We start from the raw sequence: 225,448 nt of genomic DNA, 5'->3' as shown, positions 1-225,448 counted from the left end.
CTCCAGCGCCGGACGGTTCACCTGTGACGCCCGCGGCGTGGGCACCGACTGGGAAGTGAAAGAAGTCACAGGGATAGCCTCCGCGCTGCTCGGCACCGCCGACATCGTCGCCGACCCCGCGGGCCTGGCCGCCGACTTCACGCAGATGATGGAGACGGCGATGGGCAAGGAGGTCGCGGACGTCGCGCTGCGGCTGTGGACCCCGGTCGGCACGACGATCAAGTTCGTCAAGCAAGTGGCGCCCACCGTCGAGGAGTTGACCGGCCGCCGCACCGAGGCGGGACCGCGTGCCGGGGACTACCCGACCGGCTCCTGGGGCGACGAGTCCCGGGACTACCACGTCTGCGTGGAGGTCCCGACGGCCGGCCTCGGCCAGGAAATGCTCGCCGCCCGGGTGTCGTTGGTGGTCCCGCAGCCTGGGGGCACCTCCCGCTCGAGCGCAGCCGAGAGTGGGGGAGGGAGTGTCCAGAACCTGGGTGCGCAGGGGCTGGTCAGGGCGGTGTGGACGGACGACATGGTCGCCTCGACCTCCATCAACCCCCAAGTCGCCCACTACACCGGCCAGGCCGAACTGGCACAAGCCATCCAACAAGGGCTGGATCTGCGCAAAGCGGGCGATATGGATGGAGCAACAGCCAAACTGGGCCGGGCCGTTCAGCTCGCCAGCGACTCCGGGAACGCGGATACTGCGAAACTGCTTGCGAAGGTGGTGGACGTGGTCGACGCCGCGACAGGTACTGTGCGATTGAAGGCGAAGGTTGCGGAGGCCGACGAGATGACTCTCGAAACACGGTCCACAAAGACTGTTCGTGTAAAGAAGTGACCTAGCAGCACACGCAGGACACCCAGACAGGCTCAGGACGAACCTGACAGAGAGGGAACCACCGACATGCCGACCTGCCCGAACGGACACCAGTCGGGTTCCGACGACTGGTGCGAGGTGTGCGGTCACCGCATGGCCGGTGCCGTGCCCCCGCCGCCCCCGCCGCCCCCGCCGACCGCCGGCGGCTACGGCTTCCCGCCACCCGTGCCCGGCGCCCCGGCCGGCGGCCCCGCCGGTGGCCGGCATCTGTCCGCCGTGCCGAACGGGCACGAGCCGGAGCTGTGCCCGCAGTGCCGTACGCCCCGCGAGGGCGGCGCGCCGTTCTGCGAGGAATGCCGCTGGAACTTCCTGACCAACACGGCCACCTCGTACACCCCGGCCGCCCCGCGTCCGCCCGCGGGCGGCGGCCCGGCCGCGCCGACCTTCCGGCCGCCCACCCCGCCGTCGTACGGCGGCAACACCGACTCGTACGAGTACCAGGGCTCGCGGCCCTCCCAGATGAACCGCCCGGCCGAGCCGATCCCCTCCTTCGGCAGCGAGCCCTCGGGCCCGACCCCGTTCGCGAACGAACGCGGCGGCGGCCCGTCGGGCCCCCCGGCACCTCCGGCCTTCGGCGGCGGCCAGCCCGGCCACCCCGGAGCCCCGGCCTTCGGCAACGACCGCGGCCAGTCCGGCCCGCCCGCCTTCGGTGGCGACCGCGGCCAGTCCGGCCCTCCGGCGTTCGGCGGCGACCCCTCGGCCCCGCCCGCTCCCCCGGCGTTCGACGGCGACCGCGGCGGCCAGCCCGGCCAGCCCGGAGCCCCGGCCTTCGGCAACGACCGCGGCCAGTCCGGCCCGCCCGCCTTCGGCGGTGACCGCGGTCAGTCCGGACCTTCGGGGTTCGGTGGTGAGCGTGGCCAGTCCGGGCCGCCGCCCTTCGGTGGGGAGCGTGGTCCTTCGGCTCCGCCCCCGTCGTTCGGTGGCGCTCCGGGCCAGAACGCCGGCGGCCCCTCCGCGTTCGGCGGTGCCCCCGGGCCCGGCCAGGCCTCCGGCCCCTTCACCCGCGACCCCTCCGGCGGCCCGGCCGCCGGTCCCTTCGGCGGCGGGGACCCGTCCCGGCCGCCGGTTCCGCCGCCGCCCGGCGGTCCCGGCGGGACCACCGGAGGCGCTCCCGGCGCCTTCCAGCAGTCGGCCCCGCCCGCGCCGCCCGGCTTCCCGCAGGAGACCGGCAGGCCCCCGGCCGGCGGCCCGCCCTTCGGCGGCGCCGACGACGACTGGGTGATCTCCCCGCCGGCGGGCGGCCCCGGCGGGCCCGCCGCCCCGGCCGGTCCCGGCTTCCCGCAGGCCCCGCAGGGTCCGGCGACCTGGACGGCGACGATCGGCCCGGACCGCGAGTACTTCATGGCGATGATGCAGCGCTCGGGCCCGGAGGCGGCCGGCCTCAACCTGCCCGCGTACTCCCCCGAGCAGCAGCGCACACTCGCCGGCAACCAGGTCACCATCGGCCGCCGCCGGCACTCCACCGGTGACACCCCCGACATCGACCTGTCGGTGCCGCCGGAGGACCCGGGCGTCTCGCACCAGCACGCGGTCCTGGTCCAGCAGCCGGACGGCAGCTGGGCGGTCGTCGACCAGAACTCGACGAACGGCACGACGGTGAACGGCGGCGAGGAGCCCATCCAGCCGTTCGTCCCGGTGCCGTTGCAGGACGGAGACCGGGTGCACGTAGGGGCCTGGACGACGATCACGGTGCGACGCGGCTGAGCCGCGGCACCCCGTACGGGGCTCAGACCGGGAGGGGCCAGACCCACGGCCCCTCCCGGTCGTCCAGCCACACCCACTCCCCGTCCCCCTCCACCGTGACCCCGTACCGCTCCCGCCCGGGCATCCCCGCCCGCTCCCACACCTCGTACGCCTTCCGAGGGCTGAGCACCCCCTGAGTCAGCTCCATCAGGAACCGGAAGAGCTCGTCCTCGAGCGCCCAGGACGGCACCCCGCCCACATCCCCCGGCGCCGCCCGCTCCACCCCACGCAACGGCACGAAGAACGCGGCCGACGGCAGAAACCGGCCCTCGGCACACCCCCCGCCCCGCACGGCCAGCGCCAGCAGTCCCGTGGCCACCGGAGCGAGGATCCGCGCCCCCGCCACGCACTGCGCGACCCACGCCCGTGGCACGCCCGGCAGCGCACAGGTCGCGATGATCCGGTCGAACGGCGCCCGCTCGGGCACCCCCCGCGCCCCGTCCCCGGTGACGACGGCCGGCCGATGACCGGCCGCGGCCAGATGCAGCCGCGCCGACTCGGTGATCTCCGGATCCACATCCACCGTGGTGACGAGATCGTCGTCGCCGAGCCGATGGGCCAGCAGGGCCGCGTTGTACCCGGTCCCGGCGCCGATCTCCAGCACCCGGTCGCCGTCGGCCACCCGCAGCGCGACCAGCATCCGCGCCATCAGCGAGGGCTGGCTGCTGGAGGACAGCAGCTGACCGTCGCGCAGCCGGGTGGCCAGCGGAACGTCCTCGTAGGCACCCCGCACCCAGCGTTCCCGGGCCCCTGGATCGGCGCTCTCGCCCCACCGGCGCTCATAGCCGCGTGCCCCGGCGACGTAGTAGTACGGCACGAACAGATGCCGGGGCACCGCCTCGAAGGCCTCCCGCCACACCGGCTCCGCCGCCCAGACCCCCTCGGCGTCGATCTCCCGCACCAGCTCGCCCCGCGCCACGGCGGCCAGCCCCTCGATGTCCGGGATCTCCGAGTTCGCGGGGATCTCAGGGATCTCCGGGGTCTCGGAGTCGTGGGTGCCCATGTGCCCACCCTAGAACCCCGCCTCCGCTGCGGGTCCTAAGCCTTGAGTCCTCGGTCACCGCGTCTGAGACCATGTACGGGTGAGAGAGATTCGGCGCGGCACGCTTCAGGAGAAGACCTTCTACGAGCAGGTCGGCGGGGAGGAGACCTTCCGCAGGCTGGTCCACCGTTTCTACGAGGGCGTCGCCGGGGACCCGCTCCTCAAGCCGATGTATCCGGAGGAGGACCTGGGTCCGGCCGAGGAACGGCTCACCCTGTTCCTCATCCAGTACTGGGGCGGCCCCACGACGTACAGCGACAACCGCGGCCACCCCCGGCTGCGGATGCGGCACGCCCCGTTCACCGTGGACCGGGCGGCGCACGACGCCTGGCTGCGGCACATGCGGGTGGCCGTGGACGAGCTGGGTCTGTCCGAGGAACACCGGGAAACCCTCTGGAACTACCTCACCTACGCGGCCGCCTCGATGGTGAACACCCCGGACTGAGCGCGGGGACCGGTTCAGCGGACGCTGACGTCCAGCGCCCCGAGTCCCGCCTGCCGTACCGCGATCGACCCGAACGGCGTGCGCAGCCGCAGCCACACCCCCGCGGAGAGCAGCACGGCCTCGTCGCCCGGCCGCAGGAAGCGCAGCGACTGGGCCGCGTGCACGGCCCGTACCGGGAGCCGGGTGCCGCCCACGGTCCGGGACCAGATGTCCCGCCCGATCCGGTCGAGTTCGGCCCGGGTACGGCCCTCTGGCGGCAACTCCGCCGTACGGGACCGGAATTCAACCACCGCGGCCGCCACCGTGGCCGCCAGCGCCCGCGGCGCGGGCAGGCCCGGCTCCGGCCGCCAGCCACCGCGCGGCGGCAGCACGCCCGCCCACGGCGGCCCGGTGACCGCCCCCGGCACGCCGGCCGTGGCGGCCCGCTCGTCCACCGACTCCAGCAACTCGCCCGCCGAGACGGTCACATCGAGCGCGACGTCGAGACCCTGCTCGTAGGGCTTGGCGAGCCGCACCGCGCGGATCGCCAGCACCTCGAAGGACGGCGGCCGCCCGAAGACGGCCAGCGCGGTGCCGGCCGCCTGGAGGCGTACCGCGGCCGAACGGTCGTAGTGGAGCAGCCGGGAGAGGAAGGCCGCGAGATCCGCCGCCTCCCCGTCGTCGGCGAGGTGGAGCACCGTCATGCGGCGACGGCCTCCTCCTTGTCGTCCCGGTACTCCTCCAGGAAGTCCCGCTCGTCGGCGGTGATCCGGCGCGGCCGGCCCGTCTCGAAGTCGAAGGGCACGACCACCGTGGAGGCGCGTACGTAGATCGTGTCGTCGTCCTTCACCTCGTAGGTGATGGTGAAGGAGGCGGCCCTGATCTCGGTGATCCACAGCTCGATGTCCACCGGGTGGTGCCGGTGGACGAGCTGCCGCTTGTAGTCGATCTCGTGGCGGGCCACCACCGACCCCTGCTTGAAATCCTTTTCCGGTCGGAACAGGAAGTCGATGCGGGCTTCCTCCAGGTAGCGGATGAAGACCGCGTTGTTGACATGGCCGTACGCGTCCATGTCGGACCAGCGCAGGGGGCAGCGGTAGTGGTGACGCAAGTCCGATCAGCCCCGGGTCAGCTTCTTGTAGGTGGCACGGTGCGGACGCGCGGCGTCCGGGCCGAGGCGCTCGATCTTGTTCTTCTCGTACGACTCGAAGTTGCCCTCGAACCAGAACCACTTGGACTCGCCCTCGTAGGCGAGGATGTGGGTGGCGACCCGGTCCAGGAACCAGCGGTCGTGGGAGACGACCACGGCGCAGCCCGGGAACTCCAGGAGCGCGTTCTCCAGGCTGGAGAGGGTCTCGACGTCGAGGTCGTTGGTCGGCTCGTCGAGGAGCAGCAGGTTGCCGCCCTGCTTGAGGGTGAGCGCCAGGTTGAGGCGGTTGCGCTCACCGCCGGAGAGGACGGCGGTCGGCTTCTGCTGGTCCGGGCCCTTGAAGCCGAACGCGGACACATAGGCCCGGCTGGGCATCTCGACCTGGCCGACGTTGATGTAGTCGAGGCCGTCGGACACGACCTCCCACAGCGTCTTCTTCGGGTCGAGGTTGGCGCGGCTCTGGTCGACGTAGGAGATCTTGACGGTCTCGCCGACCTTGATGTCACCCGAGTCCGGAGTCTCCAGGCCCTGGATCATCTTGAACAGCGTGGTCTTGCCGGCGCCGTTCGGGCCGATCACGCCGACGATGCCGTTGCGCGGGAGGGTGAAGCTCAGCCCGTCGACCAGGACCTTCTCACCGAAGGCCTTGTTGAGCTTGTCGACCTCCACGACCACGCTGCCCAGCCGCGGGCCCGGCGGGATCTGGATCTCCTCGAAGTCCAGCTTCCGCATCTTGTCGGCCTCGGCGGCCATCTCCTCGTACCGCGCGAGACGGGCCTTGGACTTGGCCTGCCGCCCCTTGGCGTTGGAGCGGACCCACTCCAGCTCTTCCTTGAGGCGCTTCTGCCGCTTGGCGTCCTTCTGGCCCTCGACCTTGAGTCGGGTGGCCTTGGTCTCCAGGTACGTGGAGTAGTTGCCCTCGTAGGGGTAGGCGCGGCCGCGGTCGAGCTCGAGGATCCACTCGGCGACGTTGTCCAGGAAGTACCGGTCGTGGGTGATCGCGACCACGGTCCCCGCGTACTTGGCGAGGTGCTGCTCCAGCCAGTTCACCGACTCGGCGTCGAGGTGGTTGGTGGGCTCGTCGAGGAGCAGCAGGTCAGGGGCCTCGAGGAGGAGCTTGCAGAGGGCCACGCGGCGGCGCTCACCACCGGAGAGGGTGGTGACCGGCCAGTCGCCCGGGGGGCACCCCAGCGCGTCCATGGCCTGCTCCAGCTGGGCGTCGAGGTCCCAGGCGTTGGAGTGGTCCAGCTCCTCCTGGAGCTTGCCCATCTCGTCGAGCAGCGCGTCCGAGTAGTCGGTCGCCATCAGCTCGGCGATCTCGTTGAACCGGTCGAGCTTGCCCTTGATCTCGGCGACACCCTCCTGGACGTTCTCCAGGACGGTCTTGTCCTCGCTGAGCGTGGGCTCCTGCATCAGGATGCCGACGCTGTAACCGGGCGAGATGAAGGCGTCGCCGTTGGACGGCTGCTCCAGCCCAGCCATGATCTTCAGCACGGTCGACTTACCGGCGCCGTTCGGACCGACAACGCCGATCTTCGCCCCCGGCAGGAAGCTCAGGGTGACGTTGTCGAGGATCACCTTGTCGCCGTGCGCTTTGCGCGCCTTGCGCATGGTGTAAATGAACTCAGCCAAGAGAAACCGTCCGGCAGCTTGAAACTGGCAGTGGGCAGATACACCCCATCTTGCCTGACGTCCAGCCTTGGGTGTTAACCCGTTTGGTCAGGGGGCTGTGACCTGGGGGTTCGCTGGTGGTGGCGGTGGCCGTGGCCGGACTGTCACCGTGCGCGATCGCCCATCGGTTCCCTGTCGCCCCTCGCACAACCTTCGCGTCCCGGTGTGTGTCTAGTGGCGGGCGGCAAGTACCACGCCGCATTGAAATCAGGAGCACCATGATGTTCAGCAACGCGCTGATGACCTTCAAAAGCCACATCGACGGCAAGAACGCCGACGTGGCCATCTATCACGACCGGGTCGAGTGGGCCCGAGCCCGCGGTATGAGCGCCAAAAAGCTCACGGCGGGCTTCCTGACCGGCGGTGCGTCGCTCCTGGCCACGGGGGTCCGTGGCTCCGACGCGGGCACCGAGATGATCCCCGCCAAGAGCATCTCCAGCGTGGTGACCAAGCGGGACGGCCTGATGTACACCAAGGTCGTGGTGGTGGCTTCGGGTAACACGATCGAGTTCCGAGTGCCGCACGACGCGGCTCCCGGCATCAAGGCGCTGCTCACCGACTTGGTACTCGGAAAGATCCCTGCCCCCGGCCAGACCCCTCCTGCCACCACTCCCCCTGTTCAGGCCGTGGCTCCCGCGCCGCAGGCGAGTACGCCCGTCGAGCAGCTGCGGCAGCTGGCGGAACTGCGGGATGCCGGCATCCTCTCGGAGGAAGAGTTCGCGGCCAAGAAGGCGGAGATCCTCGCCCGCATGTGATGCGCGTGGACGCGGTGATTGCGAAGCGGCCGAGCCCAGGCCCTGAACAATCTTGAAAACCGCCGTGGCGCGAGTCACCGCAGGTTCAGATCCCACACCCACCGCTTGACATTTACGGCCCCTGACCAGGCAGTACGGTCGGGGGCCGTTGGCGCGTGCGCTGCGCTGCCCGTCGGACACCGCTGTTCCCCCTGGTTTCCCGCTCTGTCGGGCACGGAAGGGGCACGGCCGGTGCACGACTTGAGGGCCTCGGATCATGGCCTGAGGGGGCTGTCGCTTACCGTTTGATGGGGATCTCGTAGACGATCTCGCAGTGGGCGGCGGGCACGATGATGTCCGCGGTCTCGACGGGCCGTCCCTGGTCGCTGTAGTAGGTCCGCCGGATGTGGGTGACGAGAGCGGCCTTCTGGATGCCGAGGAGTGAGGCTTCCTCGGCGGTAGCTTGCCTGGGCTCGGGTTGCTCCACGGCGTGGCTGACGTTGATGCCGATGGCTGCCATGCGGTTCACAACGCCGGTTCCGGCGTGCGGGCCTCCCTCGGGGAGGACGACGAGGGTGCCTGCGGTGAGGTCGTAGGGCTCCCAGCTGGTGGACAGCTGCACGGGCCTGCCGTCGGCCAGGAACTCGTACGTGGTCCGCACGCACAGGTCGTCTTCGGCGATGCCCAGCCGTGCGGCGATGTCGGCGGGAGCGGGGACCTTGGCGTCGGTCCGGCTCTCCCAGTCGCCTTGCTTGCCGAGGGCCTTCATGTCCGCGCGGAACGGCGACCCCTGGGGCTGCTCACGCGCCGAGGACCGGACGACCCGCACGCGTTGCCGGGGCTCGGCGACGTACGTACCCGATCCAGCTCGCCCTTCCAGCACGCCCTGCGAGATCAGCAGTTCCTGTGCCCGGCGGACGACGTTCTCGCCCACGCCGCACTCCTGGCCGATCTGCGCGCGGGAGGGGAGGCGGTCCCCGGGCTCCCACACGTGCTCCGCGATCCGTCGCCGGAGTTCGTCGGCGATGCGGAGGTAAGGCGGCTGCTCAGACATGTGGAAAATCTAGTCCACTAGCTCTAATCTAGTTAACTAGCTTCACCGAAGGTGATTACTGGTGACGGAGGCTGCCCTGTGCCCGTTTCGGGAGGTAGCGCGGCGGCCATCGCCGCCCGGCTGTCCGCCGTCGGGCTCCCCACGCGCATGGAGGAACGCGCCGGCTTCACGTCGGTCGAAGCGGAGTTACCGGAATCGCTCTCCGACGAGTCGTGGAGGGAGGTCCTGGAGGTGGTGGCCGAGGCCGATCGGTTCGGGCTCCACGCCACCAGTCTGAACGGCCGCACGCTCTGGACGGTCGTACGCAAAGCGGTCCCCGCGGCGGGCGATGCCGGGGGACCGCGCCATCAGCGATAGGAGCTGATTCAGCGTGCTCAACCGTATCCGCCGCGCCGTCGCCCGCACCAGGGCGCGGTACGTCCCCAGTGGCAGGCACCGCCGCTGCTTAGCGCCACCTCGGCTGCCAACTGCTTGTGCGTCCTCCGAGCCTGTTGACGAACCGACGGTGGCTCTCGGAGTGGTCTCCGATCGGACGGGCCACCGCGACCTGCTCAGAGGGGAGGACACCCCGCTTGTCCGCCCCTACTTGCTGGCGTGGGAGAGGCGCGTACGACAGCACTCGATGGATGTCGTGGCCGGTGACGCGCGGGCCGACGCGAGGTCCTTCCTTCTGGGGGTCAGCTGATGACCCCACAACAGCAACCGGGCGACTTTGGCGCGTCGGCCGCCCCATACCGGTCAACTGCCTGCCGCGTCGGCACGCACCACGAGTGCGCGGAGTCTTCTCCTGCTTCGGCACCGATCGACGTCCCGCTGATCTACGAGGCGTGCGACTGCTCGTGCCACTCAGCGTCTGCCGCCACGACTCCCGGGGCGTTGAAGCAGTGAGCGTCCGGGACTCCGGCGGTCGGCCGGTAGCCAACATGGATTATCGAGAGGCGGGCGCAGAGATGACGGCGCACAGCGGGCTGAGGCTTCTGCCGTGGGCCGGCCGGGGGGTAAGCCCTGCTACCTGAACACCGATGACCCGGAAAGCTTCATGTCCCGCCTCGCGGACCATATCGAGTCGATTCAGCTCGGCATGGCGTCCCAACTTCTGGAGCAGGCGGCACCGGCACTCGACGATGAGACCGCGAACAGGGAGGAGTTGCGCCTTCTCGCCGCGCAGTTGGCCGGCGCCTTGCGGGACGTGCTCCGTGTAGCTACCAGCCGGGGACACTGTCACCCGGAGGGACTGGAAACGGATGCGGACTTCGGCCTGTAGTACAGCAGCGTAGAGGCCCTATCGCTGACCGGACAGACAGAACCGGGAGCTGAGCGCGACGACTCGTAAGAGGCTGGGGCGTCGCGCTCAGCACAGCTTTTGATCCGTAGCTCTGTAGAGATCGGTCGTTAGAGGTCATACAGGCTGCGGGGAGGGGCGTGACGGCCGACATTGGGTGCTGACGGTTGCTGGGGTTGCTGTACTCCGTTGCTGTACCGCATCACAGATCCACTCGGGTCTCCGTCTCCCGGCTCCCCTGCCGCAGCACGACGTGGGCCGGCCTGAACGGCACACCGCGAAGGGTCGGCTCCATCACCTTGAAGAGCGCCTCCGCATCCGCCCCGTAGGCGTACAGCACGGCTTCGCCTCCGCCGAACTCATTCCCGTCCACCTCACCGACTCGCGCCTCTTCGACGGCGGCCGTCATGGTGCGCTCAGCGGCGAAGATCGTTTCCCGTTCGGCACGCGAGCCGTATTGGTCATCGCTCAGCCGATAGCGAGCAATGACGGCCTCTTCGTGTGTCTCCGGTTCGGGAAAATCAAAGAGCGTGTCCATGCGGGCACGATGCCACCAGACTCTGACAACGCGCCCACACCGTATCGGTCGGCCACGAGCGAGCCGACGCACGCTTTCCAACTGTGGTGGTAGGGAGCTGGGGTGCGGGCAGGGACGTTCACCTGGGTTCAGGGGCGGCTCTCCCGTGGACGGGAGCGGTCTTCTGGTCTCGGCTGAACGTCGGCGAACGATGGTGAATGAGACGGAACGGCCGAACCGCGAGCCCGGAGGCAGTGTCTGTCCCTCGTGCCATCATCCTCATGTGCTCAGGATCCCGGGATACGAAGAGGGCCCTCTGGTCCAGGACAGTGCCTACCTGGATGATCCGCTGTTCTGGCCCGTGCACCTCGGTACTTCGTTGCAGGGTGAGGACGCGCAGCGAGCTGCGTTCGGTGCTGACTGGGACGCGGCCATGGAGCTGTATCGCGGGCTGTCCTCCGAGCGGGAGTGGCCGGTGTTCAGTGTGCCGCTGTCCTCGGGGCACACCATTCACGTCGTCTACCGCAACATCGAGGGTGACCACGGGGTGGACTACCTGATACATCACCCAGCGTGGTCCGCAGCGGAAACCCTTGCCGTGGATGACGGTCACTTCATGGGACCCGGCATGGCCTGGCCGGAGCTGCTGTCTGCTGCACGACAGCCGGCCACAGAGGGCATTGCCGACCCCGACGCGCGTCTCTTGCTGCTCTTTCCGACACTCGGCGCCGCGCGACTTCCCGACGACGCGGCAGCCGCCCTCACCACCGCTCTCGCCGCTCTCACCTTGATCGAAGAGCCTGCCGAAGTGGCGGGCACGCTCCTGAAGAACCAGGGCCAATGGGCACCTGCCCACTGGAGACTGGCAGACGGCGTCTGGATCAACGACGGTGGACACTCATACCGGAACCCCAGCAACGCCTTTGCTCTGCCCGGGGGACGCCTTCGGGAGATCAGTGACGCGCTGGACAGCAGGCAAGCGACAGTACGCCGGGCATCCGGCTGAAGCTCTCAGCTTGGGAAGCTGAGGTGATCTAGGGTGCGCTGCTTGGCTGACCTGCGGTGGAAGGGCATCGGCGCCCGGCGGCCTGGCCGTTGGTTCCCCGGTGTTCCCCGTGATTTCCCGCCGGATCTGGCACGCGTCTGGCACGAGCCACCGACTCCAGATGATCACGAAGTCGGCTTCACTACGTGACCCAAGGCAATAAGGCCGATTCCGACCACTGACAACGACGGATGGTCGAACCCGCTGCACGCAACGAGTAGAGCACCCGCTCCCCAGAGTCTCGGCTGTCGAACGTGGCGCTGTAGCCATCGGCCCGGCAAACGTCCGAGAAGCAGGCCGTGAAGGCGTTGAATGAACACGGGCCCCGAGAGACCTTGGCCGTCGTAGCCATTCGCGGCATGGGCGCTTGGCAGCGGCTCGGGCGGTGCGTGTCCTGCCCTGCCCTGCCCTGCCAAAATGAAGGCACGCTAGATCGCCAGTTGTCGAGTCATCATCCCGGCCCCCGAGAAGGGGCAGCGGTACGCCGCCGCCCGCGAGCACGGGATACACGCGCTCCGGCACTTCTACGCCTCGGTCCTGCTGAACGCCGGGGAGAATATCAAGGCTCTGAGTCTGTACCTCGGGCACAGCGACCCCGGATTCACCCTCCGCGTCTACACGCATCTCATGCCCTCCAGCGAGACGCGGACCCGGAAAGCCATCTCTGCGATGTACCGGGCCGCCGGTCACACCCACGACGGCCCAGAGACGGCCCAGGCTGCCTGAGACGGCCCCTCACCGGCGGGAAACCTGCTGGTGAGGGCTTTTAGTGCCCTTTCCTGGCAAGTAACACCCCATCTTGCCTGACGTCCAGCGTTGGGTGTTAACCCGTTTGGTCTGGCGCCGCTGACCTGCGACTTTACTGACGGCGACTGCGGCTCGTCTGTCACTGTCGGTCACCGTCGGTCGGCCTCGTGAGGCAGAGCCGGGACGGGCGCGCCGGCAGCGAGGTGTCCCCCCATCAGCCAGAGCATCTCGTACAGGTCCTCGGCGCCGGGATGCCGGTAGTCCTGGGGCGCCTTCCCGTTTAGTGCACCTCGCCGGCAACCCGCTGGCCAGAGCCTGCACAGTCGCCGTCATGGCCGTACGGGCACAGGATGGAAATGACGGAGCCGACGAGCGCGGCTCGGCAATTCGCCGGAGCACGAGAGCTGGATGGAGGCGCGAAACCATGCCCCAGTTCATGGACGTCCACCACGGGATGAACGGCATCACGGCCGACCAGCTGAAGCAGGCCCACGGGGCCGATCTTGCCATTGAACAGGAAGAAGGCGTCCACTTCGAGAAAGCCTGGGCGGACCCGGAGTCCGGCACGGTCTACTGCCTCTCCGAGGCCCCCTCGGCCGATGCAGTCCAGCGTATCCACGAACGTGCCGGTCATCGGGCCGACGAGATCCACCCGGTGCCCGTGACCGTGTGAACGCGGGTTCCCTCTGGCGCACCATGGGCGAAAGCCAAAGACCCCTGGAATTCGCCTGGGGACCGGGGGTCTTCTCGTTGGTGGGGCCAACAGGATTTGAACCCGTGGCCTCGTCCTCTGTGGTTGTGGGGGGGCGGGAGTCAGTGGCGGTCGGTGGTGCCGGAAACGGAAGGGGACTGGAGGGTGCGGTGCAGGAGCAGGGCGGTTGCCGCCAGGGCTCCTGCGGCTCCGGCCGCGCGGAGGGCGTGTGAGGAGCGCCAGGAGAGGACCGACCAGCGGGACTGTGCCGACAGGAGGGATCCCGTGCTCAGCCATGAGCCGGCCGAGATCAGGGACAGCGCGGAGCCGATCGAGCCGACCGAGAGGGCGCTGCCGATCGAGCCGACGGACAGGGCCGAGCCGACCGACCCGATGGACAGCACGGATCCCACCGAGCCGATCGACAGCACCGAGTCCTGCGACCACAGGGACAGCACCGAGTCCGGGGAAGTGCCGCGGGATGACTTGGTCATGAGGTCATACTGCCCTGCGGGGCCGTTCGGCGGGGGTCAGTCGCCCATCGGGTTCTCGCGGCGGCGGAGGATCACCAGGACCGCGCCGCCGATCACCACCAGGCCGATGGCGACGCCCGTGATCACGCCGGTCGCGGAGTCGCCGCCGGTGGCGGCGAGGTTGACGTCGGAGGCGGTGCCGCCCACCGAGGCGGGGCTGGGCTCGCTGAGGGTCTGGGTGGTGAGGCCGCTCTCGACGGCCTGGGTCTTGCAGTCGAAGACGCCGGTGAAGCGCCGTTCGAGACTGTTGGCGCCGGTGATCGTGAAGTCGTAGACCTGGTCCTCCTGGAGCGGGATGGTCACCGTCCGCGAGGTGTTCGCGGGGATGGTGTGCTCGGTGCCCATCAGCTCGAAGGTGAACGGCTGGTCGCCGGTGTTGGCCGCGGTGATGTCCACGCCGCCCGCGGCGCAGTTCTTCTCGGCCGACAGTGCCGGTATCGCGCCCTGCTCCGCCCAGGTCGCGTTCGCGGTCGCGGCGACCGTGGACTCGCTGGAGCCGGCCAGGATCTGCGTCTGGCTGCGGCTCTCGGAGGTGAAGGCGCGGCCGACCGGGACGGTGGTCGACGCCTGGACGGCGAGTTCGGCGGACGCGTCCGTGGCGTCGTCGGGGACCTTGAAGTACAGCTCGGTGCCGTCCTGCGCCGTGCTGACCGGCTTGCCGGTCTTGTCGGTGATCCGCACGCCGGTCAGGGCCGCGTCGGCGGGCGGGACCACGGTGACGGTGCGCGCGTTGGTGTGGACCGTGACCGGGCCGAGCAGGCCGCCCGGCCGACCGGAGACCGCGGGCGGGTCCAGGGTCAGCGAGGCCTGCGGCTCCGTCTGACTTCGGGCGCTCTTCTCCAGGTAGTCGGCGAGCTTCTCGGCCTGCGGGTCGACGGCGTCGACATCCACACCGTCCGAGTAGCGCCAGATCGCCACCTGGGTACCGGCCGCCGCGTCCTGCTCGGTGAGGCTGCCCGCCCCGGCCTTGCGGGCGAGCGCGGCGAGATCGTTGACCTGCGGGTAGGAGTTCTGCAGGATCCAGCGGATCTTGCCGGCGTTCTTGTTGGCGCCCAGCGAGGTGCCGCTCCAGGCCGCCTCGTGGTACTTGGCGTCCCGCTGGGTGGGGTTGTGGAGGTCGACGCAGTACGTCTGGAGCATGCCGCCGCCGTCCACGGACATCTCGAACAGGCCCGCGGCCACCTGCTCGTCACCACTGTCGCCGTGCACGACGGCCTCGCCGTAGGTCTTCAGGCCGCCTATGGTCGCCGTCGCCCCGCTCTGGCTCTGGGTGGTGCCGTCGTCGGCCGCGGCCCGGCCGGCACCGGTCAGCGCGACGGCGGCCACCAGCCCGGACGTCAGTGCCGCAACGGCGAGGCGGGCCACGCCTCTCGCGGACACGGGCGTACCGGAGTGCCTGGCGGACGCACCGGGCGCCGAGGAACCAGAGAACGCAGCGAGCACAGAATTCCCCTTCGAGCAGGACCCCTTGAACGCGGGGGGTGGTCCCACCAGCAGAATCAGCGACCCCAGGGGCCACGCCCGGCATCCTATGGATCAGTCGGACCGCCCATTCCCGGTGAGATGGTCGGATGAGCGATCCGATCCGTAATCGTTATCGCGGGACGCCGGATGAGCAGCGCTTATCGACAAATCCGCCCGGTCGTCGCGGTGGGCACTTCGCAGTGCACCCGCCGATAAAGCGTCAAGGGGCGATCAACCGGCCGCAGTTCGGTCAGGCCGTGGCGAACGGCGCGCCGCCCGGGGCGACTTCACGTCACCGCCACCGGTTCCGACTGCTGTTGCACGGCGGTGTCGGGGGACTCCGCCGGCGTCTCCCAGTCCGGCTCCGGCCGAGGCGGTGCCGGTGCCGCCGTCTCCGGCTTCCCGGCCCGCCGGAAGGCCGCCGTACCGCGGGCGAGGTCGTGGCCGATCGCCACCGCGTCGATGTCGGCGGAGGTCCACTGCTGGCCCTCCCGGGTCTCGGTGCGCACCTTCAGCCTCCCCTGCACGACGACCGGGTCGCCGACGGACAGCGAGGCCGCCGCGTTGGTGGCGAGCTGCCGGTTGGCCCACACCGTGAAGAAGTTGGTGTGGCCGTCCGTCCAGGTGCTCTTCTCGCGGTCCCAGTAGCGCGAGGTCACCGCCAGCCGGAAACGCGCCGACGGTCCCGCCGCCAGCTCCCGGTAGACCGGCTGCGTCGCCACATTGCCCACCGCGCAGACCAACGTCTCGTTCATCACGAACCCCTCCCACGCCCGGCCGCCGGGGCCGGGGCGGATCCGCGTACGGGCCCGTCCCGTACGGCTGTGTCCACCGCGGCGGCCGCCCTCGTGGCGATCGCCGCGGGACCAGACTGCCGGGGCCGGGCCGGACCCGCCGAGCACTGTGGACCACCGGCGGCCTGGGGAAAACCCCACCACCCGGACGAGTGACCCGCATCCCCCCGACGGACCTCACCCCGCCCGGCTCCCGCCGACGTCACCACACCTCCGACCCCGGTCACAGGCCTCACCACTCCCAGGCCCCGCCGACATCACCACACCCCTGACCCCGGCCACAGACCTCACCCTCACCACTCCCCGACCCCCGTGGCGGGCCTCACCTCTCCGCCCCCCCATGGCGGGCCTCACCACCCGGCCTCGCCACGGGGCTCGCGACACCCGTCTCCTCGCCGGCGTCACCCCACCCCGGCTCCCGCCCGCGTCACCCGGCCGTACTGCTCCCGTACCTCCCGGTAGCGCAGCAGTTCCGCCGCCACCGGGTCCAGTACCCGGGCCCGGCCGCACCCGGCCGCCGCCTCCCGCAGGCGGCGCTCCGCCTCCAGGCCGTACCGTCGGGCCGGTCCCCGTGCCGCCAACCGGCAGCCCCACTCGACCAGCGGGCCGCCGACGATCCCGGCGATCATCAGCAGCACCGGCACGCCCAGGTTGGGCGCCATCACCCCAGTGATCTGCCCGACCAGCCACAGCCCGCCGACCACCTGGAGGAGCGTCATCGCGGCCTGCGCGAGCACCGCCACCGGCCACCAGCCCGGCCGCGGCGGCCGCCCGGGGGGCAGCCCGGCCCGTGCGGCCAGGTCGTCGAGCGCCTCCGACAGGCCCTGCGAGCCGCGTACGGCCGCCTCCCGCACCGCCTGCGCCCAGGGCGCGGGCAGTCCGGCCGAGGCCCGGTCGCAGACCGTACGCACCGCCTGCTCGACGCTCTGCCGCGCGGTGGCCTCCTCCTCCGGCTGGGCCTGCTGGAGGCGTCCCGTGGGCTGCTCGCCGCGCCCCTGGTACCAGCGCCACAGCCGCAACCAGGGCGTGCCGCAGGCCCGGTTGGCGTTGCGCAGCCAGGCCCGTTCGGCGGCGTCGCCGGCGGCGGTGGCACCCACCGCGTCGGCCAGCCGCGCGGCGAAGTCGTCGCGCGCCTCCTCGCTGAGCCCGGCGCGGCGCCCGGTGGCGTAGACGGGCCGCAGCCGGCCCGCGGCGGCGTCCACGTCGGCGGCGACCCGGCGGGCCGCCGCGCCCCGCTCGGAGACGAACTGGCCGAGGCTCTCGCGCAGTTCGCCGATGCCGTCCCCGGTGAGCGCGGACAGCGCGAGCACCGTGGCACCCGGTTCGCCGTACTCGCCGAGCGCGACGCCGTCCTCGTCGAGCACCCGGCGCAGATCGTCGAGGACCAGGTCGGCGGCCTCGCCGGGGAGCCGGTCGGTCTGGTTGAGGACGATGAACATGACCTCCGCGTGACCGGACAGGGGCCGCAGATAACGCTCGTGGAGCACCGCGTCGGCGTACTTCTCGGGGTCGACGACCCAGATCACCGCGTCCACCAGCTTCAGGATCCGGTCGACGTGTTCGCGGTGCTGGACCACGGCCGAGTCGTGGTCGGGCAGGTCGATCAGGACCAGGCCGCGCAGTTGCGCGTCCGCCTCCGGGTTGTGCACGGGGCGGCGGCGCAGCCGGCCCGGGATGCCGAGCCGGTCGATGAGGGCCGCGCTGCCGTCGCTCCAGCTGCACGCGATGGGCGCGGCGGTGGTGGGACGCCGTACGCCGGTCTCCGAGATGGCGACTCCGGCGAGCGCGTTGAACAGCTGCGACTTGCCGCTCCCGGTGGCGCCGGCGATGGCGACGACGGTGTGCTGGCCGGAGAGCCGGCGCCGGGCGGCTGCCTCGTCCAGGACCCGGCCGGCCTCGGAGAGGGTCTGGCTGTCGAGGCGGGTGCGGGAGAGGCCGACGAGTTCGCGCAGCGCGTCGAGGCGGGAGCGCAGCTGTCCGTCGTACGCCAGCGGGGCGGGGGGCGGGGCGCCCGGGCCCCGGGTCTCCAGGACGGGGACGGCCGGTTTCGCGGTCTCGCTGACCCGGCGGGCGATGAGGCCGTCGTCCCAGACGTCGTCGGTGGCGCCCGGGTCGTCGTCGCCCGGTCCCCGCTGCTCGCGCTGCTCCTGTACGCGCGCGTGCGGCACGGTCTCGGTCTCGGCGGCGCCCTCGGCCGGGCCGGCGGGTTCCGTGCCGGTCCCGTCCCGCCGGGCCCGGGACCCGTCCGGTACGGAGTCCTTCGTGAGGCGCGCCCCGGGGGCGTTCGCGGCCTCCTTCACGCAGTCCGACGCGGAGCCCTTCCCCGAGCCCGAACCCTTCGCCGAGCCCTTGGCAGAGTCCCTCCCCGGGCCGTTTCCCGGGCCGTTCCCCGAGTCCCTCCCCGGGTCCTTGACCGACTCCATCACGGTGCCCTTCGAGGTGTCCTTCACAGCGGCCCTCCCCGGGTCCGCACCGGGGTCGTGAACGGGTTCCGGCACGCAGTCCGGTACCCGGTCCGATACGGTCTCCCGTCCGGACCCCCGCCCCGGCTCACGCCCTGGCTCTCGCCCCGGCTCACGTCCGGCGTCCGGTGTGGCGCCCGCCGCGGTCGGGCCGCTTTCGAAGTCACCGGTGCAGTCACTGGTGGAGTCACTCGTGTACTCACCTGTGTAGTCACCGGTGTGATCCATGCGTTCCATGTGATCCGTGTGGTCGTGGTCAGTGACGGCGGTCACCGGTCACCTCTCCTTCTGGAGGACGGACAGGGCGGCGATGAGTTCGGCCTGGGGTTCGGGGTGGACGTCCAGGGCGTCCAGCGGGGCGAGGCGGCGTTCGCGTTCGGCGTGCATGACGCGGTCCACGTGCTCGCCGAGCAGCCGTCCCGCGCGGTCGCGCAGCCGCAGTGCGCCATGGGCGCCGATGCGTTCGGCGAGCCGCTCCCCCGCCACCCGGGTGCGGCGCCCGCCGAGCAGCGCGGTGGCCACCAGGGCGGCGACCGCCTCGGAGTCCGGTGCGACACTGCGGTCGAGTTCGCGCACCTCGTCGTCGGCGTACTCCTCCAGCTCGCGGCGCCAGCGCCGGACGGCGATGCCGATGCGGTGCTCGGCGCTCTCCAGGGAGGGGTCGCGGTCGGTGAGTCCGGGGGCGGCGGAGGCGGGTTCGCGGCGCCAGGAGTCGTCGACGCGTTCGTCGGCGGCGGTCACGGCGCACAGCAGCAGCGCGGCGAGGCTCTCCACCAGGGCGTCCAGGAGTTCGCCGGCGGCGCAGTCGACGGGGAAGGCGCGCCAGCGCTTGAGGGCGTCACCGGCGAGCACGGCGCCGTTCTGGAGCCGGCCGCGCACGCGCGCGTGCTCGCTGTCGTAGGCCGACTCGACGGCGGAGGTCAGGCGCAGGGCCGCGGCGTTCTGGGCGGCGGCGGCGCCGGCCAGCTCGGGCATCCGGGCCTTGAGGGAGTCGAGGACGCCGTGGGCGGTGCGGGCCAGGGTGTGCTGGCGGGCGCCGGGGTCCTGGGCCTGTTGCAGGAGCCAGGCGCGCAGCGGGGCGACCGCGGTGGCCGGGAGCAGCCCGCCGCCCCACGCGGACTCGGGCAGCTCGGGCACCGTGAACCGGGGCACGTCGCCGAGTCCGGCCTTGGTGAGGAGGGCGCCGTACTGCCGGGAGACCTCGGAGACGACCTGGTGCGGGACCCGGTCGAGGACGGTCACCAGGGTGGCGTCGTACTCCTTGGCGGTGCGCAGCAGATGCCAGGGGACGGCGTCGGCGTAGCGCGCGGCCGTCGTGACCATCACCCAGATGTCGGCGGCGCAGATGAGTTCGGCGGCGAGGACCCGGTTGTCGACGACCAGGGAGTCGATGTCGGGGGCGTCGAGGAGGGCGAGTCCGCGCGGGAGGCTGTCGACGGTCTCGACGCGCAGCACGCGCTCGGGTTTCTCGCCGGGGAGGAAGGGGTCGTCGCCGGGTTCCTGGTTCGGTACCCACACGCGCGTGAGGTCGGGTAGCACGCGCATGCCGCTGAACCAGTGATGGTCCTCCGGATGACAGACCAGGACCGGCGTGCGGGTGGTCGGCCGCAGCACGCCCGCCTCACTGACCCGGCGGCCCACCAGAGAGTTGACGAGGGTCGATTTGCCGGCACCGGTCGATCCGCCCACGACGGCCAGAAGCGGCGCTTCGGGCTCTTTGAGGCGGGGCACCAGATAGTCGTCGAGCTGGGCGAGCAGTTCGTCGCGATTGGCACGCGCGCGTGCGGCCCCCGCCAGGGGCAACGGAAAGCGTGCGGCGGCGACACGGTCGCGCAGTGCGGAGAGTGTGTCGAGCAGCTGAGGCCGTACGTCCAAGGTCACCACATGCGAAGAATGCCCAATTTTAGGGGAATTCTGAAGCATATAGACATGTCTGCGCGCCGACAGAACACAACGGGCGGAAGGGACGACTGGGACGGAGGCACAGTCCAGGCATAACGAGTGCACAACACCCGGTGCGTCAGGCGCCAAAAGCGATGCACGATTCGCACCTGCCTGCGATTATCAGGACCGCTTCACCGAACCTCCACATTGAGCCACGGAGGCGAAGCAACCGGGACGAGGACCGGGGAGTTCTATCCTTGTCCCCGGCAACGTCACGGACCGGCCCGACAGGGGCAGGACGTACGAGGCCAGCACAGCCGGCCCCCGTAGCTCAGTGGATAGAGCAGGCGCCTTCTAAGCGCTTGGCCGCAGGTTCGAGTCCTGCCGGGGGCGCTCTCTTATGGGCTGGTCAACGGCCTGGGCGACCGCTGCGGCCCGTTCCCCGATCTGGGCGAGATCCGGGGCGACCGCAGCCAAGATCGTGACTTGTAGCTGTGCGCCGCGGTCGCGGCCGTCGTAGCGGACGCGGAGCCGGAAGGCATCGAAGATCTCGCGTTTGAGGGCGTCCGGGAGCCCGGCGAATCGGAAGCCGAGCTGTGGGATCACTTCGAGTAGCGCGGGGTCACCGGGACCATCGGGTGCCGATTCCGTCCGAAAGACGTCCATCGGAGCGAGGGCCGCTCGACGCTTGTGCTCAAGAACGTCGAAGCGTTTCCGGATCCCCTTACGGAACTCCGCGGCGGTCTCGGGGTCGCCCTCGTCCTCGTCCGGGGAAGCCAGCTGGTCGAGCAGGAGCTCCTTGCGACGGGCGAGACTGTCCGCCTCATTTTGGAGGCGCTGAATGTCGGCCGACCGGTCGGGGCCGGTGGCTGTTGCAGCCGCAGCGATGGCCGCCTCGAGGAACTGGCGGCGCTGAGGGCCGAAGATGTGGTCTTCGAAGAAGGTGTGGATGGCTTCGAGCATGACGCGCTCGCTGATCCAGACCGCTTTGGGGTGGGAGGCGTACCAGTCGGCGTCCTGGTGCTGATCTTTCTTGGGCTGGCAGGCGTAGCACGAGCGGCCCTTGCTGTCCTTGCCGTACATACGGTGGTCGCACAATGCGCAGAAGAGATAGGAAGGCAGGACGTAGGAGCGATCAGCGGAAGCTGCAGCGGCGCGGGCCGCTCGCTCCTTCGTGACGCCGGGGTGGGCAGAGGCGGCAGGCCAAGCCGCGTCGAAAAGCTGTCGGGTGACGAGGGGTTCGTGGGTGGGGCGCGGTGACCAGACCCATTCACTGACGGGGTTGGCACGGTTGCCGCGCTTCTTGCGGGCCTTGCGGTTCCCCACCTGATAGCCGGCGTACTTGGGATTCTCCAGGATGGAGCGGCCGCGGAGGCGGTCCAGCGGTGCTTGGTGGTGTCGGCCCGGTTGGGCTGGGGCGGCGGATATTTGTCCAGGTCGGCGTTCAGCTCGGTGGCGATGCGTGCGTAGCCGAGTTTCTGGAGCACGCGCATCCGGAAGATCTCGGTGACGACAGGGCCGCGCCTCGGGTCGGGAATCAGCCGGTGCTTGGTCAGCCCTTGCTCGCGCTTGGCGGGCACCGGGTGCGGGACTCGTTCGGCGCGATAGCCGTAGGGCGGTTTGCCGATGTTCCAGCCCTGCTCGATGTGCTGGATGAAGCCGTCCCAGGACAGCTCCAGCATTTGCAGGACGTACCACTCGGAGACGGCCTGTTTGACGCGGCGTGTCAGCGGGTCGCGGGGCGCTGGGGCGCACACGAACAGGGCCTCCTGAACAGCTCGTTGGTGTCGAGTCACCGAGCAGCAGGAGGCCCTGGTGCAGCAGTCTTGCGTGCCGATGGCCGGGCAGTCCGGTGCGGTCACCTGGGAGTGTGACTGTCTGGCCCACCGGTTCGGAAACGCCGCCGACAATCTGACGCGGAGTGGGCCCGGGTGCTGCCGCTGCTGCCAGTGCCGGTCTGGATGCGCGGCCGGGGCGGCCGGCCGGAGGCATATTGCCACCAGGCCATGCTCGATGCGATCCGGTATCTCGTGGACAACGGGATCAAGTGGCGGGCGATGCCCGCCGACTTCCCGCCGTGGGACCGCATCTACGCATGGTTCCGCCGCTGGCGCGACAACGCCCTGGTCAAGGAGCTCCACGACCGGCTGCGAGGCCGGGTCCGCGAGGAACTGGGGCGGGACGCGCAGCCGACGGCCGCAGTGATCGACTCGCAGTCCGTCAAAGCGGACGCCGTCGTCGGCGCGGACAGTCGCGGCTTCGACGGCGGCAAACTCATCAACGGCCGCAAGCGGCACGTCGTGGTCGACACCCCTGGCCTGCTGCTGGGCGTCATGGTCACTGCCGCGGACATCGGCGACCGCACCGCCGCGAGGGTCCTGCTCAGGAAGATCGCCGACGCCCACCACCGCCTGGAACTGGTCTGGGCTGATGGCGGCTACACCGGCAGCCTCGTCGAGTACTGCCTGGCCACGTTCGCCCTGGTCCTGGCGATCGTCAAACGCAGCGACGACATGCGTGGTTTCGTCGTGCTGCCCAAGCGGTGGATCGTGGAGCGTCTCTTCCACCTAATGCGAAGCCGTCGCCTGGTGCGCGACTTCGAGCGCCGCACCGCCAGTGCCGAGGCGATGGTCTACTGGTCGATGACGCTCCTCATGAGCCGTCGCCTGACTGCGAAGCGACGGCATCGACCAGAGTGAACTGGCCCGGCTGCCGCTCGGCGAGCCAGCCGCGCGCGACCAGCCGTTTCGCCTTCGACCGCAGTGCCTCCACTTTGGCCGGCACCACGTCCATGCCGAACGCCGCAGCCATTTCCTGACAGGCCAGCGGCCCTTGACGGACCCGGGCCCGGTCGGCGAGCACCTGCAGAATGCGCTGATAGTCCACCGACAGCACCGACCAGGCCAGTCCCTCACGCCACACCGGCACCTGCGACTTCGCTGCGGGCGGCGCTGACGATGTCTCCTCGACCTGTCTCATGGCCGACGCTGTCCCATCACTCTGGGGTGGTCTTGCCCGGACTCGTCCACGGGAGTCAGCACCTCGCCGACCCGCGAGCGGGCGATGGCCCACTCCTGCCATTCCCGCTCGGCCACGGCCAGTTCGGCCTGGCTGCGGTCGGCCTCTTCCCTCAGCCCGTCCACGCGACGGCGGGCCGCGACCTCACGCTGTTCCAGCAACCCCACGACCGACGGCATCCACGACCTCCACCGGAGCAACGACACGACACGCCACCACTCCCACGGAATCACCGGCCCTATGCCTGACCAGCTAAAACGCCGCTTTCAGGTTCGGAAAGACAACGACGTCCAATTCACCGAGCGCCCCATCGGACCGAACCCTGAAGCAAGCAGGCTGCTTCAGCGAACTCGACCGGCATCCCGTAGGACGAACCGAAGGTTGGGATGGGCCGGATCCGGGAAAGGTTCACCACGCGGCAGCGCCGGGGCGAGCGCAGTGAACACGCGTTCCATCACCTGGTCGGTGTATCCGGCCAACGTGTCCGACGCCTGCAGTAGCACCCCACCCTCCTGCAGGGAAATCACGCGGTGGAAGGCTCCGGAGGCCGCCAGCACCCGCGGGCCGCCCAGTCGGATCGCCAGTTCCTGAGGGCACACCGTGACCCACGCGTAACCACGCAGGAAATCCCGGGCCTCTGGCAGGGATTCATCCAGATCGCGCGTCAAGGCGGCCTCGATGTTCGACCAGTCCGAAAAGGAGTCCCTTTCGATACGGGCGAACGCCGGATTCAGGTCGTCGAGCGCTTGAGCGAAGAAATCGACGAGTGCCGTGCAGTACTTCACATCGGACAGCATCGAAGACCCCGCTCGGAGGGCCACGACGAACTGTGACCATTCTCCTTCCACCGGGAAGTAGGAACACTGCACTCGTGCGAGGACATCATCGCCGTAGAACTCCGTGACAGCCCATTCAGGGCTCTTCGCGAGTTCCTCGTCCAGCCGTCTGCGGTTCCTGCCCAGATGAGTGATGTGAGTGCGTCGGCTGTCCTCGGACTGCCGGATGGACGTCCCGGTGTGTACGCCGTGCTCGGTCCGCTCCTCCTGTCGGACGAGTTCGGCGAGCGGCCCGGACAACGCTCTGTGGAACCAGTTGACCACCGCTGCGCCCCGCTCAGTCGCGCCGAGCGGGCGGAGGGTCGCCTCCATGTACACATCCATACGTCACTCAGCTTTCTCATGCGGCTTCGCTCCTCCGGAGCCGCCGCCCACGATACGTGGGCGGCGAGCCATCGTCCGAGACACCTCAGCACATGCCAGCCACGAGGCAGGAAGGCCCCTTGGACAGGATGTTCCCCACGGCCATTACGATGGAGAAGATCGTCACGCCCCCGCCAACCGCGACGGCTTCGCCTCTGTAGTCGCCGCCGGGCGAGCCCGGGCCGTAGGTTCCGGTCGCAGATGGTGTCGGTTCGGCCGTCGGAGTGCGTGTCGGCTTCTGGAGGTCGGTCGGCCCCGGGCTGGGCCGCGGTGTGGGTTCGTCGTCATCGTCGTCATTGAGGCCGTAGTACCGCATTCCCGGGAAGTCGCCTCTGGACCACACAGCGCCTCTGTACCTGCTCCAGGTGAATTCCTTTCTGGCGATGGACGGGCCGCTTTGGACGGCTCGGGTGTCTCCCTCGCTCCGGAGGTATTTCCTGAGTTTGTTCACATAGTTGGTGAGCTGGTCCGGGCCGTCTCGGAACGCGTACGTATCATCCTTGCCCTTTCCGGGATTAGGCTTTACCTCCCAGATGTAGACGCGCCCCTTGGCCCAGAGAATGACATCCGCTTCACCGTCCGATCCGTCTCGCTTCTTCCGATGGCCTTCCGGGATGTGATTGAAGGTTTTCGATCCCTCTCCGATGTCCACCGTGACGTACCCGTCGATGTTGTGGGCCTGCGCCCACTCCGCAGCCGCCTGTCCGGTCTTGCAAACCGCTACGTCGTGCGGACTCCCCATGGCACCCATGGCCGCACCGGTACAGGCTGTGCCCAGGTTGGAGATCCCTCCGTTGCGGACGACTGTCTTGCCCTGCTTGTCCTTGCCCTTGCCGCTGTCCGAGCCGCCACCCGCAGGCGGGGTGAACGGCGTCGCAGCCGTGTTCTGCCCACCATCGGGGCAGATGTCCTTCGGGCACAGCCCGGTCGGGTCGCTCTCGGTGATGGGGTTGTTGTTCGCGTAGGCGTACCCGTTCATCTGCAGCGGATCGGCGATGTTGAACACCGGGTCGGCCGAGATGAAGCGTCCCGTGTTCTGGTCGTACTCCCGGGCGCCCATGTGGGTCAGGCCCGTGTTGGTGTCGTCGATGCCGACGCCGAGATAGGTGTGCTGGTTGGGCCAGGTGGACGGCTTGGTGCCACGAGTCTCGCCGTAGGGCTTGAAGGCACGGCGGGTGACGGTCTGGTCCTTGCCCAAGTCGACGGCGATGGTCGCGGTGTCGAGTTGGTCGGTGAGCAGGCAGCTGAGTTTGTGGCCGGTGGTCGAGCCGTTGGTGGTGCGGATGACCGTCGGGGCGCCTGACTGGCTGTAGGTGCGGACGGCGTTGGTGGGTGTGCCGGCGCCGTCGGTCATCACCTCGGTCTCGCCGAGGTAGAGCGTGGTCCCCGCAGAGGAGTGCTGGAGGATGCGGTTGCCGTCGGCGTCGTAGATGTACTGGTTCGTGGTGCCTTCGGCAGTGGCGGTGTCCAGTTTCTCCTCGGCGGTCCACGTCAGGGACTGGTCCTGGGTGGCGCCGGGGCGGCTCTTGGTATTGCCGGCCGCGTCGTAGGCGTAGGGCTGGGTGCCAGTGGTGGTTCCGGCCTTGGCGCTGGTGACGCTGGTGAGGGTGTGCGGCTGGGTCAGCGTCGACTGGCTGGTGCCGTTGCCGGTGACGAGCTTGCCGTAGCCGTATGTGCGGGTGATGTCCTGGGCCGCGTCCAGGCCGCTCGCCGTGGCGTGCTGGGTCTGGGTGGCCCGGCTGCCGATGGCGTCGAAGGTGTACGAGTCCCAGTAGGTCGTGCCGGTGCCCGTCGCGACCGTGCTGATGTCCGGTGCGGCATTCGCCAGCGACGTCTTCAGCGCGTCGTCGGGTGCCGTGGCGTCAGTCTGGTTGTCCGGGGCGTTGGCGACGGGACCGGCGGAGCGCTGCCCGTCGCTGCGGTACCCCCAGGTCGTCCCGCCGGCGGACTTGCATCCGGTGCCGCCGGTGCCCGGTGTGATGTTCGAGGTCCAGGCGTGGACCAGTTCACCCATGGCGTCGTAGGTGAAGCACTGGGTGTCCCACGTGGTGGACGTCGTGGTGGCGGCGCCGGTGGCCTCGGAGGTGACGTTGCCCGCCGCGTCGTACGAATAGCGGGTGTCGGCAAGGCGGTGTGGGCCGGCGGTCTCCCGGTCGCTGACGGTGCGCTGGACCCGGCCGGTGTGGTCGTCGATGAAGTTGGTGGTCCAGATCCGGTAAGGCTGCGGGCCGGTGACGGTGCGCAGGGCTTCGCCGTAGGGTGAGTAGCTGATGTCCGCGGTATACCAGGACAGGCCCGAGGTGGATTCGGCCAGGCCGTCGCTGTCGTATCGGGTGATCACTTCTTCTCGGGCGAGCCCGCCGGGCGTGGCGGGCAGAGTCGTGCTGCGCGGCTTGCCTGTCGGCGTGTAGGTGTAGGCGTACTGGTACGTGCCGGCCACACCGTTGGTGATGGGTGAGGTGTTGGGGATGACGATGTCGCGGCCGGTCACCCGGTATTCGGCGTCGTAGCCGGCGATGCGGTTGACGTAGTCGCCGCTGGCGTCGTGGCGGGTGGTCGCGGCGAGCATTCCGTTGGCGCCGGGCAGGGTGTCGTACTCCCATTCGCGGGTCGGTGCCGCGGTTTCGCTGCCCTCGCGCGTGGCCTTGATCCGGCCGATCGTGTCGTACTCGGTGTATACGGCCTTGTCACGTCCCTCGACGGCTTTGGTACGGCGGTCGAGGTCGTCGTAGCCGAAGGAGGAGTGGCCGGTGTCGGGATCGTAGGAGTCGGTGAGGCGGCCGCGGGCGTCGTACTCGTAGCTCCAGGTGTTACCCGCCTCGTCGGTGACCTTCTTGCGGTTGCCGCGGGCGTCGTACTCGTAGACGGTGTCCCGCCACTGGCTCAGGTCGGATTTGGTGTAGTGCTGGATGCGGGTGACGCGGCCGAGGGCGTCGGCCCAGGTCTTGGTGGCGGGGGTGGCGCCGTCGGCGGGCTTGGCGATGGTGTAGTCGTCGCCGTAGGTGGTGGCGGGCTTGGCCCTATCTCGCGGACACTCGCGTATGCCGGGAAACGCGACGGGCCCATGTGCCCATCCCCTGGCGCGGCCTGCCGTCAACCACTCGAGCTGGCGCCCATACCCACGGCCAGTCGCTCGGCCCCGAACACGGACGAGCACACGGCGCAACGCGAGATCATCACGTCACCCGACACGCTTCTTCGGCAGATGCATTGCCATCGTCACGACGAGCGAATCTCCGCAGGTCACAGGGGGCACGGCGCAACCAGCCCTTGATTGCGGCTCCTGCCGGGGGCGCCCACTCCGCAGCCATCCTTAATCCCCGGGAAACCGCAGGTCATACGCGCCTTCGGGGCCGTTCAGGCAGAGCTTCGCCGATCACGGGCGCGGGCGCCGCGGGCAGCCGAGAAAGGGCTTGTTGTCGACGTCGTACGCCGACTTCCCGCAACAGCCGCCCGCCCACACTGTCGGTCAGGACAGCGAGCCCTGTTCGCAGACCCGACGGGCGACATCGCGGAGCTTGATGTTGTTCTCCTGCGAGTAGCGGCGCAGTACGTCGAAGGCCTGGTCCTCGGTGAGGCGGTGGCCACCCATCAGGATGCCCATGGCCTCGCCGATCAGGTGACGGGTGGCGACGGCCTGTTCCAGCTGGGCCTGGGTGCGGGCGCTGGAGAAGGCGACCGCCGCGTGGGAGGCCAGCAGCCAGCCGGCCAGTTCGCCGGCCTCGGTGAAGGCACCGGGCCGGCGGGAGTAGATGTTCAGCGCGCCGAGTTCCTCGTCCTCGGTGTACAGCAGGAAGCCCATCATGCTGCCCACGCCCAGCCGGTGGGCCTGGGGGGCGAATTCCGGCCAGCGGGACTGCTCGCGGGTGAGGTCCCGGATGCGGAACACCCGCTCCCCGTTCTCGGCGTGGGCCACGTCGAAGCATGGGCCCTCACCCAGCCGCTCCTGGAGCCGGTCGCTGTCCACGACCAGCTGCTCCGTGGGGGCGAGTGTCCGCACTTCCTTGCCGCGCAGCACCAGGATGCCGGCCGCGTCGCAGCCCTCCACCAGCTCCGTGGCCGAGCCGGTGATCCGGGCCAGGGTGGCGTCGACCGACTCCTGTGCCAGCAGGTCCCGCGCCATCGACGCCAGCTTCTGTGCGAACCGGGCCCAGTCCATCGTGTCCGCCGCCTTTCGGTCCGTCCGGCTCTCAGCATGCCATGGGGCGGGTTCCGGCCCGGGGGAACGGCCCTGACATCGTTGTCAACAGTCTCCTGTGCCGTTGGGTGCGAGATGCCGGGCATCTCGCACCCAACGGCACAGGAGACCGGGAGGCTCAGGTCCGGTCGACCAAGTCGCTCAGTGTCGCGGCCAGTTCGCCCACCGACTGTTCGCGCAGGAGGTGGTGGGCGGGCACCGGGATGTTCAGGGCCGACTCCAGGGTGCGCTGGAGGGTCAGGGCCGTGAGGGAGTCGATGCCCTGGGTGTAGAGGGGGCGGTTGCGGGCGATGCGGTGGGCCGGAGGGATGTCCAGGTGCTGGGCCAGATTCCGGCAGAGGAACGTCTCGAACGCGCGCCGGCGGTCGTCGCCGGGAGTCTCGCGCAGAGCGCCCAGGTCGAGCGTGGTGGTCGGGGTGGCTGGCACGGTCTCATCGTCCTTTCGTGGGGCGTGGGCGTGGCTGGGAACTGCGCAGTGCGCGGGGGTCGGGGCCGGGGCGCGGACCGGCCCCGTCGGACCACGTCAGGTGGAAGCGCCAGCGGCTGAGCCGCCAGCCGTCCGGGGTGCGGACCGCCTCGCCCTCGCTGTGGCCGCCGATGTCGAAGCGGCCGTCCGGGTCCGGACCGTCGTCGTGGTGCACATGGGACGCGACGAGGTGGATACGGATCCGGGCGGTGTCCCCGTCGACCCGGATGCCGTAGTTGGCGGCCAGGTGGTGGGTGCGGGCGAAGCGGGACTTGCGGTCGTAGTGGAAGGCGGCGGCCTGGTCGCGGCCCTCGACCGTGCCGACCGGGAACTCCAGCCGGCAGTCCGGGGTGAAGACCGTGGCCGGCCAGGCGGGGTCGAAGCCGTGTTCGTCCTGGGTGTCGAGCAGGGTGATGTAGCGGTCGATCAGTTCGGCGACGGCCGCGCGGTCCGCGAGTACGGCGAACTCGGCGCGCAGGGCGTCGAGTTCGGCACGCAGTTCGAGGACCGTGCCGGCGCGGTCGAGGGACGGGGACGTCATGGGATCCGTGGCTCCAATTCGGGTGAGGGGGCCGGTCAGGCCGCTGGGCTGCCCGCGAGACGCCAGCCGCGGGGGTCGCGGTGCGCCGCGAGGCGTTCCGGGCGGCGCCAGCCGGCCACCGGGCGGGACTCCAGCGGGCACGGGTCCGCCGCGGCCAGGGCGGCCGCACGGGCGAGCAGGACGGTGGTCAGCGCGGCCAGTTCGGCGGGGCTCGCCGCGCCCCTGACGACCTTGATGACCAGGGCGCCGTCCGTGCCGACCGTGCCGTCTGCGCTGCCTGTGCCGCCTGCGACGCTGCCTGTGCCCGCCGCCGCACTCACCGCGGCGGGTCGCGCCGCACTCACCGCGGCGGGTCGCGCCGCGGTCACTGCGGCGGGTTGCCGTGCTTGCGGCACGGCAGGTCGGCCTGCTTGCCGCGCAGCATCGCGAGGGCGCGGATCAGGGTGCCACGGGTCGCCCGCGGGTCGATGACGTCGTCGATCAGACCGCGTTCGGCCGCGTAGTAGGGGTGCATCAGCTCGGCCTGGTACTCCTTGATCTTCTGGGCGCGGGTGGACTCGGGGTCGTCCGCCGCCGCGATCTCCCGGCGGAAGATGACGTTCGCCGCGCCCTCGGCGCCCATCACGGCGATCTCGTTGGACGGCCAGGCCAGCGCCAGGTCGGTGCCGATGGAGCGGGAGTCCATGACGATGTACGCGCCGCCGTACGCCTTGCGCAGCACCAGGGAGATGCGCGGCACGGTGGCGTTGCAGTAGGCGTAGAGCAGCTTGGCGCCGCGCCGGATGATGCCGTTGTGCTCCTGGGCGACGCCCGGCAGGAAGCCCGGTACGTCGATCAGGGTGACCAGCGGGATGTTGAAGGCGTCGCAGAACTGCACGAACCGCGCGGCCTTCTCGCTGGCGTCGATGTCCAGGACGCCGGCGAAGGAGGCGGGCTGGCTGGCGACGACGCCGACGACCTCGCCGTCCAGCCGGGACAGCGCGCACACCACGTTGGTCGCCCAGCCGGGCTGGATCTCGAAGTAGTCGCCGTCGTCGACGATCTCCTCGATGACGGACCGGATGTCGTAGACCCGGCCGGGGTCCTCCGGGACCAGTTCGAGGAGGTGGTCGGTGCGCCGGTCGGCGGGGTCCTCGGTCGGCACCCGGGGCGGCAGGTCGCGGTTGTTGGACGGCAGCAGCGACAGCAGGTGCCGTACGTCCTCCATGCAGCTGCGTACGTCGTCGTAGGCGAAGTGGGCCACGCCGGAGGCGGTGGCGTGGACGTCGGCGCCGCCGAGGTCGTTCTGGGTGATCTCCTCGCCCGTCACCGCCTTGACCACGTCCGGCCCGGTGATGAACATCTGGGAGATGTCCCGGACCATGAAGACGAAGTCGGTCAGGGCCGGCGAGTAGGCCGCGCCGCCCGCGCACGGGCCGAGCATCACGCTGATCTGCGGGATCACCCCGGAGGCGCGGGTGTTGCGCTGGAAGATGCCGCCGTAGCCGGCGAGGGCCGAGACGCCCTCCTGGATCCGGGCGCCGGCTCCGTCGTTGAGGGACACCAGCGGGGCCCCCGCCGCGACGGCCATGTCCATGATCTTGTGGATCTTCTGGGCATGGGCCTCGCCGAGGGCGCCGCCGAAGATGCGGAAGTCGTGCGCGTAGACGAAGACGGTACGGCCGTGGACCGTGCCCCAGCCGGTGATCACACCGTCGGTGTACGGCCGCTTCTTCTCCAGGCCGAAGCCGGTGGCCCGGTGCCGGCGGAGCATCTCGACCTCGTTGAACGACCCCTCGTCGAGCAGGAGTTCGATACGTTCGTACGCGGTGAGCTTGCCCTTGGCGTGCTGGCGCTCGGTGGCGAGCGGGTCGCCGTGCCGGGCGGCCTCCTTCATCAGGCCGAGCTCCTCGATCCGCTCGGCGGCGCTCCACTGGCCGCGATGTTCACGGTCGTGCAGGCTCGGGCGGCCGGTTTTCTGTTCGAGTGACATTGGTGGGTCACGCTCCCCAGTCGGATACTCCGGTGGTCGTGCCTTCGGCGCCCCGGTGCACGGGCACGCCCACGGTGCCGTCGGCGTCCAGGTCGACGGTCTGTCCCGCGTACAGCGCGACCGGCGGCACCCAGCGCACGGTGACCTGCTCCGGCGCCCCGCCGCGCACCGCGACGGCCGCGTTGTGCCGGGGCCCCGACGGCAGGTCGAGCAGCGTCCAGCCGGCCGGCCTGCGGTGCGGGTCGGCACCCAGGTAGTCGTGGCCGGGGTCGCGGGACAGACCGGTGCCCAGCGCCTTGAGATAGGCCTCCTTGCGGGTCCACAGCCGCCCGAAGGTCGCGCGCCGTTCCCCGGCGTCGTCGAGCGCCGCCAGCTCCGCCTGCTCCCCCGGGTGCAGCGCCGGGGTGCACACCTCGACGGTCTCGGCCCGCGGCAGCCGCTCCACGTCGGCGCCGACGACCGTACGGGAGAGGGCGACCACGGCCATGCCGTGGCTGTGCGCCAGCGAGAAGTGCAGCGGCGGGTCGGGGTGGGCGACCGCCGGGCGGCCGTGCGGTCCGGCGCAGCCCGGGCAGGGCTCCCGCACGAACGGCACGTCCTGCGGGGCCAGCCCCAGGTAGGCCCCGAGGAGCCGGCGCAGGGCGACATGCGCGGAGGCGTACGTCACCCCGTCCGTGGGCCGGACGAAGGACGCGGTCCGCCTGCGCTCCGCCTCGCTCAGCTCGGTCAGGTCGAGCAGTTCGGCCGCGGTCTCCAGCGGCGCCCGGCGGACCATCCAGACGTCCAGCTGCCCGGCCGCCGGCAGCCGGGGCCCGGCCGCGAGGGTGACCGCGCCGAACTCCAGGACCGGCATCTGCCCGATCACCTCGGGCTCGGCACGTCGTGCGCGACGAGGTGGTGCTCGCCCTTCCCGGCGTGCTTGTGCGGGCTGTCCTCCGGGCCGAGCTGTCCGGCCAGGCACTCGACCAGCTCGGCGGCGCTGTTGGCGCGCAGCAGCCGGTTGAGGTTGACGTCGACGCGCAGTGCGGCCTCCATCCGCCGCTGGAGCTCCAGGCCGTTGATGGACCCGATGCCCAGGCTGTTCATCGGGCGGCCCACGGTGTCGATGTTCTCGGGTGACACCCGCAGCACCCGGGCGAGTTCGCCGCGCACGTACGCGTCGATGATCCGGGTGCGCTCGGTGAGTCCGACGGAGGCGAGGTGCGCGAGGCTGGGCGGGACCACCTCGACGATCTGGTCGCGCTCGAACTCGTAGTCCAGGTCGTCGAGTTCGTCCTCCAGGTCGTCGAAGACCCAGGTCTGCGTTGTCTGGTCCATGGTCATTCCCCGTCGTGGAGTGAGGAGGGTGGGGTACGGATCAGGCCGGTGAGGCCGACGAGCAGGCCCAGGAAACCGAGCACGGCGACCAGGGTCAGCGCGGGCCGGCAGGCGGCGGCCGCGGCGGCCGGGCCCGGGGCAGCTGCGGGTGCGTATGCGGCGAGCAGGGCGGCGACCAGCGCGACCGTGACGACCGCGGCGAGCTGTACGGCCGTCTGGTACAGGCCGCTGCCGGTGAGCCGGTCGGCGGCCGCGAGGCGGGACATCGCCTGCATGTTCAGCGCGGCGAAGGACAGCACGAAGCCGGTACCGACCAGCAGGAGCGTGGGCAGCATCCGGCCCGGGTAGTCCAACGGCCATGGATCCGGCCGTAGTTGGAGCAGGTAGCCCGCGAAGGCGCTGGCGGCGCCGGCCACGATGAGGCGGGGGGCGCCGAACCTGGCGACCAGGCGGCCGGAGGCGAGCGCGGTGAGCGCCGGGGGTGCGGCGGCCGGGGTGAGGGCGAGGGCGGCGCGGAGGGGGGACCAGCCGGCGAGGGTCTGGGTCTGGTACGTCAGGACGAACAGGAGGCCCAGGTAGGAGCCGTTGAGACAGGCCGCGCCGGCCGCGGAGCGGAGCAGCGCGGGGTTGCTGCGCAGCGAGGGGCCGAGTCTGAGCAGGGGGTCGGCCGATCTGTGCTCGATCTGCCAGAACGCCACCAGCAGCAGTGCGGCCGCGCAGAGCGGCCCGACGGCTCTCGGGTCGCTCCAGCGGTGGCCGGGGATTTGCGTGATGCCCTGGACGAGGGCGAGGAGGGTTGCCAGGAGGGTGAGGGCGCCGGGGATGTCGTAACGGTGTGCCGTCGTGGTCATGGTGCGGCGCCGTGGGGGCTGGTCGCGCAGTTCCCCGCGCCCCTTTGGGGCGCCTGATGCCTCCCCTGGTATCAAGCGCAGCCCCAAGGCGAACAGCACCAGCACCACCGGGGCCGGGAAGGCGAACGCCCAGCGCCAGGACGTCTCCGTCAGCCAGCCCGAGAGGATCAGGCCCGCTGTGAAGCCGCCGGCGCCGAAAAGGGTGTAGACCGAGACCGCCCTGCTGCGGGGCCTGCCCTCGGGGAACGTGCTGGTGATGATCGCGAGGCCGGTGGGGGCCGTGAGGGCCGCGCAGAAGCCCTTGATCAGGCGGGTGGTGAGGAGCAGCCACGGGTCCTGGGCGAGGGCGCTGAGTACGGACGCGGCGGCGAAGGCGAGGAGTGCCGCCAGGTAGACGCGGCGGCGGCCGAGGAGGGTCACCACGCGGGCGCCGAAGAGGAGCAGGCCGCCGAAGCCGGCGGCGAAGCCGGTCATCGCCCACTGGGTGACGGTCGGCCCCGCTCCCAGGTCCGTGCCGATGGCGGGCAGCGCCACCACCGCCACGGACACCTCCAGCGCGTCGATGAGCATGTTGCCGGCGAGGACGAGCAGCAGGCCCCACAGCCGGGGGCCGAACCGCTCGTCCGGGCCGGCGGCGACCGGTGACGGAAGGGTCCTGGTCACCGCGTCACCCGAGGAGCGTGCCGCCGCTCGCGTCGACGAAGGAGCCGGTGACCCAGCGGGCGTCGTCGGAGACGAGGAAGGCGATGACGTCGGCGACGTCCTGCGGTTCGCCGACGCGGTTGAAGGTGGACAGCGCCGACATGGCCTCGACGGCCTCGGGGATGCCGAACACCGGGTTGCCGTTGCGGGTGATGCCGGGCGCGACGCTGTTCACGGTGATGCCGCGCGGTCCGAGCAGCTTGGCGTAGTGCAGGGCGAGTTGCTCCACCGCGCCCTTGCTCATGGCGTACGCGATCTCGTCCGGGTTGGCGAACCGGGTGAGCCCCGAGGAGATGTTCACGATCCGGCCGCCGTCGGGCATGTTGACCAGCGCCCGCTGGATGACGAAGAACGGCGCCCTGGCGTTGACCGCGAAGATCCGGTCGAACTGCTCCGGGGTGGTGTCCTCGGCCTTGACCCCGCCCATCACACCGGCGTTGTTGACCAGGATGTTCAGCTCGGTCTCGCCGGTGCGCTCCTTCAGCCCCGCCTCCAGGGCGAGGAACAGCTCGTGGACGTCGCCGGGGGTGCCGAGTTCGGCGCCTACGGCGAACGCCCGGCCGCCGTCCTTCTCGATCCCGGCGACCACCTCGGCGGCGGCCTCCTCGCTGGTGCCGTAGTGCACGGCGACCAGCGCGCCGTCGGCGGCGAGCCGCTCGGCGGTGGCCCGGCCCATGCCCCGGCTGGCGCCGGTGACAAGGGCGGTCTTTCCGGTCAGGTTGCCCATCTTCCTTCTCCTGCCAGTCAGTTGTGGTGATCGAGCGGTGGCCCGCGCGGTGGGCGCGAACCAGCGGCCGAGGGCCTCGCGCAGCCCGTCCGCCGAGCCGCCGGCCCAGGCGACGTAACCGTCGGGTCGTACGAGCACGGCCCCGAAGGAGAGCGGGCCGGTGTCCAGGGGCCGGGCGGTGACCGTGTCGACGGAGGCCGACCAGTCGCCGGCCGCCCCGGCCAGCGACTCGTCCGTCACGAGCAGCAACCCGCGTGCCGAGTGCAGCAGTTCGGCGGTGGTCGCCCCCGAGTCGAGGCTCAGCTCGGGCAGCCGTGCGCCGACGAGCCCGGTGAGCTCGTCGCCGTACCGCACGTCGAGCCCGCTGATCATCCCGGCGAGGTGCGCGCGGACCTTTTCGTACGAGGTGAGTTCGCCGACGACCGAGCGCACCGGGTCCACCTCGGGCCCGCCGAGCAGCAGCCGGGCCTGGGCGCGGATGTTGGAGAGCACCCGGCGCCCGACCGCGTGCCGTTCGTCGTGGTAGGTGTCCAGCAGCCGAGCCGGGGCCCGGCCGAGGACGGTGGCCGCTAGCTTCCAGCCCAGGTTGACGGCGTCCTGGAGGCCGAGGTTGAGGGCCTGGCCGCCGATCGGCATCTGCTGGTGGGCCGCGTCGCCGGCGAGCAGTACCCGGCCCGCGCGGTAGTGCTCGGCCTGCCGGGAGGCGTCGCCGAAGGAGTTGACCCACAGCGGAGTGCCGTGGGCGATGTCCTCGCCGGTGACGTCCCGCCAGGCGGTCGCGATGTCGGCGAACTCCGCGTCGCCCGAGCCGCGGGGCGGGGTGCCGAACCGGTGGACCATCACCCGGGTGACGCCGTCGCCGCGCCGGGCGGCGATGGCGAGCCCGTTCGGCAGCCGCTGGAACCGCCGGTTCGGGATGTCGATGCCGTCGACGTCGGCGCGGATCAGCTCCCGTTCGGCGTCGTTGCCGGGGAAGGGGATGTCCGCGAGCCGTCGTACGACGGAGTGCTCGCCGTCGCAGCCGACGGCGTATCCCGCGGTGAACTCCCGCCGTCGGCCGCCGTGTTCGGCGACGACGACCACCCGGTCCCGGTCCTGTCGCAGGGCGACGACGTCGTGGCCGCGCAGGACCCGTGCGCCGAGCCGCTCCGCCCAGGCGCCGAGGAGTTCCTCGGTGCGGGTCTGCGGGACCTTCCACTGTCCGGGGTGGCTGCTGGGCAGGGTCAGGTCCAGCGGGAGGCCGCCGAAGTGGCCGCGGGGTTCGTGGGGCGGCGGTTCGGGGTCGCCGAAGCCGCCGGGGCCGTCGAGCAGGCCGCGCTGCCGGAGCAGCTCCATGGTGCGGGCGTGCAGGGTGGACGCCCGCGACTGGGTCGTCGGGGCGTCCAGCCGTTCCAGTACGGTCACTTCGGCGCCGCCGAGGCGCAGTTCCCCGGCGAGCATCAGCCCGACGGGTCCGGCGCCGACCACCACGACGTGCGTCTCGACCGCGTCGGCACCGGCCATGGGTCAGCGCCTCGCTTCGGCGTACGCCTTGGCGTGGTTCAGGGTGGCGCGGCTGTTGGTGCTGAGCGCGCCCCGGACGTAACTGCGGGCCTCGGCGACACCCGCGTCCGGACCGAGGATCTTCTCGATGTTCTCGGGGCGCAGCACGACGGTGTGCTGCGAGGAGGCGAAGGTGCCCGCGTCGGTCTCGCGGAAGGTCCAGTAGCCGGTGTGCAGGTTCATCAGGGCCGGCAGGGTGGTCTGCTTGTAGGCGATCTTCCGGCCGTCCAGGCAGACCCGGTACGACTTGGTGGTGTGCGTGGAGCCGTCCTTGGCGCGGGTGTCCATCTCCAGGGTCTGCAGACCCGGGGTGTCCTCGGTGAGGCGGACGGTCGCCACGTGCGGCAGCCGCTCGGACCAGCGGTCGGCCTCGTTGACGAAGTCGTAGAGGTCCTTGGCGGAGCCGTCGACCTCGACGGTGTCCTCGAAGGAGAAGGTCAGCTCCTCGGAGGCGGTGGCGAGTTCGACGTTGGTCTTCAGCGCGGCCAGCTCGGAGCGGGAGTTGCGGTCCACGGCCTCGTCGATCCAGGCGAGCCCGGCCGGGTCGTCGTCGACGGCGGTGTAGTCGTGCAGCAGCCGGATCCGGGCGGTGGTGTCGTCGAGCGGCTCGATGATCCAGGTGCCGCCCATGCTCGCGACGGGCGGGGTGGAGACGGTCTGCCGGAAGGTGATCCGCAGACCGTCGGGGTCCAGCACCCGGCGCGAAGTCCAGTTCTTGGCCTCGCCGTTGGCGGTGGCCCAGATCCCGATGAGCTCCTCGCGGCCGGAGCGCTCCAGGTGGTCGACGTAGATGGTCGGCGGGAAGATCCGCGGCCAGTTGGCCACGTCGGCGATCAGCCGGTAGACCTCGGCGGCCGGCGCCGAGACGGTGATCTCGTGCTCGACTTCCTTGGACTCGGACATGGGTGAACTCCTAGAGGGTGCCGGGGGTTTCAGAAGTTGCCGAGGCCGCCGCAGACGTTGAGGGCCTGGGCGGTGATGGAGGCGGCGGTGTCGGAGGCGAGGTAGCCGACGAGTCCGGCGACCTCTTCGGGGGTGGAGTAGCGGCCGAGCGGGATCTTCGCCTGGAACTTGTCGAGGATGACGTCCTCGGTGGTGGCGTAGGCGGACGCGTAACCGGCGCGGACCCGCTGGGCCATGGGGGTCTCGACGTATCCCGGGCAGACGGCGTTGACGGTGATGCCGGTGGGGGCCAGCTCGTTGCCCAGGGCCTTGGTGAAGCCCACCACCCCGTGCTTGGAGGCGGAGTATGGTGCCCCCAGCACCACGCCCTGCTTGCCCGCCGTCGAGGCGATGTTGATGATCCGCCCCCGGCTCTTGTCCCGCATGCCGCCGGTGGTGAGGGCGGCGCGGGTGAGGCGGAAGACGCTGTTGAGGTTGGTCTCGACGACGTCGTACCAGAGCTCGTCGTCGATGTCGGCGGTCACTCCGCCGCCGGACCGGCCGGCGTTGTTGACCAGGACGTCGACGGTGCCGTAGCGGTCGACGGCCGCCTGGACGAAGTTCGCGATGGACAGCGCGGACCGGACGTCGAGGGTGGTCCCGTCGACCTCCAGTCCCTCCGCGCGGAGTTCCTTGACGGTCCGCTCCACGTTCGCGGCGTCGCGGGAGCCGATGAAGACGCGGTGGCCCTGCTGGGCCAGCAGCCGCGCCGAGGCGAGGCCGATTCCGCTGGTGGCCCCGGAGACCAGGGCGACCTTCTGCTGCTGTTCGGACATGTCTGCCGCTCCCTTTCAGGGCGTTCAGGTCTTTCGGGCATGGGGATGCCGCCGGCGCCCGGAACGAACGGGGGCGGGCGCCGGCGGCCGGAGGGGGACGGAGAGAGGTCGGTCAGGCCGCCGTGGCGGTGACGTCACCGAGCTGCGTGTTGACGAGGGCGAGCAGCTCGCGGGGGGTCTTCGCCTCGGTCACCACGGTGTCGTCGAGCGTGATGTCGTACTCCCGCTCGATGCGTCCGCAGGTCTCCAGGATGGCGAGCGACTCGTAGCTGAGCTCCTCGAAGTCGGTGTCGAGGATGTTCCCGTCGAGATCGACGCTCTCGTCGGCACCGGCGGCCTCCAGCAGGATCCGCTTGAGGTCGTCGAGGGTGAAGGACTGGGTGGCCACGGTGATCTTCCTTTCGGTTCTACGAATCGTTTCTACGAATCGGCTCTACGGATCGGCTCTACGAGGAACACCCGCCCTTCCGGCCCGGCGTGGGAGAGAGTGGTGGGCCGGAAGGGCGGGTGTGTCTTGAGGGCGGGGGCTGGGGGGATGCTTACCGGCGCTCGCAGGGTGCCGCCGGCTGAAGAGGAGCCGGCTGGGCAGCGCCCCGTAAGGGGCGCGGGGAACCGCGCGAGCAACCCCCGCGCGCCCGCGGCCGCGCCACCGCACAAGCCCCTACGGTCGTGGGCGGATCAGGCCCGCACGACCATCGCCGAGTTGAACCCGGCGTAGCCCCGCGCCAGCACCAGCGCCGTCCGTACCTCGGTCAGCCGCGGCTCCCCCACCACCAGGTCGAGGTCGTAACCCGCCTCCGGCGAGACATGCACCGTCGCCGGCACGAACCCGTCCCTGATCGCGAGCAGCGCCGTCGCCACGTCCAGCGGCGCCGCCCCCGAGTACAGCCGCCCGGTCATCGTCTTCGGCGCTGTCACCGGCACCCCGTGCGGCCCGAACACGTCGTTCAACGCGTCCGCCTCCACCCGGTCCAGCTCCGGCACGGCCGCCGCGTCGGCGAACACGACGTCCACGTCGGCCGCGTCCACGCCCGCGTCGGCGAGGGCCAGTTCGATGGCCTTGCGCAGCCCCGGCGGCCGCTCGCTGCCCGGCGCCGGATCGAACGTCGTGCCGTACCCGGCGATCTCCCCGTACACCCGGGCGTCCCGCCGCGCGGCCGTCTCCTCGGCCTCCAGGATCAGGATCGCCCCGCCCTCGCCGGCCACGTGCCCGGCCGCCGCCGGGTCGAACGGCAGGTATGACCGCTCGGGCTCCTCCGACGTGGACAGCCGCTCGCTGGCCAGCTGTGCCACCCACCCCCACGGGCAGATGGACGCGTCGATCGCCCCGGAGACGATGAGCTGGGTCCCCTTCCGGATCTGCCGGCGTGCGTGGGCCAGTGCCTCGAGCCCGCCCGCCTGGTCCGACACGACGACCCCGCTCGGCCCCTTCATCCCGTTGCGGATGGAGATCTGGCCGCTGTTGACGGCGTAGAACCAGGCGAACGACTGGTATGCCGAGACGAACTGGCTGCCCTGGCTCCACAGCTTCTGCAGCTCGCCCTGGCCGAACTCGAAGCCGCCGGAGGAGCTGGCGGTGACCACGCCCATGTCGTAGGCGGGCAGGTCGGCCGGGCTGACGTCCGCGTCGGCCAGCGCCCAGTCCGTCGCGACGAGCGCGAGCCGGGTCATGTGGTCGGTCTGGGCGAGCAGCCGGCTCGGCAGGTGCTCGCCGGCGCTGAACCCGGGGACCTCCCCGGCCAGTTTCGCCGGGTACCCGGACGGGTCGAACCGGGTGATCCGGGCGATCCCGCTCTTGCCGGCGCGGGCCGCCGCCCAGTAATCGGCGGTACCGAGGCCGTTGGGCGCGGCGATGCCGAGCCCGGTCACAACCGTGCGCGTGCTCATGCTGCCGCGCTCCTCTCCGGTCGGGCGAGCACCATCGCGCTCTGGAAGCCGCCGAACCCGCTGCCCACGGTGAGCACCGCGTCGGTGCGGTGCTCGCGGGCGGTGAGCGGCACGTAGTCCAGGTCGCACTCGGGGTCGGGGGTGTGCAGGTTCGCCGTCGGGGGCACGACGTGGTGCTCCATGGCGAGGACGGACGCGGCGATCTCGATGGAGCCGATCGCGCCGAGCGAGTGCCCGACCATCGACTTGATGGAGGACACCGGGGTCCGGTACGCGTGGTCGCCGAGGCTCTTCTTGAACGCGGCGGTCTCGTGCCGGTCGTTCTGCTTGGTGCCGGAGCCGTGCGCGTTGATGTAGTCGATCGCCTCGGGGTTGAGGCGGGCCTCGCCCAGCGCGACCGAGATCGCCTCGGCCATCTCGGCGCCGTCCGGGCGCAGCCCGGTCATGTGGAAGGCGTTGCAGCGCGAGGCGTACCCGGCGATCTCGGCGTAGATGTGCGCCCCGCGGCTGCGCGCCGCCTCCAGCTCCTCCAGGACGAAGACGGCCGACCCCTCGCCCAGCACGAACCCGTTGCGGGTGCCGTCGAAGGGGCGGGAGGCGTGCTCGGGGTCGTCGTTGCGCGGGGTGGTGGCCTTGATGGCATCGAAGCAGGCGAGGGTGATCGGGGAGATCGGGGCGTCGGTGGCGCCGGCGATCATCGCGCAGGCGGAGCCCTCCCGGATCAGCTCGACGGCGTGTCCGACGGAGTCGAGACCCGAGGTGCAGCCGGTGGACACGACGGTGGCCGCGCCCTCGGCACCCACCGACCAGGCCACCTCGGCGGCGAAGGAGCTGGGCACCAGGTAGTTGTAGAGGTGCGGGACGGCGTAGGTGTGGTCGACCAGTTCGAGCCGGCCGCCGTCGCTGACTACCCGGTACTCCTGGTCGAGGCCCATGGTCGCGCCGACCGCGCTGCCGATGGTGACCCCGACCCGGTGCGGGTCGGCGCCGGACAGGTCGAGCCCGCTGTCGGCGAGCGCCTCGCGGGCGCTGACGACGGCCAGCTGCGCCGCCCGGTCCATCCGGCGTATCTCCTGCGGGCTCAGCCCGTGCTCCTCCGGGTCGAAGTCGACCTCGGCGGCGACCCGGGACCGGAAGGAGGACGGGTCGAAGAAGGTGATGCCGCGGGTCGCGGTGCGGCCCTCGCTGAGCAGGTTCCAGAAGTTCTTCGTGCCGACACCACCGGGGGCGATGACCCCGACCCCGGTGATGACCACTCGCCTGGCGTTCACGCCCGGCCCTCCCAGTCGTAGAAGCGCGTGGCGACCGCGTCGGCGGGAGACCGCCAGGTGGCGGGGTCGTACGCCTGGATGAACGGCTTGAGGTCCTCGCTGATCCGCACGAACCGCGGGTCGGTCTTGGCCGACTCGATCAGCTCACCGCCGTTGTCGGTGTCGAAGTGCTGGAGGTGGAAGTACAGCCCGCGGTAGGCGAACAGCTCACGCCGCCGGGTGCCCATGAGGTGCGGCATCTCGGTCTCGTCGAACTCCTTGAACAACCGAGCGACTTCCTGACTGTGAGCCGGCTCCATACGAGCGACGATCAGGGTGCTGTGCATGGGAATCTCCTCAAAGGGGGGCCACTTGTCAGCGCCCCGCAAGGGGCAGCGCCCGAAGGGGCGCGGGGAACTGCGCGACCAGCCACGACGGCGGGGCAGCCGCACGACAACACGACGCGGCACTCTCTGCGGCGCCCTCAGTGGACCGGCCCGAACCACCGCTCAAGAGCCATCGGCAGATCCGCGTGACTACCCGGCGCGGCCCAGGCCACATACCCGTCGGGCCGCACCAGCACGGCCGTGGTCCCCGCGAGCGGGCTGTCGGCCGGCACCTCCGCCACCGCCGTCACCACGTCCACCCGGTCCCGCCACGCCCAGGCCCGCTCCCGCAGCCGCGCGTTGTCGGCGAGGTCGAGCAGCACACCCCGCCCGGCGCGCAGCGCCTCCGTGCTGGAGGCCACCCTCTTGTGGCCCGCGAGCGGCACGTTCGGCAGCCGCCGGCCCAGCAGCGCGCCCGCGCCCCCGTCGAGGTCGTAGTGGATCTCAAGGCCGGAGACCATCGCCGCCAGGTGCTTGCTGACCTCGGGATAGCGGATCAGCTCGTTCAGCACGTCGCGCAGCGGCTGCACCTCGGGCCCGGACAGGAACAGCAGGCCCTGCGCCCGGGTGTTCATCATCAGCCGCTGCCCGACCGGGTGCCGTTCGTCGTGGTACGTGTCGAGCAGCGCCTCGGGCGCCCGGCCGCGCACCACCGCGCCCAGCTTCCAGCCCAGGTTCACGGCGTCCTGGATGCTCGTGTTCATGCCCTGGCCGCCGGCCGGCAGATGGATGTGCGCGGAGTCCCCGGCGAGCAGGATCCGGCCGCGCCGGTACTCGGTGACCAGCCTCGTGCCGTCGCCGAAGGAGGACACCCACACCGCCTCGGCGTGCGAGATGTCGTCGCCGGTCAGCCGCTGCCAGGCCGCCGCGGCCTCCGCCCAGGTCGGCGGCTTCTCGCGGCGCTGCGGCGGGGTGCCGCGCTCGCAGATGATCAGCCGGGTGATGCCGCCGGGCAGCGGCCCGACCATGACCATCCCGCCGGGCAGGGTCTCCCCGATCATCCGGGGCTCCAGCTCGATACCGCGCACGTCGGCGAGGTACATCTCCAGCGTCGACGGCGTGCCCGGGAAGTCGAACCCGGCGGCCTTGCGGATGGTCGAGCGGCCGCCGTCGCAGCCCACCAGGTACTCGGCGCGCAGCCGGTGCACGCCCTCGGGGCCGCGCACCTCGACCTCGACGCTGTCCTCCTTCTCCTTGACGGACAGCACCTCGTGCCGGCGCCGGATGTCCGCGCCGAGCCGGCCGGCCCACTCCTCCAGGACGGTCTCGGTGACCGACTGAGGGATCGTTTTGGCGGCTTGGTGGGCGCCGTCGAGGACACCGAAGTCGACCGGCAGGCCGCCGAAGTGACCCACGTTGCTGACCTCGATGTCCCCGAAGCGGGGCAGCAGTCCGCGCTGGTCGAAGACCTCCATGGTGCGGGCGGTGAAGCCGAGGCCGCGCGACTCTCCGGTGCGCGCGGGCAGCTTCTCCAGAACGATGACGTCGGCGCCCGCGAGCCGAAGCTCGCCCGCGAGCATCATGCCGGCCGGCCCGGCGCCCACGACGATGACTTGTGCGTCCATGACACTCCTCGGGAACGGGTAACGGTCCGTACGGTCCGGTCTGCGGGACCGTCGAAGACGATCTGTCAGCGGTGCAGGAGGCGTCCGATGGCCCGGTTCGCCACCTGCGCGGCCGCCGCGTGCCGCGGGTCGGGCGCCCATGCCTCGTGCCGTACGGCCACTTCGGCGAGCTTGATGGCGTGCTCGTCGCCGATCCCCACGGCCTCGGCGAAGAGACCGGCCACGTCGGGGGCGTCCGGCAGCGGGGCCGAGGGCCGGGGCACGGCGTGGAACCAGTCGAGCATCGTGCGGCTGACGGCCCGCGCGACCTGGTACGACGGCCACCGCTGGGCCTCCGGGAGGTGCTCCACCACCAGGCGTACGGCGGCGGGCCCGGTGACCGAGTGGATCAGCGGGACGGGGTGGTTCAGGGAGAGCGTGGCGTAGATCCCGGAGAACTCGGCGACGAGTTCGTCCAGGGCCGCTGCGGCATCACCGCCGCCGTCCTCGCCCGGGCGCTCCTCGACGACGACTCCGCCCTCGGAGTAACGGGCCGCCCAGTAGCCGAGCCCCTGGGCCAGTTCGGCCAGTTGCATCCGCTGGTCGGGGCCCGCGGTCACCACGGCACGGACCGCGTGCGCGGTGCGGATCACCCCGTGCGTGAGCACCCCGGACATGCCGGGCAGCAGCCGGGGCCACCAGCGGGCCAGTACGTCGGTCCACTCTCCTTCGGCCAGCTCCCGTTCGAACAGGGCCGTCCAGTCGGCGACCCGGCCGAAGTCACCGAGTGCCTGCCGCCAGTCGGCCTCGTCCGCCGGGTCGATGGTGAACCGCCGCTCGGGCACGTCGTGGAAGGTGTGGCTGCGCAGATGCCCCGCCACCCAGCCGGGCACCTCGTCGGCGTATCCCATGTGCGCCAGGGCCTCGGCGGCCATCGGGGCGTGGTTGACGAAGCTGCGCCCGTGCTCGTACCCCACGGAGCTCAGCCGCTCCAGTGCTCCGTTCATGGCGTCGGTGTAGGTGAGGTGTGCCAAGTCGACCAGTCCTCGATCAAGTCGGTGTTCGGTCGGTGTCTCAGTCCTTGATGTCGCACACGGCCGCGCCGGCGGCGAGGGCCTGTCCCACCTCGGCGGCGATCCCGGTCACGGTGCCGGAGCGGTGCGCGGTGAGCGGCTGCTCCATCTTCATGGCCTCGATGACGACGACCAGGTCGCCCTTCTCGACGGTCTGCCCGTCGGCGACGGCGACCTTGACCACGGTGCCCTGCATCGGCGAGGTGAGCGTGTCCCCGGACGCGGCCGGCGCGGAGCCGCCCGCGGTACGGCGGCGGGCCCGCGGCGCGGCCGCCCCGGCGAGGCTCGGCAACCGGTCCGGGACCCGTCCGAGCACCGCCGGCAGCGAGACCTCCAGCCGGTGTCCGCCGACCTCGACGACCACGGTCTCGCGACCGCTCTCGGCCGTCCCGGCGTCGGGGGCGGGTGCGGCGAAGGGCTCGATCCCGTTGACGAACTCGGTCTCGATCCACCGGGTGTGGACGGTGAAGGGCCCTTCCTGCTGGGCGAACGCCGGGTCCCTGACCACGGCCCGGTGAAAGGGGATGGCCGTGGCCATGCCCTCGACCCGGAACTCGTCCAGGGCGCGGGCGGCCCGCTGAAGGGCCTCCTCGCGGGTCCGGCCGGTCACGATCAGCTTGGCCAGCAGCGAGTCCCAGGCGGGACCGATCACGCTGCCCGACTCCACGCCCGCGTCCAGCCGCACGCCCGGCCCTGTCGGCGGGTCGAAGCGGGTGACCGTGCCCGGGGCGGGCAGGAACCCGCGGCCCGGGTCCTCGCCGTTGATCCGGAACTCGAAGGAATGGCCGCGCAGTTCGGGGTCGTCGTAGCCGAGTTCCTCGCCGTCGGCGATCCGGAACATCTCGCGGACCAGGTCGATGCCGGCGACCTCCTCGGTCACCGGGTGCTCGACCTGGAGCCGGGTGTTGACCTCCAGGAAGGAGACCGTGCCGTCCTGACCGACCAGGAACTCACAGGTCCCCGCGCCGACATACCCGGCCTCCCGCAGGATCGCCTTGGAGGCGCGGTACAGCTCGGCCGTCTGCTCCGCCGTCAGGAACGGCGCCGGAGCCTCCTCCACCAGCTTCTGGTGCCGACGCTGCAGCGAGCAGTCACGCGTCGATACGACGACCACGTGGCCGTACCGGTCCGCGAGGCACTGCGTCTCCACGTGCCGCGGCCGGTCCAGGTAGCGCTCCACGAAGCACTCCCCGCGGCCGAAGGCGGCCACCGCCTCACGCACCGCCGACTCATAGAGTTCCGGCACCTCCTCCAGCGTCCGGGCGACCTTCAGCCCGCGTCCGCCGCCGCCGAACGCGGCCTTGATCGCGATCGGCAGCCCGTGTTCCGCCGCGAAGGCCACGACCTCGTCGGCGCCGCCCACCGGGTCCGGCGTGCCGGCGACCAGGGGGGCGCCGGCGCGCTGGGCGATGTGCCGGGCGGCCACCTTGTCGCCGAGGTCGCGGATGGCCTGCGGCGGCGGACCGATCCAGGTCAGGCCCGCGTCGAGGACGGCCTGGGCGAACTCGGCGTTCTCGGAGAGGAAGCCGTAGCCGGGGTGGACGGCGTCCGCGCCGGTCTCCCGGGCGGCCCGTAGGACCTTGTCGATGTCCAGGTAGCTGGTGGCCGGGGTGTCACCGCCCAGGGCGTAGGCCGCGTCGGCGGCCCGGACGTGCAGGGCGTCCCGGTCGGGGTCCGCGTAGACGGCGACGCTCGCGATCCCGGCGTCCCGGCAGGCCCGGGCGACACGCACGGCTATCTCGCCACGGTTGGCGATGAGCACCCGGCGCATGTCAGGACGCCTGCTCGGTGTGGTGGAAGCGGTCCGCGCCCGACCGCAGCGGGCCCAGCGAGCCGTCGAAGAAGACCAGCGGCTCCTGGCCGTGCTCGGGCACGCCCAGGTCCACCACCTCGCCGATGACGATGTCGTGGTCGCCGGCCGTGTGGATGTCGACCGTGGTGCAGGTCAGGTAGGCGAGGGCCTCGCTGAGCACGGGCAGCCCGTCCTCGGTGAAGTGGTGCGGGACGCCCTCGAAGGCGGTGGACCGGCGCCCGGCGAAGTGCCGGGCCAGCGGCTGCTGCCGCCCGGAGAGGAAGTTGACGGTGAATCCGCCGCTCTGCTCCAGGAGCGTGTGCAGCCGGGACTGCTGGTGCAGACAGAACAGCACCAGCGGGGGTTCCAGCGAGACCGAGGTGAACGAGTTGACGGTGGTGCCGTCCGCGTCGCCGTCAGGGCCGGTGGTGATGACCGTGACGCCGGTCGTGAACAGGCCGCACACGCGGCGCAGACTCGTCGGCTCGACCGGCAGGGTCTGCTCGGCGGTCCGGGTCTCCTGGGCGCGGGTCAGCGACCGCGCTGCTGCGGACATGCGCATCCCTTTCTGGGGTGTGTGTCGAGGGGGGTGCCGCGCGGGTCAGAGAAGCTTGCGGACCTTCGCCCCGGCCTTGAGGATGCCGAGCAGGAACTCGCGGCCGACGCTGTTCATCTCGGGCGGGGCCTGGACCGAGGCCCAGTACAGGAAGCGGGCCATCGTCGCCACGGACGGGTAGATGAAGCGCTGCTCCTCGTCCTTCCAGCCGAAGACCGGGTTGACGACCGGGGACTCCTTGAGCAGCCCGAAGACGATGTCGGCGGCCTCGTCGCCGCTGAGCGCACCGGCCTCGAACTTCTCGCAGGTCTCGGCGGTGGCCTCCAGGATCATCTTGAACGAGTCGCTCTGCGGCCACCACAGGCCCGGGTACGGCACCTGCTCCAGCTCGTCGAAGTGCCGGACGTCGCGGTCCTTGAAGTGCTTGAGGCGGGCCCGGGTGAGCCGCATGGTGCCGGGGGTGATGAAGGAGCCCCAGACCCGGAAGACCGCGTTCCACAGCCGGAAGTGGGAGAAGGCGATGAAGGAGCTGTTGACCAGGTCGTCGTTGTACTGGAGCAGGCCCTGCTCGACCTGCTCGACGTACGCGAAGCGCTCGGCGGAGAAGTCGCCGTCCTTGAGGGCGGGGATCAGCCGGGAGGTCAGGGCGTCGACGACCTCCATGGTGTTGGACAGGCCGCGGGAGAACAGCGGGTCCAGGAAGCCGGCCGCGTGGGACATCAGGCACCAGCGGTCGCCGATGGTCTGCTTCGAGGAGTACTGCAGCCGGTCGGTGGAGATCCACTCGCGGACCCGGGTGGCGCCGACGAACTGGCGCTTGACCGCCGGGTACTTGTCGAGGAAGAGCTGGAACTCCTGCTCCGGGGTGAGGTCCTTGGGCTTGGGGTAGGTGCGCTCGTCCATGGTCAGGCCGATGCTGCACAGCGGGTTGCGGGAGTCGGGGTGGTTGTCGAACGGGATGATCCAGAACCAGCCGCGCTCGATGAGGTGGTGCATGGTGCCGGTGTGCCAGTCGGCCGGCGGGCGCAGGTCCTGCGGGTGGCCGCTGACGTCGTCGAACCGCTTGATGCCGACGTAGTGCGTGAACATCGAGCGGGAGTGGTGCTTGAAGCGGGCGGTGGGCTTGTCGCGCAGGTCGAACTTGTCGGCGAGCGGCGAGCGGAAACCGGAGGCGTCCACCAGGTACCTGGCCCGGTACAGCTCGGGCGCGGCGCCCGGGGCGGCGCTCTTTCCGGTGACGGTGACGCCGTCGTCGTCGAAATCGACTTCGGTGGCGCGCCAGTTCTGCCGGGGGGTGCAGCCGTATTTGATTGCCACGTGGAACATGAAGGCGTCGCTGTCCTGCCGGAACATGTGGCTGTTCTGGTGGAATATCTTCGGCAGGGCGAGCTGGGTGGCCTCACGCGGGTCGGGTTCTTTTCCGACCTCGTGCTTCATGAAGCCGAAGTGCGCCTTGGTGCCGAAGGTCGGGCCGATGTCGCGGGTGGAGGCCTGGACACTGGACAGGCTCTTCAGTTCGGGGATGTCGTGGCGCTCGGCGAGGATGTGGATCCATTCCACGAGCTGCGGGGTCATGGACTCGCCGATGGCGAAGCGCGGGTGTGCGGCCGCGTCGACCAGCAGCACCCTGGCGCCGTGCTTGGCGAGGATGGTGCCGGTGACGGAGCCGGCGAGGCCCGAGCCGAGGATGATGACGTCGTAGGTCATGTCCTCGGGTATGCGCGCCGGTTCGGGCGAGCCGTCGGTCTTCTGCGCGACCATGACTGTCTCCTTCGTCGAGGGGCGGTGCGCAACGGGAATTCCGCGTGGAGCGGGAAATCCGCATGAAAAAAGGCCCCTCGTGGCCCTTCCGGAAAGATTCGGAAGGGCGCCTCGAAGAGCCTGGAAACGTTACGAAGAGCCTGGAGAGAAGAGCCTGGAAAAAGGCGCGGCGCAGCCGCTGGATAAAGCGTGACAGCCTTTGGCCAGAGGGTCAACCCCTGGCGGGAACAGACGACTTGGCGTTCTCGGAGAATGCGGGTCCGGAATGGGTCGGGGCGAGGAGTTTCAGCAGCAGCTCGCGCAGCTCCTCCTCGCCGCCGGGGCCGAGCATGGCGGAGACGTCCCCGGCGAGTTCCGCGACGGCCCGGACCACCACGGCGAGCTGCTCGCGGCCGAGTTCGGTCACTTCGAGGGCGTAGCGGCGCCGGTCGTGCGGATCGCGGCCGCGGCGCACCAGGCCCAGCTTGACGAGTTCGTCGACCAGTTGGGAGGCGGCGGGCCCGGTGATGGCGAGCAGTTCTGCGAGCCGCTGCTGGGAGATGGCCCCGAGGACGTCGAGGGCGGACAGCGGCCCGTAGTGGCGCACCCTGAGCCCGGTGCCGGCCAGCTTGTCGTCGCCGTGCTTGCGCAGCCGGTGATGGGCCTGCGCGACCAGGTACTCGGTGCCCTGCACGAGCGGCTGCGCGGACTCCGGCAGCAGCCGGGCGAGCAGCTCGTCGAGCCGGGCGGTCTCCTCGGGGGTCAGTACGGCGGTGAGCCGGGCGTCCCGCTCGGCGACCGCCCGCCGCCTGGCCTCCACGGCCTCCCGTCCCCGGTCGGTCAGGGACAGCACGTACTGGCGCCGGTTGTCGGGGTTGCGGGTGCGCCGCACCTCGTCGCGGTCCTCCAGCCGGTCGATGACGCCGACCATGATGGTGCGGTTGATGCCGAGCCGCTCCGCGAGGTCGAGCTGGGACTCCCAGTCGTGGCCGGTGAGCGCGTCGAGGACCAGGAAGTCGCGGGAGTCGCTGTCGCCGCCGTCGCCGCTGGCGGCGAACTGCGCGTAGACCCTGCGCAGGAGGTAACCGATGAAGCCGGTGAGCGAATCCGGGAGGACTCCGGGGATCTCCGCGGTCTCCTCGGTCCGGGTCACCGGACCTCGCGCACCGCTGGAATCGCCTGAACTCCGCAAGACAGCACCTCCTTCCCGAGTATATGCACCGGCTCGCACGCTGTTCGGCCCGCTGCCCCGCCCCGGGAACGCCCGGGGCGGCCCTGCGGCACGGGTGGGTCAGAGCGCTCGATCGTCGCGCACCAGTTCGATCAAGGAACGGACGGCGGACGCCTGGCCGCTCGCCCGGTACACCCCGGCCACCCGCACGGCCAGGGGGGTGACCAGGTCGGCCGGCTCCCACAGGGCGAGGGAACGCCGCTGTCCCTGGACTTCGCTCCGGTCGGTCATGCCGGCCTCCTGGCGGTCGTGCGGGTGAGATGGCATGGGGGTGCCGGGGGTGCCGGCGGCCCCGCCCGGGTGGGCAGGGCGGGGCCGCCGGGGCCGGGTCACAGGGCGGCGGGAGCGGGCTCGCCGTCCTGGTGGTGCTGCGGGGCCGTGGCCGGGAGGGTGATCAGGGCCACGATCAGGGCCAGCAGGTACAGGCCGCCGCCGAACAGGAACCCGTACGAGTAGCCGGTGGTCAGGGCGTGCGGGACGCTGCCCGGCAGCTCGTGGTCGGCGATGGCGGTGGCCGCCGCGGCCAGCGCGGCCAGGCCGATGGCGCCGCCGATCTGCTGGGCGGTGTTGACCAGGCCGGAGGCCGCGCCGGTGGCCTGCGGGGCGACCCCGCGGACGCTGACGATGGTGACGGCCACGAAGACCATGCCGAGGCCGAGACCGGCGACCAGCTGGGCGGGCAGCAGGGCCGCCCACGGGTTCTGGCCGGGCTCGATGAAGCTGAACCAGACCATGCCCGCGACACCGATCAGCAGACCGAGGGCGACGACGCTGCGCTCGGGCATCTTGGCGAGCAGCTGCGGGCCGAGACCGCCGGCCGCGATGCCCATGCCGAGGGCGAAGGGCAGGTAGGCGACGCCGGTGACCATCGGGGCGTAGCCCTTGACGATCTGCATGTAGAGGGTCAGGAAGTAGAAGGTGGCGAGCATGCCCGCGCCGACCAGGAACATGATCAGGTTGGCGCCGACCCGGCCCTTGTCGGCCAGCACACCGCTCGGGATCATCGGCGCCCGGCTGGAGCGCTGGATGGCCACGAAGGCGATGATCAGGACGAGTGCGATACCGAGGCCGATCAGGGTGACGCCGTCGCCGAAGCCCTTGTCGCCGGCGCGGTTGATGGCGTAGACGAGCGAGCCGAAGCCGAGGGTCGCGGTGAGCGCGCCGGGCACGTCGACCTTGCCGCGCTCGCGCTCGCCCTCGACGAGGACGCTGGTGCCGAACAGGACGGCCAGGGCGATCGGGATGTTCACGAACATCACCCAGCGCCAGCTGAGGTACTCGGTGAGCGCGCCGCCGAGCAGCAGACCCACGACCGAGCCGAGGCCGCCCATCGCGCCGTAGACGCCGAGCGCCTTGTTGCGGGCGGGGCCCGCCGGGAAGGTGGTGGCCAGCAGGGACAGGGCGGTGGGGGCGGCGATCGCGGCGCCCGCGCCCTGGATGACGCGGGCCGCGATCAGGAGTTCGCCGCTCTGGGCCAGGCCGCCGAGCAGCGAGGCGGCGGTGAACAGGATCAGGCCGGTGCGGAAGACCCGGCGGCGGCCGAAGAGGTCACCGGCGCGGCCGCCGGCCAGCAGCAGGCCGCCGAAGGCGAGCGCGTAGGCGGTGACGATCCAGCCGAGACTGGACTCGCTCAGCCCCAGGGCGCTCTGCATGCTCGGCAGGGCGACGGCGACGATCGTGTTGTCGAGGACGAGCATGAGCTGGGCCGTGGCGATCACGAGTAACGCGAGTCCGAGCTTGCCGTCCTGCTGCGGCGGAGCCGCGGCCTTGGGGACGGCCTGAGTGCGGTCTTGCAGCGACATGGGATGTCTCCGTGTCTGTCTCAGGGTTGGGGGGTGTCGAGCGGAACCCGAGGGATCCGGTCAGCGGGTGGTGGAGGCGGTCTTGGGGGTCCAGATGTCGAGGTCCTCGTAGGCCTTGCGCAAGTCGCTCTCGTAGGCGTTGCGCAGCGGCGCGGGCAGGTTGGCGAGGAGCTTGGCGGCCTTCGCGGCGTCGACGCTGTCGAGCAGCCAGGGCAGGTAGCGAGCGGAGTCGTCGCCGACCCGGGTGCGCTGCTCGCCGGCGAAGGCCGCCCACTGCTCCTGGGAGAGCGTGATGTCCATCAGCTTGAGGGCGTCCCGCTCCTCGTGGTCGAGGTGGGCGCCGAGCTTGGTGTAGAGGGTGTCGGTCAGGCCGGTCAGGCGCTCCAGGCCGGAGTCGCGGTCGGCGAGGGCGGCGTCGATGTCGGCGAGCAGCGGGTCGATGACGCCGTGCTCGGCCTCCATGTCGGCGAGCAGGGCCAGTTCGGAGTTCTGGCCGGCCAGCGCGGCCTCCATGACCGGCCAGATCCTCACGTCCTCGGAGGTGTGGTGGATGGTCAGGAACTTCTTGAACAGCTCCCAGCCGACGGCGGTGCTCAGCACGTGCCGGGGGTCCTCGTCGACCCGTGCGGTGATCCGGGCTATCCGCTCCAGCTCGCGTCGCAGGGCGTCGTGGATCGCGAACATCATCGTCATGTCGAGGTTCTTGAAGTCCTGGCTCATCACTCTCTCCCTCACTGCTGCGTTGTCGTACTGCGAGAGTATCGTCAACCTGCTTATCTATCAAGTTTCCAACTAGCAATCTGCCAACCATCAGGGCCAGAACTATTCGCCGGTCGGGGGCTGACGCCGCCGCCGTGCCCGAAGGCGCAGGTCAGCGGGTTCTCGCGGGCTGCAGGACGGGTTCGTCCTGGCCGATTCCGGCCGGTTCCGGTCCGAGGTCCTCGTCGACCCCCTTGCGGATACGGGTCAGCGCGGGGGTGGTCATGGCGGTGGTGAGCAGGGCCATCAGCACCAGGACGGTGAACAGTTCGGGACCGATGACGCCGAGGCCCAGCCCGATGTTGAGGACGATCAGCTCGGTCAGACCGCGGCAGTTCATCAGCGCGCCCAGCGACATGGAGTCCCGCCAGTCACGGCCGGAGAGCCGGGCCGCGAGCGTGCCGCCGCCCCACTTGCCGGCCACGGCGACGGCGAGCACCGCGGCCGCCCACAGCCACTGGCCGGCGCTGCCGCCGAGCAGCCCGACGTCGGTCTTGAGCCCGGTGCTGACGAAGAACAGCGGCAGCAGCACCGGCACTGCGAAGGACCGCATCCGGGCCGCGGTGACCTCGATCCGCCGGCTGCCGCGCGGGGTGATCACGCCGAACAGGAAGGCGCCGAACAGCGCGTGCACGCCGATCCGGTCGGTGGCGTACGCGGACAGGCTCAGCCCGCCGAACAGCACGACCAGCACGACACCGTCGGCGTACCGCCGCTCGGCCCGCGCGGCCCACCGGGCGAGCAGCGGTCGTACGACCACGAACATGACGGCCGCGAAGCCGACCGCGTAGCCCGCGGTGACCAGCGCGTCCATGGGCGAGCCGCTCTTCGTCACGGCGACGACGGCGGCCAGCAGGCACCAGGCGGTGACGTCGTCCACCGCCGCGCTGGCCATCGCGAGCACGCCGACCCGGGTCCGGTACAGGCCCCGGTCGGTCAGGATGCGGGCCAGCACCGGGAACGCGGTGATGCTCATCGACACGGCGATGAACAGCACGAACGGCAGCTTCCCGATGCCGTCCGGGGCGAACCGGCCGTACATGCCGAGCGCCAGCAGCACGCCCAGCACCAGCGGCAGCGCGATCCCGGCCTGCGAGACGGCGACGGCGGTTCTGCTGTTGCCGCGCAGGGACTTGAGGTCGAGTTCCAGTCCGACGAGGAACATGAACACGAGCAGTCCGATGTTCCCGAGCACGCCGATGTAGGGCAGCGCCGACGCGGGGAACAGCCAGCCCTGCGCGTCCGGCCAGAGCCAGCCCAGCAGCGAGGGGCCGAGCAGGATGCCGACGAGGATCTCCCCGACGACCGGGGGTTGCCCGAGCCGCTTGAGAAGCTGAGCCCCGGCCCGGCAGGCGAGAATCACCACGGGCACGGCGACGAGTAGAGGAGTGAGCGGATCAGGGGCGGCAGCAGCTGCCATCACGTTCTCCTGTGAAGAGGGGTCAGGTGACGCGTCCCCTTTGGGGGCGCGGGGAACTGCGCGACATGCCACGACGGCGTCGCGGTCGACTGCGGACCGTGCGCGGCACGGCGCTTCGCAGCAAGTGCCGGGACCTGTTGTCGACCGTCCACAGCCCGGCTGTGGCTGATCGCGCCCGCGCGGCGGTAGCCGCACATCGATACGGCCCCGCGCCCCTTACGGGGCGTTGTACGGACGGAGTGCCTTGGCGTCGCGCAACGCCGATGCCCACCAAAGGAGCTGGTCCAGCATCAGCTTGGCCGCGGCCTCGGCCCCCTCCGGCTCCGCCGGGAAGTTGCCGTCCGCGTCGTAGTGCTCCAGCACCCGCGGGAACGTCACCACGTCCTTCATCCCCACACAGTGGAACTCCGCGAAGATCTGCCGCAGATGCTCGATCGCCCGCACCCCGCCGGCCATGCCGAGCCCGTAGCCGACGAAGCCGACCGGCTTGGCCTCCCACTCCGACTGGAAACTGTCGATGAGGGTCTTCAGCGGCCCCGGGACGCTGCGGTTGTACTCCGGTACGACCACGACGTACGCCTCCGCCCCGGCCAGCCGGGGGCGGAGCGCCGCCGCCCGGGGGTCGGCCGCGTCGAGGCTCGCCGGCAGCGGGTGCTCGGCGACGTCGACGACGTCCAGGACGAGGTCGTCGCGGCGCGCGGTCACCCGCGCGAACCAGCCCGCGACGTCCGGCGCGAGCCGCCCGTCGCGGGCGGAGCCGACCAGCAGCGCCACCCGCAGCGGGCGGGTGACCTGGCCGACGGCCGTCATGTCCGGCCCGCCGGCACCTGCGCGGGCGCCGGGACCGGGGTCAGCGCGATGAACTCGGTGGCCTCGACCCGGGAGAGGATCCGCCGGGTCAGGGCGGGCATCTTCGTCGTACCGTCGTCGCTGAAGACCACCGGGTTGCCGACCTGGATACGGCGGCCGCGCGTGGTGATCTCGCAGCCGCCCGCCGCCAGTACGTTCTTGACCCAGTCGGAGCCGGGTCCGTACGGCAGCGTGATGACGATGTCCGCGCCGCGCCGGAACAGCTTGACCGGCGTGGCGAACTCCCGCCCGGACTTGCGGCCGCGGTGGTGGACCTTCCCGAACCCGGGCAGCCGGCTGAACAGCGGTCCGACGAGATGGTTGGCGAACCGCCGGTTGAAGCGGGCGACTTTCCTGTCGATCGGCATGTCTCAAGTCCCTTGCTCCGTAGGGCACTTCGATTCCGTGGAGTGCGGCCCGGCCCCCGCCGCCGTCAGCGGGGGCCGGGCGCACGGCCGGGCGGCGGTTCAGGCCGCGGGCTTGCCCGCCGGGGTCAGCGGGCCGACCGGCTTGCCGCCGGACTGGAGGAACTTCTGCAGGGAGAAGTTGTCGACGATGCCCCAGCGCTCGGCGATCTTGTCGCCCTCGAAGCGGAACCAGATGATCGCCTGGTGCTGCACCTGGAGGCCGGTCGGCTTGATGCCGATGAAGGGCCCGGTGTGCTTGCCGTGCATGACCCAGCGGATGGCGGCCTTGTCGCCCATCGAGATGAAGTCGAGGATCTCGTACTTGATCCCGCTGAACGCGGACTGCTGGATCCTGATGGTGTGCTTGAACGCCTCCGGGCCGCGCATGGAGTCGTCGTGGCTGCCGTTGTTGCGGAAGTCGGCGGTGAGGTAGCGGTCGGCGGCCGACAGGTCGCCCAGGTCCAGGCCCTCGTGGAAGACCTTCTCGATCAGTTCCTTCTGCTGGTCCGCGGTGAGCGTGGTGGGCATGGGCGGGTTCTCCTCTGCTGAAGTTGCCGAAGTGGTCGTGTTTCCTCGGGTGTCGAGGGTCTTTCGGTCGACCTGGGTCACTCCCCTGGGCACGGCGCCGGTGGTCCACACGATCCGCAGCCGCAGCCGGTCGAAGCGCCAGCCGTCGGGGGTGCGCCGGGCGGTGCCGGTGAAACGGCCGCCGAGCTGGAAGTACTGGGTGGGGTCCGGGGGAAGCGGTGAGCCGTGGTGGACATGGGAGGCGATCAGGCTCCAGCTGAGCCGGGCCGTGTCGCCGTCCACCTCCACCTGGCTCTCCGAGCCGTGGTGGTGGGTACGGCCCCAGCGCGCCATGATCTCGGTGGTGAAGCCGGCCACCCCGGCGAGGCCCTGGTGGCTGCCCACCGGGAACGTCATCTCGACGTCCTCGGTGAACAGGGACCGCGCCCAGGTCTCGTCGAAGCCGCCCTCGTCGAGGCCGGCCAGATAGCGCCCTGCCAGGTCCCGCAGGCTCAGCACGTCGACGAGCCGCGCGACTTCGGCCGTCATGACACCCGGCGTGCTTCGGTCTGGGCGTCCGTCGCGTAGATCACGACGTCGTCGGGGCCGTGCACGACGGCCTTGCCCTCGCCGGTGAGCGCGCCGTCCTCGTGCCGCGCGGTGATGTCGATCTGTATGTACGCGGCCCGGTGGCCGTTGGGGCTGATCTGGGTGACGTCGAGGTTGAAGTCCTCACGCAGGGAGAACTCCACGGAGTCGTCGCCGGTGACGGCCCAGGAGCCGGTGCCGGTGCTCTTCTGCGTGGTGACCGAGAGCGAGCCGTCCGGGGCGAAGGCGACGGTGTACTGGTCCACCTCGCCGTCGTGCGTGACCGTACCCGTCCATTGACCGACGGGTGTCCAGGTGGAAACAGGCATCGAGCACACTTCCTCAAGTCGGGGCGGGAGAGAAACAAAAAATCCGCGTCCCGGACGGGACGCGGATTTCGAGAAGGAAGCCACGGGCTCGACAGAAGGAGCCCGGCCGAAGCGCCACCGCCGTCAGGGCATGGGGGCGCCGAAAAGAGTGTGACACCTCTGTTCGGGTGCGTCAACTTCCCTTATAGATAAGCGAATTGATGGTCAGTCAACCGAAGAAGCCCCCGCGGCAGGGGGATGGGCCGCGGGGGCTGCTTCGCACCGGATCCCCGCACGGATCCGGTTTCTTGCGGGTGATGGTCGGTGAATTCCGTGCACAGAAAAGGATTACTCGAATTCACTGCGGTTACAGGGTCTCGCGCCGCCTATTCGGTCTCGCCCCTGCGGGCCAGTGCGAACAGTTCGTCGAGGTCGTACTCGGCCCGCCGCGGGCCGCCGTGCCGGGTGATCTTTCCGCGACTGGCCCATTTGCGGATGGTCGCCTGGGTGACGCCCATCGCGAGGGCCGCCAGCTCCGTCGGTACCCGGCGGGGCTTCGCCGCTCCGCCCGCCGGCCGGGTCGGCTCGATCATGCCGTTCACCTCCTTCCGCCGCTTCTGCTTCTTCCGCCTGGGGGCCTGGTCCGCCCGGTCCGTTCCTTCCGCCTCCTCCGGCCCTGGCGTGTGCCGCCGTCCGCATCTGGCGCCTGCCACGTCTGGCCACCTGCCACGTCTGGCCACCTGCCACGTCTGGCCACCTGCCACGTCTGACCGCCTGCCACGTCAGGCGGCCTCCCGCATCCGGTCCGCGACCAGCAGCCACTGGCACGGCGGCAGCGCGTGGCCGTCGTCGCAGGCGACATGGCTCGGCACCCGGTCGCCGCCGTCCGCCGGCAGTACGCCGTAGAGCGTCCCGGCACACTCCGGCCGGGTGCACGGGCCCAGCGCGAACCGGCGCACCGGGCCGGGGCCGAGCAGGGCGCGGAGGTCGCCGAGCAGTTCGGCGAGCTCCTCGTCGAAGTCCGGGCCCGCCGGATGCCCGGCGAGCCAGGGCAGCTGCCGGCGCAGGAACCGCACCAGCGCGCCCATCTGGCGGTCGGCGGGCCGGGTGCCCGTGCGCTCGTCCACGACGAGCCGCGCCCACAGCTCCATCACCTCGGTGGTCCGGGTGCGCAGCGCGAGGGCCCGCTCGTCGAGCACGATGCCGACGGTGGCGCGGCTGCCGCTCACCCGCTCGCGCAGCACCGGGCCGCCGGGCACCAACGCCTGGTCGCTCTCCCGGTACAGGTCGAGGAGGGCGCGCAGGGCGCCGTCGATCCGGTCCAGGCAGCGGACGCAGATCCGTCCGCAGCTCCGTCTGCAGTCGCGGCTCCCGTGCTCGTCCGTGAGTCGCTCGAACTCTTCCATGCGGATCCCCCGAATCCTTGGTCCCTGCGGAACTGCCACCAGTCTCACGGGGGTCGCGGGGCCCTTCAACGCACGGCGGTTCAGGGTTCCCACAATCCTCCGCAGCTCTGTCAGCGGAGTGTCAAACCCGTGCCAAGTGGCCGGATATGATCACTGTTACAAACAGACCTGTCTGATTGAGGACCAACTCGGATCTTCGCCCGTCGCGCATGTTTCCGGACAACCACCCTTGCCGCCTGGGGCGTTCGGATTCTGTGGAGATCATGCAGAGGTAGGCCCCTACCGGGGTCCTCCCAGGAAACAGGCATGGTTGTATGATTCTCACCATCATTGACATCGGTGTCCGTGAGCATGGCGTGCACCGGGCACTCTGTTGGCAGGGAAGGCGGGTGCACCTGATGCAGGCGCGATCCGAGCAGACGCGTCAGGCTCTCCTCCATGCCACCGCCGAGCTCATCGCGGACGGCCGGCTGTCCGACGCGGGGCTGGTCAACATCTGCCGCCGGGCAGGTGTCAGCCGCGGGGCGCTCTACCACCACTTCTCCTCCACCACGGCCCTGACCGCCGCCGTGTACGAGGAGGCCCGGCAGCGGGTCGAGGCGCTGACCGAGGAGGCGTTCTCGGGTCCGGTGGCCGACGCGCCGAAGCGCTTTCTCTTCGCGCTCGGCGAGGCCATGCGCACCGAGAAGATCGTCCGGGCGGGCATGCAGCTGGCCGCGGACGGCTCGGCCGGACCGCCCCGGCTCCGCGACGACATGCTGGCCGCGGTCCACGAGCGGGTCACCGAGGCGCAGAAGGAGGCCGAGGAGCCGGCCGAGGACCTCGCGGACCTGGCCGTGGTGATGGCCGCGGGCATCGAGACCCTGGGGCACACCGACCCGAGCTGGTGGGACGGCGAGATCACCCAGCGGCTGTGGCGGCTGCTGCGCCCGCTGTTCGACCGCGACCGGCCCAACCGGGGCGGGGAGCGCCGGATCTGACCCGCCGCCGGTCCGCCCCGCACACCGAAGGCGGGCCGGGAACCGTTTGGTAGGGCCAGTCAGTCCGTCGGCGGCGTCGTGCGCAGTCGGCCGACCAGGCCGGGCGTGGCGAGGCCGGGCAGCAGGAACTTCCAGAAGACGCTGGTGCGTTCGGGCAGGTCGGCGCGGCCGGAGTAGGCCTGGGACATGATCTGCAGGCCGGTGAAGCAGCCGACGATGAGCGAGGTGACCTCGCGCACATCCACCCCGGGCAGGATCTCGTCCCCTTTCTCGGCCTCCTGCAGCAGCGTCAGGATGGTTTCCGTGGACTGTTCGTAGGTGGTCTGCGGAGGGCAGTCGAACGACGTCTGCTCTATGGTCAGCCGCACGCTCGCGCGCAGCACCGCGTCGTACTGGAGGCGCCGGGCGAACTCCAGGGTCAGGTCGATCACCGACTGCAGCCTGACCGGCCGGTCGGGCACCTCCAGGGCCTCGGCGTGCGCCTGCACCAGCGCCAGCGCGATGGCTTCCTTGGAGGGGAAGTGATGGTAGAGGGACCCGCGGGTGAGTCCGGTGCGGGCCAGGATCTCGTTGGTGCTGGCGGCGTCGTAGCCGCGCTCGTCGAAGACCTGGGCCGCCGCCTCCAGGATCGACCGCCGTGACCGCTTGCCGCGTTCCTGCTGAGCCATGCCAGATCCCTACGCTCTCCCACAGAATTCAACAGACTTGTCTGTATCTTAAGCCGCATCCACGGCCCACGGTCAGTACCGCGACGGGAGTTGTCAGAAAGCGGTTCCGGGCCGGGCACCGGAACCGGGCATGACCTCGGGGAACGTGCGGAGCGTCAGGGGGAGCCGATCCGGAAACCGACCCCGCGGACGGTGACGATCCAGGCACTGGAGCCCAGTTTGCCGCGCAGGGTGCCGACATGGGTGTCGACCGTGCGGCCGCGCGGGGACCACGCGTCGTCCCACACCTGGGCCATGATCTGGCGGCGCGGGATCACCGTGCTGGGCTGCGAGGCCAGCAGGTGGAGGAGGTCGAACTCCTTGCGCGTCAGGTCCAGCGGCCGCCCGTCCAGGGTGGCCGTCCGGGCGCCCGGGTCGATGCGCAGCGGCCCGTGGGCGACGACCCGGCCGCCGGCCGGCTGGTTCGCCGGCTGCACCCGCGCCCGCCGCAGCACCGCCTCCATCCGGGCCAGTAACTCCCGGAATCCGTATGGTTTGACGAGGTAGTCGTCCGAGCCGGCCTGCAGGCAGAGCACACAGTCGAGCTCCGAGCCGCGCGCGGTGACGGAGATGATCGGCAGATCGCTGACCGCCCGGATGCCGCGGCACACCTCGAGACCGTCCAGGTCGGGCAGGTCGAGGTCGAGCAGCACCAGGTCGGCCTCGCGGTGCCCGCGCAGCGCCTGGGCGCCGGTGGTCGCGCCGTGGGTGGCGTATCCGTGCCGGATCAGACCCTGCCGGAGGGTGTCGGCGGTCCGTGGGTCGTTCTCGACGACCAGGACGTTCAGGCCCGCCGCCCGGGGCGCGCTCTGCGCGGGGGCCGGGCGGGCCGGGTGCCCGCCCGGGGCGAGCGGGACGAGCGGGCCGTGCGAGCGGTGGCGCCGCGCCGACGGCGCCACGAGATCCGCGTACTGGCGGTTCATCTGTTCCCCCTGAGGCACATCCACGTCATCTCGGACTGCGGGTTCACGAGCAGACCGTACCAAACAGACTTGTCTGATTGTCAACTGCCGAGGTGGCGCGGCGCGGCGTCTCGACCTCACCTGGCCCGCGCCGCGATGAGCTGCAATTTCGTCGGATTACCGGACAAGTGGGAGGCAGGACTCCACTCAGGCGACCCGGAGAAAGACTTGACCAAGGTCTATGCCACTTCAATAAACCATACAAGGTTGTTCGTTTCGCGGATGCAATCCAGACATAACGGTCAGTTGCCCTCGATCGCCGGACCAGCGGAGTTCCGGACTCCCCCAAGAAATCGGCTCGCCTCTTGCAGAACCGGACCGACCTGTCTGTATCTTGTGGCTAGAACGTCGGCCACGGGGGGTGACAGCCGGCGTACGGCTTGTTGCCCCCTCCCCGTCACACCGACACAGGAGCGCTGCACATGCCGCACCTCACCGAACGGACCCTCGCCCAGAAGCCCCTGCTCCCCGGACTGACCACGACCGTGCCGCGTGAGTACGTCCATCGCGCGGCCGTCTCCGAGGTCCTCCTCACCGGCTGGGAACCCGACGGGTCCCCCGGCGCCCCCCGGGGCACCGGCGACGACGCCGGTTTCGTCGTCCGGGCCCAGTGGCCGCGCTGCCACGCCCTGTTCGCCCCCGACCGGGGCTACCAGGACCCCATGCTGCTGATCGAGTCCGTCCGCCAGATCGGATCCCTGCTCGCCCACGCCGAGTTCGACGTGCCGTTCGGCCACCAGTTCCTCATGTCTGACATGTCCGTGACCACAGAGCCGGAGCTGCTCGTCGCCGACCCGGTCCCCACCGATGTCGAGATGCACACGGTCTGCCGCGACGTCGTCCGCCGCGCGGGCCGGCTGCGGGAGATGCGCTACGACGTGACGGTGCTCCGCGAGAACGGCGCCCGGGCCACCGCCTCGGCCGCGTTCCGCTGCATGAGCCCGGATGTGTACCGGCGGATGCGCGGGGAGCGCCCCACCACCACCGGCCGCACCCCGCCGCCGGCCCTCGACCCGGCCGCCGTGGGCCACGCCGGCCCCCGGCACGTCGTCCTCGGCGAACCCGCGCCGGGCACCCGCGGCCGATGGGAACTGCGGGTCGACACCGCGCACCCGACCTACTTCGACCACCCTGTCGACCACATACCCGGCATGTTCCTCCTGGAGGCCGCCCGGCAGGCCGCGCACGCCCGCACCGGGGTGCCCGGCGCCCTCCTGCTCGACATGCGCAGCGAGTTCGTGCGGTACGCCGAACTCGACGCGCCCTGCTGGATCACGGCCGACCCCGAACCGTACGGCGGCGCCGGCGACCTGCTGGTACGGGTGCACGGCAGCCAGCGGCAGGAGACGGTCTTCACCGCCGAACTGGTCCTGCGGCCACGAGTCCGCTGACCCCGACCGCCTTCCGGGAGAGTCCCCGTGGCCACCATCCTCATCACCGGCGCGTCCGGGTTCGTCGGGGCGCATGTGACACACGAGGCGCGACTGCGGCGCGCCGAGCTCAGGCTCATGACCCACCGCAGGACCCTGCCCCGGACCTGCTCCGGGGTGCGGACCGTGTCCGCCGATCTGACCGACCCCGGCTCGCTGCGCGGGGTGTGCGACGGGGTCGACGTCCTGCTGCACTGCGCCTCGCAGATCGGCGGCAGCGCGGAGGCCAACGAGGCCGTCAACGCACGTGGTACGGCGGCGCTGGTCGCCGAGGCCCGGCGCGCGGGGGTACGCCGGATCGTCCAGCTCAGCACCGCCTCCGTCTACGGCCGCGGCACCTTCCGCGGCTCCCGCCCCGAGGAGCTCACGCGCAATCCGGGCTCCGTCACCTCCCGCACCCGCGCGGCGGCCGAGGACGCGGTCCTCGCCGCCGGCGGCGTGGTGCTCCGCCCCCATCTGGTCTTCGGCGAAGGGGACCTGTGGGTCGGGCCCAACCTGGCCCGGCTGCTGCGCGCCCTGCCGGGGGTGGTGGCCGGCTGGCCGGCGCGGGCGTCGGTGATCACCGCGCCGGACCTGGCCCGGCTGCTGGTGGCCACGGCGCTCGCGCCGGACGCGGCACTGACCTCGCGGGTGTACCACGCGGCGCAGCCGCTGCCGGTCACCGTGGACAGTGCGCTGCGGGCGGTCGCCGAGTGCGCCGGGATCGCCTGGCCGCACGACAATCTCACCGTCGAGGGGGCCAAGGCGATCCTCGCCGCCAAGGGCGTCCCGCCGGGCACGCTCGACATCCTGACCACGGACCACTTCTTCGAGGCGGACGCGCTCTGGTCCGACCTCGGCGAGTCGCCGGCCGCGGGCTTCGCGAGCTGCTTCCGCCGTGCGGAACGGTGGTACCGATCGACGCTGGCGGGGGTCTGACCCGGCCGCGGGCCCCCGCAGGGGCTGCGGCGCCCACGCGGCGGCACCCGCATCCCGAATACAGCCCCCGAACCCCTTCGGGCGCGCCGACGGCCGTGTCTCCTACGCCAACCACACGACGAACCACGGCCGGGCGGTGCAGAACATCCGGGCCTTCCTGGCGGGTTCCCCGGTACGGCGGCTGCCCCGACTCGGGCCCTTGGAGTGATCGTCCGGTGATCGGCGTGACCAGCCGCAGGTCGGGGCGTTGAACGGGGAGTGCGGCGGCTGGTCCTGCCGCCGCACTCCCCGAGCAACAAGAAGGAGAACTGATGTCTCGCATCGCGAAGGCTGCCGCCGTCGCTCTCGGCACCGGCGCAGTGGTGATCGGCGGAGCCGGCCTGGCTCTGGCCGACGCGGGCGCCCAGGGTGAGGCCGTCGGCTCCCCCGGCGTGCTGTCCGGCAACGTCATCCAGGTCCCGGTCAACATCCCGGTCAACGTGTGCGGCAACACCATCGACGTGATCGGTCTGCTGAACCCGGCGTTCGGCAACACCTGCGTCAACGAAGGCCACGGCAAGGCCGGCGACGACAAGGGCGGCGACAGCAAGAACGGTGGCTACGGCAGCTGAGCCACCGCCGGCAGAGGAGCCCCGGCACCCTGGGTGCCGGGGCTCTTCCCGTGTCCGGGGCGCCTCAGGCGTACCGGTAGATCCGGCTCAGGTCCTCCAGCGACCCGGGGGTGACGTCCCACGGCGGCAGCTTCTCGCCGCGGGCGACGACCCGGCGGTGCTGCGGGTCGCCGCGGCCGGGCGGCCCGGCCGGTACATAGCGCTGCCCTCGGTGCCGGGCCTTCCAGCGCTCCCACTGCAGGTCGACGAAGGCGTGGTGGAACCAGAAGACGGGGTCGTTGACGGAGGCGCCGCCGAGCATCGCCCCGCCGACCCAGCGGTGCACCCGGTTGTGGTTGCGCCAGGACGTGCTGCCGCTGCCGGACCCCCAGCCCTCCAGCTTGTTGCGGAAGCCCCGGCTGACGGTCGAGTCCCAGGGGGCGACGTCGTACACCGGGTCGTCGAGCGCCTGGGCGAGCTGGGCCCTGGTGGGCAGTGCGATCGGGGCGCCGGCCCGGCCCAGGTCCCGGGCGAGGAACTCGCCGTCGGTGATGCCCTCCTTGATGGTCCAGTGCCCGGCCGAGTAGGCGAACGGACCGGTCATCACCTGCTGGTCCCGGGCCCGGCCGTTCCCGCCGAGCAGGTCCCTCGTCCAGGGGACGGAGGACGTCGTACGGTCTCTGGTCCAGTCCCAGTACGGCACGGTCACCGACCCGTCCACGCGGCGCAGGGCGCGCTCCAGTTCCAGCAGGAAGCGGCGGTGCCAGGGCAGGAAGGAGGGGGCCATGTGGGCGGTGCGCAGCCCTCGCTCGCCGTCGGCGGTGTAGTGGTCGATGTGCATCCGCACGAACTCGTCGTACTCGCCCCGCCGTTTGACCTCCAGGAAGGCGTCGACGAGCCGTTTGCGCTCGCCGGCCGTCAGCCTGCCGACGTCCTTACGCACGTACGCCATGGTCGCCCCCCATGTGCAGATGCCCCCCGCCCATCGGTCCCGGGGCCAGGTCGCGCAGCCGCTGCCCGGGCCCGATCTGGTCGACGGCCGCCCGGGCCGCCTGCAGCGGGGTCGGGTACGAGCTGTAGTGGTCGACCATGCTCAGCCAGGTGCCGTCGGCCCGTCGCATCAGATGCAGCGGCCGGCCCGCCACGGTGACCTGCCACTCGACCCGGTCGTCGGCCCGCCCCGCCACCGGCACCAGGACACCGTGGATACGGCGGCCCCGGTAGGTCTCGTCGAAGGAGGTGCCCGCGGGGCCGTCCGCCGGGGGCACCGGGCGGGAGGCGCCGACGACCGGGGCGAGCGCCAGGGCGGCCACGGAGGCGAGCAGCCCCCGGGTGACCTCGCGCCGCGTCGGCCCGCCCGCCCCGGCTCTGTCCGGCCGCCCGGCCCCCGGCTCCGCGCCCACCGCCACACCGCCTGCTCCGACGACCATGCTCGCTCCTCGTACGGTTCACCGATCGCTGTCGGTACCGGTAACCGTCCGAGGGGCCGCCCGGTCACCGCCGCGCCGCCATCCGGCGCACGGCCGGGACCGGGGAGCGGCCGGTGTGGCGGCCGTACTCACCGGCGGGTCGTCACCGGCCGGGGCCGGCGCCCAGGTCGCCGCCGACGACCGTCTGCAGGGCCGGGGCGAGCACGCCGGCGTCGGGCATTTGCGGGGCCGGCATGCCGAGGTGCTGCGGGTCGGGCGCGGTGAGCGGGGCGACCAGCGCCAGGCCGGGAGTGAGCGCGCGCAGGCCGGAGGCCGGGGTGCCGACATCGATGTGGTCGTAGCCGTCGCCGAGGACGCGCGGCAGCGGCGCCCTGAGGCCGACGCCGGGCAGCCCGCCGTTGAGCGGCACCTGCGGCAGCGTCCGGTCCGGGAGGAGCCGGCCCTGGACGTAGCGCGGTCCCTCGGGGACGCCGGGGATGAACAGCGGCAGCTCCATGCCGAGCTGGGGCATCTCCATGTTCAGGGACTTCTCGACGCCGTCCAGCGGCACGGGGACGGGCACCGTCGGGGTGGCGGCGGCGGGCGTGGCGGCGGCGCCCACGGCGACCGCGACGCCCGTGACGACGGCGGCAACGGTTCCTCGGGTGGTCGGCTTCATGTCGGGTACGGGCCCTTTCAGGAGGCGGGAGGAGCGATGTCCGTACCGGGTAACGAGCCGGAAAACGGCATCAGTTCACATTTCGCCCGGGTGCAGCATTAGTGGGCTGTTCACTCATCAGCTCGTCCCGAAGTCCCTTGTTCAGCTCGTCCAGAAGTCCCACCAGCGGGTCAGGACCAGCATGCCGACGACCCCGATGTGCAGCAGCGGAAGTACCCAGGTGAACTCGCCGAGGAAGTCCCGCAGCCAGGCGGGCGCGGGCAGGAACCGATGGCGTACGGCGAAGGAGGTGACGTACCAGAACAGCAGGATGGTGGCGACCCAGGCCAGGCAGCACCACAGGCAGAGCGCGTTGATCCGGTACAGCGACTCGAACTGCAGCCAGGACACGAAGCCGACGCCGAAGAGACAACCCGCGTCGAAGGTCAGCCAGTACCAGGCGGGGAAGCGGGCGCCGGCCAGCAGGCTCATGCCGACGCAGATCACGACGCCGTAGGCCACCAGGCCCAGCATCGGGTTGGGGAACCCGAACGCCGCCGCCTGGTCGCTCTTCATCACGCTGCCGCAGGACACCACCGGGTTCAGGCTGCACCCGGGGACGAAGCGCGGGTTCTCCAGCAGCTTGAACTTGTCGAGGGTGATGACCCAGGAGGCCAGCAGCCCGGCCGCCCCCGCGACCACCGTGAGCAGCGCGAACCCCCGGCCGGCGGCTGCGGTTCCCGGCATCAGCCGCGCAGGCTGCGGGCGGGCAGCACGATGTGCGCGGCGGCCGTCAGGGTCTCCTCGGCCCCGGCGAAGTCCTTCAGCGCCGCCGCCTCGACGGGCTTGCCGGGCTCGCCCCCGGGCCACGGCCGGGTGGTGAACACCAGGTAGGCGTAGCCGCGTTCGGCGACGGCGGCGAGCCACTCCTCGGGCGCGGGGCACTGGGCGTTGAGCGGGGCCAGGTTGAGGACGGCCGTACCGGACTCGACCAGCAGGGTGACGGGCAGGCGGGGCCGGGCGGTGCCGTCGACGAGGTCGCCGCCGACCGGCAGTCCGTTGTTCTCCAGCAGCGCCTCGACGGCGGCCGAGGTGGCCGCCGCGCCGCCCGCGGCGTCGCCGAGGGAGTAGGCCAGCAGATAGGGCATGTCACTGCCGTCGGGAGCCTCGCCGCTCCAGGCCAGCACGGCGACCGTGCCGAGGTCGGCCGGGCGGAAGGGGCGGGTCGCGCTTGGGGTTGAGGTCACCGCGTGACCTTATCGACGGGCCGCGGGGCGGCCGGGTGCCCGCTCACCCGACCGGCGGACAGCCGGCGGTGCGGCCACACGAACGAGGGACGCCGGTACCGGCGTCCCTCGAACCGTTCCCGCCCGGCCTCAGCCCTGCAGCGGCAGACCGCCGAGCAGCGGGCTGCTCTTCTGGTTGACGGCGCCGGTCGTCCGCTTGACCTTGTTGAGCACGGAGCGCTTGTTCTCGGTGTTGAGGGCGTCCGACTGGTGCTTCAGCGGCATCGCCTGGTCCAGGGTCAGGGGGCTCTTGGTGAGCGTGTTCACGGCGCCGTTGAGGCTGGTGGGCGTCAGGTCGGCGTTGTTGGAGGCGAACGCGGGCGCGGCGAAGCCGGCGAGGGCCACGGAACCGGCAACGACAGCGGCAGCCTTCAGAGACTTCATCGTGTTCCTTTCTTCGGCGACTTGCGGCGGCGCGAGCCACGCAACGGAAGCCACCAGGGGGAATGCTGACGCCGTGCCTAACGACGCCCCGGCAGGCCGGAAACCCCACGCTCGGAAGACATATGAGATCCCTGAGAGGGACGGCAGCCGAAGACGACCCGGCGAGGCCGGTGAAGGCGGTCAGGCCCGGCAGACCCGGTGAAGCCGGTCGGGCCGGTGAAGGCAGTCAGGCCCGGCAGACCCGGTGAAGCCGGTCGGGCCGGTGAAGGCAGTCAGGCCCGGCAGACCCGGCAGGCCCGTGAGGCCGGTCAGGCCTGGCAGGCCGGTCGGGCCGGTCGGGCCGGTCGGGCCGGTCGGGCCGCTTAGCTCGGAGGCAGCGGGAGCGGCGTGGAGGCCGGGAGGCTGGGCACGGCGGCCAGGCCCGGCAGGCCCGGCAGGTTGGGCGCGGGCAGGCCGCTGCCGAGCAGGATCGCGGCGAGCAGGTTGACCAGGCCGGTCACGACGGCGGTGGCGGCCGGCAGCACCTGGCTGACGTCACCGGAGGTGGCGGCCTTGAGGAGGTTGTCGACCGCCGTCTGCAGGGCGGTCAGCGCGTCGCCGGTCAGGTCCTTGACGGCGGGGGCGCCACCGAGGCCCTTGGCCTGGGCTGCGGCCGGCGCGGGGAACGCGGCCGGCACGGCGGGGGCACTCGGCACCGCCGGCGCCGACGGCAGGGCCGGGGTGGCGGGGGTGCTCGGGGTCGCGGCCGTGGCGGAGGGCGCGGCCGCCGTCGGGGTGGCCGCGGAGGCCGTCGGAGTCGTCGCGGAGGCCGCCGGCTTCGCCGCAGGCGCCGTCGGGGTTGTCGGTTTCGCCGCCGCGGGGGAGACCGCGGGCAGCGGGGCCGCGGCCGGGGCCGCCGCCGTGACCTGGGCGATGGCCGCCTTCACGGCGTCGCCGAGCTGGGTGGCCTGATCGGCGGTCAGCTGGCCGTTGTCCGCCGCGAGCACGGTGTTGAGCAGGTCGGTGACCGGCTTGAGCACGGTCCCGAGGTTGCCCAGCGACTTGACCTGGGCGAGCAGCGCGTCGGCCCCGGGGACGGGCGCCTGGGACATCGCGTGGGTGCGCTCACGGGCCGAGTCGGCGGCGACGGCCGCCGGGCCGGTGATCCCGGCCAGAAGAACGGCGCAGAGCGCGGTGGACGCGAGACGCCGCGCGGGCAGAGCACGCATGGGTGTTCCTTTCGATGCGCATGGGACCTGCTGCCCACCGTGGAATCACCCGCGTCGGCCTGCAACCGCTCAACCGCCGACCGTCACCGATCGCTTTCCGTGCCGTCGGCATCGTCCCTGATGAAGCGCCCTGTCGAGGCCGCCTCGCCATCTCCGCCCCGACTCCGGCCGTTCGGGGGAACGCCTGAGCGAGCCACGCGCGGCAGCCGTGCCCGGACGCACGAACCGGCCGGCCGCCCGCGGGGTGCGCGGGCGGCCGGCCGGCCGAAGGGAAAAGCCGCAGCGTCAGTCGTTGAGGCAGGTGTTGCCGAACGCGGGGTTCAGCAGGCCGATCACGTCGATGGTGTTGCCGCAGACGTTGACCGGCACGTGGATCGGAACCTGGATCACGTTGCCAGACAGCACGCCCGGGGAGTGGGCTGCGGCGCCGTTCGCGCCGCTGTCGGCGGCGGCCACACCGGCGCCGCCGGCGACGGCCGCGACGGCGGCGGTGGACAGGACCAGGCCCTTCGCGATACGCGACATGGAGAGGTGCTCCTTGGGGTCGAAACAAACATCCGGGCGGATGCCCAGCGCCGTGTCAACGCGCGGCACCAGCTCGGGTTGTGCCGCCAAAAGAGTGATCTCCCGGAAGGTCTCCTTCACCATTCCGACACACTTGCCCGGTTTCGACCGATTACTACAGATAACGGCTAGAGTTGCGCACCTCCTGACTTACCCGTATTGGCATCACATCGCACTCTTCCCGCTCTTCCCGCCTCCCCCTCCTTTCCTGAAAGGGCGAAGCCGGTCATGCGCAATCCCCTGGGCCCGCCGCTGCGCCGTGTGTCGGTGAGCGCGCTCGCCCTAGCCGCGATCTGGGCACCGGGCACCGCCGCCCGGGCGACCGCTCCGGCCGCCCCGCCCTCCCCCGAGGCTCCGCGCATCCCCTTCGCCGAGCGCTACCACGTGGTGCAGCGAGGCGGCTTCGCCCGCGCGGCCAACGCCTCCGTCAGCTGCCGTACGGCACCCGGACCCACCGCCGAACCGCCCTGCTCGGCGTCCCGGTCGGGCCAGGTCCCGGCGGTGAACGGGAACTTCGACATGTTCTACGTCGATGTCGACGACGACCCGAACACCTACAACTCCTCACGCGCCGAGCTCCGGCTGCCGGAGGGCTCCCGGGTGACGTACGCGCGGCTGTACTGGGGCGGCAATCTGCTGGCCGACGAGCAGAAGCCGGCGAAGGACAACGGGCGAGTGCTGATCGCCGAACCCGGCGGCCAGTACAAGGAACTGCTCGCCGACACGGTCGTGGGCCACCGGGCGGAGGGCGGCATGGACGCCTTCCAGGCCTCGGCGGAGATCACCGACCTGGTCCGGTCGAGCGGCTCCGGACTGTGGACGGTCGGCCAGGTGAACGCGGCCATGGGGAGGTCCGGTGCCTGGGGCGGCTGGACGCTGGTGGTGGCGTACCAGAACCCGGCGGAGCCCCTGCGCACGCTCGCCCTCTGGGACGGCTTCGACTCCCTCGACCGGGCGGCCGGGATACGGCTGAACGGGCTACGCATCCCGCGTGGCGCCGGCGGCCGGGTGGGTCTGGTGGCGTACAACGGCGACCGGGGCGGCACCGGTGACTCGCTCACGTACTCCCTCGCCGGTCGTGCCCCCACCCCGCTCGGCGACTCCGCCGACCCGGCCGACGACGTACTCAACTCCACGATCAACGACTCCGACCGGGTACGCGCCCGGCGTGAGCCGGCGTACGACAACACGCTCGGCTACGACTCGGATGTGTTCGATCTCGGCACCGGTCTCGCGCAGGGCGGTGACCAGCTGACCTTTCAGCTCGTTTCCCAGCGCGACGCGGCGTGGGCGGGCGCGCTCTTCGCCGCCGTGGACGTGCAGTAGTGCGGCGCGTTTCCGCCCGCAGTCCCGAGCGCCCCCCGTGAGCGAGGAATACCGCGTATGCACCGATCAGCAACCGACCCTCGGCGACGGGTCCTGCACCTGGCGCAACCCGTCGAGGGCGGGGTGGCCCGGGTGATCCTCGATCTGACGAAGGCCCAGCTCACGGCCGGTCTGCGGGTCACGGTGGCCTGCCCCGGTGGTGAACTGGCCGAGTCCGCACGGGAACTGGGCGCCGAGGTGCGCGGGTGGCGCGCCGACCGCTCCCCGGGCGCCGGTCTCCGTGACGAGGTACGACGGCTCACCCGGCTGCTCGACGAGGTACGGCCGGAACTGGTGCACGCGCACAGCGCCAAGGCGGGCCTCGCCGGCCGCCTGGCCGTGCGCGGCCGCGTCCCGACCCTGTTCCAGCCGCACGCCTGGTCCTTCGAGGCGGTCGGCGGAGTCACCGCCTCGCTGGCGCTGCGGTGGGAGCGGTGGGGCGCGCGCTGGGCGCACCGGGTGGTGTGTGTCAGCGAGGCGGAGCGTACGACCGGCGTACGCGCCGGGATCCGCGCCCGGTACGCCGTCGTCCCCAACGGCATCGACACCGAGCACTTCACCCCGGGCGCCCGGGGCCCGTCCGAGCCCGGGGCACCCCTGGTCGTCTGCGTCGGCCGGCTCTGCCCGCAGAAGGGCCAGGACGTGCTGCTGCGGGCCTGGCCCGAGGTGCTGCGCCGGGTGCCGGGCGCCCGGCTGGCCCTGGTCGGCGACGGACCGGACCGCGAGGCGCTGCGCCGGCTGGCCCCCGCCTCCGTCGAGTTCGCCGGCGCCGTCGCGGACGCCCGCCCCTGGTACCGGGCCGCCGACCTGGTGGTGCTGCCCTCTCGCTGGGAGGGCATGGCGCTGGCCCCGCTGGAGGCGATGGCCTGCGGGCGGCCGGTGCTGGTCACCGATGTCGACGGCGCCCGCGAGAGCCTGCCGCCCGGACACGCCGCGCACGGTCTGGTGCCGCCGGGGCGACCGGGCGCGCTGGCCGGTGCCGTCGCCGGGCTGCTGCTCGACCCGGAGCTGCGCGCGTCGCTCGGCGACCGGGGGCGCCGGCACGTCCAGTCCACGCACGATGTGCGGCGCACGGCGGAGGCGGTCGCGGAGCTGTACCGCGAACTCCTCGGCGGGCGGCCGCTCATGTCCTTTGAGTGCAGGGAGTCCATCCACTCGTGACCGCGGAAAGCACCGTCCCCTCCCCCGGCCCGCAGCCACGGGAGCACGGACTCTCGCCCGTCTCGGTCCTGCCGGCCCGCACCGTCGGAGGATTCCGGTTCCCGCCGCGGCGGCCGCCCGCGCGGCCCGCCTCCCCGGCGCCGCTGCTGGCCGCCGACCTGTGCGCCGCGCTGCTCGGCGCGGTCGCCCTCGACGAGGCCGTGGGCCGGCCCGTCCTGGTCGGTCTCCTCGTGTCCGGGGCGATACTGCTGCGCCCGCAGCCCAGCGGGCGGGTGGCCGGGATCCTGGACGAACTCCCGGCGGTCTGCGGCCGGATCGCCGTCGTCTGGCTGGGCCTCGCCGCCGCCGTCGCCGCCTGGTACCCGGACCTCGCGCTGCCCGCCCGCACCCTGCTGCTGGGCTGCGCCCTGCACGCGGCGGCGGCCTGTGCCGGCCGCGGTCTGGTGCACTGGCGCCGCCGCCTGGCCCTGCTGCGCCACCCGCGCGCCGCCCTGGTCATCGGCCCCGCCGCCACCGCCCAGCGGGTCGCCGCGGCCGTGCTGCGCCACCCGGGCTTCGGCGTACGGCCGGTCGGCGTCGTCGCCGACCACCCCGAGGGCCCCGAGGGGCTGCCCGTGCTGACCACCGGCGAGGAGGTCGAGCGGGCCCTCATCCAGAACGGGGTCCGCGCCGTCCTCACCGTCCACCCCGCCGTCCGCACCGAACAGGGCCCGCTGCTGCGGGCGCTGGCCGAGTCGGGCTGCGTGGTCTGGGAGGTCGACGCGGACTCACCGGCGTACGAGATGCGCGACCAGCTCGCCGGGTTCTCCTGCCGCCGCCTCGAGATGGGCTCGCGGCGGCGCGGCAGCGTCGGCAAACGAGTCCTCGACATCGTCGTCTCCGGGTCGGCGCTGGTCCTGGTCAGTCCGCTGCTCCTGGTGTGCGCGGCGGTGCTGCGCCTCACCGACGGACCCGGCGTGGTCTTCCGGCAGGAGCGCATCGGCCAGGGCGGGCGCCCCTTCACCCTGCTGAAGCTGCGCACCCACCGCCCGGTCGACGCGCACGAGGCCGCGACGCGCTGGAGCGTGGCGGGCGAGAGCGAGATGAGCCCCTTCTGCCGGTTCCTGCGCCAGACGTCCCTGGACGAGCTGCTCCAGCTGTGGAACGTGCTCTGGGGCGACATGAGCCTGGTCGGCCCGCGGCCCGAACGGCCTTACTTCGTAGGCCAGTTCAGCCAGGCCTATCCGGGCTACGCGGCCCGCCACCGGATGCGGACCGGCATCACCGGACTCGCCCAGATCCACGGGCTGCGCGGCGACACCTCCATCGAGGACCGGGCCCGCTTCGACAACGCCTACATCGACAACTGGTCGCTGTGGCAGGACATCTGCATCCTGCTGCGCACCGCGGCCGCGCTCGTGCGTTCGACGGGGAGCTGACGATGAGCTTCGCACTCTCCCCGGCCAGGCCCCTGCGGCTGCCGCCGGTCCTCGCCGCGGCCGCCGTGCTCGCGGTCCTCGCCCTGCCGCTCACCCCGGCCGGCGGCGACAGCGGCGCCGGACCGGCGGACGCGGTGTCCGCGCTGGTGGTGCTGTACGCCGCGGTGCGCACGGTACGGGAGCGGCGGCGGCCGCTGTCGGCGACGGCCGCGGTGGTGCTGGGCATGCCGGTGGTGGGCCTGGCCGTCGCGGCGGCCGGCGCGTCCTCCCCGGGGGCCGGACTGACCGGCCTCGGCCGCTATCTCCAGGTGTTCGTCCTGGTCCCCGCCGCCGTGCTGCTGCTGATCCGGGACCGTGCCGACTTCCGGCTGCTGGCCTGGTCGTTCGTGGGGCTCGCGGGGTGGCAGGGCGCGGTCGGGGTGTACCAGTACCTCACCGGGACCGGGGCGTCGTACCAGGGCGAGGAGATCCGCGCGGTCGGCACGTTCGGGCCGCAGGACGTGATGGGCATGGCGACCGTGGTGTCGTTCGGCCTGGTCTGCGCGCTCGGGCTGGCGCTGGGCCGGTCACCGGTACGGCAGCGGATGACGGCGGGCGTGTGCGCGCTCGGCCTGCTGCTGCCGCTGGCCGTGTCCTTCAGCCGGGGGGCCTGGATCGCGACGGTGCTCACCTGCGGTGTGCAGCTGGCGCTGGCCGGGCTGCGGCGGGCGCTGAAGGTGGCGGCGGTCGCGGTCGCCGCGGGCGTGGTGCTGGTGGGGGGCTTCGGGCTGGGTACGGCGATGCTCCAGGAGCGGCTCAGCAGCATCGGGCAGGTGACCGACGCGCCGGACCAGTCGGTGGTCGACCGCTACACGCTGTGGGCGGCGGCGACCGGCATGTGGCGCGAACACCCGGTCACCGGGGTCGGGTTGAAGAACTTCCCGGCGTACCGGGACGGGCATGCCTCGCTGGCGCTGTCCTCCGGGAGCGACACGGAGGGGGCGGGGGCCGCGTTCCGGAAGCAGCCGCTGCTGTCGCCGCACAACATGTACCTGCTGGTGCTGAGCGAGCAGGGACTGCTCGGCGCGCTGGCACTGGCGGGCAGCTGGCTGGCGCTGCTGGCGTGCGGGCTGCGCGGGTGGTGGCGGGTCCGCGGCGGTGCCGGCCTCGACTGCGCTCTGGTGGGGTGCGGGCTGCTGATCTGGCAGCTCGTGGACTTCGCGTACGCGGACATCGGGGGGCCGTCGACCGTGCTGACGGCGGTGGTGTTCGGGGCGGTGGCCTGGTGGGCGCTGGTGGGGGCGGAGCGTTCGCCATGACGATGACGCCTTCCAGGACCTCGGGCGTGCCCGGGTCGCGTGCCGACAGCGGGTCGGTGGCGGCCGAGCGTGCCCGTGCGGCGGAGCCGCAGACGCCCCAGCCCCGCGCCCCCGACGGGGCGCCGTCCTCCCGTGGCGTGCTCGCCAAGGCCGCTCTTGTCACCGCCTCCCTCTCCGTCGTCGGCTCGCTCCTCGGGCTCATCCGGGACCAGTCGCTCGCCCGGCTCTTCGGCGCCGGACAGGACACCGACGCCTTCCTCGTCGCCTGGACCGTTCCCGAGTTCGCCGCGACGCTGCTCATCGAGGACGGGCTCGCCTTCGCGCTGATCCCCGCCTTCAGCCTGGCCCTCGCCCGGCGGGCGCAGGGGGCTCCCGGCGACCCCGTGCGGGCGCTGGTCGCCGGGACCCTGCCGAGGCTGGCCCTCGCCTTCGCGGCCGTCGGCGCCCTTCTCATCGGGGGCGCCCCGCAGCTCGTCGAGGTGCTCGCGCCCGGTCTGGACGACCCCGGGCTCGCCGTCGACTGCACCCGGCTGACCGCGACCTCTGTGCTGACCTTCGGGCTGGCCGGGTACTGCAGCGCCGCCCTCCGCGCGCACCGGCGGTTCCTCGCGCCGGCCGCGATCTACGTCGCCTACAACGCCGGCATCATCACGGCGATGTTCGCCTTCGGCGGTGCCTGGGGCGTGCGGTCGGCCGCGTTCGGGGTGGCGGCGGGGGGCCTGCTGATGGTCGCCGTACAGCTTCCCTCGCTGCTCGGGCAGTTGCGGCGCAAGGTCAAGGCCGCCGTCGGCGACCCGGTCGCCGAGGCGGAGCCGCTGAACGTCGTCCTGATGGCCACCGTGCTGCTGTTCGCGCTGTGCCGGCAGTCGCAGGTGCTGATCGAGCGGTTCCTCGCCTCGCATCTGCACTCCGGGGCGATCTCACACCTCAACTACGCGCAGAAGGTCGCGCAGATCCCGATGACGATGTCGATGATGCTGTGCACGGTCACCTTCCCGGTGGTGGCCCGGGCGCTGGCCGAGGGCGACACCGAACGGGCACGGCGCCGGGTGGAGCGGGATCTGTCGGTGGCCGCGAGCGTCGTCCTGCTCGGCACCGCCGTGGTGGTGGCGTGTGCGCCGCAGCTCGTCCACCTCCTGTTCCAGCGGGGGGCGTTCACCGCGGCGGACACCGCCGCCACCGCCGGGGTGATGCGCGTCTACGCGCTCGGGCTGCTCGGGCAGACCATGGTCGGGGTGCTGGTCCGCTCCTACTTCTCGGCGGGCCGCGCCACCTGGTACCCGGTCGGCGCCATGGCCGCCGGGATCGCCGTGACCTCCTGGATCGGCGCCATGGCGGTGGACCGGTACGGCGTGATCGGCATCGCCGCCGCCAACGCCATCGGCATCACCGTCACCGCCGTGCTCCTGCTGTCCGGTATGGGCCCGCGCAGTGTCCCGATCCGTATCCGGCGGGTGCTGGCCGAGCTGAGCCGGCCGGTGCGGGCCGCCGTGGTCGCCACGGTCGTCGGCACCTTCGTCGCCGGACGGCCCGCGGACCCGCTGACCGGTCTGGCGGCCGGCACCACCGCCGTGACCGCGATCTTCGTCCTGCTCGGCTGGGCGCTGGACGCCCAGGGCTTCGCACCCGCACTCCGTTCCGTAGGCACCGTCACCCGAAGGCTCGCGCATGCCGTCTTCCATTGAGTCCGCCGAGAAGATCCGACACCTGGCGGGCCCGGTCCCCTGGGTCGCCATGTACCACTCCGTGGGCGACTGCTCGGACGATCCGTACCGCGTCACCGTCACCCCCGACCGGCTGGCCGCACAGCTGGGCTGGCTGCGCCGGCGGGGGCTGCGCGGGGTGTCGGTCGCCGAACTGCTCGCCGCCCGGGCCCGGGGCGAGGGGCGGCGGCTGGTCGGGCTGACCTTCGACGACGGCTACGCCGACTTCCTCGACCACGCCCTGCCGCTGCTCGACCGCTGGGGCTGCGGCGCCACCCTGTTCGTGCTGCCCGGGCGGCTCGGCAGCGACAACCGCTGGGACTCGCTCGGCCCGCGCAAGCCGCTGCTCACCGCCGACGGGATCCGGCGGGCGGCGGCGGCCGGCGTGGAGATCGGCTCGCACGGGCTCACCCATGTCGACCTGACGAAGGCCGACGCGGACACGCTCAGGGCCGAGACCGCCGACAGCCGGGCCGTCCTGGAGGAGCTGATCCAGGCCTCCGTGAACGGCTTCTGCTACCCCTACGGGGCCGTCGACCAGCGGGTCGTCGACGCCGTACGGGACGCCGGATACGGCTACGCCTGCGCCATCGACCCCGGCGAACTGAACGGCCTCCACACCCTGCCCCGGGTGCACATCGGCCAGAACGACCACGCCCTGCGCCTCTTCCTGAAGTACCGGCTGCACCGGTTGCGCCGCCGTCCCGTCAAGGGGCTCTGAATGAGGGCCCTGCATGTCATCACCGGGTTGGGGGTCGGCGGGGCGGAGCAGCAGCTGCGGCTGCTCCTGCGCCACCTGCCCGTCTCCTGCGACGTCGTCACGCTCACCAACCCCGGGCCGGTCGCGCGTGCTCTGGCCGCCGACGGGGTGCGGGTGGTCCATCTCGGGATGGCCGGGAACCGGGACCTGGCCGCGCTGCCCCGCCTGGTCCGGGTCATCCGCCGGGGCCGCTACGACCTCGTCCACACCCACCTGTACCGGGCCTGTCTCTACGGCCGGATCGCGGCGCGCCTCGCGGGCGTGCGGGCCGTCGTCGCCACCGAGCACTCGCTCGGCGACACGCAGCTGGAGGGGCGCCGGCTGACCTCCGGGGTACGGGCGCTGTACCTCGCGGGCGAACGGCTCGGCCGGTCCACGGTCGCCGTCTCCCCCACGGTCGCCGAGCGGCTGCGCGGGTGGGGGGTGCCGGGGCCGCGGATCGAGGTCGTACCGAACGGCATCGACCTGGAGCGGTTCCGCTTCGACCCGGACCGGCGGCAGCGCACCCGGGCCCGGCTCGGGATCCCGCAGGACGCGTTCGTGGTGGGCGGCATCGGGCGGCTGGCGCCCGGCAAACGGTTCGACGTCCTGATCAGGGCGCTCGCCCAACTTCCGCCGGACTGCCGCCTGTTGCTGGTCGGCGGGGGCGCGGAGGAGGGGGCGCTGCGCCGGGCCGCCGAGGAGGCCGGGGTCACCGGCCGGGTCGTGTTCGCCGGTGAGCGGCCCTATGTCTCCGACAGTTCGGCCGACCCCGACCTCCCGTCCCTCGCCGCCGCCATGGACGTACTGGCCTCGCCCTGCGCCGAGGAGGCCTTCGGGCTCGCGGTGATCGAGGCGCTGGCCGCCGGGCTGCCCGTCCTCTACAGCTCCTGCCCCGCCGTCGAGGACCTGCCGCCCGCCGCCGCCCCCGGCGCCCGCCGCATCGAGGGCGGTGCCCGTGCCTACGCCGAGGCACTGGCCGCCGCCCGCGCCGCCGGGCCCGGCCCGCGCACCGCGCCGGAGGCCGCCCGTCACTACTGCATCACCCGCAGCGCCGCCCAGCTCATGGACGTCTACGCGGCCGCACTCGCCACCACCCCTCAGGGAGCCAGTACGCCATGACCGAGAACACCCCCGGGGCAGCCCGCCCCCTCGCCCGCGCCCGCGCGGTCCCGCCCTGGTCGCTGCTGGCGGCCGGGGTCGCCGCCGGCGCCCTGCTGGGCGGCGCCTACGGCGTACTCACGCCGCGCAGCTACACCGCGACCAGCTACGTCATCGCCGTCCCCGCCGACCGGTCCGACACCGCCACCGCGCAGGGCTTCGCGCAGGCCTACGGCCGGGTCGCCACCCAGCTCGCGGTGCTCGGGGACGCCCAGGTGTGGGCCGGGGTGCCGGTGAACACGCTGCGGGACAGCGTGCAGACGGAGACCTCGCCGGACGCGCCGATGGTCGCCGTCTCGGCCACCTCGCCGCACCCCCTCCAGGCCGCCGACATGGCGAACGCGGTGGCCCGCTCGCTCACCCAGCACGCCAACGACACCAAGGGCGACACGCACGTCGAACTCCTCCAGTTCTCCCGGGCGCTGAAGCCGACCGCGCCCACCTCGGCGTCCCCGAAGGTGACCGGTCTGGTGGGTGCCAGCGCGGGCGGGCTGCTGGCCGGGCTGGTGCTGCTGGTGCGGCCCCGGCGCCACGAGGAGGACAACGCTCCGCAGGCCTCCGTGCCGGGACCTGCCGTCGCCGCCGACGCGCACGGACAGCTGTGACGGCGACGGCCTACCCGACGCTCGCCGCGCACACCACCGAACTCGTCACCGACGAAGACGCCTTCGCCGGGCTGGCCCCCGCCTGGGGCCGTCTCTACCGGCGGTGCGGCACGGCCACCCCGTTCCAGAGCCACGCCTGGCTGCACTCCTGGTGGCGCTCGTACGGCGTCCCGGGCCGGCTCCGCCTGGTCCTGGTGCGGCACGGCGGTGAACTGGTCGGCGCGGCCCCGCTGATGCTGGTGCGCCGGCCGCTGCCCACGCTGGTGCCGCTGGGCGGGGCGATCTCGGACTACACGGACGTGCTGCTCGCCGACGCCGACGACGGCCGGGCGGCGGCCGCGCTCACCCAGGAACTCGGCCGGGCGGCCCGGACGGCGCTGATCGACTTCCGTGAGGTGCGTCCGGGCGGTGCGGTGGAGCGGGTGTACGACCGCTGGCACGGGCCGTGCCGGAAGGTGCCCGACTCGCTGTGCCTGGAGCTGCCCGCGGTGTCCATGGACGAGCTGGTGGCCCGGCTGCCGTCGAACAAGGCCCAGCAGCGGGTGCGCGCCAAGCTGCGCAAGCTGGGCTCCCTCGGGGTGCGCCGGGACGTCGTGGCGCCGGAGGGCGTCGACACCGCGCTCGGGCGGCTCCTCGATCTGCACCGGCTCCAGTGGCAGGGGCGGAAGGTGACGACGGAACACCTCCAGTCGCGGTTCCGGGAGCATCTGGTGCGCTCGGTGGGGCCGATGGTGCGTTCCGGGGACGCGGTGGTCACCGAGTTCCGGCTGGACGACGAGGTGGTCGCCGTCGATCTGACCCTGCTGTCGCCGAGCCTGGCCGGCGGTTACCTGTACGGGGCGCATCCGCAGCTGCGCGAGCGGAAGGCGGACGTGGCGGTGATGCTCCTGGACGCCTGCGCCCAGTACACCGGCGCCGGTGAGCGGGGCGCGCTGAGCCTGCTGCGCGGGAACGAGCCGTACAAGCACCACTGGCGGCCCCAGCCGGTCGCCAACCAGCGGCTGCTGCTGGCCCGGCGCCGCACCGCGCCGCTGCTGACGGCGGCGCTGTGCGACGCCGCCGCCCGGCAGCGGGTCAAGGAGGTGCGGCACCGATGGAAGGAACGGCGGCAGGACTAGGTCTCCGTGCGCGACCACCAGTCGAGGCGGACGCAGAGTTTCCCGCCGAGCCAGTACTCGATCCAGTCGCCCAGGTCCATCGGCGCGCAGCCGGCCGGGGGCGCGGTGCCGGGAGTCGGGGTCGGGGTCGGGGTCGGCTTCGGGAGGTCCGGGGTGGGAACCGGCGTCGGGGTCGCGGTGTCGGTGCGGCCGGAGAGGGCCGAGCGGTAGACCCGCGAGGAGCGCGGGTTGTCCGAACACTGCCAGACACCGTGCGGGCAGTAGTCGGTCAGCGTGTTGTACAGCGGTCTGTGCTCGTCCATCCAGGTGAGCATCCGCCGCATGTATTCGGCGTTGTCCCCGTTACGGAAGAGGCCCCATTCCGGATAGGAGATGGGTTTTCCATGGGCCTTCGCGAAATCGACGTGCTGCTGAAGTCCGTAAGGCTCCCGCACCTGTTCGTCGAAGGAAAGCCCCGTCGGCTGGTCGTAGGAATCCATGCCGATGACGTCGACCGTGTCGTCCCCGGGGTAGCACTCCGTCCACGGGACGGCGTCGCGGCCCCGGCTCGGCGTGAAGTCGAACCGGAATTTCTGGCCCGGCACCGCACGCATGGTGGTGACGATCCTCTTCCAGTATTTCTTCCAGGCCTCCGGGTCCGGCCCGCAACGATGGGTGTAGGTAGTGCCGTTCATCTCCCAGCCGAGCACGATGACCGTGTCCGGCACCTCCAGCTCCACCAGCCGTTCGGCCAGGGCCCGGAAGTGGTGATCGAACAGCCCGGCGGCGCCCTGCGCCAGCAGCGACCGGACCTCGGCGTCCCCGACGTGGTCCTCGTTGCGCTCCTGCATGGGCACGTTGAGGACGAGCATCCGGTCGTCCTTCTCCCGCCGCCAGTGCGCCCAGACGTCCAGGAAGCCGGGTGCGCCCTCGATGTCGGCCCAGCGGTTGCCGGGCAGATACGTGTGCGCGACCTTCAGCTCGGTGCCGCCGAGCCAGCCGCTCAGCTGGGCCATGCGGGCCACGCCCAGCGGTCCGGAGTCCAGGAAGGCCCCGAAGGCCGGCGGCGCCGCCCTGGCGGGCGCGGGCGCGGAGCCGGCCGGTGCCGGTGCGACCGCCGCGGGACTGGCCGGGACCGGCAGGGGTGCCGCCGACGCCGGGACGGACGTCGTGGGTGTCGGAGCCGGAGTCGGGTCCGTGACCAGCGCCACCTCCGCACCCGCGGCGAATCCCGGACCGGTCGCCAGGGTCGCCGAGGCGACGACGACCGCCGCCACCGCCGCGACCACAGCCCGCCGGTGCGACCGGGACCTCGGCCGCTTTCGCTGCTGTGGAGCCATGCCTGCTCCTTTCTCCACCAGTTCTCGTCCGTTCTTCTCGTCCGCTCGCACGTTCGCTGAGGAAGTACCACTTACTGACACTCAGTCATATCAATATGAATACCGCCAGTGCGGCTGCGGCTTTCGGGTGCGCCGAACGCCCGCACGGGTGAACCGAGGCAAAGGAAAAGGTCCGTGTCGCTGCTAGACATCCGGGTTCCCGCGGTTCTGCTGCGGATCGACCGGAATCCCTTTCACCACGGCACCCTCGGGGCCGTGCGCTCGCTCGGCAGAGCCGGCGTGGACGTCCATCTGGTCGCCGATTCCACCGGCAGTCCGGTCGGCAGGTCACGTTTCGTACGGCAGCTGCATCCGCCGCCGGCGCCGGGTGCGTCCGCCGCGGAGATCGTGGCCGTGCTGCGCCGGGTGGCGACGCGGATCGCCCGTCCGGCGGTGCTGATCCCGATGGACGACGCGAGCGCGATCGCGGTCGGCCGGCTCCGCGAGGACCTCGCGCCCTCCTATCTGCTGCCGCATCAGCCCGCTCTGCTTCCCGAACGGGTCGCCGACAAGGCCGAGTTGGCCCAGGTGTGCGCGGCGGCCGGGATCCCGCATCCGCAGACCCTCGTCCCGGACAGCGCCGAGCAGGCAGCCGCCGCCGTCTGGCGGCTCGGGCTGCCGGTGGTCGCCAAGTGGAGCCGGCCCTGGCTGGTGCCGGCCGGGTCCGGGCTGCGCAGCACGGTCGTGGTGCGCTCGGCGCGGGAGGCGCGGGAGCTGTTCCTGCGGGCCGACGAGGCGGGCAGCCGTCTGCTGCTCCAGGAGTTCCTGCCGCCGGGCCCGGACCGCGACTGGTTCTTCCACGGCTACGCCGACCGCACCGGGGCGGTCCGCGCGGGCGGCCCCGGCCGCAAGCAGCGGGCCTGGCCGCGCGGGGCGGGCCTGACCGCGGTCGGCCTGTGGACGCCCAACCCGCAGGTCCAGGGGCTGGCCGAGCGGCTCACCGGCGAACTGGGCTTCCGGGGCATCTTCGACCTGGACTTCCGGCGCTGCGGCAGCACCGGCCGCTACCACCTCCTCGACTTCAACCCCCGTCCGGGCGCCCAGTTCCGGCTCTTCGCCGACAGCGCGGGCCTGGACGTCGTACGCGCCCTGCACCTGGATCTGACCCACCGCCCGCTGACCGCCGGGGCTCCGCTGGCCGGGCGGGCGTTCGTGGTGGAGAACTACGCGCCGCTGAGCGCGCTGCGGCCGGCCCCGCGCGGGCGCGAGCTCGCCTGGAGCGCGCCGGACGACCGGGGGCCGGGCCTGGCGATGTGGGCACTGTGGTGCCGGCATGTGGCCGGCCGGCTCCTCGGCCGGCTGCGCCCCGGCACGGCCCCGGTCCCGCGGTCGGCCTCCGTCGTGGTCCGCCAGGCCGGGGAGCCGGCCGGGGAACGCCGTCCGGCCGTCCTGGACGAGGAACTCTCCGGAGTGTCCGGTGCCGCCAGCCTCTCCGGTCTGCCCGACCGGTCCGACGACGAGAAAGCGAGCAGCTGCTGATGTACGACCTGCTGGTGGTGGGCGCGGGCCCGTACGGCCTGTCCATCGCGTCCCACGCCGCGGCGGCGGGGCTGAACGTGCGTGTCTTCGGTCGCCCGATGGCGTCCTGGCGCGACCACATGCCCCGCGGGATGTTCCTCAAGTCCGAGCCCTGGGCCTCCAACCTGTCGGACCCGGAGGCACGTTGGCGGCTGGACGTGTACTGCGCGGGCCGGGGGGTCGAGGCCCGGCACGGGCGGCCGATCCCGCTGGACATGTTCACCGAGTACGGCCTGTGGTTCGCCCGCAACGCCGCCCCGCCCGTCGACGAACGCACCGTCACCCGCATCGCGCCCCGCACCGGCGGATTCGACGCGACGACGGAGGACGGCGAGACCCTGCACGGCCGGACCGTCGCCCTCGCCGTCGGTGTGCTGCCGTTCGTCGAGATCCCGTCCGCGCTGCGCGGCCTCTCCCCCGACCTGGTCTCGCACAGCAGCCACCATGCCGACCTCGACCGCTTCCGGGGCCGGGACGTCACGGTGATCGGCGGCGGCCAGGCGGCCCTGGAGACCGCCGCGCTCCTCGCCGAACAGGGCAGCAGGGTACGGGTGCTGGTGCGCGCGGAAGAGCTGTACTGGAACGAGGTACCGCCGCCCTGGGAGCGCCCCTGGTGGCGGTCGGCGCGCGCCCCGCACAGCGGCCTCGGCCCCGGCTGGCGCAACTGGTTCTACTCCGAGCGCCCCGGCCTGTACCGGCGGCTCGCGGAGCCGACCCGGGCGCGGATCGCGGCCACGGCCCTCGGCCCGGCCGGCGCCTGGTGGGTGCGGGAGCGGGTGGAGTCCGGGGTGGAGGTACTGCTCGGCCGTGAGGTGACGGCGGCCCGGGCCACCGCGGGCGGGGTACGCCTGGACACGGAGGCGCGCGGCGGCGGGGTGGGCACCCTGGAGACCGAACACGTCATCGCGGCCACGGGGTTCCGGGCGACCCGGGAGCGGCTCGGGCTCCTGGCCGACGACCTGCGTACGACGCTGGTGGCCGGGGCCGACGGGGCGCCGGAGGTCGGCCGGGACTTCGAGTCGTCGTACCCCGGGCTGTTCCTGGCCGGTCTGATCACGGCCGCGGGCTTCGGTCCGGCGATGCGCTTCGTGCACGGTGCCGGCTTCACCGCGGGCACGCTGGTGCGCGGGGTACGGCGGCGGCTGCGCTCGGGCCCGGCCGGCTGGGGCCTCGACGCGGACCACCGGGAGCCGGCACCGGACGCGGTACGGAGCTGACGGACGCGGGTGCCGGAGCCTTCAGGAGGCGTCCAGCACCCGGCGGGCCGGACAGGCTCTAGGACCGGCGAGACGCGGCTCGGCCTCGTCGGTACAGCATCGTCCCGCCCGCGATCAGCGCGGCGCTGGCGGCCGAGGCCGCGAGCACGGCCTCACGGTCACTGCCGGTGTGCGGCAGGGTGGGCGGCGTTCCCTGGTGGTGTCCGCCACCGGGCGAAGGTGTCGGGCTCGGCGACGGAGGCGTCGTCCGGCTCGGCGGCGGGGCCGTTCGGCTCGGCGGCGGAGGTGTCGGGCTCGGCGACGGGGGCGTCGGGCTCGGCGGGGGCGGAGTCTCGCCGCAGGGGGTCTCGCCGCCGTAGGGGGGCGGGGTGGTGCCGGGCGAGCCCTCGGCGCCGTAGCCCGAGTCGCACCCCGTACCGCCGTAGCCCGAGGTGTCGGGGCCGGAGTCGCCGTAGGACGGCTCGGGTGCGCGGTCGTCGGGGTGCTCGTCCACATCCGACTCGCTCGCACAGGAGTTGCCGAAGGCCGCGTTCAACGCGGCCGCCACGTCGATCGAGTTGCCGCACACGTTGACCGGCACGTGCACCGGGGCCTGGACGTTGTTGCCGGACACGACACCCGGTGAACCGCCTGCGGTCCCGGTCGCGTCCGTGTCGGCGAACGCGGGACCGGCGTACAGGGACAGCATGCCGGCCGCGGCGGCGGCCATGGCCATTGCCCTGCTGAGGGTCTGTCGCAATCTCGTTGTCTTCCTGCTCAGAAGTGGAAAGACCGGCCTCGGAGCGCGGATGCGAAAGATCGACGGTCCGAGGCCGGCCGTGACTCAGCCGGACGGCTGGTGCGCTGCGCTGACGTTGTCAGTGGTTGAGGCAGACGTTGCCGAACGCCGGGTTCAGAGCCGCGATGATGTTGACGGTGTTGCCACAGATGTTGATCGGAATGTGGATCGGGACCTGGATCGCGTTGCCGGAGATGACCCCGGGGGAAGCGACGGCAGCAGCCTCGGCACCCGAGTCCGCGAAGGCCGGAACGGCAGCGCCCAAGGCCAGGATTGCACCGGCGGCGACAGCAGCGGTCTTCTTCATGAACTTTCCCTTCTCTGCGGTCATGCCCGTATGACGGCCGAAACCGAGCGAGCACAGCATGAACGGCTCGCACCATGACCGGCAGACTGTAGAACGAGAAATGGGCAGCCGAAGAAACTACGCAACGCGCGCCGTCGGGTAATTCACTCGAACGCCTTCACAGAATTGACGCGACCTCAGCGAAAACCGCTCGGGCGGCGCGTGAATACGCGCCGCCCGAGGGGACTTTCCATGACCGCCAGGATGCTACTGGTTGGCGACGCCGTTGGCGGACAGGGCCGCGATGTCGTCCAGGATGTGCGAGAGCGGCTCGTCGCCCTTGGCCTGGGTGGAGTTCTCGGCGCACTGCTGGTTCTGCGGCGCGGACAGGACGTTGATGTCCTGGACGTCGATCGGGACGGCGCCGAGGATGGCCTGCACGTTCCCCTTGACAGGCAGACCGACGCACAGCTTGTTCAGCGAGCTCTGGACCAGCGTGGCCTGCGGGCTCATCTTGCCCTTGGTCACCTGGTTGCCGAACTTCGACTTGGCGCCGTTACCGCTGGCGGAGGTGGTGCCGTGGTCGTTGCCGGTGGCAAGCGCCTGGGGGGCTGCCGCCGCCGACACACCTACGACGGACGCGGCGACCGCCACCGCGGCCATTGCCTTCTTCAGCATTTCGCTATTTCCTTTCCCGGCTTTACGCCAAGACGGACGTTCCTGCTCGGCATCAACCGCCCGCGCCCGGAATGGTTGCGGCAGGCACGCGGTACGTCACCCGATCGGACCGATGCCCCGTCCGGAATTTCCGTGAGAACCGGCCCGGCGGCGGGGTCGGGGATTGCCGGACCATGGGCCATCGGGGTGAAGGGCAGCAACCAATGGGATCGCCCGCAGTTGACCAGAGAGCTCCGGTCGACGGGGTGTCCTAGAAGGGAATTGACAAGTGATCAAGAAGGTTCTGGCCGCCACCGCTGTCGCAGCCTCCGTTGTCGGCGCCACCGCTGCGGCCGCCTCGCCTGCCCTGGCCACCGGCAACGACCGCGGCACCACCTCGGCGAGCGGCAACGGCGCCTCACAGGCGTTCGGCAACTCCGCCACGTACGGCAACATGAGCCCCCAGCTGGCGCTGATCCAGGGCTCCTTCAACAAGCCGTGCATCGGCCTGCCCGTCAAGGGCAACGTGCAAGGTCTCCTCGGCGCTGTGCCGATCAACGTCCAGGACATCAACGTCCTGTCCGCGCCGCAGAACCAGCAGTGCGTCGAGAACTCCACCCAGGCCAAGGGCGACGAGCCGCTCTCGCACATCCTGGACGACATCGCGGCCCTGTCCGCCAACGGCACCGCCAACAAGTAGTCCCGACACCTTCCGGGCCCCTGTCGGGGTGCTCTCGGCCGGCGGGCCGCCGACTTCCCGGCTCCCCGCCGGCCTGCGCCGTTTCCGGCGCACCCACCCCCCGGCGGAGCGCTCGTCGCCTAATCGGACTGCGCTGCTCCAATGGGGGCAAAACACGCAACCCCGGCGTGGTTTCGGCCGTTGACGATCACGCAGCTCCTCCCCGGAGTCCGCCTTTCGAAAGGGAACGAACATGAAGAAGCTGTGGGCAACCGCGGCCGTTGCCGCCACCGTCGCCGGTTTCGCGGCCACCGCCGCTCCCCAGGCCCTGGCCACCGGCAACGACAGCGGCACCACCTCGGCCAGCGGTAACGGCGCCAAGTCGGAGTTCGGCAACTCGGCCACGTTCGGCGACCAGAGCCCGCAGCTCTCGTTGGTCCAGGGGTCGTTGAACAAGCCGTGCGTCGGCCTGCCCGCCAAGCTGAACCTCCAGGGCCTCGTCGGCGCTGTCCCGATCAACGTCCAGGACATCAACGTCCTGTCCTCCCCGCAGAACCAGCAGTGCGTCGAGAACTCCACCCAGGCCAAGGGCGACGAGCCGCTGTCGCACATCCTGGACGACATCGCGGCCCTGTCCGCCAACGGCACCGGCAACAAGTAGTCCGGCACACGCCAGGCGGACGGCGGGCGGCGGGCCACCGGTTCTTCCGGTGGCCCGCCGCCTTTTTCACGCCCGGCGACTCACTTTCGGTACAGCGCCTCGACCTCGTCGGCGTAGCGGGCGGTCACCGCGTGCCGCTTCACCTTCAGGGACGGGGTGAGCAGGCCGTTGTCCTCGGTGAAGTCGCCCTCGACCAGGGCGAAGGCACGGATCGACTCGGCGCGGGAGACGGCCGCGTTGGCGTGGTCGACCGCCTTCTGCACCTCGGCCCGCAGCCGGCCGTCGCGCACCAGCTCGGCGAGCGGGGTGTCCGGCGGCAGCTTCCGTACGGACAGCCAGTGGGCGAGGGCCTCGGGGTCCAGGGTGATCAGCGCGGCGACGAAGGGCCGGTTGTCGCCGACGACCAGGCACTGGCCGACGGGCGCGCGGCTGCGCAGCCGGTCCTCCAGGACGGCCGGCGAGACGTTCTTGCCGCCGGAGGTGACCAGCAGGTCCTTCTTGCGGCCGGTGATGGTGAGATAGCCGTCCTCGTCGAGCACGCCGAGGTCGCCGGTCGCGAACCAGCCGTCGTCCGGGAGCACTTCGGCGGTCGCGGCCGGGTTGTTCCAGTACGACCCGAAGACCACCGGCCCCTTGATCAGCACCTCGCCGTCGTCGGCGATCCGGACGGCCGTCCCCGGGATCGGCTGGCCGACCGTGCCGGGGCGGGGCGCCAGCGGCGGCACGATCGTGGCGGCCGCGCTGGTCTCGGTCAGGCCGTAGCCCTCGTAGACGACGATCCCGGCCGCGTGGAAGAACAGGTTGAGGTTCCGGTCGAGCGGGGAGCCGCCGCTGATGGCGTACCGCATCCGGCCGCCGAGTTCCTTGCGGATACGGCGGTAGACCATCAGGTCGTACAGGGCCCAGGCGGCGTACAGGCCGGGGCCGGGGCCCTTTCCGGTGCCGAGGAACCTGTTCAGGTAGGCCTCGGCGAAGCGCACGCCGGTCCGTTCCGCCCGGTCGAAGGAGGCGGCCCGGCCGATCTTCTCGGCCGTCGCCCGCCCGGTGTCGTGGATCTTCTCGAAGAGGTACGGCACCCCGACCAGGAACGTCGGCCGGAACTCCCGTAGCGCGGGCCGGAGTTCGTCCGGCTTCACGCTCGGGAAGTGGCCCATCTCGATCCGGCCCATCAGACAGGCGATCTGGAGCGTACGGCCCAGGATGTGGGCGAGCGGGAGGAACAGCAGGGTGGCGGCGGTCTGCCCGGTGACCGCCTGGAAGACGGGGTACAGCAGCTCGACCGTGTTGGCGGCCTCGGCGTGCAGGTTGGCGTGGGTGAGGACGCAGCCCTTGGGGCGGCCGGTGGTGCCGGAGGTGTAGCAGACCGTGGCGGTCGAGCCGGGGGTCAGGGTGCCGCGGCGCTTGGCGACGTCCTCGTCGGGGATGTCCGCGCCGAGGGCGGTGAGTTCGGCGACCGCGCCGCCCGCCGCGGCAGCGGCTGATGTTTCCGTCAGCTCCCAGACGCGGGGAAGTCGGGAGTGCTGGGCGGTGCCGGTGGTGACGGTGGCGGTGTTCTCCGGGGTCTCGGTGACGACATGGCGGGCGCCGGAGTCCCGGACGATCCACTCCACCTGCTCGGCGGAGGAGGTGGGGTAGACCGGGACGGTCACCCCGCCGGCCGACCAGATGGCGAAGTCGAGGACCGTCCACTCGTAGCGGGTGCGGGACATCACGGCCACCCGGCCGCCGGGTTCCAGGCCGGCGGCGATCAACCCCTTCGCCACGGAGGTCACTTGGGCGGCGAAGGCGGCCGCCGTGACGGTGCCGTCGCGGCGGCGGATCGTGGTGGCGTCGGGGGCCTCGGCCGCGTTGGTGTAGGGGAGGTCGGCGAGGGAGCCGGTGGTGAGCGGGGCGGCGAGGGGAGTGGTGTGCGCTTCGCGCACGGTGCCGGTTGTGTCTCTGACGAGGTTCACGGAAGCGCGAGCTGCCAGGTCGGTACGTTGTCTTGCCCGCTTGAGGTCCTTGCGTACGCCCATGAGGCGTCAACTTACTCACAGGTAAGGAAGCGTCAATGGGTTGGGACGGCTTGGATTTCGGGTGCGGGTGTGTGGGGGCTGGTCGCGCCCACGCGGCGGTAGCCGCATATTGATACAGCCCCGCGCCCCTGACGGGGGCGCTTCAGTCGGCGGCGTTCGAAGGATCTGCCTCCCTGATGGCTGTCGCCAGGTCGGAGACGTTCTGGTCCTCTGTCGTCCGTGCCAGTGCTGCGGCTCGGGAATGCAGGGTGCTGAGGCCCGGCTTCCCGGGGATGCGGTAGTCCCCGCCTCCCAGCTCGTCCGCGAAGTAGGCCGCCACCGCCGTTACCTGGAAGCGCGGGGATGCCGTCCATACCGAGTCGTGCAGTGCGCCGGTTTCCATCGCGCCTGTGTTCTCGTGCGGGGCGCGGGTCTCGGGGTCCAGCCAGCGGACCGTGGCGGTGGCCAGGCGGCCCTCCGTGTCCGGCCTGGTGTGGACGGCGTAGAGGGCGGTCACCGTGTGGCCGGGGCCCACCTCGCCGCCGTCCACCCGGTCGTCGCGGAAGTCCTCGTCGGCGACCTTGCGGTCCCGGTAGCCGATCAGGTGGAAGTCGGTGACCGTGTGCGGGTCGAAGGCGACCTGGGCCTTGGCGTCGCGGGCCACCAGGTCGATGTTCTGCGGGAGTTGCTCGCAGAAGACCCGGTTCGCGGTGGCGGTGTCGGAGACGTAGGTCGTGTGGCCGTCGCCCTTGTCGGCGAGGCGTTCCATGAGCGCGTCGCCGTAGTCGCTGCCGACGCCCACGCCGAACAGCGTGATGCCGTACTCGCGGCGGTCGCTGTCGATGCGCTTCAGGATGGCGTCGGGGTCGGTCTCGCCGTCGTTGGCGAGGGCGTCGGAGATCAGGACGACACGGTTGGTGGCGTTCTTGCGCAGGCCCTCGACGGCGGTGGCGTAGCCGGTCTCCACGCCCTCGCCGAGGTTGGTGGAGTAGAGGGCGGCGAGGCTGTCGACGGCGTGGTGGATCTCGCCGCGGTGGCCGGCGAGGCGGGTCATCGGCAGGACCTTCTCGGCGTGTTCGCTGAAGGCGACGATCGCGACCGAGTCGTCGTCGCGCAGCCGGTCGGTCATCGTGTCCAGGGACTTCTTGGCGAGGTCCAGCCGGCCCGGCTCGTCCATGGAGCCGGAGACGTCGATGACGAAGGTGAGGGCCGCGGGCGGGCGTTCGGCGGTGGCGTCGGCGATGGGGGTCCCCCCGGTCGAGCGAAGCCGAGACTGGGGGAGGGTGGCGAGTCCCACCCGGACCAGGGACCAGTTCGGGTCGGTGGTGCGGGCGCCGTCCACCGTGACCGTGAAGCCGTTGTGGTCGGGGGTGGGGTAGTCCTGGCGGAAGCTGTTGACGAACTCCTCGGCGCGGACGGTCGAGGGGGCCGGGCGCTCGCCGTCGGCGAGGGTGCGGCGGGCGTAGCCGTAGGACGCGGTGTCGACGTCCAGGGCGAAGGTGGAGAGGTAGTCGGAGGCCGGGGTGGTCGCGGAGTCCTCGTCCTGCGGCCGGCTGGGAGCCGGGGCCGGAAGGCCGTTGCTCTGTTTCGAGTCGCTGGACGAGTGGCTGCCGTCGCCCGCGCCGCAGGCCGTCAGCAGCAGGGCGGCCGTGGTGGTGAGGGCGAGCAGTGCCCCTCGGGTGGGTCGTATCCGGTAACGCTCCATCTGGTGTGCCCCCTGTGCCGGTCGGAGTCAGCCTTCTGGCTCTGTGCCGACTCTGACGGCGCACGGGGGTGGAACGTGCGACCCGAAGCGTTGCGGATGGATCTCGAACCGGGCACGGACCAGGGGCTTCGAGGCCGGAGGGAGATCGTCCGGTGACCTAGGAGACCACGTCCTTGCGGGCGAAACCCCGGAAGGCCAGGGCGAACAGCACCAGGGCGTACGTTATGGAAATCGCGGTTCCCTGGATCATGCCGGACCACTCGGGATGCGGCTGTACGGCGTCCGCCCAGGCGAACTGCCAGTGCGCGGGCAGGAAGTCGCGCCAGTGGCCGAGGGCGGTGACCGCGTCCAGGACGTTGCCGACGATGGTCAGGCCGACCGCGCCGCCGACCGCGCCGAGGGGTGCGTCCGTCTTGGTGGAGAGCCAGAACGCCAGCCCCGCGGTGACCAGCTGGGACAGGAAGACGTACGCCACCACGACCGCGAGACGCTGGGCCGCCGTGCCGGTGTCGAGTTCGCCGCCGGTCGGGATCTGGAGCGGTCCCCAGCCGTAGGCGGCGCTGCCGACGGCCAGGGCGACCAGCGGCAGCAGGACCATCGCGGCCAGGCTGAGGCCGAGGGCGACGACCAGCTTGGACCAGAGCAGGCGGGCCCGGGGCACGGGTGCGGCGAGCAGATAGCGCAGGGAGGACCAGCTGGCCTCCGAGGCCACCGTGTCCCCGCAGAACAGGGCGACCGGGATGACCAGCAGGAACCCCGCCGACACGAACAGGTTGACCGCGGCGAAGTTGGCGCCGGACGCGGTGGCCGTGTCCAGCAGGGTGACCTGGCCGTTCCGCTCGCCCGGCTGGCCGCCGATCGCGAACGCGATCAGCAGGACGAAGGGCAGTACGGCCAGGATCCCGCCCATCACCAGGGTGCGGCGGCGCTTCAGCTGGCGGACCAGCTCGACGCGCAGCGGCAGGGTGTGGCCCGCCTGATAGCCGGAGGCGACCTCGGTGAGCGTGCTCATGCGGAACCTCCGATCAGGGTCAGGAAGGCGTCTTCGAGACGGCGGTGGGGGCCCACCGACGCCACGGGCACATCGAGCCGGACGAGTTCGGCGACCAGTCGCGGTGCGCTGCCGCCGGGCTCCATGCGGACCAGCAGTCCGTCGTCCGTGCGGGTCGCCGAGGCGACGCCGGACAGCGCGGCCACCTTCTCCACCACGGGCTCCTCCACGGGCACGCCGGTGCCGACGAGCAGGGTGTCGCCGGAGCCGACGATCTCCGCGACCGGGCCGGCCTGTATCAGCCGGCCGCGGTCCATCACCACGAGGTGGGTGCAGGACTGCTCGACCTCGGCGAGGAGATGGCTGGAGACGATCACCGTGCGGCCGGCGGCCGCGTACCGGATCATCACCTGGCGCATCTCGCGGATCTGCGGCGGGTCCAGGCCGTTGGTCGGTTCGTCGAGGATGAGCAGGTCCGGCAGGCCGAGCATGGCCTGGGCGATGGCGAGGCGCTGGCGCATGCCCTGCGAGTAGGTGCGGACCGCGCGGGCCAGCGCGTCGCCGAGGCCCGCGATCTCCAGGGCCTCCTCGATGTGGGAGTCGGCCGCCGGCCGGCCGGTGGCCTGCCAGTACAGCTCCAGGTTCTCCCGGCCGGAGAGGTGCGGCAGGAAGCCGGCGCCCTCCACGAAGGCGCCGACCCGGGAGAGGACGGGGACGCCCGGGCGGATGGCGCGGCCGAAGACCCGGATGTCGCCGCCGTCCGGCTTGATCAGGCCCATCAGCATGCGCAGTGTGGTGGTCTTGCCCGCGCCGTTCGGGCCGAGCAGGCCGAGGACCTGGCCCTTCTCGACACGGAAGGACAGCTCCCGGACCGCGTACCGGTCCGAGGAGCCCGCGTAGCGCTTGCTCAGGTCCGTGATCTGCAGCGGGACTTCGGCGAGCTCGGGGTCGGGTGCCGGGGTGGCGGTACGGCGGCGGCCGGTGAACAGCAGCGCCAGGGCGGCGAGAGCTCCGGCCAGCGGCAGCCACCACACCCAGGCGGGCAGCGCCGCGGCGGCCGTGTCCACCTGGGGTGCCGTCGGCACGCCGAGGTCGCCCTTGAGGGAGACCGTGTAGGTCGCCGGGGCGGTCGGGGAGGCGTAGCCGAGGTCGGTGGAGGCGAGGACCAGGCGCAGGCGGTGGCCCTTCTGCACCTCGTGGTCGATCGCCGGGAGGGTGATCGTGACGTCCTTGCCGGACCTGGCTCCCTCGACGCGGATCGGGGTGACCAGCTGGGAAGGCAGCACCTGCTGGGTGCCGTCCGGGCCGACGTCGTACACCTTGCCGAAGAGCACGGCGTCGTCGCTCGTCGAGGTGATGTGGAAGGTGGCCGTGGGTGAGCCGGTGATCTGCACGTTGTCGGCGACGGGCGCCGAGTCGAAGCGGGCGTACTGGCCCGGGAAGTCCAGGGAGACGCCGACGCCGAGGGAGGAGAGCTGGGCGAGGCCGCCGCCGGCGCCGAGGCCGGGCAGTGCGGAGACGGCGGGCGGGGTGGCGCCCGCCGGGTTCTCGACGCGCTGTGTGCCGCCCGTCAGGGCGATGGACTTCCGGTCGCTCTCCAGGCCGGGGTAGCCGTCCGAGCTCGCGCCCCGCAGCTGGGCGGCGCCGTCGGTGGAGTCGACGCCTCCGGTGCGGGTGATCCGGAAGGCCGGGCCGGTATCGGTGGCCTTGTCGCCCTTCAGATAGCGGTCGAACCAGGAGGTGACCCGGCCCTCGACGCGGCTGGTCTCCAGGTCGCCGCCGTCGTGCCCGCCGGCGATCCAGTCGACGTCGACGGGGGCGCCGTTGGCCCGGATCGCCTTCGCGGCGGCGTCGGACTGGGCAAGTGTGAAGAGGGAGTCGGTCTGGCCCTGGAAGAGGAGGGTGGGCACCTTGATGCGGGTGCCGACGGCCGACGGCGAGCGCTCCTCCAGGAGCTTGACCGCGGCCGTGTCCGGCCTGCCCGACTCGGCGACCCGGTCGTACATCGCGCACAGCGCCGGCTCGAACCTGGCGCAGCCGCCGCCGGTGTTGAAGAAGATCCCGGCCCACAGCTTCTTGAACACGCCGTTCGGGAACAGGGCGTCCGCGAGGTTCCAGTAGGTGATCGACGGGGCGATCGCGTCCACGCGCTGGTCGTAGCCGGCGGTCAGGAGGGAGATCGCGCCGCCGTAGGAGCCGCCGGCCATGCCGACGCGGGGGTCGCCGGGCTTGTCGAGCTGGACCTGGGGCTGCTTCGCCAGCCAGTCGATGAGCCGGGAGACGTCGGCGACCTCGCCCTTCGGGTCGTTGAGGCCGATCTTCCCGGTGGACCCGCCGAAGCCGCGGGCGGACCAGGTGAGGACCGCGTAGCCCTCGCGGGTGAGGTCCTCGGCCTCCTGGCGCATGTCGGCCTTGGAGCCGCCGAAGCCGTGGGCGAGGAGGACCGCGGGGCGTCGGCCGGTGCCGGGGGTGGTGAAGAACGAGGTGTCCAGCCGTACCCCGTCGACGGCCATGACCTTCTCGGACCGGTGCACCGGGGTCGGGTCGTCGGACGCGACGGCCGTCCATGTGCCGGCGCCCACGAGCACCACGACGGCGGCCGCGGCGGACAGAAGTCGCCGCGGCCGCCGAAGCAGGGCTCGTAGGCCGGGGGGTCGAAGATCCATGCCCTCAACGGTACGGGCCTGGACTGACATCCGATGCCGACGGTGGGGTGAACCCCTGGCCATCCCCGAGGAGTACGGCCGCATTGCCGCGTACTTCGGGTGCGGTACGCCGGGGCGCCGGGGCGACTTCGGGTGCGGGCCGGTGGGGGGCGTTCGCGCCCACGCGGCGGCAGCCGTACATCGACACAGCCCCGCGCCCCTATCGGGCGCTTCGGTCCGTGCGGACAGTTGCGCGCCGTCGTGGCTTGTCGCGCCCGCGCGGCGGTAGCCGCACATCGACACAGCCCCGCGCCCCTTGCGGGGCGCTGCAGTCGCCGCCTCCTTCAGGACTGGGCGTCCTCCGGGATCGAGACCACCCAGTGGGTCTCCTTGCGGGGGCGGAGGTAGAGGGCCCAGTAGAGGGTTGCCGCTGCTGTGATGCCGCCGGTCCAGAGGAGGTAGGTCGTTTCCTGCTGGGTGAGGATGTAGGCGAGGACGGCGATGAGGACGATCGGCATGGCCGGCCACAGGGGCATGCGCCAGGCCGGGGTGTGCTTGTGGGCGCCTCGGCGGGCGAGCAGCGCGGCGACGGCGACCAGGAGGTACATGCCGGTCACCGACACGCCCGTCACGCCGTACAGGGTGTCCAGGTTGACGAAGCAGAGCAGGGCGCCGGGGACGCCGACGGCAAGCGTGGCCACCCAGGGGGAGCCGAAGCGGCCCAGGCGGGAGAGGGCGCTGTTGACCGGGGCCGGCCAGGCCTTGTCGCGGGCCGAGGCGAACAGGACGCGGGAGTTCTGGATGACCATGACGATGCCCGCGTTGATGATCGCGAGGGCCACGCAGAGGCTGACGAAGGTGCCGACCGCGGAGTTGGACCAGGCGGTGACCATGGCGCTGATGTCGCCGCCGGTGAGGGCCTTGAGGTCGGTCGCGCCCATGGTGATCGCGGCCACCGGGACCAGGATGATCACCGTGGAGATCGCGAGGGTGGCCAGCACCGTACGGGCGACGTTGCGGCGCGGGTTCTCCAGTTCCTCGGAGAGGTAGACCGCCGTGGAGAAGCCCTGGGTGACGAAGAGGGCGATGGCCAGGCCGGAGACCACGAGCATCGCGGTGACGGTGGTGGTGTGGCCGCCCGCGTCCGCCACCTGCATGGAGGTGAGGCTGCCGGCTCCGCGGTGGCTGTGGGAGAAGCCCAGCACGGCCACGACGCCCGCCGCGATGACCTCCAGGACCAGGAAGATGCCGGTGATCCAGGCGTTCGCGCGCAGGTCCAGGAGGCCGGCGAGGGTCGCGAGGAGCATCACGCCGGCGCCCGTCATGGCGGAGTCCAGGTGGACGATCGGGGCCAGGTAGTCGGCCGTGCCCATGGCGATCACCGGGGGCACGATCATCACGACGAGGAGGGAGAGGACGAAGACCAGCCAGCCGGCCAGGCGGCCCGCCATCGTGGACACCATCGCGTACTCGCCGCCCGCGCTCGGGATGAGCGTGCCCAGCTCCGAGTAGCAGAACGCCACGGCGATACAGAGGAGGGAGCCGATGGCGATCGTCAGGGCGGTGGCGGTGCCGAGGGAGCCGAACAGGTCGGGGACGACCACGAAGAGCGTCGAGGCGGGGGTCACGCAGGAGAGGGTCAGGAGGGTGCCGCCGACCACGCCGATGGAGCGCTTGAGCGTCTTGGGGCTGTCGGCCGCCTCGGGGAGGGCGGTGTCGACGGGGCGGAGCGTGTCGGTCATGCGGCGGTTCCGATCGCGTCGTTGCGGATGCCTCCGGCGGTTGGGCTGTGCTGCATGGAACCTCGACGAAAACCGCTGCGTCAATGGCTGTTTACCTTCGGATTCCGTACTCGTAAGGCGACCGGGGCCACATCACTTTCACAGGGCCGGGCGCACGAATAGGGCAATCATCAAGCCTTCCGATCGCATGACCTTGGTTTCGAAGGTCACCCACCAAGAGTGCTTAAGTCATCCGTTTCATCCCGTCCGCACGGGAACCGCAGCAGCGCCGACAAAAAAAGTCGAGGCCGTCCGGTATCCGGACGGCCTCGACTGGGTCAGTCGGTCACTCTCAGTGGTTGCGCGGGAAGCCCAGGTCGACTCCGGCGGGGGCCTCGGACGGGTCCGGCCAGCGGGTCGTGACGACCTTGCCGCGGGTGTAGAAGTGCGTGCCGTCGTTGCCGTAGATGTGGTGGTCGCCGAAGAGCGAGTCCTTCCAGCCGCCGAAGCTGTGGTAACCGACGGGGACCGGGATCGGGACGTTCACGCCGACCATGCCGGCCTCGATCTCCAGCTGGAAGCGGCGGGCGGCGCCGCCGTCCCGGGTGAAGATCGCGGTGCCGTTGCCGAACGGCGAGGCGTTGATGAGGGCCACACCGTCCTCGTAGGTGTCCACGCGCAGCACGCACAGCACCGGGCCGAAGATCTCGTCCTGGTAGGCCTTCGCGGACGTGGGCACCTTGTCCAGCAGCGAGATGCCGATCCAGTGGCCGTCCTCGAAGCCGTCCACCGTGTAGCCGGTGCCGTCCAGGACGACCTCGCAGCCCTCGGCGGCCGCGCCGGCGACGTAGGACGCCACCTTGTCGCGGTGCACGGCCGTGATCAGCGGGCCCATCTCCGAGGTCGGGTCGTTGCCGGGGCCGATCTTGATCTTCTCGGCGCGCTCGCGGATCTTCTCCACCAGCTCGTCGCCGATCGCGCCGACGGCGACCACGGCCGAGATGGCCATGCAGCGCTCGCCCGCCGAGCCGTAGGCCGCGGAGACGGCCGCGTCGGCCGCCGCGTCCAGGTCGGCGTCCGGGAGGACCAGCATGTGGTTCTTGGCGCCGCCCAGGGCCTGCACCCGCTTGTGGTTCGCGGAGGCGGTGGTGTGGATGTGGCGGGCGATCGGGGTCGAGCCGACGAAGGAGACGGCCTTGACGTCCGGGTGCTCCAGGAGGCGGTCCACGGCCACCTTGTCGCCGTGCACGACGTTGAAGACGCCGTCGGGCAGCCCGGCCTCCGCCAGCAGCTCGGCGATCTTGATCGACGCCGACGGGTCCTTCTCGGACGGCTTGAGGACGAAGGTGTTGCCGGTCGCGATGGCGATCGGGAACATCCACATCGGGACCATCGCCGGGAAGTTGAACGGCGTGATGCCCGCGACCACGCCCAGCGGCTGGCGGATCGAGGAGACGTCCACCCGGCTCGCGACCTGCGTCGACAGCTCGCCCTTCAGCTGCACGTTGATGCCGCAGGCCAGGTCCACGATCTCCAGGCCGCGCGCGACCTCGCCGAGCGCGTCCGAGTGCACCTTGCCGTGCTCGGCGGTGATCAGCTCGGCGATCGCGTCCCGGTTGGCGTCCAGCAGGGCGCGGAAGCGGAACAGGATCTCCGTGCGCTTGGCCAGCGAGGACTGGCCCCAGGTCGCGTAGGCGTCCTTTGCGGCGGCGACCGCGGCGTCGACCTCGTCGACGGACGCGAACGCGACCTTCGTGGTGACCGCGCCGGTGGCCGGGTCGGTGACCGGCCCGAAATTGCCCGACGTGCCGTCGACGGACTTGCCGCCGATCCAGTGGTTGACGATCTTCGTCATGACCGGTTACTCCTTCACAGATGACGGCGTCGGGTAGAGACGTGCCGTTCGTACAGCTCACGTGCCTTGACCGCGGACGATCGGGTCGCGGTCGCGGCCACAGGTACATCCCACCAGGCCTGCGCTGGAGGCGGGCCCGACACAGTGTCGGCCGTTTCGGTCTCCACGTAGACACATGTGGGAGTGTCGGCGGCCCGCGCCTCGGCGAGCGCCGAGCGCAGGTCACGGACGGTCTTGGCGCGCAGGACGCGCATGCCGAGGCTGGCCGCGTTGGCGGCCAGGTCGACGGGGAGCGGGGCGCCGCTGAAGGTGCCGTCGTCCGCGGGATAGCGGTAGGCGGTGCCGAACCGCTCGCCGCCCACCGACTCGGAGAGTCCGCCGATGGAGGCGTAGCCGTGGTTCTGCACCAGCAGCACCTTGATGGCTATCCCCTCCTGCACGGCGGTCACTATCTCGGTCGGCATCATCAGATACGTGCCGTCACCGACCAGCGCCCACACGTTCCGCTCCGGCGCCGCGAGTTTCACCCCGATGGCGGCCGGGATCTCGTAGCCCATGCACGAGTAGCCGTACTCCAGGTGGTACTGGTCCCGCGACCGGGTCCGCCACATCCGGTGCAGGTCGCCGGGGAGCGAGCCGGCCGCGTTGATCACCACGTCCGTCTCGTCGACGAGCGCGTCCAGGGCGCCGAGGACCTGCGGCTGGGTCGGCCGGATGTCCGGCTCCTCGGCCTCGTAGCAGGCGTCGACGCGCTGTTCCCAGCGCTCCTTGTCCTCGGTGTACTCGGTGACGTACGAGTCGGCGGTGCGGTGACCGTCCAGCGCCCGGCGCAGTTGCCCGAGGGCACTGCGGGCGTCGGCGATCAGGGGCAGACCGGCGAGCTTGTGGCCGTCGTGGGGCGCGATGTTGAGGTTGAGGAAGCGGACCTCCGGGTTCTCGAAGAGGGTGCCGGAGGCCGTGGTGAAGTCGGTGTAGCGGGTGCCGACGCCGATCACCAGGTCGGCGGTGCGGGCGAGTTCGTCGGCGGTGGCGGTGCCGGTGTGGCCGATGCCGCCGACGTCCTGCGGGTGGTCCCAGCGCAGCGAGCCCTTGCCGGCCTGCGTGGACGCCACCGGGATGCGGGTGGCCTCGGCGAACTCGGCGAGGACGGCTTCGGCGCGGCTGTGGTGGACCCCGCCGCCCGCGATGACCAGGGGGCGCTCGGCACTCCTGATCGCCCTTACGGCGGCGGCGAGTTCGACCGGGTCGGCGCCCGGCCGCCGTACCGTCCACACCCGCTCGGCGAAGAACTCCTCCGGCCAGTCGTACGCCTCGGCCTGGACGTCCTGCGGGAGCGCGAGTGTCACGGCGCCGGTCTCGACGGGGTCGGTGAGCACGCGCATGGCGTGCAGGGCCGACGGGACCAGCTGCTCGGGGCGGTTGATCCGGTCGAAGAACCTCGACACCGGGCGCAGGGTGTCGTTGACCGACACGTCGGCGGCGTGCGGGACTTCGAGCTGCTGGAGGACCGGGTCGGCGGGGCGGGTCGCGAAGACGTCGCCGGGCAGGAGCAGGACCGGGAGGTGGTTGATCGTGGCGAGGGCGGCGCCGGTGACCAGGTTGGTGGCGCCGGGGCCGATGGAGGTGGTGACGGCGTGCGTGGCGAGACGGTTCGACTGACGCGCGTAGCCGACGGCCGCGTGCACCATGGCCTGTTCGTTGCGGCCCTGGTGGTACGGCATGTCGTCCGCGTACTCGACGAGCGCCTGGCCGAGTCCCGCCACGTTGCCGTGGCCGAAGATGCCCCAGGTGGCGCCGATCAGGCGGCGGCGCTCGCCGTCCCGTTCGGTGTACTGGGCGGCGAGGAAGCGGACAAGCGCTTGCGCGACGGTGAGCCGTATCGTCATCGATACCCCTCGGTATGGTCCGGGTGGAAGCAGATCCGCCACTCCCGCGTCTCCCCCGGCCCCGCCATGACGTTCAGGTAGTACATGTCGTGCCCGGGCTGCGCGATCGACGGGCCGTGCCATCCGTCGGGGACCAGCACGACGTCGCCGGAGCGGACCTCGGCGAGGACGTCCGTACCGCCCTCACGGGAGGGGAATACGCGCTGATAGCCGAAACCGTTCGGTCCGTCGATCTCGAAGTAGTAGATCTCCTCCAGCTCCGACTCCTCGCCGGGCCGGTGCTCGTCGTGCTTGTGCGACGGGTACGAGGACCAGTTGCCGCCAGGGGTGATGACCTCGACGGCGATGAGCTTGTCGCAGTCGAAGGCGTCCGCGGAGGCGAAGTTGCGCACCTGGCGGGCGCTGGTGCCGCTGCCGCGGTCTTCGACGGGGACCTCCGGCGCGGAGCCGTAGCGGGCGGGGAGTCGTCGCTCGCACTTCGCTCCTGCCAGGGCGAAGCGGCCTCCCGCGCCGGAGGCGATCTGGACCTGGGCGTCCCGGGGCACGTAGACGAAGTCGGAGACTCCGGCGAACACGCTCTCCCGGCCCAGGATCTGGAACTCTGTTCCCTCCGTTCGCACCGTACAACCGCCTGCCAGCGGAAGCACGATCCACTCACTGTCCCCCGTGGTGAACAAGTGGCTACCGCCAGGCGCCAGTTCGACGATCCGCAGGCTGCTGTGCGCCCAGCCGGCCCGCTTCGGGTCGATGTCGAGCACGTACTGCGCGTTCGCGGTCGAACCGTTGCCCAGGTGCAGCTCGTTGTTCGTCATCGGGGCCTCACAGAAGTCCTACGGCGGTGTCCACGGCGGCGGCCACGTCGCCGTCCGCCGGGTACAGCAGCGAGCGGCCGACCACCAGGCCGCGCACGGTGGGGAGTTGGAGGGCGCTGCGCCACTTCTCGTAGGCACCGTCCTGGTCATCGCCCACCTCGCCGCCGAGGAGCACGGCGGGCAGGGTGGACGTCTCCATGACCTGGGCCATGTCGTCGGGGTTCTCGGTGACCGGGAGCTTCAGCCAGGTGTAGGCCGAACTCCCGCCGAGGCCCGAGGCGATGGCGATGGACCGGGTGACCGCCTCGGCGGACAGGTCGTTCTTGACCTTGCCCTCGGGGGTGCGGCCGCTGATGAACGGCTCGACGAAGACCGGGAGCCGGCGTGCGGCCATGTCGTCGATGGCGCGGGCGGTGGACTCCAGGGTGGTCAGCGAGCCCGGGTCGTCGTAGTCGATCCGCAGCAGCAGCTTGCCGGCGTCGAACCCGAGGCGCTGTATGTCCTCGCCGCGGTGCCCGGTGAACCGGTCGTCGAGTTCGAAGCGGGCGCCCTGCAGTCCGCCGCGGTTCATCGAGCCCATGACGACCTTGCCGTCGAGGACGCCGAGCAGCAGCAGGTCGTCGAGGATGTCGGCGGTGGCGAGGACGCCGTCGACGCCGGGCCGGGACAGCGCCAGGCAGAGCCGTTCCAGCAGTTCCGCCCGGTTGGCCATGGCGAGCCTGTCGCCGCCCACGCCGAGCGCACCGCGGGCCGGGTGGTCGGCGGCGACGATCATCAGCCTGCCGTCCTCGTTGAGGAGCGGACGGCGGGTTCTTCGCGCGGCCGCCTCGGCGATGGCCTCGGGGTGGTGGGTCCGGGTGTGGACGAGGGCCGCGATGTCCACGCCCGGCTGCCTGGCGGGGGTCGCGCCGTCGTGGTGCGCGCCCGCGACGCGGCCGGCCCTCACAGGACCGCTCCGGCGGCGAGCGCGGCCGTGATCTCTTCGCCGGTCGGCATGGCGGAGGAGCACTCCAGCCGGGAGGCCACGATGGCGCCGGCCGCGTTGGCGTGCCGCATGATCTTCTCCAGGTCCCAGCCTTCGAGGAGGCCGTGGCAGAGGGAGCCGCCGAAGGCGTCACCGGCGCCGAGCCCGTTGAGGACGTTCACGGGCAGCGGCGGTACCTCGGCGGAGTCGCCGTCCCGGTTGACGGCGAGGACGCCCTTGGGCCCCTGCTTGACGACGGCGATCTCGACCCCGGCGTCGAGCAGGGCCTGCGCGGCGGCCTGCGGCTCCCGCACTCCGGTCGCCACCTCGACCTCGTCGAGGTTGCCGACGGCGACGGTGGTGTGCTTGAGGGCCTCGGCGTAGAAGGGGCGGGCGGTGTCCGGGTCGCTCCAGAACATCGGCCGCCAGTCGAGGTCGAAGACGGTGGTTCCGGCCTTGGCGCGGTGGGCGAGGGCCGCGAGGGTCGCCGTACGGCTGGGCTCCTCGCTCAGGCCGGTGCCGGTGACCCAGAAGATGCGGGCGTCCCGGACGGCGTCGAGGTCCAGGTCGTGGGCGTCGATCTCCAGGTCCGGGGCCTTGGGCTGCCGGTAGAAGTACAGCGGGAAGTCGTCCGGCGGGAAGACCTCGCAGAAGGTGACCGGGGTGTTCAGTCCGGGCACGGCGGTGACCCAGCGGTCGTCCACCCCGAAGTCGCGCAGCGCCTCGTGCAGGTAGGCGCCGAAGGCGTCCTCCCCGGTGCGGGTGATGACGGCGGTGTTCCGGCCGAGGCGGGCGGCCGCCACGGCCACGTTCGTCGCCGACCCGCCGAGGAACTTGCCGAAGGACGACACCTGGGCGAGCGGGACTCCGGTCTGGAGCGGATAGAGATCCACCCCGATCCGCCCCATGGTGATCAGGTCGTACGCCATCGGCTTCCCTTCGTCACGGCTCTCCCCCGGTTTGTAGTCCCGGACAGGAGGTCGTGTCAATGGTTTGTCCAGACATTCGGACGAGACCACACCGACGGGCCGGACCCGGCGCGGCGGCTCCGGTCCGCCCCCCACCGCGCCACCCATGTCAACTCGCCCCGCTGACGCACCCGCACACACCTGTGCTCCAGCTGTGTCACAAACACCACCCTTGTGTCACACATGTCGCACCTACGCGGGTCCTCGGTCACACCCGGCCCACAGCCGCTTGCTCACAGTCACTCTCCGTCGTTCACGGGGCACAGGCTTTGTGATCGCCAGCGCAGCGCCCGGCTCCCCCGACGACCGACTCCGGTCGCCCCCGCGGTGCGCGCAGGGAGGTGCACCTCATGACCGACCGACGGCTCTGGTCCTACAAGGAGATCGCGGCACACATCCGGGTGCAGCCCGACACCGTCCGCTCCTACCGCAAACACGGGCTGCTCCCGCCACCCGACCACATCGAGGGCGGCAAGCCCTACTGGTACGCCGACACGGTCCGCGCCTGGGTCGCCTCCCGGCCGCGCAACAGAAACCGCAGAGAGGCCTGAACCGCGCCCGGCGGGACGCTCAGGCCCACGGCTCGATGACCGTAACCCCCGCCCCCGGTGCCCCGCCCATCGCCGCCAGCGCCTGCGGGGCCGCGTCCAGGGTGATCGTCGAGGTCACCAGGAGGTCGGGACGGAGGGTGCCCGCGCGGACCAGTTCGAGCATGGCGGGGTAGGCGTGCGCCGCCATGCCGTGGCTGCCGAGGAGTTCCAGTTCCAGGGCGAGCGCGCGGGCCAGGGGTACGGGGGTGGTGCCGTCCGGGGACGGCAGCAGGCCCACCTGGACGTGACGGCCGCGGCGGCGCAGGGAGTTGACCGAGGCGGCGGCGGTGGGCGGTGAGCCGAGGGCGTCCAGGGAGAGGTGGCTGCCGCCGGCGGTCAGTTCGCGGACCGTCGCCGCGGGGTCGTCGCCGGCCGCCGCGTCCACGCGGTGCGCCGCGCCGAACTTCCTTGCCAGGTCCAGGGCTTGGGGCGACACGTCGACCGCGACCACCCGCGCTCCGGCCGCCGCCGCGATCATCACGGCCGACAGGCCCACGCCTCCGCAGCCGTACACCGACACCCACTCCCCCGCCGCGACCCTGCCGCGCTGCACCACCGCGCGGAACGCCGTCGCGAAGCGGCAGCCGAGGGAGGCGGCCGTCGTGTACGCCATGTCCTCCGGGATCGCCACCAGGTTCACGTCGGCGTGGTCCAGGGCCACATACTGGGCGAAGGAGCCCCAGTGCGTGAAGCCGGGCTGGGTCTGGCGCTCGCAGACCTGCTGGTCGCCGGCGGCGCAGGACGGGCAGCCGCCGCAGGCGCAGACGAAGGGCACGGTGACCCGGTCGCCGGGGCGATGGCCGGTCACGGCGGCGCCGATCTCCTCGACCACACCGGCGAGTTCATGGCCGGGGACGTGCGGCAGCGTGATGTCCGGGTCGTGGCCCGCCCAGCCGTGCCAGTCGCTCCGGCACAGGCCGGTGGCCTCGACCCGGACCACCACTCCGTGCGGGGCCGGCCGGGGGTCCGGCACATCCCGTACCTCGGCGGGGCTGCCGTAGTGGTCGTAGACGACTGCTCGCATGCGCGGGTGCTCCTTCCGGGGGCTCCGCGAAGGCTAAACGGCACGGGGTCCGCGCCGCACCGCCGGTTCCGGCCCACCACGACCGGTCGTGCCCCGGTCGGGCAAGGCCGCGGTGCACCGCCGGCTCCCGGCCCGCCGTGGCGGGTCGTGCCCCGGTCGCCGCCGTGGCCGGTGTTGACGGGACGGCGACCGTGGGGGTGCCGGGTGTGCGGCGGAGCCGCATATGCGCGCGGCCGCGCGCACTTCGGGCGCCCGCCGCCCGGCCTTCGCCGGGTCGGTGCCGTGCGTGGCATCGCCGGGGCCGGGGTGCCCCCCGCACCCTCTTCGGACTGCGACATTCGGCGCATATGCCTAAAGTGCGGGTAACCGCCCCAGTCCCGACCCGCCGCCCGCACCCGCACCCGCACCCGCAGGAGCACCCAGGGGAGCCCGCCGTGACCCACTCTCCGCCGCCCCGTCGGCCGCAGGCCCGCATCCCCGGTCCGCAGCAGCCGCCACCGCCGTACCCCCGGATCCGCACCGGCCTGTGGAAGCGCTGTCTCGGCGGCGGGCTCGCCCTGTGGGCGCTGACGGCGGTGGTGACGTACGCGACGAAGAACACCACGCTGCTGCCGACGCTCATCCTGCTCGGCAGCTTTCTCGTCCCGGTCGCCTTCGTGCTGTGGGCGTACGAGCGGCACGGCCGCGACCTCGGTGTCAGCGCGATCCTCGGCTGCTTCCTGACCGGCGGCACGCTCGGGGTGCTGGGCGCCTCGGTGATGGAGTCCTACCTCGTGCGCCCCTCCTGGGGGATGTTCGTCGCCGTCGGCCTGATCGAGGAGGCGGTGAAGCTCGGCGCGCTGATGTTCGTGCTGCGCCGGCTGCCCGGGATCCGGGGCATGCGGGCCGGGCTGGTGCTCGGCGCCGCCGTCGGCTTCGGCTTCGCGGCCCTGGAGAGCGCCGGCTACGCCTTCAACGCGGCGGTCTCCACCCAGGGCATCGACCTGCGGGCGCTGATCGAGACGGAGATACTCCGCGGTGTGCCGGCCCCCTTCGGGCACGGCCTGTGGACGGCGATCGCGGGCGGTGTCCTGCTCTCCTGCCGCCGCCCGAACGGCCGCTTCCGCCTCACCACCCCGGTCGTGGGCACCTACCTCGGCGTCGCCCTGCTGCACGCCCTGTGGGACTCCACGCACGGCATCGCGATCTGGCTGGTGGCGCGTCTGGCGGGTACCGGACTGGACCGGCAGCTGTTCGCCCAGGGGTACATCCCGCGCCCCACCACGGCACAGGAGCACCTCTTCACCCTCTTCTCGGTCGGTCTGCTGGTGCTCGTCTCGCTGCTCGGCATCGCCTGGATGCGCTCGCTGGCGCGCCGGGACCCCTCTTGGAGAAATACCCCCTAGGGGTATAGTGTGAGAACAGTGGGGTTCCCTCGCGGGCCCCACCGGCCCCACACGCCTCCACGAGGAGAACGACATGACCGCCCAGACCGATACCCCGGGTTCCGTGACCGCCGTCTACAAGGTGACCGGCATGAGCTGCGGACACTGCGAGGGTTCCGTCTCCGCCGAGATCTCCGGCCTGGCCGGCGTCAGCTCGGTGGCGGCCGTCGCGGCCAGCGGTGAGGTCACGGTCGTCTCCGCGGCCCCGCTCGATGAGGAGGCGGTCCGCGCCGCCGTCGACGAGGCGGGCTTCGAGCTCGTCGGCCGCGTCTGACGCCGGAGCCCGCGGCGGCCGGTACGCGCAGTACGAGCAACACGAGCAGTACGTACCACGGAAACGTATCTCTCCGCCGGGCCGCGTCGACCAGCTGATACTGGATCCGCACGGTCCGGTCCGTTGTCTGGAGTCCGGACATGACCAGCACCACCACCGCAGAGACACAGATAGCCGGGCCGGCCGTCGGTCCGACGGCCGAGGTCGAACTCCTCATCGGCGGGATGACCTGCGCCTCCTGCGCCGCCCGGGTCGAGAAGAAGCTCAACCGGATGGACGGCGTCACCGCCACCGTGAACTACGCGACCGAGAAAGCGAAGGTCACATACCCCGGGGGGGTTCAGGTCGCCGACCTGATCGCCACGGTCGTGAAGACCGGGTACACCGCCGAGGAGCCCGCGCCGCCGGAGCCGCGACCCGAGCCGGCGGCCCAGCCCGAGCGGGATCCCGAACTCGCCGCTCTCCGCCGTCGCCTACTCGTCTCCGCCCTGCTGGCCGCGCCGGTGGTGCTGCTCGCCATGGTTCCGGCGTGGCAGTTCGACAACTGGCAGTGGCTGTCCCTGACGCTCGCTGCGCCGGTCGTCGTCTGGGGCGGCCTGCCGTTCCACCGGGCCGCCTGGACCAACGCCCGGCACGGCGCGGCGACCATGGACACCCTGGTCTCCGTCGGCACGCTGGCCGCGTTCGGCTGGTCGCTGTGGGCGCTGTTCTTCGGTGACGCGGGCATGCCCGGCATGCACGACGAGTTCCGGTTCACCGTCTCCCGGACGGACGGCGGCATGGGGGGCGCGTCCTCGATCTACCTCGAAGTGGCCTCCGGGGTCGTCGCGCTGATCCTGCTCGGCCGCTATCTGGAGGCCCGCTCCAAGCGGCGGGCGGGGGCGGCCCTGCGGGCGCTGCTGGAGCTGGGCGCCAAGGACGTGGCGGTGCTGCGGGCCGGGCGCGAGGTGCGGGTCACGGTGGCGTCGCTGGCGGTCGGCGACCGGTTCGTCGTACGGCCCGGGGAGAAGATCGCGACCGACGGGACCGTGGTCGAGGGAGCCTCGGCGGTGGACGCGTCGATGCTGACCGGCGAGTCCGTGCCGGTGGACGTGACCGTGGGCGACACCGTCACCGGGGCCACTGTGAACGCGGGCGGGCGGCTGGTCGTCGAGGCGACCCGGGTCGGGGCCGACACCCAGCTCGCGCGGATGGCGCGGCTGGTGGAGGACGCGCAGAACGGCAAGGCCGAGGTGCAGCGGCTCGCCGACCGGATCTCCGCCGTCTTCGTGCCCGCCGTCATCCTGATCGCACTCGCGACCTTCGGGGTCTGGCTCGGCGTCACCGGTGACACGGCCGCCGCGTTCACCGCCGCCGTCGCCGTGCTGATCATCGCCTGCCCGTGCGCCCTGGGCCTGGCCACGCCGACCGCGCTGATGGTCGGCACCGGGCGGGGCGCGCAGCTGGGCATCCTCATCAAGGGCCCGGAGGTGCTGGAGTCCACGCGCCGGGTCGACACCGTCGTCCTCGACAAGACCGGGACGGTGACCACCGGGCGGATGAGCCTCCAGGAGGTGTACGTCGCCGACGGCGCCGACAAGGACGAGGTGCTGCGGCTCGCGGGTGCGCTCGAACACGCCTCGGAGCATCCGGTGGCGCGGGCCATCGCCGCGGGAGCCGAGGAGAGGGTCGGGGCCCTGCCCGCGGCCGAGCGCTTCGAGAACGTCCCCGGACGGGGCGTGCGCGGGCGCGTGGACGGCCGCGAGGTGGCCGTGGGGCGCCTCTTCGACGTCGTACCGGAGGAGTTGGCCGCCGCCCGCTCCCGGGCCGAGGAGGAGGGGCGTACGGCCGTCCTGGTCGGTTGGGACGGCCGGGCCCGCGCTGTCCTCGCCGTCGCGGACACGGTCCGGGAGACCAGCGCCGAGGCGGTACGCGAACTGCGCGCCCTCGGGCTGACGCCGGTGCTGCTGACCGGGGACAACCGGGCGGTGGCCGAGTCGGTCGCCCGGGCGGTCGGGATCGACTCCCGGGACGTGATCGCCGAGGTGCTGCCCGAGGAGAAGGTCGACGCCGTACGACGGCTGCAGCGCGAGGGGCGCACGGTCGCCATGGTCGGTGACGGCGTCAACGACGCGGCCGCGCTGGCCACCGCCGACCTGGGGCTCGCGATGGGCACGGGGACGGACGCGGCGATCGAGGCCGGCGATCTGACCCTGGTGCGCGGCGATCTGAGGGTGGCGGCGGATGCGATCCGGCTCTCCCGGCGGACCCTCGCCACCATCAAGGGCAACCTCGTGTGGGCCTTCGGCTACAACGTGGCCGCGCTGCCGCTGGCCGCCGCCGGGCTGCTCAATCCGATGATCGCGGGGGCCACGATGGCCTTCTCGTCCGTGTTCGTGGTGACCAACAGCCTGCGTCTGCGCACCTTCCGCTGAAAGTTACCGCCGGTTCGCGGCAGCGGATGCCGAAGTCCCCCTGGAGTCCAACGCGCACCTCACATAAGCTCTTCACAAGGCTCGTGCATCATCCTTACGCTTGAGCTCCGATCGCCGTATCGGGGCTCTTGCGCATCTAACGGACATATGCAAGAGACGCAGATCACAGTGATGCGAACGTAACCATCGAAGGGGTTCGAAGGTCTAAGTTGGCGATGTCAGAGCAGCGTCTTGGGGGGCGCTGACCTGGCATCTGGGGATGTCTTGGGGGACTTCCTCAGAGATGCGTTGCCGGGACACGTACGACGGGAAGCTTTGAGCGGCCCTCCCGTGCGGTACGGGTCCCGGCAGATCGCACCGCATCACTGGAGTACGACATGTAGTACGGCGAGTTCTGCTCGTTGTGCTCAAAGCAGCGAATTCAGGCGCTGCCATACCGAGCGCCCGGCCGGATCCCGTGGGGGGAATCCGCACCGGGACACGGGAAGGCGCCCTGGTCGCCGGCCCGTGGGGGGACCGGCGCTCCGGGGCGCCTTCTGCTATGCGTATGCCTGCGGTTTCCCGCTGTGCCCGTGCGGCTGAGCCCGTGCGGTTCTGTGCCCGTGCGGCGGGGGCACCGATGAAGCCGGCGCCCCCTGACGGGCTGGTGTCAGCGCTCCTCGACCGGCACGAAGTCGCGCTCGACGACCCCCGTGTAGATCTGGCGCGGGCGGCCGATGCGGGAACCCGGCTCCTTGATCATTTCCTGCCACTGGGCGATCCAGCCCGGCAGCCGGCCGAGGGCGAACAGGACCGTGAACATCTCGGTCGGGAAGCCCATGGCGCGGTAGATCAGGCCGGTGTAGAAGTCGACGTTCGGGTAGAGGTTGCGCGAGACGAAGTAGTCGTCGGAGAGCGCGTGCTCCTCCAGCTTCAGCGCGATGTCCAGCAGCTCGTCGGACTTGCCGAGCGCGGAGAGGACGTCGTGCGCGGCCGACTTGATGATCTTGGCGCGCGGGTCGAAGGACTTGTAGACCCGGTGGCCGAAGCCCATCAGGCGGACGCCGTCCTCCTTGTTCTTCACCTTGCTGATGAAGGAGTCGACGTCGCCGCCGTTGGCCTGGATGCCCTCCAGCATCTCCAGCACGGACTGGTTGGCGCCACCGTGCAGCGGGCCCCACAGGGCGGAGATGCCGGCGGAGATCGACGCGAACATGTTCGCCTGCGACGAGCCGACCAGACGGACCGTCGACGTCGAACAGTTCTGCTCGTGGTCGGCGTGCAGGATCAGCAGCTTGTCGAGCGCCGAGACGACGACCGGGTCCAGCTCGTAGTCCTGCGCCGGCACCGAGAACGTCATGCGCAGGAAGTTCTCCACGTAGGAGAGGTCGTTGCGCGGGTAGACGAACGGGTGGCCGACCGACTTCTTGTACGCGTACGCGGCGATCGTCGGAAGCTTGGCGAGCAGCCGGATGGTGGAGAGGTCGCGCTGCTTCGCGTCGAACGGGTTGTGGCTGTCCTGGTAGAAGGTGGACAGCGCCGAGACGACCGACGACAGCATGGCCATCGGGTGGGCGTCGCGCGGGAAGCCCCGGTAGAAGTTCTTGACGTCCTCGTGCAGCAGGGTGTGCCGCGTGATCTCGTTCTTGAACGTGGTGAGCTCGTCGACGGTCGGCAGCTCACCGTTGATCAGCAGATACGCCACCTCCAGGAAGGTGGAGCGCTCCGCCAGCTGCTCGATCGGGTAGCCGCGGTACCGAAGGATGCCCGCCTCGCCGTCGAGGTAAGTAATGGCAGATTTGTAGGCGGCAGTGTTGCCGTATCCGCTGTCCAGGGTCACCAGACCGGTCTGGGCGCGGAGCTTCCCGATGTCGAAGCCCTTGTCGCCGACGGTGCTGTCGACCACCGGGTAGGTGTACTCGCCGTCGCCGTACCGCAGTACTACAGAGTTGTCGCTCACGTCTTCCCTCACCGACGTAGTGCCTCATCTTCGAGGTGCCCTGACTGTCTCTACCATCCCCCATTTGGCTCAGGAGAGTGCACTCGGGGTCGACCATCAGGCCTATCGACGGCACTCAGTGCCGCCAACCTGCTCATCCTGCCCCCTTGTCTCGCCATCTGGAAGTGCTGTGTGACCTTCCCGACTCATTTGATCGATCATTTTTCGTGATGGCCCACGGCGCGTCACCTATGCGCCTCTATGAGCCACCGCGGAGCCGGAAGTCCAGTGCCGTACAGCGCCGGCCTGCCGACACCGTGCGCACCGCCTGGCCGATCGCCTTGCGTGAACCGACGAGGACGACCAGTTGCCTGGCCCGGGTGACCGCCGTGTAGATGAGGTTCCGCTGGAGCATCATCCAGGCGCCGGTGGTGACCGGGATCACCACTGCGGGATATTCACTTCCCTGTGAACGGTGGATGGTCACCGCGTAGGCGTGGGCCAGTTCGTCCAGTTCGTCGAACTCGTACGGAACCTCCTCGTCCTCGTCGGTCAGCACCGTGAGGCGCTGGTCGACCGGGTCGAGCGAGGTGACCACGCCCACGGTGCCGTTGAAGACACCGTTCTTGCCCTTCTCGTAATTGTTGCGAATCTGGGTGACCTTGTCGCCGACCCGGAAGACCCGCCCGCCGAACCGCTTCTCGGCGAGGTCGGGCCGGCCGGGCGTGATGGCCTGCTGCAACAGGCCGTTGAGCACGCCCGCGCCGGCCGGCCCCCGATGCATGGGCGCGAGCACCTGCACGTCCCGCCGTGGATCGAGCCCGAACTTGGCCGGAATCCGGCGGGCGGCGACATCGACGGTGAGCCGGCCCGCCTCCTCCGTCTCGTCCTCCACGAACAGGAAGAAGTCGTTCATGCCGTCGGTGACCGGCTGCTGCCCCGCGTTGATCCGGTGTGCGTTGGTCACCACCCCCGACTGCTGGGCCTGCCGGAAGACGCGGGTGAGACGGACGGCGGGGAGCGGACTGTCCTCGGCGAGCAGATCGCGCAGCACTTCGCCCGCCCCGACACTGGGCAGCTGGTCGACGTCCCCGACGAACAGCAGGTGCGCGCCGGGCGGTACGGCCTTCACCAGCTTGTTGGCGAGGAGCAGATCCAGCATCGACGCCTCGTCCACCACCACCAGGTCGGCATCCAGCGGCCGGTCCCGGTCGTAGGCCGCGTCACCGCCGGGCTTCAGCTCCAGCAGGCGGTGCACGGTGGAGGCCTCGGCGCCGGTCAGCTCGGCGAGCCGCTTGGCGGCGCGGCCGGTGGGGGCGGCGAGCACCACCTTGGCCCGCCTGGCCCGCGCCAGCTCCACGATCGACCTGACGGTGAACGACTTGCCGCAGCCCGGCCCGCCGGTCAGCACGGCGACCTTCTCGGTCAGCGCCAGTTTGACGGCGGCCTCCTGCTCGGGGGCGAGGTCGGCGCCGGTGCGGTCCTTCAGCCAGGCGAGCGCCTTGTCCCAGGCGACGTCCCGGAACGACGGCATCCGGTCGTCGCCGGTCCGTAGCAGCCGCAACAACTGGGAGGCGAGCGCCACTTCGGCCCGGTGGAAGGGCACGAGGTAGACGGCGGTGACGGGTTCGGCGCCGGGGCCGGGCCCGGGCAGCTTCTCCCGTACGACACCCGGGTCCTCCCCGTCCTCGGGCGGCGCGGCCAGCTCGGTCAGGCAGTCGATGACGAGCCCGGTGTCGACCTGGAGCAGCTTGACCGCGTCGGCGATCAGCCGCTCCTCGGGGAGGTAGCAGTGCCCCTGGTCGGCGGACTGCGACAGGGCGTACTGCAATCCCGCCTTCACCCGCTCCGGACTGTCGTGCGGAATGCCCACCGACTGGGCGATCTTGTCGGCGGTCAGGAACCCGATGCCCCAGACGTCGGCGGCGAGCCGGTACGGCTGGTTCTTCACGACGGAGATCGACGCGTCCCCGTACTTCTTGTAGATCCGCACGGCGATCGACGTCGACACCTCGACGGTCTGCAGGAAGAGCATGACCTCCTTGATCGCCTTCTGCTCCTCCCACGCGTCGGCGATCTTCTTCGTCCGCTTCGGGCCGAGCCCCGGCACCTCGATGAGCCGCTTCGGCTCCTCCTCGATGATCCGGAGGGTGTCCAGCCCGAAGTGCTGGGTGATCCGGTCGGCGAACACCGGCCCGATGCCCTTGACGAGGCCCGAGCCGAGATACCGCCGTATCCCCTGCACCGTGGCCGGCAGCACGGTCGTGTAGTTCTCGACGGTGAACTGCTTGCCGTACTGGGGGTGCGACCCCCAGCGCCCCTCCATCCGCAGCGACTCCCCCACCTGCGCGCCGAGCAGCGCACCGACGACGGTGAGGAGATCACCGGCACCTCTGCCGGTGTCGACACGGGCGACGGTGTAGCCGTTCTCCTCGTTGGCGTAGGTGATCCGTTCGAGCACGCCTTCGACGGTGGCGAGCCGTCGTTCGCCGGTGGGGGTCTCCGTCTGCTGAGCCATGAACCGACGGTACCGGTGCGGTCTGACAGCGATCATGGCCTTGGTCACGGATCCGCTAGCGACAAGGACGTCCCATGCCCGTACCCGCCGACCCGACGGTCCTCCACCCGATGCCCGAACACCCCCGGGTGGTCCTGCTCAAACCGCTGGTGAAGTCCCCGCTGATCGAGGTCGGGGAGTACTCCTACTACGACGACCCCGACCACCCGACCGACTTCGAGACGCGCAACGTGCTCTACCACTACGGGCCGGAGAAGCTCGTCATCGGAAAGTTCTGCGCGCTCGGCACGGGCGTGCGGTTCATCATGAACGGCGCCAACCACCGCATGGACGGCCCCTCGACCTTCCCCTTCCCCACCATGGGCGGCTCCTGGGCCGAACACTTCGACCTGATCACGGGACTGCCGGGCCGGGGGGACACCGTCGTCGGCAACGACGTCTGGTTCGGACACGGTACGACGGTCATGCCCGGGGTACGGATCGGCCACGGCGCGATCATCGCCACCGGCGCCGTGGTCACGGGGGACGTGCCCGACTACGGCATCGTCGGCGGCAACCCGGCCCGCCTCCTCCGCACCCGCTACGACGAGGAGGACGTCGCCCGGCTGCTGGCGGTGGCCTGGTGGGACTGGCCCGCGGAGCACATCACCGAGCACGTACGGACGATCATGTCGGGCAGCCTCGCCGAACTGGAGGCCGCCGCACCGAAAACGAGGTGACCGGAGGCCTGGGCGCGGCTAGGGTCGCGGCCATGCACTTCCTCCAGCTCTACGGCTGACGGGACGGCGGCCGGGGCAGCCCTCGGCTCCCCGCCCGCACTCTCCGCGCTACCTGCGCGCGCCCGCCGCCTTCCGCGGACCGTGGGCGTGCGGGCTCGGCGTGCCCCTCAGCCCCGTAGACCTGAAACGAGGAAGCTTCCATGCCTTCTGCGTCCCGTCGCCGTGCCCATATCGCGATGGTCGGCATTCCCGCCGTCGGCCACGTCCTGCCGAGCCTCGAGATCATCCGCGAGCTGGTGGCCCGCGGTCACCGCGTGACCTACGCCAACGACCCGGCGGTGGCCGGCCTGATCACGCCCACCGGAGCCGAACTCGTTCCCTGCACCTCCGTGTTGCCGGTCGCCGACAACAAGTGGCCCGAGGATCCGATCGCCGCGATGGGCCTCTTCCTCGACGACGCGATCCAGGCCCTCCCCCAGCTGCACGCCGTGTACGACGACGACCCGGCGGACCTGTACCTGTACGACATCGGCGCGTACGGCGCCCGTGCCCTGGCCGAATCGCAGGGCCGGCCCCTCGTGCAGCTCTCCCCGACGTTCGTGGGCTGGGACGGCTACCAGGAGGAAGTGGCCGTTCACATCCGGCAGTTGCCGGGCTTCGACGCCTACCGGGCGCGGTTCGCCGAGTGGCTCGCGGTGTGCGGGGCGTCCACGACCGACGTGGACGCCTTTTCCGGCACTCCCGCCCGCGCCCTCGCTCTCATCACCCGCGCGATGCAGCCGCACGCGGACCGGGTCGACCCGGGGACGGTGACCTTCGTCGGCCCCTGTTTCGACGTCGGCGCGGAGGCCGGGGCATGGACCCGTCCGGCGGACGCCGAGAAGGTGCTCCTGATCTCCCTGGGCTCGGCGTACACCCGGCAGCCGGAGTTCTACCGCCGGTGCCTTGCCGCCTACGGCGACCTGCCCGGCTGGCACGTCGTCCTCCAGATCGGCAAGCACACGGACCCGCGGGAGCTGGGTGACGTTCCGGCCAACGTCGAGGTGCACAGCTGGGTTCCGCAGCGGGCGATCCTGAAGCAGGCCGACGCCTTCGTCACCCACGCGGGCATGGGCGGCTGCGGCGAGGGCCTGCTGGCCGGCGTCCCGATGATCGCCGTACCGCAGGCGGCGGACCAGTTCATGAACGCGGACCGGTTGGTGGAGCTGGGGGTGGCCCGCCGCATCGACACGGCGGACGCCGACGCGGACGCGCTGCGCTCGGCGCTGGCCGAGTTGGTGACCGACCCGGAGGTGGCCGACCGCTCGGCGCGGTTGCGGGCGGCGGCCCGGGCGGAGGGGGGTACGGGGCGGGCCGCCGACCTTATCGAGGGGGCGCTGGGCGGGGGGTCTTGAGGGCTTCGACGAAGGTGACGAAGGCTCCGGCCGGGAAGGTGAGGGTGGCCCTGGCCGGGGCCTTTGAGTCGCGGATGGCTGTGTGGGTGGGTGTGGTGGCGATCTCCACGCACTCGTTGCCGTCACCCGGGCCCGAGTAGGACGACTTCCGCCAGTTGTCCATAGGGTTCCTCACAGCTCTTTCGCCAGCCGGTGCATGAGTTCTCGTGACTGTCCGGGGTCGAGTGACGCGTCCTCCACCTTACGGAAGCTCGTTCGATAGGTGTCGAGCTGGGCCTCTGAATCGATGAATGCCGTGCCGTGCAGCGCGTCGCGGACCACCGTGTCCAGCTTGGGCAGCGGGCCGCCCAGGTACGTCATCGTGCTGGACGCCCTGGCAAAGCCGTCCAAGTCGAAGGGGATGACGCGCACGGTGATGTGATCGGCTTTGGAAAGCTCGCAGAGCCGGGTGAGTTGAGCCCTTGAGGTGGCACGATCGCTCACTCTGATCCTGAGTGCCGCCTCATGGATCACCGCTTCGTACGGGGTGGTGAACTGTTGGCGGGCCCTTCGGTGCCTGATACGCAACTCAAGCTCCTCAGAGGTGAGTTCGGGAAGTCTGGCCGAGAAGACCGAACGCGAGTAGTCCTCGGTCTGCAACAGCCCCGGCACGTACAGGATTGCCACGTGGCGCTGGAATCGGGCGTGGTGCTCAAGCTCGGACAGGTCCAGGAACGAGGTCGGCAGCAGGCCCCGGTACTCCTCCCACCAGCCGCGCGTGCGATCGGTAGCCATCGCCACCAGAGCATCGGTGAACTTCTCATCCGTGCAGGCGTAGTGCGATGCAAGGCGTCGCACCCGTTGCTCACTCACGCCCGAGAGCCCGGATTCGATCTGGGTGATCTGAACGCGATTCGCCCCGAGCAGCGCCGCCGCCTCAATGGCGGTGAGTCCCGCCGCCTCGCGCAGTCGGCGCAATTCGGCCCCCAGGCGCACCTGGCGCGCGGTTGGTTCCCGCCTCAGGACCATCAATTGCTCCCCGGTTCAACATGCCTGCCAGTGCAGCTCGTTCGGAGTCAGATTACGCGATCGACTTGCCCCGTCTTACATGAAAGCCGTACCGTCAGTGACGCAACGCTCACGCAGTGGAAGTGCACCGCCCCGCCCTGCCACGGCGGCCTCGGCAACGCCACCGCGCGTGAAACTCCCCCACGACCAACGGAGTTGATGACGCATGCCCGACGCCTGGGAGTACACGCTCACCATCCCCAACGACCTCCGCGCCGTCACCGTCAGCCGTCACGCGCTCAGACTGATCCTCACCGCGCACGGGCTGACCCGCTTCCTCGACGTCGCCGAGTTGGTCGCCACCGAGCTGGTCTCCAACGCCGTACGGCATACGAAGGGCCCCGCCGCACTGCGCGTGCGCTGGTCGCCGCCCGGCACCTTGCGGATCGGCGCGTGGGACGCGGACCCCGAACCGCCCGAGCCCCCCGTGCCGTTGGCGGGGCTCGGGGAGTCGGAGGAGGGGCGGGGGCTGGCGCTGGTGCGGGCCTGTTCGGATCTGTGGGGCTGGCAGCCGCTGTCCAGGTTCGGCAACCGGGGCAAGTACGTGTGGTGCGAGCTGGCCGCCGCCTAGTGCTGTGACCACAAGGTTCACCGGCATGGCGTGGCAGCGTGCGTGCCCAGTAGGCGATCCATTCCCGAGCCGCCGCAGGGGAGGCGAGGTTGTCCGGCCGTTCGTGACGGTGTGCTCGCCCCTTCGCCCGTCGGCGGCATCCGCAGGGTCGGCGAGTGCGCGGTCAGAACCAGTGCAGGCAGTGCGGGGGACGGTCGGCGCGGAAGAGGGAGTCGGCGAGGGTGGCCGCGCCTGGGCGGTGGGCATGGATGTGTCCGGCACGTACGAGCGTGCTCGGGGCGGTGCCGCCGAGGTAGACGGAGCCCAGGTCGCGCACATCCAGGGACAGGTCGGGCTTCCGGTCCGTGGGGACGCAGTCAGCCTTGCCGTCCCGGACGGTCAGCAGGTAGCGGCCGTGCTCGCCGAAGAACCGGTCTTCGACGTCGAGGACGAGCTCACCGTCCATGAACCAGCCGCGCGCGGTCAAAGCACGCGGGACGTCCAGCAGCCGCACCCAGAGCCAGTCCGTGTCGCCGCTCACCTCGCCGCCGCGGAAGTCCGCGAACTGCCAGCGCAGCGGGTGCCCGGGCGGGACGTGCTTGAACACGACCTGAGAGACCAGGTCATGTCCGAGTACGAACCGGGCCAGGGCCGTGAAGACGGCGTCGTCGGTGGCGATGGTCTCGTCGACCGTCAGGGTGCCGGACTCGACCGAGTAGCTGGCGTACCCGTCCGGGACGCCGTCGGCGTCCCGGTGGACGGCAACATAGCGCGGCGCCGGCGAGATCGGGGGCTGCCCCGCGCGCAAGGCCCACCAGCGGTGCGGCCGGGACAGCGCGCCGGGCTGGGCGCGGCGGTACCGGTCGTAGACCTCTTCCAGAACCTCGCCGCACTCGGCACGACGCAGCACCTCGACCGAGCCGTTGTCCGAGCCGGTCGCTGGTGCGTCGGCCACTCCGCGCGCCCGGGGAACGGCGAGGGCGGCCCTGTGGCGCGGCACCGTCAGCCGCGCCGTGTAGGTCGCCGGTCCGTAGCCGAACCTGCCGTAGATCGGGGCCTCAGAGGCCAGCAGCACGGAAAGGAACTCCCCGCCGACCCGCAACTCAGCGAGCTGCTGCCGCATCATCGCGCTGAGCACGCCCTGGCGCCGGTGCGAGGGCAGGACGCCGACGGCGGTCACCCCGGCGGCCGAGACGAGGGTCTCACCGGGCAGGGTGAGCTCGAAGGAGTACGTGGCGGCGGTGCCGACAGGCCGCCCGTCCGCCGTCACGGCGAGCAGACAGCGGTCCATTTCGAGCGCCGACCACCAGAGCCCGCCGCCCTCGACCGGGGGTTCCGGGAAAAGCCCGAACGCGGCATGGACTGTGTCGACGAAGACGTCGAGATCCTTGTCGGTCGTGCGCCGGATCTCCATCGTTGCCGCTGCCTCCTCGGGATACCGGCACCACGACTCATGGTGTCTGGCCACAGTGCAGCGTCAACCCGTGGCCAGGGCAAGCAAATTACGGCCGGGCCCGCAGCCGGACACAGCACAGCCCGGTCCAAGCCCGGCCCCGAGGGTGAGTCGCGGAGGTCGTGAGTCAGGCGTCAGGCCGATGACGGGCAGTGGGCGTCCGCCCCAGCGGATGCCCTTCTCGCTGCGGACGCGGGCCCCTTCAGGATGTGAGCGGGGTGCGGGCGCCCCGGGCCGAGGAGGTTCTCAGCCTCAGCCCACCTCGCACTCCGATATCAGCGCGTCGCCGGCCGGCGCTGCCTCGCCGGACGGCGACGAGTGGCAGAAGGCGTGGCCGGTACAGCCTGCTGTACCGGGAGTTGGGGCGTGCGTGGCAGTGATCGGCGGGGGCGGCGCTGGTGAGCTTGGGGCATCGCGAGCCCACCGCCCGAACGCTCCGAAAGGACCCCCGATGACCGTCACCACCAGCCTCCCGCAGCCGCAGGCCGCCACGCCTCTGCGGGCCCGTGTCCGACGTCGTCCGCTCACCTGGTTCTTCGCTCTGGCGATGAGCATGAGCTGGCTGGCCTGGACGCCGTACATCCTGTCCGGGAACGGGCTGGGGGTGTGGCACTGGAGCTTCCCCGGCGGGGCCGCCGGAAGTCAGTTGCTCGGGGTGCTGCCCGGGGCCTATCTCGGTCCGATCGGGTCGGCGCTGTTCGTCACCGGCATCACGGAGGGGCGGGCGGGGCTGCGGGCCTGGCGGGGGCGGATGACCAGGCTCAGGGTGCGATGGTGGTGGTTCCTCGCCGTCGCCGTCTCCGTGCCCGCCGCCCTGACCGTCGCCTCCGCCGCGCTGACCGGCCAGAACCCGGTGCTGCCGCCGGTGGCCGTGCTCGCCGCGTACCTGCCGGGGCTGGTCGTCCAGATGGTCACCACCGGGCTCGCGGAGGAGCCGGGCTGGCGCGAGTTCGCCATGCCGCGCATGCAGCGCCGGTACGGTCCGCTGGTCGCCACCCTGGTCGTGGGGCTGCTGTGGGGAGCCTGGCACCTGCCGCTGTTCCTCACGGAGTGGGGCGGCGGCCCCCACGTGAGTCCGGTGCGGCCGCTGGAGTTCATGGTCACCGCGCTCGCCTTCAGTTACGTGATGACCTGGGTCTTCAACCGCTCCCGCGAGAGCATGCCGCTGGTCATCCTGCTGCACACCAGCGTCAACAACTACTTCTCCGTGGCCTGGACGGACATGTTCCCCCGCGCCACGGTCGAGGACACCGCCACCCCGGCCTTCCTGCTCGCCTCGGTGCTGGCGGCGGCCGTCGTGCTGGCGGCGACCCGGGGCCGGCTCGGGCTGGCGTCCGCCCGGCGGTGACCGTAACAACCCCGGCGACTCGGGTGGCGGGATCCGCGGCGGGCGGTGATGGTTGCGGCGGGGGACGTTTACGCGCGCACGCAGGGAGAGCTGGAGATGCCCGAGATCACTACTCCGTACGCGACCGGCACCCCGTGCTGGGTCGACCTGATGGCGCAGGACCAGCAGGCCGCGCTGGACTTCTACCGCGACCTGTTCGGCTGGCAGGGCGAGGTCGGCCCGGGTGAGTTCGGCGGGTACGCCGTCTGCACGCTCCAGGGCAAGCCGGTGGCCGGGATCGGTCCCGCCATGGCGCCCGAGGGCCAGCCGGAGCCGCCGACCGTCTGGACCACCTACCTGGCCAGCACCGACGCGCCGGCCACCCAGGACGCGATCGTCTCGGCGGGCGGCACCCTGCTGGCCCCGGTGATGGACGTCGGCGGTCTCGGCCGGATGCTGATCGCCGCCGACCCGCAGGGCGCGGTGTTCGGGGTGTGGCAGCCGGGCGAGTTCCACGGCGCCGGGCTGGTCAACGAGCCGGGCACGCTGATCTGGAACGAGCTGAACACCAGCGACGTACTCGGCGCCACCGGCTTCTACGGCGAGTCCTTCGGCATCGAGATCCAGCCGATGGAGGGCGCCGAGGGGGACTACTGGTCGCTGAACATCGGCGGCAAGCGCGTCGGCGGGGCCGCCCGGCTCGGGGACGACCGGCCCGGCGTTCCGCCGCACTGGCTGACGTACTTCGCGGTGGACGACGTCGACTCCACGGTGGACGCGCTGGTCAAGCGGAACGGAACGGTGCTCGCACCGCCGTTCGAGATGATGGCCGGCCGGATGTCGGTGGTCGCCGACCCGCAGGGCGCGGCCTTCGCGGTCTTCAAGCCGAAGCCGATGTAAGCCACCGCCACCAGCCCAGCTGGTTCGGGGAAAGGAGGATCCGTGCCCACGCGGGGCGCTCCCCCGTGCGGAAGCGCGTCTCCTCGGTGGCACGGATCTGCCAGTCGTCGCCGGAATAGCCGTGCGGCCGCCCCGTGTTGCGCCGTCATGACGACGAACGCGCCGCGCCCCGAGGTACTGCGATACACCGCCTTCTCCGCCCGCCCCGAGGGCGGCAACCCCGCCGGTGTCGTACTCGACGCCAGTGGCCTGGACGACGACGGCATGCTGGCGATCGCCGCCGAACTCGGGTACTCGGAGTCCGCGTTCCTGACCGCGTCGGCGGACGAACGGTCGTACACCGTCCGGTACTTCAGCCCCAAGGCCGAGGTGCCGTTCTGCGGGCACGCCACCGTCGCGAGCGCGATCGCGCTCGCCGAGCGGATCGGCCCCGGCGAGCTGGTGTTCGCTACCCGCGCCGGGGCCGTACCGGTGAAGGTGACCGAGGCCGACGGGACGGTCACGGCCACCCTCACCAGCGTCGAGCCGCACGTCGAGGAGGTCGCCGACGCCGATCTCTCGGAGGCGCTCGCCGCGCTCGGCTGGCCGGCCGCCGATCTCGACCCGGCGTTCCCGCCCCGGATCGCGTTCGCCGGTGCCCGCCACCTCGTGCTCGCGGCGGCGACGCGGGCGCGCCTCGCGGACCTCGCCTACGACTTCGCGCGCCTGGAAGCACTGATGCACCGCCTGGACCTGACCACGGTGCAGCTGGTGTGGCGGGAGTCGGCCACCGTCTTCCACGTCCGCGACCCGTTCCCGGTCGGCGGCGTCGTCGAGGACCCGGCGACCGGTGCCGCGGCCGCCGCGTTCGGTGCCTACGCCCGTGAGCTGGGCCTGGTCCCCGAGGACGCCGTCCTCACCCTGCACCAGGGCCAGGACCTGGGCCGCCCCGGCGAACTCACGGTGGCGCTGTACGCGGGCGACCCCCGGGTCCGCGTCAGCGGCACGGGAACCCGCATCGGCTGACGGGCACCACCGGGCCGCCGTGGTCGGGTGCGGGCCGGTGGGGGCCGGTCGCGCAGTTCCCCGCGCCCCTTGCAGGGCGCTTCACCGCAGCGTCCCGAAGGGGCGCGGGGAACTGCGCGACCAGCCGCGACGCTCCCGCAACCGACGACGGACCTGCGCCCTCCCGCACCGAGTCCCGTAGGGTCACGATTCGGTTTCGGCCATCCCGCACCTCTTGCCCAGCCGCCATGTAATCGATTCCAATCCTCGGTACGCAGTGCCTGTAATCGATTCCACGAGTTCCACGAGGAGGTGGAGCGGCGATGGCGAGTATCAAGGACGTGGCCGCCGCGGCGGGTGTTTCCGTCGCCACGGTGTCCCGTGTCCTGAACGACCATCCGTCGGTCAGCGCCGACGCCCGTACCCGCGTGCTGGCCGCCGTCGAGGCGCTGGGCTACCGCCCTAACGCCGTCGCCCGTTCCCTGCGCACCGACCAGACCCGCACCCTCGGCCTGGTCATCAGCGACGTACTCAACCCGTACTTCACGGAGCTGGCCCGCTCGGTCGAGGAAGAGGCCCGCGCGCACGGCTACAGCGTGATCATCGGCAACGCCGACGAACGGCCCGAGCTGCAGGATCACCACGTGCGGACGCTGCTCGACCGCCGTATCGACGGGCTGCTCGTCTCCCCCACCGACGGCGGCTCGCCGCTGATGCTGGAGGCGGCGCGCGGCGGGACGCCGATGGTCTTCGTCGACCGGTGGATCCCCGGCGTCGACGTGCCCGTGGTGCGGGCGGACGGACAGGCCGCCATCCGGGATCTCGTCGCGCATCTGCACGGATTGGGGCACCGGCGGCTCGCGATCATCGCGGGCCCCGCGGCCACCACCACCGGCAGTGAGCGTGTGCAGGCGTTCCGGGAGGCGCTCGCCGAGTACGGCGTTCCGCTCCCCGACGCCTACATAGGTCAGGGCGACTTCCAGGCCGAGAGCGGGCGGCGGGTCACCGAGGGCTTCCTCGACCTGCCCGAGCCGCCCGAGGTCGTCTTCGCCGCCGACAACCTGATGGCGCTCGGCGCGCTCGACGCCGTACGCGCGCGTGGCCTGCGGGTGCCGGACGACATCGCGCTCGCCGCGTTCGACGACATCCGGTGGTTCGTGCACACCGATCCGCCGGTCACGGCGATCGCCCAGCCGACCGGTGAGCTGGGGCGTGCCGCCGTACGCGCGCTGATCGACCGTATCGAGGGGCGGCCTCCGCAGTCCGTCACCCTCCCCGCCCGGCTCGTCGTGCGCCGCTCGTGCGGCGCGAACCCGGACGCGAACCCGGACGCGAATCGCGACGGGAACCGCGACACGAACCGTGGCGCGAACCAGACCCCTGTGCAAAGGAGCACATCGTGAGCAACCCGGACGAGTTGCTTCGCATCGAGGGCATACGGAAGTCCTTCCCCGGAGTGGTCGCGCTCGACGGCGTCGACTTCGATCTGCGCCGGGGCGAGGTGCACGTACTCCTCGGTGAGAACGGCGCCGGCAAGAGCACCCTCATCAAGATGCTCTCCGGCGCCTACACGCCCGACGGGGGGCGGATCCTGGCCGGTGGCGAGGAGGTGCGCATCCATGGTGCGCAGGACTCCGAGCGCCTCGGGATCGCCACCATCTACCAGGAGTTCAACCTCGTACCCGATCTCACGGTCGCCGAGAACATCTTCCTGGGCCGGCAGCCGCGCCGCCTCGGGATGATCGACCGGAAGCGGATGGAGGCCGACGCCGAGGTCCTGCTGAAGCGGGTCGGCGTGCACGTGTCGCCGCGTGCGCGGGTGCGTGATCTCGGCATCGCCCGCCTCCAGATGGTCGAGATCGCCAAGGCGCTCAGCCTGGACGCGCGCGTGCTCATCATGGACGAGCCGACCGCCGTGCTCACCTCGGAGGAGGTGGACAAGCTCTTCGCGATCGTGCGGCAGCTGCGCGAGGACGGGGTCGGGATCGTCTTCATCACCCATCACCTGGAGGAGATCGCCGCGATCGGCGACCGGGTGACCGTCATCCGGGACGGGAAGTCGGTCGGGCAGGTGGCCGCCGACACCCCGCAGGACGAGCTGGTACGGCTCATGGTCGGGCGGTCCATCGAGCAGCAGTACCCGCGCGAGCGGGCCGAGACCGGTGCCGCGCTGCTGTCCGTGGACGGGCTGACCCGGGACGGCGTCTTCCACGATGTGAGCTTCCAGGTGCACGCCGGTGAGGTGGTCGGCATCGCGGGGCTCGTGGGGGCCGGCCGTACCGAGGTCGTGCGGGCCGTGTTCGGGGCCGATCCGTACGACAAGGGGGCCGTGCAGGTCTCCGGTACGGCGCTGAAGCGGCACGACGTCAACGCGGCGATGGCCGCCGGGATCGGGCTCGTCCCCGAGGACCGCAAGGGGCAGGGGCTGGTGCTCGACGCCTCCGTCGAGGAGAACCTCGGCCTGGTGACCCTGCGCCGGGCGACCCGAGCCGGGATCGTCGACCTCAAGGCGCAGCATGTCGCCGCCGAGCGGATCGCCGGGCAGCTGGGCGTGCGGATGGCCGGGCTCGGTCAGCACGTGCGCACGCTCTCCGGCGGCAACCAGCAGAAGGTCGTCATCGGCAAGTGGCTCCTCGCCGACACCAAGGTGCTGATCCTCGACGAGCCGACGCGCGGTATCGACGTCGGCGCCAAGGTCGAGATCTACCAGCTGATCAACGAGCTGACGGCCGCCGGAGCCGCCGTACTGATGATCTCCAGCGATCTGCCCGAGGTCCTCGGGATGAGCGACCGGGTGCTGGTGATGGCCCAGGGCCGGATCGCGGGCGAACTCTCCGCCGACCAGGCCACCCAGGACTCCGTGATGGCACTCGCGGTCAGCACCCCCACCACCACAACCGACAAGGAGGCCGGACGTGGCCACTGACACCCTCAAGAGCGGGAACGCGGGCGCCGGTGGCGTCTCCGGCCTGCGCCGGCTGCTCCTCGACAACGGGGCGCTCACCGCGCTGATCGTCCTCGTCATCGCCATGTCGGCGCTGTCGGGGGACTTCCTCACCACCGACAACCTGCTGAACGTCGGCGTCCAGGCGGCCGTGACGGCCATCCTCGCCTTCGGCGCGACCTTCGTGATCGTCGCGGCGGGCATCGACCTGTCGGTCGGCTCGGTGGCGGCGCTGTCGGCCACCATGCTGGCGTGGAGCGCCACCTCGCACGGGGTGCCGGTGTTCCTGGCCGTGCTGCTGGCCGTCGCCACCGGCATCGCCGCCGGACTCGTCAACGGCTTCCTCATCGCGTACGGCAAGCTGCCGCCGTTCATCGCCACCCTGGCCATGCTGTCGGTGGCCCGCGGTCTCTCGCTGGTGATCTCCGACGGCTCCCCCATCGCCTTCCCCGACTCGGTCTCGCACCTCGGTGACACGCTCGGCGGCTGGCTGCCGGTGCCGGTCCTCGTCATGGTCCTCATGGGGCTGATCGCGGCCTTCGTGCTCGGCCGGACGTACATCGGACGCTCGATGTACGCGATCGGCGGCAACGAGGAGGCCGCCCGGCTCTCCGGGCTGCGGGTGAACAAGCAGAAGCTCGCCATCTACGCGCTGTCCGGACTGTTCGCGGCCGTCGCCGGCATCGTGCTGGCCGCCCGGCTCTCCTCGGCGCAGCCGCAGGCCGCCAACGGCTACGAACTGGACGCCATCGCCGCGGTCGTGATCGGCGGCGCCTCCCTGGCCGGCGGCACCGGCAAGGCGTCCGGCACGCTGATCGGCGCGCTGATCCTCGCGGTGCTGCGCAACGGCCTCAACCTGCTGAACGTCTCCGCGTTCTGGCAGCAGGTCGTGATCGGTGTCGTCATCGCGCTCGCCGTGCTCCTCGACACCGTGCGCCGCAAGGCCGGGGCGACCCCGGTGGCCGCCGGGACCGGGGGCAACAAGGGCAAGCAGGCGGGGACGTACGCGCTCGCGGCCGTGGTCACCGTCGGACTCGTCGCCGCGACCTCGCTGCTGCACACCGGCTCCTCGTCGACCAACCCGAAGATGGGCCTGTCCCTGTCCACCCTGAACAACCCGTTCTTCGTGCAGATCCGGTCCGGCGCCCAGGCCGAGGCGAAGAAGCTGGGCGTGGACCTGACCGTCACGGACGCCCAGAACGACGCCTCCCAGCAGGCCAACCAGCTGCAGAACTTCACCAGTTCGGGACTGGGCGCGATCATCGTCAACCCGGTGGACTCGGACGCGGCGAGCAACTCCGTGAAGTCCGCCGACAAGGCCGGCATCCCGGTCATCGCCGTCGACCGGGGTGTCAACAACGCCAGGACCGACGCGCTGGTCGCCTCCGACAACGTCGCCGGCGGCGAGCTGGCCGCCAAGACGATCGGCGACAGGCTCGGCGGCCACGGCAAGATCGTGATCCTCCAGGGCCAGGCCGGCACCTCCGCCGCCCGCGAACGGGCGCAGGGCTTCGCGAACGGCCTCAAGGCCTACCCCGGGATCCAGGTGGTGGCCCAGCAGCCGGCCGACTTCGACCGCACCAAGGGCCTCGACGTGATGTCGAACCTGCTCCAGGCCCACCCCGACGTCCAGGGCGTCATCGCCGCCAACGACGAGATGGCCCTCGGCGCGATCAAGGCGCTGGGCTCCAAGGCCGGCACGTCGGTGTCCGTGGTCGGCTTCGACGGCACCCCGGACGGCCTGACCGCGGTCAAGAACGGCACGCTGTACGCGTCGGTCGCCCAGCAGCCCTCCCAGCTCGGGAAGATCGCCGTGGACAACGCGCTCAAGGCCGTCCAGGACAAGAAGGTCGAGTCGACGATCAAGGTGCCGGTGAAGGTGGTCACGAAGGAGAACGTGGCCGGGTTCACGGGCTGAGGTAGGAAGGAGGCGGGGGGGGGGGGGGGGGGGGGGGGGGGGGGGGGGGGGGGGGGCGGCGGGGGGGGGGGGGGGGGGGGGGGGGGGGGGGCGGCGCCCCCCCCCCCCCCGGGGGGCGGCGCCCCCCCCCCCCCCCCGCCTCAACTCGTTCTCTTAGGGAGTCACTTCATGTACGACTACGACCTCCTGGTCGTGGGATCGGCCAACGCCGACCTGGTGATCGGGGTCGAGCGGCGGCCGGCCGCCGGTGAGACCGTGCTCGGCGGCGACCTCGCCACGCACCCCGGCGGCAAGGGCGCCAACCAGGCGGTCGCGGCCGCCCGGCTCGGCGCCCGCACCGCCCTGCTGGCCCGGGTCGGCGACGACGCGCACGGCAGGCTGCTGCTCGACTCGCAGCGGGCGGCCGGGGTGGACACGGTGGGCGTGCTGGTGGGCGGGGCACCGACGGGCGTCGCGCTGATCACCGTGGACCCCTCCGGCGACAACAGCATCGTGGTCTCGCCGGGCGCGAACGGGCGGCTCGCACCGGCGGACGTACGGGCCGCGGTCAGCCTCTTCCACACTTCCCCGGTGGTCTCCGCGCAGCTGGAGGTCCCGCTGGAGACGGTGGTGGAGGTGATACGGAACCTGGCTCCCGGCAGCCGGTTCGTGCTCAACCCGTCCCCGCCGCGGCCCCTTCCGGGCGAGGTCCTCGCGGCCTGCGACCCGCTGATCGTGAACGAGCACGAGGCGAAGGTGCTCCTCGGCGAGGCGTGCGTGAGCGAGGAACCGGCCGACTGGGCACGGCTCCTGCTCGCCAAGGGCCCCAAGTCGGTGGTGGTGACGCTGGGCGCGGAGGGCGCGCTGGTCGCCGACGCGCACGGGGTCGGGACCGTCCCGTCCGTGAAGGTGGACGCGGTCGACACCACGGGCGCCGGGGACGCGTTCACGGCGGCCCTGGCGGTACGGCTCGGAGCGGGCGCCTCGCTGACGGAGGCGGCCGGGTTCGCGGCCCGGGTCGGGGCGGCGGCGGTGACGAAGCGGGGCGCGCAGGACTCGTACCCGACGGCGGCGGAGGTCGAGGCGCTGTGAAGAAGGCGGGGATCCTCAACCGTCATCTCTCGGGCGCGCTCGCGGAGTTGGGGCACGGGCACGGGGTGCTGGTCTGCGATGCCGGGATGCCGATCCCGCAGGGGCCGCGGGTCGTGGACCTCGCCTTCCGGGCCGGGGTGCCGTCCTTCGCGGAGGTGCTGGAGGGGCTGCTGGCGGAGCTGGTCGTGGAGGGCGCGACGGCGGCGACGGAGGTACGCGAGGCCAATCCGGCCGCCGCCAAGCTGCTGGACGGGCACTTTCCCGGCCTGGCCCTGGTCCCGCACGAGCGGCTGAAGGAGCTGTCGTGGGGCGCCCACCTGGTGGTCCGCACGGGCGAGGCCCGGCCGTACGCGAACGTGCTGCTGCGGTGCGGGGTGTTCTTCTAGGGCTCGAAGTGCGTGCGGAGGACCGGGTTCCCGCTCCGCACCTGGGACTTTCCATCCCCGTGAAACGTCGTGGCCAGCCCGCGCCCCGGTTGGCAATATCGCTCATCACGGACGAACAGCCCCAGAAAGCTCCAGAAAGAGGGAATTCACATGAGATCCTTCCGTTTAGCCGCGGCGCTCGCCGCCACCGCCCTGGCCGCCTTCATCGGCCTCACCCTTCCCGGCAGCGCGGCCGCCGCCGACGGACACTCCGCCGTCTCCGCCGCCAAGCCGGCCGCGGCCGCCCCGCAGGCGGTACAGGGGGCGGCCGCCTCCGCCGCGGTCTCCCCGCAGGCCATCGGGGACTGCCCGAGCACCTACTTCTGTTTCTGGGTCAACCTGAACTACGGCGACGGGCCGGGCAAGTTCTCCGGCGCGAACGACGACTGGAGCGACTACAGCCACTCCACCTGCGCCAGCGGCACGTGGAACAACTGCGCCTCGTCCGGGTACAACCACGGCAGCAGCGGCCTGGGCGTCGAGGTGTGGAACGGCACGGGATACACCGGATCCTCCGCCTGCCTGCCCAAGGACTGGTCCAACAGCAACTTCGCCAACCTCGTCTGGCCCGGCACCTCGACCAGCTTCAACGACTCGATCAGCAGCAACTACTGGACATCCATCTGCTGACCGGGCCCTCTCCGGCCACTGGATGACGGGCGATCACCCATGACAGAGCTCTCGCGCCGCCGTACCGGGCGCGCACCGTCCCGCCTGCTGCCCCTGCTGATCCTGGCCGTGAGCCTGGTCTGTGCCGCCGCGACCGCGTGCACCGGACCGAGCACGGCCGCATCCACCGAGGCGGCGCCGGCGGCGCGGGAGTCCGGTCACGCCGCCGCCGTCCTCACCTCGGACGCCGACACCCTGCGCCAACGCTGGCAGCTCTTCGGCGCCCTGCAGATCCTCACCCAGCGCTGCATGCGCGACCGGGGACTGCGCTACCTGGTCACGAGCGCGGGCCCGCTGCCGCCCGCCGGGGCGACCACGGCCGAGTCCATCGGTTCCCGCTCGACCCCCGGCTACGGCGTCTCCACAGCGCTCGGCCGGATGAACAACGGCCCCACGGCCCAGGACCGGTACGTCCGCTCCCTGTCCGCCGCCGCGCAGACCCATTACACAGCCGCCCTCGACGGCCCCGCCGACCAGGTGGCGGCGCTGACCCTGCCCAGCGGGTCGAGCGGGACCTACACCACGGGCGGCTGCCTGGCCCGGGCGCGGGCCGGACTGTACGGCACCGTACGGGCCGCCCTTGAGGACACCCTCGTACCGCAGGACGTCGACCAGCTCCTGGAGCGGTACCTGGCCACCGCCCCCGCCTACCAGAGGGCCCTGAAGCGGTGGCAGCGCTGCATGGCCGACACCGGCCGGGCCGCGAAGACCCCCGCCGCGCTGATCCAGTCGCTGCGGGCCGAGGCCGTCAGGGGAGCGAGCGCCGCGAAACTGGCGCGCGAGCAGCGCGCCGCCGCAGCGGCCGATCAGCGCTGCGACGCCGCGAGCGGCCTGCGCCGCACGGGCGACGCACAGCGCGACGCGTTCCTGCGCGACCAGCCCGCGCGCACCCGGGCCCGCCTGGAAGAGGTCTGGCAGCACCGGCAGCAGGCCCTGACCCGGGCGGCGGCCCTGCTCGGCCAGGACGCCCAGGCCTCACCGGGGTGACATCGGCGGTCTGAGCAGCGCGGCGCCCAGCGGGGTGAGGGTGTGCAGCACCGTGTTGTGGTGGCGGTGGCTGAAGACCAGGCCGGCGTCGCGCAGCACGGTGGTGTGGCGGGAGGCCGCGGGTACCGACACGCCCAGGACCCCGGCCAGTTCGGAGGTGGTCGCGCCCAGCGCGAGGGACCGCAGCGCGGCCGCGCGGGTGCGGCCGAGCAGCGCGGCGAGCGAGACGTCGGGCGGGCGTTCGGGGGCGGGCGCCCGGAGGCCGTGCACGGGGTAGACCAGCAGCGGCTGGAGGGTGTCGTCGGCCATCGAGACCGGCGACTGCCAGCAGAAGTAGGAGGGGACCAGGCGCAGTCCGCGGCCCGCCAGACGCAGGTCGCGGTCCTCGACGTAGTCGACGTGCAGGACCGGCGGGTGCCAGCGGATGGCGGGTGACAGGCCGGCGAGCAGTCCGTCGACCCCGGCCGCGAGGGCGTCCCGGCCGCGCAGGGCGCGTTCCGCGGCGATCGTGGCGAGAATACGGTTCTCATGCGGCGCGACGACCGCTTCGTGGTAGGCGCGCAGGAGTCCGGCCAGGTCCTCGCGGGCCCCGCGCTCCACCAGCCGGGGCGCCCAGTCGGGGGCGCCGGCGATCCGGTCCAGCGTCTGTATTTCGTGGGCGACCCGGTCGGGCGGGGTGTCGACGATCGCCGCGAGCCCGCGGTCCAGGCCGTCGGCGGCCTCGATCGGGGTGAGGAAGTCGGGCAGGTAGCGGGCCCGGGGCAGCACCGGGACCAGGAGCCGTCGTACGGCCGCGCCGAGTTGGGTGCCGGCGAGGGTGGTCCGGGTCTCGCGGTACCAGTCGGCGTACGCCCAGCGGCCTCGCGAGGTCTGTAATCGGTGCAGGCTGCAGGCGATCTCCCAGAGCGGGTCGGGGGCGCTCGCCACCCGGACGCGGGCCAGATCCTGAGGCGTGAAGTGAATACGCAGCACGAGAACCGCCCCCCGAGTCGAACAGTCGTCCCGCTCAGGAGCAGCCTGGGGCACGCGGCACTCACGAACAACACAGGAACCGGCCGCGACGGCACCGTGCACGGGTGGACCGGGACATGCTTCGAGGGGGCCCGGTCCGTCGACCGAACCCCCTCGGCTTTCCCCTCCGTATCAGAACCCCCGCGATCCCCCCGGATCCCCCTCCGAAAGTCCTGACAGCAAGTACGACCGGCAGGGTGGGGGAAGGGTTGTACGCCGTTCCAAGATTTTCTTCCCCGGACCGAGGCAGCCGCGAGGACAGGTGGCCCATAGAATCCGCGGGATTCGGCGGACGCGCCCCAACGACACCTGCCCCACCCCGGATCGGACGGGGTGGGGCAGGATCTCAGGGGCGCCGGTCAGGGGAAACCGAATTCAGCGGACCGTGACGGACACGTTCTTGGAGACCGTGCCGCCGTCCTTGACGCGCAGGACCTCGACGCCCTTCTTCTCGAACTTGTCGCCCACCTTGTAGGCGCCCTTGTTCACCTTCGTGGTCGCGGGCAGCGAGACCCACTTCCTGCCGTCCTTGACCTGGAGGGTCACCTTGCTGCCCGCCTTGAGGCCGGTGGCCTTGCCGGAGAAGGTGACGACGTCGCCCAGCCTGATGCTGGTGGCGCTCGCCTTGATGGTGAGGGCGGGAGCCGGGGCGGGGGCGGCGACGGCGGCGGTGGCACCGGCCGCGACGAGTGCGGCGGAGGCCGCGGCGACGGTGGCGATACGTATGTTCACAGGGAACTCCTTGGTTATCAATTGCCTTTTCCAACCGCAATTCCGAGCCCTTTGCTCACCCTTGCGGCCGACTCAAACCCTATAGACACGACCAGGCAGGACACGGTTCCCACAGAATACAAAAAACCCGAACTGACAGGTTAAACACAGCAAACACAGGCGGCCGTTCGCACTGAACAGGGAATATAAAAAAGACCTGTGCGACCGCCGTTCGGCACCGGTCGGCAGCCACGACATGAGGGCTACGATGCCGCGCATGCCGTTCTCCACACCCGGCACTCGGACCCTGTACAAGGTCGAGGGTCAACCACGCGGCAACCGTGCGCCCCTGCTCTCCGCGACACGCTTGACGTCCCTCAGCGATTCGCTCAGCCGCCGCGCGAGGTAACGGAGTTCTTCAGCGGTCGCCCGCTGCTCGGCGAGCAGTTCGGCGGCGTGGTCGAGCAGGTCGTCCGCCATGCCGAGGTGCGTGCTCTCGATCTGGTCGGCGAGCCGGGAGACGTATCCGGTCCCGTCGCCCACGAGATAACCGGGTTTGCCGTCCGCGCCGGTCCAGGGAAGCAGGCGCCCGTTCATGCGTAGGTCTCCACGTGGTCGAGGTAGGGACGGACCAGCGGGCTGTCCTCGCCACGCAAGGGGGCTTCGCCCCTGCGGTACGTCGTCGGGCCGCCGACGTACGGGCACGAGTACGGATACGCACACGCGAGCGGTACGACCGGCCTACGGCGTCGTCGCCCGCGAGCGGGCAGGAAGATCCGGAGCAACGGCTCGACCAGCCGGGCCAGGAGATACGTCATGCCAACCTGCCTTCTCACCTGCGGTGACTTCGCTGTGTCGCGATTCCCTCACAGAGTGGGGTCGGGGGTGGCTAAGCTTCTAGGGGCGGGGACTTGACAGAGCCTTTGTCAGGACGGGAGTTGGCCGCATGAGCGAGCGCCAGAAGCCTCGGACGCAACGGGAGAAGTACGGAGAGGAGCTGAGGCTGCGGCGCGTTGCGGCCGCTCTGACCCAGGAGGGACTGGGCGAGTTGGTCGTGTGCTCGCCCACGCTGATCAGTCACTTCGAGGCGGGGAGGCGGCTGCCGAAGCCGGATGACGCGCGCCGGATCGACCGGGCCCTGAAGACGGACGGGTTCTTCGAACGGTGGCTGGAGGATCTGGACTCGAAGTACAACGACTACTTCGCGGCCGTGGCCGAGCTGGAGCAACAGGCCTCGCTGATTCAGCAGTTCGCTCTCTCCCTGGTGCCAGGTGTCTTTCAGACCGAGGGTTACGCGCGCGCCCTGTTCCGCGCGTACCGGTCGAACCACACCGCGGAGGAACTTGACGAAGCCGTTGTCATTCGAACACGGCGGGCCCGGATTCTCGACGGGCCGCTGAAGCCCGTCGTCTGGACCCTGCTCGACGAGTCCGTGCTACGACGCCGCGTCGGCGGCCCGCAGGTCATGGCCGAGCAGATCCACAAGATTGCGGACTTGGCCGAGAGCGGAAGGGTGCGCCTGCACGTAATTCCGTACGGCGTCGGCGCGCATGCGCTCATGGAGAGTCTGCTCACGCTGATGAGCTTCGAGGACTCCGCCCCGGTGGCATACGTCGAGGGTTTGCTGACCGGGAACTTGATGGATGATCCGGCCCTGGTGAGCGCTTCTCAGACCGCCTACGCTCTAGCGCTGAGCGACGCGTTGTCGCAGCAGGAGTCACTTGCCCTCGCCAGAGCGGCAGCGGAGGAACACGCACATGGCCAGCAGTGAGCACACCGCCACCGGGTGGTACAAGTCCAGCTACAGCGGTGGCAGCCAGGGCGAATGTCTCGAAGTAGCCCGTGGCCACACCGTCGTCCCCGTCCGTGACAGCAAGGCCGGGACCACCGGCCCGGCGCTGGTCTTCTCGTCCGACGGCTGGGCCGCGTTCGTAGGGGCCGTGCGGGACGGGCGTCTCAGTAGCTGACGACCCCGGAACGTGGCTCCCGTCGGACGGCCCTCAGCGGTTCAGGTCCATGACCCCGACGCCGAGTCCTTCGTACGGCTCCGGTGCCACGGAGGCGATCAGGCCGCCCATGGGGAGCGCCTGGTTCGGGCGCGCGGTGTGCACGGCGGCGGAGACACCGAAGTCGACGCCCGCGCGTCGCAGTTCGGCGATGGTGACCGCCATGGAGTAGTCGTCGTCGACGAGGTGGAGTACGCCCACCAGCACGCCCACGTGATCGACGATCCCGGCACGTTGGCGCTCGGCCTCCAGGAGACACAGGACAGGCACCCACAGACGCAGGTCGTCACTGGCGGCAGCGGCATGGATCAGGCCGGAGACCTGTTTGTCGCCTCCCATCACCAGGAGGGTGGGGGTGTCGAGGACGTAGTGCTCGGTCCAGCTCAAGGGTTCGGCTCCGTCTCGGCTGAGGCGGCACGGTGTGCGGCGGCGGCCTCCCGCATCCTGCGCCGCATCTCGGCGGACTCCTCGTCCGAAACGTAGTGCCCGAAACGCTCGGCGAGCAGCGCGCGCGTGCGGTCGGCCCGTTCCCTGATCTGCTCGGGGGTCAGCGTCTGAGCAGCTATGTCCTGCATGAGGGCACGGAGGCTGGTGCCTCGCGCCTCGGCCACGGCGGCCAGCTGGTCACGGACTTCGGCGGGCACACGGATCATGACGTCGGGCATACGTTGAGTATACGCCACGTATACGTGACGTGCGGCGGCGGCCGGAGAGCAGGTTCGCTTCTTCGGCCGCCTCGCTGGACTACGCCGTGTGGGTCAGGAAACGGTTCGCCGTCTCCGCGAGCACCTCGCGGCCGTCCCGCGCCCACAACCCGTCGTTGAACAGCTCGACCTCGATGGCCCCGGTGTAACCGGCCGCCTCCACGTACCCCTTCCACTCCCGCATGTCGATCGCGCCGTCCCCGATCTGGCCGCGGCCGTTGAGGACGCCCTCGGGCAACGGGGTGGTCCAGTCGGCGAGTTGGAAGGTGTGGATACGGCCGCCCGCGCCGGCCCGGGCGATCCCCGCGGGCGCCTGGTCGTCCCACCAGATGTGGTACGTGTCCACGGTGACGCCGACCTGGTGGGCGGGGAAGCGTTCCGCGAGGTCCAGGGCCTGGGCGAGGGTGGAGACCACGCAGCGGTCGGAGGCGTACATCGGGTGCAGCGGCTCGATGGCCAGCCGGACGCCGTGCTGTTCGGCGTACGGGCCGAGTTCGGCGAGCGCGTCCGCGATCCGCTCCCGTGCGCCGTGCAGGTCCCGGGAGCCCGCCGGCAGGCCGCCGGAGACCAGCACGAGGGTGTCGGTGCCGAGGACCGCCGCCTCCTCGACCGCCCGCCGGTTGTCGGCGAGGGCCGCCGCCCGCGCCTCGGGGTCGATCGCGGTGAGGAAGCCGCCCCGGCACAGGGTGGTGACGGTCAGGCCCGCCTCGCGGACCAGCTTGGCGGTCGCCTCCACTCCGTAGGACTGCACCGGTTCCCGCCACAGGCCGACGGCGGGCACGCCCAGTTCCAGGCAGGCGTCGGCCAGTTCGGGCAGTGAAAGCTGCTTCACCGTCATCTGGTTGATCGAGAAGCGGGACAGGTCGCCGGTCACCGGGTCACTCCGTACAGGGCGAGGAGGGTCTTCATCCGGTCCTCGGCGAGCTTCGGGTCGGGGAACAGGCCCAGTCCGTCGGCGAGTTCGTAGGCGCGGGCGAAGTGCGGCAGGGAACGGGCCGACTGCAGGCCGCCGACCATGGTGAAGTGTGCCTGGTGGCCGGAGAGCCAGGCCAGGAACACCACGCCCGTCTTGTAGAAGCGGGTGGGGGTCTGGAAGAGGTGGCGGGAGAGTTCCACGGTCGGGTCGAGCAGCGCGCGGAAGCCCGCCGTGTCGCCCGTGTCCAGGATCCGTACCGCCTGTGCCGCCAGCGGTCCCAGCGGGTCGAAGATGCCGAGCAGGGCGTGGCTGAAACCCTGCTCGTCGCCGGCGATCAGCTCGGGGTAGTTGAAGTCGTCGCCGGTGTAGCAGCGGACGCCCTGCGGCAGCCGCCGCCGGATGTCGATCTCCCGCTGAGCCTCCAGGAGCGACACCTTGATGCCGTCGACCTTGTCGGGGTGGGCGGCGATGACCTCCAGGAAGGTGTCGGTGGCCGCGTCCAGGTCGGCCGAGCCCCAGTAGCCCGCCAGCGCCGGGTCGAACATCGGGCCCAGCCAGTGCAGGACCACCGGCTCGGCGGCCTGGCGCAGGAGGTGGCCGTAGACGTCGAGGTAGTCCTCCGGGCCGGTGGCGGCCGCCGCGAGCGCCCGGGAGGCCATCAGGATGGCCTGGGCGCCCGACTCCTCGACGAGCGCCAGCTGCTCCTCGTAGGCGGCCCGGATCTCCGCGAGCGTGCCGCCGGTGATCTGGTCGGTGCCGACCCCGCAGGCGATGCGGCCGCCGACCGCCTTCGCCTCGGCGGCGCTGCGGCGGATCAGCTCGGCCGCGCCCGCCCAGTCCAGGCCCATGCCGCGCTGGGCGGTGTCCATCGCCTCGGCGACGCCCAGGCCGTGCGACCACAGGTGGCGGCGGAAGGCGAGGGTGGCGTCCCAGTCGACGGCGGCGGGCGAGTCCGGGGAGACGTCGGCGAACGGGTCGGCGACGACGTGGGCCGCCGAGAAGACCGTACGGGAGGTGAAGGGGGTGCCGGGGGTGACGGCGAGCGGCTCGGTGCGCGGCTCGTAGGTCCGCAGCGCCCCGCCGGCGCCCGGGAGCTGGATGGTCACAGCGCGATCTCCGGTACGTCGATGCGGCGGCCCTCGGCCGAGGACCGCAGGCCCAGCTCGGCGAGCTGTACACCGCGGGCGCCGGCCAGCAGGTCCCAGTGGTAGGGGGCGTCGGCGTAGACGTGCTTGAGGAAGAGCTCCCACTGGGCCTTGAAGCCGTTGTCGAACTCGCCGTTGTCCGGGACCTCCTGCCACTGGTCACGGAAGACCTCGGTGGCCGGGATGTCCGGGTTCCACACCGGCTTGGGGGTCGCGCTGCGGTGCTGGGCGCGGCAGTTGCGCAGCCCGGCGACCGCCGAGCCCTCGGTGCCGTCGACCTGGAACTCGACCAGTTCGTCGCGGTTGACGCGGACCGCCCAGGAGGAGTTGATCTGGGCGATGGCGCCGCCGTCGAGTTCGAAGATGCCGTAGGCGGCGTCGTCGGCGGTGGCGTCGTAGGGCTTGCCGTTCTCGTCCCAGCGCTGCGGGATGTGGGTGGTGGCGATGGCCTGGACGGACTTCACCCGGCCGAACAGCTCGTGCAGCACGTACTCCCAGTGCGGGAACATGTCGACGACGATGCCGCCGCCGTCCTCCGCGCGGTAGTTCCAGGACGGGCGCTGCGCGGCCTGCCAGTCGCCCTCGAAGACCCAGTAGCCGAACTCGCCGCGGACCGACAGGATCCGGCCGAAGAAGCCGCCGTCGATGAGCCGCTTCAGCTTCAGCAGGCCGGGCAGGAAGATCTTGTCCTGGACGACGCCGTGCTTGATGCCCTTCGCGTCCGCCAGCCGGGCCAGCTCCAGGGCGCCCTCCAGGCCGGTCGCGGTCGGCTTCTCGGTGTAGATGTGCTTTCCGGCGGCGATGGCCTGCCGGAGGGCCTCCTCGCGGGCGGAGGTGACCTGGGCGTCGAAGTAGATGTCCACGGTCGGGTCGGCGAGCACGGAGTCCAGGTCGGTGGAGATGTGCTCCTCGGACAGGCCGTGCCGGTCGGCGATGTCGCGGAGCGCGTACTCCCGGCGCCCGACGAGGATCGGTTCCGGCCACAGCACGGTGCCGTCACCGAGGTCGAGACCGCCCTGTTCGCGCAGCGCGAGGATCGAGCGGACGAGGTGCTGGCGGTAGCCCATGCGCCCGGTCACGCCGTTCATGGCGATACGCACCGTCTTGCGTGTCACGTGTTTCCCTTCGTCCGCATGCGTCTCAGTAACGCAGCAAGCGCTTTCTATATGGTCTGAAGCTAGCCTTTGACCACTGGTCTGTACAAGACCGTGATGGGGTCGAGTTGTTCGAGGGGGCGAACAACAGGAGTGAATGGCCTTATGGTCTGCACGGCAAGGGGGCTTCCTTTGATCAGGCTGTGTACGACGGCGTACGAAGAGACGCGCGACCGGAGGACGACGACATGACGGTGACCCTGGCGGACGTGGCGGCCCGCGCCCAGGTCTCGCCCGCGACGGTGTCGCGCGTACTGAACGGCAACTACCCGGTGGCGGCGTCCACTCGGGAGCGGGTGCTGCGGGCGGTGGACGAGCTGGACTACGTCCTCAACGGGCCGGCGAGCGCGCTCGCGGCGGCCACCTCCGACCTGGTCGGCATCCTCGTCAACGACATCGCCGACCCGTTCTTCGGGATCATGGCGAGCGCGATCCAGGCGGAGATCGGCGGCCCGGGCGGGCGCGCCGGCGGCGAGCGACTGGCGGTGGTCTGCAACACCGGGGGGTCACCGGAGCGGGAACTGACCTACCTGACCCTGCTGCAACGGCAGCGGGCGGCGGCGGTGATCCTGACCGGCGGCGCGATGGAGAACGCGCCGCACGCGGCGGCGGTGGCGTCGAAACTGCGCAAGCTGGCGGACGCGGGGACGCGGGTGGTGTTGTGCGGGCGGCCGCCGGCGCCGGAGACCGACGCGGTGGCCCTGACCTTCGACAACCGCGGCGGCGGCCGGCAGCTGACCGAGCACCTCATCGGGCTCGGCCACCGGCGGCTGGGCTACATCGCGGGCCCGGAGGAGCGGACGACCACCCGGCACCGCCTGGAGGGCCACCGGGAGGCGCTGACCGCGGCCGGGATCGAGGAGGACCCGCGCTGGACCGTGCACGGGCGCTACGACCGGCGGGCGGGGTACGAGGCGACGCTCGAACTGCTGCGCCGCGACCCGTCGCTGACGGCGGTGGTGGCCGCGAACGACTCGGTGGCGCTGGGCGCGTGCGCGGCGCTGCGGGAGTCGGGGCTGCGGATCCCGGCGGACGTGTCGGTGGCCGGCTTCGACGACCTGCCGTTCAGTATCGACGCGGTGCCGTCGCTGACGACGGTACGGCTGCCGCTGGCCGAGGCGGGCGCCCGGGCCGGCCGCATCGCCATGGGCCGCGAGGAGCCCCCGCCGGGGGGCATCGCGACGGTCCGGGGGGAGCTGATGGTCCGGGGATCCTCGGGGGTGCCGCGGGGCTGAGTCGGCGGTGGGCCCGAGGCGGCCGGCGGCGGGCCCGAGCGGACGGATCGTGCGGCGCCCGCCCAGCAGGAACGGTTCCGCAGACTCCTCCCGCACCCCCGCTCTCAGCGGTCGCCCCGCAGGGACCGCCCCAGCAGCGGCAGCGGCGCCTCGCCCCTCTTCCGGTCCCGATACCAGCGGTTCCCCGTGTCGTAGGCCCGCCGGGCCTGCCGGACCGGTTTCAGCTGCATGGCGAGGTGGGTCTGGTAGCGCCAGGGGGACTGCCGGCCCTGCCGGACCGCCATCGCGTAGGCGAAGTCGACCGGGCCGCGGTCCAGGTAGTCGTCCAGCTGCTCGAACCAGGCCATGCTGGTGCGCGCCGCCGCCTGGACGGCGTGCAGTTCCGCGCGGCGCCGCTTGTCGTACTCGCGCAGCGCGACCCGCGGATCCGGGAAGCCCTTGAGGGCTTCGGACAGCACGATCGCGTCGATCATCGCCAGCCGGGTGCCGGAGCCCAGCGTGAAGTGGGTGGTGTGCGCGGAGTCGCCGGCCAGCACGACGGGCCGGCCGTCGCTGCCGTCGACCCAGGTCCTGTTGGTGATGTGCGTGAACCGCTGCCACTTCGCCGGCGCACCGCGTGATCTGCTGATCAGGGAGTGGCCGTCCAGGGCGCGGTGGAAGATCTTCTCCAGCAGGGGTACGGCGTCGTCCTCGTCGAGCGCGTCGAGGCCGAGGCCCTGCCAGGTCTCGGGGGAGCACTCCACGATGCAGGTGCTGACCCCCTTGAACGACGGATAGGCGTGGAACCAGATCCAGCCGGCGTCGGTCTCCTCGAAGGCGAACACGAAGCTGTCGAACTGCCGGTCGGTACCGAGCCAGATGTAGGGATTGCGGCCGGTCTCCATGTGCGGGCCGAACTGCTCGGCGCGGCTCTGCCGGATCCGGCTGCCCGCGCCGTCGACGGCCAGGACCAGGTCGGCGTCGGGCAGGTCGGCTGGGTCGGCGAGGCGCTCGTGCCGTACGTCCACGCCGAGGGAGCGTGCGCGCCGGGCCAGGACGCCGAGGAGGGCCGCGCGGCCCATGCTGTAGCCGTAGCCGCCGAAGTGCGCGGTGCCGTCGTACCGCTTGCCGTGCACGCGGATGTCCTGCTGCTGCCAGAGCACGGAGCCGGCGCTCACCGCCCGGGCGCTCTCGGGGTCGTTGCGGTGCAGGATGTCCAGCAGATCGCTCCAGTAGACGACACCCCAGCCGTAGGTGGCCTCGGGCGGGTCCGCCTCCAGAACGATGATCTCGTGCCCGGCGTCCCGCAGCTTCGCCGAGATCGAGAAGTACAGCCCGGCCGGGCCTCCGCCCACACAGACGATCCTCATCCGGTCACCGCCTCCACGGCCGCCGGGCCCGTGGGCCCGCAGGGGTTTTGATGCATGGGTCCGGGTGCCCGAAGACCGGACACCCGGACCCACCCTTTGTTGTCAGGGAGCGTCAATCACTGTGGCTCGGTTCAGTCCCAGCCGCCGCCGCCCCAGCCGCCGCCGCCCCAGCCGTCGCCCCAGCCGCCCCAGCCGCCGTGGCCTCCGCCCCAGCCGCCGCCGCCCCAGCCGCCGCCGCCGTGACCGCCGCCGCCCCAGCCACCGCCGCCGTGGCCTCCGCCACCGCCGCCGTGACCGCCGCCGCCACCGTGACCGCCGCCGCCGTGGCCTCCGCCACCGCCGCCGTTGTCCTGGTAGGAGACAACGTGGTCAGGCGCCGCGTGGGTGGCCGCGCTTGCGACTCCGGCTCCCGCGGCAAGCGCCAGGATGGGTGCCGAGATCGCAGCAATGGCGACCCTCTTCATACGTGTGGTGTGCGCGCGCATGATCGCCCCTCTCCGAGGGTGTGGTGATGTTACGACGGCCCTTCGGGGCCGCCCTGCGTGCACTCCAGAGCCTGCGCGCAGCTCTGAGCGCGTCCGCCGCCCTTGATGCCGGTTCTCCGCACCGCACGGGCTCTCCGGCGGACCACGTCACGTCCCAGGTAGAAACGGACATTAGTGACGTTCGTGTATAAACCTACGGCGCTGGCGCGACGAAGTCAAAAGCAGGACCGAACCCAGTCCGACGAGGACAAGTAAAGCCAGCGGCAACGCTGTTCGGACCGACGCCTTCCGGCCGGACCGGGTCACGGGATAGCCTCGGAGGCGCGGCATCTCTGACTCAGTCAACCATCGGGGTCCAGCCATGACCGTCCAGGACATCCGTGCCTTCAACCGCTTCTACACCAACGTCATCGGCGCCCTCGACTACGGCCGCCACCTCTACGCCCCGTACACCCTCACCGAGGCCCGGGTGCTGTACGAGCTCGCGCACTCCGCCGACACCGACGCGGCCGACCTGCGGGCCGATCTCGCGCTGGACGCCGGGTACTTGAGCCGGATCCTCAACAAGTTCGAGGAGGCCGGGCTGATCGAGCGCGCACCCTCACGGAAGGACCCGCGGCGGCGGCGCGTGTCGCTCACCGCCGACGGCCGGTCCGCCGCCGGGCTGCTCGACGAGCGGGCCCGGGAGACGGTCGACTCGCTGCTGGGCGCCGTCGCCCCCGGCGAACGGCCACGGCTCGCCGAGGCGATGCGCGCCATCCGTACGATCCTCGGCGACGCGCACACCCCCGACGGCGCCGGCGAGGTCGTGCTGCGCGAGCCGCACCCGGGCGACCTGGGCTGGATCGTGCAGCGCAACGCGGCCCTCTATGCCGCCGAGTACGGCTGGAACACCGACTACGAGGGCCTGGTGGCCCGGATCATCGCCGACTACGCCGAGGACCACGACCCGCATCTGGAGCGGGTCTGGATCGCCGAATGGGCGGGGCGGCCCATGGGGTGCGTGATGTGCGTACGGGACGACGCCCCGGGCACCGCACGGCTGCGGCTGCTGCTCGTCGAGCCGGAGGCCCGGGGGCTCGGCATCGGGGACCGGCTGGTCACCGCCGTGATCGGCTTCGCGCGCGGGGTCGGCTACCGGGACCTGGTGCTGTGGACCAACGACGTCCTGGCCGCCGCCCGCCGCATCTACCAGCGGCACGGCTTCGTCCTCGCCGCCGAGCGACCGCACCGCTCCTTCGGCAAGGATCTGGTCGGGCAGGACTGGCGGCTGGACCTGCACGGAACCGGCCGGTGAGAAGTAGGTTGGTGGACATGAGGTACGCCTTCTCCACCCTCGGGGTTCCCGGTCTGCCGGTGCCGGACGTGTTGGCGCTCGCCACCGCCCACGGCTACCACGGCGTCGAACTGCGCGCCCACCCGGAAGAACCCGTGCACCCCGGCCTCGGCCCGGCCGCGCGGGCGGATGTGGCCGCCGAGTTCAAGGCGGCCGGGGTGGAGGTCCTGGGCGTCGCCGGGTACGCGCGCGTCGCGGCCCCCGGCGAGGACGCCCCGGTCCTCGACGAGATGCGCCAACTCCTGCAGCTGGCGCACGACTTGGGCGCCTCCTTCGTCCGTGTCTTCCCCGGCGCCGACCCGGCGCTGCCCGCCGCCGAGTCCGACGCGATCGCCGCCCGGCGGCTCGGCACGGTCGCCGAGGACGCCTCCGCGCTCGGTGTCCGGGTCCTGCTGGAGACGCACGACTCGCACCGCACCGGCGCCGCCGCGATCCGCGTCCTCGGCCCGGTCGGCCACCGCATGGTGGGCTCCCTCTGGGACGTCATGCACACCTGGCTGGGCGGCGAGCAGCCCGCCGAGACCTACGCGGCCCTCGCCCCGCACCTCGGCTATGTCCAGGTCAAGGACATCGCCTCGGCCGAGGACACCACCCCGCTGCAGCTCGGCGCCGGGATACTGCCGCTCTCCGACTGCGTGGAGGTGCTCTCCAGGCACGGCTGGGACGGCTGGCTGTGCTGGGAGTACGAGAAGCGCTGGTACGAGGCGGCGGCCCCGCTGCCCGGCCTGCTCACAGCCGGCCGGGACCACCTGGCACGCCTGCTCAACGAGTCGGCGTGAGCGCGACGACCGGCCCCCGCGAGAGGTAGGCCCCGCGCCCGGGTCACGGCGCCGAGGTCACGCGCCGCCGTACGGGATTCCCCACCCGGCGGCCAGCTCCCCGAACGCCTCGTGGAAGCCCGGGAACGTCTTCTTCACACACCCCGGGTCGTCGAAGGAGATCCCCGGTGTGCGCAGGGCGGTCACCGCGAAGGACATGACGATGCGGTGGTCGCCGAAGGTCCTGATCCCGGCCGGGGCGGGGGTGCCGGGCCGGATCTCGATCCAGTCCGCGCCGGTGGCGACCTCGACACCCAGCCGGCGCAGGTTCTCCGCGCAGGCGTCCAGCCGGTCGCACTCCTTCACCCGGGTGTTGGCCACGTCCTCGATCCGGACGGGGCCGTCCGCGAAGGGGGCGATCGCCGCGAGGGTCGGCATGGTGTCGGAGATGTCCCGCATGTTCACGGTGAGGCCGCGGAGCCGGCCCGTCCCGCGGACGGTCGTCCGGTCGGCGCCGATCTCCACGTCCGCGCCCATCCGGCGCAGTACGTCGACGAAGCCCAGGTCGCCCTGGAGCGCGCCCTGCCCGAGCCCCGGGACGGTCACCTCGCGGCCCGTGACGGCCGCCGCGGCGAAGAAGTAACCGGCGGTCGACGCGTCGGGTTCGACCGCGTAGGTGGTGGCCCGGTAGCCGCCGGGCGGCACCACGAAGGTGTCCCCCTCGTCTTCCTCCCGCGCCACCGTCACCCCGAACGACCGCATCATCGCGAGCGTGATCTCCACGTACGGCGCGGAGACCAGGTCCGTCACCCGGATCCGCAGCCCCTTGCGGGTGAGCGGGCCGAGCAGGAGCAGGGCGGTCAGGTACTGCGAGGACTGCCCGGCGTCGAGGGTGACCTCACCGCCCTCGACCCCGGCCGCCTCGATACGCAACGGGTGGTGGCCCTCCGCCTCCTCGTGGCGCAGGTCGACACCGAGGTCGCGCAGGGCGCGGGTGAGCGGGGCGAGGGGGCGGCGGCGCATCTGCGGGGAGGCGTCGAAGCGGTAGCTGCCACGGCCGGCCGCCGCGAGGGTGGGCAGGAAGCGGGCGGTGGTGGCACCGTCCCGGCAGTGGACCTCGGCCTCGGGCAGCGCGGGGCCCTGCGGGCGGCCGTCCACCTGCCAGGTGTCCGGGGTACGGCCGACGCGGTAGCCGAGCCGGGTGAGGCCCTCCGCGAAGCCCTCGGTGTCGTCGGAGCGGAGGGGGCGGACGAGGGTGGTGACTCCGTCGGCGGCGGCCGCGAGGAAGAGGGCGCGGGCGGTGACGGACTTGGAACCGGGGATCGCGACAGCGGGCATGGGGGGATGATCTCGGGTTTCTTGTGCGCGGGGGGATGTTTGTCCATGGGGTGGAACAGGGGCGCTTCACTGACGTCTCTTGCATCCCTCCGCCCCCGACTTAGGGAAATACGCCCTCCGCCGGGAACCCGCCCCCCTCCCCGTCCGTCCAATCCTCAGGCTGTCGGAAGAGTCTCCGTGGTGTGGTGTCGGCCCTCGCTGCTGGCTGCGATCGTCGACCCACCCTCTCCGCCGCACCACGGCCGCCGGCCCGCCGCCATCGACGTGCCCCCCTCCAATGCGCCGATGGCGGCCCCTTTCTGGTTACTGTGCACTCCCTTGACGGAAAGAAACTTCCCGAATATTGCTGTGCCTACGGAAGTTTCCTTCAGCCGGTTCTCCACCGGAAGGAGCGCACGTGCCCTCCAGACGCACCGTCCTCGCCGCGACCGCGGGCGTCACCGCGGGACTGACCGTCGGCAACAGCGCGTACGCCTTCGGCTCCGCCGACAAGAAGCTCCGCTCGCTCATCTCCCGTATGACCCTTGAGGAGAAGGTCGGCCAGCTGTTCGTGATGCGGGTCTACGGCCACTCCGCCACCGCCCCCGACCAGGCAGACATCGATGCCAACCTCGAGGAGATCGGCGTCCGTACGGCCGCCGAGCTGATCGCCAGGTACCGCGTCGGCGGGATCATCTACTTCACCTGGGCGCACAACACCCGGGACCCGCGGCAGATCGCCGAACTGTCGAACGGGATCCAGCAGGCCTCCCTGGACCAGCCGCGCGGCCTCCCCGTGCTCATCGCCACCGACCAGGAGCACGGCGCCGTCTGCCGGATCGGCACGCCCGCGGCCCTCTTCCCGGGCGCGATGGCCATGGGAGCGGGCGGCTCGCGCGTCGACGCCCGTGCCCTCGGCCGGATCTCCGGCGCCGAACTGCGGGCGATGGGCATCCGGCAGGACTACTCCCCCGACGCCGACGTCAACGTGAACCCGGCCAACCCCGTCATCGGCGTACGGTCCTTCGGTGCCGACCCGGACGCGGCCGGCGCGCTGGTCGCCGCCGAGGTGCAGGGGTACCAGGACGCCGGGGTCGCGGCCACCGCCAAGCACTTCCCGGGGCACGGCGACACCGCCGTCGACAGCCACACCGGCTTCCCGGTCATCACGCACAGCCGGGAGCTGTGGGAGAAGCTGGACGCGGTCCCCTTCCGGGCGGCGGTCGAGACGGGCATCGACTCGATCATGACCGCGCACATCCAGTTCCCGGCACTGGACGACTCCGGCGACCCGGCGACCCTCTCCCACCCGATCCTCACCGGCATCCTGCGCGGCGAACTCGGCTACGACGGGGTCGTGGTGACCGACTCGCTGGGCATGGAAGGGGTGCGCACCAAGTACGGCGACGACCGCGTGCCGGTGCTCGCCCTGAAGGCCGGGGTCGACCAGCTCCTCAACCCGCCCACCCTGGACGTGGCCTGGAACGCCGTCCTGAAGGCCGTACAGGACGGGGAGCTGACCGAGGCGCGGCTGGACGAGTCGATCCTGCGGGTGCTGCGGCTGAAGTCCCGGCTGGGGCTGCTCGACCGGCCGTACGTCAACGCCAAGGACGTCGACCGGGTGGTGGGCACGGCCCGGCACCTCGCCGTCGCCGACCGGATCGCCGAGCGCACCACCACCCTGCTGGTCAACGCGGACGGGCTGCTGCCGCTGTCCCGCCGTACGCACGGCAGGGTGCTGGTGGTGGGCGCCGACCCGGCCTCCCCGTCCGGTACGACGGGCCCGCCCACCGGCGTGCTCGCCGCCGCCCTCACCGAACTCGGCTTCACCGCGACCGCGTTGGCCACCGGCACGGCACCCTCCGACGCGACGATCGACAAGGCGCTCGCGGCGGCCCAGGGGGTGGACGCGGTGGTCGTCGGGACGTACAACGTGACGGCGGGCAGCGGACAGCAGCGGCTGGTGGAGCAGTTGGTCGCGACCGGCCGGCCGGTGGTGGCGGTGGCCGTGCGCAACCCGTACGACATCGCCCAACTGCCCACCGTACGGGCCTGTCTGGCGTCCTACGCCTGGACGGACGTCGAACTGCGGGCCGCGGCCCGGGTGATCGCCGGCCGGGTCGCGCCGCGCGGCAGGCTGCCGGTGCCGGTGCAGCGGGCGGACGATCCGGCGCAGGTGCTGTACCCGATCGGCCATGGGCTGACGTACTAGACGTACGTAATAGATCGGGCGTAACACCCTCAACGGGCGGAAAGCCTCCCGTACAGCTGGCGTGGGCCGTGATCGCGGGCCACGCTGGCAGGGGGGTTGGTATGAGGAGCAGACGTTTCGCGGGGGCGCTGGTGACGCTCGCCGTCGCCCTGTCGTCGGCCGGGTGCTGGCCGTCCTCGTCCGGGGAGCCGGCGGGCAGCGCGCGGTCGACGGCGAGTCCGACGATGTCCGGGTACGGCGCGCGGTTCCTCGCGGTCGACGAGTGCAGCTCGTTCGGGACCGCCAGTTTCACCGAGGTGCCCTGCACCGGCGAACGGGCGGCGGCCCGGGTCGTCGCCCGGTACGACGGCACGATCACCGCCGGACCGGCGTGCCCGGCCACCACCGACTTCGTGCTGCACATCAGCGCCCAGCGCACGGACGGCGACGTGGACGGTGACGGAACGATCCCGCAGGGCTATGCCTGTATGCGCAACCTGGAGCCGCCGCACCCCGGCGACCCCGGCGGGGGCGGCGGACCGCGCACGATCGTCGGCGACTGCGTCTACGGCTCGGGCCACGGCCAGGTCCGGGAGACCGCCTGCGACGGCTCGGGCAAGCGGAAACCGCAGTACGAGGTGGTGCGGGCGGTGACCGCGCGGGACCTGTGCCCGGCGTCGACGGCCCTGTACGTCCAGCTCGGCGGCGAACGGCCGGTGGGCTGCGCCCGCCGCGTGTGAACGCTCCGTGTAGGCCTCGGCCGCGGCCGGGTTTCTCCCCCCAAAGTGGCCCGAGGGGTGTCCATGCGGACCGTGTCCAACGTGGTCCGGGACACCGGGCGTTTCTCGGAGGCCACCCGCGCCCGGGTGCTGATCCAGGTCTCGATGGATGGACATCGGGATCCGGTGCGTCACCCCGCACACGGGTGACGCACCGGAGTCGTCGGTTCAGCGTCGATTCAGTGCCAAGGCGTCATGGTCGCAGCGCGGGTTCGCGCTCCACGTCACGGACGTCCAGTTTCGCGTCGTACCTCGCGAGCGGCTTCGCCGCCGTCACGGTGGCGGCCGGCAGACCCGCCCAGTCCAGGATGCGGGCGGTGGCGAGGGACTTCTCGTCGGGGACCAGGCCGGCGACGTTGGCGCCGTGGTTGAGGCCGGGCGCGGTGAGGACGTACGAGTCCTTCGAGCCCCTGCCGACGCGGAAACGCTCCGCTCCCCACGGGTCGTTCTGGCCGTACACGAAGAGCATGTGGTGGGCGTGGTGCCGCACCCAGGCGTCGACGTCCCGCATGGCGTGCGGCTGGAACCGCATCGGGATCGAGCGGGGCACGAAGTTCCGGGGCGGCTGATAGCCGTAGCGGATGTACTTCTTCTCGATGTACGGGAACTCGATGGTGGGCGCGCCGAGTTGGGTGCCCGCCTGGTAGTAGTAGGGGGTGTACGGCTCCAGGCCCTGGTCCGTGTAGGCGGAGAAGCCGGAGATCGTGTCGACCGAGTCCCAGATCTCGTCGTCCGTCGCGGTCACCGCGTCCGCCGGGATCGTGCCGCAGTCGGACAGCAGGCTGTACTGCCAGAAGCCCCAGACGTAGTCGAGGACGACGGCCTCGTAGGCGCGGTCCAGGCCGCCGACGGTGTCGAAGGTGTACCCGTTCTCGGCGGCGACCGCCGCGTACTTCTTCTCCAGCGGCTCCCGGCGCACCAGCGCCTCGCGCTGCACCGCGTCCAGCCGGTCGCGGCACTCCTCGGTGCCGACGTTCTCGAAGAAGCGGTCGTAGGCCGCGTCCTCGTCGTTCACGACGTCGTTCGGGGCGACGTACGCGACCACACCGTCCATGTCCCGCGGGTAGAAGCGCTCGTAGTACGTGGCGGTCATGCCGCCCTTCGAACCGCCCGTGGAGATCCAGTTCCTGGTGTAGATCTTCTTCAGCGCCTTGAAGATGCGGTGCTGGTCACTGGCCGCCTGCCAGATGTCCAGCTTGGTCCAGTCGGCCGGGTCGGGACGGGACGGGGTGAAGAAGCGGTACTCCATGGAGACCTGGTTGCCGTCCACGATCTGGGTCGGCTCGCGGCGGCTCGGGGTCGTGGAGACGTTGTAGCCGCCGGTGTAGAAGACCGTCGGCCGGCTGACGTCCTTGTGCAGCACGGTGATCCGCTGCTGGAAGGTGCCGCGGTCCGGATGGCGGTGGTCGACCGGCTGGGTGTAGTTCAGGACGAAGTAGCGGTACCCGGGGTAGGGCTTCTCCTGGATCAGGCTCATCCCCGGTATCGCCAGCAGCCGGTCCTTGATGTCGGTGGCCTCCGGCCCGGCGGCGGTGGCCGGCCCGGCCATGCTCAACGTGCCGATCAGCACCGTGAGCGCGAGCAGCCATCTGAGCGCCTTGCGCATGCGCACTCCCCTGGGAATCTGTGTGACAGATGTGCGCCGGAAGCTATCGGAGCAACTGCCGTCACACCAGGGGGGATTCAGGGGGCGTAAGGGTGTTCAGCACAGAATCCAGCCGGAACTCACCGAGGAGCGGCCCACCGCGCCCTTCACCCAGACGCACCGGTGCCCGGCGTGCACGGTCACCGGGCCCGCGTGGTACTTGTACTTGCCCTTGTCCACGACGGGGCGGTTGCCGCGGGCCTGGACGCTGACGGACATCATGCGTCTGCCGCCGGACGACTTCGGAAACGTGATCGCGCAGACGTAGCCGCCCTGCCGGTAGACGTGCACCGTGCCGGTGGCGAAGGGCAGGGTCCGCACCTGGCGTCCGGCGCAGTTGCCCGCCGTCACGGCCTGGGCCTCGGCCGGTGCCACGAGGGCGAGCGCCCCGGAGGCGGCCAGCACGGCCACACCGAGCGCCAGCCGCCGCCGTATCGCACCACTGTTCACAGTCGTCCCCTCCCGCACCGAAGCTGTGCCCCAGCCATGACCGTACTGATGTACGGACGCACGACATATGTCGGATGGTTGCACGACCGTCAGCGACCCGATCACCCGCCCTGGATCACGTCAGGTCAGGACGCCGGCGGCTCAGCGGGTCGCGGCGACGGGCTCCTCCGGTTCCTCGGGCTGGCCGATGAAGGTGCGCCACAGTTCGGCGTAGCGGCCGTCGCGGGCGAGGAGTTCGTCGTGGGTGCCGTCCTCGGCGACCCGGCCGTGGTCCATGACCACCACCCGGTCGGCGCGGGCCGCGGTGGTCAGCCGGTGGGCGACGACCAGGGTGGTACGACGGCCCGCGAGGCGGTCGGTGGCGATGTTGACCTGGGCCTCCGTCGCCAGGTCGAGGGAGGCCGTCGCCTCGTCGAGGAGCAGGACGTCGGGGTCGACGAGCTCCGCGCGGGCCAGGGCGATCAGCTGGCGCTGGCCCGCCGAGAGGTTGCGGCCGCGCTCGGCCACCTCGTGCAGGTAGCCGCCGTCGAGGGTGGCGATCATCTCGTGGGCGCCGACCGCGCGGGCCGCCGCCTCCACCTCGGCGTCGGTGGCGTCCGGGCGACCGTAGGCGATGGCGTCCCGGACGGTCCCCTGGAAGAGGTACGCCTCCTGCGGGACGACCCCGAGGCGATGGCGGTACGAGGTGAGGTCCAGGGTGCGCAGGTCCCTGCCGTCGACCGTCACCCGGCCGCCCGTCGGGTCGTAGAACCGCGCGACCAGCTTGACGAGGGTGGACTTGCCGGCGCCGGTCTCGCCGACGAAGGCGACCGTCTGCCCGGCGGGGATGGTCAGGTCGATGCCGCCGAGGGCCGCGTCGCCCTCGTCGGCGGCCCCGTACGCGAAGTGCACGCCCTCGAAGGCGATCTCGCCACGGAGCTCGGGCACCTCCAGCGGCTGGTCCGCCGCCCGCGTCGACGTCTGCTCGCGCAGCAGTTCCTGGATACGGCCGAGCGAGACGGTGGCCTGCTGGTAGCCGTCGAAGACCTGGGAGAGCTGCTGGACGGGTGCGAAGAACAGGTCGATGTAGAGGAGGTAGGCGACCAGCGCTCCGGTGGTGAGGGTGGCCGCCTCCACCCGGTGGGCGCCCGCCATCAGCACGCCGGCCGCGGCCACCGACGACAGCAGCTGGACGAACGGGAAGTAGACCGATATCAGCCACTGGCCCCGGATACGGGCCCTGCGGTAGCTCTCGCTGCGCTCGGTGAAGCGGCGTCCGCTGTCCCCCTCGCGCCGGAAGGCCTGCACGATCCTGAGGCCCGACACCGACTCCTGGAGGTCGGCGTTGACCACCGACACCCGCTCACGGGCGAGTTCGTACGCCTTGACGCTGGCCCGGCGGAAGAAGAAGGTCGCGACGATCAGCGGGACCAGGGTGGCGAAGACGACCAGCGCGAGCTGTACGTCGATCACCAGCAGGACGACCATGATGCCGAAGAAGGTGACGACGGAGACGAAGGCGGTGACCAGCCCGGTCTGCAGGAAGGTCGAGAGCGCGTCGACGTCGGTCGTCATCCGGGTCATGATCCGGCCGGTCAGCTCCCGCTCGTAGTAGTCGAGTCCGAGCCGCTGGAGCTGGGCGAAGATCTTCAGCCGGAGCGAGTAGAGGACGCGTTCGCCGGTACGGCCGGTCATCCGGGTCTCGCCGATCTGGGCCGCCCATTGGGCCAGGACCGCGAACAGCCCGAGCAGCGAGGCCGCCCAGACCGCGCCGAGCGCCATCTTGGTGACGCCCTGGTCGATGCCGTGCCGGATCAGCACCGGCAGCAGCAGGCCCATGCCGGCGTCCACGGCGACCAGGGCGAGGCTGACGAGCAGGGGACGCCCGAAGCCGCGCAGCAGCCGGCGCAGACCGTAGGAGTCCTCGGGGCGCACGGCCCGGGCCTCGTCGATGCCGGGGGTGTCGGTGGCCGGGGGCAGCGCGTCGACCTGGGCGAGGAGTTCGGGGGTGGCCGGGGTGCCGGCGAGGGCGAGGTCCCTGGGCGTACGGTCGCCGGTCCACAGGCGCGGGGTCACGCCTCGCTCGGCGTCGAACTCCGCGTCCAGTTCGTCCCGGACCGTCGTGTCCTCGTGCGGGATCTCGGGGAGGGCGTGGCCCGGGGAGACCCCGCCCAGCTCGTCGGGGTCGGTGAGCAGCCGGCGGTAGAGGGCGGACCGCTCCTGGAGCTCCTCGTGGGTGCCGATGTCGGCGAGCCGGCCGCCGTCGAGGACGGCGATGCGGTCGGCGAGGTTGAGGGTGGAGCGGCGGTGCGCGATGAGGAGGGTGGTGCGGCCGCGCATCACGTGTTTGAGCGCCTCGTGGATCTCGTGCTCCACGCGGGCGTCGACGGCCGAGGTGGCGTCGTCGAGGACGAGCAGGCGGGGGTCGCTCAGCAGGGCGCGGGCGAGGGCGACGCGCTGGCGCTGGCCACCGGAGAGGGTGAGGCCCTGCTCGCCGACCTTGGTGGCGTAGCCCTCGGGCAGCTCGGCGATGAAACGGTCCGCCTGGGCGGCGCGGGCGGCTTCCCTGATCTCCTCGTCGGTCGCGTCGGGGCGGCCGTAGGCGATGTTGTCGCGGACCGTGTCGGAGAACAGGAAGGAGTCCTCCGGGACCAGGCCGATGGCCGCCCGCAGCGAGTCGTAGGTCAGCTCGCGGACGTCGTGGCCGCCGACCAGGACGGCGCCGTGGGTGACGTCGTAGAAGCGCGGCAGGAGCAGGGAGACGGTGGACTTGCCGGAGCCGGAGGAGCCGACGACGGCGAGGGTCTCGCCCGGCCGGATCTCGAAGCTGAGCCCTCGGAGCACGGGGCTGGTCTTGCCGGGGGCGCGGTCGTACCCGAAGGACACGTCGTCGAACTCGACGGTCGCGGGCGCGTCGGCCGGGAGGGTCTTCGTGCCCTCCTTCAGGGTCGGCTCGGTGTCGATCAGCTCCAGGACGCGTTCGGTGCCGGCGCGGGCCTGCTGGCCGACGGTGAGGACCACGGCGAGCATCCGGACCGGGCCGACCAGCTGGGCGAGGTAGGAGGAGAAGGCGACGAAGGTGCCGAGGGTGATGTGACCGCGGACCGCCAGCCAGCCGCCGAGCGCCAGCATGGCGACCTGGCCGAGGGCCGGGACGGACTGCAGGGCCGGGGTGAACCTGCTGTTCAGCCGTATGGTGCGCAGCCGCCCGGCGAAGAGCCTGCGGCCGACCTCCCGGAGCTTGCCGGTCTCCTGCTCCTCCTGCCCGAAGCCCTTCACCACACGGACGCCGCTCACGGCACCGTCGACCACGCCGGCGACGGCGGCGGCCTGGGCCTGTGCGTACCAGGTGGCGGGGTGGAGCTTGCCGCGGCTGCGCTTGGCGATCCAGTACAGGGCCGGGGCGACGGCGAGGGCGACCAGGGTGAGCGGCGGCGACAGCCAGGCCATGATGCCGAGGGAGATCAGGAAGAGGAGAACGTTGCCGATCGTCATGGGCAGCATGAAGAGCAGCCCCTGGATCAGCTGGAGGTCGCTCGTCGCCCGGCCGACCACCTGACCGGTGGACAGCTCGTCCTGCCGCCGCCCGTCGAGCCGGGTGATGGTGCCGTACATCTCGGTCCGCAGGTCGTGCTGGACGTCGAGGGCGAGCCGGCCGCCGTAGTAGCGGCGGACGTAGGTGGCCGCGTAGACGAGGACGGCGGCGCCGACCAGGGCGCCTGCCCACGGCCCCATGGCCCGGCTGTGGTCACCGATCACGTCGTCGATGATCACCTTGGTGATGAGAGGTACGACGGCGAGTACCGCCATACCGGCCAGCGAGGACCCGAGCGCGAGCACGACGTACCTGGGATGCCGCCAGGCATACCCCGCCAGCCTGCGCGCCCAGCCTTGCCGCTCCCCCTGTTGCGCTGCCACGCGGGTGCCCTTCGTTCGCCCTGGTCTTCCGCATGACCACAACACGAAGGGAAGCGGATTTCATCCCTCCGCAACAATTCCCGGCCGATGGTCGCAGGGGGGCTCGGTCCACGGACCTGGGTCGCCCTCGCTCCGGCCGACGAGGCTTGACCTCAAGCAAGGTCGAGTTTCTACGGTCGGTGCTGTCGAACCGCTCAGGGACAGACGGAGGTACCGGCCATGGAGTACTCGCACAGTGACGCCGAACTGATCCACCAGCCCATCGGCTACTGGAGCTGGGCCGCCCACAAGGCCGTCGTCACCCGCGCCCGGGCCGCCCTCGCGGAGATCGGCACCACCCAGCCGCAGTGGTGGGTCCTGGCCCAGGTCGCCCGGGCCGACGGCGCCGGGACACGGGACGAGGTGTCCCGGATCCTCCGGGGCTACCTCGACACCGGCCCGGAAGCCATGACGGAGGAGATCGACAGCACCATCGCCCACGGGTGGGTCACCGAGGCCCCGGACGGCCTCCTGAGCCTCACGGAAGAAGGCAGGGCCTTCTACGGCAAGGCCGCGGCCGTCCAGGCCGAGCTGCAGGCGGAGCGCCACGCGGGCATCTCCGACGAGGAGTACCTGATCACCCTCAAGACGCTGCAGCGCTTCATCCACAACACGGGCGGGAGCGCCTGGCATCACTAGGACCTGTCCGGACGTCTCCTCCGTTCGCGGCGGTCCGGTGAAGGCAGCAGACTGGGGCCGCCCGGCCGGTCACCCGCAGGAGGTCGCCATGGGGACGCTGCTGTCCGTCAACGTGGGGCTGCCGAAGGACGTGTCCTGGCAGGGGCGGACCGTCCGCACCGGAGCGTGGAAGACGCCCGTGTCCGGCCGTCGTGCGGTCCGCCCGCACCAGCCCTCCGGTCCCCCGGGCCCCGGCCCGCTCGTCATCTTCGCCCGCAGCGGCGTCACCACCCCGTGGTCACCCGCCCACGCCTCGCTCCTCGAACTCGCCGAAGCCTGCGACGTCCCCACCCGCTGGTCGTGCCGCACCGGCGTCTGCCACACCTGTGTCACCCCCCTGGTGACAGGCGACGTCGTCTACACCACCCCGCCGCTCGAACTCCCCGAGCCCGGCACCGTCCTCGTCTGCTGCAGCACCCCGGCCACCGAGGCCGTCCTCGACCTCTGACCCGGGCGGCATCGCCGCCACAGCAGGCGGTGACCGGTACCTCCGCCGTCGGCGCGCCGGTAACGACTAGTCAAACCCTGCCCAGCCCGTACAACCATTCGCGCGAACTCGCGAGTCAATCCGGGTATGACACACCGGATATCGAGACGCGCCAAGGTGCTGGTGGCGATCGCAGGCGGGGCCGCGTTCACCGCGGGGGTGGCCGCGCCCGCCTCGGCAGCCGCTCCCACCGTCAGCTGCACGTCCGCGAAGGCGGGCCTGGCCGCGAAGCTGAAGAAGGACATCACCGCGGCGATGGCGAACCGCAAGGGGACCATCGCCGTCGGGCTCTACGACCGGTCCACGAAGACCACGTGCACGCTCCGTGCCACCACCCACTACGACTCGGCGAGCACCGTGAAGGTGACCGTGCTGGCCACGCTGCTGTGGGACGCCAAGAAGCACAACCGCTACCTGACGACCACCGAGCAGTCGCTGGCCAAGGCCATGATCACCAAGTCGGACAACGACGCGACCACGAAACTGTGGAAGCAGCTCGGCCTGACGAAGATCAAGGGGTTCCTGACGGCCGCCGGGATGACCCAGACCACCCCGGGCGCCAACGGCTACTGGGGCCTCACCCAGATCGACGTCCACGACGAGCAGCGGCTGCTCACCATGATCACCGCCAAGAACACCGTCCTGAGCGACAACTCACGGGCGTACATCCAGAAGCTGATGGGGCAGGTCATCTCGTCCCAGCGCTGGGGCACCCCGTACGGCGTCCCGTCCGGGGTCTCCGTGCACGTCAAGAACGGCTGGCTGTCGCGCTCCACGCACGGCTGGCGGGTGCACAGCCTCGGCACCTTCAAGGGCGGCGGCCACGACTACATGATGACCGTGCTGACCCACGACAACAGCACCATGAACTACGGGATCACCACGATCCAGGGCATCGCGAAGGCCATCCACAAGGACCTGGCCGCGAGTTGAGCGCTCGGGTCATGGCCGGCGCGCGCTCCGGCCATGACCCGGCCCCGGTCCCGCACGGGTCCCGCCCTGACCTGACCTTTCATGAGCGGGTCTCCCGCCCGTCACCGATGCGCCCTACGGTGACGGCCATGCGCCTGCGAACCGTACTCGCCACCGTCACCGCCGGCCTGGCGGCGGCCACCTGTCTGTCCGCCGCCGGTCCCGCCAACGCGGCCACCAGCAATGCCTGTTCGTCCTCCGTCTCCATCGACGGCTTCTCCGACGCCCTCGACAAGACGACCTTCGACGGCACCTTCGTCGGCAACTTCTCCGCGCTCGCCCTGGACCGGCACGGCTCCCTGGCCGCCCTCTCCGACCGCTCCTCGCTCTTCGACCTGGACACGAAGACGCTGGCGCCGCAGAAGGTCGTCCAGCTCGCCGACGAGAACGGCGCCGCGCTGGACTCCGAGGGCCTGGTCGTGGACCGCGACGGCACCCGGCTGGTCACCTCCGAGACCGAGCCGTCCATCCGCCGCTACTCGGTGGACGGCAGGATCCTGGACCGCCTCCCCGTGCCGTCCTCGCTGCTCGTCTCCCCCGCCGGGCGGGCCACCTCCAACCAGACCTTCGAGGGCCTGACCCTCCTGAACGGGGGCCGCACCCTGCTGGCCTCCATGGAGTACGCGATCTCCGGCGACACCGCCGGGATCGTCCGCTTCCAGACCTGGCAGCGCGCCAAGGGCGACCACTTCAGGCTGTCGGCCCAGTACGCCTACCGCACCGACGACCCGATCCTCGGCGTCCCCGAGGTCCAGGCGCTGCCCGACGGCCGCCTGCTCGTCCTGGAACGCGGCTTCACCGCCGGCGTCGGCAACACCGTCCGCCTCTTCCTGGCCGACCCGCGGCATGCCACGGACACCAGCGGCATCGAGAACCTCACCGGTCAGGCCGGCGTACGGCTGATCAGGAAGACCCTGCTCACGGACATCGCGAGCTGCCCGACCCTGGGCGCCACGGCCAAGCAGCCGCAGCCCAACCCGCTCCTCGACAACATCGAGGGCATGGTGGTCACGGGCCGCTCCCAGGACGCGTACAAGGTTCTCCTGGTCAGCGACGACAACCAGAACGCGGCCCAGACGACCCGGTTCTACCGGCTGTCGGTCCGCGCGCACTGAGACAGCGGCCGCGGAGGGCGGTCGCACCGGCCGCCCTCTTACCCAGATCTCATCCACCCACAGCCTGCGCCCAGGATCGGCACAGCCCTCACCCATCGGCCGTCTGCATGGTGGGCTGGTGACATCTGCCACCGATCCCATTCCCCCCACGACCGTGTCCCCCGACTGGGCGCCGCCCACGGCGACCCCCGCGGCTCCCCTGCCGGACAAGGCACCGCGCTGGTCGCTGCCCGCGCTGATCGCGATCATGATCCTGGCGACGGTGCTCTACTCCTGGAGCCTCTCCGGTTCCAACATGAACACCTTCTACAGCGGCGCCATCTGGGCCGGTACGAAGAGCTGGAAGGCCTGGTTCTTCGGTTCGCTGGACCCGGGCAACTTCCTGACCGTCGACAAACCGCCGTTCGCGACCATGGTCATGAGCCTGTCGTGCCGGATCTTCGGCTTCGGCACCTGGCAGATGATGGTGCCGCAGGTCGCGGCCGGCCTCGGCACGATCTGGATCCTGCACGCGAACGTGAAGCGGATCTGGGGGTACGGCGCGGCGACCGTCGCCGCGCTGGTGCTCGCGCTGACCCCGATCACCGTCGCGATCAACCGCGACAACAACCCCGACACGATCCTGGTCTTCCTGATGGTCGCGGGCGCGGCGCTCGCGTTCCGCGCCACCCGTGACGAGAAGCTGCTCCCGCTGCTCGGCTCGGCGGCCTGCTTCGGCCTCGCCTTCAACACCAAGCTGCTCGCGGGCTGGATCGCGCTCCCGGCCGTCTTCGCGCTCTACCTGTACGCGTCGAAGGCCCCCTGGGTGAAGCGGATCGTCAACCTGGCGCTCGCCGCGGTCGTGCTGGCCGTGTCCAGCTTCTGGTGGGCGGTCGCCGTCTCCCTGGTCCCGGCCTCCGACCGCCCGTACATCGGCGGCTCCACGGACGGCTCGGCCTGGGACCTGATCATGGGGTACGACGGTCTCGGCCGCGTCTTCGGCGGCGAGGGCAACGGCGCGGGCGGCGGTGGCAGAGGCGGCAGCTTCTCCGGCTCCGCGGGCCTCGGCCGGATGTTCAACGACATCCTCGGCGGCCAGATCTCCTGGCTGCTCCCCTTCTCCGCGATCGCCCTGATCGGCGGCCTGGTGCTGTGCGGCCGCGCTCCCCGCACCGACCTGCGCCGGATGGCGCTGGTCCTGTGGGGCGGCTGGACCCTCCTGCACTACGTGATCTTCGCGACCGCGCAGGGCACCATGCACCCGTACTACACGACCGCGCTGGCTCCCGGCATCGCGGCGCTGTGCGGCGGCGGTGGCGTGATGCTGCTGCACGCGTTCCGCACCGACAAGCGCTGGATCTGGGTCCTCCCGGCCGCCTTCGGCGTCACCGGCATCTGGGCGATCGTCCTGCTCCGTCGCGCCTCCGGCTGGAACACCTGGCTGTGGCCGACGATCGGCGTCCTGACGGTGGCCGGCATCGTGGGCATGATCCTCTTCCGGTCCGGCAACCGGGCCCGCCTCCTCACGGCCTCGGTGGCGGCGGCCGTGATCGCTGCGCTGGCCGGTCCGACGGCATACGCGGCGGCGGACCCGTTCGGCGGCTCCGCCGGCGGTGGCATGGGCGGTACGAACCCGACGGCCGGACCCTCGACGGGCAGCGGCGGCTTCGGCGGCGGTCCCGGCGGTGGCGGCGGCAACCGGGGCGGCTTCCCGGGCGGGCAGAACGCCGAGGCCCGCGGCGAGATGGGCGGCGGCTTCCCCGGCGGCACCAACGGCGAGGCGCCGGGCGGCGCGGCCGGCGGTACCGGTGGCACCGGCGGTCCTGCCGGTGCGAACGGCCAGGCGCCCGGCGGCAACCAGCAGGGCGGAGGCTTCCCCGGCGGCACGAACGGCGAGCTGCCGGGCGGCGCGGCCGGCGGTACCGGCGAGGCGGGCGGCACCCCGCCGAACGGCACCGGCGAGACCGGCGAGGCGGCCGGCGGCACCGGTCAGCGCGGCGGCTTCGGCGGCGGTGGCATGGGCGGCGGCGTGAGCAGCGACCTGATCGCCTACCTGAAGAAGCACATGGACGGCGCCACCTGGCTGCTCGCGGTCTCCAACTCCCAGTCCGCGGCCCAGATCGAGCTGAGCGCCGAGGAGCCCGTGATCTCCATGTGGGGCTTCACCGGATCCGACAAGGCGATGACCGTCGCCAAGCTGAAGGAACTGGTGAAGGCGGGCAAGCTGCACTACATCCAGGTCGGCGGCGGCGGTATGGGCATGGGCGGCAACAACACGCTCAGCTCCGAGGTGACCAGCTGGGTGCAGAAGAACGGGACGGCGGTGAAGGAGAGCGCGTACAGCAAGAGCACGAGCGAGAGCTCGACCTCGAACTCCAAGCCCTCGACGTCTTCGTCCACTTCATCTGCTTCGTCCGCTTCGTCCACCTCGACGCTCTACCGGCTCGACCCGTCGGACGTCAGCTGACGTAACCCGACACCCGAAGACGCCCCCGACCACACGGTCGGGGGCCTCTTTTTACGTCCCGTTCACCTACGCGTCCTCATGTTCATGTCACCCTCCTTCTTGCCGCCTCATCAACCCGCGTAGATGGGAAACTCTTTATGCTGGCGACACGCATACGGCACTGGAAGTCGGTGGCGCTGACGACCGCCGCCGTTCTGGTCGGCCTGACCGCCCCGGCGCTGACGGCGACTCCGGCCGCCGCGACGACCACCGCGTACGACTCGACGTACTACAAGAACGCGATCGGCAAGACGGGGACGACCCTCAAGTCCTCCCTGCACACGATCATCAGCGCGAACGTCACCAAGCTGTCGTACTCGGCCCTGTGGGACGCCCTGAAGAAGACCGACCAGGACCCGAACAACAGCAGCAACGTGATCCTGCTGTACTCGGGCATCTCGCGCAGCAAGACCCTCAACGGCGGTGACAGCGGCGACTGGAACCGTGAGCACGTGTGGGCGATCTCGCACGGCGACCTCACCACCTCCACCGGCCCCGGCACGGACCTGCACCACATCCGTCCCGAGGACGTGGCGGTCAACGGCAAGCGCGGCAACCTCGACTTCGACGAGGGCGGCTCCACCTTCACCAACAGCGGTGGCAGCAAGGCCGACTCGGACTCCTTCGAGCCGCGCGACGCGGTCAAGGGCGACGTGGCCCGCATGATCCTCTACATGGCGGTCCGCTACGAGGGCGACGACGGCTTCGCGAACCTGGAGCCCGACGACAAGGTCGCCAACGGCTCCACCCCGTACATCGGCAAGCTCTCGGTCCTCAAGCAGTGGAACGACGAGGACCCGCCGGACTCCTTCGAGGAGAACCGCAACGACGTCATCTACAGCACCTACCAGCACAACCGGAACCCGTTCATCGACCACCCGGAGTGGATCGAGGCGATCTGGTAGGAGCCGGGAGAAACGACGGCCGTACAGGTGCGCCTGTACGGCCGTCGTCGCAGGTCACCGTTCGCGTGCGTCGCGAGTGGGAAACGTGCTGGTATCGATCTTCACGCGTTCTCCCGTGGCCAGTGTGAAACTGACCGTCTCACCGTACGGAACCTCGACGGCCTGTCCGTAGCCGGAGGGCTGCGGCTCCGACAACAAGGTGACCGCCTTCTTGAAGGGATCCGCGATCATGTAGAAGTCGATCCCGAACCGTCCGTACTTCTGGACATTTCGCACGTAGTCCTTCTCGTCCGCGGGCTCGGAGGGAACCTCGACCACCGCGAGCACGTCGAGGCAGGAGTAGCTGTTCTTCCGGCGCTCCGCGTCGAAGCCGACGACGGTGAGATCCGGAGCCGCGTCGTTCTCTCCGGGAAACGTGATGAGCACGTCCCCGAAGACCCGCTCGCGAGCGATACCCGCGGCCTTGACCGCATCCTTCACATCGGAAACGGTCCAATCCTGCTCGGGGCTCTGCGGGGTCATGATCACCCTTCCGTCGAAGACCTCGACCTTGAAGCCTTCGGGGATTCCGCCTCGCTCGATCAGGTCGCTCATGATGGACACGGCAGCTCACCTCCTACCTGCATTATGTCGCTCACCCCACACCTCCGGTGATGTTGAACGACTAGTTCGCTCACACAGGTGAAGCCGATCTTGGACTCGGGCGTGTCCGGGTGATCGCCCAGGAGCATGGGGGCGCCCCGGCAGTTCCGCCGGGGCGTCCCCAACTCCCTTTTTCGGAGCGTCCCGTGAAGTTTCGTAGCTGGTCCCTCGCTGCCGCGCTCGCGCTGACCGCACTGGTGGTGCCCGCGCAGAGCGCCTCCGCGCAGGCGGCCGCCGCCCCCTCCTGTCCCGACGGCTCGGTGTGCTTCTGGAGCGGGGAGGGCTTCGGCGGCGACTACTGGGAGTGGACGGCCCGCAGCGGCTACCGCGACATGCCACCCAACCTCCACGACCACGTGGGCTCCTTCGTCGCCTCCACCCGCTCCTGCCTCATCAACTGGTCCCCGACCGAGAAGCGCGACACCTTCAACGGCGACTGGCGCTCCCAGTACCTCGGCGACTTCGGCGGCCGCATCGACGGGGTGGGGGCGGGCGCCTGCTGACCCCTCCTAGGGAACGTCCGGCACAGACGGCAGGTCGAGGTCGGGCAGAGCGAAGTGAGTCGCGATCGCCCGCGCCGTACGTACGTCGCTGTCGCCGTCGTCATCCGCATGCGGTCCGACCAGTTTCGCCGCCGTGAGGGCGGGGGCCAGCAGGTCGGGCCGCTCGCCCACCCCGTAGGACGGGGTCTCGAAGCCGATGCCGGTGATCAGACGTCCGTCGCGGTAGTAGTCGAACTCGGGGCCGTGCGCCTTGGCGATGCACGGCTCCGTGACGAAGACGGCGAGCTCACCGCCGGCCCGGCACACCTGCCCGTAGTCGACCAGGCCGTAGTCGTCGCTGTCCCAGCCCAGCAGTTCGTGCATGACCACGCTCCAGTCGGTGCCCTTGCCGTACGCGAGAGGTATCCGCCGGGCGGCGAGGAGTCTCCGGGTGAGCGCGTCCAGCGACATCCCCCGGAAGAAGACGACGTTGATCTCCTCGTGGGGCGGAAGCGGACGGCGTATCCAGTGCGTCATGCGAGCACGGTAACGGCCCCCTCTGACACCCAGTCGGGCCTAGCCCAGATGCGTAGGCGCGAACATCCGCAGCAACGCCGGAAGCACGACCACCGAGGGACCCGGTGCGGCCAGGGCCTACCCAGGTGGGCGGTCTCGCCGGTCGCGGCGACGAGGAGCTGCACGGTCCGGAACAGTTCCGGCACACCGGCGGGGACCGGAGTACCGGTGGCGTCGAGGTCCAGAACGGGGTTCCCAGCGTAGTGCCGAAGATCGAGTACGGCGCTGCGGACGGGCTCGGCGAGATCGGCGCTCTTGCACTCGACGGCGACGAGCGGGATGCCGTTCACGAAGAGGACGAGGTCGAGTATCGACAGCTCGCCGGAGCGGCTGCGTACGCGGAGCTGGTCGACGACGGTGAAGGTGTTCCGCGTGACGAGGTCCGGATTGCCACTCGACGTACTGGACGGTGGCGGACGGACCACCGTGCGCGGCGGAGGGCGAGGGAAGTGTCCAGCCGTGGAGCAGCATGTCGGTGGCGGCGAGGTTCGCGTGCACGACGCCCTTGCCGAGGGTGAGGGAGGCAAGCCCGCTGACCGCCCGCCGGATGTCGTCCTCGCCCATCCAGGGCTGACCGTCGCTGCCCCGGAGGTTGATCCGTCTCAGCGCGGGCCCGAGCTCGTCGACGAGCAGCGGCACAGCCGCGTCAAGCGTGTCCAGCTCCACGCCCGGGACGTGCGTCCACCCCATGGCCTCCAACTGCGCGACGAACGGCCGCTCCACCTCGTCCCGCTCGACGTGCACCACCACGGCCCGCGCCTCTCCATACGTCCCTCTGTTGCCCGGAGATCCATTTCGCGCCTCGGCGGCGAGGTAAGGGGAGGAGATCCGGACGGAGGACATGGCTGAGCGCACGGACGTAAAAGGCTTTGTGTGTATACGTCCGCACGCTCGGCGGGGCAGGTCAGGTGCCGGGGCCCTCCTCGGGGGCGACATCGGAGGCCTCGTCACCACAGGACGCAGGAAGGCGGGCTCCCCTGCTCCGGGCGATGCGATGCACGTCGTGGAGCGATTCGGTCAATCGGGCGGCGAGGAAACGGAGTTGTGGCGCTGTGGCCTTGCCGTCACCGAGGAGATCGGCGGCGTGGCCGAGGAGGTCGTCGGCCATGTCGAGCTGGACGGCTTCGACGCTGTCGGCGATCCGGGAGAGGTGGCTGGCACCGGTGTTGTCGGTGACGAGGTAGCAGGGGTTGCCGTCGAGATTGGACCAGGGGAGGAGACGGGGCCGGCTGACTGTGGTGGCGGCAATGTCACGGCTCTCGTAGATCATGCGGCGGCCGCCTCGATGCCGTGAATTCGGCGCGAGCCGACGTCGACTCCGTGGATACGCCGTGGCCCTACGTCGACGCCGTGCACGGCGAGCCAGAGGGCCCGGCCGCGGGCGGGACGCTGTCTGACCTGCTCGCACTGTTCGTGGGCGAGGAGGTAGGGACGGATGAGTCGGGAGTCCTCGCCCCGGAGGGGGGTTTCGTGCGGGGAGGGGCGGCGGCTGGGTGCGACGGGGGAAGCCGGTACGGGGGTTCTCGACACTCCTCCCCCGGCCGCGTGCCGGTGATGCCCGGAGGCGGGCCACACCAGCCGCAGCAGCGGCTCGATGAGGCGGGCGATATGGTGCAACACGTTCTCAACTCCAGAGTGGTTGAGGGCCATGCCCCCGGGCCGTCGCAAGCGGTCGCGGGGGTCCTTGTTTTCGGCCGAGATCGCTCGGCGCATGTGCAAGAGGTAACCGCTCGGACACCCTCCGCAGGTACCGTTGGAAGACGGTGGGACCGTGAACGCCGTGAACGCCGTCGTCGAACACCATGCAAGCCGTCGGGAGTTGAGGACATGGCACGGAAACGCACCCCCAACCGCGCCCTGGACAACCTGCTTGACCAGGCACGATGGACCAGGACCCAGCTCGCACAGCAGGTGAACCGCCTCGGCCCTCAGGCAGGAATCGACCTTACGTACGACCGCACGGCAGTCGCGCACTGGATTGCAGGGGTCCAGCCAAAGCCCGAGGTCAGGGCATTGATCGTCGAGGCTCTCTCGGCGCGGCTGGGACGACCCGTCACCCACGCGGAAGCCGGCCTGGAACCCGCGCCGTCACTCATGAGGTCCCCATCCGCCGACACTGTCGAGGAGCTGATCGACCTCGGAAGGGCAACCATGGATCCGTCCCGCCGCAGCCTGCTGGCTGCCACGGTCTTCTCTGCCGCTCTGTCAGTACCCGCGTTCACCCTCCCCGCGCGAGCGATGGCCGAATCTGTGACTCCAGGCAAGAAGACTGTTCGTATCGGCTCTTCACAGGTCCAGTCGATCCGCACCATGACCGACCGGATCGCGGACATCCTCGACGAACTCGGCGCCGGGCATGCGATGCCCATGGCGTCCGCGTTCCTTGTCAACACCGTCGGCCCCTGGCTCCAGGCACAGGCCACGGAGCCTGTCCGCAAGGACATGCTGGCCGCCGCATCCGACCTCACGTACCTGACCGGCTGGATGGCCATGTACGAGAAGGCCCACGGCCTCGGGCAGCGCTACTACCTCCAAGCCCTCGGCCTGGCGCGCGAGGCGGAGGACCACATCACCTACTGCAGGACCCTGCGCGGCATGTCCCTCCAGGCCTCCAACCTGGGATACGGTCCCAAGGCCCTGGAACTCGCGGACTCCGCAGCACAAGCAGCCCCCTCTGCGGGCCCGCGTCTCGTGGCGTTCCTACGCGGCCAGCAGGCACACTCCGCGTCCATGGTGGGCCTGAAGCAACAAGCCCACGCCCGCCTGAAGGAGGCGGAGGACGCGCTGTCGAAGGCGGACAACCGCAGGGATGCGATCGGCGGCTACGACCAGACCGCCTACCTCTTCCACGTCTCCCACGTCCTGTACGAGGAGAAGGATTTCGCGGGTTCGATCAAAGCCCTGAAGCAGTCGATCCGCCTTCAGCCGAAACAGGAACGCCAAGGCCGCGTGCACTCTTACGCCCTGCTCGCACAACGCCAGCTGCGCGTCGGCCACCTGGACGCAGCCTGCGAGAGCTGGTCACGGTTCCTGGACGAGTACGAACACGTCTCGTCCAACCGCGGGGACGACCATTTCCGCACGATGAGCACGGAATTGCGCCGACACCCGACTGCCCGCCCTGTGCGAGAGCTTGCGCTCCGCGCACGCGGGGTGGCTGCGGCCAAGGCTGCGTGAGGTTCGATCGATTCACGAGCGTCGGCGCATGCGCCCTGGTGACAGTGAAGGACAACGAACGCGATGACTGACCGAACCCTCTCGAACGCGGAATTACCGAACGGCTGGCGGAAGTCCTCCTACAGCGGCAATGAGGGCGGCAGCTGCCTGGAGGTCCTGGACAGCCACCCCGCAGGTGTCCCTGTCCGCGACTCCAAGGCTCCCGAGGGGCCCACACTGGTCTTCCTGTCGGCTGGCTGGACGTAGAGACAGACTTCAGGCAGGTACTTCGCGTCCAGTTTGACCCGCTTCGCCTTGCGGTCCTCTTCGCACTTCAGCTTGATCGCCTGCGCGACAAGATCGAGCGGCTTGCGCCCGCTGTCCGCCTTGCGGTTGGCGATGTGCATCTCCACCGGGACCTTTCCGGCCTGCGGGACGCCCTGGTCCTTGAGGATGTCGAGATACGACGGCTCAGTCACCTTGCCCTCGGTGAAGATGAAGACCTGGCGCCTGCGCTTTCCGCCCCGCGGGGCCGGACGCTCCCACGAGTCCTTGCCCCTCTGCGCCCGCCCCATCAGTCGCGGTCCGCTCGATCGCCTGTCTCGTCGTACCGGCCAGCCTCACGTGCCGCCAACAGTCGTCGCGCGATCTGCCCCTCCAGGAGAGCCGGAACCGCGCCGAAGGCCCCCGCGAGATACGACTGCGTGAGGTCCTCGTCCTCGCCCGGCTCCACATCTGTGAGCGGATACAGCTCGGTCCCCCCGTCCTTGTCCTTCTGCGTCAGCCAGACCTGTCCGGGATCGAGGAGCCGCTCGCCACTCGGGGTGGTGAGCACCGTCGCGTCGTGGGACGTGAAGACCAGCTGAGCCCCTTTGGGATTCGCGTAAGCGTCGTGGAAGAGCCGGACGACCTCTGCGGCGAAGCGGGAGTGCAGGCTGGCGTCGAGTTCGTCGACGAGCAGGACCGCGCCTTCGTCGAGGGCGAGAAGCAGAGGACCCAGGAGGGCGAACCAGGAGCGGGTGCCGTAGGACTCCTCCTGCCAGTCGAAGGAAACGTCCCCGGCGGCCGAATGGTGCGTCAGCTTCACCGCGTCCTGGCCCGGACCGTCCTGGACGACCGTCGCTCCTGTGATGCCGAGGTCTGCGACCCTCAACAACTCCTGGATTCTGGCGGCTCTCGGACCCGACAGTTCCTTCGTGGTGTACTGCGCGCGCTCGTCCCGCTCGACCTCAGGGCTGATCATCCAGAAATTCCGGCGGAACCAGTGGAAGAGCGGAGAGAGCTGCGGGTGGTTGTCCGTGCCCGCCGTGGAGAGCAGCAGTGCGTTCGGCCGCGTACGCCGTACGAGCTGGGCCCGGTCCCTGACCCGTCCGCCGGGCCACTTGAAGACATCCGGCCGGGAGGCGTCGCGGTCGAGCCATTCCTGACGGTGGCCCTTCGGATAGCTGTGCAGCCATTCGGACTCGACACGGCTGGCGCCGAGCTCGAAGCCGTACGTCCAGCGGACCGAGTCGATGACGACGTCGACCTCGAAGAAGGAGGGTTCGCTCTCGCTCTTGGGGTTCAGAGCGAAGACCTGGCGCGGAATGCCGTCGTAAGAGGCCCAGCGGGCGTAGGAGTTGAGGACCGCGTTGCGCATGTCGGTCATCGCGGTCAGCACATTCGACTTACCGGAGGCGTTGGCCCCGAAAATGCCGATCAGTGGGAGTACGGAGACGGAGCCGCCGCCTACAAGATCCACTGGGTTGGCCGACCCGCTCTGTCCGTCGCCATGCGCGACGAAGGACAGCTCCTGCTCGTCTCGCAGGGACCGTACGTTCGCGACGCGGAACCGCAGCAGCAAGCTGTCCTCTCCGGGCTCAGAGTAGTGGCCGCGTCCGACATCGGCCCGACCGAGACGCCTGCGACCTCACGGAACATATCCCGTGCAGGTCACCACGGACAGCCGATCGGGTGATCAATCCGAGCCCAGATGCGTCGGCGCGAACATCCGCAGCAGGGCCGGGAGTACGACCACCGAGGGGCCGGGGGCGGCCAGGGCCTTCGCCAGGTCCGTCTCCAGGGTCTCCGGGGTGGTGCGGACGGCGGGGACACCGAAGGACTCGGCGAGGGCCACGTAGTCGGGGCGGGACAGTTCCGTCGCCGTGGGCTCGCCGAACGCGCCGGTCATGTACTCGCGCAGGATGCCGTAGCCGCCGTCGTCGACGATCAGCCAGGTGACCGGGAGGTCGTGCTGCCTCGCCGTCGCCAGTTCCGCGATGGAGTAGAGGGCGCCGCCGTCGCCGGACACCGCGAGGACCGGGCGGGTCGGGTCGGCCGCGGCCGCGCCGAGCGCCGCCGGGAAGCCGTAGCCGAGACCGCCGGCGCCCTGGGCCGAGTGCATGAGGTTGGTGCCCTGCGGGTCGAAGGCCGACCAGGCCCAGTAGGCCAGGATCGTCATGTCCCAGAAGGAGGGGGACGTCCGCGGGAGAGCCCGGCGGACCGCCGCCAGCACGCCCTGTTCCAGGGTGAGTTCCTGGGCGGCGATGCGCGCCGAGACCCGGGACAGCAGCTCCCGTACCCGGTCGGCCGCCGTGTCGTCCGCGCGCGGCGACACCGTCTCCAGCAGGCCCTGGAGCCCGAGCCGGGCGTCCGCGTGGATGCCGAGTGCCGGGTGGTTGGACTCCAGCTTGCCGAGGTCCGCGTCGATCTGGACGACCCGGCCCCGGGGCTTGAACGTGTGGTAGTTCGAGGAGAGTTCGCCCAGGCCCGAGCCCACGACCAGGAGGACGTCCGCGTCCTCCAGGAAGTCCGTGGTGTGGCGGTCCTCCAGCCAGGACTGGAGGGAGAGCGGGTGGTTCCAGGGGAAGGCGCCCTTGCCGCCGAAGGTGGTGACGACCGGTGCGTTCAGCGTCTCGGCCAGCTGCCGCAGCTTGCCCGAGGCGTCCGCCCGTACCACTCCGCCGCCCGCGATGATCGCCGGGCGGGCCGCACGGGACAGCAGGTCGGCCGCCACCGCGGTCAGTTCGGGGCGCGGCGGCAGCTCGTCCGGGGTGGCGTCCATCGCCGTCACCACCGGGAGCGGCGTCGGGGCCAGCAGCACGTCCTGCGGGATCTCCACCCACACGGGGCCGTGCGGGGCGGAGAGGGCCGACTTCCAGGCCGCCGCGAGAGCGGAGGGGATCTGCGACTGGGTGCGGACGGTGTGGACCGACTTCACCACGCCCCGGAAGGAGGCCGCCTGGTCCGGGAGTTCGTGGAGGTAGCCGTGACGGCCGCCGCCGAGGCCGGCGGTCGGGATCTGGCTGCTGATCGCCAGCACCGGCGCGGAGGCCGAGGCCGCCTCCTGGAGGGCCGCCAGCGAGGTCAGCGCTCCTGGGCCGGTCGACAGCAGCAGCGGGGCCGCCTCGCCGGTGATCCTGCCGTACGCGTCCGCCGCGAAGCCCGCGTTGTTCTCCACCCGCAGGCCGACATAGCGCAGCGACGAGCGGCGCAGGGCGTCGAACATGCCGAGGGCGTGCTGGCCGGGCAGTCCGAAGACCGTCGTCGCGCCGAGCCCGGCCAGCGTCTCCACGACCAGGTCCCCGCCGTTGCGGCCGGCCGGAGGGTTCAGTGCGGCTGCGGTCTGCGCCTCCGTCGGGCGGAGTACCAGGTCGTGGTCGTGGGTCACTTCGAACGAGCCTCGGCAATCTGTCGGGTCATGATCGTGGTCAGTTCGTACGCCGTGTGCGAGGCCGCCACCGACGTGATCTCCGCGTGGTCGTACGCGGGGGCCACCTCGACGACGTCCGCCGACACCAGGTTGCAGGAGGAGAGTCCGCGCAGGATCTCCAGCAGTTCCCTGGACGTCATACCACCGGCCTCGGGCGTGCCGGTGCCCGGGGCGTGAGCGGGGTCCAGACAGTCGATGTCGATCGAGATGTACAGCGGGCGGTCGCCGATGCGCTGGCGCAGCTGGTCGGCCACCTCGTCGGCGCCCCGGCGGTAGATGTCCGCCGAGGTCACGATGCCGAAGCCCATCTTCTCGTCGTCGGTCAGGTCCTGCTTGCCGTACAGCGGGCCGCGGGTGCCGACGTGCGAGAGGGCGGAGGTGTCGAGGATGCCCTCCTCGACCGCCCGCCGGAACGGGGTGCCGTGCGTGTACTCGGCGCCGAAGTAGGTGTCCCAGGTGTCGAGGTGGGCGTCGAAGTGAAGGAGCGCGACCGGGCCGTGCTTCCTGGCGACGCTTCGCAGCAGCGGGAGCGCGATGGTGTGGTCGCCGCCCAGGGTCATCAGGCGGGCGCCGGTGCCGAGCAGCTGGTCGGCGGCGGCCTCGATGGTCTCGACGGCCTCGTTGATGTTGAAGGGGTTCACGGCGATGTCGCCGCCGTCCGCGACCTGCGCCAGGGCGAAGGGGGACGCGTCCTGCGCCGGGTTGTAGGGGCGCAGCAGCCGGGACGCCTCACGGATGGCGTTGCCGCCGAAGCGGGCGCCCGGCCGGTACGAGACACCGGAGTCGAACGGCACGCCCACCACCGCGACGTCGGCGGTGCCGACCTCGTCGAGGCGGGGCAGCCGGGCGAAGGTCGCGGGACCGGCGTACCGCGGGACGCGGGAGGAGTCGACGGGGCCGCGGGGCGTCTCGTTGCTGCTCATGGGGTCATGCCTTCTTTCCTACGCTTCGTCGCGTATGCACTGCTTCTGGCTACGACTTTACTGGCCGGCCGGGACCGGTTCGGACACGAGTTCGGAGGCCGCGCGGCCCGCGAGCCGCTCCCGCCAGTTGGCCAGCACGGCCGCGTCGGTCGGCCTGGTCGCCAGGGAGACGGCGACATACGCGGCCAGGGAGGAGAGGAGGCCGTAGTAGACGGGCTCGTTGGCGAGGATGCCGTAGCCCGCCATCAGGCCGATCACCGCGAGGCCGCCGACGGTCACGGCGGCGAGGGCGCCCTGGACCGTGCCGCGCTTCCACAGCAGCCCGCCGAGGATCGGCACCAGGAGGCCGCCGACCAGCAGGTTGTAGGCCACGGTCAGCGCCTCGACGACGTTGTTGAGCGCGATGGCCGTGCCGATCACCCCGACGCCCATGATCAGGATGAAGACGCGGTTGCCCCGCACCTCGTCATGGTCACCGGACCTGCCCTTGCCCCGGATCCGCGACCAGATGTCGTTGTTGGCGACGGTCGCGCAGGCGATCAGCGCGCCGGAGGAGGTCGACATGACCGCGGCCAGCGCGGCGGCCAGCACCAGCCCCCGCACCCCGACGGGGAGTTCGTCCTTGACGATGGTGGCGAAGGCGTCGTCCGGGCTGCCCAGCTTCGGGTACAGCACCTTGGCGGCGGTACCGATCACGGCGCCGGCGAGGGCGTACACCAGGCAGTAGGTGCCGGCGACGGTGCCGCCCCACTTCGCCGTCCGGTCGCCCCGGGCCGTGAACACGCGCTGCCAGATGTCCTGCCCGATGAGCATCCCGAACGTGTAGATCAGCACGTAGGTGAAGATCGTCTCGCCGCCGATGCCCAGCGGGTCGAAGTACGCCGTCGGCAGCTTGGCCTTCATCTCGGCGAAGCCGCCGGCCTTGACCACCGCGATCGGCAGCAGCAGGAGCAGCACGCCGATGGTCTTGACGACGAACTGCACCATGTCCGTCAGCGTGATCGACCACATGCCGCCGAGCGTCGAGTAGGCGACGACGATCGAGCCGCCGATGACGATCGCGAGCGTCCGGTTCATGTCGAAGAGGACGTCGAAGATCGTGGCGTACGCGATGGTCGAGGTGACGGCGAGCATCAGGGTGTACGCCCACATCACGACGCCCGAGATCACGCCCGCCCGGCCGCCGTACCGCAGGTCCAGCATCTCGGAGACCGTGTACACCTTGAGGCGGGCGATCCGGGCCGAGAAGAAGACCGACAGGGCCAGCAGCCCGAGGCCGATGGTGAAGACCATCCAGGCACCGGAGAGGCCGTACTGGTAGCCGAGGCCCACGCCGCCGATGGTGGACGCGCCGCCCAGGACGATCGCGGCCATGGTGCCGGAGTACATGGCGGGGCCCAGGCGGCGGCCCGCCACCAGGAAGTCGCTCTTGGACCTGGCACGGCGCATGCCCCACCAGCCCATGGCCAGCATGCCGGCCAGATAGATCACGATCACTGCGTAGTCGACGGCCACAGGGCCCTCCTTCGCTGGGGGTCTCGCCGGCGGGTGACGGACACCGACACTAGGTGGCCGGAAAGCGGCTGCGAAGTGTACGTTTCATCTATTCGAGCCCCACCGGATGGAGAGAACGCACACCATGCCGGACCCCGCTGTTCCGCCCACGCCCCCGGTGCCCCTCGCGGCCCTGCTGGCCCGTGAGGACCTCGCCCTGCGCCAGATCGCCGGGCCGTCCGACCCGTCCCTGGTGGTCCACTGGGCGCACACCTCGGAGATGGCCGACCCGTACCCCTACCTGCTGGGCGGGGAGCTGCTGCTGACCGCCGGGGTGCACATCCCGGACGCCGCGGGTTCGGGCACCTACTTCGACGACTACGTGTCACGGATCGTGGCGGCGGGCGGCGCCGCCCTCGGCTTCGGCGTGGCCCCCGTCCACGACACGGTCCCGCGCGCGCTCGTCGCGGCCTGCGACGCGTACGACCTCCCGCTCGTCGAGGTCCCGCCGGGGACCACCTTCTCGGCCGTCGCCCGCGCGGTCTGGCAGCTGATGGCCCAGGCCCGCCTCGCCGAGCTGCGCCGGGTCACCGAGGCCCAGCAGAGCCTCGCGGCCGCCGCCGCCCGCCCCGACCCGGTGCCGTCGGTGCTGCGGCAGCTGGCCCAGCGGGTGGGCGGCTGGACGGCCCTGTACGGCCCCGAGGGAGCGGAGATCGCCTCGGCGGGACGAGAGCCGGAGGCACCGGTACGCGGCTCGCTGGCCGAGCTGACGGAGGTGGTACGACCCTCAGGCCCGGGCACCCCCACCTCGGCGACCCACGCCACGGCAGGCATCCACCTCGCGGCCTACACCCTCAGCACCGGCTTCGTCCTCGGGGTGGCCACCCCGGCCCGCGAACCGGGCGACCACACCATCGCCTCGGTGGCCACGGTCCTCCTCACCCTCCTCACCGGCGAACAACACAGCGGCTCGGGCGCGTCCCGCAACGCGGCACTCGTACGGCTCCTGCTGGGAAGCACTCCGGAGGAAGTGACACCGCTGCTGGGCAGGGGGGACACCTGGTTCGTCGTAGACGCCTGCCGGAACGACCAACGGGACGGTCCCCACCTGCCTCTAGGGGCGCGGGACCCAGCCGATATGCGGCTCCGCCGCGGGGCGCGACCAGCCACGAACCACCCGCACCCGCCCGACCTCCTCACCGCCACCGCACTAGGCGCCTCACTCGGCTCGACTCTCATCGACCCCGTAGGGGAAGTCATCCGCATCCTGCTCCCCAGCAACCGAGAACCCGCACAACAACCCGGCTGGACCCTAGGCGTCAGCGCCCCCGTCCCCGCCCACCAACTCCCGGCCGCCGCCGCGCAAGCGACCCGCGCCCTGGCCCGCGCCCGAGCGACCCGCACCCCCCTGGTCCGGCACAACACCCGACCCGCACTGGGCGACCTGATCCCGGCAGACGAGGCCCACGCCCACGCCCGCGCCCTCCTCGGCCCCCTCGCGGAGCACCCCGCCCTCGTCGACACCCTCCGCACCTGGCTCTCCCTGCACGGCAGTTGGGACCGCACGGCGGTGGCACTCGCCGTCCACCGCAACACCGTGCGCCAGCGCATCGCCCGCTGCGCGGCGCTGCTCGGTGCCGAACTCGACGACCCGGACGTACGGATGGAGCTGTGGTTCGCGCTGCGGCAGGAGTGAGTGACGCACGTCCCAGCGGGCGATACGCAGGGAAATCGCACAGCGCCCTGCCTCACAATGGAGCCATGCCGATACCCGGGACACCCAGCCGCGCCGAGCTCGTCGAGCACCTTGTGAAGACCCGTATCGCGGGCGATGTCGCCACGCCCCGCGAGAACAACCTGCTCCACTACCGCAAGCTGGCCAACGGCGAGCGCAACTGGTGGCTCGGACTGGAACTCGGCGACCGCTGGACCGACGAGCAGGACGTGCTGGCCGTGATGGCCGAGCGGGTCGGGGTGAACGACGACCCCGAGTACCGGTACGGCCAGGACACCATCGATCCCGAGCTGACCGTGGACGGCCTGAACCGGCTGGCGGCGCGGCTGCGCAAGGCGGCCGAGGGGCAGCAGCGGGTGCTGTTCGCGACCGGGCACCCCGGCGGTCTGCTGGACGTGCACCGGGCGACGGCGGAGGCGCTGCGCGCCGCCGGCTGCGAGATCGTGGTCATCCCGGACGGGCTGCAGACGGACGAGGGATACGTCATGCAGTTCGCCGACGTGGCCGTCCTGGAGCACGGGGCGACGCTGTGGCACACCCACTCCGGTGATCCGATGAAGGCCATCCTGGGCGGGCTCGAGCGCGAGGACCGCCCGCGGCCCGACCTGGTCGTCGCCGACCACGGCTGGGCGGGGTACGCGGCGCAGGTGGGCCTGGACTCGGTCGGATACGCCGACTGCAACGACCCGGCGCTGTTCCTCGCCGAGGCGGAGGGCACCCTCCAGGTGGCCGTACCCCTCGACGACCACGTGCTCAGCCCGCGGTACTACGACCCGATGACCGCGTACCTGCTGTCGGAGGCGGGGCTGGCGTAACCGCGCCGGACCGCGCGAGGTGCGGCCCCCGCGCACGGGAACCGCACCTCGTGGCCTGGCCTAGACCCTGAATTGGCTTGGTGTCTGTTCGCGTCCGGTCGGCTCAGAACCCGAACCCGCCGTAGCCGAAGCCGCCGTAGCCGAGGCCGCCGAAGCCACTGACGCCGTACCCGACGGTGGGGACGACCACGACGGGGACGACCGCGACGGGGGCGAAGCCGTAGCCGCCGTAGCCGTAGCCGCCGTAACCGCGGCAGTTGTTGAATCCGCCGCCGAAGCGGGAGTTGCAGCCGAAGCCGCCGGTGACCACGCTCTGGTGAGTGGAGGCGGGGGCCGCCGAGGCGGTGCCCGCGGCGCCGATCGCGGCTCCACCGGCCAGCATCAGGCCGGCGGCGGACATCGCGGCGATGCGCCTCGCGCGCTGTACTCGCATGGGAAATACCTTTCTGCCGGACTTACGTCCGCTACGCGGCACGTCCGCTATGCGGCACATGCACTGTGCGGCATTTCACTCATAGAGCTTAATCTCGGACAAGTCGCCCGGCACTTCGGGCGCTCACCGCCCGTGATCGGCCGAGGTCGCGGGCCCCGGGGTGGGGTCCAGGTAGACCCGGCCGATCATGGGGACCGCGGCCCGCAGCCGCTGTTCGGCCCGTTCGCAGGCCCACTCGATCTGGGCCGCCGTCGACACGTCCCGGAAGTCCACCTTGGCCGCGACCAGCGCCTCGTTCGGGCCCTGCACCAGGGTGGTCAGCTCCAGTACGGCCACGATGTGCTCGGACTCCAGCAGCTCCGCCCGGATCCGCTCCCGCACGGCCTTCGGCAGCGGCCGGCCGATGAGGAACTCGGCGTTCGAGCGGCCCAGCACCCAGGCGACGTACAGCAGGAGCAGGCCGATGAGGAGGGAGGCGAGGCCGTCCCAGACGCCGGAGCCGGTGAGCTGCCCGCCGAGCAGGCCGCCGGCCGCGAGCACCAGGCCGACGAGCGCCGCCGAGTCCTCCATCACCACGGCCTTCACGGCGGTGTCGGGGGTGCGCCGGAGATACAGCTTGAACGACACCCGGAACCGGGCCGCCTCCCCGTACGCCTGCTTCAGCCCCGTACGCAGGGAGAATCCCTCCAGGACGAAGGCGACCGCGAGGACGATGTACGACACCAGCGGGTTGCCCAGCTCCTCGCCCGCGGTCAGGGTGTGGATGCCGTCGTAGAGGGAGAAGACCGCGCCGCCGACGAAGGTGGCGACGGCGGCCAGCATGGCCCAGATGTACCGCTCGGGGCCGTAGCCGAACGGATGGTCCTCGTCGGCGGGTTTCTCGCTGCGTTTGAGCGCGGTGAGCAGCAGCAGTTCGGTGACCGTGTCGGCGACCGAGTGCGCCGCCTCGGAGAGCATCGCGCTGGACCCGCTGATCACCCCGGCGACCGCCTTGGCGAGGGCGATCCCGAGGTTGGCGACGGCGGCGACGATCACCGTGGCGGTGCTCTCGCCGCCGCTCTGTTCGGCGGTCTGTTCGGCTTGGGACATGCCCCCAGTTCTACCTGGGGACGCGGACCACACCCTCCTGGATCACGGAAATAGCCAGTGAACCGTCCTGGGTGTGGATCCGGGCCTGGCCGAGCCCGCGGCCGCCGTACGCCGACGGGGACTCCTGGTCGTACAGCAGCCACTCGTCGGCGCGGAACGGCCGGTGGAACCACATGGCGTGGTCCAGCGAGGCGCCCACCACGTCCCCGACGGCCCAGCCGCCGCGGCCGTGCGCGAGCAGCACGGAGTCCAGCAGGGTCATGTCGGAGACGTACGTCGCGAGCACGACGTGCAGCAGCGGGTCGTCGTCGAGCTTGCCGTTGGTCCGGAACCAGACCTGACTGTGCGGCTCACGCGGCTCGCCGAACTTCCCGTACGGCGGTTCCTCGACGTACCGCAGGTCGATCGCCTCGCGGGCCTCCAGGAACTTCTCCACGACGGCCGGGTCCAGGTGGTCGTAGCCGCGCAGCCGCTGCGCCGAGGTGGGCAGGGTCTCCGGGTCGGGCGCGGGCGGCATCGGGGTCTGGTGGTCGAGGCCGTCCTCGTACACCTGGAAGGACGCCGAGAGGGCGAAGATCGGCCTGCCGTGCTGGACGGCGACCGCGCGCCGGGTGGTGAAGGAGCGGCCGTCGCGGATCCGCTCGACGGTGTAGACGATGGGCGCGCCCGGGTCACCGGGGCGCAGGAAGTACGCGTGCAGCGAGTGGGCGTGCCGGTCCGCCGGGACCGTGCGCCCGGCGGCGACCAGCGCCTGGGCCGCGACCTGCCCGCCGAACACGCGCGGGACGACGGCGGACCGGGACTGGCCGCGGAAGATGTTCTCCTCGATCTGCTCCAGGTCGAGCAGATCGAGGAGATCGTTCAGTGCCTCGTTCATGGCACCTTTTCTACTGGCCGGTAATTGCGGGGACCTTACAGGCCCATGTCCTTCGCGATGATCGTCTTCATGATCTCGCTGGTGCCACCGTAGATGCGGTTGACGCGGTTGTCCGCGTACAGGCGGGCGATCGGGTACTCGTTCATGAAGCCGTAGCCGCCGTGCAGCTGGAGGCAGCGGTCGATCACGCGGTGGGCGACCTCGGTGGTGAACAGCTTGGCGCTGGCGGCCTCGGCCGGGGTCAGCTCACCGGCGTCCAGGGCCTCCGTGGCGCGGTCGACGACGGCCTCGGCCGCGTCCACCTCGGCCTGGCAGGCGGCCAGCTCGAACTTGGTGTTCTGGAAGGCGGCGACGGGCTGGCCGAAGACCACCCGCTCCTGCACGTACTGCTTGGCGAACCGGACGGCGGCCTTGGCCTGCGCGTAGGCGCCGAAGGCGATGCCCCAGCGCTCGGAGGCGAGGTTGTGGCCGAGGTAGTAGAAGCCCTTGTTCTCCTCGCCGAGGAGGTCCTCGACGGGCACCTTGACGTCGACGAACGCCAGCTCGGCGGTGTCGGAGGTCTTCAGGCCGAGCTTGTCGAGCTTGCGGCCGACCGAGTAGCCCTCGGCCTTGGTGTCGACCACGAAGAGGGAGATGCCGTGACGGCGGTCCTCCTTGGTGGGCGCGGAGGTGCGGGCGCAGACGATCATGCGGTCGGCGTGCACACCGCCGGTGATGAAGGTCTTGGCGCCGTTGAGGACGTAGTGGGTGCCGTCCTCGGAGAGCTTGGCGGTGGTCTTCATGCCCGCGAGGTCGGAGCCGGTGCCCGGCTCGGTCATCGCGATGGCCCACATCTCCTCGCCGGAGACGAACTTCGGCAGGTACTTCTTCTTCTGCTCGTCGTTGGCGAGCAGCTTTATGTACGGCAGGCCGAGCAGCACGTGCACGCCGGAACCGCCGAAGGAGACGCCGGCGCGGGCGGTCTCCTCGTACAGGACGGCCTCGAACTTGTAGGAGTCGATGCCGGCGCCGCCGTACTCCTCGTCGACGCGGATGCCGAAGACACCCAGCTCGGCGAGCTTGTAGTAGAAGTCGCGGGGCGCCTGACCGGCCGCGAACCACTCGTCGTACACGGGTACGACCTCGGCCTCGATGAAGGCGCGGAGGGTCTCCCGGAACGCCTCGTGATCCTCGTTGAACAACGTACGGCGCACGGCCGCCACCTCCAGGCACGGTTCATCTGTCTAAGCGCTTGCTCAGACTTCACCGTACCGGTGGGTAGGCGGATGGGTCCAGGGCAGGAGCCGGGGGGATGGGGGTAACGCTCATCACGCCGCGGCGGCCTCGAACGCGCCTCTCGCCATCCGGTGCAGGAGTACCGCCGTCGTGCCGCGCCCCGGCAGGGAACCCGGCCGGCCCAGGTGCGGGGTCGAGTTCAGGAGGCCGAAGACCGAGTGGACCGCCGAGCGGGCCGCGGGTTCCGGCAGGGCGGGGTAGACCTCGCGGAGGACCTCCACCCACAGTTCGACGTACTGGCGCTGGAGCTGGCGCACCAGCTTGCGGTCGCTGTCGCGCAGGCGGTCCAGCTCCCTGTCGTGCAGGGTGATCAGCGGGCGGTCGTCGAGGGCGAAGTCGATGTGCCCCTCGATGAGGGAGTCCAGGACCGCCGACGGCGCGGTCTCCCCGTCGGCCTCCGCCAGCCGCCGCTTCGCGCCCGTCAGCAGCTGCCCGCTGATCCCCACCAGGAGCTCCGCGAGCATCGCGTCCTTGCCCGCGAAGTGCCGGTAGAGACCGGGCCCGCTGATGCCGACCGCGGCGCCTATCTCGTCCACGCCGACACCGTGGAAGCCGCGCTCGGCGAACAGCCGGGCGGCCTCCTTGAGGATCTGCTCGCGCCGGGTCGGGGCATCGGTTCTCGTGACCATGAGGGCAATTCTAGACAGGGAGGTTAGCGGTCGTTAACCTGAGGGAAATGCGTTAACGCTCATTAACAAAGTGAGGGGATCGCGGGCATGGACCAGGCACCGGAGCTGACGAGCGCGGCAGACCCCGCCTCGGAGGCCTGGCGGGCCAACGAGGAGGCGCACCGCGTCCTCGTCGAGGAGCTGCGCGGCAGGCTCGCCGCGGCCGCGCTGGGCGGCGGCGAGAAGGCGCGGGCCCGGCACACCGCGCGCGGCAAGCTGCTGCCCAGGGACCGGGTGGACGCGCTGCTGGACCCCGGCTCGCCGTTCCTGGAGCTGGCCCCGCTGGCCGCCGAGGGGATGTACGAAGGGGCGGCCCCGGCGGCCGGCGTGATCGCCGGGATCGGGCGGGTCAGCGGGCGCGAGTGCGTGATCGTCGCCAATGACGCCACGGTCAAGGGCGGCACGTACTACCCGATGACCGTGAAGAAGCACCTGCGGGCCCAGGAGGTGGCGCTCGACAACCGGCTCCCCTGCCTCTACCTGGTGGACTCCGGCGGTGCCTTCCTGCCCATGCAGGACGACGTCTTCCCCGACCGCGACCACTTCGGGCGGATCTTCTACAACCAGGCCCGGATGTCGGGCGCGGGGATCCCGCAGATCGCGGCCGTCCTCGGGTCGTGCACCGCCGGCGGCGCGTACGTACCGGCGATGAGCGACGAGGCGGTGATCGTCCGCAACCAGGGCACGATCTTCCTCGGCGGCCCCCCGCTGGTGAAGGCCGCCACCGGGGAGGTCGTCACGGCGGAGGAGCTGGGCGGCGGCGAGGTGCACTCCCGCGTCTCCGGTGTCACCGACCACCTCGCCGAGGACGACGCGCACGCGCTCAGGATCGTCCGGAACATCGTCGCCACCCTCCCCGCCCGGCGCTCCCTGCCCTGGGAGGTCACCCCGGTCGCCGAGCCGAAGGTCGACCCCTACGGCCTCTACGGCGCCGTCCCGGTCGACTCCCGCACCCCCTACGACGTGCGCGAGATCATCGCCCGGATCGTCGACGGCTCCCGGTTCGCCGAGTTCAAGAGCGAGTTCGGGCAGACCCTGGTCACCGGCTTCGCCCGCATCCACGGCCACCCGGTCGGGATCATCGGCAACAACGGCATCCTCTTCTCCGAGTCCGCCCAGAAGGGCGCCCACTTCATCGAGCTGTGCGACCAGCGCGGCATCCCGCTGGTGTTCCTGCAGAACATCTCCGGCTTCATGGTGGGCAAGGACTACGAGGCCGGCGGCATCGCCAAGCACGGCGCCAAGATGGTCACGGCGGTGGCCTGCACCCGCGTCCCGAAGCTGACCGTCGTCGTCGGCGGCTCCTACGGCGCCGGGAACTACTCCATGTGCGGCCGGGCCTACTCCCCCCGCTTCCTGTGGATGTGGCCGAACGCCAAGATCTCGGTGATGGGCGGCGAACAGGCCGCGTCGGTCCTCGCCACGGTGAAGCGGGACCAGCTGGAGGCCCGGGGAGAGTCCTGGCCGGCCGAGGACGAGGATGCCTTCAAGGCGCCCGTCCGCGCGCAGTACGAGCGCCAGGGGAATGCCTACTACGCGACCGCCCGGCTCTGGGACGACGGGGTCATCGACCCCCTCGAAACCCGGCAGGTGCTCGGTCTGGCCCTGACGGCCTGTGGCAACGCGCCGCTGGGTGAGCCCCAGTTCGGCGTCTTCCGGATGTGAGGAGGGGACTCGTGTTCGACACCGTACTCGTGGCCAACCGGGGCGAGATCGCCGTCCGGGTCATCCGTACGCTGCGGTCGCTGGGCGTGCGCTCGGTGGCGGTGTACTCCGACGCCGACGCGGACGCGCGGCACGTCCGGGAGGCCGACACGGCGGTACGGCTCGGTCCGGCGCCGGCGGGCGAGAGCTATCTGTCCGTGGAGCGGCTGCTGGAGGCGGCCGCCGTGAGCGGTGCCCAGGCGGTCCACCCCGGGTACGGCTTCCTCGCCGAGAACGCCGCCTTCGCGCGCGCCTGCGAGGAGGCGGGGCTGGTGTTCATCGGCCCGCCGGCCGACGCGATCGCGCTGATGGGCGACAAGATCCGCGCGAAGGAGACGGTGAGCGCGGCCGGGGTGCCGGTGGTACCGGGTGGCCGTGACCCCGAACTCGCGGACGCCGCCCGCGCGTTGGGCGCCCCCGTGCTGCTCAAGCCGTCCGCGGGCGGCGGCGGCAAGGGCATGCGGCTGGTGCGGGACCTGACCCTCCTCGACGAGGAGATCGCCGCCGCCCGCCGCGAGGCCCGCGCCTCCTTCGGCGACGACACGCTCCTGGTCGAGCGGTGGGTCGACCGCCCCCGGCACATCGAGATCCAGGTACTGGCCGACGGCCACGGGAACGTGGTGCACCTGGGCGAGCGCGAGTGCTCGCTCCAGCGCCGGCACCAGAAGGTCGTCGAGGAGGCGCCGTCGGTCCTGCTGGACGAACGGACGCGGGCCGCGATGGGCGAGGCGGCGGTGCAGGCGGCGCGCTCGTGCGGGTACCGGGGCGCGGGCACGGTGGAGTTCATCGTGCCGGGCGGCGACCCTTCGTCGTACTACTTCATGGAGATGAACACCCGCCTCCAGGTGGAGCACCCGGTGACCGAACTCGTCACCGGTCTCGACCTGGTGGAGTGGCAGCTGCGGGTGGCGGCCGGGGAGCGGCTCGGGTTCGCGCAGGAGGACGTCCGGCTGACCGGGCACGCGGTGGAGGCCCGGATCTGCGCCGAGGACCCGGCGCGCGGGTTCCTGCCCACCGGCGGCACGGTGCTGCTGCTGCACGAGCCCTCGGGGGACGGTGTCCGCACCGACTCCGGGCTCAGCGAGGGCACCGAGGTCGGCAGCCGCTACGACCCGATGCTGTCCAAGGTGATCGCGTACGGCCCGGACCGGCAGACCGCGCTCCGCAAGCTGCGCGGGGCCCTCGCGGAGACGGCCACGCTGGGCGTGGGGACCAACGCCGGGTTCCTGCGCCGGCTCCTCGCCCATCCGGCGGTGGTGGCGGGCGAGTTGGACACGGGGCTGGTCGAGCGGGTGGTGGACGAGCTGGTCTCCACGGACGTACCGGACGAGGTGTACGAGGCGGCGGCGGCCGTGCGCCTGGAGGCGCTGAAGCCCGTCGCCGGCGCGGGCTGGACGGACCCCTTCTCGGTGCCCAGCGGCTGGCGGCTCGGCGGCACCCCGAAGCCGGCCGGCTTCCACCTGCGGGTGCAGGACCCGGTGGAGTACGTCCCGCGCGGCACGCACTCCGTCGCCCCCGACCGCGTGTCGGTCACCCTGGACGGCGTCCGCCACACCTTCCTGCACACCGCCGACTGGATCGGCCGTGACGGCGACGCCTGGCAGGTCCGCGACCACGACCCGGTCGCCGCGTCCCTGAACCGGGCCGCGCACGTCGGCGCCGACTCCCTCACCGCGCCCATGCCCGGCACGGTGACGGTCGTCAAGGTCGCCGTCGGGGATCAAGTGGTCGCCGGTCAGAGCCTGCTGGTGGTGGAGGCGATGAAGATGGAGCACGTCATCTCCGCCCCGCACGCCGGCACGGTCGCCGAGCTCGATGTGAAACCGGGCGCCACGGTCGCCATGGACCAGGTGCTGGCCGTGATCGCCCCGCACGAGGAGGAGAAATGACGCTCCCCATGGCCCTTCCCATGGTCGTACCGGCCACCGACCTGCCCGCCCGCGTCCGCATCCACGAGGTCGGCGCCCGCGACGGGCTGCAGAACGAGAAGACGGCCGTACCGACGTCGGTGAAGGCCGAGTTCGTCCACCGGCTGGCCGACGCGGGCCTGACGACGATCGAGGCGACCAGCTTCGTGCACCCGAAGTGGGTGCCCCAACTGGCCGACGCGGAGGACCTGTTCCCCCAGCTCGCGGATCTCCGGGGTGTCGAGCTCCCCGTCCTCGTGCCCAACCAGCGCGGCCTGGACCGCGCCCTGGCCCTCGGGGCCCGCCGGGTCGCCGTCTTCGCCAGCGCCACCGAGTCCTTCGCCAAGGCCAACCTCAACCGCACGGTGGACGAGTCCCTGGCCGTCTTCGACCCGGTCGTCCGGCAGGCGAAGGACGCCGGCGCCCATGTCCGCGGTTACGTCTCGATGTGCTTCGGCGACCCCTGGGAGGGCGCCGTCCCCTTCCACCAGGTGGTCCGCGTCTGCACGGCGCTGCGCGACATGGGCTGCGACGAGCTGAGCCTGGGCGACACGATCGGCGTGGCCACCCCCGGCCACGTCCTGGAACTGCTCTCCCTCCTCAACGAGGAAGGCGTGCCGACGAACGTCATCGGCGTGCACTTCCACGACACCTACGGCCAGGCGCTCGCGAACACCTACGCGGCCCTGGAACACGGCGTGACGACGGTCGACGCGTCCGCCGGCGGGCTCGGCGGCTGCCCGTACGCCAAGTCCGCCACCGGCAACCTCGCCACCGAGGACCTGGTCTGGATGCTCCAGGGCCTCGGCATCGAGACCGGAGTCGACCTCGGCAAACTCACCGCCACCAGCGTGTGGATGGCCGAACAACTGGGCCGACCCAGCCCGTCCCGCACCGTCCGCGCCCTCTCCCACCAGGAGTGACGACCATGGACCACCGCCTCTCCCCCGAACTGGACGAACTCCGCCGCACGGTGGAGGAGTTCGCCCACGACGTCGTGGCGCCGAAGATCGGCGACTTCTACGAACGGCACGAGTTCCCGTACGAGATCGTCCGCGAGATGGGCCGCATGGGCCTGTTCGGACTGCCGTTCCCCGAGGAGTACGGCGGGATGGGCGGCGACTATCTCGCGCTCGGCATCGCCCTGGAGGAGTTGGCCCGGGTCGACTCGTCGGTGGCGATCACGCTCGAAGCCGGGGTCTCCCTGGGCGCCATGCCCATCCACCTCTTCGGCACGGACGAGCAGAAGCGGGAGTGGCTGCCCCGCCTCTGCTCCGGCGAGATCCTCGGCGCGTTCGGCCTCACCGAACCCGACGGCGGCAGCGACGCGGGCGCCACGCGGACGACCGCCCGCCTGGACCCGGCCACCGACGAGTGGGTGATCAACGGCACCAAGTGCTTCATCACCAACTCGGGCACGGACATCACGGGGCTGGTCACCGTCACCGCCGTCACGGGCCGCAAGCCCGACGGCAAGCCGCTGATCTCCTCGATCATCGTCCCGTCGGGCACCCCCGGCTTCACGGTCGCCGCGCCCTACTCCAAGGTCGGCTGGAACGCCTCCGACACCCGTGAGCTGTCCTTCGCCGACGTCCGCGTCCCCGCCGCCAACCTGCTCGGCGCGGAGGGCCGCGGCTACGCCCAGTTCCTCCGCATCCTCGACGAGGGCCGTATCGCCATCGCGGCCCTCGCGACCGGCCTGGCCCAGGGCTGCGTGGACGAGTCGGTGCGGTACGCGAAGGAACGCCACGCCTTCGGGCGGCCGATCGGCGCCAACCAGGCCATCCAGTTCAAGATCGCGGACATGGAGATGAAGGCCCACACGGCCCGCCTGGCCTGGCGGGACGCGGCCTCGCGCCTGGTCTCCGGGGAGCCCTTCAAGAAGGAGGCGGCCCTCGCCAAGCTCTACTCCTCCACCGTCGCCGTGGACAACGCCCGCGACGCCACGCAGGTCCACGGCGGCTACGGCTTCATGAACGAGTACCCGGTGGCCCGGATGTGGCGCGACTCCAAGATCCTGGAGATCGGGGAGGGCACGAGCGAGGTGCAGCGGATGCTGATCGCGAGGGAGCTGGGGCTGGTCGGCTGACCCTCGCACAGACATCCCGCACGGCACGAACGCGCCCGCCCGGCGACAGGGGCGGGCGCGTTCGGCGTGCGGGCCTGGGGGGCGGCTCGGGGCCGGTGCGGCACAAAAGTAACGGAAGCGCATGTTCTATGACGTCGGTCACAGCACTCCGCCAATCAACCGGTGCGCTTAGTAGACACGCCATGGAAGACATTTAAGCATTTGTCCGTCTTGGCCCGGATGTGGACTCCGTCGCGCATCCGGGAATCCCGCCTGGCCGACCCGCACGCCCGCCGCCCCGTGCCGTAAGGCTTCTGAGGTCGCGTCAGCTTTCCGGCCCGCCGCCATATGCGCCCGAGAGACCCGCGCGCCGCCCCGGCGCGGTCCCGGCACCTACTAGGCGGCATAGTTCGCGGGGCCCTTTGCGCTCCCTGTGAAGCCGTTCTAAGAATGACGACTCACAGGACGTCGCCGCAGTTCGGAACCGGTGTTTCCCGCAGATTCGACCGCGCACCGGGCGCTCGGCGTCACCGAGTGAGTAGGAGCCCCCCACATGAAGTCGTCCCGAATGTCCGCGAGACTCCTCACTCTCGCTCTCGGCCTCGGTCTGGCCTCCAGCGCGCTGGGCACGGCGGTGCCGGCGAGCGCCCAGACGGCCGCCACCCCGTCCGCTTCCACCGGTACCTCCGTGGCGCGGTACGACGGGTCGGGTGAGGAGGCCGCGAACAACAAGGCGTTCTTCGAGGCCGTGCTCAAGTCGGTCGCCGAGAAGCAGGCCGTCCAGCCCGACGGGCAGGCGGTGACCATCACCTACGACGCCTCCAGGGCGCCGAGCTTCCGTTCGCAGATATCGAGCGCGGCCGCGATCTGGAACAGCTCCGAGTCCCACGTCAAGCTCCAGGAGGCGTCGAGCGGCGCCGACTTCTCCTACTACGAGGGCAACGACCAGCGCGGGTCCTACGCCTCCACCAACGGCCACGGAAGCGGCTACATCTTCATCGACTACACCCAGAGCCGGCAGTACGACTCGGTCCGCGTCGTCACCCACGAGACCGGGCACGTACTGGGCCTGCCGGACGACTACGGCGGGCCGTGCAGTGAGCTGATGTCGGGCGGCACCGCCGGCCCGTCCTGCACCAACCGCTACCCGAACGCCACCGAGCGCTCGCGTGTCGACCAGCTGTGGGCCACCGGAGGCGCACAGGCCCCGGGCACGGCGAACCAGCCCCCTGCCCAGCCGCCGAGCGCCGCACCGCCGGTGCCGAGCGCCGCACCGCCGGTACTGACCGTGATACCGGGCCAAGGTCCGTGGGGTCGGCTCCCCAGCACGCCCTGGGGCTGATCGCGTCCCCACGCGGGAAGCGGCTCGCTGCCGAGGACGGCCTCAGCGGGCGCGGTGGCGGCCGTCATCTGTCCGTGCCCGGGGGTGGTGGGGTGGCGCCGAGGGTCCGTCGGGCGTCCAGCCACACCCTCTCGAACTCGTCGGCCGAGATCGCCTCGGCGCGGGGCGCTTCCTCCCACCCCGTGATCCTGCCCTCGGAGACGAGGCCGTACCGCTGCTCGTACCGGCTCATGGTGGGGATGTCCGCGCGCTCCTGAAGCCGGAGGATCTCCTCCAGCGAGGCAGCGACCACCGGGGCGCCGTCATCGCCGCGCACGTCCACTTGCCGGAGAACCCACCCCTCCCCATCACCCTCGAAGTGCTGCCACAGGTCTCGGCCCTCGTCGTACGCAAAACCCCTTCGCGAGGGCTCGCGACCTCTCCTATGGTGGCCCGCGTGACGATCGAGGTGCCCTACCGACCGCTTCCGGTCGACCAGTCGGACGTCCGCTACACCCACGGCCCCGACTCGGCTGTCCAGCCTGGAGTGCCCGCCGGCGAGACAATCGAGTTCGGCTGGCACGACAGCGTGGTCTACCCAGGCACATCTCGGAAGTTCTGGGTCCATGTGCCGGCGAGTTACAACCCTGCCGAACCGGCGTCGCTCATGGTGTTCCAGGACGGATGGTGGTACCTGGACCCCGCAGGCGAGGTCCGCGGCGCGATCGTCCTGGACAACCTCATGCACCGGGGTGACATCCCGGTCACCATCGGCGTGTTCGTCGACCCCGGCGTCTTCCCCGACTCCGAAGATCCGAAGAACCGCAACACCGAGTACGACGCGTTCGACGACCGGTACGTCAGTTTCCTCCTGAACGAGATCATCCCCGAGGTCGGCAAGCGCTACTCGATCGCCGAGGACCCCGATCGGTGGGGCATCTGCGGTGGCAGCAGCGGCGGCAACTGCGCCTTCACCGCGGCCTGGCTGCGCCCCGACAAGTTCCGCCGGGTCACCGCGTTCCTGTCCAGCTTCACGCAGATGCCGGACGGCAATCCCTACCCCGCACTCATTCCCCGCGTTCCCCTCAAGCCACTGCGCGTCTTCCTGCAAGCGGGCCATCGTGACCTGCACTGGAACGAGCCCGAGAGGAACTGGCTCGCCAACAACCTGCGCGTCGCGGCCGCGCTCGCAGAAGCCGGCTACGACTTCCGCCTCGTCCTGGGCGACGGCGGTCACAGCCCCAACCACGGCGGCGTCCTGCTCCCCGATGCCCTCCGCTGGCTGTGGCGGCCCGACGGGGGCTGAGTGCTGCGGCCGCCCGTGGCCTCGATGGTGGCCCAAAAAATCGAACACGTGCTTGAATCTGGCCATGCGACAGTTCCCCGCCGACCTTGCCCGGGCCCAGCAGGAGTGGAGCGCCACCTACCGACAGCTCGCCCAGCAGCCAGGTCGCACCGAGTTGCGCCGGCGCCTGTACAGACTGTCGGCTCAGCTGCACTTCCATGCCTATTGGCAGCAACGGCGCCCGAGCCCCGCCGCCTGGCGGGACCTGCGTGACCTGGGATGGCCGGACCGGAACGCGAACGAGCGGCATCAGCCATGACGACCTGGAACGAGGGTCCGCATGACCCGGACGATCCCGAAGGCACGCCCGGACCGATACGTGTGACCGTGCATCCACCGTCGCCCACGGGGGGCCGCCGCGTGCGCGTGGACGGCGTGATCCTCGGGCTGGCCCACCATGCGGTCGACGTCGCGGAGTTCCTCCGCCGGGCCGGCCTGGAGATCGACCCGGCGGAGGTGGCCGGGTCACCGTGGATCGACTGGCGCGGAGTGGGACCTGAGCACTGGGGGCCGGAAACGATCAGCTGAGGCTCACCTCAACGGAGTGTGGCCACAGGTCCGTGCCGCCCAGAAGGCAGAAGGTCGACGGCGAGGTGGAAGCACAGCTCGGCGCTCAGCGCGAACAGGGCCATCAGCAGGGAGTCGAGGGTCTTGCCGCTGGCGAGAAAGCTCCCACCGAACACAGCGGCACCGATGACCAGGAGCGTCCCGAGCACGGTCCAGAACGCGACCGCGCGCCGACGGAGCAGCACGGCGCGCACCGCCGTGAGGATCGACAGCAGGACGAGCGTGAGGCCGAGCGCGGTGTGCACGGCGAGGGCGAGGGTGCCGTGCCCGACCGCCCAGGCGAAGCTCTCGTAGGCCCTGATGCGATGGGCCTCCGCCCCGGAGCCCCGATGGTGAGTCGGAAAGAGGCCGTAGAGATTGATGACCAAGCCGACCCCCGCCTGCACAAGCACCAGAAAGCCGGTGGCGAGCAGGAGCCGGCGGACGGCACTGGGAGCGGCCATGAGAAGACGATACACAGAGTAATTACCGAATGCGGAAAGTGACGATGTTGGTTGGATGCGGTGCCTGCCGGGACGCGGCCTGGACGTTCGACCGCGCGGAAGTTCGGATCACCCCCATCGGCACAGCCGGCCCACAGCCCCGAAAACCCCTACCGACAGCAAACCGCTGGTAGGGGGCTTGATCGGTCAGGGTCACTTCTTCTCGGTGGCCACGATGTCCCCGCAGGCGATGCCTCGCACGAACCAGGGTTGTCGAGCCGCACGGTGCCGTCAGCTTGGTCGACCGCCCACAGACTCTCCACCGACGCCGGGGGCCAGTCGTCCTCGACCTCAAGCCGGAAGTGCATTTACATACGAGCCTTCGGGGTTCGTCATGGCGCCCAGGATGCACAGTCCTGCCGCGCAAGCCGCAGGTGGGTGACCGCAGACGTCTACTCAGGGCCGGCTGAGGGGTCGTCTGCGCCTCAGCCGACGACAGTCAGCCACGACGGTGAGCACGCCGACCGATCACGCGCGCGTATGCCTCGTCGCGCCCCCACCGGCCTCCGCCACGCCCCCGGCGCCGTCGACCAGAGCAAGCCGCGACGGCCCACCCGTAATGACAGTGCCTGAACCCCCAGCTTGGGAAGCTGCGGTCATCCTGGGCCCGTTGCAGCCCTGACCTGGACGGGCAGTTGGACAGTGGCCTCGTCGGCGTCAGCCGACTTCACCGTGGTTCCCCGCTATTCCCCGCTGCTTCTGGTGCACTTGTGGTGCAGCGACGTTGTCAGTACCCGCCAGTACTCTTCGGGGACGTTGGGTCGGTCTGCTGCCGTACGGCGAGAGCGCGACCAGGTTGCGTCCAAGGGCCTGTCCTCCGCCGTCCTGTTGCCGGCTGCCGTTGACTGCTTGCCATCGAAGATTGGGCAGTGGGGACCAAGCGCCCTCCGGCGAGCCGAGGATGCAATCAATCGTGACGGCGCGCTCTACCTGACTGGACCTTCATCTTCTCCTGACTGTTCGTCAGGCATCTCCAGAATGGCCTCTCGGGTGTAGTGAGGGCTCCCTGGGGGCGGGGCCGCCCCAGGGGCCATGAGTTCGACGAGGAGCCTGCTCAGGTCATCCGTAGACAGCGCCAGTCCCAGGGTCTGCACGATGCGCAGAGCACAGTCCCGGATGGACTGAGCGCTCCTCTCGGGCGCCGCCGTGCTCCTGATCTCGTCACACACTCGGCTGAACTGCTCAGCGCTGATCGTTGGCCGACTTACCGGTTGTGCCATGGTGCGTTCCTCCTGGAAGAGCGGGCCGTTCCACCCGCTCTTCCAGAAAGCGCTGAGCACACCCCAACGGCAACTGGAGAGAGCCAGCGCGCAGACGCTCGACCAAAGCCGCATTAGGAATCGTTGGCACGCGCTCAAGGTGTGCTCTCACAGGACATCGGCCACCTGACATGGTCTCTTTGCCGGCCTGAAAAATCGAACACATGCTTGAATTTGGCCATGCGGCCGTCTCCCGACCACCTTTCCCAGGCGCAGCAGGAGTGGAGTGCCACCTACCGGCAGCTTGCCGAGCGGCCCGGCTGTACCGAGTTGCGCCGGCGTCTGTACTGAACTGCGTGATCTGGGACGCTCGGACGGGGACGTGAGTGAGCGGCTTCATCGATGACACGCTGGAATGCGGGGTCGCATGTCCCGGATGATCCTGAACGCATGTCCGGACCAATTCGCGTGATCGTGCATCCGCCGTCGCCCACGGGTGGCCGGCGCGTACGCGTGGACGGCGAGATCCTCGGCTTGGCCCACAGTGTGGTCGACGTTGCGGAGTTCCTGCGCCGGGCCGGACTGGAGATCGACCCGGCGCAGGTAGCAGGGGCCACGTGGATCGACTGGCGCGGAGTAGGGCCGGAGCGCTGGGGCCCGGAGACGTGATGCCCTGGGCGTGTCGCGCCGGGGCTATCACCTTCTGATCCGTAGCTCTGTAGAGATCGGTCGTTGCAGGTCATACGGGCTGCGGGAAGGGGCGTGACGGCCGACATTGGGTGCGTGACACCTCTGTCTACCGCACGTCTACGTAGTCCCCGGCGGTCTTGACCGTCGCGGTCGTGCTGGTGCCGGAGAAGTAGTAGCGCCAGTAGCCGTCGCTGGCAGCTGTCGCGGTGGTCTTCAGGTTGCCGGTGCTGTTGGTGTACACGGTCTTGACCGTCGTGTAGGTGTCTGTTCCCGCTTTGCGGAACTGCAGCTTGACCGGCTGATTGGTGTAACCACGGTAGTCGTGGGTCTCCCAGTTGGCGCGGGTCAGTCTGCCGGTGACGGTGATGCTCTTGCCCTTGGCGACCGGCTCCGGCGAAGCGTTGACGCTGAGCTTCGAGTAGCGCTGGATGTTCGTGTACTTGTAGGCATCCAGGGAGATGCCGCCGTTGCCCTTGTCGAAGGCGTCGACGCCGACCTTCCACTGCCCGGCCCAAGAGTTCTTCTGCAGGTCGCGGGGGTCGAGGGTGAAGGGGACGACGCAGGTCTTCGTCACGGCGTCGACGGCTGTGCATGTACGACGGCCGAACGGCACCGTCATGTCCGTGTCTTCTTCCTTGGGACCGCCGTGCCACACGAATACGCCGGCCGTTTCGATGCCGTCCGGATCGGTGGCGGTCACCGAACCCGAGAAGGTGACCTTGTTGGAGATGCCGACCACGATGGGCTTGCCGCCGTTGACCGTGACGCTGGTGATCGTTGTGTCGCCGCCCCACGACTCGTCGGCCTGAGCCGTTGGAGAGCTTGCGACGGCGAGTGCCAGGGCGCCGGTCAGAGCGGCGCCTATGGCGATTGAGCGCATGTAGTCCCCAGGAAAATCAGGCCTGCCGGTCGAGCCCCCGCCGCAGGCACCGCGATAGATAGCGGGAGCATACTGCGTTCACGCCAACTTGGCTGATTGTCCACCTGCACGTCAGTCATCACACCCAGCGCCACCAACATCGCGGAGGACCGGACCACCAGCAAGCAAGCACCGCAAACCCCACGGCGGGGGCCGGACGCAGCGGTGATCAGCGCCGCCGTCTCTGGGGCTGCTCCGCACACGGAGCAGGAGAGCGCACCGTGGCGTGGTGCGCATGGGCTGCTGCCTGGGCACGTGGCCCGGGTGCGTGTCTGTCACCGAGACGACGGATGCGGCAGTACGCGGGCGGGACTGCGTGCACATCCACGACCTCCACGCCAGCAACGGCACGACACGCCACCACTGACACGGGAACGTCGGGCCTATGCCCGACCAGCGAAAAACGCGGTCTCGAGTCCGGAAAGACAACAACTTCTGAGAGGCTGGTCCAATTAACGGAAGCGGGCTCGACGGGTGCCATGATGCCCGTCGACCAGCCGCGCATCGTTCTCGGCATGACCGAGGCGCACCCAGCCGGGGGACGGTGCTGCCCACGGGGCACGGAGGGAAAGACATTTGAGCGGGGAAGACAGCTCAGCGACACCACGCAACGCCGTCGTCGTCGGAGCCGGGCTGGCGGGTTTGCTGGCCGCCTCGGTACTCGCCGGCGCGGATTACGACGTCACCATCGTCGAACGCGATCGTCTACCAGCCGGACCCGACGCCCGGGCCGGCATACCCCAGGCCCACCACACCCATCTGCTGTTCGAGCAAGGCGAAACCGGGGTCGAGGAGCTGCTGCCCGGCATCCGGTCCGAGCTTCGCGAGGCCGGCGCCGTGTCGCTCGGGCTCCCCGGCGACCTGGAGTGGGTGGGCCCCGCGGGAGTGATTCCGCGCTTCCCCTCACGGCGCACCGTCCTCAGCTGCACGCGGCCTGTGCTCGACTGGACGGTGCGACGCAGGGTGTCGCGAGATCCGCGGATCTCGTTCCGCGAGGGCACCCGTGCCAGCGGACTGGAGACGTCGGCGGGTGCGGTCACCGGACTGCGACTGCGCTGCGGTGACACCAGTGAAGTGATCCCCGCCGCCCTGGTCGTGGATGCCTCGGGACGCTCGTCCGCGGCGCCCGCATGGCTGGTCGACGCCGGGTTCCCGGCGCCCGCCGAGGAAACGGTGGACGCTGCCATCGCCTACACCACGGGCCTCTTCCGGCGGACCGCCCCGGTGCCCGGGCCTGCCAGGGGCGTGTACCTGCAGGTGTCAGGCACGAGTCTGCCTCGCTTCGGCATCGCGCTGCCGGTGGAGCGCGACCGGTGGATCGTCGCGGTCGGCGGCCTGCGCGGACACGAACCCCCCACGGATCAGGAGGGCTTTGCCGCGTTCGCCGCCACCCTCGCGTCACCCGCCCTTGCCGGGTTCCTCGCGGGTGCTGTCGCTGACTCGCCGCTGCGCGGCTTCCGCCCGCCGGGGAGCAGACGCCGGCATTTCGACCGAACCGCCCGCAGGCCCGAGGGGTTCGTCGTGGTCGGCGACGCCGTGTGCACCTTCAACCCCGTCTACGGGCAGGGGATGACGGTCGCGGTGCGCCAGGCGCTGGCGCTGCGTGGCGTTCTCACGGACCATGGCACGGGCCCCGGCTTCACCAGGCGTGTGCAACGCGCTGTCGCGGCGGAGGCCACCGGTCCGTGGAAGATCGCAGAGGCCGAGGACCTCCGGCATCCCGGGACCAGGGGCGGGCACCGGACACCGCTGCACCGGCTGCAACACGCCTACCTCGACCGTGTCCAACGGGCGGCGACGGCCGACGTGACGGCCAATTACGCCCTCCTGGACGTCCTGGCGCTCTGTGCCCCGCCGACACGGCTCTTCGCTCCGTCGGTCCTCTTCTCGGCCTTGCGACACGGCGGACGCTGAGCACGCCAACCGGACCGCGGCGGACGCTGAGCGCAGGACCGGTGGCCTCCGCCTCGGCGGACGACGCGCCCAGGGGCACCCGATCCGGCAACGTACCGTCTCCTATGCGCCGTCCACCTCCTCCTGCACACCACCAGTCGTGTACCCCGCCTCCACCGCGCGGCGGTACCAGTCCTGCGCCTCTTCCTCTTCACCACGTCGGCTCAGGCCGTACGCCAGATTCGCCATGGCCGGCGGGAATCCACAGTCCGCCGCGCGCCGGTAGACCGCGTGGGCGCCGTCCTGGTCGCCCGCGCGTTCGAGGGCGAGTGCGAGGTTGAACAGCTGGAGCCCGGCCCTGCGAGGGGCCAGCCTGGACAGATACTGCCGTTCGGCCGTCTCCAGTCCCTCGCGGCGATAGGCATTGAGCAGGAGGTGCGTGGCGCCTCTGGTACCCAGCGGGGTGGCGGCCCAGGCGACCGGCAGGCCGATGCAGATCGCCAGGGCCGCGATCGTCCACGACGCCCAGGTCGGTGCCCCGATCGCCGAACGACTCCACCCCGTGACGGCTCCGAGAACGAGCACCACCGGAACTCCCACCGAGACCACGAAGAGGGACACGAGCGAGCGTCTGCTCCAGCCGTAAGTCACCGCACAAGGTCAGCACGCCGGCCACCGGGCATCAAGGGTCGGTCACAAAACGGCAAGGACACGCATTTGTGCGGGAGTTGGGTTCCGCGAGCCGGCCTCGCGCGGCAGGCGCTAGGGGCACCCCTGGACAAGATCTGAGGTTAGGCTAACCTAATCCACGACTTGTCCGGCGGTGTTTCCGCACGTCCGAAAGCAGCCACACCTATGTCCAACGTCAGAGCAGCCCACCTCACTCGCCGCGGCATCCTCGCCGCCGGTGGCGCCCTCGGCCTCGGTGCCGTGCTCGCCGCCTGCGGGGACGACGACGCGAAAAGCGGTGGTTCCTCCGACAAGGAGACGACGGCCGCCAAGTCCGGCCCCTGGACGTTCAAGGACGACCGCGGGACCACGGTGAAGCTGGACAAGGTCCCGACGGACATCGTCGCCTTCGTCGGCGTCGCCGCAGCGCTGTACGACTACGGCATCGACGTCAAGGGCGTCTTCGGCCCCACGAAGACCAAGGACGGCAAGGCCGACGTCCAGGCCGGCGACATGGACATCAGCAAGGTGACCGTCCTCGGCAACACCTGGGGCCAGTTCAACGTCGAGAAGTACGCGGCCCTCGCCCCCGAGGTCCTCATCACCACGATGTTCGACGGCGCCGGCACCCTCTGGTACGTCCCGGACGAGTCCAAGGACAAGATCGCCAAGCTCGCCCCGAGCGTCGGCATCTCGGCCTACGACCGCCAGCTGACCGTCCCGCTCCAGCGCGTCTGGGCCCTCGCGGAGTCGCTCGGCGCGGACATGACGGCCAGTAAGGTCACGGACGCCAAGAAGCGCTTCGAGGCGGCCTCCTCCCGGCTGCGCGCCGCCGCCAAGGCGCACCCCGACATCAAGGTGCTGGCCGGCTCGGCCGCCCAGGACCTGTTCTACGTCTCCGGCTCCAACCTCTCGGTGGACCTGGAGTACTTCAAGGCCCTCGGCGTGAACTTCGTCGAGCCGTCGGCGTCCGTGCTGAAGAAGAGCGGCGGCTGGTACGAGGACCTGAGCTGGGAGAACGTCGACAAGTACAAGGCCGACGTGATCATGATGGACGACCGCTCGGCGACCATCCAGCCGGCCGACATCACCCAGGCCACCTGGAAGAAGCTCCCCGCGGTCAAGGCCGGCCAGGTCATCGCCCGCTCCCCCGAGCCGATCTTCTCCTACGACAAGTGCGTCGCGATGGTGGAGAACCTCGCCAAGGCGCTGGAGACGGCGAAGAAGGTCAGCTGACCTCCGGTCCCGAGTACGCCCACACAACTTCCTGAGTCTCAGGAGCTCATATGACGACGGCCGTAGCCGCCCCGTTCCGTTTCTTCTCCCTCCAGGTCGTACGGACGAGGCGGCTCGGTCCGTCTCTGGTCCGGGTCACCTTCGCCGGCGCCGATCTGGCGCACTTCCACTCCGACGGACGCGACCAGTCCCTCTCCCTGTTCATCCCGGCCGAGGGCCGCACCGAGCCCGCCGTACCCATCGAACTGGGCGACGGCTGGTGGCAGGGCTGGCGCGAACTCCCGGACGACGTACGGGCCGTGATGCGGTCGTACACGCTCCGGGAGCTGCGCAGGAACCCGGACGAGATCGACATCGACTTCGCGCTGCACGGTGTCGGGCCCGGGGCCGCCACCCCGGCCGGGCCGGCCTCCCGCTGGGCTTCGCGGGCCGCCACCGGGGACCGGGTGGTCCTGCTCGGCCCGGCGGTCGCCGACAACCGGGCGATCCGCTTCCGGCCGCCCGAGGACACCGATCTGGTGCTGGTCTGGGGCGACGAGACCGCCGTACCCGCGGCGACCGCCATCCTCGAGTCCCTCCCCGCCGGCACCCGGGTCCGCGCCTGGCTGGAGGTGCCGCACGCCGGGGACGTCCAGGACGCGGCGACCGCGGCCGACGCGGAGATCGACTGGATGGTGGGCGGCACCGCCGAAGCGGCGATCCGTGGCGCCCGACTGCCCACCGCGGAGCGCCCGTACGTCTGGATCGCCGGTGAGTCCGGACGGGTCAAGGAGCTGCGCCGGCACTTCGTCGGGGAGCGGGGGGTGGACCGGCGCCGGGTCACCTTCGTCGGCTACTGGCGGCAGGGCCTGACGGAGGAGCAGCTCCGGGAAGCCGGCGAGTAGTTACGAGGCCGAAGTGACGGCTGTCACGGGAGGGGCAGCGTTCCCGTCGTGTTACTTAGGTTAGGCTAACCTAAGTGGAGCCGATCGCTCCCCTCCCCCGCACGGATCGTCCCCGGAGGACCCCCACATGCGCTCGCACCTGCTCAATGACCTGACCGCGGAGCAGTACCGCCGCTCCGTGACCGAAGGAGTAGAGCGGGTGGCGGCCAAACTCGCCACCACCGAACGGCCGTTCACGGGTGTCACCGTCGACGCCCTCTCCCCTCTCATCGACGGCATCGACCTCGACCGGCCGCTGCACGACACCACCGCGGTCCTGGACGAGTTGGAGGACGTCTACCTCCGGGACGCCGTCTACTTCCACCACCCCCGCTACCTCGCCCACCTCAACTGCCCGGTGGTCATCCCGGCGGTGCTCGGCGAGGCGGTGCTCACCGCCGTCAACTCCTCCCTGGACACCTGGGACCAGTCGGCCGGCGGCACCCTCATCGAGCGGAAACTGATCGACTGGACGACCGCCCGCATCGGCCTCGGCGAGGCCGCCGACGGAGTGTTCACCTCGGGCGGCACCCAGTCCAACCTCCAGGCGCTGCTGCTGGCCCGCGAGGAGTCCAAGACCGACTCCCTGGCGAAACTGCGGATCTTCGCCTCCGAGGTCAGCCACTTCAGCGTGAAGAAGTCGGCGAAACTGCTCGGCCTCGGCCAGGACGCGGTGGTCTCCGTTCCCGTCGGCGCCGACAAGCGGATGCAGACCGTCGCCCTCGCCCGCGAACTGGAGCGCTGCACGAAGGACGGCCTGGTGCCCATGGCGGTCGTCGCCACCGCCGGCACCACCGACTTCGGCTCCGTCGACCCGCTGCCGGAGATCGCCGAACTGTGCGAGCAGTACGGCGTCTGGATGCACGTCGACGCGGCCTACGGCTGCGGCCTGCTCGCCTCCCTGAAGCACCGGGCCCGGATCGCCGGGATCGAGCGCGCCGACTCGGTCACCGTCGACTACCACAAGTCCTTCTTCCAGCCGGTGAGTTCGTCCGCCGTGCTGGTCCGGGACGCCGCGACCCTGCGCCACGCCACCTACCACGCGGAGTACCTCAACCCGCGCCGGATGGTCGAGGAGCGCATCCCCAACCAGGTCGACAAGTCCCTGCAGACCACCCGCCGCTTCGACGCCCTCAAGCTGTGGATGACCCTGCGCACCATGGGCGCCGACGGCATCGGCCAGCTCTTCGACGAGGTCTGCGACCTGGCCGCGGAGGGCTGGCGGCTGCTCGCCGCCGACCCCCGCTTCGACGTCGTCGTCCAGCCGTCCCTGTCCACCCTCGTCTTCCGTTACATCCCGGCGGCCATCACCGACCCGGCCGAGATCGACCGCGCCAACCTGTACGCCCGCAAGGCCCTGTTCGCCTCCGGCGACGCGGTGGTCGCGGGCACCAAGGTCGGCGGCCGCCACTACCTCAAGTTCACCCTGCTCAACCCCGAGACCACGACGGCCGACATCGCCGCCGTCCTCGCTCTGATCGCCGGCCACGCCGAGCAGTACCTGGGAGAGTCCCTTGACCGCGCGTCCTGACAACCCGACCAGAATCCATGACTTCGTGGGGATCGGGCTCGGGCCCTTCAACCTCGGCCTCGCCTGCCTGACCGAGCCGATCGCCGAACTCGACGGCGTCTTCCTGGACTCGAAGCCCGACTTCGAGTGGCACGCCGGCATGTTCCTGGACGGCGCCCACCTCCAGACCCCGTTCATGTCGGACCTGGTCACGCTGGCCGACCCCACCTCGCCGTACTCCTTCCTCAACTACCTGAAGGAGAAGGGCCGGCTGTACTCGTTCTACATCCGCGAGAACTTCTATCCGCTGCGGGTGGAGTACGACGACTACTGCCGCTGGGCCGCGAACAAGCTGACCAACGTCCGCTTCAGCACCACGGTGACGGAGGTCCGGTACGAGGACGAGCTGTACGTCGTCGCCACGGCCGCCGGTGACACCTACCGCGCCCGCCGGCTGGTCCTCGGCACCGGCACCCCGCCGTACGTCCCGGAGGCCTGCCAGGGCCTCGGCGGAGACTTCATCCACAACTCGCGCTACCTGAGGCACAAGCAGGAACTCCAGTCCAAGGAGTCGATCACGCTGGTCGGCAGCGGCCAGTCCGCCGCCGAGATCTACTACGACCTGCTCAGCGAGATCGACGTCCACGGCTACCGGCTGAACTGGGTCACCCGCTCCCCGCGCTTCTTCCCCCTCGAATACACCAAGCTCACGCTGGAGATGACCAGCCCCGAGTACATCGACTACTACCACGCCCTGCCCGAGGCGACCCGCTACCGGCTCACCGCCGAGCAGAAGGGCCTCTTCAAGGGCATCGACGGCGACCTGATCAACGAGATCTTCGACCTGCTCTACCAGAAGAACCTCGGCGGCCCGGTCCCCACCCGCCTGCTCACCAACTCCGCCCTGCACGCGGCGGCCTACGACAACGGCACCTACACCCTCTCGCTCCGCCAGGAGGAGCAGGGCAAGGACTACGAGCTGGAGACCCAGGGCCTGGTCCTGGCCACCGGCTACAGGTACGCCGAGCCCGAGTTCCTGAAGCCCGTCCGGAACCGGCTGCGCTACGACACGCACGGCAACTTCGACGTGGCCCGCAACTACGCCATCGACGTCACCGGCCGGGGCGTGTTCCTGCAGAACGCCGGCGTCCACACCCACAGCATCACCAGCCCCGACCTGGGCATGGGCCCCTACCGGAACGCGTACATCATCCGCGAGCTGCTCGGCTCGGAGTACTACCCGGTGGAGAAGACGATCGCCTTCCAGGAGTTCGCGGCGTGACCACGATGACGATGAGCTTCACCTTCCGCCCCCTGGACCCCCTCACGGACGCCGAGCTGCTGCACCGCTGGGTGACGCACCCCAAGGCCGCCTACTGGATGATGCAGGACGCGAAGCTGGAGGATGTCGAGCGGGCGTACATGGAGATCGCGGCCGACGAGCACCACCACGCGCTGCTGGGGCTCGGCGCGGACGGCGAACCCGCCTTCCTCATGGAGAAGTACGACCCCGTCCACCGTGAGCTGGTCGGGCTGTACGAGCCCGAGCCGGGCGACGTCGGGATGCACTTCCTGACCCCGGCCACCGACACGCCCGTGCACGGCTACACCAGGGCCGTCATCACCGCCGTGGTCGCGCATCTCTTCGACGATCCGGCGGCCCGCCGGATCGTCGTCGAGCCGGACGTGCACAACACGGCCGTACACGCACTGAACGAGGCCGTCGGGTTCGTGCCCGTACGGGAGATCCGGAAGCCGGAGAAGAAGGCGTTGCTGAGCTACTGCACCCGGGAGCGGTTCGAGAGGGCGGTGGCCGCCGTATGACCCTCGCCGACGCCGTGGCCCACCTCTCCCCCGAGCGCTGGGAGAAGGCCAACCGTCTCCTGATACGCAAGGCGCTCGCGGAGTTCGCCCACGAGCGCCTGATCACCCCGGAGGAGGAGGGGGCCGGTTATGTCGTCCGCAGCGACGACGGGCTCACCCGGTACCGCTTCACCGCCGTCCGCCGGGCCCTGGACCACTGGCAGGTGGACGCCGACTCCATCAGCCGGGTCCGCGACGGCGCCGGACTCCCGCTCGCCGCACTGGACTTCTTCGTCGAGCTGAAGGACTCGCTGGGGCTGAGCGACGAGATCCTGCCGGTCTACCTGGAGGAGATCTCCTCCACCCTCTCCGGCACCTGCTACAAGCTCACCAAGCCGCAGATCCCGGTCGCCGAGCTCGTCAAAAGCGGTTTCCAGGCGATCGAGACCGGGATGACCGAGGGCCACCCCTGTTTCGTCGCCAACAACGGCCGGCTCGGCTTCGGCGTCCACGAGTACCTGTCGTACGCCCCCGAGACCGCGAGCCCGGTCCGGCTGGTCTGGCTGGCGGCGCACACCTCGCGCGCCGCGTTCACGGCGGGCGTGGGCATCGAGTACGAGTCCTTCGTACGCGACGAGCTGGGCGAGGAGACCGTGGAGCGTTTCCGCGGCGTCCTGCGCGGCCAGGGCCTGGACCCCGCCGACTACCTCTTCATCCCGGTCCACCCCTGGCAGTGGTGGAACAAGCTCACGGTCACCTTCGCCGCCGAGGTGGCGCGCGGGCACCTGGTGTGCCTGGGCGAGGGCGACGACGAGTACCTGGCCCAGCAGTCCATCCGGACCTTCTTCAACAGCAGCCACCCCGGGAAGCACTACGTCAAGACCGCCCTGTCGGTCCTCAACATGGGCTTCATGCGCGGTCTTTCGGCCGCCTACATGGAGGCCACCCCGGCGATCAACGACTGGCTGGCCCAGCTCATCGACAACGACCCGGTGCTCAAGTCCACCGGCCTGTCGATCATCCGGGAGCGGGCGGCGGTGGGCTACCGGCACCTGGAGTACGAGCAGGCGACCGACCGCTACTCGCCGTACCGGAAGATGCTGGCCGCGCTCTGGCGGGAGAGCCCGGTGCCGTCCCTCCAGGAGGGCGAGTCGCTCGCGACGATGGCCTCCCTGGTCCATGTGGACCACGAGGGCGCGTCCTTCGCCGCCGCGCTGATCGAGCGGAGCGGGCTGACGCCCAAGGACTGGCTGCGGGCCTATCTGAAGGCCTACTTCACCCCGCTCCTGCACAGCTTCTACGCCTACGACCTGGTGTTCATGCCGCACGGTGAGAACGTCATCCTGGTCCTGAAGGACGGTGTGGTGCAGCGGGCGGTCTACAAGGACATCGCCGAGGAGATCGCGGTCATGGACCCGGACGCGGTGCTGCCGCCGGCGGTCGAGCGGCTGCGCGTCGAGGTCCCCGAGGACAAGAAGCTGCTGTCGATCTTCACGGACGTCTTCGACTGCTTCTTCCGCTTCCTCGCCGCGAACCTCGCGGCCGAAGGGGTCCTGACGGAGGACGACTTCTGGCGGACGGTCGCCGAGGTCACCCGCGAGTACCAGGCGTCGGCGCCCGAACTCGCCGACAAGTTCACGCGGTACGACATGTTCGCGCCCGAGTTCGCGCTGTCCTGCCTCAACCGGCTCCAACTGCGCGACAACCGGCAGATGGTGGACCTGGCGGACCCGTCGGGCGCCCTCCAGCTGGTCGGAACCCTGAAAAATCCCGTCACGGGGTTCTGATCCGGGCCGACGGGCTCCCCCGAGTACGGTCCTCGGGGGAGCCCGTCGGTCTTTCCGGTTCAGCTTACTTCGCAGGCCAGGGCACCTGCGGCGAGCGGTAGTAGCCGATACCGAGGGCGTCCCAGCGGGGCGCCTGCGCGGCGAGCCGCACCTTGTAGGCGTCCCAGTCGTGGGTGGCCGCCGGCGACCAGCCCAGCTCGGCCACCCCCGGCAGCCGCGGGAAGGCCATGTAGTCGATGTCGGCGCCGGTCACGATGGTCTCGGTCCACAGCGGCGCCTCGACCCCCCGGACCGCCGAACCCGGCACGCCGGCCAGGTAGTCGCCCGGATCCCAGTCGTAGGACCGCCGTACCTCCACCAGGCCGGCCCAGTCCTGGCCGAGCGGGGTGTCCGCGTCGTACTTCATGTCGAGGTAGACCCGGTCGGCGGGCGAGAGGATCAGCCCGGTGCCGTTCTGGGCGGCCTTGACCACCTGGGCCTTCTCGTCCGCGCTCGTGTCGTCCAGCCCCCAGTACTGGGCGATCGCGCCCTTGGCCGGATGCGCGCCGGTCAGCTGGTGCCAGCCGATCACCGTCTTGCCGTACTCGGCGACCAGCGGCTGCACCCGGTCCATGAACGCCACGTAGTCCTCGTGGGCGGTGGAGTGCGCCTCGTCGCCGCCGATGTGGAGATAGCGGCCCGGGGTGAGGGCGGCCAGCTCGCGGATGACGTCGGCCGCGAAGTCGTACGTCACCTGCTTCGGCACGCACAGCGAGCTGAAGCCGACCTCCGTGCCGGTGTACAGCGGCGGTGCGGTGCCGTCGCAGTTGAGGTCGGCGTAGGAGGCGAGGGCCGCGTTGGTGTGGCCGGGCATGTCGATCTCGGGGACGACTTCGAGGTAGCGGGAGGCCGCGTAGCGGACGATCTCCTGGTAGTCGGCCTTGGTGTAGTGGCCGCCCTGGCCGCCGCCGACCTGGGTGGAGCCGCCGTAGGCCGCCAGGCGGGGCCAGGAGTCGATGGCGATCCGCCAGCCCTGGTCGTCGCTGAGGTGCAGATGCAGCTCGTTGATCTTGTAGAGGGCCAGTTCGTCGATGTACTGCTTGACCTGGGCCACGGTGAAGAAGTGCCGGGAGACGTCGAGCATGGCGCCCCGGTAGGCGTAGCGGGGGCGGTCGGTGATGGTGCCGCCCGCGACCAGCCAGGGGCCGGGCTGCACGGTGTCCTTCTCGACGGCCGCGGGGAGCAGCTGGCGCAGGGTCTGGACGCCGTGGAAGAGGCCGGCGGGTTCGGCGGCGGTGAGGGTGACGCCGTCGCGGCCGCTGGCGAGGCGGTAGCCCTCGGCGCCGAACGGTCCGGTGGCCAGCCGGAGTCGGATACCCGAGGTGCCGTGCGTGGTCAGGGGCAGCCGGTAGCCGGTGGACGGGCGCAGCAGGTCCGCCAGGTACTCGGCGACCCTGCGCACCTCCCGGGAGCCGTCGACGCGGATGGCGGTGTCACGGGTGATGCGGTACGGCGCTCCGGCCGCCCTGACCGAGGCGGGCGCCGGGACGACCCGGTCGAGCGGGGCCGGGACGGACCGCGGCGTCGCCGGGGTGGCGCCGACCGTGAAGGCGCCGGCCGCCGCGACCAGCAGCAGGGACCCGAGGACGCGGGCCATACGGGGGGTGGGGGAGGTGCGGGAAGTTCCGGGAGTCGTTCTGTGGTGCCGTCTCACATGCGCTCCCTTCTCGGCTGTGACTCGGCAAAGGAGTCACCAGAGAGGATTCACCAGAGACCGGGATTGGTCGAGACCATCCGGCGGTACTTCCGGTGGAACAATCCCCGCATGGCGGAAATCATCCAGAAGGACGGGATCTGGGCCTTCGACGCAGACGCGCTGCGACTGACTCCCGGGCGGGACAAAAACGTCAGTGTGCTGCGCCGGACGCTGGGTGAACTGGTCGTCCCGCTGGGCGCGTTGGCGGGCATCTCGTTCGAGCAGGGCCGCCGGTCGGGGCGGCTGAGGCTGCGGCTGCGGGACGGCGCCGATCCGCTGCTGCACGCCACCGGCGGCCGGCTCGCCGGGATCCACGACCCCTACCAGCTGACCGTGGAACCGGACCGGTACGGCGTCGCCGAGTACTTCACGGACGAGGTGCGCGACGCGTTGCTGCTTGAGCAGGTCCCGGGCACGCCGGTGACCGGGTATCTGCTGCCGGGTCCGCGGCTGCCGCTGTCGGTCTCCGCCGGGGACGGCACGGCCGGCTTCGACGGCGAGCGGGTGCGGCTGGAGTGGAACTGGAAGACGGAGGACACGAAGGCGGCCGCCGGTCCCCGCACGCTGGCCCTGGCGGACATCCTGGCCGTGGAGTGGCAGCCCTCCGCCGGGCTGGAGAACGGCCATCTGCGGTTCCGGGTGCGCGGCGCTCCGGCCAAGGTGCGGGCCAAGTACGACCCCAACGCGGTGGAGCTGTGGGGGTTCAAGCGGGATCCGCTGATGGCGCTGGTCGCGGCGGCGGTGCAGGCGCGGCTGCCGCATCCGTCGGCAGCCCTGCCCGAGGCGCCCGGGGCGGCCGGGGAGCCCGAGGCCGATCACGACGCGCTGCTGCGGCGGCTGCGCGAACTGGGTGAGCTGCATCGCGGGGGTGTGCTCACGGACGAGGAGTTCGCGATGGCCAAACAGGCGGTGCTGAAGAGGATGTGAAGCCGAAGGCCATGCGAGAAGGACGGAGCGGGTGATCCTCATACGCCCGAGGACCACCCGCCCCTTTCCTGCCGGGTGCTGCCTGGTGCTGCTTGGTCCTGCTCGGCCTTACTTGGCCTTGCGCGCCACCGTGAAGTGGTCGATGCGGTTACCGGTTTCGGCGATACCGCTCACCGTCAGCGTGGCGGTCCGGCCCGACGACGCGGGCTGCACGTCCACGCGCAGGAACGAGTAGTTGAGGTAGCGCACGCGCGACCAGGCGACCGTCTCGTTCTGCTTGCCGCCGTTGACGTTGACGAACGCCGACACCGTGTCGACGTCGGCCACGTGGCCCTCGTACGAGTCCGGGGCGGAGAAGGCGTACAGGCTGCGGCCGGCCGCGCCCGCCGTCACGTAGACCACGCCCTCCGTCTCCGGGTACGCGGTCCCGCCGATCGGGAGCTTCTTGACGACCGTATTGTTCTTGATGACGTCGGTGCGCTCGTACTGGTGGTTGTGGCCGTTGATGACCAGGTCCACCGTGTACTTCTCGAACAGCGGCACCCACTCCTGTCGCACTCCCCCCTCCGAGGAGTGCGCCGTGGAGGTGCAGTACGCGCAGTGGTGGAAGAAGATGACGATGAAGTCGACGTCCTTGGACGCGCGGAACTTCTTCAGCTGGCCTTCCAGCCACTTGGTCTGGGTGCCGCCCGAGATGCCCAGGTTGGCCGGTATCTCGAAGGACACGTCGTTGGCGTCGAGCGAGATGACCGCCGTGTTGCCGTAGACGAAGGAGTACACGCCGGGCAGGTTCGTCTTGTCCGGGCCGTTGTCGGGAAGGTTCCAGCGGGCGTCCTCGCCGCCGTAGCCGTTGGGCGAGTACCAGGCCTCCATGTCGTGGTTGCCGTAGGCCGGCATCCACGGCACGGACTTGGCGACCGACTCGGTCTGGGCGAGGAACTGGTCCCAGACCCGAGAGTCGAAGCCGGTGTCAGCGGTCTTGCCCGCACCCGCCGGGTCGGCGTAGCAGATGTCGCCGGCGTGCAGGTGGAAGGACGGGTTCTGGCCGAGCAGCAGGCTGTTGTTGGCCAGGCCGTGGTAGCCGACGCCCTCGTCGCCGAAGGCCGTGAAGGTGAACGGCTCCTTGTGCGAGGGGGCGGTGGTGAAGGTGCCTATGGTGCCGGCGAACTGCGGCGAGGCCGGGTCGAAGCCGTCGTGGCCGACGCCGTAGAAGTAGGTGCGGCCCGGCTTGAGGTTGGCCAGCTTGGCGTGCACGTAGTACTGGGTGTGGTCGCCGCTGGCGCCCACTCCGGCCGGGGTGTAGAGGGTGCGGACCTCGGCGTCGATCTTGACGGAGAGGTGCGAGGCGTGGGTGCCGATCCGGACGAAGGGCTTCTTCACGGCGACGGGAACCTGCCAGGAGATCGTGATCTCCGTGCGCGGGTCGTTGCCGAAGGCGAGGTGCCGTCCGAAGGGGGCGACGAGGGCGCCGTCGACGTGCTGGGTGGCGGGAGCCGTCGACTGGGTGGGCACGGCGGCCTGGGCGGTGCCGCCCAGCACGAACTGGCCACCCGTGACGGCGCCCAGCGTGACGGCGCCGCCTCTGATCATCGACCGCCGGGAGAACTTGGCGCGGAGGTACTCGTGCTGCTCGGCCATGCTCATGCGCTCGGCCAGCTTCTCGGGTACGCCCATACGAGGAATGTCCATGGCGTCTGAAACTCGTCTCCACAAGCAACGTGGCGCAAGACACAGGATGGACAGGCTACGAACAGAACCCCATAAGAGATTCAACAGGGCGTTGCCCGGAATCGGGCAGAATTCTTGCTAAACCGATGTTCCGTACTCCAGGATCTACGGGTGCACGACGAACTTGTTGATCATCTGACGCGGTCCACGCCCCTGAGCCGGGGCGAGGCGCTGCGGGTGATACAGGACGTGCTCGCCTACTTCGACGAGACGGCCGGGGACTACGTCCGGCGCCGCCACCGCGAACTGCAGGCAGAAGGCCTGGTGAACGCGGAGATCTTCGAACGGATCGAGGCGGATCTGAAGTACAGGGCGGTCGCCCCGCCGGAGCTCACCCTCCGGCAGCTGCGCCGCATGGTCTACGGCTGAGGAATACGGAACACCTATATATGTGCGGAATTGTCGGATACATCGGTAAGCGTGACGTTGCTCCCCTGCTCCTGGAGGGGCTGCAGCGGCTGGAATACCGCGGCTACGACTCGGCGGGCATCGTCGTCACCTCCCCGAAGGCGGCCGGCCTGAAGATGGTCAAGGCCAAGGGCCGGGTCCGGGACCTGGAGGCCAAGGTACCGGCGCGCTTCAAGGGCACCACCGGTATCGCCCACACCCGCTGGGCCACCCACGGCGCGCCCTCCGACGTGAACGCCCACCCGCACATGTCCGCCGACCAGAAGGTCGCCCTCGTCCACAACGGCATCATCGACAACGCCGCCGACCTGCGCCGCAAGCTGGAGGCGGACGGTGTCGAGTTCCTCTCCGAGACCGACACCGAGGTCCTCGTCCACCTGATCGCCCGCTCCCAGGCGGAGACCCTGGAGGAGCGGGTCCGCCAGGCGCTGCGCCTGATCGAGGGCACCTACGGCATCGCCGTGATGCACGCCGACTTCCCCGAGCGCATCGTGGTGGCCCGCAACGGCTCCCCGGTCGTCCTCGGCATCGGCGACAAGGAGATGTTCGTCGCCTCCGACATCGCGGCCCTGGTGACCCACACCCGCCAGATAGTGACTCTGGACGACGGCGAGATGGCCACCCTCAAGGCCGACGACTTCCGGACATACACCACCGAGGGCACCCGGACGACGGCCGAGCCGACCACCGTGGAGTGGGAGGCCGAGTCGTACGACATGGGCGGCCACGACACCTACATGCACAAGGAGATCTCCGAGCAGCCCGACGCGGTCGACCGCGTGCTGCGCGGCCGGATCGACGACCGCTTCTCCACCGTGCACCTCGGCGGCCTCAACCTGGACGCCCGGGACGCGCGGGCCGTGCGCCGGGTGAAGATCCTCGGCTGCGGCACCTCGTACCACGCGGGCATGATCGGCGCCCAGATGATCGAGGAGCTGGCCCGGATCCCCGCGGACGCCGAGCCCGCCTCCGAGTTCCGCTACCGCAACCCGGTCGTCGACCCCGACACCCTGTACATCGCGGTCTCCCAGTCCGGTGAGACGTACGACGTCCTCGCCGCCGTCCAGGAGCTGAAGCGCAAGGGCGCGCGGGTGCTGGGCGTGGTGAACGTGGTCGGCTCGGCGATCGCCCGCGAGGCGGACGGCGGCATGTACGTGCACGCGGGCCCCGAGGTCTGCGTGGTCTCGACCAAGTGCTTCACCAACACGACGGTCGCCTTCGCACTCCTCGCCCTGCACCTGGGCCGCACCCGCGACCTCTCGGTCCGGGACGGCAAGCGGGTCATCGAGGGGCTGCGCAAGCTGCCCGCCCAGATCGCCGAGATCCTCGCCCAGGAGGCGGAGATCGAGAAGCTGGCGAAGGAGTACGCCGACGCCCGCTCGATGCTCTTCATCGGCCGCGTCCGGGGCTACCCGGTGGCCCGTGAGGCCTCCCTGAAGCTCAAGGAGGTCTCCTACATCCACGCGGAGGCCTACCCGGCGTCCGAGCTGAAGCACGGCCCGCTGGCCCTGATCGAGCCGGCCCTGCCCACGGTGGCGATCGTCCCCGACGACGACCTGCTGGAGAAGAACCGTGCGGCCCTGGAGGAGATCAAGGCCCGCAGCGGCAAGATCCTGGCGGTGGCCCACCAGCACCAGGAGAAGGCGGACCGCACGATCGTCGTCCCCAAGAACGAGGACGAACTCGACCCCATCCTGATGGGCATCCCCCTCCAACTCCTCGCGTACCACACGGCGAAGGCACTGGGCAGGGACATCGACAAGCCGCGGAACCTCGCCAAGTCGGTGACGGTGGAGTAGGACCGTTTGCTTGTGCGGGCCGGTGGGAACTGCGCGAGCAACCACAACGCACCCGCACGGGCCGGCGAAACCGAACGGACCCCCACGTGTGCCGTCAGGCCACGAAGGGGTCCGCTCATTGGATCGCCGGGGACGCCCAACTCCCCGGCGTCGGCTGCCATATCAGCCGGTGGCCGTCACCCCCCGGCCGGCAGCCCGCCTCGGAAGGACCGTCGGCCAGTGCGCGAGCGCGGCCGTCGCGACGTACCAGGCCACCGCCCCCGCCGCCACGGCGACCCAGCCGCCCACCTTGACCAGCGAGGAGCTGTCGGCGAAGTTCGCGACAGCGAGGAGCAGCATCGACAGGAACAGCAGCGCGTGCATGGCCTGTCCGAGCGTGTCGCCGCCCGCGAGGGTCAACGACAGTGCCACGAGGGCGAAGAGGAGCAGGAAGAGCCCGGCCGCGTTGGCCGAGGCGTTGCCGCCGGACGAGACGGCCCAGGTGAACCAGAGGGCACCGAGGGCCACGTAACCCGTGCCGTTCGCGGTGTCACGGTCACGGAAGGCCAGCAGGCCGACGAGGAAGAGGGCGACTCCGCCCACATAGTGGGCGACTGACACGGCGTCGGACGTGGTGACATCGTCGATCACGCCGGTGGTGCCGAGGCCGAACGCCAACAGGGTGATCCCCAGGGCGAGTCGGCCGGCCACGGTAGTGGTTCCGCTTCCCGCAGAGACGTCGTTGTCCACGGCGGGCTCCCTTCATGCTTTGTGCAGTTGTGCGCGGTGACCGGTATATGCCCTTCACAAGGGCACAAACACCTCTACGCACGAGTAGATTTACGCACGGCACAAAGGGAGCCGGACCGTACCCACGGCGCATCTCACCTGGGAGAACGGGGAGTTACGGAATGACAACGACGGGCCGCTTGGCCCGCTTGGCGAGCCTGCCCGCGACAGAGCCGAAGATCCGCCCGACGATCCCGTGGGTCGACCCCACGACGATCGCGTCGGCCTCGTACTCCCGCCCCACCTCTTCGAGTTCGTGGCAGATGTCACCGCCACGCTCGACGAGGATCCAGGGCACCTCCGACAGATAGTCGGCACAGGCGAGTTCGAGACCGAGCACCTCGGTGCGGTGGTCCGGCACGTCGACGAAGACGGGTGGCTCACAGCCGGCCCACACGGTGGTCGGCAGTCGGTTGGCGACGTGGACGATGATCAGCCCTGCGCGGGAGCGATGTGCCATCCCGATCGCATAGGCGAGAGCGCGCTCACTGGAGGTGGAGCCGTCGAAGCCGACGACCACTCCGTGTTTGAAGGCGGGATCGCAGGAAGTGCGTGGCTCTTCCGCCGCCAGCGCATCGGCCGCCGTGGGGTCGGCGACCGGCCGCTTGCGGTCCGCTGGATCGAAGAATTCGTGACCGGCCATGGCTGTCTCGGCGTTGTGATCCTTTGTGGGAGGGACGACAGTGTGCGGCGGAGCTGTGTCCGGGAAACATCTTCCCAACCCCATACCCCCAAGGGTACGGCGGCACGCCTCCTCAGCCCAGATCCCGCGCACTCTCCGTAGGGGACCGTCCCCGGAGTCGGTTAGGGGTTCCAGGGAGCATGCACGAGCCGCGCCCGTAACGCAATGGTTGCTGCCCCGTACAGGCGGTTTGCACAGGATTCGGACAGGAGCAGGGTCCACGCACGGTGACCGACCGCTCGAACACGCGTTGAACCCGGCGGCAGCACCATCAGGGGGCCGGCAGGAGCACAACACCGCCAGGGAGACCAGGGAGATACGCACATGTCCGGACCGCGCCCGAAACCCGACCCGCACTCCGCCCAGGACAGCGCGGGTGACGTCGTCCGCTGGGCCGCGTTCTCCTGTGTCCTCGTCCCCGTGGTGCTGCTCTGGTACGGCACCTCGCTGGCCGGCACCGCCGGCACCGCCCTCGGCCTCGCCGCCGTCACCGCCGTCTGCCGGTACCTGCTGCGCCGCTCGGAGCGCGGTAAGGCATCGCACGGAACACCCCGCAGAACATCCCACGGCACACACCGCGGAACACCGCACCGGGCACCCCACCGGGCACCCCGCGGAGCGGTCCGGGGAGGCGGACGTCACACCAGGGGCACTACACCGGTCGACTGACCGGTTTCCGCGCACGGGAACGCTTCTTTTCAGCCAACTTCCCGACCCTGTGCAAGCGGCACCCCGACCACCCCTCAACCCCCGTTCCACCTGCACGGAAAGGGTCCAGAGGACCCTCCGCACCCTACGCGGTTTGGCCACTGCCACGAGGCGTACTTCCCTGCACGGCCCGTGAGTGCAACGCTTCGTGATCGAATGCTTCACGCCAAGTTGTCATGTCGACAATCTACGGCGTGTCGAACTGGTCACCGCGACACCGCGGAAACCAGTAGATTCGATCTTGACGTCTTACGGCGGGGGACTCGTGCAGGACCGAGGGGAAACGTGCAGGAGCGACACAACCGAGGAGCCGCGACCACCGAGGGGGGCTTAGCAGGATGAGCCACGACTCCACTGCCGCGCCGGAAGCCGCGGCCCGGAAACTCTCCGGGCGACGCCGCAAGGAGATCGTCGCGGTGCTGCTGTTCAGCGGCGGCCCCATCTTCGAGAGTTCCATACCGCTGTCGGTGTTCGGCATAGACCGCCAGGACGCCGGAGTACCGCGCTACCGACTGCTGGTGTGCGGTGGCGAGGAAGGCCCGCTGCGGACCACAGGGGGCCTGGAACTCACCGCGCCGCATGGCCTGGAAGCGATCTCACGCGCCGGCACGGTCGTCGTACCGGCCTGGCGTTCGATCACCGCGCCACCGCCCGAAGAGGCGTTGGACGCGCTGCGCCGTGCCCATGAAGAAGGGGCCCGCATAGTCGGGCTGTGCACCGGCGCGTTCGTGCTGGCCGCCGCCGGACTGCTGGACGGCCGCCCGGCCACCACCCACTGGATGTACGCGCCGACGCTGGCCAAGCGCTATCCGTCGGTGCACGTCGACCCACGAGAACTCTTCGTGGACGACGGCGACGTCCTGACGTCCGCCGGTACGGCGGCCGGAATCGACCTCTGTCTCCACATCGTGCGGACGGACCACGGCAACGAGGCGGCCGGTGCGCTCGCCCGGCGCCTGGTGGTCCCGCCGCGCCGCTCTGGCGGTCAGGAGCGCTACCTCGATCGATCTTTACCAGAGGAGATCGGCGCCGACCCGCTCGCCGAGGTCGTCGCCTGGGCGCTGGAGCACCTTCACGAGCAGTTCGACGTGGAGACGCTGGCGGCTCGCGCGTACATGAGCCGTCGCACCTTCGACCGCCGCTTCCGCTCACTGACGGGCAGCGCCCCGCTCCAGTGGCTGATCACGCAGCGGGTCCTGCAGGCGCAGCGTCTCCTCGAAACGTCGGACTACTCGGTGGACGAGGTGGCGGGCCGCTGCGGCTTCCGCTCCCCCGTCGCCCTGCGCGGCCACTTCCGCCGCCAGCTGGGGTCGTCTCCGGCGGCGTACCGGGCGGCGTACCGGGCGAGGCGGCCGCAGGCCGAGCGTGCCGACGCGCCGGAACCGGCACCGATGCCCCCGACGGGCCCGCTGACGGTCCAGTACCCCGAGGGGGTACTCCCGATGCAGACCCGCAGGACAGCGGCGGTAGGCCTGTCGGCCAGCCTCCCGGGCCCCCGCACGGGCAGCTGACCCTCCCCCGCCCACCCGACACCCTCGGGTGGGCGGGCCCAGGCCCCTCGCCAACCCACCACCCGACTCGGCAGGACAAGAGGCGAGCCAGAAAACAAGAACACCCGGCTGCCACCACAGCCCGTCCGGCGGTCTGAGGACAACCACACTCCTGGGGTGGCAGCCCCGCAGGCGTCCGTGCCGTACCGGGGGCACCCAAACGCCGACGTCAGCTTTAGGGTGGTCGCATGAACGATCGCATGGTGTGGATCGACTGCGAGATGACCGGCCTCTCGCTGTCCGACGACGCGCTCATCGAGGTGGCCGCACTGGTCACCGACTCCGAGCTGAACGTGCTCGGCGAGGGCGTGGACATCGTCATCCGTCCGCCGGCCAAGGCACTGGAGACGATGCCGGAGGTGGTGCGGCAGATGCACACCTCGTCCGGCCTGCTCGACGAGCTGGCCGGCGGCACGACGCTCGCCGAGGCCGAGGAGCAGGTCCTGGCCTATGTACGGGAGCACGTGAAGGAGCCCGGCAAGGCCCCGCTGTGCGGCAACTCCGTCGGCACCGACCGCGGCTTCCTGTCCCGGGACATGCCAGGCCTGGAGGGATACCTCCACTACCGGATCGTGGACGTGTCCAGCGTCAAGGAGCTGGCCCGGCGCTGGTATCCGCGGGCGTACTTCAACAGCCCGGAGAAGAACGGCAACCACCGCGCCCTCGCCGACATCCGCGAGTCGATCGCCGAGCTGCGCTACTACCGCGAGGCCATCTTCGTACCCCAGCCCGGCCCGGACTCGGACACCGCGAAGACGATCGCGGCCAAGCACGTCCTGCCTGCGGAATAGGCGTTTGCAGGCCCCCGCGGGCACTCCCGTAAAGCCGTGCGCGAGCACCCCTTCGGACCCTGTACACTTTTTCTCGGCCGGTCGGAGAAACCACAGAATCACCGCCGGTCGTGGTGGGTGTAGCTCAGCTGGTAGAGCACCTGGTTGTGGTCCAGGATGTCGCGGGTTCGAGTCCCGTCACTCACCCTACGGGACAGGCCCGTGACCTGCGGAAACGTAGGTCACGGGCCTGTCTGCCGTTTGGCCACGGCCGAACCACCGCCCATCCACACGCGATTCGAGTCGTCCGGGAAGGAGCCACAGCCGTAAGTCCGCATAGAACCTCGCTAAACATATGCTCCCAGTCACACACTGTGTGCTTCTCGCACATCGATCCCCCGCTGAGTGACGGGTCCTGGATCAGTGCCATGAGTCCCGCCCATCAGGAGGGCAGCGGTACTGCGGATGCGGCGTAAGCCGTCGCGGCACTGACGACGAAGCCAGCCGGCAGTTGTTCCCGCGTCCATGCCCGTCCGTTCGTAGTCGAGAAGTGCCGCCGTGACCCGTCGGCGCCCGAACGCGTAGAGCGCGGGCTCGATGAACCAACGGCAGAAGCCGGGGTCGGGGCCAGAGACGGCTGCGGCCATCAACGGCGCGAAGAACTCCCCGGACAGGGTGACGGGTTCGAGTAGTGGCCGGCGCACCACATGAGCCAGGTGCGCGCGCCGGTCTTCCGGCACGCTCGCCGCGTTGTCGAGGGCCAGCAGCCGAGCCACCTGAGCCGCGGCCGACAGAACGTCGGTGCCTGCACCCTCCGCCGAAAGCGCCGACTAGCGGGAGGGGTGGCTGCAAGGTCAATCCATTCCTCAACTCCCGCTCCAGAGGAGGCAGATGACAGCACAGCTGAATTCTCCGCGCGTCCCCGCCGCCCTGTAGACACACCCCCGGCGGAGGAATCAGGAGCTTCGCGAACTCCTGCAAGCCGCGGCACCGATTCCAAAAATTCAGCATCCCGGCCAGCGCTACAGTCTTGACAACCGTGATTCCACAGAATGGCGGGGATCGACTGGCGACAGATGCTCGTGGAGCAGACCCGCGACGGGACGCAGCGCACGTGGTGGCTGCCGCGCGCTGTGGTCAGGCTGCTCGACGCGGCCGAGCACGCCGAAACGCGGTGGGTGCAAGCCGCGCGGACCTGCCGGGCAAGCGCAGCCGCCACCGAGCCGCCTTCCCGCCCCCGGCGGGCCCGAGACGCCGGCGGTCGGCAGACGACGAGGCCCGAGGGTCCCACCGCCTCACAGCGCCCGGACAACGGAGAACCGGAAGGCCAGCTGTACTCGGTACTCAGCAGGAAGCCCGGCACCTCCCGCAAGGTGGCCGGGCGAGCGTGCGCCGTCTGCCGCACCGCACCCGTCGCGGTCCTCGACCACTGCCACGAACACGGCTACGTCCGCGCCCCTGTCTGTCAGTCCTGCAACACGCCGGAACGCCCCGATCACCTGTACAGCAACGACATCCGCGTGGCGAACCGCTACAGCCGCCTTTTCCGCACCGACACCGACGACCGGCTCCGCCACTGGCACCGCTGCCCCGGCTGCCGCGCACGCACCACCCTGCCCCACCTCGCCGCATGGACCGCCCACACAGCGTGCCATCCACAACCAAAACGATATCTACTTCCGCCAGCCAATGCTATCGTTTTCGTGGCAGGAGCATTCGCGAAGGGACCATCCGCATGGCCAGAACCGTCATCGACCTCGACGAAGACATGGTCACCGAGGCCATGCGCATCTTCGGCACCAAGACCAAGGCAAAGGCTGTCCGCCTCGCTATGGAGGACGCCGTCAAAAGACACCTTCGGCAGGAGGGCTTCGACGCCATCGAGGCCGGTGAACTCGACTTCAGTGAGATCGTCGAGAACACCGGGCCCCGTAACGCAGACGGCTCCCTCAAGCACAACGGCGACCGAGACGGAGACCGGGCCGCCTGATGCAGGACCGCTACCTGGTCGACAAGTCCGCCCTGGCCCGCTGGACGAAGCCGAGCGTCAAGGCGGTACTCAAGCCCCTGCATGAGCGCTACCTCCTCACCGTGTGCCAGCCCACCGAGTACGAGATGATCCACTCTGCACGGGACAGCTCCGAGGCGGCCCGGATCAGCACCTGGCTCCATGCCTTCGACTACCTCCACGCCGACGACCACACCTTCGTCCGCGCCCTGGAAGTCCAGCGCCACGCTCTCAACGCCGGCTTCCACCGGGCACTGTCCCTCCCCGGCCTACTGATCGCCGCCACGGCAGAACTGCACCAGCGGACAGTCCTCCACTACGACGGCGACTTCGACATGATCGCCTCCCTCACCGGCCAACCCGCCGAATGGGTCGTACCGCCCGGCAGTGCCGACCATTGAGCAGGTCGAGGTCTTCCGCGTGACGCTCCATCCTCTCGACGCCGCCTACACGGTACGCAACGAGCACACCCGACAGCAGGAACAGGTCGGCACCCAGGCCCGGCGGGCCAAACAGCGGGCTCGCGAGAGCCACCTGGACCGCCTGGCCGAGAACACCGAGCGAGCCTGGCAGGACATCGCCCACCTGATCGCGCAGAAACAGACCGGCCCTCCGACGCCGCCGTCACGACCGGCCGGGCACCCCCCAGGAGTTGGCCCGGCGCCTGCACGACCTGCACGAGCAGCACCGCGGCAAGTCCTCACTGATGCTGCGCTTCACCGACGCCGGCCTGACAACCCGCTGAGGCGCGCTCAGATGTGGTCGCGTGGCCCCTCGGTCAGGAGGCAGAGCGCGGCGAGGGCGGCCGAGCAGCCAGTCGTCCAGCCTCAGCAAATCCGGATCCCCTCATCCGGCAGGCGGCGCGCGAGGGCACGTGCGGAAACGCGAGTCAGAGGCCTTTCGGTTTCCCGGCTTGGCCAAACGGCGGCGAAGGCCGGCAGTTGACCGATGGTCATCCGGTCCTGGGAGATGTCCCGGCCGGGGTTCAGCAGGGGCTGCGCCAGCGGCCCAGGGCGAGCTGTTTGCGCATGGAGTCGAGGCCGAGGCGCTTGGCGATCGGGCAGAACGTGCGCTTGGGCACGCTGTACTCCACGTGGAAGACGGCCTTGTCCGCCTTGATGAAGGGACTCAGCGACGGGCATTCGTGAAACTCCGCGCATTGCTCGTTGACCGCGAAATCGAAGTCACGGACCAGGTCGGGGATCTGTTCCAGGTCGTTCTTGAGGCCGACGGCCATGCCCCGTTCGTGGACGAGGTCCGCGATCATGCGGTTGTAGGCGAGCTGGTCGGCGGCGGTCAGCGGGAAGCCGGTGTCGTTGGTGTAGGCGTCCGCGAGGTCGGGCTCGACGGCGTCGAAGCCTTTCGCGCGGCACATGTCGAAACGTGCGGCCATGATGGGGCGCAGCAGCGAGCGGCGGCGGATGTCGAGCCAGCGCTCGCCGTTCCAGCCGTCGGAGCGGCCCAGGACGGAGGCGGGGAAGGCCTTGCGGTCGGGGCGGAAGGACTCCCAGGCCCCGGCGTTGATGTAGCAGATGACCTTACGGCCGCTGCTGTGGAGGCGTCGCACGACGGCGGCGCTGTTCGTGAAACCGTCGATGTCGTAGACGGGGACGGCTACGCGGGTGTCGACGCGGCCGCTGAGCTGCCACTGCCAGGCCGTGCCGGGGCGCGGTTGCCAGCGTGCGGCCGACGGGTGTTCGCCGGGGATCCGGTCGAGGGTGCGGTCCGGGACGGTGACGCACCCGGTGAGCAGCCCGGTGAGCACTGCCGTGAACAACAGGGACACGGCTGACAGCAGAAGTGGCGGGCGGATTGCGAACCTCATGTGGTTCCCCTCCTCACGGCGGGGGGCAGGGCGGCCCAGGGATTCGCGCCCGCACCCGGTACCGCGCAGTGGACGCCGGCGCGGCGGATCCGTGCGGTGCGGGCGGCGAGGCCGCACAGGCCGTCGGGGATGCCGTGGATCAGATGACAGAAGCGGGCCGGGGGGTGCGCCGCGGTCCAGGAGGGCGCGGCCGAGGTGAGGTAGGTCTGCCAGTCCCCTTCGAAGGTGACCAGCAGATCGGCGATGGCGGCGTAGCCGGGGTCAGGGTGGATTCCGGGGTTGAGCGTGACGGTGCGGGCGCCGTGGTCGCGGGCCTCGTCGGCCAGCGCGCGGTAGTACGGCAGCAGGCCGGTTTCGGCGCCGGCCTGATCGAGAAAGACGCCGTCGGTCCCGTACCAGCTGATGTGGTGGCGCAGCTCGTGGAGCACCGTCTGGTGGGGACGGGTGCCGTAGGCGGTGTCGAGGTATCCGAGGACGCGTATGCCCGCCGCACGCAGAGCTCCGGCGGCGGCGGCGAAGGCCGGGTCGCGGGTCGCGCCGGGGCCGTCGGCGACGTTGAGGACGACTCCGTACAGCCGCGACGGGACCCGCGTCAGAGCCTGCCACGCCCCCGGGTCCACAGCGGGGTGGACGTACAGCGGAACAAGCAGCCGGCCGTGTGTCATGCCGGGGGCGGGGTCGGGGGCGTGCCGGTGCGCGAGGTCCACAGGTCGGCGAGCGAGGTGGCGAGGGTGTGTTCGGGGTGCCAGCCCAGAGCCGCGGCGGCAGCCGTGATGTCCGCCTGCTGCCAGGAGACGGCTGACGAGCGCTGGGAACCGGTGCCGTTCTCGTCGATCCGGCCGTGGAATCCGCTGATCCGGGCCAGGCCTTCCGCTACCTTGCGGACCCGGGTGGCGCTGCCGCCGGCGATGTTGAGGATGCGGGGCAGCGGGCCGGGGGCGGTGGTGGCGAGGACGGCGGCACGGGCCACGTCCCGTGCGTCGACGAAGTCGCGGTACGCGGACAGGTCACCTACCCGCACCGCGCCGTCCGGCCCGGCGCGCAGCAGTTCGTCGGCGAGCCGGCCGGGCAGGCTGGTGCCGGGCGAGCCCGGCCCGAGGGGGTTGAACACCCGTAGGACGACGGCGTCCAGTGCGGCCTCGGCGACGGTCAGCGAACCCGCCAGTTTGGTGGCCCCGTACGCGCCCTGCGGGCAGGTGGCGGAGTCCTCGCCGAGCGGCTGCCCGGCGTTCGCGCCGTACTCGCCCGCGGATCCGAGATGGACCAGGCGTACCGGGAGGTCGGCCGCGGTCAGGGCCTCGCACAGCAGGGCGGGACCCCGGGCGTTGGTCTCCGCCAGCAGAAGCGGGCCGCCTCCGACGGCGCCGGCGCAGTTGACGACGGCGTCCGGGGCCAGCGCGTGCAGGTCGGCGGCGAGAGCGGGGACGGTGGCGGTGGTGAGGTCGACCCGCAGGTCGGCGCCCGGGGAGCGGCCGGCGCGGAGCACCCGGACGCCGGAGAGGGCGCGCAGCTGCTCCGTGATGTGCCGGCCCAGGAACCCGGTGGAGCCCAGGACGAGGACGCGCATCAGGTCACGCTCCCTTCAGCAGCAGGTCGCGATGGGTGGTGAACTCGGCGTTCGCACGGTCGTAGTCGTCCGGGCGGCCGATGTCCAGCCAGTAGCCGTCGAACTCGTGGGCGGCCGGAGGGGTGCCGTCGCGGAGCAGGTCGAGGACGAGTTCGTCGAAGCCGAGCGGCAGGCCGGGGGTGTAGCCGTCCAGGGTGGACCGGGAGAGCCCGTAGACGCCCATGGACACCCGGTAGTCCAGGGTCGGCTTCTCGGTGAAGCCGACGACCTGCTTGCTGTCGGTGGTGAGGACGCCGAAGTCGATCCTGACCTTGCGGCAGTAGGTGGCGATGGTCAGCGGCGCGCCGCCGGCCTGATGACCGCGCAGGACGGCGCCGAAGTCCAGGTCGGTGAGGATGTCGCCGTTCATGACCAGGAAGTGCTCCGGCAGCCGGCCGAGCATGGTCAGCAGCGGGCCCATGGTGCCCAGCGGGCTGTCCTCGGTCGAGTAGTCGACGCGCACGCCCCATTGGGAGCCGTCACCGACGTAGGCGCGGATGATGTGGCCGAGGTGGCCGATGGCGATGGTGCAGCTGGTGAATCCCGAGTTGACGAGCTGCCGCATCACGATCTCCAGGATGGCGTGCTGATCGCCGATGGGGACGAGCGGCTTGGGCAGGGCGGTGGTGTACGGGCGCAGCCGGACACCCTTGCCTCCGGCCAGAATGACTGCGTGCATGGCGGACTCCGTTGTCGGTCGGTGGCCGATGGCCTGGGACGAGTCGTCAGACGTTGTTGACGAGGCGTCAGACGTTGTAGATGGCGGTCTTGTAGCGGGCCAGGTTCGCCGGGTCGGAGAAGAACCGGACGGTCTGCTCCAACCCCTCCTGGAGGCTGTGGGCCGGTGCCCAGCCGGTCGCGGCGCGCAGCCGGGAGGCGTCGCAGACCAGCCTCATCACCTCGGACGCGGCGGGCCGGATGCGCTGCGCGTCCTCGCGGACCTCGAGCTCGGCCCCCATGAGCTTGCCGACCAGCGTCACCAGGTCGCCGACCGAGATCTCGCCGCCTGTACCGGCGTTGAACGTCCTGCCGACGACCGCCTCGGCGGGAGCGGTGCCCACCGCGAGGAACGCCTGGGCGGTGTCCTTGACGAACATGAAGTCCCGGGTGGGCCGCAGGTCGCCCAGGGCGATGGTCCGTTCTCCGGCCGCCACCTGTCCGATGACGGTCGGGATCACCGCCCGCATGGACTGGCGCGGCCCGAAGGTGTTGAACGGCCGCAGGGTGGCCACCGGGATGCCGAAGCTGGCGTAGTAGCCGTCGGCCAGCCGGTCGCCGCCCGCCTTTGAGGCGGAGTACGGGGACTGGGTGTTGATCGGGTGGTCCTCGGTGATGGGGACGGTCTGCGCGGTGCCGTACGTCTCGCTGGTGGAGGTGTGCACCATCCTGGGGATGCCGAGCCGGCGTACGGCTTCCAGCACGTTGAGCGTCCCGGTGACATTGGTGGCCACGTAGCTGTGCGGTGCCTGGTAGGAGTACGGGATCGCGATCAGCGCGGCCAGGTGGTAGACCGCCTCGGTGCCGGTGAGCAGGTGCTGCACGGACCCGGCGTCGCGTACGTCGCCGAGGACGACCTCCACACTGTCCATCACGTCCTGCGGCAAGGTCTCCAGCCAGCCGTACGACGAGAACGAGTTGTACTGGGCCATGGCGCGTACCCGGTGTCCTGATGCGACGAGCGCCTCCACCAGGTGCGAGCCGATGAATCCCTCGGCACCGGTCACTGCGACGGTCGTGGGAGCGGACGAGGTCACGGATCTGTCTCCTCTATATATGGATCTGAATCTGAATCGGTGAGGCCAGGGCGTCGGGGCGTCATGAGGTCACGGGGGCACGGGGCGCCGGGATCCGGTCAGCGGTGGGCCGTGGTCCGGCCCATCCGGGTGCACGCGACCGCCAGCAGCACCGCCGTCGCGCAGCCGCAGGCCGCCAACTCGGCGGTCGCCGGGCTGAGCAGAGCCGGTCCCCGGCCGGTCCCGCCCGACAGGGCCGCCTCCGCCACGGCGGCGGCGAGGCAGGCCACGGCGGACGGCCAGGCGATTCCGGCCGCCTGCAGCAGCAGGGCGACCCAGAGCGCCGCGCCGAGGGCGAGCAGCGGCAGCGGTGGCACCCCGGTGACCAGTGCCGGGGCGGCGAGCACCGCGAGGTACTCGGTGAGGCACAGGGCGAGCACGCCGGCCGCCCGGAGCCGGAAGCCCCGAGGGGTCCGGCTGTGCCGCAGGGCGGTGCGGGTCAGGCTCCGGTAGCGGTAGAGCAACCACTCGGCCACGCCCATGCTCAGCGTCAGCACGACGGCGGCCGGCCTGCCCGCCGCCGGGGCCATCAGCGTCAGCGCCCCGCCGGCGAGGCCGAACAGCCCGTACGGGACGGAGGCGGTGAGCTTGGCCGTGCCCGGTACCGAGGAACTCGTGGTGCGCAGCGACCGTACGATCTCCCGTACCGCCGACAGCACCGAAGCCGCGACGGTGGCCAGCAGCAGCACGGCGACCGGCACCGGGCCGGGGCGCCACAGCGGTACGCAGGCCGCCCCGGCCGCCGTCGGTACGAGCGCGATCAGCAGGTGCTGTTCGCGTCCCAGCACGAGCAGTACCGTGGCCGCCGCCAGATAGAGCGCCTCTCCCGCCGCGAAGGCCGGGACGGCGCCCGCCCCCGAGACGGCCAGTGCGGTCACCGCCGCTGCCGTCACCCCGGCCGGGGCCCCGAACAGCAGGCACCGCGCGGCTGCCCGCCGGCCTCCCGCGGCGAGCCGTACGTAGGCGCGGTGGGCCAGTGCCTGGTTCCAGGCCCAGGCCACGAGTGCCGAGGCGGCGAGCCCGGTGACCCGGCCGGGCAGCAGTCCTGCGCCCAGCAGGTAGGCCAGCCCCGGCAGGCCGAACAGCATCCCGCGCAGCAGGCACTGCCACGGGCTGGTCCGCCACGGGTCGGGCCCCGGTCCGGGGTCCGGGAACCGGCGCGGCACCCGGGCGTACAGCTCCTCCGCGACGGCGAACAGGTCCCGTCGCGCGTAGCGGGTGGTGATCTGTTCGTGCGTCAGCCCGTCGGACTCCAGCACCGCGGCGATCTCGTCGGGGTGAACGGCGGCCCCGCACACGTCCGCCAGCCGTTCGGCGAGCCCGTCGAGCGGGTCGTCGGCCCAGGTCGGTCGCTGCGGCGGGGTCGGCAGGCGCAGCAATGAGGTTCGGTCGTCGCCCGGCCGGCTCACCACTCACCTCCGGCCCGTCGGGCGTGCGGCGCCGGGCCCTCGGCCAGGCGCGTCCGCGTCTCGGAAAGGCGCGTCCGGTCCTCGCCCGCTGCCAGCGCGCCGTAGATCTCCCGGAACGAGTCGATGGTGTGCCGGAGGGTGAACTGTTCGATCACCCTCAGTCGCGCGGCCTCGCCCATCCGGGCCCGGCGGGCGGGTGCGCGCAGCAGTTCCAGGGCTGCCCGTGCCATCGCCTCCGGTTCGCGCGGCGGTACGACGAGTCCGGCGTCGCCCACTGCCTCGCGGACCCCGCCGACGTCGGTGGAGACGGTGGCCCGGCCGCACGACATGGCCTCGATGAGGGTGAAGGGGAAGCCCTCGCTGATGCTGGAGAGCATGACCACGGTGCCCGCCGCGTAGGCGTCGCGGATGTCCTCCACCCGGCCCTCGAAGGCCACCGCTTCGGCGATGCCCAGGTCCCGGCCGAGAGCCTGGCAGCGTTCCCGGTAGGCCTGGCCGCCGCTGGGTGTGCCGCCGAACAGCCGCAACCGCACCTGGGGCATCTCCCGGCGTACCAGGGCGAAGGCCCGGATCAGCGTTTCCAGGTCCTTGATGGGATCGACCCGCCCCGCCCAGGCCAGCGTGGGGGTCTCCGGTTCCGGACCGGCGGGAGGAAAGGCCCCGGGGTCCACACCGTTGTAGACGGTACGGATCTTGTCGGGAGCGGTGCCGCCCCGTTCCTCCCAGCGTCGGTTGTAGTGGCTTCCCGGCGTGATGAGCGCGGCGCGGGCGTAGGTCTCCTGTGCCAGCAGCCGGAAGAAGCCGAGCAGCAGTGCCTTCACCGGCCAGTGGTATCCGCCGGCGCCGTAACCGAGGTAGCGCTCACGCAGGTAGACGCCGTGTTCGGTGAGCAGCAGGGGCGTGCCGTGCAGGTGCCGGGCCAGCAGTCCGGGGAGGGCCGCCAGTCCGCCGCTGACGGCGTGGGTGATGCCGTGCCTGGGCGGGGCGGCCGCCAGTGGGCGCAGGGCGTGCTCCAGCAGGTCGGTCGCGGTCAGTACGTCGTGCATGGTCGGCCGGGCGGCGTGGGTGGGTATGTGCGGGCGGTTCCAGACGGCGGCCAGGGTGCGTATCGCGGCCTCGGTGCGCAGCGCCGCCGTCAGTTCCCCGTTCCGGGCCCGTGCCGCGAGGCCGTACAGCCCTTCGGAGAAGCGCTCCAGGGTGCTGGGGCCGGGATCGAGGCCGGGATCCAGGAGGGCCAGCAGGAACATCTCGTAGGTGTCGAGGAAGTCCCGCAGCCGCCGGCCGCGCGGTGCGCGGCCGGTCGGCGTCGGTCCCCAGGTGGGTATGGAGACCACCTTGCTGACGTGCGGGGGTGTTTCCCAGGTGAGGGGCTCGCGGCCGTCACTGGTGACCGCGAGTATCTGGAAGTCCACGTCGGGTATGCCGTGGACCAGCTGATCGCACCAGACACTCACTCCGCCGTGGCTGTGCGGGTAGGTGCCCTCGGTGAGCATCGTGACGCGGGTCGCGCCGGTGTTGAGGGCCGCGATGGCCCTGGCCGTGCCGGACGGCGGTATGTCCCTGAATGCCGGCATGGTGCGGTCGGTCCCTGTCAAGGTCCCCGTATCCCCGTATCCCCGTGTCCCGTAGTGCCCGTTGGGCCCGCCGGGACGGTTGTGCCCGTCGTGCAGGTCGTGCCCGTCGATCACAGTCAGCGCTTGCGGCGGACGGTGTCACCGGGGCCTGCCGGGACCGGGCTGGCCACACCACTGGGCACACGCAGCGCGGGCGCCGGTGCGGCTGCCTTCGCGGTACCGGTGGCGGTGGGGGCCGCGGGTGTGGCCTGCGTGGTCAGTTGCAGGGTGATCGAGGCCTGCAGCACGCCGGGGGTGGTCCAGCCGGACAGCTGCCCGGCGTAGGCGGTGCCGAAGGCGGTGCTGCCGAGCAGCTGCTTCTGGGTGGTGCCGGCGGGCATGGTCGCGCTGGTCTGGGTGCCGCTGGGCGAGCCGATGGTGACCGTGTTGCCGATCCGGTAGGCGGTGACCTGGTTGTTCTTCACCGCGGCGGCCCAGGCGGCGCGGTCCTTCAGCTCGGTCCCGATGTCCTTCAGCCGCAGGTTGACCAGCGGGGTGTTGGCGGCGTAGAGGCTGGTGTAGTCGCCCAGGATCTTGTCCAGCACCGGGTAGGCGATGCGGTCCTCGGCGAGGTTCGACTGGTGCATGTACACCGGCCGGGGGTCGTTGGAAAGCGCGTGCCCGAGGGCGATGCGGCTCTCCAGCGGGACGATGTACGACGTGTAGCCGGTCTGGGGGTCCAGCGGGGCGCTCAGGCAGGTGGTGGTCGAGGAGCCCTCGCAGATGCCGCTGCCGCCGTCGGCCTTGCTGGTGTAGACGAAGTTGTACTCGTCCACTTCCTCGGTCGCGTGGCCCGCGTTGTAGTAGACGTTCATCGGGAAGCGCGGCACGGTGAGGGCGGAGCCGATCTGGCGCTGCTGCGGGTCCCGGGAATTATCGCTGGCCAGCCACTTCACCCCGGTGGAGTTCAGGGATGGAGCCAGGTTGGGGTTGTCGTCGGGCTGCTGCGGCAGCACCTTCATCCCGGAGTGCTCACCGGTGACCAGTTCCGTGTTGTCGAGGGCGAGGCCCTTGCCGCCCGCCCAGGTACGGTTCTGGGTGATCTGCGAGGTGATGTCGGCCTGGCTGACCCACTGGATCTTTCCGCTCGCGTCGGTGGAGCACTTCCACGGCACCACGCTGACGTCCTGGACGCAGCCCAGGAACGGGTGCTGGTAGGTGTGGTTGACCCAGCGGAAGGCGCTCTTGTCGGCGATGAGCCGGTCCGCCGTCGGGTCGGCACCACCGTGTTCCGCCTTGTAGTCCTCGCTGCCGCCGCCGTTGAACACCATGTCCAGAGTGAGTCCGTGGTCGGCGGACCACTGCTTGGCGTACTGGGCGTCCGCCGCCGTCATCCGGATCGGGTCGGGGGTGGCGCCACCGCCCGGGGTGCAGTCCACGTCACCGGGGGTGCAGTTGAGCGAGGTGTTCCACCGGTCGTCGCCGAGGAAGACATCGTCGACGTGGACCGCGAAGTAGTTGCGGTCGGCGCCCAGGTGGATGCCCTGGGTCAGCCACTCGACGATGCCGCGGGCGAGCAGCCGGTACTGCTGCTGGTACTGGTTGTAGACGAAGTTGACGACCAGTTCCCGGCGCCCGTCGTGGGCGTACTCGCCGACCAGCGAGCCGCGCGCGGAGCTGCCCGGGATCGGGGCGTCCACATAGCTGGTGAACGTGGCCCCGGCCTGCTGCTGGGCGAGCGGCACGGCCAGATAGCCGTAGCTCTCGGACACGTCTGGCGCGTTGTCCTCGAAGGGGACGTTCCCGCCGAGGTAGCCGAAGGGTCCGGCCTTCCCGGCGGACGTCACCTGGGCGGTGGTGCCGTCGAGCGAGCCGATGTACCCGGGCGCCTGCGCGTAGTTCAGCCCGACCTCGGGCCTGGCGTAGGTGTAGGCGTCGGCCTGTCGGATGCCGAAGGTCTGCTCGAAGGTCGCCAGGGCCGCCATCTCGGCGGAGCCGGCTCCGAACGGGTTGTCGTTCGGCAGCACGACGGCCTGGTACTTGGCCCTGGGACGGCCGCTGACGGTATCGCTGAGGAAGGCGGCGTTGATCTGCGGGCGACCGCTGTCGGCCAGGTTGACCCTGGTGTACGGGGTACCTGCCGACTCGAGTTCGGCGGTGATGGCCCCGGTGGCCGGACCCCCGTCGTCGACGACGAGCACCTTCAGGTCGATCCTCGGCTCCAGCGTGGCTGCTTTCGCCGCTATGGGCGACGTGACGAGCGCGAGCGCGGCAGCGCTGCCGCACACACCGGATTTCAACAGCATGCGACGCATGATGAACTCCCCCCAGCGCCGCGGGTCAGCGCGGCGAGGCATAACAGTGGACCAGATACGGATCAGATACAGATCAGACAGTGATAGAAATTGCGCAGGCTTGCTTACTTGCGGGCACGACCGTGCCGGCAGTGAATACAACCGCGTATGCGTGAACCCCCCGATCCCCGCGCCCCCCATCGCCCAGAGGTATATCACCTCCCGGCCTGCCGTCGAGGCTTATCGCCTGTTACATCGGAGACGTACCTGAGCCGATCCGGCGGAATCACGGAGTGTGCGATTATGCCCCGCCGCGCGCGTGAACGATCAAGAATATACGCAGGTCAGGACGCTCATTCGGCACGCAATCGAAGCACCGGCAAAAGCGCCGGAACCCCACCCGGGACTTCGCCCACCGGCCACTAATAGGATCACCCGATGGTGCGATTCCAACGAGACGACCGTACGGATTATCCGCGCATCCGCTAAACGACTCTGCGCACCCCATCGACGGCGACCCGCCGGACCGGCCGGCCGGAGGCCGGCTCGCCGACGACGCCCGAAAGCGAATGCCGCACAGTGTCATGCGGCGTGAACGCCCGTCACCCGCATTCCGGGATTTGCCCACGTATACAGCAAAGGCTTCCCGACCGCCCCGGCTCTCCCGCCGTTCTCCCACCCCGCTCTCCCGTGCCGCCCGCCGGCAGGCCACCGGGCCCGCGTCCTGGACAGCGCCCGTACGTTGTTCGCCGAGCGCGGCTTCGAGCGGACCACCGTCCGGGCCGTGGCCGCCGCCGCACAGGTGGACCCAGCGCTGGTCATGCGGCACTTCGGCAGCAAGCGCGAGCTGTTCACCGAGGCCGTCCAGGCGGGCCCCGCCCAACCGGCGGACGCCGGCACCGGCACTCTCGTCGACCGCGTCTGCGGACCACCCTCGACATCAAGCTCGGCCGCCTGCCCGAGGGCACGCTCGCGACCCCGCGTTCGATGCTCACCGACCCGGACGCGGCCGAACACGCCCGCAGGGCCAGGGGCCGGCAGATCGAGTCGATCGCCACGGCCCTCCCCGAGAGGGCGGACGAGAACGCCGAGGACGCCGAGTTGCGCGCGGCCCTCGTCGTCACCGCCCTGGTCGGCGTCACCATCGGTCACCAACTCCTCGCGCTGCCCGTGCTGCGCGACGCGCCTCCCGAACGCATCGCCGCGCTCCTGCGCCCGGCCCTCACGTCACTGACGGAACCCTCACCGCCGGAGGAGACCGACCGCCAGGCCGCCCGGGTGCACATGAGAGGTCTGGACAAGACCTAGCGAGTGATCGCCATCACCACGTAAAGCCCCCCGAGAACCGCGGCCGCGCAGACAACGGCCAGGGCGATCAGCGCGCAGCCCAGCGCTCCCGCGGTTCCGGCGATCACCGCCCAGCCGAACCGCGTTGCCCGTGCGGACCTCCGGACCGCATCCCGGTAGTCGCTGTCGTCGTACCAGTCGCGATCGGTCACGGCCACCCCCTGCTGGACTCCGAACAATGTGGCCGTCTCGGCCCGAACCGACAGCGGCCCGCGGACCAGGGCGTGCTCGTCCGGACAGATCCTACGAGGAGGCGCGGGTCACCAGTTCCGTCGGCAGCAGCGCGTGCCGGCGCTCCAGGCCCCGGGACACGGCCGGGCGGCGGTCGGCGATCTCCGCGAGGAGGAGGTCGATCATCGCGCGGCCCATCTCCTCGATGGGCTGGCGGACGCTGGTGAGCGGCGGGTCCATGTGGCGGGCGATGGCCGAGTCGTCGTACCCGACCAGCGCCACGTCGTCGGGGATACGGCGGCCCAGTTCGCGCAGCACCTGGCGGGCGCCCGCCGCCATCACGTCCGAGCCGGCGAAGACGGCGTCCAGGTCGGGACGCCGCTCCAGCAGCAGGGTCATGGCCCGGCGGCCGCCCTCCTCGGTGAAGTCGCCCGGGACGACGAGGAGTTCGTCCACCTCCCGGCCCGCGTCCCGCAGGGCGTCGCGGTAGCCGTCGACGCGGCACTGGGCGCCGTACACGTCCAGGCGGCCGGTGATGTGCGCGATCGTCCGGCGGCCGCCGGCCAGCAGGTGCTCGACGGCGGAGCGCCCGCCGCCGTAGTTGTCGGAGTCGACGGAGGTCAGCGTCTCGGCGGCGGAGCGCGGGCCGCTGATCACGGCGGGGATCTCCAGCTGGGCGAGGAGGTCGGGCAACGGGTCGTCGGCGTGCACGGACACAAGGAGGACGCCGTCGACGCGATGGGCCGCGAGGTAGTGGGCGAGCCGTTCCCGCTCCCGGTCGCTGCCGGCGAAGATCAGCAGCAACTGCATCTCGGTTTCGGAGAGTTCGGCGCCGACACCGCGGAGCATGTCCGAGAAGTACGGTTCCGCGAAGAACCGGGTCTCCGGCTCGGGGACGACCAGGGCGATGGCGTCGGTACGGTTGGCCGCGAGGGCCCGGGCGGCGGTGTTCGGCACATAGCCGAGTTCGGCGACCGCGGCCTCCACGGCGGCCCGAGTGGCGTCGCTGACCCGGGGCGAGCCGTTGATCACCCGCGACACGGTTCCCCGCCCCACCCCGGCTCGGGCGGCGACCTCTTCGAGGGTGGGCCGACCACCACTACGCCCCCGCGCTCCGTGGGTTGCCATGGGCCCCGCCCTTCCGCCGACGTTCAACTCGCTGGCCTGGAATCTAACAGTGCTGTCCGCCGGCACGGTCGCCGCTGTTTTGTCATGACTTATTCCACTGCACAGTCACCCGCCGGAGTTAGCTAACAGGCGGATAACTGAAGCCCGTTCGCCGCGCCCGCTCCCTTGACACCCCGCTCCGAACCGACGACTCTTCAACACATCACCGGTGGGAGCGCTCCCACAGTACCTGACTCATACACATCCCGCACGTTCCCCGCCCGAGCCGCAGCGAGAAACACACGGGCCCAACAGTGCAGTTGGCCGGGGGGTCGGCACGTCAGGGCAACAGGAGGACGTAATGCGAGCACGTACCCGATCCGCCTCCCGCAAGGCGGTCATCCTCGCGGCCGTCGTGTCGCTGGGCGGAGCGTTGCTGGCCGGCTGTGCCGACGACAGTGGTGGCGGCAGTGACGACACCAGCGGCGGCGGCAAGGGCAAGACGACGATCACGCTCGGTCTGTTCGGCACGTTCGGCTTCAAGGAGGCCGGGCTCTACAAGGAGTACGAGAAGCTCCACCCGAACATCACCATCAAGGACACCTCGGTCGAGCAGAACGCGAACTACTACCCGGCGCTGGTCAACCACCTGACCACCAACAGCGGCCTGATGGACATCCAGGCCGTCGAGGTCAGCAACATCGCCGAGGTCACCAGCACCTTCGCCGACAAGCTGGAGGACCTGTCCAAGGTCAGCGGCGTCTCGGAGAGCAACTGGCTGGACTGGAAGTGGAAGCAGGCCACGACCAGCGGCGGCCAGACCATCGGGCTCGGCACCGACGTCGGC

Annotated in this window: 208 protein-coding genes, 2 tRNA genes and 6 pseudogenes (2 of these 216 running past the window's edge); 92 read left to right on the top strand and 124 right to left on the bottom strand. The window is 71.0% G+C overall.

Annotation, left to right across the window (positions count from 1 at the left end; genetic code table 11):
* Together ACGFZQ_RS02350 and ACGFZQ_RS02345 are read left to right on the top strand one after the other, a co-directional pair.
* Positions 1-823, top strand: the 3' portion of a protein-coding gene (locus ACGFZQ_RS02350) for a VWA domain-containing protein (RefSeq protein WP_393838791.1). 554 nt of this gene lie to the left of the window's left edge; only the last 823 of its 1,377 coding nucleotides appear in the window; its start codon lies off the left edge, out of view; it ends in the stop codon at positions 821-823.
* A 66-nt stretch (positions 824-889) separates the two neighbouring features.
* Complete coding sequence (locus ACGFZQ_RS02345) at positions 890-2,566, top strand: FHA domain-containing protein (RefSeq protein ID WP_393838790.1); 1,677 nt, start codon at positions 890-892, stop codon at positions 2,564-2,566.
* 22 nt (positions 2,567-2,588) lie between these two features.
* On the opposite strand, the gene ACGFZQ_RS02340 is transcribed toward ACGFZQ_RS02345, so the two are convergent.
* On the bottom strand, positions 2,589-3,608 hold the full coding sequence (locus ACGFZQ_RS02340; protein WP_393838789.1) for a methyltransferase domain-containing protein: 1,020 nt from the start codon (positions 3,606-3,608) through the stop codon (positions 2,589-2,591).
* Between the two features lie 79 nt (positions 3,609-3,687).
* On the opposite strand from ACGFZQ_RS02340, the gene ACGFZQ_RS02335 reads away from it, so the two are divergent.
* Positions 3,688-4,092, top strand: coding sequence for a globin (locus ACGFZQ_RS02335; RefSeq protein WP_351735218.1), 405 nt, complete (start codon positions 3,688-3,690; stop codon positions 4,090-4,092).
* Between the two features lie 14 nt (positions 4,093-4,106).
* On the opposite strand, the gene ACGFZQ_RS02330 is transcribed toward ACGFZQ_RS02335, so the two are convergent.
* From ACGFZQ_RS02330 to ettA, 3 genes are read right to left on the bottom strand one after another with little or no spacing between them, the layout of a single operon-like run.
* The gene (locus ACGFZQ_RS02330) at positions 4,107-4,775 is read right to left on the bottom strand and encodes a hypothetical protein (RefSeq protein WP_393838788.1); all 669 of its coding nucleotides are present in this window, start codon (positions 4,773-4,775) and stop codon (positions 4,107-4,109) included.
* Entirely contained in the window at positions 4,772-5,182 is a 411-nt protein-coding gene (locus ACGFZQ_RS02325) for a thioesterase family protein (protein WP_351735214.1), read from the bottom strand. Before ACGFZQ_RS02325 ends, ACGFZQ_RS02330 begins: the two co-directional genes overlap by 4 nt.
* A 6-nt stretch (positions 5,183-5,188) precedes the next feature.
* Positions 5,189-6,853: an energy-dependent translational throttle protein EttA gene (gene ettA / locus ACGFZQ_RS02320; RefSeq protein WP_393838787.1), complete on the bottom strand. Its 1,665-nt coding sequence runs from the start codon at positions 6,851-6,853 to the stop codon at positions 5,189-5,191.
* Between the two features lie 257 nt (positions 6,854-7,110).
* Between ettA and ACGFZQ_RS02315 the strand changes: the two genes are divergently transcribed.
* The gene (locus ACGFZQ_RS02315) at positions 7,111-7,647 is read left to right on the top strand and encodes an SHOCT domain-containing protein (protein WP_393838786.1); all 537 of its coding nucleotides are present in this window, start codon (positions 7,111-7,113) and stop codon (positions 7,645-7,647) included.
* A 277-nt stretch (positions 7,648-7,924) separates the two neighbouring features.
* Here ACGFZQ_RS02315 and ACGFZQ_RS02310 read toward each other — a convergent pair whose 3' ends face one another.
* Positions 7,925-8,680 carry a GntR family transcriptional regulator gene (locus ACGFZQ_RS02310; RefSeq protein WP_393838785.1) on the bottom strand — a complete coding sequence of 252 codons (756 nt, stop codon included), beginning with the start codon at positions 8,678-8,680 and terminating at the stop codon, positions 7,925-7,927.
* Positions 8,681-8,758: 78 nt separating this feature from the next.
* Here ACGFZQ_RS02310 and ACGFZQ_RS02305 point away from each other — a divergent pair, with 78 nt between their 5' ends.
* Positions 8,759-9,037 carry a hypothetical protein gene (locus tag ACGFZQ_RS02305; protein ID WP_393838784.1) on the top strand — a complete coding sequence of 93 codons (279 nt, stop codon included), beginning with the start codon at positions 8,759-8,761 and terminating at the stop codon, positions 9,035-9,037.
* A gap of 593 nt (positions 9,038-9,630) precedes the next feature.
* Positions 9,631-9,944, top strand: a pseudogene (locus ACGFZQ_RS02300) (hypothetical protein).
* A gap of 220 nt (positions 9,945-10,164) precedes the next feature.
* Here ACGFZQ_RS02300 and ACGFZQ_RS02295 read toward each other — a convergent pair.
* Positions 10,165-10,500, bottom strand: coding sequence for a hypothetical protein (locus ACGFZQ_RS02295; RefSeq protein WP_393838783.1), 336 nt, complete (start codon positions 10,498-10,500; stop codon positions 10,165-10,167).
* Between the two features lie 262 nt (positions 10,501-10,762).
* Between ACGFZQ_RS02295 and ACGFZQ_RS02290 the strand changes: the two genes are divergently transcribed.
* The 3 genes and pseudogenes from ACGFZQ_RS02290 (at position 10,763) to ACGFZQ_RS02280 (ending at position 12,944) form a co-directional block, all read left to right on the top strand.
* Entirely contained in the window at positions 10,763-11,485 is a 723-nt protein-coding gene (locus ACGFZQ_RS02290) for a hypothetical protein (protein WP_393838782.1), read from the top strand.
* Between the two features lie 489 nt (positions 11,486-11,974).
* A pseudogene (locus tag ACGFZQ_RS02285) lies at positions 11,975-12,250 on the top strand (tyrosine-type recombinase/integrase); the annotation flags it as partial.
* A 445-nt stretch (positions 12,251-12,695) separates the two neighbouring features.
* Entirely contained in the window at positions 12,696-12,944 is a 249-nt protein-coding gene (locus ACGFZQ_RS02280; protein WP_351690943.1) for an SCO4226 family nickel-binding protein, read from the top strand.
* A 140-nt stretch (positions 12,945-13,084) separates the two neighbouring features.
* Here the strand turns inward: ACGFZQ_RS02280 and ACGFZQ_RS02275 are convergent, their stop codons facing one another.
* The 5 genes from ACGFZQ_RS02275 to ACGFZQ_RS02255 all read right to left on the bottom strand — a co-directional run bounded on the left by ACGFZQ_RS02275 (position 13,085) and on the right by ACGFZQ_RS02255 (position 20,099).
* Positions 13,085-13,456, bottom strand: a complete 372-nt coding sequence (locus tag ACGFZQ_RS02275) for a hypothetical protein (protein ID WP_393838781.1) — start codon at positions 13,454-13,456, stop codon at positions 13,085-13,087.
* Between the two features lie 36 nt (positions 13,457-13,492).
* The gene (locus ACGFZQ_RS02270; protein WP_393838780.1) at positions 13,493-14,875 is read right to left on the bottom strand and encodes a Cys-Gln thioester bond-forming surface protein; all 1,383 of its coding nucleotides are present in this window, start codon (positions 14,873-14,875) and stop codon (positions 13,493-13,495) included.
* Positions 14,876-15,246: 371 nt separating this feature from the next.
* Positions 15,247-15,714 carry a single-stranded DNA-binding protein gene (locus tag ACGFZQ_RS02265; RefSeq protein WP_351690937.1) on the bottom strand — a complete coding sequence of 156 codons (468 nt, stop codon included), beginning with the start codon at positions 15,712-15,714 and terminating at the stop codon, positions 15,247-15,249.
* Positions 15,715-16,154: 440 nt separating this feature from the next.
* Positions 16,155-18,203, bottom strand: a complete 2,049-nt coding sequence (locus ACGFZQ_RS02260; protein WP_393838779.1) for a GTPase — start codon at positions 18,201-18,203, stop codon at positions 16,155-16,157.
* A 288-nt stretch (positions 18,204-18,491) separates the two neighbouring features.
* A complete protein-coding gene (locus ACGFZQ_RS02255) occupies positions 18,492-20,099 on the bottom strand; it encodes a dynamin family protein (RefSeq protein WP_393838778.1) in 1,608 nt (535 codons plus the stop codon).
* A gap of 320 nt (positions 20,100-20,419) precedes the next feature.
* Between ACGFZQ_RS02255 and ACGFZQ_RS02250 the strand changes: the two genes are divergently transcribed.
* Both ACGFZQ_RS02250 and ACGFZQ_RS02245 read left to right on the top strand, forming a co-directional pair.
* Positions 20,420-20,492, top strand: a tRNA-Arg gene (locus ACGFZQ_RS02250).
* A gap of 297 nt (positions 20,493-20,789) precedes the next feature.
* Positions 20,790-21,359 (top strand): hypothetical protein, encoded by a 570-nt coding sequence (locus ACGFZQ_RS02245; protein ID WP_393838777.1) that lies wholly within the window; start codon positions 20,790-20,792, stop codon positions 21,357-21,359.
* A 3-nt stretch (positions 21,360-21,362) separates the two neighbouring features.
* On the opposite strand, the pseudogene ACGFZQ_RS02240 reads toward ACGFZQ_RS02245, so the two are convergent.
* Positions 21,363-22,091: pseudogene (locus tag ACGFZQ_RS02240) on the bottom strand (hypothetical protein); the annotation flags it as partial.
* Between ACGFZQ_RS02240 and ACGFZQ_RS02235 the strand changes: the two are divergent.
* Positions 22,031-22,798 (top strand): IS5 family transposase, encoded by a 768-nt coding sequence (locus tag ACGFZQ_RS02235; RefSeq protein ID WP_393838776.1) that lies wholly within the window; start codon positions 22,031-22,033, stop codon positions 22,796-22,798. The pseudogene ACGFZQ_RS02240 and the gene ACGFZQ_RS02235 overlap by 61 nt on opposite strands.
* Here ACGFZQ_RS02235 and ACGFZQ_RS02230 read toward each other — a convergent pair.
* From ACGFZQ_RS02230 to ACGFZQ_RS02065, 34 genes and pseudogenes are all read right to left on the bottom strand, one after another.
* A pseudogene (locus tag ACGFZQ_RS02230) lies at positions 22,752-23,296 on the bottom strand (hypothetical protein). The gene ACGFZQ_RS02235 and the pseudogene ACGFZQ_RS02230 overlap by 47 nt on opposite strands.
* Positions 23,297-23,458: 162 nt before the next feature.
* On the bottom strand, positions 23,459-24,265 hold the full coding sequence (locus ACGFZQ_RS02225; RefSeq protein ID WP_393838775.1) for a hypothetical protein: 807 nt from the start codon (positions 24,263-24,265) through the stop codon (positions 23,459-23,461).
* Positions 24,266-24,362: 97 nt separating this feature from the next.
* Positions 24,363-27,413 carry an RHS repeat-associated core domain-containing protein gene (locus ACGFZQ_RS02220; RefSeq protein ID WP_393838774.1) on the bottom strand — a complete coding sequence of 1,017 codons (3,051 nt, stop codon included), beginning with the start codon at positions 27,411-27,413 and terminating at the stop codon, positions 24,363-24,365.
* A 372-nt stretch (positions 27,414-27,785) separates the two neighbouring features.
* Complete coding sequence (locus tag ACGFZQ_RS02215) at positions 27,786-28,475, bottom strand: GAF and ANTAR domain-containing protein (protein ID WP_393838773.1); 690 nt, start codon at positions 28,473-28,475, stop codon at positions 27,786-27,788.
* 157 nt (positions 28,476-28,632) lie between these two features.
* Positions 28,633-28,941 carry an acyl carrier protein gene (locus ACGFZQ_RS02210; protein WP_351735192.1) on the bottom strand — a complete coding sequence of 103 codons (309 nt, stop codon included), beginning with the start codon at positions 28,939-28,941 and terminating at the stop codon, positions 28,633-28,635.
* 4 nt (positions 28,942-28,945) lie between these two features.
* Complete coding sequence (locus ACGFZQ_RS02205) at positions 28,946-29,521, bottom strand: nuclear transport factor 2 family protein (protein ID WP_351735190.1); 576 nt, start codon at positions 29,519-29,521, stop codon at positions 28,946-28,948.
* A gap of 35 nt (positions 29,522-29,556) precedes the next feature.
* Complete coding sequence (locus ACGFZQ_RS02200; RefSeq protein WP_393838772.1) at positions 29,557-29,889, bottom strand: acyl-CoA carboxylase subunit epsilon; 333 nt, start codon at positions 29,887-29,889, stop codon at positions 29,557-29,559.
* Positions 29,886-31,397 (bottom strand): acyl-CoA carboxylase subunit beta, encoded by a 1,512-nt coding sequence (locus tag ACGFZQ_RS02195; RefSeq protein WP_393839224.1) that lies wholly within the window; start codon positions 31,395-31,397, stop codon positions 29,886-29,888. Before ACGFZQ_RS02195 ends, ACGFZQ_RS02200 begins: the two co-directional genes overlap by 4 nt.
* A gap of 103 nt (positions 31,398-31,500) precedes the next feature.
* Entirely contained in the window at positions 31,501-32,346 is an 846-nt protein-coding gene (locus ACGFZQ_RS02190; protein ID WP_393838771.1) for a 4'-phosphopantetheinyl transferase family protein, read from the bottom strand.
* Between the two features lie 8 nt (positions 32,347-32,354).
* Complete coding sequence (locus ACGFZQ_RS02185) at positions 32,355-32,810, bottom strand: acyl carrier protein (RefSeq protein ID WP_351735184.1); 456 nt, start codon at positions 32,808-32,810, stop codon at positions 32,355-32,357.
* 2 nt (positions 32,811-32,812) lie between these two features.
* Complete coding sequence (locus ACGFZQ_RS02180) at positions 32,813-34,324, bottom strand: MFS transporter (protein WP_393838770.1); 1,512 nt, start codon at positions 34,322-34,324, stop codon at positions 32,813-32,815.
* Positions 34,325-34,328: 4 nt separating this feature from the next.
* On the bottom strand, positions 34,329-36,593 hold the full coding sequence (locus ACGFZQ_RS02175) for an SDR family oxidoreductase (protein ID WP_393838769.1): 2,265 nt from the start codon (positions 36,591-36,593) through the stop codon (positions 34,329-34,331).
* A 3-nt stretch (positions 36,594-36,596) separates the two neighbouring features.
* Positions 36,597-37,535, bottom strand: coding sequence for an aromatase/cyclase (locus ACGFZQ_RS02170; protein ID WP_393838768.1), 939 nt, complete (start codon positions 37,533-37,535; stop codon positions 36,597-36,599).
* Positions 37,536-37,564: 29 nt separating this feature from the next.
* The gene (gene fabG / locus ACGFZQ_RS02165; RefSeq protein WP_382545379.1) at positions 37,565-38,350 is read right to left on the bottom strand and encodes a 3-oxoacyl-ACP reductase FabG; all 786 of its coding nucleotides are present in this window, start codon (positions 38,348-38,350) and stop codon (positions 37,565-37,567) included.
* Between the two features lie 112 nt (positions 38,351-38,462).
* Positions 38,463-38,738: an acyl carrier protein gene (locus ACGFZQ_RS02160; RefSeq protein ID WP_351735174.1), complete on the bottom strand. Its 276-nt coding sequence runs from the start codon at positions 38,736-38,738 to the stop codon at positions 38,463-38,465.
* A 290-nt stretch (positions 38,739-39,028) separates the two neighbouring features.
* Entirely contained in the window at positions 39,029-40,237 is a 1,209-nt protein-coding gene (locus ACGFZQ_RS02155) for a ketosynthase chain-length factor (protein WP_393838767.1), read from the bottom strand.
* A complete protein-coding gene (locus ACGFZQ_RS02150) occupies positions 40,234-41,508 on the bottom strand; it encodes a beta-ketoacyl-[acyl-carrier-protein] synthase family protein (protein ID WP_393838766.1) in 1,275 nt (424 codons plus the stop codon). The genes ACGFZQ_RS02155 and ACGFZQ_RS02150 overlap by 4 nt, the downstream gene beginning before the upstream one ends.
* On the bottom strand, positions 41,505-41,834 hold the full coding sequence (locus tag ACGFZQ_RS02145) for a TcmI family type II polyketide cyclase (protein ID WP_217549284.1): 330 nt from the start codon (positions 41,832-41,834) through the stop codon (positions 41,505-41,507). The genes ACGFZQ_RS02150 and ACGFZQ_RS02145 overlap by 4 nt, the downstream gene beginning before the upstream one ends.
* Positions 41,835-41,971: 137 nt before the next feature.
* Positions 41,972-43,438: an FAD-dependent monooxygenase gene (locus ACGFZQ_RS02140; protein ID WP_393838765.1), complete on the bottom strand. Its 1,467-nt coding sequence runs from the start codon at positions 43,436-43,438 to the stop codon at positions 41,972-41,974.
* Between the two features lie 65 nt (positions 43,439-43,503).
* Positions 43,504-44,451 carry a hypothetical protein gene (locus ACGFZQ_RS02135; protein ID WP_393838764.1) on the bottom strand — a complete coding sequence of 316 codons (948 nt, stop codon included), beginning with the start codon at positions 44,449-44,451 and terminating at the stop codon, positions 43,504-43,506.
* Positions 44,452-44,491: 40 nt separating this feature from the next.
* Positions 44,492-46,261, bottom strand: coding sequence for an acetyl/propionyl/methylcrotonyl-CoA carboxylase subunit alpha (locus ACGFZQ_RS02130; RefSeq protein WP_393838763.1), 1,770 nt, complete (start codon positions 46,259-46,261; stop codon positions 44,492-44,494).
* A 1-nt stretch (position 46,262) separates the two neighbouring features.
* On the bottom strand, positions 46,263-46,838 hold the full coding sequence (locus ACGFZQ_RS02125; RefSeq protein WP_393838762.1) for a flavin reductase family protein: 576 nt from the start codon (positions 46,836-46,838) through the stop codon (positions 46,263-46,265).
* A 45-nt stretch (positions 46,839-46,883) separates the two neighbouring features.
* On the bottom strand, positions 46,884-48,599 hold the full coding sequence (locus ACGFZQ_RS02120; protein WP_351735160.1) for an FAD-dependent monooxygenase: 1,716 nt from the start codon (positions 48,597-48,599) through the stop codon (positions 46,884-46,886).
* Between the two features lie 211 nt (positions 48,600-48,810).
* On the bottom strand, positions 48,811-49,731 hold the full coding sequence (locus ACGFZQ_RS02115; RefSeq protein WP_351735158.1) for a MarR family transcriptional regulator: 921 nt from the start codon (positions 49,729-49,731) through the stop codon (positions 48,811-48,813).
* 138 nt (positions 49,732-49,869) lie between these two features.
* A complete protein-coding gene (locus ACGFZQ_RS02110) occupies positions 49,870-50,040 on the bottom strand; it encodes a hypothetical protein (RefSeq protein WP_393838761.1) in 171 nt (56 codons plus the stop codon).
* Between the two features lie 98 nt (positions 50,041-50,138).
* Positions 50,139-51,611 (bottom strand): MFS transporter, encoded by a 1,473-nt coding sequence (locus tag ACGFZQ_RS02105; protein WP_393838760.1) that lies wholly within the window; start codon positions 51,609-51,611, stop codon positions 50,139-50,141.
* Positions 51,612-51,671: 60 nt separating this feature from the next.
* Positions 51,672-52,331, bottom strand: a complete 660-nt coding sequence (locus ACGFZQ_RS02100; protein WP_393838759.1) for a hemerythrin domain-containing protein — start codon at positions 52,329-52,331, stop codon at positions 51,672-51,674.
* Between the two features lie 151 nt (positions 52,332-52,482).
* The gene (locus tag ACGFZQ_RS02095; RefSeq protein WP_393838758.1) at positions 52,483-53,790 is read right to left on the bottom strand and encodes a cation:proton antiporter; all 1,308 of its coding nucleotides are present in this window, start codon (positions 53,788-53,790) and stop codon (positions 52,483-52,485) included.
* A gap of 216 nt (positions 53,791-54,006) precedes the next feature.
* Entirely contained in the window at positions 54,007-54,600 is a 594-nt protein-coding gene (locus ACGFZQ_RS02090) for an NADPH-dependent FMN reductase (protein ID WP_393838757.1), read from the bottom strand.
* Positions 54,597-55,007: a nitroreductase family deazaflavin-dependent oxidoreductase gene (locus ACGFZQ_RS02085; RefSeq protein ID WP_365800852.1), complete on the bottom strand. Its 411-nt coding sequence runs from the start codon at positions 55,005-55,007 to the stop codon at positions 54,597-54,599. Before ACGFZQ_RS02085 ends, ACGFZQ_RS02090 begins: the two co-directional genes overlap by 4 nt.
* A gap of 99 nt (positions 55,008-55,106) precedes the next feature.
* Entirely contained in the window at positions 55,107-56,102 is a 996-nt protein-coding gene (locus ACGFZQ_RS02080; RefSeq protein ID WP_351735148.1) for a nuclear transport factor 2 family protein, read from the bottom strand.
* Positions 56,099-56,470 (bottom strand): dehydrogenase, encoded by a 372-nt coding sequence (locus ACGFZQ_RS02075; RefSeq protein WP_351735146.1) that lies wholly within the window; start codon positions 56,468-56,470, stop codon positions 56,099-56,101. Before ACGFZQ_RS02075 ends, ACGFZQ_RS02080 begins: the two co-directional genes overlap by 4 nt.
* Before the next feature lie 365 nt (positions 56,471-56,835).
* Entirely contained in the window at positions 56,836-57,042 is a 207-nt protein-coding gene (locus ACGFZQ_RS02070; RefSeq protein ID WP_351735144.1) for a hypothetical protein, read from the bottom strand.
* A 189-nt stretch (positions 57,043-57,231) separates the two neighbouring features.
* Complete coding sequence (locus ACGFZQ_RS02065) at positions 57,232-57,855, bottom strand: OvmZ protein (protein ID WP_351735142.1); 624 nt, start codon at positions 57,853-57,855, stop codon at positions 57,232-57,234.
* A 398-nt stretch (positions 57,856-58,253) separates the two neighbouring features.
* Here ACGFZQ_RS02065 and ACGFZQ_RS02060 point away from each other — a divergent pair, with 398 nt between their 5' ends.
* Entirely contained in the window at positions 58,254-58,835 is a 582-nt protein-coding gene (locus ACGFZQ_RS02060; RefSeq protein WP_351735140.1) for a TetR/AcrR family transcriptional regulator, read from the top strand.
* A 59-nt stretch (positions 58,836-58,894) separates the two neighbouring features.
* Here the strand turns inward: ACGFZQ_RS02060 and ACGFZQ_RS02055 are convergent, their stop codons facing one another.
* Both ACGFZQ_RS02055 and ACGFZQ_RS02050 read right to left on the bottom strand, forming a co-directional pair.
* Positions 58,895-59,503, bottom strand: coding sequence for a ScbR family autoregulator-binding transcription factor (locus ACGFZQ_RS02055; protein ID WP_393838756.1), 609 nt, complete (start codon positions 59,501-59,503; stop codon positions 58,895-58,897).
* Between the two features lie 155 nt (positions 59,504-59,658).
* Entirely contained in the window at positions 59,659-60,465 is an 807-nt protein-coding gene (locus ACGFZQ_RS02050; protein WP_393838755.1) for a response regulator transcription factor, read from the bottom strand.
* Between the two features lie 461 nt (positions 60,466-60,926).
* Between ACGFZQ_RS02050 and ACGFZQ_RS02045 the strand changes: the two genes are divergently transcribed.
* The 3 genes from ACGFZQ_RS02045 to ACGFZQ_RS02035 all read left to right on the top strand — a co-directional run bounded on the left by ACGFZQ_RS02045 (position 60,927) and on the right by ACGFZQ_RS02035 (position 63,463).
* On the top strand, positions 60,927-61,895 hold the full coding sequence (locus tag ACGFZQ_RS02045; RefSeq protein WP_393838754.1) for a ScbA/BarX family gamma-butyrolactone biosynthesis protein: 969 nt from the start codon (positions 60,927-60,929) through the stop codon (positions 61,893-61,895).
* A gap of 27 nt (positions 61,896-61,922) precedes the next feature.
* A complete protein-coding gene (locus ACGFZQ_RS02040; protein WP_393838753.1) occupies positions 61,923-62,852 on the top strand; it encodes an NAD-dependent epimerase/dehydratase family protein in 930 nt (309 codons plus the stop codon).
* Positions 62,853-63,163: 311 nt separating this feature from the next.
* Positions 63,164-63,463, top strand: a complete 300-nt coding sequence (locus ACGFZQ_RS02035; protein WP_393838752.1) for a chaplin — start codon at positions 63,164-63,166, stop codon at positions 63,461-63,463.
* A gap of 64 nt (positions 63,464-63,527) precedes the next feature.
* On the opposite strand, the gene ACGFZQ_RS02030 is transcribed toward ACGFZQ_RS02035, so the two are convergent.
* From ACGFZQ_RS02030 to ACGFZQ_RS01995, 8 genes are all read right to left on the bottom strand, one after another.
* On the bottom strand, positions 63,528-64,394 hold the full coding sequence (locus ACGFZQ_RS02030) for a tyrosinase family protein (RefSeq protein WP_393838751.1): 867 nt from the start codon (positions 64,392-64,394) through the stop codon (positions 63,528-63,530).
* Positions 64,378-64,872: a tyrosinase family oxidase copper chaperone gene (locus ACGFZQ_RS02025; protein WP_393838750.1), complete on the bottom strand. Its 495-nt coding sequence runs from the start codon at positions 64,870-64,872 to the stop codon at positions 64,378-64,380. The genes ACGFZQ_RS02030 and ACGFZQ_RS02025 overlap by 17 nt, the downstream gene beginning before the upstream one ends.
* A gap of 142 nt (positions 64,873-65,014) precedes the next feature.
* Positions 65,015-65,530: a hypothetical protein gene (locus ACGFZQ_RS02020; protein ID WP_393838749.1), complete on the bottom strand. Its 516-nt coding sequence runs from the start codon at positions 65,528-65,530 to the stop codon at positions 65,015-65,017.
* 141 nt (positions 65,531-65,671) lie between these two features.
* Entirely contained in the window at positions 65,672-66,256 is a 585-nt protein-coding gene (locus ACGFZQ_RS02015) for a vitamin K epoxide reductase family protein (protein ID WP_393838748.1), read from the bottom strand.
* On the bottom strand, positions 66,256-66,756 hold the full coding sequence (locus tag ACGFZQ_RS02010; RefSeq protein WP_393838747.1) for a DUF5949 family protein: 501 nt from the start codon (positions 66,754-66,756) through the stop codon (positions 66,256-66,258). The genes ACGFZQ_RS02015 and ACGFZQ_RS02010 overlap by 1 nt, the downstream gene beginning before the upstream one ends.
* 129 nt (positions 66,757-66,885) lie before the next feature.
* Positions 66,886-67,179, bottom strand: coding sequence for a hypothetical protein (locus tag ACGFZQ_RS02005; RefSeq protein WP_393838746.1), 294 nt, complete (start codon positions 67,177-67,179; stop codon positions 66,886-66,888).
* A gap of 362 nt (positions 67,180-67,541) precedes the next feature.
* Entirely contained in the window at positions 67,542-68,387 is an 846-nt protein-coding gene (locus ACGFZQ_RS02000; RefSeq protein ID WP_393838745.1) for a hypothetical protein, read from the bottom strand.
* A gap of 285 nt (positions 68,388-68,672) precedes the next feature.
* A complete protein-coding gene (locus ACGFZQ_RS01995) occupies positions 68,673-68,912 on the bottom strand; it encodes a chaplin (protein WP_382546411.1) in 240 nt (79 codons plus the stop codon).
* Between the two features lie 267 nt (positions 68,913-69,179).
* Here ACGFZQ_RS01995 and ACGFZQ_RS01990 point away from each other — a divergent pair, with 267 nt between their 5' ends.
* From ACGFZQ_RS01990 to ACGFZQ_RS01950, 9 genes are read left to right on the top strand one after another with little or no spacing between them, the layout of a single operon-like run.
* Positions 69,180-70,277, top strand: a complete 1,098-nt coding sequence (locus tag ACGFZQ_RS01990; RefSeq protein ID WP_393838744.1) for a DUF3344 domain-containing protein — start codon at positions 69,180-69,182, stop codon at positions 70,275-70,277.
* Positions 70,278-70,334: 57 nt separating this feature from the next.
* Positions 70,335-71,477: a glycosyltransferase gene (locus tag ACGFZQ_RS01985; RefSeq protein WP_393838743.1), complete on the top strand. Its 1,143-nt coding sequence runs from the start codon at positions 70,335-70,337 to the stop codon at positions 71,475-71,477.
* Positions 71,474-72,895 (top strand): exopolysaccharide biosynthesis polyprenyl glycosylphosphotransferase, encoded by a 1,422-nt coding sequence (locus tag ACGFZQ_RS01980; RefSeq protein ID WP_393838742.1) that lies wholly within the window; start codon positions 71,474-71,476, stop codon positions 72,893-72,895. Before ACGFZQ_RS01985 ends, ACGFZQ_RS01980 begins: the two co-directional genes overlap by 4 nt.
* A gap of 2 nt (positions 72,896-72,897) precedes the next feature.
* Entirely contained in the window at positions 72,898-74,193 is a 1,296-nt protein-coding gene (locus tag ACGFZQ_RS01975) for an O-antigen ligase family protein (RefSeq protein ID WP_393838741.1), read from the top strand.
* The gene (gene murJ / locus ACGFZQ_RS01970; RefSeq protein ID WP_393838740.1) at positions 74,190-75,878 is read left to right on the top strand and encodes a murein biosynthesis integral membrane protein MurJ; all 1,689 of its coding nucleotides are present in this window, start codon (positions 74,190-74,192) and stop codon (positions 75,876-75,878) included. Before ACGFZQ_RS01975 ends, murJ begins: the two co-directional genes overlap by 4 nt.
* Positions 75,862-76,617, top strand: a complete 756-nt coding sequence (locus tag ACGFZQ_RS01965; RefSeq protein WP_393838739.1) for a polysaccharide deacetylase family protein — start codon at positions 75,862-75,864, stop codon at positions 76,615-76,617. The genes murJ and ACGFZQ_RS01965 overlap by 17 nt, the downstream gene beginning before the upstream one ends.
* Positions 76,618-77,757, top strand: coding sequence for a glycosyltransferase (locus ACGFZQ_RS01960; RefSeq protein ID WP_382546389.1), 1,140 nt, complete (start codon positions 76,618-76,620; stop codon positions 77,755-77,757). It begins immediately after the preceding gene.
* Positions 77,754-78,401: a lipopolysaccharide biosynthesis protein gene (locus tag ACGFZQ_RS01955; RefSeq protein WP_351735100.1), complete on the top strand. Its 648-nt coding sequence runs from the start codon at positions 77,754-77,756 to the stop codon at positions 78,399-78,401. The genes ACGFZQ_RS01960 and ACGFZQ_RS01955 overlap by 4 nt, the downstream gene beginning before the upstream one ends.
* A complete protein-coding gene (locus ACGFZQ_RS01950) occupies positions 78,398-79,519 on the top strand; it encodes a GNAT family N-acetyltransferase (RefSeq protein WP_393838738.1) in 1,122 nt (373 codons plus the stop codon). The genes ACGFZQ_RS01955 and ACGFZQ_RS01950 overlap by 4 nt, the downstream gene beginning before the upstream one ends.
* On the opposite strand, the gene ACGFZQ_RS01945 is transcribed toward ACGFZQ_RS01950, so the two are convergent.
* Entirely contained in the window at positions 79,516-80,838 is a 1,323-nt protein-coding gene (locus tag ACGFZQ_RS01945; RefSeq protein ID WP_393838737.1) for a glycoside hydrolase family 26 protein, read from the bottom strand. The two genes, ACGFZQ_RS01950 and ACGFZQ_RS01945, sit on opposite strands and share 4 nt — an antisense overlap.
* 174 nt (positions 80,839-81,012) lie before the next feature.
* Here ACGFZQ_RS01945 and ACGFZQ_RS01940 point away from each other — a divergent pair, with 174 nt between their 5' ends.
* Together ACGFZQ_RS01940 and ACGFZQ_RS01935 are read left to right on the top strand one after the other, a co-directional pair.
* Positions 81,013-82,356: an ATP-grasp domain-containing protein gene (locus ACGFZQ_RS01940; RefSeq protein WP_393838736.1), complete on the top strand. Its 1,344-nt coding sequence runs from the start codon at positions 81,013-81,015 to the stop codon at positions 82,354-82,356.
* On the top strand, positions 82,356-83,612 hold the full coding sequence (locus tag ACGFZQ_RS01935) for an FAD-dependent oxidoreductase (RefSeq protein ID WP_393838735.1): 1,257 nt from the start codon (positions 82,356-82,358) through the stop codon (positions 83,610-83,612). The genes ACGFZQ_RS01940 and ACGFZQ_RS01935 overlap by 1 nt, the downstream gene beginning before the upstream one ends.
* 58 nt (positions 83,613-83,670) lie before the next feature.
* Here the strand turns inward: ACGFZQ_RS01935 and ACGFZQ_RS01930 are convergent, their stop codons facing one another.
* The 3 genes from ACGFZQ_RS01930 to ACGFZQ_RS01920 form a co-directional block, all read right to left on the bottom strand.
* On the bottom strand, positions 83,671-84,351 hold the full coding sequence (locus ACGFZQ_RS01930) for a chaplin (RefSeq protein WP_393838734.1): 681 nt from the start codon (positions 84,349-84,351) through the stop codon (positions 83,671-83,673).
* Between the two features lie 118 nt (positions 84,352-84,469).
* Positions 84,470-84,757 carry a chaplin gene (locus ACGFZQ_RS01925; RefSeq protein ID WP_393838733.1) on the bottom strand — a complete coding sequence of 96 codons (288 nt, stop codon included), beginning with the start codon at positions 84,755-84,757 and terminating at the stop codon, positions 84,470-84,472.
* Positions 84,758-84,943: 186 nt separating this feature from the next.
* A complete protein-coding gene (locus ACGFZQ_RS01920) occupies positions 84,944-85,354 on the bottom strand; it encodes a rodlin (protein ID WP_393838732.1) in 411 nt (136 codons plus the stop codon).
* Positions 85,355-85,622: 268 nt separating this feature from the next.
* Between ACGFZQ_RS01920 and ACGFZQ_RS01915 the strand changes: the two genes are divergently transcribed.
* Positions 85,623-86,033 carry a rodlin gene (locus tag ACGFZQ_RS01915; protein ID WP_382546363.1) on the top strand — a complete coding sequence of 137 codons (411 nt, stop codon included), beginning with the start codon at positions 85,623-85,625 and terminating at the stop codon, positions 86,031-86,033.
* Between the two features lie 232 nt (positions 86,034-86,265).
* Positions 86,266-86,673, top strand: coding sequence for a rodlin (locus tag ACGFZQ_RS01910; protein WP_393838731.1), 408 nt, complete (start codon positions 86,266-86,268; stop codon positions 86,671-86,673).
* Positions 86,674-86,753: 80 nt separating this feature from the next.
* Here the strand turns inward: ACGFZQ_RS01910 and ACGFZQ_RS01905 are convergent, their stop codons facing one another.
* The 10 genes from ACGFZQ_RS01905 to iolC all read right to left on the bottom strand — a co-directional run bounded on the left by ACGFZQ_RS01905 (position 86,754) and on the right by iolC (position 102,175).
* Positions 86,754-88,688, bottom strand: coding sequence for an AMP-dependent synthetase/ligase (locus ACGFZQ_RS01905; RefSeq protein ID WP_393838730.1), 1,935 nt, complete (start codon positions 88,686-88,688; stop codon positions 86,754-86,756).
* Between the two features lie 142 nt (positions 88,689-88,830).
* Positions 88,831-90,372 carry a von Willebrand factor type A domain-containing protein gene (locus ACGFZQ_RS01900; RefSeq protein ID WP_393838729.1) on the bottom strand — a complete coding sequence of 514 codons (1,542 nt, stop codon included), beginning with the start codon at positions 90,370-90,372 and terminating at the stop codon, positions 88,831-88,833.
* A gap of 157 nt (positions 90,373-90,529) precedes the next feature.
* A complete protein-coding gene (locus ACGFZQ_RS01895; RefSeq protein WP_393838728.1) occupies positions 90,530-91,384 on the bottom strand; it encodes an ABC transporter permease in 855 nt (284 codons plus the stop codon).
* On the bottom strand, positions 91,381-94,029 hold the full coding sequence (locus ACGFZQ_RS01890; RefSeq protein ID WP_393838727.1) for a CocE/NonD family hydrolase: 2,649 nt from the start codon (positions 94,027-94,029) through the stop codon (positions 91,381-91,383). The genes ACGFZQ_RS01895 and ACGFZQ_RS01890 overlap by 4 nt, the downstream gene beginning before the upstream one ends.
* A 323-nt stretch (positions 94,030-94,352) precedes the next feature.
* Complete coding sequence (locus ACGFZQ_RS01885) at positions 94,353-95,750, bottom strand: APC family permease (RefSeq protein ID WP_393838726.1); 1,398 nt, start codon at positions 95,748-95,750, stop codon at positions 94,353-94,355.
* Between the two features lie 331 nt (positions 95,751-96,081).
* A complete protein-coding gene (gene mmsA, locus ACGFZQ_RS01880) occupies positions 96,082-97,584 on the bottom strand; it encodes a CoA-acylating methylmalonate-semialdehyde dehydrogenase (protein ID WP_393838725.1) in 1,503 nt (500 codons plus the stop codon).
* Positions 97,585-97,598: 14 nt separating this feature from the next.
* Positions 97,599-99,470, bottom strand: coding sequence for a 3D-(3,5/4)-trihydroxycyclohexane-1,2-dione acylhydrolase (decyclizing) (gene iolD, locus ACGFZQ_RS01875; protein ID WP_393838724.1), 1,872 nt, complete (start codon positions 99,468-99,470; stop codon positions 97,599-97,601).
* On the bottom strand, positions 99,467-100,282 hold the full coding sequence (gene iolB / locus ACGFZQ_RS01870) for a 5-deoxy-glucuronate isomerase (RefSeq protein WP_393838723.1): 816 nt from the start codon (positions 100,280-100,282) through the stop codon (positions 99,467-99,469). Before iolB ends, iolD begins: the two co-directional genes overlap by 4 nt.
* A gap of 7 nt (positions 100,283-100,289) precedes the next feature.
* Positions 100,290-101,165, bottom strand: a complete 876-nt coding sequence (locus ACGFZQ_RS01865; RefSeq protein ID WP_393839223.1) for a deoxyribose-phosphate aldolase — start codon at positions 101,163-101,165, stop codon at positions 100,290-100,292.
* A gap of 59 nt (positions 101,166-101,224) precedes the next feature.
* On the bottom strand, positions 101,225-102,175 hold the full coding sequence (gene iolC / locus ACGFZQ_RS01860; RefSeq protein WP_393838722.1) for a 5-dehydro-2-deoxygluconokinase: 951 nt from the start codon (positions 102,173-102,175) through the stop codon (positions 101,225-101,227).
* 389 nt (positions 102,176-102,564) lie between these two features.
* On the opposite strand from iolC, the gene ACGFZQ_RS01855 reads away from it, so the two are divergent.
* Positions 102,565-102,765 (top strand): helix-turn-helix transcriptional regulator, encoded by a 201-nt coding sequence (locus ACGFZQ_RS01855; RefSeq protein WP_393838721.1) that lies wholly within the window; start codon positions 102,565-102,567, stop codon positions 102,763-102,765.
* Positions 102,766-102,784: 19 nt separating this feature from the next.
* On the opposite strand, the gene ACGFZQ_RS01850 is transcribed toward ACGFZQ_RS01855, so the two are convergent.
* Positions 102,785-103,828, bottom strand: a complete 1,044-nt coding sequence (locus ACGFZQ_RS01850) for a zinc-binding dehydrogenase (RefSeq protein ID WP_393838720.1) — start codon at positions 103,826-103,828, stop codon at positions 102,785-102,787.
* A gap of 434 nt (positions 103,829-104,262) precedes the next feature.
* Here ACGFZQ_RS01850 and ACGFZQ_RS01845 point away from each other — a divergent pair, with 434 nt between their 5' ends.
* The 3 genes from ACGFZQ_RS01845 to ACGFZQ_RS01835 all read left to right on the top strand — a co-directional run bounded on the left by ACGFZQ_RS01845 (position 104,263) and on the right by ACGFZQ_RS01835 (position 107,940).
* Complete coding sequence (locus ACGFZQ_RS01845; protein WP_393838719.1) at positions 104,263-105,213, top strand: PrsW family intramembrane metalloprotease; 951 nt, start codon at positions 104,263-104,265, stop codon at positions 105,211-105,213.
* Between the two features lie 73 nt (positions 105,214-105,286).
* On the top strand, positions 105,287-105,526 hold the full coding sequence (locus tag ACGFZQ_RS01840; protein ID WP_351735058.1) for a heavy-metal-associated domain-containing protein: 240 nt from the start codon (positions 105,287-105,289) through the stop codon (positions 105,524-105,526).
* Between the two features lie 140 nt (positions 105,527-105,666).
* Complete coding sequence (locus ACGFZQ_RS01835; protein ID WP_393838718.1) at positions 105,667-107,940, top strand: heavy metal translocating P-type ATPase; 2,274 nt, start codon at positions 105,667-105,669, stop codon at positions 107,938-107,940.
* Positions 107,941-108,589: 649 nt separating this feature from the next.
* Here ACGFZQ_RS01835 and ACGFZQ_RS01830 read toward each other — a convergent pair.
* The gene (locus ACGFZQ_RS01830; protein WP_393838717.1) at positions 108,590-109,879 is read right to left on the bottom strand and encodes a citrate synthase; all 1,290 of its coding nucleotides are present in this window, start codon (positions 109,877-109,879) and stop codon (positions 108,590-108,592) included.
* Between the two features lie 238 nt (positions 109,880-110,117).
* Positions 110,118-112,376: an ATP-dependent RecD-like DNA helicase gene (locus ACGFZQ_RS01825; RefSeq protein ID WP_393838716.1), complete on the bottom strand. Its 2,259-nt coding sequence runs from the start codon at positions 112,374-112,376 to the stop codon at positions 110,118-110,120.
* Positions 112,377-112,450: 74 nt separating this feature from the next.
* On the opposite strand from ACGFZQ_RS01825, the gene ACGFZQ_RS01820 reads away from it, so the two are divergent.
* Both ACGFZQ_RS01820 and ACGFZQ_RS01815 read left to right on the top strand, forming a co-directional pair.
* On the top strand, positions 112,451-113,095 hold the full coding sequence (locus tag ACGFZQ_RS01820) for a CatB-related O-acetyltransferase (protein WP_393838715.1): 645 nt from the start codon (positions 112,451-112,453) through the stop codon (positions 113,093-113,095).
* A gap of 200 nt (positions 113,096-113,295) precedes the next feature.
* The gene (locus ACGFZQ_RS01815) at positions 113,296-114,489 is read left to right on the top strand and encodes a macrolide family glycosyltransferase (protein WP_393838714.1); all 1,194 of its coding nucleotides are present in this window, start codon (positions 113,296-113,298) and stop codon (positions 114,487-114,489) included.
* Here ACGFZQ_RS01815 and ACGFZQ_RS01810 read toward each other — a convergent pair.
* Both ACGFZQ_RS01810 and ACGFZQ_RS01805 read right to left on the bottom strand, forming a co-directional pair.
* Positions 114,458-114,652, bottom strand: a complete 195-nt coding sequence (locus ACGFZQ_RS01810) for a DUF397 domain-containing protein (RefSeq protein WP_393838713.1) — start codon at positions 114,650-114,652, stop codon at positions 114,458-114,460. The two genes, ACGFZQ_RS01815 and ACGFZQ_RS01810, sit on opposite strands and share 32 nt — an antisense overlap.
* Before the next feature lie 8 nt (positions 114,653-114,660).
* Complete coding sequence (locus ACGFZQ_RS01805; protein ID WP_393838712.1) at positions 114,661-115,497, bottom strand: helix-turn-helix domain-containing protein; 837 nt, start codon at positions 115,495-115,497, stop codon at positions 114,661-114,663.
* Positions 115,498-115,702: 205 nt separating this feature from the next.
* On the opposite strand from ACGFZQ_RS01805, the gene ACGFZQ_RS01800 reads away from it, so the two are divergent.
* Positions 115,703-116,107 (top strand): ATP-binding protein, encoded by a 405-nt coding sequence (locus ACGFZQ_RS01800; protein ID WP_393838711.1) that lies wholly within the window; start codon positions 115,703-115,705, stop codon positions 116,105-116,107.
* Between the two features lie 163 nt (positions 116,108-116,270).
* On the opposite strand, the gene ACGFZQ_RS01795 is transcribed toward ACGFZQ_RS01800, so the two are convergent.
* Complete coding sequence (locus ACGFZQ_RS01795; protein ID WP_393838710.1) at positions 116,271-117,500, bottom strand: GNAT family N-acetyltransferase; 1,230 nt, start codon at positions 117,498-117,500, stop codon at positions 116,271-116,273.
* Between the two features lie 490 nt (positions 117,501-117,990).
* On the opposite strand from ACGFZQ_RS01795, the gene ACGFZQ_RS01790 reads away from it, so the two are divergent.
* The 10 genes from ACGFZQ_RS01790 (at position 117,991) to ACGFZQ_RS01745 (ending at position 128,764) form a co-directional block, all read left to right on the top strand.
* Entirely contained in the window at positions 117,991-118,887 is an 897-nt protein-coding gene (locus tag ACGFZQ_RS01790) for a CPBP family intramembrane glutamic endopeptidase (protein ID WP_393838709.1), read from the top strand.
* Positions 118,888-118,983: 96 nt separating this feature from the next.
* On the top strand, positions 118,984-119,766 hold the full coding sequence (locus tag ACGFZQ_RS01785) for a VOC family protein (RefSeq protein ID WP_393838708.1): 783 nt from the start codon (positions 118,984-118,986) through the stop codon (positions 119,764-119,766).
* Positions 119,767-119,913: 147 nt separating this feature from the next.
* Entirely contained in the window at positions 119,914-120,771 is an 858-nt protein-coding gene (locus ACGFZQ_RS01780) for a PhzF family phenazine biosynthesis protein (protein WP_393838707.1), read from the top strand.
* 302 nt (positions 120,772-121,073) lie between these two features.
* The gene (locus ACGFZQ_RS01775) at positions 121,074-122,153 is read left to right on the top strand and encodes a LacI family DNA-binding transcriptional regulator (RefSeq protein ID WP_393838706.1); all 1,080 of its coding nucleotides are present in this window, start codon (positions 121,074-121,076) and stop codon (positions 122,151-122,153) included.
* A complete protein-coding gene (locus ACGFZQ_RS01770) occupies positions 122,150-123,676 on the top strand; it encodes a sugar ABC transporter ATP-binding protein (protein ID WP_393838705.1) in 1,527 nt (508 codons plus the stop codon). The genes ACGFZQ_RS01775 and ACGFZQ_RS01770 overlap by 4 nt, the downstream gene beginning before the upstream one ends.
* Positions 123,666-125,612, top strand: coding sequence for a substrate-binding domain-containing protein (locus ACGFZQ_RS01765; protein ID WP_393838704.1), 1,947 nt, complete (start codon positions 123,666-123,668; stop codon positions 125,610-125,612). Before ACGFZQ_RS01770 ends, ACGFZQ_RS01765 begins: the two co-directional genes overlap by 11 nt.
* 168 nt (positions 125,613-125,780) lie before the next feature.
* Complete coding sequence (locus tag ACGFZQ_RS01760) at positions 125,781-126,683, top strand: ribokinase (protein ID WP_393838703.1); 903 nt, start codon at positions 125,781-125,783, stop codon at positions 126,681-126,683.
* Positions 126,680-127,069: a D-ribose pyranase gene (gene rbsD, locus ACGFZQ_RS01755; protein ID WP_351735023.1), complete on the top strand. Its 390-nt coding sequence runs from the start codon at positions 126,680-126,682 to the stop codon at positions 127,067-127,069. Before ACGFZQ_RS01760 ends, rbsD begins: the two co-directional genes overlap by 4 nt.
* A gap of 150 nt (positions 127,070-127,219) precedes the next feature.
* Positions 127,220-127,738, top strand: coding sequence for a peptidase inhibitor family I36 protein (locus ACGFZQ_RS01750; protein WP_351735021.1), 519 nt, complete (start codon positions 127,220-127,222; stop codon positions 127,736-127,738).
* A 39-nt stretch (positions 127,739-127,777) separates the two neighbouring features.
* Complete coding sequence (locus ACGFZQ_RS01745) at positions 127,778-128,764, top strand: hypothetical protein (protein WP_393838702.1); 987 nt, start codon at positions 127,778-127,780, stop codon at positions 128,762-128,764.
* On the opposite strand, the gene ACGFZQ_RS01740 is transcribed toward ACGFZQ_RS01745, so the two are convergent.
* From ACGFZQ_RS01740 to ACGFZQ_RS01725, 4 genes are all read right to left on the bottom strand, one after another.
* Complete coding sequence (locus ACGFZQ_RS01740) at positions 128,753-129,736, bottom strand: ArsR family transcriptional regulator (protein ID WP_393838701.1); 984 nt, start codon at positions 129,734-129,736, stop codon at positions 128,753-128,755. The two genes, ACGFZQ_RS01745 and ACGFZQ_RS01740, sit on opposite strands and share 12 nt — an antisense overlap.
* Positions 129,737-130,150: 414 nt before the next feature.
* Positions 130,151-130,507, bottom strand: a complete 357-nt coding sequence (locus ACGFZQ_RS01735) for a hypothetical protein (RefSeq protein ID WP_393838700.1) — start codon at positions 130,505-130,507, stop codon at positions 130,151-130,153.
* A 303-nt stretch (positions 130,508-130,810) separates the two neighbouring features.
* On the bottom strand, positions 130,811-131,083 hold the full coding sequence (locus ACGFZQ_RS01730; RefSeq protein WP_393838699.1) for a hypothetical protein: 273 nt from the start codon (positions 131,081-131,083) through the stop codon (positions 130,811-130,813).
* Positions 131,080-131,304, bottom strand: coding sequence for a hypothetical protein (locus ACGFZQ_RS01725; protein WP_393838698.1), 225 nt, complete (start codon positions 131,302-131,304; stop codon positions 131,080-131,082). The genes ACGFZQ_RS01730 and ACGFZQ_RS01725 overlap by 4 nt, the downstream gene beginning before the upstream one ends.
* A gap of 128 nt (positions 131,305-131,432) precedes the next feature.
* Here ACGFZQ_RS01725 and ACGFZQ_RS01720 point away from each other — a divergent pair, with 128 nt between their 5' ends.
* Together ACGFZQ_RS01720 and ACGFZQ_RS01715 are read left to right on the top strand one after the other, a co-directional pair.
* Complete coding sequence (locus tag ACGFZQ_RS01720; RefSeq protein ID WP_393838697.1) at positions 131,433-132,257, top strand: helix-turn-helix domain-containing protein; 825 nt, start codon at positions 131,433-131,435, stop codon at positions 132,255-132,257.
* Positions 132,244-132,453 carry a DUF397 domain-containing protein gene (locus tag ACGFZQ_RS01715; RefSeq protein WP_393838696.1) on the top strand — a complete coding sequence of 70 codons (210 nt, stop codon included), beginning with the start codon at positions 132,244-132,246 and terminating at the stop codon, positions 132,451-132,453. The genes ACGFZQ_RS01720 and ACGFZQ_RS01715 overlap by 14 nt, the downstream gene beginning before the upstream one ends.
* A gap of 33 nt (positions 132,454-132,486) precedes the next feature.
* On the opposite strand, the gene ACGFZQ_RS01710 is transcribed toward ACGFZQ_RS01715, so the two are convergent.
* The 5 genes from ACGFZQ_RS01710 to ACGFZQ_RS01690 form a co-directional block, all read right to left on the bottom strand.
* Positions 132,487-132,879: a hypothetical protein gene (locus tag ACGFZQ_RS01710; protein WP_393838695.1), complete on the bottom strand. Its 393-nt coding sequence runs from the start codon at positions 132,877-132,879 to the stop codon at positions 132,487-132,489.
* Positions 132,876-133,157 carry an Arc family DNA-binding protein gene (locus tag ACGFZQ_RS01705; protein ID WP_393838694.1) on the bottom strand — a complete coding sequence of 94 codons (282 nt, stop codon included), beginning with the start codon at positions 133,155-133,157 and terminating at the stop codon, positions 132,876-132,878. The genes ACGFZQ_RS01710 and ACGFZQ_RS01705 overlap by 4 nt, the downstream gene beginning before the upstream one ends.
* Positions 133,158-133,236: 79 nt before the next feature.
* Positions 133,237-134,034, bottom strand: coding sequence for a sugar phosphate isomerase/epimerase family protein (locus ACGFZQ_RS01700; RefSeq protein WP_393839222.1), 798 nt, complete (start codon positions 134,032-134,034; stop codon positions 133,237-133,239).
* Between the two features lie 32 nt (positions 134,035-134,066).
* Positions 134,067-135,218 carry a dihydrodipicolinate synthase family protein gene (locus ACGFZQ_RS01695; RefSeq protein WP_393838693.1) on the bottom strand — a complete coding sequence of 384 codons (1,152 nt, stop codon included), beginning with the start codon at positions 135,216-135,218 and terminating at the stop codon, positions 134,067-134,069.
* Complete coding sequence (locus tag ACGFZQ_RS01690) at positions 135,215-136,372, bottom strand: Gfo/Idh/MocA family protein (protein ID WP_393838692.1); 1,158 nt, start codon at positions 136,370-136,372, stop codon at positions 135,215-135,217. The genes ACGFZQ_RS01695 and ACGFZQ_RS01690 overlap by 4 nt, the downstream gene beginning before the upstream one ends.
* A 227-nt stretch (positions 136,373-136,599) precedes the next feature.
* Here ACGFZQ_RS01690 and ACGFZQ_RS01685 point away from each other — a divergent pair, with 227 nt between their 5' ends.
* Entirely contained in the window at positions 136,600-137,646 is a 1,047-nt protein-coding gene (locus ACGFZQ_RS01685) for a LacI family DNA-binding transcriptional regulator (protein ID WP_351735005.1), read from the top strand.
* A 104-nt stretch (positions 137,647-137,750) separates the two neighbouring features.
* Here ACGFZQ_RS01685 and ACGFZQ_RS01680 read toward each other — a convergent pair whose 3' ends face one another.
* Together ACGFZQ_RS01680 and ACGFZQ_RS01675 are read right to left on the bottom strand one after the other, a co-directional pair.
* A complete protein-coding gene (locus ACGFZQ_RS01680) occupies positions 137,751-138,995 on the bottom strand; it encodes an FAD-dependent monooxygenase (RefSeq protein ID WP_393838691.1) in 1,245 nt (414 codons plus the stop codon).
* 131 nt (positions 138,996-139,126) lie between these two features.
* Positions 139,127-139,480 (bottom strand): hypothetical protein, encoded by a 354-nt coding sequence (locus ACGFZQ_RS01675; protein WP_393838690.1) that lies wholly within the window; start codon positions 139,478-139,480, stop codon positions 139,127-139,129.
* Positions 139,481-139,841: 361 nt separating this feature from the next.
* On the opposite strand from ACGFZQ_RS01675, the gene ACGFZQ_RS01670 reads away from it, so the two are divergent.
* Both ACGFZQ_RS01670 and ACGFZQ_RS01665 read left to right on the top strand, forming a co-directional pair.
* On the top strand, positions 139,842-140,777 hold the full coding sequence (locus tag ACGFZQ_RS01670; RefSeq protein WP_393838689.1) for a GNAT family N-acetyltransferase: 936 nt from the start codon (positions 139,842-139,844) through the stop codon (positions 140,775-140,777).
* Positions 140,778-140,794: 17 nt separating this feature from the next.
* Positions 140,795-141,595: a sugar phosphate isomerase/epimerase family protein gene (locus ACGFZQ_RS01665; RefSeq protein ID WP_382532776.1), complete on the top strand. Its 801-nt coding sequence runs from the start codon at positions 140,795-140,797 to the stop codon at positions 141,593-141,595.
* A 57-nt stretch (positions 141,596-141,652) separates the two neighbouring features.
* Here ACGFZQ_RS01665 and aroA read toward each other — a convergent pair whose 3' ends face one another.
* On the bottom strand, positions 141,653-142,912 hold the full coding sequence (gene aroA / locus ACGFZQ_RS01660; protein ID WP_393838688.1) for a 3-phosphoshikimate 1-carboxyvinyltransferase: 1,260 nt from the start codon (positions 142,910-142,912) through the stop codon (positions 141,653-141,655).
* 397 nt (positions 142,913-143,309) lie between these two features.
* On the opposite strand from aroA, the gene ACGFZQ_RS01655 reads away from it, so the two are divergent.
* On the top strand, positions 143,310-145,103 hold the full coding sequence (locus ACGFZQ_RS01655; RefSeq protein ID WP_393838687.1) for a glycoside hydrolase family 3 protein: 1,794 nt from the start codon (positions 143,310-143,312) through the stop codon (positions 145,101-145,103).
* A 101-nt stretch (positions 145,104-145,204) separates the two neighbouring features.
* Entirely contained in the window at positions 145,205-145,822 is a 618-nt protein-coding gene (locus tag ACGFZQ_RS01650; protein WP_393838686.1) for a hypothetical protein, read from the top strand.
* 232 nt (positions 145,823-146,054) lie between these two features.
* Here the strand turns inward: ACGFZQ_RS01650 and ACGFZQ_RS01645 are convergent, their stop codons facing one another.
* The 3 genes from ACGFZQ_RS01645 to ACGFZQ_RS01635 form a co-directional block, all read right to left on the bottom strand.
* Complete coding sequence (locus ACGFZQ_RS01645) at positions 146,055-147,467, bottom strand: S28 family serine protease (protein WP_393838685.1); 1,413 nt, start codon at positions 147,465-147,467, stop codon at positions 146,055-146,057.
* Positions 147,468-147,563: 96 nt separating this feature from the next.
* Positions 147,564-147,956: a hypothetical protein gene (locus ACGFZQ_RS01640; protein ID WP_382532786.1), complete on the bottom strand. Its 393-nt coding sequence runs from the start codon at positions 147,954-147,956 to the stop codon at positions 147,564-147,566.
* A 141-nt stretch (positions 147,957-148,097) separates the two neighbouring features.
* Entirely contained in the window at positions 148,098-151,853 is a 3,756-nt protein-coding gene (locus ACGFZQ_RS01635; protein WP_393838684.1) for an ABC transporter ATP-binding protein, read from the bottom strand.
* A gap of 219 nt (positions 151,854-152,072) precedes the next feature.
* Between ACGFZQ_RS01635 and ACGFZQ_RS01630 the strand changes: the two genes are divergently transcribed.
* The 6 genes from ACGFZQ_RS01630 to ACGFZQ_RS01605 all read left to right on the top strand — a co-directional run bounded on the left by ACGFZQ_RS01630 (position 152,073) and on the right by ACGFZQ_RS01605 (position 158,534).
* Positions 152,073-152,531, top strand: a complete 459-nt coding sequence (locus ACGFZQ_RS01630) for a MarR family winged helix-turn-helix transcriptional regulator (RefSeq protein WP_393838683.1) — start codon at positions 152,073-152,075, stop codon at positions 152,529-152,531.
* Positions 152,532-152,619: 88 nt separating this feature from the next.
* Positions 152,620-153,018, top strand: a complete 399-nt coding sequence (locus ACGFZQ_RS01625) for a 2Fe-2S iron-sulfur cluster-binding protein (RefSeq protein WP_393838682.1) — start codon at positions 152,620-152,622, stop codon at positions 153,016-153,018.
* Positions 153,019-153,144: 126 nt separating this feature from the next.
* The gene (locus tag ACGFZQ_RS01620) at positions 153,145-153,990 is read left to right on the top strand and encodes a serine hydrolase (RefSeq protein WP_351734973.1); all 846 of its coding nucleotides are present in this window, start codon (positions 153,145-153,147) and stop codon (positions 153,988-153,990) included.
* A gap of 128 nt (positions 153,991-154,118) precedes the next feature.
* Positions 154,119-155,144: an esterase-like activity of phytase family protein gene (locus ACGFZQ_RS01615; protein WP_393838681.1), complete on the top strand. Its 1,026-nt coding sequence runs from the start codon at positions 154,119-154,121 to the stop codon at positions 155,142-155,144.
* A 118-nt stretch (positions 155,145-155,262) separates the two neighbouring features.
* Positions 155,263-157,590: an ArnT family glycosyltransferase gene (locus ACGFZQ_RS01610; protein ID WP_393838680.1), complete on the top strand. Its 2,328-nt coding sequence runs from the start codon at positions 155,263-155,265 to the stop codon at positions 157,588-157,590.
* 137 nt (positions 157,591-157,727) lie between these two features.
* Positions 157,728-158,534 (top strand): endonuclease I family protein, encoded by an 807-nt coding sequence (locus ACGFZQ_RS01605; RefSeq protein ID WP_384477419.1) that lies wholly within the window; start codon positions 157,728-157,730, stop codon positions 158,532-158,534.
* Positions 158,535-158,588: 54 nt separating this feature from the next.
* Here the strand turns inward: ACGFZQ_RS01605 and ACGFZQ_RS01600 are convergent, their stop codons facing one another.
* Positions 158,589-159,128, bottom strand: coding sequence for a Uma2 family endonuclease (locus ACGFZQ_RS01600; protein WP_362574252.1), 540 nt, complete (start codon positions 159,126-159,128; stop codon positions 158,589-158,591).
* A 194-nt stretch (positions 159,129-159,322) separates the two neighbouring features.
* On the opposite strand from ACGFZQ_RS01600, the gene ACGFZQ_RS01595 reads away from it, so the two are divergent.
* The gene (locus ACGFZQ_RS01595) at positions 159,323-159,679 is read left to right on the top strand and encodes a peptidase inhibitor family I36 protein (protein WP_393838679.1); all 357 of its coding nucleotides are present in this window, start codon (positions 159,323-159,325) and stop codon (positions 159,677-159,679) included.
* A 6-nt stretch (positions 159,680-159,685) separates the two neighbouring features.
* Here the strand turns inward: ACGFZQ_RS01595 and ACGFZQ_RS01590 are convergent, their stop codons facing one another.
* The 4 genes and pseudogenes from ACGFZQ_RS01590 to ACGFZQ_RS01575 form a co-directional block, all read right to left on the bottom strand.
* A complete protein-coding gene (locus ACGFZQ_RS01590; protein ID WP_393838678.1) occupies positions 159,686-160,195 on the bottom strand; it encodes a hypothetical protein in 510 nt (169 codons plus the stop codon).
* Positions 160,196-160,383: 188 nt separating this feature from the next.
* A pseudogene (locus tag ACGFZQ_RS01585) lies at positions 160,384-160,659 on the bottom strand (type I restriction endonuclease); the annotation flags it as partial.
* 479 nt (positions 160,660-161,138) lie between these two features.
* Positions 161,139-161,504 (bottom strand): hypothetical protein, encoded by a 366-nt coding sequence (locus ACGFZQ_RS01580; protein ID WP_393838677.1) that lies wholly within the window; start codon positions 161,502-161,504, stop codon positions 161,139-161,141.
* Entirely contained in the window at positions 161,501-161,854 is a 354-nt protein-coding gene (locus ACGFZQ_RS01575; protein WP_393838676.1) for a hypothetical protein, read from the bottom strand. The genes ACGFZQ_RS01580 and ACGFZQ_RS01575 overlap by 4 nt, the downstream gene beginning before the upstream one ends.
* Positions 161,855-162,061: 207 nt before the next feature.
* On the opposite strand from ACGFZQ_RS01575, the gene ACGFZQ_RS01570 reads away from it, so the two are divergent.
* Positions 162,062-163,411 (top strand): hypothetical protein, encoded by a 1,350-nt coding sequence (locus ACGFZQ_RS01570; RefSeq protein WP_393838675.1) that lies wholly within the window; start codon positions 162,062-162,064, stop codon positions 163,409-163,411.
* Between the two features lie 63 nt (positions 163,412-163,474).
* On the top strand, positions 163,475-163,657 hold the full coding sequence (locus tag ACGFZQ_RS01565) for a DUF397 domain-containing protein (protein ID WP_393838674.1): 183 nt from the start codon (positions 163,475-163,477) through the stop codon (positions 163,655-163,657).
* A gap of 307 nt (positions 163,658-163,964) precedes the next feature.
* Here the strand turns inward: ACGFZQ_RS01565 and ACGFZQ_RS01560 are convergent, their stop codons facing one another.
* The 4 genes from ACGFZQ_RS01560 to ACGFZQ_RS01545 form a co-directional block, all read right to left on the bottom strand.
* The gene (locus tag ACGFZQ_RS01560; RefSeq protein WP_393838673.1) at positions 163,965-165,233 is read right to left on the bottom strand and encodes an ATP/GTP-binding protein; all 1,269 of its coding nucleotides are present in this window, start codon (positions 165,231-165,233) and stop codon (positions 163,965-163,967) included.
* A 114-nt stretch (positions 165,234-165,347) separates the two neighbouring features.
* On the bottom strand, positions 165,348-167,039 hold the full coding sequence (locus ACGFZQ_RS01555) for a thiamine pyrophosphate-binding protein (protein ID WP_393838672.1): 1,692 nt from the start codon (positions 167,037-167,039) through the stop codon (positions 165,348-165,350).
* The gene (gene speB / locus ACGFZQ_RS01550) at positions 167,036-168,004 is read right to left on the bottom strand and encodes an agmatinase (protein ID WP_393838671.1); all 969 of its coding nucleotides are present in this window, start codon (positions 168,002-168,004) and stop codon (positions 167,036-167,038) included. The genes ACGFZQ_RS01555 and speB overlap by 4 nt, the downstream gene beginning before the upstream one ends.
* A gap of 57 nt (positions 168,005-168,061) precedes the next feature.
* A complete protein-coding gene (locus ACGFZQ_RS01545; RefSeq protein WP_393838670.1) occupies positions 168,062-169,519 on the bottom strand; it encodes a sodium:solute symporter in 1,458 nt (485 codons plus the stop codon).
* 124 nt (positions 169,520-169,643) lie between these two features.
* Between ACGFZQ_RS01545 and ACGFZQ_RS01540 the strand changes: the two genes are divergently transcribed.
* Complete coding sequence (locus ACGFZQ_RS01540) at positions 169,644-171,194, top strand: PucR family transcriptional regulator ligand-binding domain-containing protein (protein ID WP_393838669.1); 1,551 nt, start codon at positions 169,644-169,646, stop codon at positions 171,192-171,194.
* Positions 171,195-171,259: 65 nt separating this feature from the next.
* Positions 171,260-172,048, top strand: coding sequence for a phosphatase (locus tag ACGFZQ_RS01535; RefSeq protein ID WP_393838668.1), 789 nt, complete (start codon positions 171,260-171,262; stop codon positions 172,046-172,048).
* A 103-nt stretch (positions 172,049-172,151) separates the two neighbouring features.
* Here the strand turns inward: ACGFZQ_RS01535 and ACGFZQ_RS01530 are convergent, their stop codons facing one another.
* The 5 genes from ACGFZQ_RS01530 to ACGFZQ_RS01510 form a co-directional block, all read right to left on the bottom strand.
* Positions 172,152-172,481 carry a hypothetical protein gene (locus ACGFZQ_RS01530; protein WP_393838667.1) on the bottom strand — a complete coding sequence of 110 codons (330 nt, stop codon included), beginning with the start codon at positions 172,479-172,481 and terminating at the stop codon, positions 172,152-172,154.
* Positions 172,482-172,604: 123 nt separating this feature from the next.
* A complete protein-coding gene (locus ACGFZQ_RS01525; RefSeq protein ID WP_393838666.1) occupies positions 172,605-173,570 on the bottom strand; it encodes a cation diffusion facilitator family transporter in 966 nt (321 codons plus the stop codon).
* A gap of 10 nt (positions 173,571-173,580) precedes the next feature.
* Positions 173,581-174,447, bottom strand: a complete 867-nt coding sequence (locus tag ACGFZQ_RS01520) for an acyl-CoA thioesterase (protein WP_393838665.1) — start codon at positions 174,445-174,447, stop codon at positions 173,581-173,583.
* A gap of 35 nt (positions 174,448-174,482) precedes the next feature.
* Entirely contained in the window at positions 174,483-175,640 is a 1,158-nt protein-coding gene (locus tag ACGFZQ_RS01515; RefSeq protein ID WP_351690714.1) for an acyl-CoA dehydrogenase family protein, read from the bottom strand.
* 114 nt (positions 175,641-175,754) lie between these two features.
* Complete coding sequence (locus ACGFZQ_RS01510) at positions 175,755-176,351, bottom strand: TetR/AcrR family transcriptional regulator (RefSeq protein WP_351734947.1); 597 nt, start codon at positions 176,349-176,351, stop codon at positions 175,755-175,757.
* 87 nt (positions 176,352-176,438) lie between these two features.
* Between ACGFZQ_RS01510 and ACGFZQ_RS01505 the strand changes: the two genes are divergently transcribed.
* The 5 genes from ACGFZQ_RS01505 (at position 176,439) to snpA (ending at position 183,411) form a co-directional block, all read left to right on the top strand.
* Positions 176,439-178,055 (top strand): carboxyl transferase domain-containing protein, encoded by a 1,617-nt coding sequence (locus ACGFZQ_RS01505; RefSeq protein WP_393838664.1) that lies wholly within the window; start codon positions 176,439-176,441, stop codon positions 178,053-178,055.
* Positions 178,056-178,066: 11 nt separating this feature from the next.
* On the top strand, positions 178,067-179,983 hold the full coding sequence (locus tag ACGFZQ_RS01500; RefSeq protein ID WP_393838663.1) for an acetyl/propionyl/methylcrotonyl-CoA carboxylase subunit alpha: 1,917 nt from the start codon (positions 178,067-178,069) through the stop codon (positions 179,981-179,983).
* An 8-nt stretch (positions 179,984-179,991) separates the two neighbouring features.
* Positions 179,992-180,924 carry a hydroxymethylglutaryl-CoA lyase gene (locus ACGFZQ_RS01495; protein ID WP_393839221.1) on the top strand — a complete coding sequence of 311 codons (933 nt, stop codon included), beginning with the start codon at positions 179,992-179,994 and terminating at the stop codon, positions 180,922-180,924.
* Positions 180,925-180,929: 5 nt separating this feature from the next.
* Complete coding sequence (locus tag ACGFZQ_RS01490) at positions 180,930-182,090, top strand: acyl-CoA dehydrogenase family protein (RefSeq protein WP_382532828.1); 1,161 nt, start codon at positions 180,930-180,932, stop codon at positions 182,088-182,090.
* A gap of 532 nt (positions 182,091-182,622) precedes the next feature.
* A complete protein-coding gene (gene snpA / locus ACGFZQ_RS01485; protein ID WP_393838662.1) occupies positions 182,623-183,411 on the top strand; it encodes a snapalysin in 789 nt (262 codons plus the stop codon).
* A 64-nt stretch (positions 183,412-183,475) separates the two neighbouring features.
* Here the strand turns inward: snpA and ACGFZQ_RS01480 are convergent, their stop codons facing one another.
* Complete coding sequence (locus ACGFZQ_RS01480; protein WP_393838661.1) at positions 183,476-183,727, bottom strand: hypothetical protein; 252 nt, start codon at positions 183,725-183,727, stop codon at positions 183,476-183,478.
* A gap of 120 nt (positions 183,728-183,847) precedes the next feature.
* Here ACGFZQ_RS01480 and ACGFZQ_RS01475 point away from each other — a divergent pair, with 120 nt between their 5' ends.
* From ACGFZQ_RS01475 to ACGFZQ_RS01465, 3 genes are all read left to right on the top strand, one after another.
* Positions 183,848-184,696, top strand: a complete 849-nt coding sequence (locus ACGFZQ_RS01475) for an alpha/beta hydrolase (protein WP_393838660.1) — start codon at positions 183,848-183,850, stop codon at positions 184,694-184,696.
* A 64-nt stretch (positions 184,697-184,760) separates the two neighbouring features.
* Entirely contained in the window at positions 184,761-184,994 is a 234-nt protein-coding gene (locus tag ACGFZQ_RS01470) for a hypothetical protein (RefSeq protein WP_393838659.1), read from the top strand.
* Complete coding sequence (locus ACGFZQ_RS01465) at positions 184,991-185,263, top strand: hypothetical protein (RefSeq protein WP_393838658.1); 273 nt, start codon at positions 184,991-184,993, stop codon at positions 185,261-185,263. Before ACGFZQ_RS01470 ends, ACGFZQ_RS01465 begins: the two co-directional genes overlap by 4 nt.
* An 8-nt stretch (positions 185,264-185,271) precedes the next feature.
* Here ACGFZQ_RS01465 and ACGFZQ_RS01460 read toward each other — a convergent pair whose 3' ends face one another.
* Positions 185,272-185,745, bottom strand: coding sequence for a hypothetical protein (locus ACGFZQ_RS01460; RefSeq protein ID WP_393838657.1), 474 nt, complete (start codon positions 185,743-185,745; stop codon positions 185,272-185,274).
* Between the two features lie 1,688 nt (positions 185,746-187,433).
* On the opposite strand from ACGFZQ_RS01460, the gene ACGFZQ_RS01455 reads away from it, so the two are divergent.
* Positions 187,434-187,652 carry a hypothetical protein gene (locus ACGFZQ_RS01455; RefSeq protein ID WP_393838656.1) on the top strand — a complete coding sequence of 73 codons (219 nt, stop codon included), beginning with the start codon at positions 187,434-187,436 and terminating at the stop codon, positions 187,650-187,652.
* A 127-nt stretch (positions 187,653-187,779) separates the two neighbouring features.
* Here the strand turns inward: ACGFZQ_RS01455 and ACGFZQ_RS01450 are convergent, their stop codons facing one another.
* Positions 187,780-188,553 (bottom strand): calcium-binding protein, encoded by a 774-nt coding sequence (locus tag ACGFZQ_RS01450; protein WP_393838655.1) that lies wholly within the window; start codon positions 188,551-188,553, stop codon positions 187,780-187,782.
* 615 nt (positions 188,554-189,168) lie between these two features.
* Here ACGFZQ_RS01450 and ACGFZQ_RS01445 point away from each other — a divergent pair.
* Positions 189,169-190,506, top strand: coding sequence for an NAD(P)/FAD-dependent oxidoreductase (locus ACGFZQ_RS01445; RefSeq protein ID WP_393838654.1), 1,338 nt, complete (start codon positions 189,169-189,171; stop codon positions 190,504-190,506).
* A 102-nt stretch (positions 190,507-190,608) separates the two neighbouring features.
* Here the strand turns inward: ACGFZQ_RS01445 and ACGFZQ_RS01440 are convergent, their stop codons facing one another.
* A complete protein-coding gene (locus tag ACGFZQ_RS01440) occupies positions 190,609-191,106 on the bottom strand; it encodes a hypothetical protein (RefSeq protein WP_393838653.1) in 498 nt (165 codons plus the stop codon).
* 234 nt (positions 191,107-191,340) lie between these two features.
* Between ACGFZQ_RS01440 and ACGFZQ_RS01435 the strand changes: the two genes are divergently transcribed.
* From ACGFZQ_RS01435 to ACGFZQ_RS01410, 6 genes are all read left to right on the top strand, one after another.
* A complete protein-coding gene (locus ACGFZQ_RS01435; RefSeq protein ID WP_393838652.1) occupies positions 191,341-192,390 on the top strand; it encodes an ABC transporter substrate-binding protein in 1,050 nt (349 codons plus the stop codon).
* Between the two features lie 50 nt (positions 192,391-192,440).
* On the top strand, positions 192,441-193,274 hold the full coding sequence (locus ACGFZQ_RS01430; protein WP_393838651.1) for a siderophore-interacting protein: 834 nt from the start codon (positions 192,441-192,443) through the stop codon (positions 193,272-193,274).
* Positions 193,275-193,401: 127 nt separating this feature from the next.
* The gene (desA, locus tag ACGFZQ_RS01425; protein ID WP_393838650.1) at positions 193,402-194,844 is read left to right on the top strand and encodes a lysine decarboxylase DesA; all 1,443 of its coding nucleotides are present in this window, start codon (positions 193,402-193,404) and stop codon (positions 194,842-194,844) included.
* Positions 194,828-196,105 carry a lysine N(6)-hydroxylase/L-ornithine N(5)-oxygenase family protein gene (locus ACGFZQ_RS01420; RefSeq protein ID WP_393838649.1) on the top strand — a complete coding sequence of 426 codons (1,278 nt, stop codon included), beginning with the start codon at positions 194,828-194,830 and terminating at the stop codon, positions 196,103-196,105. The genes desA and ACGFZQ_RS01420 overlap by 17 nt, the downstream gene beginning before the upstream one ends.
* 11 nt (positions 196,106-196,116) lie before the next feature.
* Entirely contained in the window at positions 196,117-196,647 is a 531-nt protein-coding gene (locus ACGFZQ_RS01415) for a GNAT family N-acetyltransferase (protein WP_393839220.1), read from the top strand.
* The gene (locus ACGFZQ_RS01410; protein ID WP_393838648.1) at positions 196,644-198,413 is read left to right on the top strand and encodes an IucA/IucC family protein; all 1,770 of its coding nucleotides are present in this window, start codon (positions 196,644-196,646) and stop codon (positions 198,411-198,413) included. Before ACGFZQ_RS01415 ends, ACGFZQ_RS01410 begins: the two co-directional genes overlap by 4 nt.
* A gap of 64 nt (positions 198,414-198,477) precedes the next feature.
* On the opposite strand, the gene ACGFZQ_RS01405 is transcribed toward ACGFZQ_RS01410, so the two are convergent.
* The gene (locus ACGFZQ_RS01405; RefSeq protein ID WP_393838647.1) at positions 198,478-200,049 is read right to left on the bottom strand and encodes a beta-N-acetylhexosaminidase; all 1,572 of its coding nucleotides are present in this window, start codon (positions 200,047-200,049) and stop codon (positions 198,478-198,480) included.
* Between the two features lie 168 nt (positions 200,050-200,217).
* On the opposite strand from ACGFZQ_RS01405, the gene ACGFZQ_RS01400 reads away from it, so the two are divergent.
* On the top strand, positions 200,218-201,075 hold the full coding sequence (locus tag ACGFZQ_RS01400) for a DUF4429 domain-containing protein (RefSeq protein ID WP_393838646.1): 858 nt from the start codon (positions 200,218-200,220) through the stop codon (positions 201,073-201,075).
* Positions 201,076-201,183: 108 nt separating this feature from the next.
* Here ACGFZQ_RS01400 and ACGFZQ_RS01395 read toward each other — a convergent pair whose 3' ends face one another.
* Positions 201,184-202,749: a purple acid phosphatase family protein gene (locus tag ACGFZQ_RS01395; protein ID WP_393838645.1), complete on the bottom strand. Its 1,566-nt coding sequence runs from the start codon at positions 202,747-202,749 to the stop codon at positions 201,184-201,186.
* A 165-nt stretch (positions 202,750-202,914) separates the two neighbouring features.
* Between ACGFZQ_RS01395 and ACGFZQ_RS01390 the strand changes: the two genes are divergently transcribed.
* Entirely contained in the window at positions 202,915-203,172 is a 258-nt protein-coding gene (locus ACGFZQ_RS01390; RefSeq protein WP_362574145.1) for a hypothetical protein, read from the top strand.
* Positions 203,173-203,192: 20 nt separating this feature from the next.
* Positions 203,193-205,010: a glutamine--fructose-6-phosphate transaminase (isomerizing) gene (gene glmS, locus ACGFZQ_RS01385; RefSeq protein WP_351734895.1), complete on the top strand. Its 1,818-nt coding sequence runs from the start codon at positions 203,193-203,195 to the stop codon at positions 205,008-205,010.
* Between the two features lie 162 nt (positions 205,011-205,172).
* Here the strand turns inward: glmS and ACGFZQ_RS01380 are convergent, their stop codons facing one another.
* Both ACGFZQ_RS01380 and ACGFZQ_RS01375 read right to left on the bottom strand, forming a co-directional pair.
* Positions 205,173-205,739 (bottom strand): GPR1/FUN34/YaaH family transporter, encoded by a 567-nt coding sequence (locus ACGFZQ_RS01380; RefSeq protein WP_393838644.1) that lies wholly within the window; start codon positions 205,737-205,739, stop codon positions 205,173-205,175.
* Between the two features lie 154 nt (positions 205,740-205,893).
* A complete protein-coding gene (locus tag ACGFZQ_RS01375; protein ID WP_351745063.1) occupies positions 205,894-206,421 on the bottom strand; it encodes a universal stress protein in 528 nt (175 codons plus the stop codon).
* 363 nt (positions 206,422-206,784) lie between these two features.
* Here ACGFZQ_RS01375 and ACGFZQ_RS01370 point away from each other — a divergent pair, with 363 nt between their 5' ends.
* From ACGFZQ_RS01370 to ACGFZQ_RS01355, 4 genes are all read left to right on the top strand, one after another.
* Positions 206,785-207,129, top strand: coding sequence for a hypothetical protein (locus tag ACGFZQ_RS01370; protein WP_393838643.1), 345 nt, complete (start codon positions 206,785-206,787; stop codon positions 207,127-207,129).
* A 377-nt stretch (positions 207,130-207,506) separates the two neighbouring features.
* Positions 207,507-208,679 carry a helix-turn-helix domain-containing protein gene (locus tag ACGFZQ_RS01365; protein WP_382532873.1) on the top strand — a complete coding sequence of 391 codons (1,173 nt, stop codon included), beginning with the start codon at positions 207,507-207,509 and terminating at the stop codon, positions 208,677-208,679.
* Between the two features lie 227 nt (positions 208,680-208,906).
* The gene (gene orn, locus ACGFZQ_RS01360; protein ID WP_351745069.1) at positions 208,907-209,509 is read left to right on the top strand and encodes an oligoribonuclease; all 603 of its coding nucleotides are present in this window, start codon (positions 208,907-208,909) and stop codon (positions 209,507-209,509) included.
* Positions 209,510-209,622: 113 nt separating this feature from the next.
* Positions 209,623-209,695 (top strand) — tRNA-His (locus ACGFZQ_RS01355).
* 158 nt (positions 209,696-209,853) lie between these two features.
* Here ACGFZQ_RS01355 and ACGFZQ_RS01350 read toward each other — a convergent pair.
* Positions 209,854-210,264 carry a hypothetical protein gene (locus ACGFZQ_RS01350; RefSeq protein WP_393838642.1) on the bottom strand — a complete coding sequence of 137 codons (411 nt, stop codon included), beginning with the start codon at positions 210,262-210,264 and terminating at the stop codon, positions 209,854-209,856.
* Between the two features lie 276 nt (positions 210,265-210,540).
* Here ACGFZQ_RS01350 and ACGFZQ_RS01345 point away from each other — a divergent pair.
* The 3 genes and pseudogenes from ACGFZQ_RS01345 to ACGFZQ_RS01335 form a co-directional block, all read left to right on the top strand.
* Positions 210,541-210,918: pseudogene (locus ACGFZQ_RS01345) on the top strand (recombinase); the annotation flags it as partial.
* 305 nt (positions 210,919-211,223) lie between these two features.
* Positions 211,224-211,478: a type II toxin-antitoxin system VapB family antitoxin gene (locus ACGFZQ_RS01340; protein WP_362748792.1), complete on the top strand. Its 255-nt coding sequence runs from the start codon at positions 211,224-211,226 to the stop codon at positions 211,476-211,478.
* Complete coding sequence (locus ACGFZQ_RS01335) at positions 211,478-211,897, top strand: PIN domain nuclease (protein WP_393838641.1); 420 nt, start codon at positions 211,478-211,480, stop codon at positions 211,895-211,897. The genes ACGFZQ_RS01340 and ACGFZQ_RS01335 overlap by 1 nt, the downstream gene beginning before the upstream one ends.
* 584 nt (positions 211,898-212,481) lie before the next feature.
* On the opposite strand, the gene ACGFZQ_RS01330 is transcribed toward ACGFZQ_RS01335, so the two are convergent.
* From ACGFZQ_RS01330 to ACGFZQ_RS01295, 8 genes are all read right to left on the bottom strand, one after another.
* Positions 212,482-213,321, bottom strand: a complete 840-nt coding sequence (locus ACGFZQ_RS01330) for an endo alpha-1,4 polygalactosaminidase (protein WP_393838640.1) — start codon at positions 213,319-213,321, stop codon at positions 212,482-212,484.
* Positions 213,318-213,986: a spherulation-specific family 4 protein gene (locus ACGFZQ_RS01325; protein WP_393838639.1), complete on the bottom strand. Its 669-nt coding sequence runs from the start codon at positions 213,984-213,986 to the stop codon at positions 213,318-213,320. Before ACGFZQ_RS01325 ends, ACGFZQ_RS01330 begins: the two co-directional genes overlap by 4 nt.
* Positions 213,983-214,888 carry an NAD-dependent epimerase/dehydratase family protein gene (locus ACGFZQ_RS01320; RefSeq protein WP_393838638.1) on the bottom strand — a complete coding sequence of 302 codons (906 nt, stop codon included), beginning with the start codon at positions 214,886-214,888 and terminating at the stop codon, positions 213,983-213,985. Before ACGFZQ_RS01320 ends, ACGFZQ_RS01325 begins: the two co-directional genes overlap by 4 nt.
* Positions 214,889-214,892: 4 nt before the next feature.
* Positions 214,893-215,606, bottom strand: coding sequence for a sugar phosphate nucleotidyltransferase (locus tag ACGFZQ_RS01315; protein ID WP_393838637.1), 714 nt, complete (start codon positions 215,604-215,606; stop codon positions 214,893-214,895).
* A gap of 67 nt (positions 215,607-215,673) precedes the next feature.
* Positions 215,674-216,681 (bottom strand): SDR family NAD(P)-dependent oxidoreductase, encoded by a 1,008-nt coding sequence (locus tag ACGFZQ_RS01310; RefSeq protein ID WP_351745091.1) that lies wholly within the window; start codon positions 216,679-216,681, stop codon positions 215,674-215,676.
* Between the two features lie 98 nt (positions 216,682-216,779).
* Complete coding sequence (locus ACGFZQ_RS01305) at positions 216,780-218,129, bottom strand: hypothetical protein (RefSeq protein ID WP_393838636.1); 1,350 nt, start codon at positions 218,127-218,129, stop codon at positions 216,780-216,782.
* Complete coding sequence (pelF, locus tag ACGFZQ_RS01300) at positions 218,126-219,703, bottom strand: GT4 family glycosyltransferase PelF (RefSeq protein ID WP_393838635.1); 1,578 nt, start codon at positions 219,701-219,703, stop codon at positions 218,126-218,128. The genes ACGFZQ_RS01305 and pelF overlap by 4 nt, the downstream gene beginning before the upstream one ends.
* 116 nt (positions 219,704-219,819) lie before the next feature.
* Complete coding sequence (locus ACGFZQ_RS01295; RefSeq protein WP_393838634.1) at positions 219,820-221,997, bottom strand: hypothetical protein; 2,178 nt, start codon at positions 221,995-221,997, stop codon at positions 219,820-219,822.
* A gap of 966 nt (positions 221,998-222,963) precedes the next feature.
* Here ACGFZQ_RS01295 and ACGFZQ_RS01290 point away from each other — a divergent pair.
* Complete coding sequence (locus ACGFZQ_RS01290) at positions 222,964-223,284, top strand: hypothetical protein (protein WP_393838633.1); 321 nt, start codon at positions 222,964-222,966, stop codon at positions 223,282-223,284.
* On the opposite strand, the gene ACGFZQ_RS01285 is transcribed toward ACGFZQ_RS01290, so the two are convergent.
* Positions 223,281-223,475 (bottom strand): hypothetical protein, encoded by a 195-nt coding sequence (locus ACGFZQ_RS01285; RefSeq protein ID WP_393838632.1) that lies wholly within the window; start codon positions 223,473-223,475, stop codon positions 223,281-223,283. The two genes, ACGFZQ_RS01290 and ACGFZQ_RS01285, sit on opposite strands and share 4 nt — an antisense overlap.
* A 91-nt stretch (positions 223,476-223,566) precedes the next feature.
* The gene (locus ACGFZQ_RS01280) at positions 223,567-224,622 is read right to left on the bottom strand and encodes a LacI family DNA-binding transcriptional regulator (protein WP_393838631.1); all 1,056 of its coding nucleotides are present in this window, start codon (positions 224,620-224,622) and stop codon (positions 223,567-223,569) included.
* Between the two features lie 340 nt (positions 224,623-224,962).
* Here ACGFZQ_RS01280 and ACGFZQ_RS01275 point away from each other — a divergent pair, with 340 nt between their 5' ends.
* Positions 224,963-225,448, top strand: partial view of an ABC transporter substrate-binding protein gene (locus ACGFZQ_RS01275; RefSeq protein ID WP_393838630.1) — the beginning only. The gene runs 840 nt beyond the window's last position; only the first 486 of its 1,326 coding nucleotides appear in the window; the start codon lies at positions 224,963-224,965; its stop codon lies beyond the right edge, outside the window.

It is taken from the genome of Streptomyces sp. NPDC048254 (assembly GCF_043201895.1).
In the GTDB taxonomy this organism is placed as follows: Bacteria; Actinomycetota; Actinomycetes; order Streptomycetales; family Streptomycetaceae; genus Streptomyces.
Note: the sequence above shows the minus strand (reverse complement) of the source record. Positions and strands in the feature narration are given on the sequence as shown.

Bases quoted from the DNA above. Each gene is read 5' to 3' on its own strand.
- ACGFZQ_RS02345 (WP_393838790.1), top strand. From the start codon at position 890: ATGCCGACCTGCCCGAACGGACACCAGTCGGGTTCCGACGACTGGTGC.
- ACGFZQ_RS02340 (WP_393838789.1), bottom strand. From the start codon at position 3,608: ATGGGCACCCACGACTCCGAGACCCCGGAGATCCCTGAGATCCCCGCG.
- ACGFZQ_RS02330 (WP_393838788.1), bottom strand. From the start codon at position 4,775: ATGACGGTGCTCCACCTCGCCGACGACGGGGAGGCGGCGGATCTCGCG.
- ACGFZQ_RS02315 (WP_393838786.1), top strand. From the start codon at position 7,111: ATGATGTTCAGCAACGCGCTGATGACCTTCAAAAGCCACATCGACGGC.
- ACGFZQ_RS02310 (WP_393838785.1), bottom strand. From the start codon at position 8,680: ATGTCTGAGCAGCCGCCTTACCTCCGCATCGCCGACGAACTCCGGCGA.
- ACGFZQ_RS02295 (WP_393838783.1), bottom strand. From the start codon at position 10,500: ATGGACACGCTCTTTGATTTTCCCGAACCGGAGACACACGAAGAGGCC.
- ACGFZQ_RS02280 (WP_351690943.1), top strand. From the start codon at position 12,696: ATGCCCCAGTTCATGGACGTCCACCACGGGATGAACGGCATCACGGCC.
- ACGFZQ_RS02275 (WP_393838781.1), bottom strand. From the start codon at position 13,456: ATGACCAAGTCATCCCGCGGCACTTCCCCGGACTCGGTGCTGTCCCTG.
- ACGFZQ_RS02265 (WP_351690937.1), bottom strand. From the start codon at position 15,714: ATGAACGAGACGTTGGTCTGCGCGGTGGGCAATGTGGCGACGCAGCCG.
- ACGFZQ_RS02225 (WP_393838775.1), bottom strand. From the start codon at position 24,265: ATGGAGGCGACCCTCCGCCCGCTCGGCGCGACTGAGCGGGGCGCAGCG.
- ACGFZQ_RS02215 (WP_393838773.1), bottom strand. From the start codon at position 28,475: ATGGACTGGGCCCGGTTCGCACAGAAGCTGGCGTCGATGGCGCGGGAC.
- ACGFZQ_RS02205 (WP_351735190.1), bottom strand. From the start codon at position 29,521: ATGACGTCCCCGTCCCTCGACCGCGCCGGCACGGTCCTCGAACTGCGT.
- ACGFZQ_RS02195 (WP_393839224.1), bottom strand. From the start codon at position 31,397: ATGAAGGAGGCCGCCCGGCACGGCGACCCGCTCGCCACCGAGCGCCAG.
- ACGFZQ_RS02190 (WP_393838771.1), bottom strand. From the start codon at position 32,346: ATGCCGGTCCTGGAGTTCGGCGCGGTCACCCTCGCGGCCGGGCCCCGG.
- ACGFZQ_RS02185 (WP_351735184.1), bottom strand. From the start codon at position 32,810: ATGGACCAGACAACGCAGACCTGGGTCTTCGACGACCTGGAGGACGAA.
- ACGFZQ_RS02175 (WP_393838769.1), bottom strand. From the start codon at position 36,593: ATGGCCGGTGCCGACGCGGTCGAGACGCACGTCGTGGTGGTCGGCGCC.
- ACGFZQ_RS02170 (WP_393838768.1), bottom strand. From the start codon at position 37,535: ATGTCCGAGTCCAAGGAAGTCGAGCACGAGATCACCGTCTCGGCGCCG.
- fabG (WP_382545379.1), bottom strand. From the start codon at position 38,350: ATGTCCGAACAGCAGCAGAAGGTCGCCCTGGTCTCCGGGGCCACCAGC.
- ACGFZQ_RS02155 (WP_393838767.1), bottom strand. From the start codon at position 40,237: ATGAGCACGCGCACGGTTGTGACCGGGCTCGGCATCGCCGCGCCCAAC.
- ACGFZQ_RS02145 (WP_217549284.1), bottom strand. From the start codon at position 41,834: ATGCACAGCACCCTGATCGTCGCTCGTATGGAGCCGGCTCACAGTCAG.
- ACGFZQ_RS02140 (WP_393838765.1), bottom strand. From the start codon at position 43,438: ATGGACGCACAAGTCATCGTCGTGGGCGCCGGGCCGGCCGGCATGATG.
- ACGFZQ_RS02130 (WP_393838763.1), bottom strand. From the start codon at position 46,261: ATGCGCCGGGTGCTCATCGCCAACCGTGGCGAGATAGCCGTGCGTGTC.
- ACGFZQ_RS02125 (WP_393838762.1), bottom strand. From the start codon at position 46,838: ATGTCCGCAGCAGCGCGGTCGCTGACCCGCGCCCAGGAGACCCGGACC.
- ACGFZQ_RS02120 (WP_351735160.1), bottom strand. From the start codon at position 48,599: ATGGTCGCGCAGAAGACCGACGGCTCGCCCGAACCGGCGCGCATACCC.
- ACGFZQ_RS02110 (WP_393838761.1), bottom strand. From the start codon at position 50,040: ATGACCGACCGGAGCGAAGTCCAGGGACAGCGGCGTTCCCTCGCCCTG.
- ACGFZQ_RS02105 (WP_393838760.1), bottom strand. From the start codon at position 51,611: ATGTCGCTGCAAGACCGCACTCAGGCCGTCCCCAAGGCCGCGGCTCCG.
- ACGFZQ_RS02100 (WP_393838759.1), bottom strand. From the start codon at position 52,331: ATGAGCCAGGACTTCAAGAACCTCGACATGACGATGATGTTCGCGATC.
- ACGFZQ_RS02095 (WP_393838758.1), bottom strand. From the start codon at position 53,790: ATGGCAGCTGCTGCCGCCCCTGATCCGCTCACTCCTCTACTCGTCGCC.
- ACGFZQ_RS02090 (WP_393838757.1), bottom strand. From the start codon at position 54,600: ATGACGGCCGTCGGCCAGGTCACCCGCCCGCTGCGGGTGGCGCTGCTG.
- ACGFZQ_RS02085 (WP_365800852.1), bottom strand. From the start codon at position 55,007: ATGCCGATCGACAGGAAAGTCGCCCGCTTCAACCGGCGGTTCGCCAAC.
- ACGFZQ_RS02080 (WP_351735148.1), bottom strand. From the start codon at position 56,102: ATGACGGCCGAAGTCGCGCGGCTCGTCGACGTGCTGAGCCTGCGGGAC.
- ACGFZQ_RS02075 (WP_351735146.1), bottom strand. From the start codon at position 56,470: ATGCCTGTTTCCACCTGGACACCCGTCGGTCAATGGACGGGTACGGTC.
- ACGFZQ_RS02070 (WP_351735144.1), bottom strand. From the start codon at position 57,042: ATGATCGAGCCGACCCGGCCGGCGGGCGGAGCGGCGAAGCCCCGCCGG.
- ACGFZQ_RS02065 (WP_351735142.1), bottom strand. From the start codon at position 57,855: ATGGAAGAGTTCGAGCGACTCACGGACGAGCACGGGAGCCGCGACTGC.
- ACGFZQ_RS02060 (WP_351735140.1), top strand. From the start codon at position 58,254: ATGCAGGCGCGATCCGAGCAGACGCGTCAGGCTCTCCTCCATGCCACC.
- ACGFZQ_RS02055 (WP_393838756.1), bottom strand. From the start codon at position 59,503: ATGGCTCAGCAGGAACGCGGCAAGCGGTCACGGCGGTCGATCCTGGAG.
- ACGFZQ_RS02050 (WP_393838755.1), bottom strand. From the start codon at position 60,465: ATGAACCGCCAGTACGCGGATCTCGTGGCGCCGTCGGCGCGGCGCCAC.
- ACGFZQ_RS02045 (WP_393838754.1), top strand. From the start codon at position 60,927: ATGCCGCACCTCACCGAACGGACCCTCGCCCAGAAGCCCCTGCTCCCC.
- ACGFZQ_RS02035 (WP_393838752.1), top strand. From the start codon at position 63,164: ATGTCTCGCATCGCGAAGGCTGCCGCCGTCGCTCTCGGCACCGGCGCA.
- ACGFZQ_RS02030 (WP_393838751.1), bottom strand. From the start codon at position 64,394: ATGGCGTACGTGCGTAAGGACGTCGGCAGGCTGACGGCCGGCGAGCGC.
- ACGFZQ_RS02025 (WP_393838750.1), bottom strand. From the start codon at position 64,872: ATGGTCGTCGGAGCAGGCGGTGTGGCGGTGGGCGCGGAGCCGGGGGCC.
- ACGFZQ_RS02020 (WP_393838749.1), bottom strand. From the start codon at position 65,530: ATGAAGCCGACCACCCGAGGAACCGTTGCCGCCGTCGTCACGGGCGTC.
- ACGFZQ_RS02015 (WP_393838748.1), bottom strand. From the start codon at position 66,256: ATGCCGGGAACCGCAGCCGCCGGCCGGGGGTTCGCGCTGCTCACGGTG.
- ACGFZQ_RS02005 (WP_393838746.1), bottom strand. From the start codon at position 67,179: ATGAAGTCTCTGAAGGCTGCCGCTGTCGTTGCCGGTTCCGTGGCCCTC.
- ACGFZQ_RS02000 (WP_393838745.1), bottom strand. From the start codon at position 68,387: ATGCGTGCTCTGCCCGCGCGGCGTCTCGCGTCCACCGCGCTCTGCGCC.
- ACGFZQ_RS01995 (WP_382546411.1), bottom strand. From the start codon at position 68,912: ATGTCGCGTATCGCGAAGGGCCTGGTCCTGTCCACCGCCGCCGTCGCG.
- ACGFZQ_RS01990 (WP_393838744.1), top strand. From the start codon at position 69,180: ATGCGCAATCCCCTGGGCCCGCCGCTGCGCCGTGTGTCGGTGAGCGCG.
- ACGFZQ_RS01985 (WP_393838743.1), top strand. From the start codon at position 70,335: ATGCACCGATCAGCAACCGACCCTCGGCGACGGGTCCTGCACCTGGCG.
- ACGFZQ_RS01975 (WP_393838741.1), top strand. From the start codon at position 72,898: ATGAGCTTCGCACTCTCCCCGGCCAGGCCCCTGCGGCTGCCGCCGGTC.
- murJ (WP_393838740.1), top strand. From the start codon at position 74,190: ATGACGATGACGCCTTCCAGGACCTCGGGCGTGCCCGGGTCGCGTGCC.
- ACGFZQ_RS01965 (WP_393838739.1), top strand. From the start codon at position 75,862: ATGCCGTCTTCCATTGAGTCCGCCGAGAAGATCCGACACCTGGCGGGC.
- ACGFZQ_RS01960 (WP_382546389.1), top strand. From the start codon at position 76,618: ATGAGGGCCCTGCATGTCATCACCGGGTTGGGGGTCGGCGGGGCGGAG.
- ACGFZQ_RS01955 (WP_351735100.1), top strand. From the start codon at position 77,754: ATGACCGAGAACACCCCCGGGGCAGCCCGCCCCCTCGCCCGCGCCCGC.
- ACGFZQ_RS01945 (WP_393838737.1), bottom strand. From the start codon at position 80,838: ATGGCTCCACAGCAGCGAAAGCGGCCGAGGTCCCGGTCGCACCGGCGG.
- ACGFZQ_RS01935 (WP_393838735.1), top strand. From the start codon at position 82,356: ATGTACGACCTGCTGGTGGTGGGCGCGGGCCCGTACGGCCTGTCCATC.
- ACGFZQ_RS01925 (WP_393838733.1), bottom strand. From the start codon at position 84,757: ATGCTGTGCTCGCTCGGTTTCGGCCGTCATACGGGCATGACCGCAGAG.
- ACGFZQ_RS01920 (WP_393838732.1), bottom strand. From the start codon at position 85,354: ATGCTGAAGAAGGCAATGGCCGCGGTGGCGGTCGCCGCGTCCGTCGTA.
- ACGFZQ_RS01910 (WP_393838731.1), top strand. From the start codon at position 86,266: ATGAAGAAGCTGTGGGCAACCGCGGCCGTTGCCGCCACCGTCGCCGGT.
- ACGFZQ_RS01905 (WP_393838730.1), bottom strand. From the start codon at position 88,688: ATGGGCGTACGCAAGGACCTCAAGCGGGCAAGACAACGTACCGACCTG.
- ACGFZQ_RS01900 (WP_393838729.1), bottom strand. From the start codon at position 90,372: ATGGAGCGTTACCGGATACGACCCACCCGAGGGGCACTGCTCGCCCTC.
- ACGFZQ_RS01895 (WP_393838728.1), bottom strand. From the start codon at position 91,384: ATGAGCACGCTCACCGAGGTCGCCTCCGGCTATCAGGCGGGCCACACC.
- ACGFZQ_RS01890 (WP_393838727.1), bottom strand. From the start codon at position 94,029: ATGGATCTTCGACCCCCCGGCCTACGAGCCCTGCTTCGGCGGCCGCGG.
- ACGFZQ_RS01885 (WP_393838726.1), bottom strand. From the start codon at position 95,750: ATGACCGACACGCTCCGCCCCGTCGACACCGCCCTCCCCGAGGCGGCC.
- mmsA (WP_393838725.1), bottom strand. From the start codon at position 97,584: ATGACGAAGATCGTCAACCACTGGATCGGCGGCAAGTCCGTCGACGGC.
- iolD (WP_393838724.1), bottom strand. From the start codon at position 99,470: ATGACGATACGGCTCACCGTCGCGCAAGCGCTTGTCCGCTTCCTCGCC.
- iolB (WP_393838723.1), bottom strand. From the start codon at position 100,282: ATGACGAACAACGAGCTGCACCTGGGCAACGGTTCGACCGCGAACGCG.
- iolC (WP_393838722.1), bottom strand. From the start codon at position 102,175: ATGGCGTACGACCTGATCACCATGGGGCGGATCGGGGTGGATCTCTAT.
- ACGFZQ_RS01855 (WP_393838721.1), top strand. From the start codon at position 102,565: ATGACCGACCGACGGCTCTGGTCCTACAAGGAGATCGCGGCACACATC.
- ACGFZQ_RS01850 (WP_393838720.1), bottom strand. From the start codon at position 103,828: ATGCGAGCAGTCGTCTACGACCACTACGGCAGCCCCGCCGAGGTACGG.
- ACGFZQ_RS01840 (WP_351735058.1), top strand. From the start codon at position 105,287: ATGACCGCCCAGACCGATACCCCGGGTTCCGTGACCGCCGTCTACAAG.
- ACGFZQ_RS01835 (WP_393838718.1), top strand. From the start codon at position 105,667: ATGACCAGCACCACCACCGCAGAGACACAGATAGCCGGGCCGGCCGTC.
- ACGFZQ_RS01825 (WP_393838716.1), bottom strand. From the start codon at position 112,376: ATGGCTCAGCAGACGGAGACCCCCACCGGCGAACGACGGCTCGCCACC.
- ACGFZQ_RS01820 (WP_393838715.1), top strand. From the start codon at position 112,451: ATGCCCGTACCCGCCGACCCGACGGTCCTCCACCCGATGCCCGAACAC.
- ACGFZQ_RS01815 (WP_393838714.1), top strand. From the start codon at position 113,296: ATGCCTTCTGCGTCCCGTCGCCGTGCCCATATCGCGATGGTCGGCATT.
- ACGFZQ_RS01810 (WP_393838713.1), bottom strand. From the start codon at position 114,652: ATGGACAACTGGCGGAAGTCGTCCTACTCGGGCCCGGGTGACGGCAAC.
- ACGFZQ_RS01805 (WP_393838712.1), bottom strand. From the start codon at position 115,497: ATGGTCCTGAGGCGGGAACCAACCGCGCGCCAGGTGCGCCTGGGGGCC.
- ACGFZQ_RS01800 (WP_393838711.1), top strand. From the start codon at position 115,703: ATGCCCGACGCCTGGGAGTACACGCTCACCATCCCCAACGACCTCCGC.
- ACGFZQ_RS01795 (WP_393838710.1), bottom strand. From the start codon at position 117,500: ATGGAGATCCGGCGCACGACCGACAAGGATCTCGACGTCTTCGTCGAC.
- ACGFZQ_RS01790 (WP_393838709.1), top strand. From the start codon at position 117,991: ATGACCGTCACCACCAGCCTCCCGCAGCCGCAGGCCGCCACGCCTCTG.
- ACGFZQ_RS01785 (WP_393838708.1), top strand. From the start codon at position 118,984: ATGCCCGAGATCACTACTCCGTACGCGACCGGCACCCCGTGCTGGGTC.
- ACGFZQ_RS01780 (WP_393838707.1), top strand. From the start codon at position 119,914: ATGACGACGAACGCGCCGCGCCCCGAGGTACTGCGATACACCGCCTTC.
- ACGFZQ_RS01775 (WP_393838706.1), top strand. From the start codon at position 121,074: ATGGCGAGTATCAAGGACGTGGCCGCCGCGGCGGGTGTTTCCGTCGCC.
- ACGFZQ_RS01760 (WP_393838703.1), top strand. From the start codon at position 125,781: ATGTACGACTACGACCTCCTGGTCGTGGGATCGGCCAACGCCGACCTG.
- ACGFZQ_RS01750 (WP_351735021.1), top strand. From the start codon at position 127,220: ATGAGATCCTTCCGTTTAGCCGCGGCGCTCGCCGCCACCGCCCTGGCC.
- ACGFZQ_RS01745 (WP_393838702.1), top strand. From the start codon at position 127,778: ATGACAGAGCTCTCGCGCCGCCGTACCGGGCGCGCACCGTCCCGCCTG.
- ACGFZQ_RS01730 (WP_393838699.1), bottom strand. From the start codon at position 131,083: ATGAACGGGCGCCTGCTTCCCTGGACCGGCGCGGACGGCAAACCCGGT.
- ACGFZQ_RS01725 (WP_393838698.1), bottom strand. From the start codon at position 131,304: ATGACGTATCTCCTGGCCCGGCTGGTCGAGCCGTTGCTCCGGATCTTC.
- ACGFZQ_RS01720 (WP_393838697.1), top strand. From the start codon at position 131,433: ATGAGCGAGCGCCAGAAGCCTCGGACGCAACGGGAGAAGTACGGAGAG.
- ACGFZQ_RS01715 (WP_393838696.1), top strand. From the start codon at position 132,244: ATGGCCAGCAGTGAGCACACCGCCACCGGGTGGTACAAGTCCAGCTAC.
- ACGFZQ_RS01705 (WP_393838694.1), bottom strand. From the start codon at position 133,157: ATGCCCGACGTCATGATCCGTGTGCCCGCCGAAGTCCGTGACCAGCTG.
- ACGFZQ_RS01700 (WP_393839222.1), bottom strand. From the start codon at position 134,034: ATGACGGTGAAGCAGCTTTCACTGCCCGAACTGGCCGACGCCTGCCTG.
- ACGFZQ_RS01685 (WP_351735005.1), top strand. From the start codon at position 136,600: ATGACGGTGACCCTGGCGGACGTGGCGGCCCGCGCCCAGGTCTCGCCC.
- ACGFZQ_RS01680 (WP_393838691.1), bottom strand. From the start codon at position 138,995: ATGAGGATCGTCTGTGTGGGCGGAGGCCCGGCCGGGCTGTACTTCTCG.
- ACGFZQ_RS01675 (WP_393838690.1), bottom strand. From the start codon at position 139,480: ATGCGCGCGCACACCACACGTATGAAGAGGGTCGCCATTGCTGCGATC.
- ACGFZQ_RS01670 (WP_393838689.1), top strand. From the start codon at position 139,842: ATGACCGTCCAGGACATCCGTGCCTTCAACCGCTTCTACACCAACGTC.
- ACGFZQ_RS01665 (WP_382532776.1), top strand. From the start codon at position 140,795: ATGAGGTACGCCTTCTCCACCCTCGGGGTTCCCGGTCTGCCGGTGCCG.
- aroA (WP_393838688.1), bottom strand. From the start codon at position 142,912: ATGCCCGCTGTCGCGATCCCCGGTTCCAAGTCCGTCACCGCCCGCGCC.
- ACGFZQ_RS01650 (WP_393838686.1), top strand. From the start codon at position 145,205: ATGAGGAGCAGACGTTTCGCGGGGGCGCTGGTGACGCTCGCCGTCGCC.
- ACGFZQ_RS01645 (WP_393838685.1), bottom strand. From the start codon at position 147,467: ATGCGCAAGGCGCTCAGATGGCTGCTCGCGCTCACGGTGCTGATCGGC.
- ACGFZQ_RS01630 (WP_393838683.1), top strand. From the start codon at position 152,073: ATGGAGTACTCGCACAGTGACGCCGAACTGATCCACCAGCCCATCGGC.
- ACGFZQ_RS01625 (WP_393838682.1), top strand. From the start codon at position 152,620: ATGGGGACGCTGCTGTCCGTCAACGTGGGGCTGCCGAAGGACGTGTCC.
- ACGFZQ_RS01620 (WP_351734973.1), top strand. From the start codon at position 153,145: ATGACACACCGGATATCGAGACGCGCCAAGGTGCTGGTGGCGATCGCA.
- ACGFZQ_RS01615 (WP_393838681.1), top strand. From the start codon at position 154,119: ATGCGCCTGCGAACCGTACTCGCCACCGTCACCGCCGGCCTGGCGGCG.
- ACGFZQ_RS01605 (WP_384477419.1), top strand. From the start codon at position 157,728: ATGCTGGCGACACGCATACGGCACTGGAAGTCGGTGGCGCTGACGACC.
- ACGFZQ_RS01600 (WP_362574252.1), bottom strand. From the start codon at position 159,128: ATGAGCGACCTGATCGAGCGAGGCGGAATCCCCGAAGGCTTCAAGGTC.
- ACGFZQ_RS01590 (WP_393838678.1), bottom strand. From the start codon at position 160,195: ATGACGCACTGGATACGCCGTCCGCTTCCGCCCCACGAGGAGATCAAC.
- ACGFZQ_RS01580 (WP_393838677.1), bottom strand. From the start codon at position 161,504: ATGATCTACGAGAGCCGTGACATTGCCGCCACCACAGTCAGCCGGCCC.
- ACGFZQ_RS01570 (WP_393838675.1), top strand. From the start codon at position 162,062: ATGGCACGGAAACGCACCCCCAACCGCGCCCTGGACAACCTGCTTGAC.
- ACGFZQ_RS01565 (WP_393838674.1), top strand. From the start codon at position 163,475: ATGACTGACCGAACCCTCTCGAACGCGGAATTACCGAACGGCTGGCGG.
- speB (WP_393838671.1), bottom strand. From the start codon at position 168,004: ATGAGCAGCAACGAGACGCCCCGCGGCCCCGTCGACTCCTCCCGCGTC.
- ACGFZQ_RS01540 (WP_393838669.1), top strand. From the start codon at position 169,644: ATGCCGGACCCCGCTGTTCCGCCCACGCCCCCGGTGCCCCTCGCGGCC.
- ACGFZQ_RS01535 (WP_393838668.1), top strand. From the start codon at position 171,260: ATGCCGATACCCGGGACACCCAGCCGCGCCGAGCTCGTCGAGCACCTT.
- ACGFZQ_RS01530 (WP_393838667.1), bottom strand. From the start codon at position 172,481: ATGCGAGTACAGCGCGCGAGGCGCATCGCCGCGATGTCCGCCGCCGGC.
- ACGFZQ_RS01525 (WP_393838666.1), bottom strand. From the start codon at position 173,570: ATGTCCCAAGCCGAACAGACCGCCGAACAGAGCGGCGGCGAGAGCACC.
- ACGFZQ_RS01520 (WP_393838665.1), bottom strand. From the start codon at position 174,447: ATGAACGAGGCACTGAACGATCTCCTCGATCTGCTCGACCTGGAGCAG.
- ACGFZQ_RS01510 (WP_351734947.1), bottom strand. From the start codon at position 176,351: ATGGTCACGAGAACCGATGCCCCGACCCGGCGCGAGCAGATCCTCAAG.
- ACGFZQ_RS01505 (WP_393838664.1), top strand. From the start codon at position 176,439: ATGGACCAGGCACCGGAGCTGACGAGCGCGGCAGACCCCGCCTCGGAG.
- ACGFZQ_RS01495 (WP_393839221.1), top strand. From the start codon at position 179,992: ATGGCCCTTCCCATGGTCGTACCGGCCACCGACCTGCCCGCCCGCGTC.
- ACGFZQ_RS01490 (WP_382532828.1), top strand. From the start codon at position 180,930: ATGGACCACCGCCTCTCCCCCGAACTGGACGAACTCCGCCGCACGGTG.
- snpA (WP_393838662.1), top strand. From the start codon at position 182,623: ATGAAGTCGTCCCGAATGTCCGCGAGACTCCTCACTCTCGCTCTCGGC.
- ACGFZQ_RS01470 (WP_393838659.1), top strand. From the start codon at position 184,761: ATGCGACAGTTCCCCGCCGACCTTGCCCGGGCCCAGCAGGAGTGGAGC.
- ACGFZQ_RS01465 (WP_393838658.1), top strand. From the start codon at position 184,991: ATGACGACCTGGAACGAGGGTCCGCATGACCCGGACGATCCCGAAGGC.
- ACGFZQ_RS01460 (WP_393838657.1), bottom strand. From the start codon at position 185,745: ATGGCCGCTCCCAGTGCCGTCCGCCGGCTCCTGCTCGCCACCGGCTTT.
- ACGFZQ_RS01455 (WP_393838656.1), top strand. From the start codon at position 187,434: ATGTCCGGACCAATTCGCGTGATCGTGCATCCGCCGTCGCCCACGGGT.
- ACGFZQ_RS01450 (WP_393838655.1), bottom strand. From the start codon at position 188,553: ATGCGCTCAATCGCCATAGGCGCCGCTCTGACCGGCGCCCTGGCACTC.
- ACGFZQ_RS01435 (WP_393838652.1), top strand. From the start codon at position 191,341: ATGTCCAACGTCAGAGCAGCCCACCTCACTCGCCGCGGCATCCTCGCC.
- ACGFZQ_RS01430 (WP_393838651.1), top strand. From the start codon at position 192,441: ATGACGACGGCCGTAGCCGCCCCGTTCCGTTTCTTCTCCCTCCAGGTC.
- desA (WP_393838650.1), top strand. From the start codon at position 193,402: ATGCGCTCGCACCTGCTCAATGACCTGACCGCGGAGCAGTACCGCCGC.
- ACGFZQ_RS01415 (WP_393839220.1), top strand. From the start codon at position 196,117: ATGAGCTTCACCTTCCGCCCCCTGGACCCCCTCACGGACGCCGAGCTG.
- ACGFZQ_RS01410 (WP_393838648.1), top strand. From the start codon at position 196,644: ATGACCCTCGCCGACGCCGTGGCCCACCTCTCCCCCGAGCGCTGGGAG.
- ACGFZQ_RS01405 (WP_393838647.1), bottom strand. From the start codon at position 200,049: ATGGCCCGCGTCCTCGGGTCCCTGCTGCTGGTCGCGGCGGCCGGCGCC.
- ACGFZQ_RS01400 (WP_393838646.1), top strand. From the start codon at position 200,218: ATGGCGGAAATCATCCAGAAGGACGGGATCTGGGCCTTCGACGCAGAC.
- ACGFZQ_RS01395 (WP_393838645.1), bottom strand. From the start codon at position 202,749: ATGGGCGTACCCGAGAAGCTGGCCGAGCGCATGAGCATGGCCGAGCAG.
- glmS (WP_351734895.1), top strand. From the start codon at position 203,193: ATGTGCGGAATTGTCGGATACATCGGTAAGCGTGACGTTGCTCCCCTG.
- ACGFZQ_RS01375 (WP_351745063.1), bottom strand. From the start codon at position 206,421: ATGGCCGGTCACGAATTCTTCGATCCAGCGGACCGCAAGCGGCCGGTC.
- ACGFZQ_RS01370 (WP_393838643.1), top strand. From the start codon at position 206,785: ATGTCCGGACCGCGCCCGAAACCCGACCCGCACTCCGCCCAGGACAGC.
- ACGFZQ_RS01365 (WP_382532873.1), top strand. From the start codon at position 207,507: ATGAGCCACGACTCCACTGCCGCGCCGGAAGCCGCGGCCCGGAAACTC.
- orn (WP_351745069.1), top strand. From the start codon at position 208,907: ATGAACGATCGCATGGTGTGGATCGACTGCGAGATGACCGGCCTCTCG.
- ACGFZQ_RS01340 (WP_362748792.1), top strand. From the start codon at position 211,224: ATGGCCAGAACCGTCATCGACCTCGACGAAGACATGGTCACCGAGGCC.
- ACGFZQ_RS01335 (WP_393838641.1), top strand. From the start codon at position 211,478: ATGCAGGACCGCTACCTGGTCGACAAGTCCGCCCTGGCCCGCTGGACG.
- ACGFZQ_RS01330 (WP_393838640.1), bottom strand. From the start codon at position 213,321: ATGAGGTTCGCAATCCGCCCGCCACTTCTGCTGTCAGCCGTGTCCCTG.
- ACGFZQ_RS01325 (WP_393838639.1), bottom strand. From the start codon at position 213,986: ATGACACACGGCCGGCTGCTTGTTCCGCTGTACGTCCACCCCGCTGTG.
- ACGFZQ_RS01320 (WP_393838638.1), bottom strand. From the start codon at position 214,888: ATGCGCGTCCTCGTCCTGGGCTCCACCGGGTTCCTGGGCCGGCACATC.
- ACGFZQ_RS01315 (WP_393838637.1), bottom strand. From the start codon at position 215,606: ATGCACGCAGTCATTCTGGCCGGAGGCAAGGGTGTCCGGCTGCGCCCG.
- pelF (WP_393838635.1), bottom strand. From the start codon at position 219,703: ATGCCGGCATTCAGGGACATACCGCCGTCCGGCACGGCCAGGGCCATC.
- ACGFZQ_RS01295 (WP_393838634.1), bottom strand. From the start codon at position 221,997: ATGCGTCGCATGCTGTTGAAATCCGGTGTGTGCGGCAGCGCTGCCGCG.
- ACGFZQ_RS01290 (WP_393838633.1), top strand. From the start codon at position 222,964: ATGCTCACCGACCCGGACGCGGCCGAACACGCCCGCAGGGCCAGGGGC.
- ACGFZQ_RS01280 (WP_393838631.1), bottom strand. From the start codon at position 224,622: ATGGCAACCCACGGAGCGCGGGGGCGTAGTGGTGGTCGGCCCACCCTC.